This is a genomic window from Aliidiomarina haloalkalitolerans, assembly GCF_003987315.1.
Lineage (GTDB): Bacteria > Pseudomonadota > Gammaproteobacteria > Enterobacterales > Alteromonadaceae > Aliidiomarina > Aliidiomarina haloalkalitolerans.
This window is the reverse complement of the sequence record NZ_PIPI01000001.1, coordinates 460363-691048: the sequence shown is the minus strand read 5'-3', so window position 1 is coordinate 691048 and position 230686 is coordinate 460363. Positions and strand designations below refer to the sequence as shown.

The 230686-nt window shown below is 47.9% G+C and carries 199 protein-coding genes, 1 tRNA gene, 2 pseudogenes and 1 riboswitch (2 of these 203 running past the window's edge); of the genes and pseudogenes, 138 read left to right on the top strand and 64 right to left on the bottom strand.

The window, feature by feature from the left end; genetic code table 11:
- The 5 genes from CWE06_RS03160 to trxC form a co-directional block, all read left to right on the top strand.
- On the top strand, positions 1-641 hold the final stretch of the coding sequence (locus tag CWE06_RS03160) for an isovaleryl-CoA dehydrogenase (RefSeq protein WP_241972455.1). Its footprint begins 1024 nt before the window's first position; the window shows 641 of its 1665 coding nt (coding positions 1025-1665); the start codon falls outside the window, past its left edge; it ends in the stop codon at positions 639-641.
- 29 nt (positions 642-670) lie between these two features.
- The gene (locus CWE06_RS03155; protein ID WP_126791070.1) at positions 671-2179 is read left to right on the top strand and encodes a class I adenylate-forming enzyme family protein; all 1509 of its coding nucleotides are present in this window, start codon (positions 671-673) and stop codon (positions 2177-2179) included.
- A 132-nt stretch (positions 2180-2311) separates the two neighbouring features.
- Positions 2312-3529 (top strand): DUF3667 domain-containing protein, encoded by a 1218-nt coding sequence (locus CWE06_RS03150; protein WP_126791068.1) that lies wholly within the window; start codon positions 2312-2314, stop codon positions 3527-3529.
- 162 nt (positions 3530-3691) lie between these two features.
- Complete coding sequence (locus CWE06_RS03145; protein WP_126791066.1) at positions 3692-5242, top strand: AbgT family transporter; 1551 nt, start codon at positions 3692-3694, stop codon at positions 5240-5242.
- A gap of 103 nt (positions 5243-5345) precedes the next feature.
- A complete protein-coding gene (trxC, locus tag CWE06_RS03140) occupies positions 5346-5792 on the top strand; it encodes a thioredoxin TrxC (protein ID WP_126791064.1) in 447 nt (148 codons plus the stop codon).
- A gap of 11 nt (positions 5793-5803) precedes the next feature.
- Here trxC and CWE06_RS03135 read toward each other — a convergent pair whose 3' ends face one another.
- Together CWE06_RS03135 and CWE06_RS03130 are read right to left on the bottom strand one after the other, a co-directional pair.
- Positions 5804-7531: a serine hydrolase domain-containing protein gene (locus CWE06_RS03135; protein ID WP_126791062.1), complete on the bottom strand. Its 1728-nt coding sequence runs from the start codon at positions 7529-7531 to the stop codon at positions 5804-5806.
- Between the two features lie 170 nt (positions 7532-7701).
- Positions 7702-8154 (bottom strand): Rrf2 family transcriptional regulator, encoded by a 453-nt coding sequence (locus CWE06_RS03130; protein ID WP_126791061.1) that lies wholly within the window; start codon positions 8152-8154, stop codon positions 7702-7704.
- Positions 8155-8327: 173 nt separating this feature from the next.
- On the opposite strand from CWE06_RS03130, the gene CWE06_RS03125 reads away from it, so the two are divergent.
- Positions 8328-8549, top strand: a complete 222-nt coding sequence (locus CWE06_RS03125; protein ID WP_126791059.1) for a hypothetical protein — start codon at positions 8328-8330, stop codon at positions 8547-8549.
- Between the two features lie 38 nt (positions 8550-8587).
- Positions 8588-9739, top strand: a complete 1152-nt coding sequence (locus tag CWE06_RS03120) for a cytochrome P450 (RefSeq protein ID WP_126791057.1) — start codon at positions 8588-8590, stop codon at positions 9737-9739.
- On the opposite strand, the gene CWE06_RS03115 is transcribed toward CWE06_RS03120, so the two are convergent.
- On the bottom strand, positions 9736-10611 hold the full coding sequence (locus tag CWE06_RS03115; RefSeq protein WP_126791055.1) for a LysR family transcriptional regulator: 876 nt from the start codon (positions 10609-10611) through the stop codon (positions 9736-9738). The genes CWE06_RS03120 and CWE06_RS03115 overlap by 4 nt on opposite strands.
- A 126-nt stretch (positions 10612-10737) precedes the next feature.
- Here CWE06_RS03115 and CWE06_RS03110 point away from each other — a divergent pair, with 126 nt between their 5' ends.
- The 3 genes from CWE06_RS03110 (at position 10738) to CWE06_RS03100 (ending at position 13046) form a co-directional block, all read left to right on the top strand.
- Positions 10738-11856, top strand: coding sequence for an S-(hydroxymethyl)glutathione dehydrogenase/class III alcohol dehydrogenase (locus CWE06_RS03110; protein ID WP_126791053.1), 1119 nt, complete (start codon positions 10738-10740; stop codon positions 11854-11856).
- Positions 11857-11870: 14 nt separating this feature from the next.
- Positions 11871-12716 carry an S-formylglutathione hydrolase gene (gene fghA, locus CWE06_RS03105; protein ID WP_126791051.1) on the top strand — a complete coding sequence of 282 codons (846 nt, stop codon included), beginning with the start codon at positions 11871-11873 and terminating at the stop codon, positions 12714-12716.
- 253 nt (positions 12717-12969) lie between these two features.
- A tRNA-Val gene (locus CWE06_RS03100) sits at positions 12970-13046 on the top strand.
- Positions 13047-13113: 67 nt separating this feature from the next.
- Here the strand turns inward: CWE06_RS03100 and CWE06_RS03095 are convergent.
- The gene (locus tag CWE06_RS03095; RefSeq protein ID WP_198679014.1) at positions 13114-15348 is read right to left on the bottom strand and encodes a putative bifunctional diguanylate cyclase/phosphodiesterase; all 2235 of its coding nucleotides are present in this window, start codon (positions 15346-15348) and stop codon (positions 13114-13116) included.
- Positions 15349-15697: 349 nt separating this feature from the next.
- On the opposite strand from CWE06_RS03095, the gene CWE06_RS03090 reads away from it, so the two are divergent.
- The 12 genes from CWE06_RS03090 (at position 15698) to CWE06_RS03035 (ending at position 29284) form a co-directional block, all read left to right on the top strand.
- On the top strand, positions 15698-17824 hold the full coding sequence (locus tag CWE06_RS03090) for a sensor domain-containing protein (RefSeq protein WP_126791047.1): 2127 nt from the start codon (positions 15698-15700) through the stop codon (positions 17822-17824).
- Positions 17825-17932: 108 nt separating this feature from the next.
- A riboswitch (cyclic di-GMP riboswitch) is annotated at positions 17933-18031 on the top strand.
- Between the two features lie 70 nt (positions 18032-18101).
- Positions 18102-18629: a hypothetical protein gene (locus CWE06_RS03085; RefSeq protein ID WP_126791045.1), complete on the top strand. Its 528-nt coding sequence runs from the start codon at positions 18102-18104 to the stop codon at positions 18627-18629.
- Between the two features lie 144 nt (positions 18630-18773).
- Complete coding sequence (locus tag CWE06_RS03080; protein WP_126791043.1) at positions 18774-19637, top strand: WYL domain-containing protein; 864 nt, start codon at positions 18774-18776, stop codon at positions 19635-19637.
- Positions 19638-19747: 110 nt separating this feature from the next.
- Positions 19748-20167, top strand: a complete 420-nt coding sequence (locus tag CWE06_RS03075) for a virulence RhuM family protein (protein ID WP_126791041.1) — start codon at positions 19748-19750, stop codon at positions 20165-20167.
- Positions 20168-20435: 268 nt separating this feature from the next.
- Positions 20436-22151, top strand: a complete 1716-nt coding sequence (locus CWE06_RS03070) for a class I SAM-dependent DNA methyltransferase (RefSeq protein WP_126791039.1) — start codon at positions 20436-20438, stop codon at positions 22149-22151.
- On the top strand, positions 22141-23538 hold the full coding sequence (locus CWE06_RS03065) for an RNA-binding domain-containing protein (protein WP_126791037.1): 1398 nt from the start codon (positions 22141-22143) through the stop codon (positions 23536-23538). Before CWE06_RS03070 ends, CWE06_RS03065 begins: the two co-directional genes overlap by 11 nt.
- A 22-nt stretch (positions 23539-23560) precedes the next feature.
- Positions 23561-25060 carry a restriction endonuclease subunit S gene (locus tag CWE06_RS03060; RefSeq protein WP_198679013.1) on the top strand — a complete coding sequence of 500 codons (1500 nt, stop codon included), beginning with the start codon at positions 23561-23563 and terminating at the stop codon, positions 25058-25060.
- Positions 25057-25989, top strand: coding sequence for a COG2958 family protein (locus CWE06_RS03055; RefSeq protein ID WP_126791035.1), 933 nt, complete (start codon positions 25057-25059; stop codon positions 25987-25989). Before CWE06_RS03060 ends, CWE06_RS03055 begins: the two co-directional genes overlap by 4 nt.
- Positions 25990-26129: 140 nt before the next feature.
- Positions 26130-26630 (top strand): hypothetical protein, encoded by a 501-nt coding sequence (locus tag CWE06_RS03050; protein ID WP_126791033.1) that lies wholly within the window; start codon positions 26130-26132, stop codon positions 26628-26630.
- An 86-nt stretch (positions 26631-26716) separates the two neighbouring features.
- Positions 26717-27988 carry an AAA family ATPase gene (locus tag CWE06_RS03045; protein WP_126791031.1) on the top strand — a complete coding sequence of 424 codons (1272 nt, stop codon included), beginning with the start codon at positions 26717-26719 and terminating at the stop codon, positions 27986-27988.
- 4 nt (positions 27989-27992) lie between these two features.
- Entirely contained in the window at positions 27993-28412 is a 420-nt protein-coding gene (locus tag CWE06_RS03040) for a hypothetical protein (RefSeq protein ID WP_126791029.1), read from the top strand.
- 95 nt (positions 28413-28507) lie between these two features.
- A complete protein-coding gene (locus tag CWE06_RS03035; RefSeq protein ID WP_126791027.1) occupies positions 28508-29284 on the top strand; it encodes an ATP-binding protein in 777 nt (258 codons plus the stop codon).
- Here the strand turns inward: CWE06_RS03035 and CWE06_RS03030 are convergent.
- Positions 29245-30404 (bottom strand): IS3 family transposase gene (locus CWE06_RS03030; RefSeq protein ID WP_126791025.1). Its coding sequence is split into 2 segments (ribosomal slippage): positions 29245-30140 and positions 30140-30404, totalling 1161 coding nucleotides; the frame shifts between segments, so codons are not numbered across the junction. The two genes, CWE06_RS03035 and CWE06_RS03030, sit on opposite strands and share 40 nt — an antisense overlap.
- A 111-nt stretch (positions 30405-30515) precedes the next feature.
- Between CWE06_RS03030 and CWE06_RS03025 the strand changes: the two genes are divergently transcribed.
- Positions 30516-31511 (top strand): hypothetical protein, encoded by a 996-nt coding sequence (locus CWE06_RS03025; RefSeq protein ID WP_198679012.1) that lies wholly within the window; start codon positions 30516-30518, stop codon positions 31509-31511.
- Positions 31512-31957: 446 nt separating this feature from the next.
- On the opposite strand, the gene tnpC is transcribed toward CWE06_RS03025, so the two are convergent.
- From tnpC to tnpA, 3 genes are all read right to left on the bottom strand, one after another.
- Positions 31958-33541, bottom strand: coding sequence for an IS66 family transposase (gene tnpC / locus CWE06_RS03020; protein ID WP_126791023.1), 1584 nt, complete (start codon positions 33539-33541; stop codon positions 31958-31960).
- 114 nt (positions 33542-33655) lie between these two features.
- Positions 33656-34012, bottom strand: a complete 357-nt coding sequence (gene tnpB / locus CWE06_RS03015; protein ID WP_126791021.1) for an IS66 family insertion sequence element accessory protein TnpB — start codon at positions 34010-34012, stop codon at positions 33656-33658.
- Entirely contained in the window at positions 34009-34311 is a 303-nt protein-coding gene (gene tnpA, locus CWE06_RS03010; RefSeq protein ID WP_126791019.1) for an IS66 family insertion sequence element accessory protein TnpA, read from the bottom strand. Before tnpA ends, tnpB begins: the two co-directional genes overlap by 4 nt.
- 28 nt (positions 34312-34339) lie before the next feature.
- Between tnpA and CWE06_RS03005 the strand changes: the two genes are divergently transcribed.
- The 4 genes from CWE06_RS03005 (at position 34340) to CWE06_RS02990 (ending at position 36686) form a co-directional block, all read left to right on the top strand.
- A complete protein-coding gene (locus tag CWE06_RS03005) occupies positions 34340-34612 on the top strand; it encodes a toll/interleukin-1 receptor domain-containing protein (protein WP_198679034.1) in 273 nt (90 codons plus the stop codon).
- A gap of 73 nt (positions 34613-34685) precedes the next feature.
- Positions 34686-35387 carry a helix-turn-helix domain-containing protein gene (locus tag CWE06_RS12475; RefSeq protein WP_241972453.1) on the top strand — a complete coding sequence of 234 codons (702 nt, stop codon included), beginning with the start codon at positions 34686-34688 and terminating at the stop codon, positions 35385-35387.
- 66 nt (positions 35388-35453) lie between these two features.
- Entirely contained in the window at positions 35454-35777 is a 324-nt protein-coding gene (locus CWE06_RS12470) for a hypothetical protein (protein WP_241972452.1), read from the top strand.
- 702 nt (positions 35778-36479) lie between these two features.
- Complete coding sequence (locus CWE06_RS02990) at positions 36480-36686, top strand: hypothetical protein (protein ID WP_126791017.1); 207 nt, start codon at positions 36480-36482, stop codon at positions 36684-36686.
- Positions 36687-37026: 340 nt separating this feature from the next.
- Here CWE06_RS02990 and CWE06_RS02985 read toward each other — a convergent pair.
- Positions 37027-37412 (bottom strand): annotated as a pseudogene (locus CWE06_RS02985) (IS110 family transposase); the annotation flags it as partial.
- Between the two features lie 173 nt (positions 37413-37585).
- Between CWE06_RS02985 and CWE06_RS02980 the strand changes: the two are divergent.
- The 7 genes from CWE06_RS02980 to CWE06_RS02950 all read left to right on the top strand — a co-directional run bounded on the left by CWE06_RS02980 (position 37586) and on the right by CWE06_RS02950 (position 47802).
- Positions 37586-38092 carry a hypothetical protein gene (locus CWE06_RS02980; RefSeq protein ID WP_126791015.1) on the top strand — a complete coding sequence of 169 codons (507 nt, stop codon included), beginning with the start codon at positions 37586-37588 and terminating at the stop codon, positions 38090-38092.
- A gap of 177 nt (positions 38093-38269) precedes the next feature.
- Positions 38270-40105 (top strand): SIR2 family NAD-dependent protein deacylase, encoded by a 1836-nt coding sequence (locus CWE06_RS02975; protein ID WP_126791013.1) that lies wholly within the window; start codon positions 38270-38272, stop codon positions 40103-40105.
- A 2-nt stretch (positions 40106-40107) separates the two neighbouring features.
- Positions 40108-40731, top strand: coding sequence for a hypothetical protein (locus CWE06_RS02970; protein ID WP_126791011.1), 624 nt, complete (start codon positions 40108-40110; stop codon positions 40729-40731).
- Positions 40724-42895 (top strand): AAA family ATPase, encoded by a 2172-nt coding sequence (locus CWE06_RS02965; protein ID WP_126791010.1) that lies wholly within the window; start codon positions 40724-40726, stop codon positions 42893-42895. The genes CWE06_RS02970 and CWE06_RS02965 overlap by 8 nt, the downstream gene beginning before the upstream one ends.
- 303 nt (positions 42896-43198) lie before the next feature.
- The gene (locus CWE06_RS02960; RefSeq protein WP_126791008.1) at positions 43199-43756 is read left to right on the top strand and encodes a DUF6933 domain-containing protein; all 558 of its coding nucleotides are present in this window, start codon (positions 43199-43201) and stop codon (positions 43754-43756) included.
- Between the two features lie 264 nt (positions 43757-44020).
- Entirely contained in the window at positions 44021-47176 is a 3156-nt protein-coding gene (locus CWE06_RS02955; protein ID WP_126791006.1) for a type I restriction endonuclease subunit R, read from the top strand.
- 5 nt (positions 47177-47181) lie between these two features.
- Entirely contained in the window at positions 47182-47802 is a 621-nt protein-coding gene (locus CWE06_RS02950) for a hypothetical protein (protein ID WP_126791004.1), read from the top strand.
- 23 nt (positions 47803-47825) lie between these two features.
- Here CWE06_RS02950 and CWE06_RS12365 read toward each other — a convergent pair whose 3' ends face one another.
- Positions 47826-48059: a hypothetical protein gene (locus tag CWE06_RS12365; RefSeq protein ID WP_157981118.1), complete on the bottom strand. Its 234-nt coding sequence runs from the start codon at positions 48057-48059 to the stop codon at positions 47826-47828.
- Positions 48060-48211: 152 nt separating this feature from the next.
- Between CWE06_RS12365 and CWE06_RS02945 the strand changes: the two genes are divergently transcribed.
- The 4 genes from CWE06_RS02945 to CWE06_RS02930 are packed head-to-tail and all read left to right on the top strand — an operon-like array spanning position 48212 to position 50457.
- Complete coding sequence (locus CWE06_RS02945) at positions 48212-48835, top strand: class I SAM-dependent methyltransferase (RefSeq protein ID WP_126791002.1); 624 nt, start codon at positions 48212-48214, stop codon at positions 48833-48835.
- Positions 48836-48862: 27 nt separating this feature from the next.
- Positions 48863-49324 (top strand): hypothetical protein, encoded by a 462-nt coding sequence (locus CWE06_RS02940; RefSeq protein WP_126791000.1) that lies wholly within the window; start codon positions 48863-48865, stop codon positions 49322-49324.
- A gap of 14 nt (positions 49325-49338) precedes the next feature.
- Positions 49339-49890 carry a DUF924 family protein gene (locus CWE06_RS02935; RefSeq protein ID WP_126790998.1) on the top strand — a complete coding sequence of 184 codons (552 nt, stop codon included), beginning with the start codon at positions 49339-49341 and terminating at the stop codon, positions 49888-49890.
- Positions 49891-49914: 24 nt separating this feature from the next.
- Positions 49915-50457: a YcxB family protein gene (locus CWE06_RS02930; RefSeq protein WP_126790996.1), complete on the top strand. Its 543-nt coding sequence runs from the start codon at positions 49915-49917 to the stop codon at positions 50455-50457.
- On the opposite strand, the gene CWE06_RS02925 is transcribed toward CWE06_RS02930, so the two are convergent.
- The gene (locus CWE06_RS02925; protein WP_126790994.1) at positions 50443-51378 is read right to left on the bottom strand and encodes a hypothetical protein; all 936 of its coding nucleotides are present in this window, start codon (positions 51376-51378) and stop codon (positions 50443-50445) included. The two genes, CWE06_RS02930 and CWE06_RS02925, sit on opposite strands and share 15 nt — an antisense overlap.
- On the bottom strand, positions 51378-51728 hold the full coding sequence (locus CWE06_RS02920) for a PadR family transcriptional regulator (protein WP_126790992.1): 351 nt from the start codon (positions 51726-51728) through the stop codon (positions 51378-51380). The genes CWE06_RS02925 and CWE06_RS02920 overlap by 1 nt, the downstream gene beginning before the upstream one ends.
- A gap of 179 nt (positions 51729-51907) precedes the next feature.
- Between CWE06_RS02920 and cfa the strand changes: the two genes are divergently transcribed.
- The gene (gene cfa / locus CWE06_RS02915) at positions 51908-53023 is read left to right on the top strand and encodes a cyclopropane fatty acyl phospholipid synthase (RefSeq protein WP_126790990.1); all 1116 of its coding nucleotides are present in this window, start codon (positions 51908-51910) and stop codon (positions 53021-53023) included.
- Positions 53024-53043: 20 nt separating this feature from the next.
- Here cfa and CWE06_RS02910 read toward each other — a convergent pair whose 3' ends face one another.
- Entirely contained in the window at positions 53044-55722 is a 2679-nt protein-coding gene (locus CWE06_RS02910) for a putative bifunctional diguanylate cyclase/phosphodiesterase (RefSeq protein ID WP_198679011.1), read from the bottom strand.
- A gap of 116 nt (positions 55723-55838) precedes the next feature.
- Here CWE06_RS02910 and CWE06_RS02905 point away from each other — a divergent pair, with 116 nt between their 5' ends.
- From CWE06_RS02905 to CWE06_RS02895, 3 genes are read left to right on the top strand one after another with little or no spacing between them, the layout of a single operon-like run.
- Positions 55839-56036: a hypothetical protein gene (locus tag CWE06_RS02905; RefSeq protein WP_126790986.1), complete on the top strand. Its 198-nt coding sequence runs from the start codon at positions 55839-55841 to the stop codon at positions 56034-56036.
- Positions 56037-56047: 11 nt separating this feature from the next.
- Positions 56048-56500: a VOC family protein gene (locus tag CWE06_RS02900; protein ID WP_241972451.1), complete on the top strand. Its 453-nt coding sequence runs from the start codon at positions 56048-56050 to the stop codon at positions 56498-56500.
- A 3-nt stretch (positions 56501-56503) separates the two neighbouring features.
- Complete coding sequence (locus tag CWE06_RS02895) at positions 56504-57010, top strand: DUF2569 domain-containing protein (RefSeq protein ID WP_126790984.1); 507 nt, start codon at positions 56504-56506, stop codon at positions 57008-57010.
- Between the two features lie 81 nt (positions 57011-57091).
- Here the strand turns inward: CWE06_RS02895 and CWE06_RS02890 are convergent, their stop codons facing one another.
- Positions 57092-60196 carry an AAA family ATPase gene (locus tag CWE06_RS02890; RefSeq protein ID WP_126790982.1) on the bottom strand — a complete coding sequence of 1035 codons (3105 nt, stop codon included), beginning with the start codon at positions 60194-60196 and terminating at the stop codon, positions 57092-57094.
- Between the two features lie 9 nt (positions 60197-60205).
- Complete coding sequence (locus CWE06_RS02885; protein ID WP_126790980.1) at positions 60206-61363, bottom strand: exonuclease SbcCD subunit D; 1158 nt, start codon at positions 61361-61363, stop codon at positions 60206-60208.
- 190 nt (positions 61364-61553) lie between these two features.
- Here CWE06_RS02885 and CWE06_RS02880 point away from each other — a divergent pair, with 190 nt between their 5' ends.
- Genes CWE06_RS02880 through CWE06_RS02865 form a run of 4 tightly spaced genes read left to right on the top strand, consistent with a single transcriptional unit; the run spans position 61554 to position 67283 of the window.
- On the top strand, positions 61554-62957 hold the full coding sequence (locus CWE06_RS02880) for a cytochrome ubiquinol oxidase subunit I (RefSeq protein ID WP_126790978.1): 1404 nt from the start codon (positions 61554-61556) through the stop codon (positions 62955-62957).
- Positions 62954-63961 carry a cytochrome d ubiquinol oxidase subunit II gene (gene cydB, locus CWE06_RS02875; RefSeq protein ID WP_126790976.1) on the top strand — a complete coding sequence of 336 codons (1008 nt, stop codon included), beginning with the start codon at positions 62954-62956 and terminating at the stop codon, positions 63959-63961. Before CWE06_RS02880 ends, cydB begins: the two co-directional genes overlap by 4 nt.
- Before the next feature lie 17 nt (positions 63962-63978).
- Positions 63979-65697: an ABC transporter ATP-binding protein/permease gene (locus tag CWE06_RS02870; protein ID WP_126790974.1), complete on the top strand. Its 1719-nt coding sequence runs from the start codon at positions 63979-63981 to the stop codon at positions 65695-65697.
- The gene (locus CWE06_RS02865) at positions 65688-67283 is read left to right on the top strand and encodes an amino acid ABC transporter ATP-binding/permease protein (RefSeq protein ID WP_126790972.1); all 1596 of its coding nucleotides are present in this window, start codon (positions 65688-65690) and stop codon (positions 67281-67283) included. Before CWE06_RS02870 ends, CWE06_RS02865 begins: the two co-directional genes overlap by 10 nt.
- 12 nt (positions 67284-67295) lie before the next feature.
- Here CWE06_RS02865 and CWE06_RS02860 read toward each other — a convergent pair whose 3' ends face one another.
- Together CWE06_RS02860 and CWE06_RS02855 are read right to left on the bottom strand one after the other, a co-directional pair.
- Complete coding sequence (locus tag CWE06_RS02860) at positions 67296-67439, bottom strand: DUF2256 domain-containing protein (RefSeq protein WP_126790970.1); 144 nt, start codon at positions 67437-67439, stop codon at positions 67296-67298.
- On the bottom strand, positions 67421-68695 hold the full coding sequence (locus tag CWE06_RS02855) for a DASH family cryptochrome (protein ID WP_126790968.1): 1275 nt from the start codon (positions 68693-68695) through the stop codon (positions 67421-67423). Before CWE06_RS02855 ends, CWE06_RS02860 begins: the two co-directional genes overlap by 19 nt.
- Before the next feature lie 222 nt (positions 68696-68917).
- On the opposite strand from CWE06_RS02855, the gene CWE06_RS02850 reads away from it, so the two are divergent.
- Complete coding sequence (locus CWE06_RS02850) at positions 68918-71008, top strand: TonB-dependent receptor family protein (RefSeq protein ID WP_126790966.1); 2091 nt, start codon at positions 68918-68920, stop codon at positions 71006-71008.
- Positions 71009-71018: 10 nt separating this feature from the next.
- Here CWE06_RS02850 and CWE06_RS12565 read toward each other — a convergent pair whose 3' ends face one another.
- Entirely contained in the window at positions 71019-71141 is a 123-nt protein-coding gene (locus CWE06_RS12565; protein ID WP_275065561.1) for a hypothetical protein, read from the bottom strand.
- Positions 71142-71259: 118 nt separating this feature from the next.
- Complete coding sequence (locus tag CWE06_RS02845) at positions 71260-71643, bottom strand: GreA/GreB family elongation factor (RefSeq protein ID WP_126790964.1); 384 nt, start codon at positions 71641-71643, stop codon at positions 71260-71262.
- 370 nt (positions 71644-72013) lie between these two features.
- On the opposite strand from CWE06_RS02845, the gene CWE06_RS02840 reads away from it, so the two are divergent.
- The gene (locus CWE06_RS02840) at positions 72014-73906 is read left to right on the top strand and encodes a long-chain-acyl-CoA synthetase (RefSeq protein WP_126790962.1); all 1893 of its coding nucleotides are present in this window, start codon (positions 72014-72016) and stop codon (positions 73904-73906) included.
- Here the strand turns inward: CWE06_RS02840 and CWE06_RS02835 are convergent.
- Positions 73903-74394 carry a hypothetical protein gene (locus CWE06_RS02835; RefSeq protein WP_126790960.1) on the bottom strand — a complete coding sequence of 164 codons (492 nt, stop codon included), beginning with the start codon at positions 74392-74394 and terminating at the stop codon, positions 73903-73905. The genes CWE06_RS02840 and CWE06_RS02835 overlap by 4 nt on opposite strands.
- Positions 74395-74565: 171 nt before the next feature.
- Here CWE06_RS02835 and CWE06_RS02830 point away from each other — a divergent pair, with 171 nt between their 5' ends.
- From CWE06_RS02830 to CWE06_RS02805, 6 genes are all read left to right on the top strand, one after another.
- Positions 74566-74925 carry a PA2779 family protein gene (locus CWE06_RS02830; protein ID WP_126790958.1) on the top strand — a complete coding sequence of 120 codons (360 nt, stop codon included), beginning with the start codon at positions 74566-74568 and terminating at the stop codon, positions 74923-74925.
- Positions 74926-74992: 67 nt separating this feature from the next.
- Positions 74993-75940 (top strand): PA2778 family cysteine peptidase, encoded by a 948-nt coding sequence (locus tag CWE06_RS02825; RefSeq protein WP_157981117.1) that lies wholly within the window; start codon positions 74993-74995, stop codon positions 75938-75940.
- A 113-nt stretch (positions 75941-76053) separates the two neighbouring features.
- Positions 76054-76485: a hypothetical protein gene (locus tag CWE06_RS02820; protein WP_126790954.1), complete on the top strand. Its 432-nt coding sequence runs from the start codon at positions 76054-76056 to the stop codon at positions 76483-76485.
- A gap of 98 nt (positions 76486-76583) precedes the next feature.
- Positions 76584-77762 carry a murein transglycosylase domain-containing protein gene (locus CWE06_RS02815; protein ID WP_126790952.1) on the top strand — a complete coding sequence of 393 codons (1179 nt, stop codon included), beginning with the start codon at positions 76584-76586 and terminating at the stop codon, positions 77760-77762.
- A gap of 93 nt (positions 77763-77855) precedes the next feature.
- Positions 77856-79136 (top strand): guanine deaminase, encoded by a 1281-nt coding sequence (gene guaD / locus CWE06_RS02810; protein WP_126790950.1) that lies wholly within the window; start codon positions 77856-77858, stop codon positions 79134-79136.
- A gap of 9 nt (positions 79137-79145) precedes the next feature.
- Complete coding sequence (locus CWE06_RS02805) at positions 79146-79571, top strand: DUF3010 family protein (RefSeq protein WP_126790948.1); 426 nt, start codon at positions 79146-79148, stop codon at positions 79569-79571.
- On the opposite strand, the gene CWE06_RS02800 is transcribed toward CWE06_RS02805, so the two are convergent.
- From CWE06_RS02800 to CWE06_RS02775, 6 genes are all read right to left on the bottom strand, one after another.
- The gene (locus tag CWE06_RS02800; RefSeq protein WP_126790947.1) at positions 79568-80167 is read right to left on the bottom strand and encodes an ABC-type transport auxiliary lipoprotein family protein; all 600 of its coding nucleotides are present in this window, start codon (positions 80165-80167) and stop codon (positions 79568-79570) included. The genes CWE06_RS02805 and CWE06_RS02800 overlap by 4 nt on opposite strands.
- Positions 80164-81093 carry an MlaD family protein gene (locus CWE06_RS02795; protein WP_157981116.1) on the bottom strand — a complete coding sequence of 310 codons (930 nt, stop codon included), beginning with the start codon at positions 81091-81093 and terminating at the stop codon, positions 80164-80166. The genes CWE06_RS02800 and CWE06_RS02795 overlap by 4 nt, the downstream gene beginning before the upstream one ends.
- A gap of 1 nt (position 81094) precedes the next feature.
- Complete coding sequence (locus CWE06_RS02790; RefSeq protein WP_126790943.1) at positions 81095-81874, bottom strand: ABC transporter ATP-binding protein; 780 nt, start codon at positions 81872-81874, stop codon at positions 81095-81097.
- On the bottom strand, positions 81875-83014 hold the full coding sequence (locus CWE06_RS02785) for an ABC transporter permease (RefSeq protein WP_126790941.1): 1140 nt from the start codon (positions 83012-83014) through the stop codon (positions 81875-81877).
- Positions 83015-83017: 3 nt separating this feature from the next.
- Complete coding sequence (locus CWE06_RS02780) at positions 83018-83962, bottom strand: 1-phosphofructokinase family hexose kinase (protein WP_241972473.1); 945 nt, start codon at positions 83960-83962, stop codon at positions 83018-83020.
- A 175-nt stretch (positions 83963-84137) separates the two neighbouring features.
- Positions 84138-86177 (bottom strand): S9 family peptidase, encoded by a 2040-nt coding sequence (locus CWE06_RS02775; protein ID WP_126790938.1) that lies wholly within the window; start codon positions 86175-86177, stop codon positions 84138-84140.
- Positions 86178-86487: 310 nt separating this feature from the next.
- On the opposite strand from CWE06_RS02775, the gene CWE06_RS02770 reads away from it, so the two are divergent.
- Positions 86488-86697, top strand: coding sequence for a cold-shock protein (locus CWE06_RS02770; RefSeq protein WP_126775947.1), 210 nt, complete (start codon positions 86488-86490; stop codon positions 86695-86697).
- A 135-nt stretch (positions 86698-86832) separates the two neighbouring features.
- Here the strand turns inward: CWE06_RS02770 and CWE06_RS02765 are convergent, their stop codons facing one another.
- Both CWE06_RS02765 and CWE06_RS02760 read right to left on the bottom strand, forming a co-directional pair.
- Positions 86833-88746, bottom strand: a complete 1914-nt coding sequence (locus tag CWE06_RS02765; protein WP_126790936.1) for a propionyl-CoA synthetase — start codon at positions 88744-88746, stop codon at positions 86833-86835.
- A 168-nt stretch (positions 88747-88914) separates the two neighbouring features.
- Entirely contained in the window at positions 88915-91140 is a 2226-nt protein-coding gene (locus tag CWE06_RS02760; protein ID WP_126790934.1) for an NADP-dependent isocitrate dehydrogenase, read from the bottom strand.
- A gap of 117 nt (positions 91141-91257) precedes the next feature.
- Here CWE06_RS02760 and CWE06_RS02755 point away from each other — a divergent pair, with 117 nt between their 5' ends.
- Positions 91258-92436 carry a cation diffusion facilitator family transporter gene (locus CWE06_RS02755; RefSeq protein WP_126790932.1) on the top strand — a complete coding sequence of 393 codons (1179 nt, stop codon included), beginning with the start codon at positions 91258-91260 and terminating at the stop codon, positions 92434-92436.
- 63 nt (positions 92437-92499) lie between these two features.
- Here the strand turns inward: CWE06_RS02755 and CWE06_RS02750 are convergent, their stop codons facing one another.
- The 4 genes from CWE06_RS02750 to CWE06_RS02735 are packed head-to-tail and all read right to left on the bottom strand — an operon-like array spanning position 92500 to position 98997.
- Entirely contained in the window at positions 92500-93936 is a 1437-nt protein-coding gene (locus tag CWE06_RS02750) for an efflux transporter outer membrane subunit (RefSeq protein ID WP_126790930.1), read from the bottom strand.
- A gap of 10 nt (positions 93937-93946) precedes the next feature.
- The gene (locus CWE06_RS02745; protein ID WP_126790928.1) at positions 93947-97084 is read right to left on the bottom strand and encodes an efflux RND transporter permease subunit; all 3138 of its coding nucleotides are present in this window, start codon (positions 97082-97084) and stop codon (positions 93947-93949) included.
- An 18-nt stretch (positions 97085-97102) separates the two neighbouring features.
- On the bottom strand, positions 97103-98281 hold the full coding sequence (locus CWE06_RS02740; protein WP_126790926.1) for an efflux RND transporter periplasmic adaptor subunit: 1179 nt from the start codon (positions 98279-98281) through the stop codon (positions 97103-97105).
- Positions 98281-98997 (bottom strand): TetR/AcrR family transcriptional regulator, encoded by a 717-nt coding sequence (locus CWE06_RS02735; RefSeq protein ID WP_126790924.1) that lies wholly within the window; start codon positions 98995-98997, stop codon positions 98281-98283. Before CWE06_RS02735 ends, CWE06_RS02740 begins: the two co-directional genes overlap by 1 nt.
- A gap of 204 nt (positions 98998-99201) precedes the next feature.
- On the opposite strand from CWE06_RS02735, the gene CWE06_RS02730 reads away from it, so the two are divergent.
- The 4 genes from CWE06_RS02730 (at position 99202) to CWE06_RS02715 (ending at position 103975) form a co-directional block, all read left to right on the top strand.
- On the top strand, positions 99202-100644 hold the full coding sequence (locus tag CWE06_RS02730) for a DUF2868 domain-containing protein (protein ID WP_126790922.1): 1443 nt from the start codon (positions 99202-99204) through the stop codon (positions 100642-100644).
- Entirely contained in the window at positions 100637-102001 is a 1365-nt protein-coding gene (locus CWE06_RS02725; RefSeq protein WP_126790920.1) for a DUF3482 domain-containing protein, read from the top strand. Before CWE06_RS02730 ends, CWE06_RS02725 begins: the two co-directional genes overlap by 8 nt.
- 86 nt (positions 102002-102087) lie before the next feature.
- Entirely contained in the window at positions 102088-102786 is a 699-nt protein-coding gene (locus tag CWE06_RS02720; protein WP_126790918.1) for a hypothetical protein, read from the top strand.
- Between the two features lie 16 nt (positions 102787-102802).
- Positions 102803-103975 carry a hypothetical protein gene (locus tag CWE06_RS02715; protein ID WP_241972450.1) on the top strand — a complete coding sequence of 391 codons (1173 nt, stop codon included), beginning with the start codon at positions 102803-102805 and terminating at the stop codon, positions 103973-103975.
- A gap of 174 nt (positions 103976-104149) precedes the next feature.
- On the opposite strand, the gene CWE06_RS02710 is transcribed toward CWE06_RS02715, so the two are convergent.
- Complete coding sequence (locus CWE06_RS02710; protein ID WP_126790916.1) at positions 104150-104716, bottom strand: outer membrane beta-barrel protein; 567 nt, start codon at positions 104714-104716, stop codon at positions 104150-104152.
- A 209-nt stretch (positions 104717-104925) separates the two neighbouring features.
- On the opposite strand from CWE06_RS02710, the gene CWE06_RS02705 reads away from it, so the two are divergent.
- Positions 104926-106110, top strand: coding sequence for an amino acid ABC transporter substrate-binding protein (locus tag CWE06_RS02705; RefSeq protein ID WP_126790914.1), 1185 nt, complete (start codon positions 104926-104928; stop codon positions 106108-106110).
- 92 nt (positions 106111-106202) lie between these two features.
- On the opposite strand, the gene CWE06_RS02700 is transcribed toward CWE06_RS02705, so the two are convergent.
- Complete coding sequence (locus CWE06_RS02700) at positions 106203-107570, bottom strand: amidohydrolase (protein ID WP_126790912.1); 1368 nt, start codon at positions 107568-107570, stop codon at positions 106203-106205.
- Between the two features lie 79 nt (positions 107571-107649).
- Here CWE06_RS02700 and CWE06_RS02695 point away from each other — a divergent pair, with 79 nt between their 5' ends.
- From CWE06_RS02695 to CWE06_RS02685, 3 genes are all read left to right on the top strand, one after another.
- A complete protein-coding gene (locus CWE06_RS02695; protein WP_198679010.1) occupies positions 107650-108288 on the top strand; it encodes a M48 family metallopeptidase in 639 nt (212 codons plus the stop codon).
- Between the two features lie 94 nt (positions 108289-108382).
- Positions 108383-108832 carry a CC0125/CC1285 family lipoprotein gene (locus CWE06_RS02690; protein ID WP_157981115.1) on the top strand — a complete coding sequence of 150 codons (450 nt, stop codon included), beginning with the start codon at positions 108383-108385 and terminating at the stop codon, positions 108830-108832.
- A 20-nt stretch (positions 108833-108852) separates the two neighbouring features.
- On the top strand, positions 108853-109815 hold the full coding sequence (locus CWE06_RS02685) for a diacylglycerol/lipid kinase family protein (protein ID WP_126790908.1): 963 nt from the start codon (positions 108853-108855) through the stop codon (positions 109813-109815).
- A 13-nt stretch (positions 109816-109828) separates the two neighbouring features.
- On the opposite strand, the gene CWE06_RS02680 is transcribed toward CWE06_RS02685, so the two are convergent.
- A complete protein-coding gene (locus CWE06_RS02680; protein ID WP_126790906.1) occupies positions 109829-110956 on the bottom strand; it encodes a DUF3080 family protein in 1128 nt (375 codons plus the stop codon).
- A gap of 34 nt (positions 110957-110990) precedes the next feature.
- Between CWE06_RS02680 and CWE06_RS02675 the strand changes: the two genes are divergently transcribed.
- Positions 110991-111614, top strand: coding sequence for a riboflavin synthase subunit alpha (locus CWE06_RS02675; RefSeq protein ID WP_126790904.1), 624 nt, complete (start codon positions 110991-110993; stop codon positions 111612-111614).
- A gap of 10 nt (positions 111615-111624) precedes the next feature.
- On the opposite strand, the gene CWE06_RS02670 is transcribed toward CWE06_RS02675, so the two are convergent.
- The gene (locus CWE06_RS02670; RefSeq protein ID WP_157981114.1) at positions 111625-111837 is read right to left on the bottom strand and encodes a zinc ribbon domain-containing protein; all 213 of its coding nucleotides are present in this window, start codon (positions 111835-111837) and stop codon (positions 111625-111627) included.
- A 140-nt stretch (positions 111838-111977) separates the two neighbouring features.
- Between CWE06_RS02670 and CWE06_RS02665 the strand changes: the two genes are divergently transcribed.
- From CWE06_RS02665 to ihfA, 9 genes are all read left to right on the top strand, one after another.
- On the top strand, positions 111978-112916 hold the full coding sequence (locus tag CWE06_RS02665) for a DMT family transporter (RefSeq protein ID WP_126790900.1): 939 nt from the start codon (positions 111978-111980) through the stop codon (positions 112914-112916).
- 181 nt (positions 112917-113097) lie between these two features.
- The gene (thrS, locus tag CWE06_RS02660) at positions 113098-115014 is read left to right on the top strand and encodes a threonine--tRNA ligase (protein ID WP_126790899.1); all 1917 of its coding nucleotides are present in this window, start codon (positions 113098-113100) and stop codon (positions 115012-115014) included.
- Positions 115015-115020: 6 nt separating this feature from the next.
- A complete protein-coding gene (gene infC, locus CWE06_RS02655) occupies positions 115021-115578 on the top strand; it encodes a translation initiation factor IF-3 (RefSeq protein ID WP_126790897.1) in 558 nt (185 codons plus the stop codon).
- 79 nt (positions 115579-115657) lie between these two features.
- Entirely contained in the window at positions 115658-115855 is a 198-nt protein-coding gene (gene rpmI, locus CWE06_RS02650; protein ID WP_126790895.1) for a 50S ribosomal protein L35, read from the top strand.
- A gap of 16 nt (positions 115856-115871) precedes the next feature.
- Entirely contained in the window at positions 115872-116231 is a 360-nt protein-coding gene (rplT, locus tag CWE06_RS02645; protein WP_126790893.1) for a 50S ribosomal protein L20, read from the top strand.
- A 278-nt stretch (positions 116232-116509) separates the two neighbouring features.
- Positions 116510-117730, top strand: coding sequence for an RNA-binding protein (locus CWE06_RS02640; protein ID WP_126790891.1), 1221 nt, complete (start codon positions 116510-116512; stop codon positions 117728-117730).
- A gap of 321 nt (positions 117731-118051) precedes the next feature.
- Positions 118052-119032 carry a phenylalanine--tRNA ligase subunit alpha gene (gene pheS / locus CWE06_RS02635; protein WP_126790889.1) on the top strand — a complete coding sequence of 327 codons (981 nt, stop codon included), beginning with the start codon at positions 118052-118054 and terminating at the stop codon, positions 119030-119032.
- A gap of 22 nt (positions 119033-119054) precedes the next feature.
- Positions 119055-121445 carry a phenylalanine--tRNA ligase subunit beta gene (pheT, locus tag CWE06_RS02630; protein WP_126790887.1) on the top strand — a complete coding sequence of 797 codons (2391 nt, stop codon included), beginning with the start codon at positions 119055-119057 and terminating at the stop codon, positions 121443-121445.
- Between the two features lies 1 nt (position 121446).
- Positions 121447-121743, top strand: a complete 297-nt coding sequence (ihfA, locus tag CWE06_RS02625; protein WP_126790885.1) for an integration host factor subunit alpha — start codon at positions 121447-121449, stop codon at positions 121741-121743.
- Between the two features lie 162 nt (positions 121744-121905).
- Here ihfA and CWE06_RS02620 read toward each other — a convergent pair whose 3' ends face one another.
- The 3 genes from CWE06_RS02620 to CWE06_RS02610 all read right to left on the bottom strand — a co-directional run bounded on the left by CWE06_RS02620 (position 121906) and on the right by CWE06_RS02610 (position 123910).
- Positions 121906-122568 (bottom strand): ChrR family anti-sigma-E factor, encoded by a 663-nt coding sequence (locus CWE06_RS02620; protein WP_126790883.1) that lies wholly within the window; start codon positions 122566-122568, stop codon positions 121906-121908.
- On the bottom strand, positions 122561-123193 hold the full coding sequence (locus CWE06_RS02615; protein WP_198679031.1) for a sigma-70 family RNA polymerase sigma factor: 633 nt from the start codon (positions 123191-123193) through the stop codon (positions 122561-122563). The genes CWE06_RS02620 and CWE06_RS02615 overlap by 8 nt, the downstream gene beginning before the upstream one ends.
- Positions 123194-123289: 96 nt before the next feature.
- Positions 123290-123910 (bottom strand): LON peptidase substrate-binding domain-containing protein, encoded by a 621-nt coding sequence (locus CWE06_RS02610; RefSeq protein ID WP_126790881.1) that lies wholly within the window; start codon positions 123908-123910, stop codon positions 123290-123292.
- A 132-nt stretch (positions 123911-124042) separates the two neighbouring features.
- Here CWE06_RS02610 and CWE06_RS02605 point away from each other — a divergent pair, with 132 nt between their 5' ends.
- The 10 genes from CWE06_RS02605 to CWE06_RS02560 all read left to right on the top strand — a co-directional run bounded on the left by CWE06_RS02605 (position 124043) and on the right by CWE06_RS02560 (position 132868).
- Positions 124043-124987 carry a YbgA family protein gene (locus CWE06_RS02605; protein ID WP_126790879.1) on the top strand — a complete coding sequence of 315 codons (945 nt, stop codon included), beginning with the start codon at positions 124043-124045 and terminating at the stop codon, positions 124985-124987.
- 82 nt (positions 124988-125069) lie between these two features.
- Entirely contained in the window at positions 125070-126560 is a 1491-nt protein-coding gene (gene phrB, locus CWE06_RS02600; RefSeq protein WP_126790877.1) for a deoxyribodipyrimidine photo-lyase, read from the top strand.
- 36 nt (positions 126561-126596) lie between these two features.
- On the top strand, positions 126597-127049 hold the full coding sequence (locus tag CWE06_RS02595) for a nuclear transport factor 2 family protein (RefSeq protein ID WP_126790875.1): 453 nt from the start codon (positions 126597-126599) through the stop codon (positions 127047-127049).
- Positions 127046-127780 carry an SDR family NAD(P)-dependent oxidoreductase gene (locus CWE06_RS02590; protein WP_126790873.1) on the top strand — a complete coding sequence of 245 codons (735 nt, stop codon included), beginning with the start codon at positions 127046-127048 and terminating at the stop codon, positions 127778-127780. Before CWE06_RS02595 ends, CWE06_RS02590 begins: the two co-directional genes overlap by 4 nt.
- A gap of 92 nt (positions 127781-127872) precedes the next feature.
- Complete coding sequence (locus CWE06_RS02585; RefSeq protein ID WP_126790871.1) at positions 127873-129174, top strand: NAD(P)/FAD-dependent oxidoreductase; 1302 nt, start codon at positions 127873-127875, stop codon at positions 129172-129174.
- On the top strand, positions 129152-129928 hold the full coding sequence (locus CWE06_RS02580) for a DUF1365 domain-containing protein (RefSeq protein ID WP_241972449.1): 777 nt from the start codon (positions 129152-129154) through the stop codon (positions 129926-129928). The genes CWE06_RS02585 and CWE06_RS02580 overlap by 23 nt, the downstream gene beginning before the upstream one ends.
- A 31-nt stretch (positions 129929-129959) precedes the next feature.
- Positions 129960-131204 carry an SAM-dependent methyltransferase gene (locus CWE06_RS02575; RefSeq protein ID WP_126790869.1) on the top strand — a complete coding sequence of 415 codons (1245 nt, stop codon included), beginning with the start codon at positions 129960-129962 and terminating at the stop codon, positions 131202-131204.
- Complete coding sequence (locus CWE06_RS02570; protein WP_126790867.1) at positions 131177-131734, top strand: DUF2878 domain-containing protein; 558 nt, start codon at positions 131177-131179, stop codon at positions 131732-131734. The genes CWE06_RS02575 and CWE06_RS02570 overlap by 28 nt, the downstream gene beginning before the upstream one ends.
- A 52-nt stretch (positions 131735-131786) precedes the next feature.
- Positions 131787-132341 (top strand): chalcone isomerase family protein, encoded by a 555-nt coding sequence (locus tag CWE06_RS02565; protein WP_126790865.1) that lies wholly within the window; start codon positions 131787-131789, stop codon positions 132339-132341.
- Positions 132338-132868: a DUF3833 domain-containing protein gene (locus tag CWE06_RS02560; protein WP_126790863.1), complete on the top strand. Its 531-nt coding sequence runs from the start codon at positions 132338-132340 to the stop codon at positions 132866-132868. The genes CWE06_RS02565 and CWE06_RS02560 overlap by 4 nt, the downstream gene beginning before the upstream one ends.
- Positions 132869-132870: 2 nt before the next feature.
- On the opposite strand, the gene CWE06_RS02555 is transcribed toward CWE06_RS02560, so the two are convergent.
- The gene (locus tag CWE06_RS02555; protein WP_126790861.1) at positions 132871-133251 is read right to left on the bottom strand and encodes a hypothetical protein; all 381 of its coding nucleotides are present in this window, start codon (positions 133249-133251) and stop codon (positions 132871-132873) included.
- A 123-nt stretch (positions 133252-133374) separates the two neighbouring features.
- Here CWE06_RS02555 and CWE06_RS02550 point away from each other — a divergent pair, with 123 nt between their 5' ends.
- From CWE06_RS02550 to CWE06_RS02540, 3 genes are all read left to right on the top strand, one after another.
- Positions 133375-134130 carry a Nif3-like dinuclear metal center hexameric protein gene (locus tag CWE06_RS02550; RefSeq protein ID WP_126790859.1) on the top strand — a complete coding sequence of 252 codons (756 nt, stop codon included), beginning with the start codon at positions 133375-133377 and terminating at the stop codon, positions 134128-134130.
- Between the two features lie 36 nt (positions 134131-134166).
- Positions 134167-135051: a methyltransferase domain-containing protein gene (locus tag CWE06_RS02545; RefSeq protein ID WP_241972448.1), complete on the top strand. Its 885-nt coding sequence runs from the start codon at positions 134167-134169 to the stop codon at positions 135049-135051.
- Positions 135052-135135: 84 nt separating this feature from the next.
- On the top strand, positions 135136-136017 hold the full coding sequence (locus CWE06_RS02540; RefSeq protein WP_126790857.1) for an NAD(P)-dependent oxidoreductase: 882 nt from the start codon (positions 135136-135138) through the stop codon (positions 136015-136017).
- Between the two features lie 128 nt (positions 136018-136145).
- On the opposite strand, the gene CWE06_RS02535 is transcribed toward CWE06_RS02540, so the two are convergent.
- Positions 136146-137495, bottom strand: a complete 1350-nt coding sequence (locus tag CWE06_RS02535) for a DUF1329 domain-containing protein (protein WP_126790855.1) — start codon at positions 137493-137495, stop codon at positions 136146-136148.
- A gap of 225 nt (positions 137496-137720) precedes the next feature.
- Here CWE06_RS02535 and CWE06_RS02530 point away from each other — a divergent pair, with 225 nt between their 5' ends.
- The 5 genes from CWE06_RS02530 to CWE06_RS02510 all read left to right on the top strand — a co-directional run bounded on the left by CWE06_RS02530 (position 137721) and on the right by CWE06_RS02510 (position 151029).
- Complete coding sequence (locus CWE06_RS02530) at positions 137721-138866, top strand: WD40/YVTN/BNR-like repeat-containing protein (protein ID WP_126790853.1); 1146 nt, start codon at positions 137721-137723, stop codon at positions 138864-138866.
- Between the two features lie 15 nt (positions 138867-138881).
- A complete protein-coding gene (locus tag CWE06_RS02525; RefSeq protein ID WP_126790851.1) occupies positions 138882-141248 on the top strand; it encodes an efflux RND transporter permease subunit in 2367 nt (788 codons plus the stop codon).
- A 184-nt stretch (positions 141249-141432) separates the two neighbouring features.
- Positions 141433-144387 (top strand): TonB-dependent receptor plug domain-containing protein, encoded by a 2955-nt coding sequence (locus CWE06_RS02520; RefSeq protein WP_126790849.1) that lies wholly within the window; start codon positions 141433-141435, stop codon positions 144385-144387.
- A gap of 401 nt (positions 144388-144788) precedes the next feature.
- The gene (locus CWE06_RS02515) at positions 144789-147743 is read left to right on the top strand and encodes a TonB-dependent receptor plug domain-containing protein (protein ID WP_126790847.1); all 2955 of its coding nucleotides are present in this window, start codon (positions 144789-144791) and stop codon (positions 147741-147743) included.
- 325 nt (positions 147744-148068) lie between these two features.
- On the top strand, positions 148069-151029 hold the full coding sequence (locus tag CWE06_RS02510; protein WP_126790845.1) for a TonB-dependent receptor domain-containing protein: 2961 nt from the start codon (positions 148069-148071) through the stop codon (positions 151027-151029).
- A gap of 118 nt (positions 151030-151147) precedes the next feature.
- Here the strand turns inward: CWE06_RS02510 and sbcB are convergent, their stop codons facing one another.
- Positions 151148-152587 carry an exodeoxyribonuclease I gene (gene sbcB, locus CWE06_RS02505; protein WP_126790843.1) on the bottom strand — a complete coding sequence of 480 codons (1440 nt, stop codon included), beginning with the start codon at positions 152585-152587 and terminating at the stop codon, positions 151148-151150.
- Positions 152588-152802: 215 nt separating this feature from the next.
- Between sbcB and CWE06_RS02500 the strand changes: the two genes are divergently transcribed.
- The 3 genes from CWE06_RS02500 (at position 152803) to hrpA (ending at position 158128) form a co-directional block, all read left to right on the top strand.
- Positions 152803-153849, top strand: coding sequence for an isoaspartyl peptidase/L-asparaginase family protein (locus tag CWE06_RS02500; RefSeq protein WP_126791515.1), 1047 nt, complete (start codon positions 152803-152805; stop codon positions 153847-153849).
- 4 nt (positions 153850-153853) lie between these two features.
- Entirely contained in the window at positions 153854-154270 is a 417-nt protein-coding gene (locus CWE06_RS02495) for a CBS domain-containing protein (RefSeq protein ID WP_126790841.1), read from the top strand.
- A 93-nt stretch (positions 154271-154363) separates the two neighbouring features.
- A complete protein-coding gene (gene hrpA / locus CWE06_RS02490) occupies positions 154364-158128 on the top strand; it encodes an ATP-dependent RNA helicase HrpA (protein ID WP_126790839.1) in 3765 nt (1254 codons plus the stop codon).
- Between the two features lie 41 nt (positions 158129-158169).
- Here the strand turns inward: hrpA and CWE06_RS02485 are convergent, their stop codons facing one another.
- The 6 genes from CWE06_RS02485 to ubiG all read right to left on the bottom strand — a co-directional run bounded on the left by CWE06_RS02485 (position 158170) and on the right by ubiG (position 164032).
- A complete protein-coding gene (locus tag CWE06_RS02485) occupies positions 158170-158433 on the bottom strand; it encodes a GrxA family glutaredoxin (RefSeq protein WP_126790837.1) in 264 nt (87 codons plus the stop codon).
- 126 nt (positions 158434-158559) lie between these two features.
- Entirely contained in the window at positions 158560-158823 is a 264-nt protein-coding gene (yfaE, locus tag CWE06_RS02480; protein WP_126790835.1) for a class I ribonucleotide reductase maintenance protein YfaE, read from the bottom strand.
- A gap of 5 nt (positions 158824-158828) precedes the next feature.
- Positions 158829-159959: a class Ia ribonucleoside-diphosphate reductase subunit beta gene (gene nrdB / locus CWE06_RS02475; RefSeq protein ID WP_126790833.1), complete on the bottom strand. Its 1131-nt coding sequence runs from the start codon at positions 159957-159959 to the stop codon at positions 158829-158831.
- 8 nt (positions 159960-159967) lie between these two features.
- Positions 159968-162307, bottom strand: a complete 2340-nt coding sequence (nrdA, locus tag CWE06_RS02470; protein WP_126790831.1) for a class 1a ribonucleoside-diphosphate reductase subunit alpha — start codon at positions 162305-162307, stop codon at positions 159968-159970.
- Between the two features lie 295 nt (positions 162308-162602).
- Positions 162603-163265 (bottom strand): HAD family hydrolase, encoded by a 663-nt coding sequence (locus CWE06_RS02465; RefSeq protein WP_126790829.1) that lies wholly within the window; start codon positions 163263-163265, stop codon positions 162603-162605.
- A 29-nt stretch (positions 163266-163294) separates the two neighbouring features.
- Positions 163295-164032, bottom strand: coding sequence for a bifunctional 2-polyprenyl-6-hydroxyphenol methylase/3-demethylubiquinol 3-O-methyltransferase UbiG (ubiG, locus tag CWE06_RS02460; RefSeq protein ID WP_126790828.1), 738 nt, complete (start codon positions 164030-164032; stop codon positions 163295-163297).
- 217 nt (positions 164033-164249) lie between these two features.
- Here ubiG and gyrA point away from each other — a divergent pair, with 217 nt between their 5' ends.
- The 11 genes from gyrA (at position 164250) to CWE06_RS02405 (ending at position 176249) form a co-directional block, all read left to right on the top strand.
- Complete coding sequence (gene gyrA / locus CWE06_RS02455) at positions 164250-166874, top strand: DNA topoisomerase (ATP-hydrolyzing) subunit A (RefSeq protein ID WP_126790826.1); 2625 nt, start codon at positions 164250-164252, stop codon at positions 166872-166874.
- The gene (gene serC, locus CWE06_RS02450; RefSeq protein ID WP_126791513.1) at positions 166864-167946 is read left to right on the top strand and encodes a 3-phosphoserine/phosphohydroxythreonine transaminase; all 1083 of its coding nucleotides are present in this window, start codon (positions 166864-166866) and stop codon (positions 167944-167946) included. Before gyrA ends, serC begins: the two co-directional genes overlap by 11 nt.
- Positions 167947-167978: 32 nt before the next feature.
- Positions 167979-169079 carry a histidinol-phosphate transaminase gene (gene hisC / locus CWE06_RS02445; protein ID WP_126790824.1) on the top strand — a complete coding sequence of 367 codons (1101 nt, stop codon included), beginning with the start codon at positions 167979-167981 and terminating at the stop codon, positions 169077-169079.
- Positions 169076-170416, top strand: coding sequence for a 3-phosphoshikimate 1-carboxyvinyltransferase (aroA, locus tag CWE06_RS02440; protein ID WP_420808510.1), 1341 nt, complete (start codon positions 169076-169078; stop codon positions 170414-170416). The genes hisC and aroA overlap by 4 nt, the downstream gene beginning before the upstream one ends.
- A 212-nt stretch (positions 170417-170628) precedes the next feature.
- Complete coding sequence (cmk, locus tag CWE06_RS02435; protein WP_126790822.1) at positions 170629-171354, top strand: (d)CMP kinase; 726 nt, start codon at positions 170629-170631, stop codon at positions 171352-171354.
- A 173-nt stretch (positions 171355-171527) separates the two neighbouring features.
- Positions 171528-173201, top strand: a complete 1674-nt coding sequence (gene rpsA / locus CWE06_RS02430) for a 30S ribosomal protein S1 (RefSeq protein ID WP_126790820.1) — start codon at positions 171528-171530, stop codon at positions 173199-173201.
- 44 nt (positions 173202-173245) lie between these two features.
- On the top strand, positions 173246-173536 hold the full coding sequence (ihfB, locus tag CWE06_RS02425) for an integration host factor subunit beta (protein WP_126790819.1): 291 nt from the start codon (positions 173246-173248) through the stop codon (positions 173534-173536).
- Between the two features lie 85 nt (positions 173537-173621).
- On the top strand, positions 173622-173897 hold the full coding sequence (locus CWE06_RS02420) for a LapA family protein (RefSeq protein ID WP_157981113.1): 276 nt from the start codon (positions 173622-173624) through the stop codon (positions 173895-173897).
- Positions 173898-173903: 6 nt separating this feature from the next.
- A complete protein-coding gene (gene lapB, locus CWE06_RS02415) occupies positions 173904-175061 on the top strand; it encodes a lipopolysaccharide assembly protein LapB (protein WP_126790815.1) in 1158 nt (385 codons plus the stop codon).
- Positions 175062-175766: an orotidine-5'-phosphate decarboxylase gene (pyrF, locus tag CWE06_RS02410; protein ID WP_126790813.1), complete on the top strand. Its 705-nt coding sequence runs from the start codon at positions 175062-175064 to the stop codon at positions 175764-175766. It abuts the gene before it with no gap.
- A gap of 72 nt (positions 175767-175838) precedes the next feature.
- Positions 175839-176249: a ComEA family DNA-binding protein gene (locus CWE06_RS02405; protein ID WP_126790811.1), complete on the top strand. Its 411-nt coding sequence runs from the start codon at positions 175839-175841 to the stop codon at positions 176247-176249.
- A 124-nt stretch (positions 176250-176373) separates the two neighbouring features.
- Here the strand turns inward: CWE06_RS02405 and rne are convergent, their stop codons facing one another.
- A complete protein-coding gene (gene rne / locus CWE06_RS02400) occupies positions 176374-179634 on the bottom strand; it encodes a ribonuclease E (protein WP_126790809.1) in 3261 nt (1086 codons plus the stop codon).
- Positions 179635-180241: 607 nt separating this feature from the next.
- Here rne and rluC point away from each other — a divergent pair.
- Positions 180242-181234 carry a 23S rRNA pseudouridine(955/2504/2580) synthase RluC gene (gene rluC, locus CWE06_RS02395; protein ID WP_126790807.1) on the top strand — a complete coding sequence of 331 codons (993 nt, stop codon included), beginning with the start codon at positions 180242-180244 and terminating at the stop codon, positions 181232-181234.
- Positions 181235-181295: 61 nt separating this feature from the next.
- Positions 181296-181976 carry an HAD family hydrolase gene (locus tag CWE06_RS02390; protein ID WP_126790805.1) on the top strand — a complete coding sequence of 227 codons (681 nt, stop codon included), beginning with the start codon at positions 181296-181298 and terminating at the stop codon, positions 181974-181976.
- Here the strand turns inward: CWE06_RS02390 and CWE06_RS02385 are convergent.
- Entirely contained in the window at positions 181947-182534 is a 588-nt protein-coding gene (locus CWE06_RS02385; RefSeq protein ID WP_126790803.1) for a Maf family protein, read from the bottom strand. The genes CWE06_RS02390 and CWE06_RS02385 overlap by 30 nt on opposite strands.
- Positions 182535-182831: 297 nt before the next feature.
- On the opposite strand from CWE06_RS02385, the gene yceD reads away from it, so the two are divergent.
- From yceD to CWE06_RS02325, 12 genes are all read left to right on the top strand, one after another.
- A complete protein-coding gene (gene yceD, locus CWE06_RS02380) occupies positions 182832-183350 on the top strand; it encodes a 23S rRNA accumulation protein YceD (protein WP_126790801.1) in 519 nt (172 codons plus the stop codon).
- 21 nt (positions 183351-183371) lie between these two features.
- Positions 183372-183539 carry a 50S ribosomal protein L32 gene (rpmF, locus tag CWE06_RS02375; protein WP_126790799.1) on the top strand — a complete coding sequence of 56 codons (168 nt, stop codon included), beginning with the start codon at positions 183372-183374 and terminating at the stop codon, positions 183537-183539.
- Positions 183540-183544: 5 nt separating this feature from the next.
- Positions 183545-184582: a phosphate acyltransferase PlsX gene (gene plsX / locus CWE06_RS02370; protein WP_126790797.1), complete on the top strand. Its 1038-nt coding sequence runs from the start codon at positions 183545-183547 to the stop codon at positions 184580-184582.
- 93 nt (positions 184583-184675) lie between these two features.
- The gene (locus tag CWE06_RS02365) at positions 184676-185635 is read left to right on the top strand and encodes a beta-ketoacyl-ACP synthase III (RefSeq protein WP_126791509.1); all 960 of its coding nucleotides are present in this window, start codon (positions 184676-184678) and stop codon (positions 185633-185635) included.
- A 53-nt stretch (positions 185636-185688) separates the two neighbouring features.
- Positions 185689-186615 carry an ACP S-malonyltransferase gene (fabD, locus tag CWE06_RS02360; RefSeq protein ID WP_126790795.1) on the top strand — a complete coding sequence of 309 codons (927 nt, stop codon included), beginning with the start codon at positions 185689-185691 and terminating at the stop codon, positions 186613-186615.
- Positions 186616-186636: 21 nt separating this feature from the next.
- Entirely contained in the window at positions 186637-187377 is a 741-nt protein-coding gene (gene fabG, locus CWE06_RS02355) for a 3-oxoacyl-ACP reductase FabG (RefSeq protein WP_126790793.1), read from the top strand.
- A 133-nt stretch (positions 187378-187510) separates the two neighbouring features.
- Positions 187511-187747 (top strand): acyl carrier protein, encoded by a 237-nt coding sequence (gene acpP / locus CWE06_RS02350; protein ID WP_126790791.1) that lies wholly within the window; start codon positions 187511-187513, stop codon positions 187745-187747.
- Positions 187748-187931: 184 nt separating this feature from the next.
- Entirely contained in the window at positions 187932-188783 is an 852-nt protein-coding gene (gene pabC / locus CWE06_RS02345) for an aminodeoxychorismate lyase (protein WP_126790789.1), read from the top strand.
- Positions 188780-189799 (top strand): endolytic transglycosylase MltG, encoded by a 1020-nt coding sequence (gene mltG, locus CWE06_RS02340; RefSeq protein WP_126790787.1) that lies wholly within the window; start codon positions 188780-188782, stop codon positions 189797-189799. The genes pabC and mltG overlap by 4 nt, the downstream gene beginning before the upstream one ends.
- Positions 189796-190428, top strand: coding sequence for a dTMP kinase (tmk, locus tag CWE06_RS02335; protein WP_126790785.1), 633 nt, complete (start codon positions 189796-189798; stop codon positions 190426-190428). Before mltG ends, tmk begins: the two co-directional genes overlap by 4 nt.
- Positions 190415-191335: a hypothetical protein gene (locus tag CWE06_RS02330; protein WP_126790783.1), complete on the top strand. Its 921-nt coding sequence runs from the start codon at positions 190415-190417 to the stop codon at positions 191333-191335. The genes tmk and CWE06_RS02330 overlap by 14 nt, the downstream gene beginning before the upstream one ends.
- Positions 191336-191351: 16 nt before the next feature.
- Entirely contained in the window at positions 191352-192140 is a 789-nt protein-coding gene (locus CWE06_RS02325) for a TatD family hydrolase (protein WP_126790781.1), read from the top strand.
- Between the two features lie 341 nt (positions 192141-192481).
- On the opposite strand, the gene ansA is transcribed toward CWE06_RS02325, so the two are convergent.
- Together ansA and sppA are read right to left on the bottom strand one after the other, a co-directional pair.
- On the bottom strand, positions 192482-193498 hold the full coding sequence (gene ansA, locus CWE06_RS02320; protein ID WP_126790779.1) for an asparaginase: 1017 nt from the start codon (positions 193496-193498) through the stop codon (positions 192482-192484).
- Positions 193499-195349, bottom strand: a complete 1851-nt coding sequence (gene sppA / locus CWE06_RS02315) for a signal peptide peptidase SppA (RefSeq protein ID WP_126790777.1) — start codon at positions 195347-195349, stop codon at positions 193499-193501. It lies immediately after the preceding gene.
- A gap of 202 nt (positions 195350-195551) precedes the next feature.
- On the opposite strand from sppA, the gene CWE06_RS02310 reads away from it, so the two are divergent.
- The 6 genes from CWE06_RS02310 (at position 195552) to argH (ending at position 202174) form a co-directional block, all read left to right on the top strand.
- Entirely contained in the window at positions 195552-196097 is a 546-nt protein-coding gene (locus CWE06_RS02310; RefSeq protein ID WP_126790775.1) for a nitroreductase family protein, read from the top strand.
- Positions 196098-196183: 86 nt separating this feature from the next.
- The gene (gene argC, locus CWE06_RS02305) at positions 196184-197320 is read left to right on the top strand and encodes an N-acetyl-gamma-glutamyl-phosphate reductase (protein ID WP_420808509.1); all 1137 of its coding nucleotides are present in this window, start codon (positions 196184-196186) and stop codon (positions 197318-197320) included.
- Positions 197313-198095, top strand: a complete 783-nt coding sequence (gene argB / locus CWE06_RS02300; RefSeq protein WP_157981112.1) for an acetylglutamate kinase — start codon at positions 197313-197315, stop codon at positions 198093-198095. Before argC ends, argB begins: the two co-directional genes overlap by 8 nt.
- 109 nt (positions 198096-198204) lie before the next feature.
- Positions 198205-199116 carry an ornithine carbamoyltransferase gene (argF, locus tag CWE06_RS02295; protein ID WP_241972446.1) on the top strand — a complete coding sequence of 304 codons (912 nt, stop codon included), beginning with the start codon at positions 198205-198207 and terminating at the stop codon, positions 199114-199116.
- Positions 199113-200336, top strand: coding sequence for an argininosuccinate synthase (locus CWE06_RS02290; RefSeq protein WP_126790771.1), 1224 nt, complete (start codon positions 199113-199115; stop codon positions 200334-200336). Before argF ends, CWE06_RS02290 begins: the two co-directional genes overlap by 4 nt.
- Positions 200333-202174 carry an argininosuccinate lyase gene (gene argH, locus CWE06_RS02285; RefSeq protein ID WP_126790769.1) on the top strand — a complete coding sequence of 614 codons (1842 nt, stop codon included), beginning with the start codon at positions 200333-200335 and terminating at the stop codon, positions 202172-202174. The genes CWE06_RS02290 and argH overlap by 4 nt, the downstream gene beginning before the upstream one ends.
- Before the next feature lie 146 nt (positions 202175-202320).
- Here the strand turns inward: argH and asnS are convergent, their stop codons facing one another.
- Both asnS and bioA read right to left on the bottom strand, forming a co-directional pair.
- Positions 202321-203721, bottom strand: a complete 1401-nt coding sequence (asnS, locus tag CWE06_RS02280; RefSeq protein ID WP_126790767.1) for an asparagine--tRNA ligase — start codon at positions 203719-203721, stop codon at positions 202321-202323.
- 176 nt (positions 203722-203897) lie between these two features.
- Entirely contained in the window at positions 203898-205187 is a 1290-nt protein-coding gene (bioA, locus tag CWE06_RS02275; RefSeq protein ID WP_126790765.1) for an adenosylmethionine--8-amino-7-oxononanoate transaminase, read from the bottom strand.
- A gap of 111 nt (positions 205188-205298) precedes the next feature.
- Here bioA and bioB point away from each other — a divergent pair.
- The 4 genes and pseudogenes from bioB to bioD all read left to right on the top strand — a co-directional run.
- Positions 205299-206276, top strand: a pseudogene (gene bioB / locus CWE06_RS02270) (biotin synthase BioB); the annotation flags it as partial.
- A gap of 121 nt (positions 206277-206397) precedes the next feature.
- On the top strand, positions 206398-207552 hold the full coding sequence (locus CWE06_RS02265; protein ID WP_157981111.1) for an aminotransferase class I/II-fold pyridoxal phosphate-dependent enzyme: 1155 nt from the start codon (positions 206398-206400) through the stop codon (positions 207550-207552).
- Positions 207542-208360 carry a methyltransferase domain-containing protein gene (locus CWE06_RS02260; RefSeq protein ID WP_126790759.1) on the top strand — a complete coding sequence of 273 codons (819 nt, stop codon included), beginning with the start codon at positions 207542-207544 and terminating at the stop codon, positions 208358-208360. Before CWE06_RS02265 ends, CWE06_RS02260 begins: the two co-directional genes overlap by 11 nt.
- Positions 208361-208442: 82 nt before the next feature.
- The gene (gene bioD, locus CWE06_RS02255; RefSeq protein ID WP_126790757.1) at positions 208443-209171 is read left to right on the top strand and encodes a dethiobiotin synthase; all 729 of its coding nucleotides are present in this window, start codon (positions 208443-208445) and stop codon (positions 209169-209171) included.
- Positions 209172-209235: 64 nt separating this feature from the next.
- Here the strand turns inward: bioD and pepE are convergent, their stop codons facing one another.
- Positions 209236-209949, bottom strand: coding sequence for a dipeptidase PepE (pepE, locus tag CWE06_RS02250; RefSeq protein WP_126790755.1), 714 nt, complete (start codon positions 209947-209949; stop codon positions 209236-209238).
- A gap of 146 nt (positions 209950-210095) precedes the next feature.
- On the opposite strand from pepE, the gene htpX reads away from it, so the two are divergent.
- From htpX to CWE06_RS02235, 3 genes are all read left to right on the top strand, one after another.
- A complete protein-coding gene (gene htpX, locus CWE06_RS02245; protein ID WP_126790753.1) occupies positions 210096-210977 on the top strand; it encodes a protease HtpX in 882 nt (293 codons plus the stop codon).
- Positions 210977-211615, top strand: coding sequence for a flavin reductase family protein (locus CWE06_RS02240; protein ID WP_126790751.1), 639 nt, complete (start codon positions 210977-210979; stop codon positions 211613-211615). The genes htpX and CWE06_RS02240 overlap by 1 nt, the downstream gene beginning before the upstream one ends.
- 144 nt (positions 211616-211759) lie before the next feature.
- Positions 211760-213118: a class II 3-deoxy-7-phosphoheptulonate synthase gene (locus CWE06_RS02235; RefSeq protein ID WP_126790749.1), complete on the top strand. Its 1359-nt coding sequence runs from the start codon at positions 211760-211762 to the stop codon at positions 213116-213118.
- Here the strand turns inward: CWE06_RS02235 and ppsR are convergent.
- The gene (gene ppsR / locus CWE06_RS02230) at positions 213115-213921 is read right to left on the bottom strand and encodes a posphoenolpyruvate synthetase regulatory kinase/phosphorylase PpsR (protein WP_126790747.1); all 807 of its coding nucleotides are present in this window, start codon (positions 213919-213921) and stop codon (positions 213115-213117) included. The genes CWE06_RS02235 and ppsR overlap by 4 nt on opposite strands.
- A 99-nt stretch (positions 213922-214020) precedes the next feature.
- Here ppsR and ppsA point away from each other — a divergent pair, with 99 nt between their 5' ends.
- The gene (ppsA, locus tag CWE06_RS02225) at positions 214021-216396 is read left to right on the top strand and encodes a phosphoenolpyruvate synthase (protein ID WP_126790745.1); all 2376 of its coding nucleotides are present in this window, start codon (positions 214021-214023) and stop codon (positions 216394-216396) included.
- Positions 216397-216416: 20 nt separating this feature from the next.
- Positions 216417-219527, top strand: coding sequence for a D-2-hydroxyglutarate dehydrogenase YdiJ (ydiJ, locus tag CWE06_RS02220; RefSeq protein ID WP_126790743.1), 3111 nt, complete (start codon positions 216417-216419; stop codon positions 219525-219527).
- Positions 219528-219734: 207 nt separating this feature from the next.
- Here the strand turns inward: ydiJ and CWE06_RS02215 are convergent, their stop codons facing one another.
- Entirely contained in the window at positions 219735-220784 is a 1050-nt protein-coding gene (locus CWE06_RS02215) for a Glu/Leu/Phe/Val dehydrogenase dimerization domain-containing protein (protein WP_126790741.1), read from the bottom strand.
- 286 nt (positions 220785-221070) lie between these two features.
- On the opposite strand from CWE06_RS02215, the gene CWE06_RS02210 reads away from it, so the two are divergent.
- Entirely contained in the window at positions 221071-221520 is a 450-nt protein-coding gene (locus CWE06_RS02210; protein ID WP_241972444.1) for a DUF4826 family protein, read from the top strand.
- Positions 221521-221645: 125 nt separating this feature from the next.
- Here the strand turns inward: CWE06_RS02210 and CWE06_RS02205 are convergent, their stop codons facing one another.
- The 5 genes from CWE06_RS02205 to CWE06_RS02185 all read right to left on the bottom strand — a co-directional run bounded on the left by CWE06_RS02205 (position 221646) and on the right by CWE06_RS02185 (position 226924).
- Positions 221646-222902 carry a cupin domain-containing protein gene (locus CWE06_RS02205; protein WP_126790739.1) on the bottom strand — a complete coding sequence of 419 codons (1257 nt, stop codon included), beginning with the start codon at positions 222900-222902 and terminating at the stop codon, positions 221646-221648.
- Positions 222903-222919: 17 nt separating this feature from the next.
- Entirely contained in the window at positions 222920-224314 is a 1395-nt protein-coding gene (purB, locus tag CWE06_RS02200; protein WP_126790737.1) for an adenylosuccinate lyase, read from the bottom strand.
- A 65-nt stretch (positions 224315-224379) separates the two neighbouring features.
- Positions 224380-225009: a high frequency lysogenization protein HflD gene (gene hflD, locus CWE06_RS02195; protein WP_126790735.1), complete on the bottom strand. Its 630-nt coding sequence runs from the start codon at positions 225007-225009 to the stop codon at positions 224380-224382.
- Positions 225006-226133: a tRNA 2-thiouridine(34) synthase MnmA gene (mnmA, locus tag CWE06_RS02190; RefSeq protein WP_126790733.1), complete on the bottom strand. Its 1128-nt coding sequence runs from the start codon at positions 226131-226133 to the stop codon at positions 225006-225008. Before mnmA ends, hflD begins: the two co-directional genes overlap by 4 nt.
- Before the next feature lie 164 nt (positions 226134-226297).
- Entirely contained in the window at positions 226298-226924 is a 627-nt protein-coding gene (locus tag CWE06_RS02185; protein WP_126790731.1) for a pseudouridine synthase, read from the bottom strand.
- 87 nt (positions 226925-227011) lie between these two features.
- Between CWE06_RS02185 and CWE06_RS02180 the strand changes: the two genes are divergently transcribed.
- Complete coding sequence (locus CWE06_RS02180) at positions 227012-227935, top strand: hypothetical protein (RefSeq protein ID WP_126790729.1); 924 nt, start codon at positions 227012-227014, stop codon at positions 227933-227935.
- Between the two features lie 21 nt (positions 227936-227956).
- On the top strand, positions 227957-228829 hold the full coding sequence (locus CWE06_RS02175; RefSeq protein WP_126790727.1) for a glucosaminidase domain-containing protein: 873 nt from the start codon (positions 227957-227959) through the stop codon (positions 228827-228829).
- Between the two features lie 96 nt (positions 228830-228925).
- Here the strand turns inward: CWE06_RS02175 and ttcA are convergent, their stop codons facing one another.
- Positions 228926-229888, bottom strand: coding sequence for a tRNA 2-thiocytidine(32) synthetase TtcA (gene ttcA, locus CWE06_RS02170; RefSeq protein WP_126790725.1), 963 nt, complete (start codon positions 229886-229888; stop codon positions 228926-228928).
- Positions 229889-229972: 84 nt separating this feature from the next.
- A protein-coding gene (gene uspE / locus CWE06_RS02165) for a universal stress protein UspE (RefSeq protein ID WP_126790723.1) crosses the window boundary here: on the bottom strand, positions 229973-230686 show its 3' portion. The gene runs 210 nt beyond the window's last position; only the last 714 of its 924 coding nucleotides appear in the window; its start codon lies beyond the right edge, outside the window — the gene reads right to left on this strand; it ends in the stop codon at positions 229973-229975.

The window sequence follows — 230686 nt, the reverse complement described above, 5'->3', positions numbered from 1 at the left end:
TTATGCAGAATGTATTGGCCGACCTAGCCATTGAAAACGAGGCAGCAATGACGCTGACGATGCGAGTGGCACGGTCAATGGACCAACAAGACAATGAGCATGAGCGTTTACTGTCGCGCATTGCCACTCCCGTGGGCAAATACTGGATTTGCAAGCGCACGCCGAATCACGCCTATGAAGCCATGGAAGTTATTGGTGGCACAGGCACGATGGACACCCATATCACAGCTCGGTTATTCCGCGAGTCACCCATTAATGCGATTTGGGAAGGTAGCGGTAACGTTCAGTGCCTCGATATTTTGCGGGCTTTGCAAAAAGAGCCGGAAGTGCTCGCCGCTTATTTCACCGAAGTTGAACGAGCGCAGGGTGCCGATAAACGACTAGACGCAAGCATTCAGAAACTGAAACAGCAATTCGCTGCAGGTGGCGATGCCGAGACCTTGCAATATCGTGCTCGCAGCATGGCAGACCAAATGGCCTTGACCTTGCAGGCCGCGTTACTTGTGCAGCATGCCCCGACAGCCGTTGCCGATGCTTTTTGTGCCGGTCGCTTAGGCGGACAGGAAGGACTGAACTACGGGACCTTGCCTCGTGGTGTCGATACAAAAACAATTATAGAGCGCGCAGCGCCAAACGAATAATTGAAGATAACAACAATCGGAGAGGACGTATGAACATACCAAATTATGTGGCGCGTAACGCCCGCAAGTATACCCGCCACGAGGCCGTAGTCGCGTACGAGCCAACTGGCGTCAGTCGTCATTCGTGGGGCGAACTGAATATTCACGTCAATCAGTTTGCGCATTATTTGCAACACGAACATGGTATCGAGGACGGAGATCGTGTGGCGTTATTCCTGCCGAATACCTATGCGTTTGTGGTTGCTCATTTCGCTGTGCAACGCCTTGGTGCGATCGTCGTACCGGTGAATGTCCGTCTAGCAACGCCAGAATTAGGGTATATCCTCGAGAACAGTGGCGCTCGTTTAGTGGTGACTTGCAAATTGACGGACGCAGCAGTGAAACCTCTGCAGGAACAAGGCGTGCAAGCACTTTGGCTCGATGACGTCAATGCCATGCTCGATGGCTTACCTGCGCGGGAAATCAATTGTGACAGTGACGCCGAAGACCCGTGTACCTTGTTGTACACCTCAGGCACAACAGGGAAACCAAAAGGCGTGTTATTCAACCATTCGGCTTTGCTGCATGTCGGCATGATGTTTGCAGTTGAAATGCAGTATCAACCCGAAAGCCGGTTATTAAGTCTGATGCCTTTTACCCATTCAGCGCCTTTAAATTTGGAGCTCATTGGCGGTACGATTGTTGGTTGTACCCATGTTATTGCACCCACGTTTACCCCTGATTTATTACTCGACCTCACCGAAAAAGAGCGTACAACGCATTTCTTTGGTGCTCCCGTGGCCTATTTGTTGACGGCGCAACACCCGACCATCGAATCGCGCGACTTAAGTAGCACCACTCATTGGATTTATGGCGGTGGGCCGATGGCGCCTGAACATGCCAAACTTGCGCAAGCAGCCTTCAAGAGCGAACAGTTCTATTGTGTGTATGGTTTAACCGAAGCAGGACCAACCGGAACCTTGTTATTACCACACGAACATGCAGAGAAAGCTGGTGCATGTGGTAAACGCGCGGCGGTCTTTACGGAAGTCCGATTAGTAGATGACTTTAATAATCCAGTGGGCGATAACGAGCCAGGTGAAATGCAAATTACCGGTGAAGGCTTGATGTTGGAGTACTGGCAAAACCCGGAAGCAACTGCTGAGTTATTTACCGAAGACGGCTGGATCCGCACTGGGGACATTGCAGTACGCGATGAAGACGGTTTCTACTGGATTAAAGATCGGATGAAAGATCTGATTATTTCTGGTGGTGTGAATGTCTATCCGCGGGAAGTTGAAGATGCCCTAGCCACGCATCCTGCTGTGCTAGAGGCTGCTGTGATTGGTATTCCTCATCCCGAATGGGGTGAGTCGGTAAAAGCATGTGTGGTGTTGAAAACCGAATTGGCCAACCCACAGGAGGCTTTAAAGGCGCACTTACAGCCTTTGCTTGCAGGTTACAAAATTCCGCGGCATATCGAAGTATTGGCGGAACTCCCGCACAATGCTAACGGCAAAGTGCTCAAACACGTTCTGCGTAAACAACAATCACAATAAGTCGTTGTTTTCGCAAAAATGAATAGCATTTTTGTGTAATGTGGTTAATAGTTTTAACGTTACGCTGGTTGTGCACGGCGTAACGTTAAATTTTAAGCTGAATACAATAATAATCACCCAGCGAGAACCACAATGAACACGGAAGGAATGGCAACTTCAGCTGCACTAACGCCTGCTAAAGAAGAGTCAGTTGAAGAAGCAACAGAGACGGTAGCGGAACCGGAACTGTGTGCAAACTGCAACACGCCACTGCAAGGCGGCTTTTGTCATGCCTGCGGCCAAGAAAATACCAACCCGATTCGCAATATGTTAAGCCTGCTTCATGAGTTTTTTGGTGAAATGGGCAATTGGGATGGCCGTTTTTGGCGAACCATTTGGCCATTGCTCACCAAACCCGCGTTTTTAAGTCTTGAATACGTACGTGGCAAACGCGTGCCCTATGTACCGCCTTTACGCATGTATCTGTTTATCTCGATTTTTGCTTTTATTGTCTTCTCACAAGCGTCAGGTAATTTGAATTTTCTGCAAGGTTCAAACCTGAGTGATGTCGCCGATATAGAGTTAAGTGCAGATGAACGTGCCAATTTGCGTCGTACCAATGAAGAGTTTCGTCAACGCTTTGGCCGCGATCTGGTCGACCCGAGCCTGCTTGCTGAACCGACCGGTGAAGAGAGTCCAGTTAGCCAAGAGCCCTCAGCTAACCAAGAGCCCTCAGCTAACCAAGAGCCCTCAGCTAACCAAGAGCCTTCAGCCGAGCAACAGCCTTTAGCAGAAGCAAGCTCGGAAGCCCGACCTCGCGTTATGGCACCGCCAGGTAGCGGCAATGATTTGGATCGTCTTGCACGAGGAGAGCAGGCATTTAATGTTGGCTTTTTATCGGCCGAGCAGAACGCAGAACTAACCGAGAAAGTACGGTTTTTAGCCCAGCGTCCAAAACTACTTGTTGATCGATTCCTGTCGATTGCCCCGCAAATGATGTTGATCATGCTGCCGATTTTTGCCTTGGTTCTAAAGCTGTTTTACGCTTTTTCGGGGCGCTACTACATCGAGCATGTGGTGGTCGCCCTGCATACGCATGCCTTTCTACTCTTAACCACATCGATCATTATTGGCATTAGTGCTCTAAAGGCAATGTTTGCCCATTTCGGACTAGCAGCTGGCGGATTAGGTTGGATGATCACGGTTCTGGCTTGGTGGATGCCAATCTACTTACTTATCACCCAAAAACGTTTTTACAAGCAAGGCTGGCCGCTGACCGTGCTTAAATTTACTTTCATCGGCGTCTTGTATTTGGTGATTATCAGCATGACAATCTTCATCGGCATTACATTGAGTATCTTGCGTTCATAAAACTGAGAGGTCCGAATGACTGCCGTTAGTCTCATCTGCACAGCAATTTAATAGCCGCAGGCGCATATTCTAGCTTGAGGCGCTTGGCGTATTCTTATACTCTCAGCCGTTAGCATTCGAACAAACATAAAATAACTAGAACCCAAGTCAAGGAATTCAGCTGTGAGTAGTCCTAGCACCGAAACTCAAAAAGGCTTCATTGCTTTTGTTGAGCGCGTTGGTAAACGCATTCCAGATCCCGTCATTATTTTCATTTATTTCCTCATTGGCGCTATATTGTTAACGGCCTTAATTGGTGGTTTAACGTTCGAAACTTTTGGTGCCGGCGGCGAACCCGTTGTGCATGAAATTCGCAATATGCTGGCCAGTGAGAATGTGGTTTGGCTATTTGACAATGCATTACTTGCGAACTGGCTTGGGTTTGGTGGTGGCGTACTTGGCGTCATATTAATTGTCATGCTTGGCGTTGGTATTGCCGAGCATTCAGGGTTATTTGCTGCCGTTTTGAAAAAGGTCAGCCGCGGCTTGCCGGTTAAATGGTTACCGTTATTCTTAGTGTTTATCGGGATTATGTCGTCCATAGCCACCGACGCGGGTTACTTGATCCTAATTCCGCTTGCTGGCTTGCTGTATGCAGGACTTGGCAAAAACCCCCTGATAGGCATGGCTGCAGCATTTGCGGGCGTTTCTGCTGGCTTTAGTGCCAACTTAATTCCGGCAACGCCTATTGATGTAATTATTGGTGTGAATGCACAAGTGTTTGCAGAAGCGCAAGGTGTACCTTTCGTGAATGCTAACGGAGAGCCATTAACGCCCGCAACCATGCATTATTACTTCATTTTGGTGTCGACCTTTGTGCTTGCAACCGTGGGTGCCTGGGTAACCTTAAAGTTTGTTGGGCCACGCCTTGAGCAAAAAGAATATACGGTTCCGGACGAACTGAAGATTTCAGATTTTGACGTCACCCCAGCGGAAAAACGCGGATTGCGTGCCTCAGGTGTCGCCTTGGTGTTGAGCTTATTGGCTGTGCTCGGTTTAGCAATGGGGCCGTTAGCGCCTTATACCAATGAAGCAGGGCAGGAAGTCACACCGTATTTGAATAACGTAATTTTGTTAATTACGTTTGTCTTTGCAGCAGTGGGTATTGCCTTTGGTATTGCTAGTGGCAAATTCACGAGCATGATGGATGTCGTGAAAGCCATGGTGAAACAAATGGATACCATGGGCTACATTCTCGTTCTCACGTTCTTTTGTTACAACTTCCTCGGTGTACTGAGCTACAGTGGTTTAGGCGCTTATATTACCTATTTAGGTGCGACTGCACTGACAACGTTGGGTTTACAAAGCTATCCGGTATTATTATTACTCGGCTTCGTTGTCGTCACCGCGATTATTAATATTTTCGTCGGTGGTTTAACCTCAAAATGGATGCTGTTAGGTCCGATCTTTATTCCGATGCTGTACATGGTGAATCCAGCCATGACGCCAGACCTCGTGGCCGCGGCATTCCGAGTTGCGGACTCGGCGACTAACATTATTACCCCAATGATGAGCTACGCGGGGATTATTCTAGCGTTTATGCGCAAGTACAATCCAAAACTTAGTTTTGGCGAGATGATCGCTATGATGCTGCCGTACTCGATTGCGTTTATGGTGGTTTGGTCAATTCTTCTGGTTATTTTCTTTAGCTTTGGTATTCCACTGGGTTTCTAGGTTGTACTTGAAATTCGTTGAATAAAGCCAAATATTAAAGTCAGCTAATTAAATCAAACGTGACGTCTTCTGCAGGCGTCGCGGACTTAAAGAAGGTTGAAACATGAGTGAAGCTGTGATTGTCGCTTGTCCCCATTGTGGTCAGCGCAATAAATTCGCCAAAGAACGTCTTAGTCAACATCCGCACTGTGGTGCTTGTAAACAAGCCTTAATCACAGGCGTACCTTTTGATTTGACCGTCAATAACTTACAAGCACACATGCGCAGTGATATGCCTGTGGTCGTTGACTTTTGGGCACCCTGGTGCGGGCCTTGTAAGCAGTTTGGCCCAATCTATGAAATGGTCGCCGCACCGTTTGCCGAACGCGCTCGTTTTGCGAAGTGTAATACCCAAGTCGAAACCACGCTGGGCCAGCGCTACAACATTCGCAGCATACCAACCACAGCGGTGTTTCTACATGACCAAGAAATTGCTCGCACCAGCGGCGCCATGGCGCCACAGCAATTGCACCAGTGGCTCGACGGCGTACTGAAACAAGTGGGTTGGTAAACAACCCACTATTAATTGACTTTCAATGCCGGGATACGTTGGCCACCTTGATGAATGACCATCTGGGTAACATTGCCGTCGTCGTCGGCTTTGAATTCAAATTCGGCAATCAAGTCTTCGCTCACCAAATACAAGGGCGTCAGGGCCATCAAACGACCTGCATTCTGGCCTGTGCCTTGAAGATATAATTCTCCTTGATCAATAAATAGGCGAAAGCCGAACTCTGGTGCCAGTTGATAATAGCCGCTGAGCGCCTGTTGTTGCGATTCGCCTAGTTCGACTTCTTGGTAATGTTGACCTTCAGCGTGAATTCGTTCAGAACGGCTTTGCTCGCCAGCACGGTTGTAGAGAACCAGCTCCTGTGCATTGTTACTTGTTTCAAGCGCTAAATAACTAACCGAATCGGTATAGTGTAGATTACCTCGATTGTCGGGTAATAAACGAAATGCGCTTCCGTTACCGCGTTGAATGTATAATTCCCCATTGCGCAAACCAATACGACGTTGCACACCGTCGCTATCAACCCAAATCCCTTGCCATTGCTCGACGAGACTATCAGTTACTGAGACATAGTTCGGTTCTGGGAAAGGCTGGCCTAAAATCGCAGCGGCCAATCGCGTCGTCAGATCAATGGGATCATAACTACGGGTATTTACAAAAGCAGCGACAAATAAGTCTTGCTCAGGCACCGTTAAAACAGAAGTAAAATACCCCGGAAAATAGCCGCCATGTTCGACTGTTGCATAGCCCTGAACGTGCTTCATCTCCCATCCATAACCGTACTCAGTGTTGCGCCCCGTGCTTGTATAAAATGGCTGCCAAGCTTTATCACGTAATGCTTGAGGAATTAAAACATTGGACTGCATGGTTTGATACCATTGATAAAGACCATGCATTGTGCCAATGAGTGAACCGGCACCAAGAATCTGAGAGGGATCATAAAAATCTGCTGGGCGATGACCGGCACCATGGGGGATATAACCACTGACTAACCCTGGGTAGATAACATCAGGCTCATGAGGCCAAATCTCATTAATGTCAGCAGCGTCGAATACGCTCGCCTGTAAATACTCATGGAAGGATGTGCCACTCACTTGGGCAACAATATCCGCTAAGAGAAAGTAACCCGAATTGCTGTAATCCCACGCTGCACCAACGGGAAAATGTGTTGGTAAATTGCAATACAAATGATGCACCTCACTAGCGTTGGCTGGCAATCTGGCTTGAGCTCGCCAGCCGGGCTGGGCGAGATAATTGGGGATACCTGATGTATGCGTGAGTAAATGCTCGATGGTGATGTCGATAGGTATACTACAAGTATCTGGAAGAAAATCTGCAACGGATGTTTGGAGTGCGATTTTTTCCTCGGCAATCAGTTGTAAGATAGCAACAGCGGTCATTTGTTTTGCGACGGAACCAATCTGAAAGCTTTGGTTCGGTTGCATGGGTACTTCTAACTCAAGGTTAGCGTAGCCGAGTGCTGATTCAATAAGTACTTCGCCTTTGTGGACTGCAAAAATAATGGCGCCGGGTACCGTTTCGGGGATGCTGGTTTCAAAGATGTGCAGTAAGTCCGTCCGCGCCGATTGATGGAATTGTTGCGTCCGGTTTTGTACTTCAGCTGTGTGTGAAACTGCGATTAACTTTAGGGCGAGTAAACTCAGGCCTAAAAAACCAAATGATGCAAACCATGTTTTATGGGGCCATGTATTATAGGACCATGTTTTCGATAATTTCATTGCCTTTCTCTTCTTTGATTAAAGTCAGTGAGGAATAAGCAATTTATGAGCCATGTTTTTTAACTTATTGAAAAATAAAAGAATAATAAAAAATACTGGCGTCGGTTAGATAATCACGGAAACAATAATTAGCGAAAATAGCTAGATTTTAAGAAAGAACCGCAGTCTATTTATTCCGCATTAGCTGTCGTTAGTCGTTGACGAAAAATAGTGGCTAATTCGGCACCACTGCCACTCATTAAATCGGCAACCGTATACTCGTGCAGGTACTGATAAAACTGTTCTTTGCCGCGCAAAATAAGCCCGCGCAACTTACATGCGGGCACTGCGACACAATAGCTACTGTAGCAATCAATCCAAGGCTCATCGCCTTCTAATTGGCGAATGACATAGTCGAGGTGAATGGTTTCAGGTGTTTTCGATAAACTGAAACCACCGTTCTTACCGCGCTTGGTGGTGATCAAGCCAAGCTGCCCTAAATGATGCACCACTTTATTCACGTGGTTTGCTGACAAGTCAAAGACCTCACAAATCTCGCGAATTGTAGTGAGCTTAGCGTCGTTACGGCTTGCTAAATACATCAGTATGCGTAAGCCGTAATCTGTATATTTTTTAAGCTGCATGAGTGAAGCCTTATTTCAGTTCAGTCGAGTTTGTTCAGCTGCGGTGCTGGGCGCTGGCGCATTCTAATCATACCCCAGAGGAGAGAGGGAACGAAATATTTCCAAAAACATTGATCTCAATTAAAGATACATTAATAATGCGACTTATAAAACATGCAAGAGGAATGTATCTTATGAAAGGTCAACGATTACTGCGCGTAGCAAATACCTCGATGGGTGTAACGCTTGGACTTTTTTGTAGTGCCGCATTTTTAGCATGGGGAATGGAAGGTGCGTTTGGCTTAATGACGACAGCCATTTTGCACTTAGCGCAAATCGTGCTAGCGGGGCTATTTAAACTTTCTTACGTGTTTCGACTCATTGCTCAGAACCAGCTGGGCCAGCGCCTGCGTTGACGTTGATTTAACCATAACCGTTTAAATGTGGGGTGAGTGTGGACAAGCAAGCGGCCTTTATTCAACATCAATCCGACCCAGTTACTTGTTTTGACCAGTTACGTGAACAGGTTTGCCCAGCGCAATTGAATAAAGTGCAGTGGCCTTTGTTGCGACACGAGGACATTGTCACTGCGTTGCATGATCCGCAAACGTTTAGTAATTGCGTCTCCACCCATTTGCAAGTACCCAATGGTATGGACCCGCCTGAGCATACAGCGTACCGCCAGCTATTAGACCCATTTTTCGCTGCAGAACGGTTAACTCTGTTTCAGCCCATTGCCACTGCGGTTGCTCGTAATGTACTGAGTACGCTACCGCGCGCAAACAGTATTGAAGTCATGAAAAACTGGGCGACTCCGTATGCGTTACAAATTTTAGCGGCATTCATGGGATGGCCGCGTCGCTATCAGCGTCCATTAGCAGACTGGATTAAGGCGCAACAGAAAGCAACTCACGAACAAGATAGGGCAGCGTTACAGCGTTTAGCGACGACATTTGACAGTACCATTCGGGAAATTATTAGTTTGCGGAAAAACTCGAGTCATTATCAGGATGTCACGGCTGAGCTGTGCCAACTGCAAATTAATGGCCGTTCATTAAAAGACGAAGAGCTCGTCAGTATCATTCGCAACTGGACTGTCGGTGAACTCGGCACAATTGCAGCGGCTATCGGTTCGATAGTGGTGTTTTTGACCCGTCATCCGAATTTGCAAATGATGCTGCGCAACCGCACGGATTTAATCGATTACAGCGTCGATGAAATGCTCCGTATTGATGCGCCATTATTGAGTAATCGGCGCCGAACCACATGCCCCGTGCACATCGGCGGAGACGATTTAGCGCCTGATACGGAAGTGACCATTCTTTGGAGTGCAGGCAATCGGGACCCACGAGTTTTTGCGCAACCGAAGCAGTTTCGTTTCGACCGTGATCCAGATAAGAACCTGCTCTACGGCAAGGGTATTCACCGCTGTCCTGGTGAACCCTTTGCGCGATTAGTCATGAATACGTTTGTCCGTGAAATGCTAGCGATGTATCCGACGCTCGATTTAGCGATGACGAAGCCATTACGTGCCAAGTTTCCGAGTGGTGGTTATGAAAAGGCCTATATCCAAAACCCAACTCGCAGCAAACGCAGACGCAGCTAAGCCGCAAGAGCCTCTTTGAGATAATCAACTAGATGCCGTACTTTTGCGGACAAATGACGGTTTTGAGGATAAACCGCCCAAATACCCTCGTTGGGCATTTGTAATTCGTCGAGCACCGATACTAATCTCCCCGTCGCTATTTCGTTTTGCACGTAATAGTCAGGTAGCTGCACAAAACCCAAGCCCATCAATGCGGCCTCAAGTAAAAATGGGCCACTATTACAATGAATCCGGCCTTGCGGGCGAAATTGGATCGTTTGTTTGTCGCTAGTTTGCAACCGCCAATAGTCGACACTACCGCGTAAACACTGGCTTGGCTTAAGGTCACTAAGTTGTTGCGGACGTCCGTGCGTGGCAATGTAGTCTGGCGACGCCACAATATATTGTTGGCGTGAGCCAAGACGGCGTGCAATCAGAGATGAACTTTCTAATGTGCCGAGGCGTATTGCTAGGTCATAGCCGCCCTGAATCAAGTCTAACTTACTATTCGTTAGCTGCAAATCGAGTTCGACTTCGGGGTGTTCACGTAAAAACTGATTTAGCAGCGGCGCAAGTTTGGTTTCACCAAAATAAACCGGGGCAGTGACTTTCAAAAGCCCTCTGGGAGTTTGTTTGAGTGAGGACAGTGCTTGATTGGCTTGTTCGAGACTTTCGACCAAGTGACGACAGTGGACAAGGTATAGCTTACCTTCTTCGGTCAGACTTACTCGACGGGTACTGCGATACAAAAGCTTCAGCGCCAAGCGTGACTCTAATTCAGCAATGTTGCGGGACACTTGCGCAACCGATAGGTGGAGCTGCCGGGCGGCCTCTGTGAAGCTGCCATGTTCGGCAACTGCCACGAACTCACTAATTCCTAACCACTGTTTCATGGTGTGTTCCAATTATTGCGTATATGAAAAAGTAAATTGTATACAGTGCTATTTATAAAGCAAAAGAAATAATTACAATGAGCTACACTTACAACGTTCAGTCGACATCGACCAAGGGGTAATATAATGCCAACAATGAAAACTCGCGCAGCAGTTGCATGGGCTGCAGGCAAGCCACTGACCATTGAGGAAGTCGATCTCGAACTTCCGAAGAAAGGTGAAGTCCTCGTCCGAATTGTCGCCTCAGGTGTATGTCATACTGACGCCTACACGTTATCCGGCGCTGACCCAGAAGGTATTTTTCCAGCAATTCTTGGCCACGAGGGCGCCGGAATTGTTGAAGCTGTGGGTGAGGGAGTGACCTCAGTTGCAGTGGGTGACCATGTGATTCCTTTGTACACGCCAGAGTGTGGTACCTGTAAATTCTGTACCTCTGGCAAGACCAATCTGTGTCAGGCCATTCGAGCAACGCAGGGCAAAGGTTTAATGCCAGACGGCACCAGCCGGTTCTCGAAAGACGGCCAACCAATTTTCCATTACATGGGCACGTCAACCTTTGCGGAGCATACAGTCGTTCCGGAAATCGCTTTGGCGAAAATCTCAAAAGACGCTCCACTTGAGAAAGTCTGTTTACTTGGCTGTGGCGTCACCACGGGAATGGGCGCGGTAAAAAATACGGCGAAAGTACAAGAAGGTGACACCGTTGCCGTGTTTGGTCTAGGTGGTATTGGTTTGTCGGTGATTATCGGCGCGGTGATGGCGAAAGCCGGACGGATTATCGCGATTGATATTAACGAAGACAAATTTGATATTGCCAAGAAGCTTGGCGCAACAGACGTGGTGAACCCCAACAATTTCGACAAGCCCATTCAAGATGTAATTGTTGAAATGACCGATGGCGGGGTTGATTATTCGTTTGAGTGCATTGGCAATGTGAAAGTCATGCGCGCAGCGCTCGAGTGCGCTCACAAGGGGTGGGGCGAGTCGGTGATTATCGGTGTTGCCGGTGCGGGTGAAGAGATTAGCACCCGTCCGTTCCAGTTGGTAACCGGTCGAGTTTGGCGCGGCAGTGCGTTTGGTGGCGTGAAAGGCCGCTCGCAATTACCAGACTATGTTCAACGTTACCTGAATGGTGAGTTTGAGCTCGACACGTTTATTACCCATACGATGCCTTTAGAAGAGATCAATGAGGCGTTTGACCTCATGCACGAAGGTAAGTCAATTCGCAGTGTCATTCACTTTTAAGTTTTGGAGCCATAATGACTATCAGCTTAAAAGAAGAGAAAAAGGTTTTTGGCGGTCGCCAAATTCGCTATGAGCACACCTCGAGTGTGCTCAATTGCACCATGCAGTTCTCGGTGTTTCTGCCGCCGCAAGTAGAGCAGGGCAAAGTACCAGCGGTTTATTGGCTGTCTGGGCTAACGTGCACTGACGAGAACTTTTCTAGTAAAGCCGGTGCTCAGCGTGTTGCTGCCGAATTAGGCTTAGCTTTGATTATTCCAGACACCAGTCCGCGTGGTGATGATGTGCCGGACGATGCCGATGGCGCTTATGATTTCGGTAAAGGCGCAGGCTTTTACGTGAATGCGACGGAACAGCCTTGGCAACAGCACTATCGCATGTATGACTATATTGTCGATGAGCTGCCAGCGTTGGTTGAAGCAAATTTGCCAGTGTCTGACGCACGTGCCATTAGTGGTCATTCCATGGGTGGCCATGGTGCACTCGTGATTGGTTTACGCAATAGCAGCCGTTATGCGTCTATTTCAGCGTTTTCACCGATTGTTCATCCGACAGCAGTGCCATGGGGCAAAAAGGCCTTTAGCGGCTATCTGGGTGACAATGAGAGCGCTTGGCAAGACTACGATGCTACTGTCTTGCTGCGCGCGAGCAAAGGCAAGAATGTACCGCCGATTCTGCTTGACCAAGGTGAGGCGGATAATTTTTTGGAAGAGCAATTACGCACGGAGTTCTTTGTCGAAGCCAATGAAGCGGTAGGTGCCGGTGCACGCATTCGCATGCAACCGGGCTACGACCATAGCTATTACTTCATTGCGACCTTCATTGAGGACCACCTGCGTTTTCACGCGAGTAACTTACGTTAACCCTGGCAGTGATGCTTGTTGGTTGATGGATTGCAGGCCCACGGCGCGCTTAATAAACGCGTCGTGGACCTGTTTTTAGGATAAGTTTGCCTGCTAGCGTAAAGTTATTTACTGAAAAGTAGGTTAAAAACTCAGCGATTAAATCAGAATACTTGCCGTTGTTAGAAAAAACGCTTGCACCGCAAGGCGCAAATTACTAATATAGCGCCCGTTCGCAGCAGCGAACTTGTTGAATGAACACCTCTTAAAATGTGCGTCCGTAGCTCAGTTGGTTAGAGCACCACCTTGACATGGTGGGGGTCGGTAGTTCGAGTCTACTCGGACGCACCATTCAGTCTGACTTACTTCCACCTGACTTATTTATTCTGACCTGCTTAACCAGAACTCCTTTTTTCACTTAGTCACTGCGAACTATTTTCTTGAGATCAAGCTCAGTTTCCGGCATTGGTTTTGCAAGGTAATAACCTTGAATCCGGTCAGTCCCTAGCTTCCGTAAAAGCTCTAAGGTTTCTCTATCTTCGACACCTTCAGCGACGACATCAAGACCAAGTTCTTTAGCCAATGCGATGGTCGACTGTACGATAGCAAGCGCCCGCGATTGTTGCGTAAGCTCAGCAACAAAGCTACGATCGATTTTAATTTCTTGAATAGCGAGTTCATTTAAGTAAGACAGCGACGAATAGCCGGTTCCGAAATCATCAACTGCGAATTGAATGCCAAGTTGATGTAGCTCTTTCATACTGCGCTGTGCCTGCTGAGAGTCAGTAAAAATCCCCGTTTCCGTGACTTCAAACACTAGACGTTCCGGGTTTATCCCCTGAATAAGCTCTTTCACCAAGGGTACGAAGTCATCGTCGACCAAGTCCCGTGTTGTAATGTTCAGGCTAACCTTGAGTGACTCATGGTGGTGCTTGAGCATGGCGATACACTCACGAATCACCCAGCGAGTGATGACGTTGATCGCACCAGTCTCTTCAAATAGGGCAATAAACTTAACCGGTGGTAGTAGACCGAAATCAGGGTGCTGCCAGCGAATTAATGCTTCGATATGAGTGATTTCGTTGTCATGCAAGTCGAGTTGCGGTTGATAATGCAACACAAACTGTGAGCAATGAACACGCTGAAAATCATTCAGTAAGCGCAAATTCAAACTGTTTGGTTCAATCTCACTGCTGTAATAAGCAACCGTCGTTTTCTTTTTGCGGGCGTAGGCAAGCGCTGTCATACCGCGGCGCACCAATTCAGCTGCGTTACAAACGTTACTTTGGTGTTTGTTATCGGTAGAGCATCCGGCAACACCAAAAGCGAGCTGAGGCTCGATGCGAGTCCCGTCTGACAGCTGCGCTTGAGCAACAATCGTAACGACATCGTTAATTGGCAAGTCGCCACGGTAAAGCATGGCAAAAAGACCACTTCCGTAATGTGCATTCGTCGTGTCAGGAAATCGCTGTAAGCGCCGGGCGACGTTATTAACTGTTTCCAACGTTGCTTGATAACCTAGCGTAATCGCAATTCGGTCAACGTTAGTCACTTGAATCACCAAAAGAGTTAGAGTGTTATTGCTAGTTTTTTGGGGCTGGGACAGAGATTTGTCGAGGTTTTCAAAGAATGCACTTCGATTTAACAGGCCAGTTGCGCTGTCATGCGTTGAGGCATAGCGTAAATCGTTTTGTAATTGACGGCTGCGTTTTAGTTCAGCGAATAAGTCCGCGGTACGTTTTCGCACCTGTTTACGAAGCGTCCACGACCAAAGAAAAAACGTAACGGCAAGACCAAGAATGACGAGGAAGATCCACAACGCGTGTTGAATTGCTTGCCAAATTGAATGGGGTTTCCATTCAATTTCTGCCGCCCACTTCCGATAAACGGCTTGATAGGATCCGTCGACGACTATCGTGGCGAGTTGTATATTCAGCAGGTCTAAAAGTTCCGTGTTGCCTTTCTTTACCGCAAAAACATAGGGCTGCGGCCAAAAAGGTGGGCTAGTGACTTCAACCGGCAAACGATACATTTGCGCTAAATGATTGGATGTAATCGACACTTCAATACAGGCGTCTGCTGTCCGGTTTGCGACCATTTCTAAACATTCCAGTTCGTGCTCAGCCGTGACTATCTCGAATGGCTGTTCAGATTCTGAAACTTGCGCAAAGGAAAACGAACCGCGTACGAAAGCAACACGATGTCCAGCAAGTTGCTCGAGTGCCCCAAACTGTGGGCCTCGCCGGTGCGAAAAAATACTATGTGCGACGTAATAAAAAGGCGTGGTGAAGTCATAAAACTCTCGGCGTGCTTCCGACGCAATCAGGGCGATCATATCGGCATCGCCGTTTTGCACCGCAGCAAGCGCTTCGTGCCATGGAATTAAATCAAACTCAACTTGATCACCAGAGCTGGCGGCCATTGCGCGGGCTAAATCGGAGATGTAACCAACAGCTTGGCCTTGTTCATCACGTGACTCTAGTGGCGGGTAGTACTGTGAACCAACATAACGAATGGTTCGTGGTTCCTGATGGTTTTGATCGGTTTGTTCGGCAGCAACTGCTTGTACAAAAATTACCGCTGCAATTGCTGCAGCGATGTAGCGAAGGAAATGCAGCCATCCAGACCCATGTTGCGTAAGCTGTCGTCCCACTGACACTCCTGATTCATTTTCACATCACATAGAAAGCATAATGTAGCAGTGAATCAAAATATTAGCGAAAAATTTTGCAGCCTAGTGAGAGCTCATTTTTCTAACGCTTTATCCATCGACGAATAACGTATCCTGTAGGCATTTACTGCACTTGAAGTTGAGCTTTAGCGGAATACTAGGTGAATTTTCGGGTGGCTGCAAAATTATTCATGGTGAATGCGTTCGATGTGAATGTTCTCATTTTCGAAGTGCGACAATTTGTGCCATAATTTAGCTTTCTAGATTAATTAAAAGTCATTTTCAAGTTAACTAATAATTATTGATTTGGTTGCAGGAGGCTAAAACGGGAATGGGAAATAACCAAAGTCCGATGAATTTTGAGCTTATCTTTAATAAAAGCCAGTCGCCAGCGCTACTGTTAGACCATTCATTGACGATTGTTTGGTGCAACGAAGCCTATGAAGAAGTTGTCGGCTTTGCGCGCGAGACTCTAGTTGGTCTCGGTGTCTTTGAAGCGTTTCCCGTCGCTAATGAAACGCAGCGACTGCCGCTTTTGCATTCATTACAGCGAACGCTTGATACAAAACAGCCTGACCTAATTACGCAGCTGCATTATGATTTACCCGATCGTTCAGCAGTCGCAAGCATATATTGGCAGGTACTAAACACGCCAATCTTAAATGCACAGGGAGAGGTTGAGTATATTCTCAACCAACCCACAAACGTTACCGATTTGGTGAATTTACAAGCCAGTGCGGGTGACGGATTTTCTCACTCTTTAGGCATGAATCTACCGATTTTGGAAAGTAGTAAAACGGCGCTGCAGATTCTTGCCAAAGAACGCTCTCGCGTGAATGAGCTATTCCATCAAGCCCCTGGTTTTATTTGTATTTTGCAAGGGCCACAGCATACCTTTGAGCTAGCCAACCAAGCCTATTTAAACTTAATTGGTCGCGAACACATCATTGGTAAAACAGTTGCGGAAGTCATGCCAGAAATTGTCAGTCAAGGCTTTGTTGAACTGTTAGATCAAGTATTTAGCACGGGTGAAGCTTATCTTGGTAAAGCTGTTCCTATTCAACTACAACGTGGCGAAGAACAGGAAGCTGAGTTTGTTTACATCGACTTTGTCTATCAACCTATGTTTGACAGTCAAAACCAAGTCACAGGGATTTTTGTTCAAGGCTACGACGTTACAGAATCACATTTACTGACTCAGCAAATCCGCTACGAAGCGTTGCACGACCCATTAACAGGTTTGTTTAATCGGCGTGAAATGAATAATTACAGCGAGTTCTTAGAGGCAACCGAGGGAACTCATGCAGTGCTTTACCTTGACCTCGATCACTTTAAAATTGTTAATGATCGTTGTGGCCATAAAGCAGGCGATGAGCTGCTAAGCCAACTCGCTCAGTGTATGGATGCAATTTCCCATAATGGACGCTTAGCGCGGGTGGGGGGCGATGAATTTGTGGTTTTACTGCAGGCTTGTTTGCCGATAACGGCAGTGAAAGTTGCGGAAGAGTTTCTGCAAGTGATTCACCAGTACACCTTTGTATGGGAAGGTAATAAGTATAGTGTTGGCGCCAGTATTGGCGTGGCATTTTTCGGTGGCGACACGGGATATAGTTACAGCCAAGCACTTGCTGCCGCAGATTCTGCCTGCTTCTTAGCGAAAGACAAAGGGCGTGGCCGCATACAAATTGCCGACCCAACCGATTCAGACGTCAGCCAGCAAAGCCATGACATGGACTGGGTGAATCGACTGAAGAACGCAATGCGAGATGACCGTATTGTGCTCTTTGGTCAGCAAATTGTTGCGCTAGATGCACCAGACCAGATGCTACACAAAGAGGTTTTAAGTCGTTTAGTGAACGAGGGCGGCGAAATTGTCGCACCTGGAGCCTTTATTATTGCAGCTGAGCGTTATGGCCTAATTGAGCGTCTTGATCGCCATATTCTTAGAAAAGTCTTCGCGCGTTTAAATGATCCAACAAGCGCAAAGTGTCGATTATTCGTGAATGTTTCTGGTATTACTTTAAGCAACCCAAGCTTTGTTGATTATATTGACGAACTGTTAGCGGCTTATCCGAACGTGGATACGAGTCAGCTGTGCCTTGAGGTTACTGAAACAGCAGCCGTAACCAATATTCAACGGACGGCAGCGATGATGAATAAAATACGTGAGCGCGGTATTGAGTTTGCGCTTGATGACTTCGGAAGCGGCGTGGCAACGTTTAGCTACCTTGATAAACTACCTATTCGTTTTGTAAAAATTGACGGTGAATTTATTCAGAATGTAAAAGACAACCCCGTTAGCCAAGCGATTGTTTCTTCCATTCAACACATAGCCCAAGTCATGGGCTTAACAACGATAGCCGAACGCATTGAAGAGCCGGAACTTTTGGAGCATTTGCACTCACTTGGTATTAGCCTCGGACAAGGCTATGACATTCACCGACCAGAACCCTTGTAAATAATTTGTTGACATGTACAAAAAGTATACTAAATTAATTTCACTGTCTTTGGCTGGCTGTAACGGCGTTCGCTTTTCAAGGAAACTGCCGCTCAACTAAACGCAGCACTGACGAACAGGTACACCTATCGTGAGGTAGGGTCGCAAAGCTACGGGTCTTGTTTAACGAACTTCAATAAGCTTCAGCAAGACGGCCGAGCCGCCGAATCAGGTTAAATTACCCGTAATTAAACAATTGCGTGTATGGATAATGTAGTTTTGCCTGTCGGAGTTAAAAATGAAAACAAAATTATTAACGCTAGCTTCAGTGTTAGCACTTTCGTTCGCTGCAAATGCTTCCGTTACTTATGATGAAGAAGGTGTTGGATTTGTAGGAAAGGGTGACGTTCAGAGTTTGTTTGGCTGGAATAATCACGAACTGCAAGCTAACGCGGAGTTTATTCAGTTTCGGATGGTGATGCCGGGTGGAGTTGCAACGTGGGAGTGTGTCGATGTAAACCCGGGTGGCAGAGAGTTTCCAGCCCGATCAGAAGGCCCAGTGGCGCTCTCTATGGATGCTGACGTGAGTGTCGATGCTCGGAAAAACCGCAACGGTCAAGTCACCGGCTTTTTGCTGAATGGCTTTGATCAAAGTAGCGCACCGGATTATGCGTCAATTGGCGAATGTGTTCCGCGCGGCCCAGGTTGGGAAAGCACTATGGTACCGGGAAGCTTATCGTACGAAGGTGACGATGAGGGCGCTGAAATGATGTTACAGGTCACTGTCGACGGCGAAGCATGGTACGACATGCCAATCACTGAATAACCTAGTTTTTCCCAGAAAAACACCAGTTGCGAGAGCGACTGGTGTTTTTTTATTGGTTCCATTCGCGCCATTGATTTTGACTTTACAACCCCATCAAAATAAACCACACTGAGCTTATAATAATTTTAACAGTGGCCACGGACGATGCTAGATTCAGTTTCATTTGCGCAAAAACAGCGCCTTGCTTATATCGATTTTTGCCTGCTTTTTCGCGGTTCAATTTATCGTAATGATTTGATTAATCGTTTTGAGGTAGGGCTCTCAGCCGGTTCTCGCGATTTTAATTTGTACAAGCAACTAGCGCCGCAGAACCTCCGTTATGACCAACAGCAAAAACGCTATTTCCAAACCGATGCGTTTAAGCCGCTGTTCCAACATGATCCGCAACGCACGCTGGTCAAACTCGCCAATGATATTTCCGACGGTTTTGATGCCATTGGCGATATTCATTTTCCGGTTGAAGCGCCGTCACGCCTGAATGTCCCCGATTTGTTTGTGGTGGCGCGCCTCGTGCAGGCGATTTTAAATCAGAAAGCGATTGAGGTGACTTATACCTCACTCAGCAGTGGCAATTCGGTCAAACAGCTAGTACCGCATGCGATTGTCGACAACGGTTTACGTTGGCATTTGCGGGCATTTGATCGCGTGTCGCAAAGTTATCGTGATTTTGTGCTGACCCGAATTGAAAAGGTGAACATTTGCGGCAGTGCTGAAGACTTTGAAGGCACTGAAAATGACCATGAATGGCAACGAATGATTCCACTGCAGCTGGTGCCACACCCGCACAATATCAAGCACAAAAGCGCAATTGAGCGTGACTACGGCATGAAAAACGGCGTATTAACCGTTGAAGTTCGAGCCGCTATGGCGGGTTATTTGTTACGACGTTGGAATGTCGACTGCACTGAAGATGCTGATTTGCGCGGGCCAGAGTATCAGTTATGGTTGCGCAACCGCGTCACCTTGGTGGATACCCCGAACTTGGCGATTGCGCCAGGGTATGGGTGACCTTCGATGAAACAGGGTAATCGCTATGCGGTACTGGGTGATGAACAAATGTTTGAACCGGGCTCAAATGAGCTCGTCCTAAAAACGTTACTCAAAGGAAGAGGAACATTATGACCGCACAAAGCATAAAATTGTTTACCAGCGCAGATGGAAAGGCGCAGCTAGAAGTGGCGCTTGAAAAGGAAACTGTATGGTTGAGCCAAGCGCAAATGGCGGAGTTGTTTGGCATTCAGCGACCGGCAATAACCAAGCATTTGAGCAATATATATAAAAGTGGCGAGTTAGACAAAAGAGCCACATGTTCCGTTTTGGAACATGTGGCTGACCACGGCCAAAAGTATAAGACGAAGTATTATAATCTTGATGCGATTATTTCTGTTGGTTATCGAGTTAACTCACTACGAGCGACTCAGTTCCGACAGTGGGCGACACAAACCCTAAAAGACCACTTAATTCAGGGCTACACGCTCACGAACCGCGTGTGCTTGATGAATACAAGTAACTTGGCGATTGCCCCAGGGTATGCGTAGGTGTTGCACCGCGGTACACGAGAATAAAACATGGAAGATGAACATGACCGACATACAAAGCATAAAACTGTTCACCAGTGCAGATGGAAAGGCGCAGCTTGAGGTAGATAACTCAACAACTACTACAAAATCCTTAGTAGTTCCCCCAAAGTGGAAACAACTGGTTTGTTGAACTAACGCTCCGGAATTTCCGGATAGTTCCCTTATGAAGTTTCAGCACTAAAAACAACCGATTAGTCGGGAATATAAAAGAGATATGGATAGCAACATGGACAACACTGAACAGCAGTTTCTAAAAGAATTGGATGACAAACTTTGGAAGGCTGCAGACAAGCTACGCGCCAACCTGGACGCTGCTAATTACAAGCATGTGGTATTAGGGCTTATCTTCTTAAAGTACGTGTCAGATGCCTTTGAAGAACGCCAAGAGGCGCTTATTGAGCTGTTTGGGCAAGAAAGCGATGATAACATTTACTACATGCCGCGCGATGATTTCGACAGCGACGCCGACTATCAGCAAGCCATACAGGATGAGCTCGAGCAGCTCGACTACTATCGTGAAGCGAATGTGTTTTGGGTGCCAAAAGCTGCCCGTTGGAGCACCTTAAAAGAAAAAGCTGTGTTGCCGATCAACAGTATGCTTTGGCAAGACGCAGCCGGTAACGATGTAAAGCTGCGCTCGGTGTCTTGGTTGATTGATAACGCCCTAGAAGAAATTGAAAAGAGTAACGCCAAACTTAAAGGTATTTTGAACCGAATTAGCCAGTACCAGCTCGATAACGATAAGCTCATCGGCCTAATTAATACGTTTTCTGATACCTCGTTTACCAAGCCGGTATTTGGTGGCAAGAAACTCAATTTACACAGCAAAGACATTCTCGGCCATGTGTACGAGTATTTCTTGGGTCAGTTTGCCTTGGCAGAAGGCAAACAAGGTGGTCAGTATTACACCCCGAAAAGCATCGTAACCCTCATCGTTGAAATGCTAGAGCCGTATTCAGGGCGCGTATATGACCCGGCAATGGGTTCTGGCGGCTTTTTCGTTTCAAGCGATAAGTTCATCGAAGAGCATGCCAAAGAACATCATTACGACGCTTCAGAGCAGCGTAAGCGCATTTCTGTGTATGGGCAGGAATCGAATCCTACCACATGGAAGCTGGCGGCCATGAACATGGCTATCCGTGGTATCGACTTTAACTTCGGTAAGAAAAACGCCGATACCTTTTTGGATGATCAGCACCCCGATTTGCGTGCCGACTTTGTCATGGCAAACCCACCCTTTAACATCAAAGACTGGTGGAGCGAATCGCTCGCCGACGACGTACGCTGGAAATATGGCACGCCGCCCAAAGGCAACGCTAACTTTGCCTGGGTGCAGCACATGGTGCACCATTTAGCGCCGACCGGCAGCATGGGGATATTGTTGGCCAACGGCTCCATGAGTTCAAACACCAACAACGAAGGGGAAATACGCAAGCGCCTGATTGAAGAAGACTTAGTTGAGTGCATGGTTGCTTTACCCGGCCAGTTGTTTACCAACACGCAAATTCCCGCCTGTATTTGGTTTTTAAGCAAAGACAAAGCCAACGGTATGGTACGAAGTGAGAAAAAACGGGACCGACGTAACGAATTTCTGTTTATCGATGCCCGTAACCTCGGCTTTATGCGTGACCGGGTACTGCGTGACTTCACCAACGAAGACATAGCTAAGGTCGCCGACATCTTCCACGCATGGCAGCGCGGCGACAACTACGAAGACATCGCCGGCTTCTGTAAATCCGCCAACCTAGATGACATTAAAAAGCACGATTATGTGCTCACCCCAGGCCGCTATGTGGGCGCAGTGGAACAAGAAGACGACGGCGAACCCTTTGCAGAGAAAATGGCACGCCTTACCGCCCAGTTAAGTGAACAGTTTGCCGAAAGCGAGCGGTTAGAAGCTGAGATTAAGCGAAATCTTGGAGGGCTGGGGTATGAGCTTTAACCGCCAGCTCAAGCATGAAATTGAGCAGGGCGAGAGCAAAACACTCGAATTCAAGCGAGAGCTGCCCAAAGGTGAGCAACTTTCGAAAACGCTGGTTGCCTTTGCGAATACGAGCGGCGGTAAGCTGATTATCGGCGTTGATGATCAGCGCCGAATTGTGGGTATTCAAGGCGATGAGTTTGAACTGATGGATCAGGTTGCATCTATAGTGCATGCACAGTGTTTACCCACGCTATTGCCGAGTATTTACTTAGAAACCATTAAACAGAAAACGCTTTTGGTGGTACAGGTTCATCGTGGAAGTCAGCTGCCGTATTTCCTGAAGAGCAAGGGCCGTGATGACGGCACCTATGTGCGTATTGGTGCAAGTAATCGACCTGCGAGCTTAGATATGATCCATGAGTTGGAACGGCAACGGTTGAACCAAAGCTTTGACGAGCAAGCCTCCTGGGAAGTTGAACTGAAGCAGTTGGATTTAACCCCACTGTATAATGCTTTCACCCAACAGGGAAAAACGCTCGATGAACAACGCCTACAGAGCCTTAAACTGGTAAAGCAAGAGCATGATCAGTTGCGGCCCACACACGGGCTTCTAATCCTGCTTGGCCACTATGAGCATGTGGAAATAAAATGTGCCCGCTTTAAGGGCGACAATATGGCGGTTTTCCTCGATAAAAAGGAATACCGTGGAGACTTATTTCAGCAATTAAGCCAAGCCGAGATTTTTATTAAAAACCACCTGCATTTGCGGGCTGAAATTCTTGGCTTGCAACGCACCGACACCTACGAAATCCCCATTCCAGCCATTCGCGAGGCGCTGATTAATGCCGTGGTACATCGTGATTACAGTAATTTTGGTCGCGATATTAAACTGGGCATTTACGACGATTGCGTAAACATTGTTTCGCCCGGCGGTTTGCCCAACGGCATCACCTTAGAAGAAGCGCTGCAAGGTCGCTCTGAAATTCGAAACAAAGTGGTGGCGCGGGTGTTTCGCGAACTCGGGTACATAGAACAATGGGGCAGCGGCATGGCGCGTATCCGCCAGTTATGCCAAGAAGCAAAAACACCAAAACCGGTGTTTAAAGAAATAGGCGACTCTTTTGACATCGAGTTTCTGCGTGATCAAAGTTTACAAGGTACGGTCGAAGAAAAAGCAGGTGGTGCAATAGGTGGTGCAATAGGTGGTGCAATCGAAAATCTGACCACCGCACAACAATCTGTTTTGGCCGTTATTCAGGCCAACCCAAGTTATCCGTACCGCAAAATAGCCGAAGAATTGAATATCAACCCCTCGGCCGTGCAGAAGCACCTAGAAAAACTAAAAGAGCTAGGGGTAATTGAACGCGTAGGCGGCACCAGAGGATATTGGCAGGTGAAGATATGAAGCAGAATCTCAGGGGGCAAATGTGAGCTTCGAAGATATTTTTTACAACATTCCAAGCCATTGGGGAATTACGACCCTTGGTGAGCTAGCCAAAGCATCTGGAGGGGATATACAAACAGGCCCTTTTGGTAGCCAATTGCATGCGAGCGATTATGTTGATCATGGTATACCTTCGATTATGCCAAAAAATATTACTGTTGATGCAATTACCACAGATGATATTGCACGCGTCTCAGTAAAGGATGTAGAGCGATTATCTAAGTACAAGGTGCACGTTGGTGATATTGTTTACAGTCGCCGCGGCGATGTTGAGAAATGCGCGCGTGTAACTGAAAAAGAGGATGGTTGGCTTTGCGGCACTGGTTGTCTCAGGGTTCGCGTTAATTCAAACGAAGTCAGTACCGAATATTTACATGCTTACCTTTGTCACCCCTCTGTTCGAGAGTGGATCGTACGTCATGCTGTAGGCGCTACGATGCCAAACTTAAACACTTCTATTCTTAGCTCTTTACCAGTTGTCATTCCTAGCAAGGATGAAATGGCAGTAATTTCATCGATATGGTTAACAGTATCGAGTAAAATAGAACTCAACAAACAGATTAATCAGACTCTAGAGCAAATGGCGCAAGCCATATTCAAAAGCTGGTTTGTCGATTTCGAACCCGTTAAAGCCAAGATGGCTGCACTGGAAGCCGGCGGCAGCGAAGAAGACGCATTAAACGCCGCCATGCAAGCCATTTCCGGCAAAGACCAAGGCCAACTTGCCCGCTTCAAAACCGAACAACCCGAGCAATACAACGAACTCCGCACCACCGCCGAACTCTTCCCCTCCGCCATGCAAGACAGCGAACTTGGCGAGATTCCCGAGGGGTGGAATGCCTTACCGTTTGGCGAGCTACTAGAAAAGACAATCGGTGGAGATTGGGGAAAAGAACAACCAGACGAGAAACACACGGAAAAAGTGAAAATTCTGCGAGGTACAGATCTACCGAATATTTATCTAGGTAACGACAAAAAGGTACCAACTAGATATGTTGAGCCTAAAAAATTAAAAAGCAGGAAGTTAAGACCCGGAGATATAGTTATAGAGGTCTCAGGAGGGAGCAAGGACCAGCCAACAGGGCGTTCACTATTTCTGACTAAAGACTTTTTAAATCGACTAGGTGTTTGCGAGCCTGCAAGTTTTTGTCGACTATTTCGGCCGATCAATGAATCTATAGGGCTGATATTAGGCCTACATTTACGTCAAATATACAGTGAGGGTAAAACTTGGCAGTATCAGAATCAAAGTACCGGGATAAGTAACTTTCAAACTAAAGTTTTCCTTGAGAATGAGTTGCTCGCTCTTCCTGATGAAGATTTAATTTCTAGCTTCATTAAGCTTGCCCTACCACTTATTGATAAGGTTTACTCAAATGAAAGCATTACTTTATCTGATTTACGTGACGCTTTATTGCCGCGACTCATCTCTGGTGAATTGAATATTGCAAGTTTGGAACAAGAAATGGAGAGCTGTTCATGACAACACGCGTCGAAATGATTATCGAAACCCTCAAAGCCCACCCAGATAAGAAGTTCACGGCTAGGGAGTTGGCACAGTATTTTATCGAGCGTTATCCAGAAGAAATAGCCGAGAAGCAGCAGAACCCTCGTTACAACACTGAAGAAAAGCTTATTGCGCAACTAGCGGCAGAAGTCGGGGGGAGTCGATTGCGGACCGCTATGGAGAAATGCCCGAATGTAGCGACGCGAGATAAACCTCGACCACGCATTTACTATTGGGAGGCGAACCCTGAGCTGGCACAGCAACTCATTGAAGTAGACGATGATCCCGATGAAGTAAATGTCGACACACCACTAACAACCCCTGGTTTGAGTGAGCATGATTTGTATCCCTTGCTCATTGAATTTCTTCACAAAGAACATGGCCTATATTGCCAGCGCATCGATGAGCGCAAGTCAAGAAACATACACGGAAGTGGCGGTAATCACTGGTTGCATCCCGATATTGTTGCGCTCGAAGCGCTTGATATGGGCTGGGAAGGCGTCGTGAAAGACTGTGTGCGGACAGGCAATCAAAGTGCGGTGCGATTGTGGTCGTTCGAAGTAAAAAAGCACCTGACCAAAGGCAATGTACGAAAATCATTTTTCCAAGCAGTTTCGAACTCTAGCTGGGCCAACTTCGGTTACCTCGTCGCAACCGGCCTAAATAGCGACGTAGAAGGTGAATTACAAATGCTCGCCAGCCTTCATGGGATCGGGGTATTGCTGCTAAACACCGAATCGCTCTTCGACAGCCAAATACTCATACCAGCACGCGAGCGCACAACCGTCGACTGGCAATCTGCAAATCGAATCGTCGCTGAAAATAGTGACTTTCATCACTACATCGAGCAAGTCGGCATTTATAACCAAACCGGCAGGGTGGTTAAAAGCGCATGGAATAAGTAGTTACTTGTTGCCATTATGGGCAACATTCAGTACGTTAAATGAACAAACACGAAGCCATGGAGTTTCGGCAAAAGAACGCTCAGGTAGTATTCCTCAAGGAATGAGCCTTTCTAAAGTCCTCCCACGGCATGATATTGAGCATGCACGGTTTGCTTGATATATCGCGGATGCGCGGTAATACAATGTTACAAGGCAAAATGAATCGAACATTGTTGTATCCAATTTGTGGGTTTTTAATAGCTCCGCCTATAGGAGCTCTAACATGGGTTGTGCTAAATGGTGGTATTGGCGAAATTTTTGGCATAATAGCTACTTTGGCGATTATTGTAAGCTGGGTTATTTCCGCAGTTATTGGCATACCAACTTATTGTCTTCTGAAAGCTATAGGTTGTATTAGCTTGCGCTCTTTAACTTTAGGCGGCGCACTGATTTCAGTTACTCCTTGGCTGCTTTTGAGTTTTCCTGGTGGCACCACTCGCAGTGTTGTGGGGCAAACAATAATCATTGAGAATGGCAGCTACACTACTGCAGGTCTTTTATATCAAGCAAAGCTCCTGCTGGGTTTTGGCTTTTGCGGTGCGGTTTCAGGCATAGTCTTTTGGCTTGTAGTCCGTCAGCTTGTAACAAGGCCATCAATTTGACTGCCTTTCGCTGCGCTTCAGTCAGCACATTATGGCGGCGTTAATTATTTAGATTCAGTCTTAAGTACAGATTAAAAGGAGAGGTTGTGAATCAGATATTAAAGGTAAGGAATTTTCTTGTTCTAAAGAAGGTTGACATTGAAGTTAAAAAAATAAATGTCATTATTGGTCCCCAGGCAAATGGGAAAAGTTTGATTGCAAAATTGTTATATTTTTTCCAGAATGTTTCCAAAGAATTCATTGGTGGAATTCGAGCTCAAAGCACGAAGAGAGAGCTTGATAAAAAAATAATTGATGAATTTGAATCCAAGTTTCCCAGATATTCGTGGGAGAATAGTTCTTTTAAAATACAGTATCTTATCGATGGGATTTATTTTTCAATATTAGGTGAAAAGAATACCAGGGGAAAAACAAGCATTTCAGTTAATTACTCTGAAGATTTGGTGAGGCTTTTTAATAATAAGAAGAGGCTTTATAAGAAGAGGCTAGCTGAATATAAAGAGCAAGAAAAGAAAGATGGTAGGATTCTTGATGCTGAAAGAAGAGTGATGTTTGAGCATATCATAGAACCTATGAAAGATGAAAGGTGCTCCGCATTTTTTTCCGAATCTGTTTTTATTCCGGCATCTAGATCGTTTTTTGCTAACTTGCAAAAGAATATATTTACCTTCTTGGCCTCTAACCTTGATATTGACCCATTTCTTAAAGAATTTGGAAGTCTTTACGAAACATCCAAGCGTATGTACAAGGATTCATTTTTTTTAAGAAAGCATAAAGCTCTTCTTGAAGATATGTATAGAGCGCTAGAGGCAATCGTAAACGGCGATTATGAATATCATGACGAGCAGGACTGGATAATATCTAAAGGGAAAAGAATTAATCTAGCAAATGCTTCGTCCGGTCAACAGGAATCATTACCAATGTTATTGGTTTTGTGCGTATGGCCAATGTTGAGAAATTCTGGACAAGGAAGTATGTTCTTTATAGAAGAGCCTGAGGCACATTTGTTTCCTACTTCACAAGGCTACATCGTTTCAATATTATCACTCTTATACAACAACCTTGGGACTAACTTTTTTGTGACTTCGCATAGTCCATATATCTTGTCAGCATTGAATAATTTTATTTTAGCTAGCGATGCTGTTGAATGCGGGAAAATATCTAACGAAGAATTTTTAAAGCTTAATGGTTCTGGTTTACCTGTAAAATTTGAAGACGTTTCAGCTTATACGATTATTCATGGAGAAAGCGAACTAATTTGCGATAGTGAATATCGGATGGTCGGAGGGGAAATTCTTGATGGTGTATCAGAGCACTTTGAAAGTGTAATGAATGAGCTTCTGCTTTCTGAGAGGTAAAATAATGGACTATGATAAATGTAGCACTTTGGCAAATGACTCAACGATCGTTGTTCAGGAGAATAGAAGTAGATTTGAGTTGAAGAACCCAGAAAGAAAGTATTTCCAGAAAATTGAGGTCGATGGCTGTTTAATAGGTGATGGGGTCGAGAAATGCGACTGGATTATTGCGTCTGAAAAGCCAAAGCAAAGAGTTTTGTATATTGAGCTGAAAGGCTGCGACATTGACAAAGCGATATCCCAACTTAAGTCTACCCTGTCACATACTAAGGAAAGATATAGAGACTACAATAGAGAGTGTTATGCCGTTACCACAAGAATACCAAAGCACGGCCCATCGATTCGCAAGAAATGTTTGGATTTTTATAGATCGACAAAAGCCACTCTGAGCGTTAAAAATATAAAAGCAAGTGTCTTGGGGTGATTATTAATAAGTCACGGAACGCGGACGCGTGAGACGCGCCGCTTCGTTCAGCGTTATACGCAATCATAGATCTAGATCGACCAAAGGATTAAATAGTGAAGAAAATTGCATTTCAAGTTGATACTAGACTGGCCAAGCTTCTCTCAGAAAATTACAGATCTACTGAGAGGGCTTTGAAGGAGCTGATAGATAATGCTTGGGATGCTGACGCAGAATCAATAAAAATTTCACTCCCAGAGCCTCTGTCAGATAATCCGATTATCGTACACGACTCCGGCTCTGGCATGACGGAAGAGGAGCTATTGAGGGAATATCTATTTATTGCTAGTGACCGTAGAAAAAGGCGAGGAGAGCTAACCGCAGAGAAAAAGAGAAAGGTTAAAGGAAAAAAAGGTATAGGAAAATTTGCGGGGTTAATGATCGCAAAAGAGATGAAGTTGGAAACGTGGTCAAGAGGGATAAAGTGTGAGTTTTCGATTAAAACGTCTGACTTTGAAAACGCAACTGATATCGAAGATTTACCTATTGACCTTACAGTGGAGAATTGTTCTGGCGATCTGAAAGGAACAAGAATTACTCTATCGAAACTTATACAAGGGTTATCTTTCCCGAATCCAGACAAATTAAGGCAGCTTCTTCTTCAAGAGTACGGTCGCGAAGAAGGGTTCAATGTTAAGGTTAATGAAAAAGCTCTAGGAATTGACGACATACAAGGTAATTACACTAAATATGAAGCCGAATTGCCGTCTGCAGGATCAATGAATTTACAATTCACTGTTTCCAGTCAAAAAGGGAAGCTTAAACAGCCTGGTATATCCATTCGGTGTTCTGGTCAACTAAAACCAGACACTTTTCTTAGCGTGTTTTCGTAATCTACTGGTGACATATCACCGTTAGCGGTATGCAGTCGCTCCAAGTTGTAATAGCGCATGTAAGCGGCCACATCAGCCTTCATGTGCTCACGGGTTGGTTGAGGCACTTTATAAAGCCAGTCGTGCTTTAAACTACCAAAGAATCGCTCGACCACGGCATTATCCCAACAAGCCCCTACGTCCCCCATACTCGCCCGCATGTTGTAGCTGCGAAGCAGCTTGCGAAAGCGTTTACTGGTGTACTGAGAACCTCTATCACTGTGGAAAACCAGTCCTGCCGGTGGCCGTCTAATGTCGTAGGCTTTACTCAACGCTTTGCATACTAAATCGGTGGTCATGCGCTTATCCATATGCCACCCGACAATCCGTCGCGAGTACAAGTCCATAACGACCGCTAGATACATCCAGCCCTCGGCAGTACGACAGTAGGTCACATCGCCAGCCCAAACTTCGTTGGGGCCAGCTGGGTTAAAGTTTTGATTCAACAGGTTGTCAGCAACAGCGTCACCATGTTTGCGCTTTGTTGTCACCTTATAGGCCACTCGCTGACGCACGATAAGCTTCATTTGTTTCATGAGCTTACGTACCCTGTAACGCCCGATTTCATAGCCTTCTCCACGCAGTTTCTTCATCATTTCTCGGTTGCCCAAACTTTCTCGGCTGAGTTCAAAAAGCTTTTTCATACGACGTCGCATTTTGAGCTCTTGAGCTGGAATCAACTTACCTGGGCGCTGCTTCCAATCGTAGAATGCTGAGCGACTTACACCCATTACCTGGCACAATACGGTGACCGGGTAATGCGCTGATTCACACATGATGAAGTCAAACTTTACTTCATTTCTTTCGCGAAGAAGGCCGACGCCTTTTTTAAAATTTCCTTTTCCATCCGTAAGTTACGATTTTCTTTGCGTAACCTGAGAAGTTCTTCGCGCTCAGACTCACTCACCTGATTCCGTCCGTTGCTTTCGTCTAGTTTTTCTTTCCACCGATATAGCATGTTCGGGTTAATCCCTAATGATTTCGCAGCTTCCGGCACGGTGTAACCTTGATCGTTAACCAAGGCTACGGCCTCTTCTTTAAACTCTTTTGAGTACTGCTTGTATGCACGTTTTTGACTCATATTGACACCTTAATTGCTGACTTAGTAATTGTCGCTAATTAATGTGTCCGGATCCATTAGACCAGTTCACGGGTAGGCGGTAAAACAGTAGGAAATCCAGACTTTTTTGGGTTGGATAACGAAGAAGACTTTCCACCTAAGCTACTTGAAAAAATCTATGGTGAAGTAGAAGTAGATGGTTTGTTCGACCATGTTACGGCTGACTGGGGTGCACTGGTTGAAAATAGCGAACTTTATCAAGAACTTTCTGAGTATATTCGCCCGATAATCAAGGAAAAAGTAAAAGAGGAATATGGGCGTGAGATGAATCTCTCCCAGGCGAGATTGAAGAAACGGATAAATGAAAGACTTTCTCAGCTGCCGGAATATAAGAGGCAGTATGCCGATAAAGCTATTAAATCGATTATAGGCAGATATTACGGAGAACCCGAAACAAAAGTAGAGCCTATTGTTGGAGTCTTGCTCGATGCTCTTGAAAGAACAGACTATAGAGCAGTTCTCGACTATATCAACGAGGCAAAACATTCGGATATTGCAAGGCTAGCAGAAGCTTTATCAGAGTTTGGATTGGCAGAAATAGCAATAGTCGGAGAGCAAGCGAAAGGTAGGTTAGAGTTTCTCGATAGATTGGAAGAATTGTGTAGAAACGCAGACACCGAAGAAAGTGTTGTGCACTCAGCATTAGAAAATAGTTTGTGGGTATTTGGTGTTAAGTATTCTGTTTTTAGTAGCAACAAGACATTACAGCGACAAGTTGATGAATATCTTGGCAAAAAATTCACAGGCAAAAGATCAAAAAAAAGGCCTGACCTGCTTTTAAGCGTCAACTATGCGAATGAATACCTTCTTATTGAATTTAAGCGACCGAGCCATAGTTTGAAATACAAAGATTATCAGCAGGCAACAGCATATAGAAATGACTTTGTTCCGTACACTGACGCAGAGATGAAAATCATTTTGGTTGGAGGGAAAAGGGGGCAGGATCTTCCTCCTCACTACAATAAAGAGCCTAATTCTGAGGTCTTAATATTTGATGAAATAATCTCTAGCGCTAGAAATCAATTAAATTGGCTTTTAACGGAACTTGGCGGAGAGCTTCATGCGTAAAAACGAGGGTGTTCAATATTCTGTGTCAGCCAAATTTTCATAGGTCTATGTGATCATCCATTCGGCCATCGTAGCTCCGGAAGCAGTAATAGCAGCGGTAGGATTAGTCCAAGCGGGCGCTCAAGACCACGATGGTCGAAACAAAGTTCCTCAGTTTCATATACACATGCTCAAATCCAGTTGCTGACGCCAAGACGGGACAAGGTAAAGCTCGAACAATACAGTAACCTTATCTCCGAGATTCTTTTCTGTGCCATGCTTGGCGAGATCGTAAGTAAGCGTCGCTAATAGCACACGTTGACCGTGGTTTTATTCTATGGTGGTTCAGTTTTGTTGGCCATTCGACCGTAAGCGTCGCTGGAAGCACACGTTGATTTCAGTAACGCGCTCAAGTGGAATAGTTTTGCTGGCCGTTTAACCGGGCACTATAATGGTTGCTTAATACGCTAGAGCGAGGTTTTGATGTTCCAAGGCAGTAAGTGGTCGATGTTATCGTTGTCGTTGAGAAGCGGCCATTGCTCGAACAGGCTCACCAGGTAGTCAATCGGTTGCAGGTCGTTGGCCTTGGCGGTTTCGACCAGGCTGTAGAGTACCGCACTGGCATCAGCACCGCCATGAGTGTTGGCGAACAGCCAGGCTTTGCGGCCAATCACGAACGGCTTGATAGCACGCTCCGCTCGATTGTTGTCGATGTTGATGCGACCGTCAGTTAAGTAAACCTGCAGCTTGGACCATTGATTCAATGTGTATTGCACGGCCTTGCCGATAATACTGGTCGGTGGCACGTGCATGGCCTGCGTGTCCAACCACTTTCTGAAGTCTTTCAAAATAGCTATCGATTCTGTTTGACGAGCGCTTAAGCGTTCCTCTGCCGATTTGTCGGCCATGCGTTTTTCAACGCGATGCAGCTTTTGGATAAAGGCTATTGCCATATCCGCTTTGCCGGTTTTCTTTTTGCCTTGCACGGTTTTAGCATCCACGAACTTACGTCTGGCATGTGCCCAACACCCCGCAAGTTTGGCGTCAGTTTGCTCATAGCCTTGATAGCCATCCACCTGCAAGGGCCCGCGGTAGCCTTTCAGGAAGTCTTTCGGGTGTGTGCCGCCGCGACCATCCTGATAGTCATAGAGCACGATGTTGGGTGGTGGTGAAGTGCTATCAGGTGGCGGTTTGTCTCCGCCACAACCATACACCCACATGTAGGATTTGCTTTTTTCTGACTGGATGACTTTGAGTGTTGTCTCGTCTGTCCACAGCACCGGCTGTTGCACTAAGATATCGTGCATGCGCTGGTATAACGGCTCCAGCTTCTGGCTCACAGCCACCAACCAACGGCTCATGGTCTGGCGGCTGATATCGGCACCGAACTGCTTGAACATGGCTTCCTGGCGGTACAGCGGCAAGCCATACTGGAACTTGGCCGTGATGATTTGCCCTAATAAGCTTGGCGTAGCAATGCTCTTGGGCAGCATGCTCGGTGGTACGGGTGCCTGCTTGATATTACTTTCCGTACGGTGTTGCTCGCAGGTGCGGCAGCTGTACTTGGGGCGTATATGCCGAATCACTTGCACCTTGGCCGGGATGAAGTCGAGCTTCTCGCTCACATCTTCGCCCATGCGATGCATGTCGGTGCCGCAGCACTCACAGGTTTTCTCATCGTCGCTGATGTCGTGAACGATTTCTTTACGCGGCAGTGAGGCATCTAAACGGGCGCGGCGACCAACTTTACGCGTGTAAGCGATATGCTGCTCGGCCGCCACTTCATCCGCGTCAGGCTGGAGGATATCTTCGATTTCGTTGAACAGGTCGCCTTGGCCAGGTAGGCCTTCGGTGCTGGCAGCAAAACGCTTCTTCAGCTCTAGTTGCCACTTTTCCAGTAACTGATAGAAGTCACGCTTCCAGCGCTCACTTTCTTGTTGCAAGCGCGCAGCATCAGCCTGTTGCGCAAGCTGCTGATTCTGTAGTTCAAGCACCATCGCTTTGAGCGCTTCAATGTCGTCTGGAAGTGTGTTGTTATCACGTTTTTTCATGTGGCTATTATACCGCATGATTTGGCGCTAATCCGCTATGAATCGGGCACTTGTTAGACCGATTGATGATCGATAAATGACTGTTATGCTTGATCCCTATATAGCCAAATACGATCAGGTTACCGAGCTAAAATGCAGCGGCTGATGGCCTTTCATTAGGGTGATATCGAGGCCATCGAGTAACCAGGCCCACTGCTGCTCAGTGAGGGTAATGGTTTGCCCTGGCATCTTGCGCGGCCATTTGAACTTCGCCTTTTCCAGGCGCTTGTACCACAGGCAGAAGCCCGTTTTGTCCCAATACAGCACCTTGAGTTTATCGCGCTGGCGGTTGCAAAAGATAAACAGCGCACCACTGAACGGCGACAGTGCCATTTCGCTCTCAACAATGGCGCTTAAACCATTAATGCTTTTACGAAAATCAACCGGCGCTTTGTGTAAATAGATGGCCGGCGGATCAACGAACATCTTCATGCGCTGAGCTCTTTGACCAGTTGCGCAATCCAGCGCGGTGATACCGACAGCGGCAGCATCAATTCCGTCTGGCCAATACGAAGTTGCAGCGTCTGCTGTGAGTTCGGTGACTGCGGCACCGCCAACGCAAAACCAGTGTCGTTATCTTCTGCCTCACGCTGAAGTCGCAAACGCCGCTTACCAAAGTAGGCGGTACTGAGCCCTCGCTGCTCACAGAAGTCTTTTTGGCTCATGCCGCTTTGTTCAAATTCAGCAATCAGCTCACGCCATTGCTCGCGGGTTCGGTACGCTCGGCTCATATTGCTACCACCTTATTAATTAAACTTGATGGTAGCCTATGGTTTTAAATTATGGCTGAATAGGTGTGGTTGGCGTTACGTTTACGATCGTAAAGGTGCAGCCAAAGAGTTGCATGATTTATTAGTGGCTGCTGGTGTTAAAGTTTGGTTCAGTGAGAATGATCTTGGGCTCGGCGTACCCATGATGCGCGCCATCGATAAAGGCTTGGCGAATTCACGAATAGGCCTTGTTTTGGTAACCCCTGCAATGTTGAAACGCTTGCCGCAAGAGAGCGTCGCCTATTCGCACACTTTCACTTGAGCTCGATCAAACACAATTATTGGTTTATAATTGTGAGAAATAAATTGAATCTATAAACCAATGGAGAGATTATATGTTCGCTGAGCGTTTCGTTCGAGCGCGAAAAGCCTCTGGCCTTTCCATGCAAGCGCTTGCTGATCAAGTAGGGCTTTCTGCGAATGCAATAAAAAAGTATGAGCACGGTGACGCGATGCCATCTTCGTCGAACTTAATGAAGTTGGCGAAAGCCTTGAATGTACGCAGTGAATACTTTTTCCGACCGATGAAGGTTGAAGTGCAAGGTATTGAATACCGAAAACGCGCAAGCACTCCGCAGAAAACGCTCGCTAAAATTCATGGTGATGTGCTCGATCAGGTTGAGCGATGGTATGAATTACTCAATTTTTTTCCAGACTCAGCAAAACCGATCAAGGAATTCATGCTTCCTAACGAGTTGCCGGCATTAGTCGATGATTACGAAGATCTCGAAGCTATTGCAGATACCATGCGCGATTATTGGGGTTTGGGCCTGAATCCAATTCAAGACCTTGTGGACACTTTCGAGTCACGCGGCTTGATGGTTATTCTTACGCATGTCGATACCGATAATAAATTTGATGGTTTAGCTGGAAGCATAGAAGACAAACCACTGATTGTGATTTCAGGGTCGCAAAATGGTGATCGGCAGCGTTTCACTCTGGCTCATGAGTTGGGGCATTTAGTGCTTAAAGGGCGCCTCACAGATGAGATGGACGAAGAAAAAGCCTGTAATCGTTTTGCCGGAGCGTTTTTATAGCCGAAATCGTCGATTCAACAAGAGCTCGGCGAAAAACGAAGCCACCTTGAAGCTCGAGAGCTCTATATGCTCAAGCATGAATATGGCCTGAGCATGGCTGCTGTTGGCATTCGTGCTATGCAGTGTAATGTTATTAACCCCGGTTATTATCGGCGAATCATGCAGAGCTTTAGCGTGAATGGTTGGCGCAAACAAGAGCCCGGCGACGCTTATCTATCGGAAACAACGTTTCTGTTTAAACAACTTGTCTATCGAGCACTAAGCGAAGAGTACATGGGGGAGTCGAAGGCTGCTGAACTGTTGGGTATGTCGTTATCCAGCTTTCACATGGAACGTAAGCTAGAGGTGACGCATGACAGTGCCACAAGCACCGCAGCAGCTTCTTGTTAGCGACGCTAACATACTTATAGATATGCAGGAAGGTGGCTTGTTAAACGCGTTCTTTGCATTACCTTACGATTTCATAATTCCTGACATCCTATTTGAGGAAGAGCTTTCTGAAGAACATGCTGACCTACCTGCTCGTGGATTGACTCTCGTTGAGCTATCTAGTGAAGTAATGATGACTGCGTTTCGGATGATTATAAAGCTGCGGAACTGTTGAGCATGCCGTTATCCAGCTTTCACATGGAACGTAACGTAGAGGTTACGGATGATAGTGCAACAAACACGGCAGCAGCGTCTTGTTAGCCTCACGAGAATGGAACAAATACCAAAGCGCTACTCCACAAAAGGTTATTTGCCACCGAACGAAACGCAATGAGTAGCTCTGTGATAATCCTGCGCTCGATATTAATCCGCTTAGTGACTGGCCCGCCCACGTTGTGGTTGCCAAGCTTCGGATGTTACCAGCTCAGTATCCTCATCGACTGACACACGTTATCAACTTGCTTAATGGCTGCAAGCCGTTTATGGTCTACTCTACAGAATAAATAATAAGCGAGCCTCCGAAGATAAATGAGCATGCACAGTTAGTAACACGAGAACACAGGAAGCCGTTAATGAAATCCTCAGTATTCATTGTGCTCGCACTCCGTTCCTTGCCGTCAATACACCGCGCATGCTTAGTATTCAAATTTTAAGGGTATAAAAATGGAAATGCCATCAGTTGTTCATCCGAAGCGGTTTGCCATCAAAGCAATGTACTTTGAAGTTGTTTCGTACTCTCCGTTGAGTGATGACCAAGCAGCAAAGATCGCCAAGATGTTCTTTCGAGGTAGAAAGTTTAAGAAGAGTGACAAGGGAAAGCTTTTTCAAGTAATCACTCAATTCGATGCCCAGTCAGCGGGTTTGCTGTGAATACACAAGGAAAAAAACCTAACACCTATGAGCCTTCACCTTGTCAATAGGCATTAGTTTTTTATTGGCTGCGCTTGCAGCCAATACCAAACCTCTGAGCCAATGAGCCTGCTTCATCTGTCTTTGTGGGCTGTTAATGGCTTACAGCAAACACCTATTGAGGCTCTCTTTAATGTGATGAATATCACCACTGCCAAACTGTTTTGCTCCTTGCAGGTTAGTTTGGGGCACTAGACATTCTTCGGTTAACCGGCATCAGGCCTATTCAAAAAGCGGGTTACTTTGCAGTTCCAGTTAGTTTAAGGCTCAGCGCGGGTGTAAGCACATTAGCTCAGAGTATTGATGCACGCCAGCAGGATGGATAATCAAAGCTGCGACAGGAAAATTGCCACCGCGGATGAGAGCCGCTATCTTATAAGAATCGATGCGATCATTTTTAGTTTTACCGCCATGAATAGCCTTCATATATAAAGCATGGCCAAGAATGAACTGAATATTGTGTTCTTCGCAGAAATCAGCGAGCCAGTACCAGCAATGCATGCATTCAACACCGATAATTAAATCATCAAGATAAGGTTCAATAAGGCAAAGAAGCGGTGCAGGCTTAGCGGGTATTTCCTTGTGTAGGAGAGTTTCTCCGTGTTGATTGAGAATGCACACATAGAGTGAGCGCGCATGTAGATCTATTCCACAATGGTGGCGATGGGTGGTATTGTAAAAGTTCATTGGGTCTTCTCCTTTTTGGTTTAGTTGCCTTTCAGTTTAGCCAAGTTGGGTAAACTGGGGAGAAGGCTCAATGAGTATCAAGGCCAGGCACGGCGACACCTTTTTCGTTGTGGCTTCGCCTCCACTGCAAAGGCGCGCATGCTTGCAGCGTTATGCATAAATAGAGGCTTCAAGTGCGAAGAGAAATTTACCCCGAAGAGCTTGGGTTCTTCTATAGAGCAACAGGCGAAGCCATTTGGCAGTTACAGTATGTGGAAGATGCTTTGTGTAAGTTTTATATCATGTATTGCGTCCATTTTAACTGTGACTGCATTGACAGAAATAACGCTAAAAAGAAACTTGCGAAAATTAGCAAGCTGACTATTGGTCACCTTATTAGGCTGCTTGAAAATACTGGCCAAGTGCAAGAGAAAATGCTGCTTGATCTAAAAGAGTTCAACTCATTAAGAAAGTGGGTTGTTCATAACTCAATGAGGGAAAATGGAGAAGATTTATACACTGATCAAGGCAGAGAGCAATTTGCCAACAAAGTGTTAGCTTTCACGGATATGGCTAGATCTATCCACAAGGGTATTTGCGATAGTTTAATGCACTTGGTTACAACAACAGGGTGTGCAACTGAACAACAAATAATGGAAACAGCATACTCTGAAATAGATCGGCTAAAAGGCAATGAATAACAAACAGCTTAAACACTTTCCGGCCACAAAAGACTAGGCCTCAACTGAACTCGCTATGCGTTGCTTCGCTCGCCGTTTAGCTTGGCGTATTATATGCTTTGAAGCGTCAACTATCGGCCCAAAGCGGACAACAAGAGCTTTTACTCAGCCCCCAAAAAACTCGGAACCTTGTACTAGATGATTGCAACGAATGCGTTTGATTACACAGTTAACAGAATATTGAGACGACGTTGTGTACCCGTTGCTGGTGCCGGTATATCTATGCCAAGTGTCTTACCAAGTGGTGAGCAGTTTCATAATGTCACTTGGATGGTCAGAGTTCTAAAAGAAGAACTGTTTCGAAGTCGATTTGCTCGATATGAGGCTGAAAAGCATGGGGCTATATGCACTTGCTGCTGTTCGCATGAACTCGAGGTACTTGGCTATGAAATAGCTAGTAAAAGCTGTAAAGATGTCTGTTTTTTCTGTGATATTACCAGAGCAGCAGGTGCGAAGCAGTTGGGGTGCCTGTCTGAACTCTACTTATGGGAGTTTGGTAATTTTGATAATCCTTATAAGAGCTTGATAAAGCTTTTAAAAATTGACCAGTATTCAGATCTTCAGCCCACACTAGCTCATAAGTACATAGCTAAATTGTCGAGAGAGGGCCTTATTAATGAAGTAATAACGACAAACTACGACTGCAACTTTGAAAAGGCCTATAGTGAATTGAGCAGTGGAAGTAATTCAGACGTGATTTCCAGTCTTGATGATTATCGTAAAAAAGGCGCTGAGATAGGAGAGGTCAATCGTCTAAAAGTTTTCAAGGTTAATGGTTGTGCTGGGCGACTTACTATTGATGCTTGTGACAAGAACTACGAGTCGATACTTTTAACTGAGCGACAGCTCCAGAAGTGGAGGAACAGACAATGGGCTGCAGATATTTTTAAAGATCGACTTAGGAGTAAATCCCTAATTTTTGTCGGTTTTGGTAGTGACGAGCCACAAGTACATCACACAATACAGGCCGTTTTGGACGAGTATGCAGATCAACTTGAAGACACTAGTCACGATATGTTGGCTACGTATTCTGCACCAATTGTTGCAGTTTATGACGCTTGCCCAACTTTTCACCAACAGCAAATCATTAATACCTATGCCTTGCATCACAAGAATCATGCACAGGAGGGGGATAAGTTAATCATTCGAAATCCCGATAGGGAAAAGGTTTTAACGGCAGACGAACTCTGGAGGTGGATTTATGAGCGGGTGGCAAGAACTTTAGTTGCTGATGCTTTAAAAACTAGTATTCAGTCAATGAATGCCAGTTTTACTTCTGTCTTACCATTTTCCGAAGTGATTCTTCATCAGGTCATATCAACACTCGAGGGGACTCTCAAAAGTGATTCTGATTTCGGCACAGCAGCTCCGCCGTGGTTGAATTCTATCTATGACGACTTCTGCGCCACCGGCGAGAATCAGGGACCATATTCTGCACTAGCTGCTAGTTTGTCCAAGCTCAATGGTAGGCCAGAGAAAGAATATGATCCTATAAATGAAAACAGGGCTCTTATGTCCGAGCTTTCAACCTTGCTGTTCTTATTTGAAGGCCGCCTTTCTCCAAGTTCGGGAAAAGAGCTAAACGATGGCATGGTGTTATCATTAAAATCCCATATGTCGGGGGGCCCCAATAACAAGGTTCTTTATCTTAATGCAAATCCCACCTTTATCTCCTCGGGCGACGAAGTGCATGTTCCGAGTGGAAATAATCATCTTGTTCTCGCTTTAGGTCAGGCTGGTACGCATGTTCGACCAAGTCTACGAAGGGTTATCAATAAAGATGCTGCCGCAGGTTCTATCACACCAAAAACGATAGTTACTTTGGGATGGCAACATATTTTTTACCAAAAGCCTTATGACGGAAATAAAGATACGGTCGCAGATACAATCCTTGATGCTGTTGACTCTCCAACAAATTATTTTTACGCGAACCAGCCGAGTATTAAGCGGCGAACTTATTTACGAGAAGCTTAAAGATGGAATCATTAATGACGATTAGCTTTGATGACTGTGAGCAAATAAAGACAGATATATATCCAGTGTCGGTCCATTGCCACTCTGCATGTAATCTGGTGATTTGGCGGGCTGGATCTGATCCAAATCAGGAGGAAATGGGTGAGATTAAGAAATATATTGCCCGCCTGATGGACCGCCTCGCAGACCTGATGCATGATTACCAGAAGTTTGCGCCTTTAGTTGCACTTATTGATATGCAAAAGGAGTCTGATGCTTGGTTGCAGATTACTGGGGATCAAGATTGGCATCGGGGGCGTTTTGCTCTAAAGGCCTTAAGGTCATTTAAAGAGGAATCAATTGAGGCTGCGAAGAACCGTTGGTTGGGGGCTCTGTCGACAATTGAATATACCCCTAAGAAAATAACACCTGAAAACTTTGGCACTGCACTTCTTGAAGCTATTGAAAGCGCTAAACCTCCCAAAGGGGTTGAGCCGCAGCTGTTTAATCGATTTGCGGATATTTTAAAGGTCTCTGTGGAGGCAGGTGAAAACTATCGAGTTGTTCAAAGCTGGCAAGATGAGCTAGCTCAGGATATTAATAATTTATTAGGTAGGCCAGTTCTGGAGGTGACTTCTCTTGGGTAACAACATCGATACTATTCAGTCGATAAAACTGGAAAACTTCAAAGGCTACCGAGTGTCAGCACCGGATGCAGTAAAAGAGATTGACTTTACGATAAGGGGTCAGCCTGCCGACCTTATTCTAGTGACTGGCAAAAACGGAGTTGGGAAAACGTCTTTGTTAGAAGCAATAGACTGGGTACTTAATCAGCCTGATGTTGGCGCAGGTGGCTATATAACGAATGATCAGAGTAATGGCGCCATAACTATAAATGATGTGAGATTCGAGCTTAAGGGTAAGGCTAAAACAGATCATAAAAAGCTTAGTACCATAGCTTCATTTTTCTATCAAGAAAACATTAGAGAGCTTGCATGTAATGAGATAATTCAGCTATTAGAGCCAGGGAACAAGCCAGGTGAAGAGATTAAGCGGGGCTTGAAAGCATTACAAGTAAAGTTAGAAGACTGGCAGCGTCAGATACACAAAATGAAGTATAGAAAAAACTATGAAGAGGAGAGAAAAGCGCTCGCAGGAAAAGTTAATGAGCTTGTCGGCAAGCTCCCACAAGAGCTGCCACTTCGTCAGGAGTTAGTCGATAGAACTTTAACTTTAAAGAATGGCAATCTACAAAGTAAATGGGATTCTCAAATCCGTAACCTTTCTAAGGCCATTGGTAGCTTCAGCAACTTGGCTGAACCAGTAGGTTCGCGACTTCCTGACCAGTTGAGCCATATCGGGCATAGTTTATTGGAATACCGAGGCTTTCAGGCCGACTCTTCTGAGAAAGGGGGCGAGCCACTTGCCTTGACCGAAGGCTTCTTATCTACTATTAAATCATTGCCAGCAAATTTGGCCATAAAAAAGTGGTCACCGGATACTTTTTTGGCTCCTTCTGACCTACAGAGTGCATTGTTTGTAGGCTCAAGTACTGAAATATACGTTCGGATAATAGAAGAGCTAGAGAAACGGAGGACTGAGTTAACGTCGGAATATCAAAGGCTTATTAAATTGCAAAGCCGGCTGCAAGGCGATGAAATCTCGCTCTCAAGCTGGATTGATGATTTTACTCACAATATCAGTAATTGGTTAGAGGTTTGGGACGACCACCCAGATGTTTCGGATGTTACTGATTTGAAAAAGGGTATCGAGGTTCAATTAAAAAGTTTGTCGACATTGACGGACTCACGTTCTGTTGAGCTCAAAGAGAAGATAGAGATGGTTACCGGAGAAGGTCAAGCTGCTACCGCTAGGCTCAATCAGATAAAGCGCTCTCAGCAAGTAGTGAAAGATTTAAATGCTCATTCAAGTCAGCTTTCACATATCCTGAATGGTCCTGATTTTACGGTTAAAGAGTTAACGGACTATGTTAGTGAGTATCTTGAAACAACAAAAAAACCAGCTCCTGATAAGATTTCTACCGTTGATCAATCGGATATTATTCATCAGCTTGGTAGAGTGTTTATGAACTGGTCAATTCTAGAGATCCAGAAAGAAGAAGACGACGCCAGTGCAGCTGATCTCGATAGTTTAGAGCAAGCAGAGAAAATGATCTCCGATGCTTTGACTATAAGTAAACAGGAGTCTGGTGCAAGAAGTCAGTTGTTATCGGTTGTTGATGAAATACCACAGGCTCAACTTCAGCAGTTGCTAGCGAACTTAAACCAACTTCTTGCAAGCTTTCATTTTCCTGTTGACTTTCTTCCTATTGAAATAAAAAAAGATGGTACATCGAGAGCGCCAGAGTGGGGTTTTGCGACAAAGTCAGGGGTGAAATTCGAAGATTTATCAACAGGCCAAAAGTCTCAGTTAGCAATTTGTTGGACAATAAACTTGAACCTAGCCATGTCAGAACAGTTAGAGCATAGGGTTATAGGATTTGATGACTTCACTACTTCTCTAGATATGAATCAGCTAATCCCTGCTGCTGTTTTGCTTCGCAAGCTGGCCTACGCCGATGCTAGCGATAGTTGGAAAAGGCAGGTCATTGTGACCAGCCATCATGAAGATTTGACGAATAGGCTGCTTGACTTTTTGCTCCCCCCTCAAGATAAGTCAATGAAAGTAATACAGTTTGAAGACTGGCTTCCGGGTTCTGGGCCGCAATTTAAGTGTTATAACGTCGATATGGGTAACGTGAGAGAAGACGGGCTAGAAGAGGCGATTAAGCGTGTTGTTCAAGGCACTTAACGCCGCGCAAGTACTGTCCTAGATATTCAGTAAACTAATACTTTAAAGGCGTGAGGCTTGGCGCAAGAGTAAACACTTAAGTCGTCCGCTAATGGCACAAAGCAGCCCTTAAGCCAGAGTACTTTTGTTAGCGAGACCAACAACAATCAGTTTAATCAAGAACAAATCGCTGCATGGTGCGCCTATTTAAGAAAGGCGTGCAGAACACAAACTGAAATGCAGAAAAGCAATTGCAACATCTTGAGGGCCACGAAAAAAGGACATTACGAGAATACTCGCTAGTAGTGCAGAAGAAGTGAGCTAATGTTAAAAATCCATGCTACAAAAAAGCTGTTTGAAAAACTGCCTGTCGATAACGACGGCTATTTGCCACGAACTGAGCGCACGGAGTGGCTCTACGACCAACCTACGTTGGACATTAATCCGCTCAGTGGCTGGCATGCGCACGTGGTGGTATTGCAGCGACGAAATTGCATTTTAATGGCCCACGACACTACGCGCTTTCCGTTGGTGCTGCCTACGTTAACCAAACCTGATTTTGCGGAGCTGAATGATCGCTTTGTTGATGTGTTTATGAATACTTTGCTCAAATGCGGTGCTGAGGAAGCACACCTTAAAGCTGCGCACCAATACCTGCGCCCGTTGCAAATAGACACGGACTGTAATCGCTCAGTGCAAGGTACTTTGAACCGCATGAAAGATGAGTTTGAACATCTTCTTTATTACGACGGATTGAACATTGCCGAAATGACCGGCTACAGCGCGGGAGCCTGGCTTGCCGATACACCAAGAACAGTGAAAGGAAAGGGCACCTTGTGGCCAAAAAGGGCGATGTTGGAGTTGTTGTCGAAACTATCATGATTTACGGCGACCGGTTGACCATGATGTTTGTCAGGAAAAGAGTGTCGTTTTCCTGACAAACTACTGGGCAGACACAGTATTTAACCTGTTGAAATAAATATGAATAGTTTATTTTTCACTTGGTTTTGGCCTCTGCACTTTTTTCGAATCAATAAATGAACATTTCATGTGAGAGTAGAGAGTTGTGAATTTCACAATTAAGAAAATTTACCCAGCGCCGCAAATAAGCTAAATTGAACCCATTGTTATTAAAGGGTTAATGGAATGACAGAAGAACAACTCGAGCAACAATGTTTAGCTTGGTTTGAAGAAGGTGGCTGGGAAGTCGCGCATGGACCTGATATTGCCCATGACGGGCCGTCGCCTGAACGCACTGATTATAAGCAAGTACTGCTGCTGGCTGACTTGGAAAGTGCTGTACGCCGCATTAACCCGCATTTACCTGATTCTGCTGTTGAGCAAGTCATTGCCGTTGTTCGTAAGCCCGAAAGCCTCGATACCACTGTAAGCAACCGCAGTTTCCACCGCTATTTAATTGAAGGCGTTCCGGTTGAATATAAACGTGATGATGAGGTAGTTCATGATCACGCGTTTTTGATCGACTTTTCAGAGGTTAGCGCCAACCGGTTTCGTGCGATTAACCAGTTTACCTTAGAAGGCTCCCGCCAGTTACGCCGCCCGGATGTTATTTGCTTTATCAATGGCCTGCCTGTTGTGGTGATCGAACTTAAAAGCCCCAACGCAGACAATGTCAGTATCTGGGATGCGTTTAACCAAATTCAAACTTACAAAGACGAAATACCTGAGCTTTTTACCTACAACGAAGCATTGGTTATTAGCGAGGGCTATAACGCACGGGTTGGTTCGTTAACGGCGAATAAAGAGCGCTTCATGCCATGGCGAACCGTCAAACATGAAGATGATCGGCCGCACTTTGAATGGCAATTAGAAACCATGGTTCGTGGTTTCTTCGACCGCGAGCTGTTTTTAGATTACATCCGGTTTTTTGTCATTTTCGAGACTGACTCAGACAAGCTGATTAAAAAGATCGCGGGCTACCACCAGTTTCATGCGGTGCGTGAAGCGGTGAGGGCAACGGTCATTGCCTCCCAAAGAGAGCAAGCGACAGAGCTTGGCGAAAAGCGTGCGACCTATGCTGATAATGTCGTGCCAGGCAGCAAAAAAGCAGGGGTCGTTTGGCACACACAAGGTTCAGGCAAAAGTATTTCTATGTGCTGCTATGCCGGTAAGTTACTGCAGCAGCCTGAGATGAATAATCCGACGCTGATTGTGGTAACAGACCGCAATGATTTAGACGGACAGCTGTTCGCAACCTTCAGTTCAGCAAAAGAACTTTTGAAACAAGAGCCTGCTCAGGCACTCGACAGAGATTCCCTGCGGAAACTGCTCGCAGAGCGAGAATCCGGCGGGATTATATTTACCACAGTACAAAAGTTTGCCCTGTTGGATGACGAGGGCGGCCACCCGATCTTGAACGATCGCCATAACATTGTGGTGATTTCGGATGAAGCGCACCGTAGCCAGTACGGGCTTAAAGCGACACTGAAAGCCGATGGCACTTATAAGTTTGGTTATGCCAAGCACATGCGCGATGCGTTGCCTAACGCGGCATTCATTGGTTTCACCGGCACACCCGTGGCAAGTGAAGACAAAGATACCCGCGCTGTGTTTGGTGATTACGTGTCTATTTATGACATTCAAGACGCGGTAGATGATGGCGCCACCGTGCCAATTTACTATGAATCGCGTTTAGCCAAGCTAGATATCAACCGAGAAGAAATAGAAGCCCTTTCTGACCAAGTTGATGAGGTGGTAGAAGACGACGAGGACGTAAACTCACGTGAGAAAACGAAAGGCGAGTGGAGCCGTTTAGAGAAGCTGGTGGGTGCCGGCCCTCGTTTGAAACAGGTTGCTGCAGACCTGATTGAGCATTTTGAAACGCGCTCAGAGTTGATGGAAGGTAAAGCCATGATTGTCGCAATGAGTCGTGACATCTGTGCGCATCTCTACAATGAAATCGTTTCGCTGCGCCCTGACTGGCACGACCCAGATCCTGAAAAGGGTGTGATCAAAATAGTGATGACGGGATCAGCCTCCGACAAATCTCTACTGCAACCGCATATATACAACAAACAGACGAAAAAGCGCCTAGAAAAGCGCTTTAAAGACGTGAACGACCCGCTTCGTTTAGTCATTGTGCGTGACATGTGGCTGACCGGTTTTGATGCTCCAGCTTGCCACACCATGTATGTGGATAAGCCCATGAAAGGCCATAACCTGATGCAGGCCATTGCACGCGTTAACCGAGTCTTCAAAGATAAACCGGGTGGTTTGGTGGTCGATTACATCGGCATTGCCAATGAGTTAAAACAAGCGCTGAAAACCTATTCAGATTCGAAGGGGCGCGGCGAACCGACGCATAGCGCTCATGAGGCATTTGCTCTCATGATCGAAAAACTCGATGTAATTCACGGCATGTTTGCAAAGAGCGCCGATGGCCCGGGGTTTGATTACACTGGCTTTGAAAGCGACCCGCTTAAACTTATACCTGCCGCGGTAAACTATGTTTTAGGCCTGCCAGATGGCAAAAAACGTTTTTTAGACACCGTGTTGCAACTAAACAAAGCCGCCAGCCTTTGCTCGACATTAGACGAGGCCAAGCCTTACCAAAAAGAAGTGGCGTTTCTTTCCACGGTGAAGGCCGCGATCACCAAGTTTACCAGTGTCGATAAGAAGCTGACGCAAGACGAGAAGAACTCAGCGTTAAAGCAGATCCTCGACAATGCCATTGTGGCGCAAGGTGTAACCGACGTATTTGCCATGTGCGGCTTGGATAAGCCGAACTTAAGCTTGTTATCCGACGAGTTTCTGGAAGACGTGCGGCAAATGCCCTACAAGAACTTTGCTGTGGAGCTCCTTGAAAAGCTTCTGAAAGACGATATCAAAGCCAAGACCCGCAACAACGTGGTGCAAGAGAAAAAATACGCCGAACGGTTGCAAGAAACGCTGCGCAAATATAACAACCGTGGCATCGAAACCGCTCAGGTCATTGAAGAGCTGATTGCCATGGCGAAACAGTTTCAAGCTGAAATAGAGCGTGAAGCATCGCTTGGCTTAAACCCGGACGAAATCGCTTTCTACGACGCTTTAGCGAATAACGAGAGCGCAGTTCGCGAGCTTGGTGATGACACACTGAAGAAAATCGCCATTGAGATAACAACCCGACTGCGCAACTCTACGACAGTAGATTGGCAGGTGCGCGAAAGCGTTCGGGCAAAGCTACGTGTTCTAGTGCGACGAACTCTACAGCGCTATAAGTACCCCCCAGACAAAGCAGCAGAAGCCGTTGAGTTAGTGCTCAAACAGGCTGAGGTATTGTCGAATAGCTGGAGTGTTTAAATTCCATGAGTGATAATTTGAAACTCAGAAAAGCTGTTGTTCTGAGCATTTTAATTTTGCCGCATACGATTATTTTTGTGTCGTTCGGCCATCAAATAATTTTCGCCGATAGTATCTGGGTAATGATTACGGCAATTGCTACAGTTGTTCTCGCATTTTCAGCTTATTTCGGGTTAATAAGCTGGAAACAAAATGAATCTAAATTGCTTTTTGCAAAGTTATCCATTGATGCATTAGAGCAAGTGATTAAATTGGAGAATACTATAGTTGAAGCGGAGAAGGTCATAAAAAAAGAAGCACCGGACTATTTTATCGTGTCTAATATAATTAAAGACTTCAGAGAGATTTTCATTAAAGTTCAAGCTACTACTGAAATTTTGAATCACTCATTGGCTCGTGAAGCGAGTCGTATTTTTACAGAAATGGAAAATTTTTTGCTTACAGCAGAGGGCGGGCGAAAGAGGGTTGAAGAAGCAAGTCTTGTGGCTGACAACGGCTTTAAGGAGCTATCAGGAGAAGTATTGGAAGAATTAAGTAAATGTGGCTTAGGACAAGAGTTGGAAAATCTTAAGGCTGAGCTCTCGAAGTTGAAGTCAAAGTTAATTTCTTCTGCGAGAATTGAGTAATTATGTCCTCCTGAAATCGTACATCAATCACTTGAAAAATCACAATCAACCAAATCAACATCAACGTTACCGAGGTCAATGTAGCCAGAGCCTGTGACTAAATCTGCAGATGAAAAGATATGATCAAAGGTAACTTGGATAATCGCACCGGAAGGCTCACAGTCGGCATTCACCTCTGCTTCCGTTTGTTTTGACATAATAGCGAGATATTTTTCTGTCGCTGCGGGGCTTAACGTCATAACGAGTTTTTGGGGCATAGGGTATTTAGCTCTTAGTTGTGTTTATAGTTAGTCTATCCGCTCCTGCGACATTTAATGACGCAAACAGATTGTGGCAGGCAATTCAGAACTATCCTGACAAAGGGTTGCTTGTTATTGTGTCGGTATCCCCATCGTATTGAGCAGGTGTTATGCAAGACTTGGATCGAACAGCGCATTGGCAGCAGGTCTATGAAAATAAGGACGAGTCGGAGGTCAGTTGGTTTCAAACTGAGCCAACGGTGTCACTTGAACTCATTGCCAACTGTCAACTTACAGCAAATCAGCCAGTTATTGACGTCGGGGGTGGCGCTTCAGTGCTGGTGGATCGCATGTTGGCGTTGGGGTACAGCAACCTAACGGTGTTGGATATTTCTTCTGCTGCGCTGGCTAAGACGCAAGCGCGATTGGCTGCCCAAAGTGGCTTGGTGCAATGGGTTGTTGTTGATATCACCGAATACCGGAGTGATAAGCAATTTATGCTTTGGCACGACCGCGCTGTTTTCCATTTCTTAACGGCAGCATCCGATCGTCAGGCTTATGTCGCCAATTTAAAGCAGTCTTTAATGATTGGCGGGCACCTGATTTTGGCGGCGTTCGCTATTGGCGGCCCAGAAAAGTGCAGCGGCTTGCCGGTTGTTCAATATGATGCCAAAACGATCTCGGCTGAGCTCGGTAACGAATTTGAATTAGTAGAAGAACGTTACGAAGAACATATGACGCCAGCGCGACAGATTCAGAACTTCGTCTACTTCCGTTTTATCCGACGTGAATAGAATAATAATCAATAACAGGGAACGACAATGAGAAAACTAGTGGTTGGTTTAGGGCTTTTGGTTATTGCACTAACCGGTTGCCAGAGTACGCAGCAGGACACTTCAGATCGCTTTGCGGATGAGCAAGCAGAGACCGGGCTTGCTCCGTGCGATATTTTTCTCGTTATGGATGGGAAGGACTGCGCTATGCCGAATCCGGAATCTTTAGCACAATTTCCTCTGGGCTCGGCGGAGAACCCTGTAAGAGCTTGGGGACCCGGTGGCCAGCGTGAGTATTTGTCGCGGCTGATTTGTGCCAATCACGAGCATCCGTTGTCATTTAAGCGAATTGGCAACGTCGGTGCAGGTCCATATGGCACTTATGTCGATTTGTATGAGGTAATTTGCGAGACAAGTGGAGGTGAACAAGCAATCTCCGTGCACATGGACATGTATCACCAACACCGGGAAACGTATCCAGCAGCGGGCTTCATTGATATCGGTCTGTGAACGAGGGGTGAATCATGAGTAAGGTAGTCTCTGCTAAAGACGTTCTCGACTTTTGGTTTAAAGAGCTTTCGCAGGCGCAATGGTTCGCGAAAGACGACGCGCTTGATAAAACCATAAGCCAGCGTTTTCAGGCAACGTTAAGCGCAGCTGCGCAATGTGAGTTATTTGATTGGCGGGAAACAACAGCAGGGCGTTTAGCTGAGATTATTGTGCTCGACCAGTTCTCGCGAAACATCTATCGCGACCGGCCGGAAGCTTTTGCGAACGACGCATTAGCACTCGCTTTGGCACAAGAAACGGTGCGGTTAGGCCTTGATAGCGAGCTAACTAGAACACAGAAAGCGTTTCTTTACATGCCTTATATGCACAGCAAGTCGCTGCCGATTCATGATGTTGCGTTGCGACTTTATGACCAGCCAGGCCTTGAATATAACCTAGAGTTTGAAATTAAACATCGCGATATTATTGTGCGCTTTGGTCGCTATCCGCACCGAAATGAGCTGTTGGGTCGAGCTTCGACCGACGCAGAAATCGCATTTTTAAAACAACCAGGATCGTCATTTTAACCATAAAAATAAACAGGGAAAGGTATGTCGAAAACAATCAATATAACCGCAAAGGACTTTGTCGAATTTAGTGATTACGGCGTCAATCGTGCCTATTGTAACAAGACAAACAGCAGCGGATTTTTACGTGGCTTAGTTATGTGGGTCGCTATTTTTCTTGTGTTCTTGTTGGGCTTCTACCTAAATTCAAGTAAGGGTGGGTTTCACTGGTATTCGGCCGGTGTAGGGGCGCTATTACCCACTGTATTCTTGGTGAGTTTCGTGATCACTATGAGCCGCATGCGTCATGCTTGCATGCCAGACCCCAATTCAAATTTATTTAGAACTAAGACGTTGGAATTAAAACCAGAGGGCGTGCGTTGGGCAGATGATCTGCAAGAATGTTTTTATGCTTGGGAAGGCTTCTCGGCGGTAGAGGAACATCAAGGAAACGTTTATTTATTCTTAGATAAGGTCATGGCGCTAATTGTGCCTGCTGCGACCTTTGCAGATGACGCTGAACGTGAGGAGTTCCTAGCTCAAATTCAGCATCATCGTACAGAGGTTAAATCATTAGAGCCTAGTTAGCCGTCGCAAATCGCGAATAACTTCATAAAGTGAGATAACTAGAACAACGAAGACGAAGACAAGCACGCTGAGTTCAATGCTAGCAACGCTCAGCGTCCCTTCCCAGGTTGTTTCATCGAGTCGCAGAATAGGTCTTGTTGCCATTAACCAAAGCGCCATCGCCGCAAATGCACTGCTGACACCGATGTTGATGCCAAGTAGGCGCCGAGTCCAAATTCGTGTGCGCAGTTGCCATAAGCTGTTGACCACTCCGATAGCGATTATCGGTGTAAACCACTGCAGAACAGTCCAAGTTTCATTATTGAAGATGCTTTCAATATCGGGACCTGGACGCAAAATTGGATACCAAATGACCAAGGCTAAAAACAGCAGTGACGCAAGGTCGGTAAAGATATCCTGCAAGCGAATATGTTGCCAGTTATTCAAAGCAGATGGCAGTTGTGTCGGACTCCACTGACAACTGTCGTTATCTTGTTGCTTTTTGTTATCACGTGTCATGATGATAAACGCAATAGTGACCCAAGTGAATGCGAAGTAGCCGGCATTCAAGAACGAACTCAATAGACCTTTCATCAATAGAAAGAGCGTCATCTCGGAGCCACTTAACCAGCGGGTAGCGACTTCTAGCGACGAAATCACAAACAGGATGCCGAGTACCATATATAAAGTGTTTAAATAGATAGGCATGAGCTGTACAGATACAAGCGGCTTTGGTGGGTAAAACTCGCGCGCGACTGTGCGCGGATGCCCCATTTCAAGTAGCAGATCATTCACTTGCTGTTGATTCAATGGACCATGCTGCTCTTCGAGTGCGTCTACTTTGTCCATAATGTTGGCTTCTAACTCGCGACCAATATCCTCGCGGCTGCGTGTCGGCAACTCTCGTTTAACCGCCGCAATGTAACGTTCTACTAAGTCCATTACTCTCCCTCCAATGCATTGTTAAGTGTAAGCAGGGGGCTGAGAGCATTGTTTAATGAACTCCATTCCTGCGTTAGTTGTTCTAACCGCTCACGGCCAAGCGCGGATAATTGGTAATATCGACGTTCACGACCACTCGCATGTCTCCATTCACTGTCTAATAGCCCTTGGTCAGCGAGTCGCCGAATCAGTGGATATAAGGTTCCTTCGTCAATCTCAATGCCAGAATCTTGCAATTGTTGCCGCAGCGAATAGCCATAATGCGGCTCCTTCAATAACGCAAGCACAGCCAGCGCAAGTACACCGCGGCGCAGTTCGAGCTTTAATTTATCACTCGGTGTGGTTGTCATGTCGTATCCTTCTATCAGACTATTACTGTGTGATGCATACTAGTTGGCACACAGTAATATGATACTAGGTGATACACAGTAAAAAAGCAAGAAAATAAGCGACCACACGAAAAGCGTATATGCTTAAGGATGAAGTAATTGGCTGGCTGTTGACCGCTATATTATTGAAGGGGTTTTTTATGTCCGTAAAAAAATCTGAATCCTTGGTAAGACGTCTCCTGGAAATTGCTGATGTGAGTATCAATGGTTCCAACCCATGGGATATGCAAGTTCACGACTCTCGAGTGTATGACCGCATTATTGCTCAAGCAAACCTTGGTTTAGGTGAAAGTTATATGGACGGCTGGTGGGACTGTGCGCATTTAGACCAGTTTTTTGACCGTGTTCTAAGCGCCAATCTGCAGCAAAAAATCAATCCTGTTCGCCTTTTGGGGCACTATTTGCGGGCGAAGTTTTTAAACCGACAAACACCAAACCGAGCATGGCAGGTGGGTCAATCACATTATGATTTAAGTAATGATTTTTATGCCGCTATGCTTGATTCTCGAATGACTTATACCTGTGGTTATTGGCGTGATGCCAACAGCCTTGAGCAAGCTCAAAAGGCTAAACTTGAACTGATTTGTCGAAAATTGAAATTAGAACCCGGTATGCGATTGCTTGATATCGGTTGCGGTTGGGGTAGCTTAATGAGCTACGCTGCCGAGAAATATGCGATTGAGTGTGTTGGCGTGACGGTGTCGCAAGCTCAGGTGGAATGGGCCGAACAACGGTATAGCAAGATGCCACTGACTTTTCGGTTGCAAGATTACCGGGACCTTCATGGGTCGTTTGATCGTGTTGTGAGTGTCGGCATGTTCGAACATGTGGGGCGTAAAAATTACGGCACTTTCTTTGATGTCGCGCGGCGTTGTCTCAAGTCTGACGGTCTTCTTTTACTGCACACGATTGGCAAGAATAAACGGAAGTCGACGCCAGATCCCTGGATTGACCGCTATATTTTTCCGAATGGCGAACTCCCCTCGATTGAGCATATTGGTGAAGCATCTGGCGGTAAATTTGTAATTGAGGATCTGCATAATTTTGGTGCTGATTACGATAAAACCTTAATGGCTTGGCCTGCAAATTTTGCGCGCGCTTGGCCTCAATTCCAAACGCAGCGGGGCGACACGTTTGAGCGAATGTGGCGTTACTATTTATTATCCTGTGCTGGAGCGTTTCGGGCACGCGACATTCAATTGTGGCAGTGGATATTGTCGCCAACGGGCGTCCGCGGCGGGTATATACGCGTATAACCTGTGAGCGACCGATGTGACTATCGATTGTTCGGCAAAATCGCTGCGGCCGGTAAGGGCTTATGAAAATAAAACCCTTGCAAGCCGTCACACTCAAAAGACTCACTAAACTCAATTTGCTCTTGGTTTTCAATACCTTCAACAATAACTTTCTTGTTGAGAGTTTTCGCCAATAACATGACTGATTCGGCAATTTTTCGGCTTTCGCTATTGCGGCCTAATTCCAATACGAAGCTGCGGTCGACTTTAACGATGTCGATAGGCAATTTATGCAGCATGCTGAGGCTTGAAAAACCGGTACCAAAGTCGTCTAGCGACACTTGAATACCGAGTTCACGCAGCTGCCTCAAGGTGTTACTGACTAAATCAAAGTCTTCAATAAATACGCTTTCGGTCAATTCCACGTGCAGGTTTCTCGGGTTGGCATGGTGAATTTCTAATAAGCTATGCAATGTTTTAAACATGTCGATGCGTTCAAACAATTGAACCGATAAGTTGACTGCGACATAACAGTCAGGTTGTGTTTGATTAAGTTTGGCGAGAAATGAGATGGAACGATCAAGCACAAAATGACTTATTTCAACAATTTGGCCTGTTTGCTCAGCAACTGGAATAAACTCAGCAGGGGATGTAAAGCCGCCGTTTTCCTGTGGCCAACGCGCTAATGCTTCATAACCAATGGTGGCATAAGTTTTTGTAGCAACAATACCTTGAAAGAAGACGTCGAACTCTTTGCGTTCTAACGCAGCTTTAATCCGTGATCGCATTTGATAGTGCTTTTCAGATTCGGCGGCCATGGCAAGCGAGAAGACGCTCACGGTATTACCACCACGCGCTTTGGCCGCTGACATGGCAACGTCCGCATGCTGAATGTGTTGTGTGGCAGTGTTCGTGGTTAATACGACCGGGGCGACACCGATACTTGCGGTTAAATGCACTTCAAGATCGTCGACTACGAAATGCTCGCCAATCCGTTTCAGAATTGAGTTAGCCACCGTCATAGCTTCTTTCTCAGCTAATTGCGGCAAATAAACAATAAACTCATCGCTACTAAAACGAGAGACGAGCGCCTGTCTTGGAACGCAAGACTTAATTCGCTCGGCGACTTGGCGTAATAAGGTATTACCCATTTCAATACCGAGACTGTCATTAATGGGCTTAAAGCCGTCAAGGTCAATAAAGAGAATATGAGCGTTACCAGCTTGGTTTGATTGAATTGCTTGATTCACTTCAAACTCCAGCATGTCGCGGCGTAACAAGCCAGTCACAGTGTCAAATGAGGCGATTTCTTGCAGCTTCACTTGTTGTTGTCGTAACTTGCGATTCGTGTCGAATGCGAATAGAAGCAAAATTGAAAAAAGACAGCCAAAAATGAGTACCAGCTGATTCAAACGGGCGTTATCCCATATGAGCTCATAATTAAAAATCGTTGCGTGATATTGTGCTTGAAAATCTGGTGTGAGCATTAAACTGCGGCTGAACACAAACGGATACTGATCGCGTAATGTCTTCGCGGTGTAATGCTCAAATGCCGGATCGTTGATAGAAATAATGACTTGATCCGCTAGCTCAACGAAGACTCGCATAAAACTTAAGTACTCGGGCACATCATGCCGGACAAATTGACTAAAGTTGATTGCTGCGGTTAGTTGCAAAGCTTCGCCTTGTGAACTAACAACCGGCTTGGTCAAAATAAGAATAGGATGTCCTGCGACAATTGAGTCTATCGACAGTGCGTAACTCTCAGTGCCAAACGTTTCTAATAACCAGGCTTCTTCACGTTCACTGAATTCTAAATCTTGGTTTTTCACATCGCTGAGACGCTCACCGGCTTGGTTAACTAAACGCATATGGAAGACGTGCGGATGCGCCTGCATGTACTGCTCGATGGCTAAGTCGGTAGAGGACGAGGGGATGGTCTCTTTGAGGCTCCAGCGCTGGCTAATTTGCCGAAGTGTATTGTCGTATTGGAACACTTCGGCGCCAAGGTAGCGATTCGCTTCACTGATAATGGCTTCGGCACGAGCGACCATTTCATTGGCGTCACGCGTTGACAAGGTAAGCCAAACCAACATGGTCAATACAATCGCTATACTGGCCATTAGATATGAGCGGAGCTGAACAAGGATACCTTTTTGTTTACGGTGATCAAACGTAAACATGGCAATCCCTGCCATTAACAAAATGACTGCAATAGCCGCCAAAGCTGTAGGGTTTGGAGCAAGATACTGATTGATTTCAGGTACCCAAATCATGATGACTAAAACAAGACAACCGCCAGTCACCATAGTCGCGATTGCGCGCCATAGAATTAAAGCAAGCCAGTGAGTCGCTGGTAGGATCGAGTGAATCCCTATCGCGAAAAGAATTGAGGTGACTATGATTGGCGAACTGTAAAACGAAAGAGGGGTGTTGTCTGGTATTTGCGTGGCTAAAATATAAACAATGTAACTGGCATAAACTAAGCAGGTCACCGCGAACGGAATTTTAACTGCGGCGCGTTTTGTTAACGTAGCCAACAAGGTTGCACCAAGCAACATACAAGCAATGCCAGAGAAGGCCAGAAAACGCGGATAAATACTTGTTGTGGTACCGCTGAGAATATATAGAATCGCAATGCCGCCAATAAAAATGACGGACAAGGCAGCAATCACAAAAAATGCACGAGCTAAAGTCTCGTTAGTGTGTCGTTTCAGCATAGGGGGCACTTCATGTTTTTTCTTCTGCACCATGTATACTAGAGCATGACTGGTTTGTATACCTCTTGTTATTTTAAAGTTTAAATAATTTACGTTTCGTTATAGGCGTCATAAAAATGAAACACTTAGGATTGGTCTTATTGGTTGTTTTTCTTAGCGCATGTAGTAATAAACAACTTTTTGATATTACACAAGAAACTAAGCGAAATGAGTGTCGGCGGTTACCGCCAAACCAATACGAAGAATGTATGCGTGATGTTGAGACTTCGTTTGAAGAATATATGCGCAAACGCCAAGAAGTCGTTGAGCATTAGGAACTATGATGATGACAACAAAATATTTTTTTATAGTGGGCTTTTTACTGTCGTTCGCCACATTAAGCATGCCAACACATGCAGAAGATCGTGAACAAGTTGCCGGCTTCGGCGGCTTCTTTTTTAAAGCGGAAGACCCGCAGACGCTGGCGCTCTGGTATGAAGAACATTTAGGTGTGAAACGCACACCACGAAGCTATGAAGAGGAGCCTTGGCAGCAAGAGGGTGGCACAACTATATTTGGTGTCTTTGGTGCCAATTCGACTTATTTTGGTCGCTCTGAACAGCAGTGGATGATTAATTTTCGGGTACATGATCTAGATGCCATGGTTGCGCAGTTGCGCGCTGCCGAGATTGACGTGGAGGTTGACCCGAATGAATATCCAAATGGCCGTTTCGCTCGTTTGCAAGACCCTGAAGGGAACCCGATTCAACTTTGGCAAGAATATGAAATTAAGGAATAGATAGTGTCGAACGAACAGAATTTAAAAGGCCTACGCGGTTGGCTCCTGTTAGTTGCGCTTGGGCTGGTTTTATCGCCAATTCGTATATTATTTGTACAGCTACCGATTTATAACGAAATTTTCGCTGATGGAACGTGGGAAGCTTTAACCACTCCGGGGTCCGAGGTTTATCATTCGCTCTGGGCACCCTTGTTAACCGGCGAGATTATTTTTAACTTCGCCATGTTATTAGCGTCTTTGTATTTAGTTTATCTGTTTTTCAGTAAGCACTATTTGTTTCCAAAGGTTTATATCATTGTTGTACTGGTCGCGCTGGTTTTTATCCCACTCGACGCCTGGTTAGTGGCGCAAGTGTTGCCCGGTGAGCCTTTGTTCGACGCACAAAGTTTGCAAGAGTTTATTCGAGTGTTGGTATCTGCGTGTATTTGGATCCCTTACATGCTGGTTTCGAAGCGCGTGAAAGCAACGTTTGTTGAAGGGCGAGCAAGTAAAGAAATGGCTGCAGAGTAAAGCTTTAGGCTTAAGACGCTGAACTAGCAATAGCCGCTCAAGGTCGTTCTGTACTTGAGCGGCTTCTTTATGGCTGTCGCATTATTGCATTTTTAAATAACTACCATCAGCTTGGCGTACCACATCAATGCGCTTGTGAATTCGTTGCTTGAGTTCGCCAACGTGGGAAATGATCCCAATAGTGCGACCGCTCGCACGCAAGTTAGCAAGTACGTCAATCGCTAAATCGAGCGCTTCACTATCGAGGCTGCCAAAGCCTTCGTCAATGAACAAGGTTTCAATGCGAATGCCTCCCGCGTAGCTTTGCACCACGTCGGATAGCCCCAACGCGAGGGCTAGGGCGGCCATAAAACTTTCGCCGCCGGACAAGGTATTCACTTCTCGGCTTTGACCGGTGTAACTGTCATGAATCATCAGGTCTAAGCCACCATGCTTCCGACGATCACCAGTGGCTTGGCCGCGTAAAAGTGTATAGCGGTGATGAGTCATTTTCTCGAGTCGCAATGACGCTTCATGCAGAACATCGTCGAGCAATACCGCGAGAACAAAGCGTTGTAAGCTAACGCGGGCATCATTATCGCCGCTCAGGGTTTCCGCTAATTCACCAATAATTTTGTATTCAGAAACTAGCTCTTTTGATTTGGCCTCTTGGTTACGATAGCGCTGTTGGCTGTACTGTAAAAGGTGCAAACCTTTGTCCAAGGTGTCGAATGTCTGTTGGCTTGCATGTTCGCGCTGAGCTTGTTCTTGCGTATACGCTTCAAGTACCGAGAGGTCTGGTCGCTGCTGCTGAGCAATCGCATCTTGGTCTTGTTTGATTTGGCTTTCCGTTGCAATGAGTTGACTCTGATAATCGGCAAGCGCTTGTTCAATTAGCGTTGCCTTGTCGGCGCTGAGTAGAGCAGCGAGAAAGGCTTGTTCGTTGTCCCAAGGTGCACTGGCCAGTGCCTTTTGCCACGCTTGCTGAGCACTAGTGTAACTAGCTTGACTGTCTTGCAGCTCTTTTCGTGCGCTGTCATCGCCATTTTTTGCAGTTGCTAATTGCTGCTCGGATTGGCGCAAACGAGCTTGTGCTTGTTCCTGTTCGAGTTGCAGCTTTTCGCATTGCCTGCGCAGGGTTTTCAGTTGTTCCTGAATATCTTGAACCGACATTTTCTGTAGCGACTGTTCAGGGTCAAGCGAGTCAATCTGGCCAGTTAGTCGGGCAAGAACAGTCGCACAGTCATTGAATAATTGCTGTTGCTCCCCAGCTTGCTTCGTGAGTGTCGTTTTCAACTGGCTAAGCTTCTGCAAGGTCTGAGTGACTTGCGCAAGTTGTGTTTTTTCCGACAGCTGTCTGGTTGCAACCGCTTGCATGTCTTGTAGTTGTTGTTGCAAGTACCGCTGCAGCTCTGGTACCGGTTGTTGGGCTAATTCGCCAAGTTCGCCAAGTTCGCCAAGCTCAGTGCGCAATTCGGTTTGCATCTCGATGCGATGCTGAATTTGCTGTTGCTGCTTAGCGTAATGCTGCTCGGCACTTTGTAGTGCTGTTTGCTGACGCTGAATGTGTTGCTCCGCTTGCTCAAGTTGCTCTTGGCTGACCAACTCTTGATCTGAGTTCGCATGCGCAGGATTTGGATGTTCCGTACTGCCGCATACCAAACACGGCAGTCCCGGCTCTAATTGGAGTGCGAGGGCATGGGCCTGTTCGCTATGCCATTGCAGCTGTAGCCGTTTGTGTGTGGTTTTAGCTTGTTCAAGCTGTTCGCGAGCTGCTTGTACTGGTTGTTCTGCTTGCTGAAGTTGCGCTTGTGCGGCCGTGATTACGGTTTCTTGTTCAGCAAGTTTGTGCGCTTGTGCAATTTGTCGCTCGAGTTTCTGTACCGCCACTTCGGTATTCTGGTGTTGCTCAATTTGCGTTTGGAGCGCTTGTTGCTGCGCTTCGCTAGCGGCAACTTTAGCATCGATATCCGCTTGTTCTGCGGTCACTTGCGTTAATTTTTGTTGATATTGTTGTAACTTATCTGAGTTTTCGCGTCGTTGGTTTTGTAGCGATTGCAGCTGTTCGACTAAATCAGCTTGCTTGGCTAACGTATTTAACTGTGCTTTTAATCCATCGATTTGCTCAGGGTGGTTTTTTACTTTGGCGCAATCGGCGGTTGCTTGTTCAACAGCTTTTTGTGTAACGCTGAGTTGTTCCGTTGCGTGCTGTTGTTGGATTGTTCTGGCTTTTAGTTGCTCAGTGGCCTTTTGTAGTTCTTGCCAAGTTGGTTGTAATTGAGTCGCATGGCGGTGCTGCTGAAGTAGCTCGCGCTGCTCATTTATAGTCGCTTGCTGTGACCTTAATTGCTCAAATTTGCGCTGATTGTCAATCAGACTGTCAAAGCGTTTATTCAGCTCAACGGCCTGTGTGTAGGCCGTTTTTGCTTGGTCGTGGGCTAATTTACTGTTCGCCAGTTCTTCCTTCGCCTGTTGCAATGGTTCTTGAGCCTGTTCGATTTCGGCCTCAAGTTGCTCAATTGTCTCGACTCCCGCATCGGCGACTAAAGACGCTAGATTTTGTTTTAACTGATGGTAAGCGTTATGCACATTGCGGGCTTTTGCCGCTACCGCCTCTTCAATGTTCTTAAAGATTTGCGTTTGAAACAAACTGGCGAGAATTTTCTCGCGATCTTGCGAGCTCGCGACGAGTAATTCGCGAAAACGGCCTTGTGGCAAAACCACCACTTGGCGGAATTGGCTAGCGTCTAGACCAATGAGTGTTTTGATTTGCTCGCTTGCTTGGGTGACACTGCGAGCACTGAGTAACTCAGTTGGCCAATCAAGCGGCGCAAGATTGTGGTCTGGCTGCACAGCGTATAAATTTGCGGTGGCATTGCGTGACGCGTCGCCGTCGCCTCGTTTGGCCTTCGTGGTTTGCGCAGGTTTGCGGTCAATCCGGTAGTATTTTTTGCCAAGAGCAAAAATGAAAATAACTTCGGTTTCAAGATCGTTCGCTGCATGGTGGCAACGCATGGACTCGCCGCTGCGATCACCGGTCGTGACGCCATAGAGGGCAAACGCCATGGCATCGAGCAGCGAGGTTTTGCCTGCACCTGTTGGGCCATTAATCAGAAACAACGGGTTTTCGCCAAGCTCGTCGAATGCCACGGATTGACTGGTTGCAAACGGCCCGAACGCAGTCATTTTTAGGTAAATCGGTTTCATGTTAGCTTCCTAGGCGTCTTGCTTAGCTTTGTTTATGTCGTTTAAAACGCTTGCTAATAACTCGGTTTGCTCGTCGCTGAGATTTTCTCCGCGCATGTTTTGATAAAAATCGGCAATGATCTCAATGTGCGGGCGAGCTAGCTGTTCACGCGTTTGGGCCGTGTCGTTAGCTTGTCGCTCGAGTGTTGCTTTACTTAAATCAAGAATATTTGGATACACCCGTCGGAGCTGTGCAAGTGGGTCTAGAATGGCGTGCTTGTCGGTTAGCTTCACATGCACGTAATCGAGGTTGTGTGGATCATTCGCACCTTCAGCAAGAATATCGTCGAACAACCCCTCGATTACACGTACATCGCGAATCGCTTTTAATGGTAACAATTCATGTTCAACGGTTTTACTGTCTTTGATAGTGACCAGCGTCGTTGATTTTTTCTGAGAGACTTCGGAAAAACTGTACTTTAAAGGTGAGCCGCTGTAACGCACATGTTGGTAACCTTTAAACTGTGCTTGGTGCAAATGACCGAGTGCGGTGTAAGTGAATTCTTTGAACAGATCAGCGTCGACGCACTCGGCGCCACCAATGCTAAGCGGGCGTTCAGAATCACTGGTACTGGCACCGGCAATAAAACTATGACTGACAACCACATGCGCGCAATTTTCAGGGAAGTGCTCAGCAATGTGTGCTTGCAGCCGCTGGGTTACATACTCTTGAGCACCTTGATGGTCACTGACTTTGGTATCGAAGTAGTCGTTGACATGCTCAGGATCGCAATAGGGAATGCCCCAAATCACGACTTGACCGAAAGGCGCCTTTAAGATCACCGGGTTAAAAAGATCATCGAACGAGGTAAAAAGGTGCAAGCCCGCTTGTTTGAAGAGTTCTGCGCCGAACCCCAGACGTTGGGCACCATCGTGGTTACCTGAAATCATCACGACAGGTGTGTTTAGCTCGTTGATGATTTTGCTCAATGTTCGGTCGAGGAGCTGAACTGCGTCTGCCGGTGGCAGGGCACGGTCATAAATATCGCCGGCAACAATGAGCGCATCAACTTGATGATCTTTGACCTGTTGGGTGATCTGTTTGAGTATATGAGCTTGATCGTCAAGCAACGAATGATGATTAAAGACTCGCCCTAAATGCCAGTCGGATGTATGCAGCAGTTTCATTGTTACTTTCCATGTCTTTTTATCATGCCTTGATACTAGCAAATCGCCTAGCGTACCGGAACTATAACCGCTGCTAGAAAGCAGTTGTGATCATATGCCACAGCGGCTAAGACTTTGAAATTGTGGGGTGGGGGGTATAGTATACAGCTACCTCATTGGTGTTAATGACTTTACCCAAAGGAGCTCGACTATGGATCTTGATCCGCTCTTGCTGTCGCGCATTCAATTTGCGTTTGTAGTGTCCTTTCATGCGATATTTCCTGTCTTTACTATCGGTCTTGCTTCGTTTATTGCGGTCTTAGAGGGGCTTTCGTGGCGAACTCAAAACCCAGTTTGGGAGCGCCTGTCACGCTTCTGGATTCAAGTTTTTGCCGTGGTGTTTGGCATGGGCGTGGTCTCGGGAATAGTCATGGCCTTTCAGTTCGGCACCAATTGGAGCAACTTCGCATATGCAGGAGCCAATTTCCTTGGGCCGGTCCTCAGTTACGAGGTTATTACTGCGTTTTTCCTTGAAGCCGCGTTCCTTGGCGTTTTACTGTTTGGACGAGGAAAAGTCCCGCAAGGTATTCACTTCTTTTCTGCGGTCATGGTTGCTACCGGTACATTCATTTCTTCGTTCTGGATTCTTTCAGCCAACAGCTGGATGCAGACCCCCGCAGGTTTTGAGTTACGCGACGGTTTGGTGTACGTCACCAGTTGGAGTGAAGCCATTTTTAATGCGAGCCTAGCGCCGCGCTTCTTCCACATGGGGCTCGCGTCATTCTTAACCGGCGCCTTTGTTGTTGCTGGGGTGAGTGCGTGGTATTTGTTGCGCAACAAAGACGCTGATGTGCATAAACGTGCATTATCGATGTCGTTATGGCTGATTCTAATTGCAGCTCCCGCTCAGGTAGTGGTTGGTGACATCCACGGCCTCAATACCTTTGAGCATCAACCGACTAAGGTTGCAGCGATGGAAGGGGTTTGGGAAACCCAGAATGGCGCGCCGCTGCTACTCTTCGCTTGGCCAGATCAAGAAGCCCAAACCAATCACTTTGAAATAGGTATTCCACGCTTAGCTAGCTATATTTTGACCCACGACTGGGATGGTGAAGTGCCCGGCTTAAATGAAGTGCCGCGCGAAGAGCAGCCACCTGTGGCCATTGTGTTCTGGGCGTTTCGGATTATGGTTGGCATCGGTATCTTAATGTTAGTGTTCGCCGTCGCTGGCCTGGCGTTGCGGCGCAAGGAGGCCTATACGCGCACAAGTTGGTTCTTACAAGGCTTGCGCTTGATGGCGGTTACGCCATTTATAGCCGTGCTGGCGGGTTGGTTCGTGACCGAAGTCGGCCGAGCACCTTGGTTAATTTATGAAGTGATGACCCATGCCGAGGGGCTAACACCGTCGCTAACTGGTGGCATGGCGCTGTTTACTTTAATCGGTTATATCGCAGTGTATGCGGTTGTTTTTGCTGCTGGCTTGTATTACCTCATGCGCGTATTGCGCGTTGGTTTAGCACCCGAGCATGAAATGACAACTGCAGATCCATCACAACGGGCGAAACGTCCGTTCTCAGCGGCAAGTGCGTCTTGGGAAGAGGAGCCTGAATCATGAGTGATCCGGTATTTGATTTAACAATTATTTGGGCCGGCATTATTGCGTTTGGGGTCATCATGTACGTGTTGATGGATGGCTTCGACCTTGGCTTGGGCGTGTTATTTCCATTTGCCCCAAGTGAGGACGCCCGTGATGTCATGATGAACTCGGTTGCCCCGGTCTGGGATGGTAACGAGACGTGGCTTATTCTCGGTGGTGCAGGTTTGTTGGCAGCGTTTCCACTTGTTTATGCGGTGTTTTTACCGGCGTTATACATTGGTGTGTTTTTAATGCTCGCTGGTTTGATTTTCCGCGGCATTGCTTTTGAGTTTCGTTTTAAGGCAAAAACGTCGCGCTACCTTTGGAATTGGTCGTTTGCGATTGGCTCGACGGTTGCGGCTTTTGCCCAAGGCGCAGTGGTTGGGGCATACATTCAAGGCTTTCGGGTTGAGAACATGGCCTATGTCGGCGGCGCGTTCGACTGGTTGACACCGTTTACGATCTTAACAGGTTTCGGACTGGTTGCCGGTTATGCGTTATTAGGTGCGACCTGGCTGATTATGAAATCAGAAGGTAGCATTCAAAATTGGGCGTTTAAAATTACGCCTTACCTTTTAATTGCCGTGCTCATTGTTTTTGCAGTCATTAGTGTTTGGACGCCATTTGTCGACCCATTTGTGAAAGAGCGTTGGTTTAATGGTGTGAGTGTGATTTGGTTACTGCCTCTGTTCGCGGTGCTGTGTGCCGGTTGGTTGTTGCGCGCACTCAAACAACGCCGCGATGGTTCGCCATTCGTGGCAACAATGGGCATGTTTTTATTTACTTATTTAGGTTTGCTCGCGAGTAAGTTCCCGTATGTCGTGCCACCGAATTACACGCTATGGGACGCTGCTTCAGCACACTCGTCGCAACTATTCTTGCTGCTCGGCTTGTTATTCGTTATTCCAATTGTGCTGGTGTACACCGCATGGACCTATTGGGTATTTCGTGGCAAGGTGAAAGCAGGGGCGGGATATCACTAATGCAGGTAAGTAAATAAGTGCGAACGACCTTTCAGCTAGAAAAAGCCTACTTAAATCAGTTAGGAGCGGCGTCAAGCCGCTCTTTGCTTTGGGCTCGTTGCTGGGGCAGTATTCATGCTATTGCGACTGTTATTCAATTGGGTTTAATGGCCTGGCTTGTGCAGCTGTTTTTTCAGCAACATATTGAGTCAATCACAGCGATTTTAGTCGCACTATTCGTCACTATTCTTGTCCGCGCAGGTTCGGGATATGGTCACAAAGCCACTGCATTAAGAGCTGCAGAGAGTGCAAAGAATAGTGCCCAACAGCGTTTACTTGAGCACTGGCATTGGCAACTGACAAGTGGTGAGTGGCAGCAACAGCGAAATACTAACGCAGCCAATGATTATATTGAGCCCATTGAGCAGTTGAGCGGTTATTTTGGCCGCTATAAACCGCAAGTTTGGCTCGCGGTTTGGCAGCCGCTGGTTATTTTGGCTGTGGTGTTTTATTTAAACTGGCTTGCTGGCTTGTTTTTACTGATCAGTGCACCTTTAATTCCACTATTTATGGCACTGATCGGCATGGGAGCCGAACGTATCCACCAACAGCACATTCTTTCAGTGCAGCGTTTAGCTGGGATTTTTATTGATCGAGTGCGCAATTTAACTTTGTTGTTCTTGATGCAAAAGTTACCTGTTGCACAACGTCAGGTTGAAAAAGCCAATGACGAGTATCGTCAGCTCAACATGAAAACACTCCGTGTTGCTTTTTTGTCCTCAGCAGTGCTTGAATTTTTTGCAGCCATCGCCATCGCCGCATTAGCCATTTATATTGGCTTCTCGTTACTTGGTTATTATTCATTTCCAGCCGCAGAACAACTGACGCTGTTCTCTGGGCTATTTATTCTATTGCTCGCTCCTGAGTTTTTTCAGCCGTTGCGGCAGTTGTCTCAGTTCTATCATGATCGAGCAGCGGCACTAGGCGCTGCGAGTGTGTTAAGTGAGCAAACAAAAGCAGCAAGCCCAAGTAAAGAGCACGCCGCTCATTTTCCGCTACAGACTAAGTCCATGACCTTTCAGTATGCGACACGTGATCAGGTATTTTTGGTGCCAGCGATGGCGATCGAGGAAGGTCAGGTTGTCCTGCTCAAGGGCGTGACAGGGAGTGGCAAAAGTACCATTTTGCAGCTTCTGGCTGGTTTATTACCAGGATTAGAAATAACAACATCGAAGGGACAGCAGCTCCAGGCCACCGATTTAGCTCGCATTGGCTACTTACCCCAGAGCCCATGGCTGAGCAATGCCAGCGTATTGCAGAACCTCTGTGCGCTGCTGCCGGAAGCACAGCAAGATTATGTGTTTGAAAACACAATGGAGTCTACGTTGCTCGACGAGGCAATGATTGTGTGTCAACAGCTGGGTCTTGAACAGACACTTGCTCGTTTGCCTCTCGGATTGCACTCGCATGTATCTGAACTCGGCGCTGGTTTATCTGGTGGCGAAGCAAAGCGGTTAGCCTTAGGGCGCTGGCTGCTGGCTGTTCGTCTTGGTTTTTCACCGCAAATTTTATTGCTCGATGAGCCTAGTGCAGGCCTTGATAGTGTAAGTGCAAGTTACGTACATCTGGCCTTATTGGAACTGAAAAAGCAGGGTGTCACCACTGTGATTGCGAGCCATGCAGCGCATTTTGACGATTTAGCGGATATTGTGGTTAATCTTGATGAGACAGGCACGTCGGAGGCACCATGCGGTTAAAAAAAGGGTTCTTCCGCACAGGTTTCCAGCTAGAACGTCAGCGTTTGTTGCTTGGCTTTGTATTTTTAGTCTTAACCGCTTTAGCCGGCATTGGTCTGTTAGCGCTCTCAGGTTGGTTTATCACGACGACCGCAGTGGTCGGCTTGACTGCGACTGTTGTGCTGATTGATGTTTTCACCCCTGGTACGGGTATTCGCTTCTTTGCGTTGTTGCGCACAGTGGCTCGCTATTTTGAGCGAGTGATTCATCATGATGCTGTTCTACGAATTCAAGCTTGGTGGCGCAATCAGCTGTTTTCCCAGTTAACCCAACGATCACCGGCTCAGTTCTTACGGGTCAATACAGCTTCGATGTTACAGCGCTTAACTCAAGACTTAAACACGCTTGATGCGTGGTATATGCGTCTCATAGCACCGCCGAGACTAGCAGCACTCGCGCTAGTTGTCGTTTGGCTACTGATAGTGCTAACCAGTGGTTCCAGACATTTTTGGCTCCATGTCCTTACCTTGAGTGTTTTTGTTTTACTTTGGTTACTTGCTGGACCGATATCGCAACGATTAACCAATCAGCAAGGACGCGGTGAAGTGCGGCAACAGGAGTTGATTCGGCAAACGAGTTTAGACCTGTACGATGGCGGCGCGGAATTAAAGACAGCAGGGCTTTGGCAGGACAATACCCAACGGCTGCTTGCTTCAGCGCAACGCTTGAATGCGTGGCAACAGCATCGTTTGCAGAGGCTTGCCTTCATTGATGCCGTGATATCCGCGACCGTGCAGGGGCTAGCCGTCGTTATTTTGCTGTACGGCCTTAATGCTTATTTAGCGGAAACCCTTAGCTTACCGATAGTCGTGTTGCATGTGCTGGCCGTTCTTGCGCTCGCCGAGCTAATCCAACCGGTGGCCGAGCAAGCTGGACAGGTTGGGTTGGTTAACGAAGCGCGAGCACGAATTCATGATAGCTTTACGCTGACAGACACGGGTAATCGCCGTTTTGTTGCCTTACCTCTTGGCCAGTCGGTGCGCATTGCTCCGCAGCAAATCACCGCTGTGATTGGCGCGTCAGGTATGGGTAAATCAACCATAGGGCAAATGGCGGCAGGTTTGCTACCGAATACAGGGCAGGTGGTTTATGCCGACAGTACTTGGGCTGAGCAAGTCGGTACATCGGCCTGGCTGCAGTCCATGGGCTACATGGCGCAAGCTAACCTTGTTTTATCCGGAACAATCGCTGCCAATTTACGAATTGCTGCACCGCAAGCGTCCATTGAACAGCTCTGGCAAGCACTTGATTTTGCCTGTTTAAAGGCAGAAGTCAGCGCGATGCCAGCACAGCTCGACACTTGGGTGGGCACAGCGGGAACGTCTTTGTCGGGTGGGCAAGCGCGTCGCTTGATGCTAGCTCGCCTCTATTTGCAGAATCCCGACCTGGTTATTCTTGATGAACCATTCACTGGAATTGACCGACATACCCAAACCAAACTAATGACCAACGTCACTACATGGCTGCGCGGGAAAACGGCTTTGGTGCTCGGGCACGACTTAACTAGTCTGCCGGTTGCAGGGCAGGTTGTGAATTTGGACGGTTAACGGTATTGACCATTACCGGTATTGACGATTGCGCCGACAACGTTCAGAGCAATACACAATCTCCGCCCAATTACGTTGCCACTTCTTACGCCACGCAAACGGGCGTTGGCATACTGGGCAGACTTTACTCGCCAAATTTAGCTTTTTGTGAGCCATAGTGCTTGGTATTGCTGCTCGGAATCGTACAGAGCAGCTTGCTTGTCGAGATTAAACCAACTTCCACCACGCGAGTTCGCATGAATACCGGCAATATACTGCCAGTTGCCATAATTACTGGCGGGATCGTAGTCGATTAGCTGCTGCTCGAACCAGACTGCGCCGAGTCGCCAGTCACAGCCTAAGTCATGGATTAATGCAGACGCTACATTTTGTCGACCACGATTACTCATAAAACCTGTTGCAGCAAGTTCACGCATATTTGCATCGAGAAATGGATGGCCGGTTGCGCCGTGTTGCCAGCGCGTGAAATCCTTGTCTTTTTCGAGCGATAGTGACGAGTTGGGTTCAACAAGACGATTGGCACTGCCGCCGAAAAGTTCATGGCCGCGTTCAAGCGCGCAAAACTGGAAGAAGTCACGCCACATTAACTCGACAATGAGCCACTCGGTCGATGCATTTGCACCGCCGATGCGTTCCGCTTGTTTGACTGCAGCGAGCACCTGTCGTGGTGAAATACAACCGAGATTCAACCAAGGCGAGAGCTTACTGGAGTAGTCTTGACCAATTAACTCGTTGCGGGTTTCCTTATAGTGAAATAGAGCAGATTCACAGTATTGAACAAGGTGTTGTTGGGCAAACGTCTCACCACCAATAAAGTTCATGACAGCGCGTGGATCTGGCGGCGTAATATCTTGATACTCGTTGATGACCGCTGCTTGCTGATTTGTTAGCGACTGCAGGTGCAACGATGGCGAATTCTCAGCCACGATGATCTGGTCTAGATAAGGCGTCAGTTTCTTACGAAACTTACTAAATGACGTAAAACTTGTCGGATGCGCCTCGGCAACAAGAGTAGTAGGGAAGAGGGTATAATCATCATGTTCAATTAGCCTAACACCAATAGCCATCAAGGCTTGACGTACTCTGGTTGCCTGCTGCCGCTCGGCATAGGCAGGTAAAGCTTGGGTGTGAACCTCGTCGACATTGAGCTGACGACAAAGCCTTGGCAACTCAACTTCCGGCTCAGCGGTTATGCTGTGGAAAGGCACATCCAGTGCGCGCAAGTTTTCTTCTAAGTCATGCAGCGACTTCTGCAAAAAATTACGGCGATGCTCCCCGCAACGAGCTATGCCTAACCAATCACCAGTCCATTGCTGATCAAAGAAGAACACCCCAGCCATTGTGAACCGTAGCTGGAATGCAGCATTGTCGGTGATCCGTAGATTGCGTCGAAACCAAGTAATTCCTGCCATACAGCCTCATTCACACACTTATTTCGGGTTTCTATATACGCCGATTTTCAGCGCATAGACCATTTACTGCGCATTCTGAACCGTAGCTGGAATGGCATTCCAGCTACGGTCCCTAATAAGGGGTACCTAAATATAAATGATAATCTAATTGACAATCATTCTCATTTAGATCTAATATGCGCCCTGTCAGCGAAACACATTCATTTTTTTAGGGGAACATTTATGCATTTTTCTTCTTCACTTCGAGTTTCAAAACTAGCGCTTGCGATTGCAGTTGTGTTAACACCAGCGGTAACTTTTGCCCAAACAGACGCATCAGACGCAGAGGATTCAGAAGCACGTAAGTCGCGTATGCCGAGCATTGAAGTTATCCGTGTTCATGGTGAACGCCGTGCTCATAGCTACGATGAAACCGGCACTGTGAACTTAATTAGCCGCGACCAAATTGAGCGCGTTCAGCCGCTTTCGAATGAAGACGTTTTACGGCGTATTGCGGGTATTAACGTCAAAGGTGAAGAAGAATCTTCAATTGTGACCAATTTTGGTATTCGTGGCCTTTCAGCTAGCGAATCCAAATCGCTTGTCCTTGAAGACGGCGTTCCGGTTGCCCCTGGATTGTTTATTGGTAATGACCGTTACTTCAATCCACGCATTCAGCGTGTTGAGCGGGTCGAAATCCTGAAAGGATCGTCTTCGTTGCGCTATGGCCCTTCGACAATCGGTGGTGTTGTCAACTATCAAACCAAAACGCCAGACGAGGGTGTTTTGCTTTCTAGCCGTGTCGGTTCACACAATATGCGTGAATTGAATCTCGAAGCAGGTAATCATAATGCTGCAGGTGATGCGTTTGCGGGCGTGGTGTTTACTCACGCGAGCAGTGATGGCTTTATGGACAAAGGCTATGACCTAACTGACGTGATGGTGAAAGCCGGTATGGCGTTGACGGGTGATCAACGGGTCGGCTTGAAGTTCTCATACCACCAAAACGACGCCAATATTTCCTATCGTGGTTTGTTGCTTGATGATTATCGCAATGGCGAGCGTTATAACCCAGCTCCAGATGATTGGTATTTGCAAGAGCGTATTGCCTTCGACGTGAATCACGAATGGTTAATTAATTCAGCAATGACGCTCAATACATTAGTTTACTGGAGCGACGTATCACGTGATTACTGGCGCTATAATGTCGACACCGCTGCTTCAAATGAGGCTGGTCGTTGGGTCTATACCGATGCGTTAACGGGCAACAACCGCAGCTTCGAACGCTTCGGTGTCGAGACACGTTTAGCTTATCGCCACACACTGATGGACATGGACGCCAATAGTGAATTCGGCCTTCGCTTTATGACCGAAGAGTCTGACGACACGCGTATTCGCGCGACCCGTGCCAATGATCGCACCGGCGTGAATGACCGTCATATTCAAGATTCAGCGGATAGCTATGCTGCATATGCGCAAACGCAACTGCGCGTTTCTGATCGCTTTGCAGTAACACCAGGCTTGCGTGTTGAGTCATACGAACAAGTGCGTACGGTACTGAGTGACGGTAATGCTTCTGCAAAGACCTCGAACACAGAGTTTTTGCCAGGCGTAGGGGCGACTTTTGAGCTCACTGCAACCGCCGAGATGTACGGTGGTGTTTATCGGGCATTTTCACCCGCATCGAATGGTGTTGCGCTAGATGGTCTGCAAGATCAGCAGCTTGACGGTGAACGCTCGACGAATTACGAAATTGGTGTCCGCGGCGTGTATAACCGCTTAAGCTATGAAGTTGCAGCCTTTATGATGGACTTTGATAATCAAGTTGTAACAGGTAACAGCGACCCGAATCTATCCCAGTCAAATGCTGGTAAAACCGAACACTATGGTGTCGAATTACAGTTTGGATTCGAATTAGGCGGTGGATTCATGCTCGACAGCAATGCAACCTGGATTCCTAAGTCTGAATTTATGTCCGGAGACAACCGCGGTAATCGCTTACCGTACGCGCCTGAGTACCTTGCAAACTTAGGTTTAACGTATAGCTTCGAAGGCTTTAGCGCAGCTGTAATGGCTCATTATCAAGGCGAGCAGTTTGGTGACCCGAGCAATCGCGTTGATATTCCAGCCGATGCCGCAGGTGGTATCTGGGGTGGATTACTGCCGTCTTACACTGTGTATGACTTCTTTGCACAATACCAGTTTAATCCGAGCTTTACGGTATTTGGCTCAGTTAAAAACTTAACTGACAAGCAATACATTGCCGGTTTACGCCAGGGTATTTACGTTGGTCCAGAACGTGCTTTTGAAATTGGTTTCCGTTATCAGTTTTAATCGCGAATAGCTAAAATGAAGCCCGGCCAAAATGGCCGGGCTTTTTTTTAATCGCTTTGTTGTTTTTGTTTTTCTCGCGACGTTTCTCTTTTAGGGTTTTTGTTGCGGGTTTTTTCGCTTTTTCTTTACTCATGATCGTCACCTATCTAAGTTAAAAACCATACTGCGTGGGTTGCGCAGTTCGAATTAAACCCAGTGGTTACTTCATGGCGTTGGCCCTCCATTGGTAACAGGTTATTGTGGCAAGCCTTTTAAAAATCTCCTCGATGCTGGCGTACGCAGGTAATAATCCATTCAAAATCACCAATACTGGTTTTAACGACGACTTCTGCCCCCCTGCGTTTGCCCAAAATAGCTGCTCCAACAGGTGATAAAAACGACACTTTGTTTAATGCGGGATTACTGTCCCCGGGCTCGACTAACTGCAACTCCAATGTTTCGCTGTAGTCTTTTGCCGTCAGCGTTACGAAACTGCCTAATCGCACCCGAGCGTATAGACGCGAAGCAGGGCGCTGAGACGCTTCGAGCTGATTTAAGATAGTGGCCAATTGCACCGGATCGAGTAACAGACTATGACTCGAATCTTGTAGCATTGGATGGGTGTAGCAAATTGAGGTTTTGCAAAACCTGAACATACGTTTCCACGAATGTGACAGCACGGCTTTTTCTCCAACCGAACCAACAGAACACAAACAAAATGTACAGGATTTACCGCCGAGCGCTGAACGCGATCGGCTTTAGACTGGAAAGGTGAGTGCGGTACTCAGAATTGAATAATCGTATTTAAACATGGCGTCCTCAAACACGTGAACCACCATCATAGCCCACAAAAAATAAAAGGCAAGCCATTGCGCGCGCCCGGTAGGGACCTTAGCTGGAATGGCATTCCGGACCGTAGCTGGAATGGCATTGTGAACCGTAGCTGGAATCGCATTCCGGACCGTAGCTGGAATTACTTGGCGACTTTCACAGGGTTGGTTATGATGAAAACTTAGAGGGGGAGTTATGAGTGTAAATAATAATAAAAATACGCATTCATGGGGCGACGTACTGTTAGCGGTGGGTCGTTTCTTACCGCGTTTGCCGAGTTTTTTGTGGTCCAATATAAAGCTTAAACGAGCTCAGAAATCCGACGTCGGCTCGACGGGGTTCTATTTGCAGCAAGCGGCTGCGCGTGTTCCCGAGCAAGTATTTCTTGAATGTGATGGCCGTCAATATACCTACGCAGAATTTAACCGCTGGGTAAACCAAATCGCCCATACCCTGCAAGCCCAAGGGCTCAACGCCGGTGATTGCGTTGCATTACTGATGGAAAATCGGGCGGAGTTGCTCGCTTGTGTGTTTGCTGCAAACAAACTTGGGGCAATGGCTGGCATGATGAACCACAAGCAAAAGGCCGATGTGCTTGCGCATAGCTTCAGTTTAATCCGGCCAAGCATGTTGGTCGTCGGTGAAGAGTGTTTAGCGGCGTTAGCGACAGCTGAAGGCTTAATCGACGACGTTCCTCGCTTTTTTGTGGCAGATCCGGAGCTACATCCAATGGCTGACGACTTTTCTCAAGGCGCAGATTCGGCTGTCATGGAACCACAGTCACAAGAGGAAACACTGGGCTGCCCAGCGGGTTATTTAGACCTCATGTCGATGAGTATCAAAGCCAGTACGCACAACCCTGACGTGACAGCAACGATTACTCTTGGAACACCTTGTTTCTACGTCTTCACTTCGGGCACTACCGGATTGCCTAAAGCAGCGCCAATGACGCATTTGCGTTGGTACAAAGCGGGTATCGGCTTTGGCCAAATGGCGGCCGGTCTTAAGTCTCAGGACCGTCTCTATTGCTGCTCGCCTCTGTATCACAATACGGCTTTGTCAATTGCATTAAGCTCCGTGGTCATGACTCATTCCTGCTTGCTACTTGGTCGCCGTTTCAGTGCGACGCAGTTTTGGCAGCAAATGTGTGAACTTCAAGCCACAGTGTTTGTTTATATTGGTGAAATGTGTCGTTATCTGCTGAATCAACCGGTCTCGAACCTCGACCAGCAGCATACAATTCGTGCCACCATTGGCAATGGTTTGCGCTCTGAAATCTGGGATGACTTTCAACAGCGCTTCGGAATATCACGAATCTGTGAATTGTATGGCGCAAGTGAGGGTAATATCGGCTTTGTTAATGCGTTTAATCTAAAGCGCACAGTCGGTTTTTCGCCAATGACCTACGCTATTGTCAAATTCGATATTGATAACGAGCAGGTCATTCTAGACCAAAAGGGACGGTTAATTCCGGTCAAGAAAGGTGAGGTCGGTTTACTCCTAGCCGAAGTGGCCGAAAAAACACCATTTGACGGCTATGCAAACAATCCGAAGGCGAATGAAGCTAAATTATTACGTGGCGTTTTTAAGGCCGATGATTGTTGGTTTAATACCGGTGATCTTGTGCGCAATCAGGGCTTCCGTCACATAGCCTTTGTCGATCGCGTTGGTGATACTTTCCGCTGGAAAGCGGAAAATGTTGCGACCACGGAAGTGGAAGCACAACTGCAAACATATAGCGATATCGTTGAAGCGGTGGTTTATGGCGTCAAAGTGCCTCATGCAGAGGGTCGAGCAGGCATGGCTTCATTGACAGTTGCCGAAGATCGTCGTTTTAATCCGCAAGCATTTTATCAACATGTGCGGCAAACCTTGCCGGATTATGCGATTCCACTATTTGTGCGCCTGCGCGATTTTCACGAGGTTACAGGCACGTTCAAAATCAAGAAAACAGAGTTAAAACGCCAGGGTTTTCAGTTACTCACTGAAACCGATATGGTCTACGTCTTGCTCGACCGCGAGAAAGGTTATCAGCGCATGTCGACTGATGTTGTTCAGGCGATCGAGCAGGGTAGTGTCCGTTTCTAAACTCGTTCAACTCGATGAGCGACTACCGGTTCTGGCACGCCAGGTAAAAAACGCTCCCCCAATGGGTAGATTTTGACATGCGGAAGACTGCTAAGCTGCTGCCGTAAAGCGTCGGAAATGACGATGTGGTCTGGACTCGCCAATTCTTCTAGCTCAGTCGCAATGACCACACCAAGCCCTGATACATGTTGGCCGACGCCGCTAGTGTCGCCGAAATGCATGCCAATCCGCACGTAAAAAGGCTCATCTTCAATCGCTTTCAGTAGGCTCAGTGCAGCAGCCATAGCGGCGTCAGGGCTGCTAAACGTTACCATCAATCGGCCGCCAACACGTTCACTTATATAGCCGTCATAATTCTCGGCTAGTTTCGATAAAGTATGCTGTTGAAAACTCACGGCTGCATTTGCTTGAGCTTTACTCAATTCAAGGAGTCGTTCATAGCGAACGATATTGGTGCAAAGTGTGACTTGGGATTTTGCAGTACTCATGGTCAAGCTCCTTAGGATTTGCCGTTACCGACATTTAAACTATTGAACAGACTATCTATTTATCAGCATAGCGAAGATGAAAAAATAACGCTAACTTTACAGACAAGTAAAAAAAAATGGTCTACGGTTATAAATGACAACAAAAGTGACAACAAAACACGGAGACTTGTCATGAAGAAATCACTGTTCCTTGGAACTACAATGTTATTGTCTAGCTTTGCCCTTACGACTGCGGTCGTACCAACTGCACAAGCTGATATTGTGTCTACGGCAGATGTTGTTGCCGAGCAACAATCCGGCTGGAACAGAGCGCAATTGGTTGAACAGCTGCATCGTGATGAAGTGCGTGAACAGCTCGTTCGTTATGGCGTAAACCCTGATGACGCAATTGCCCGGGTTGACGCACTGACAGATGCTGAAGTCCTTGAGTTAACCGCTCACTTAGACGAATTACCTGCTGGCGCGGGAATTAGTGTAAGTACCACGGTTATTTTAATTGCCTTGATTATTTGGCTCGTATTTTTTAGATAATTGATTGTCGCTATGAACGCTTGTTAGGTTGCCCTAGCAAGCGTTTTTCTTTACCTCAAGGATGCCCATGACTCGAATAATGCAGTCTTTTCGTATCAGCTTGGTCCTGCTTGGTTGTGCACTGTTAAGCGCTTGTGCAACCGCTCCCTACCAGTATCCGCATATCGATATTCAATCACTCTCGGCGGTTGAGCTCAGCGCAACACCATTTCATCCGCAAGAGGAATTTCAATGCGGTCCAGCGGCCCTTGCGACAGTCCTGCAAGTAGCCGGCGTCAGCGATATCGAGCCAGATGATCTGACGCCTCAGGTTTACATTCCTGGCCGTGAAGGTAGCTTACAAACAGAGCTGCTCGCTGCGACAAGACGAGCTGAACGAATTCCATTCGTTATCCCACGTCAGCTTGATGCACTGTTCGCCGAAGTAAACGCGGGTTATCCAGTTTTAGTCTTACAAAACCTTGGTTTCTCGCGCTTTCCCATCTGGCATTACGCGGTGGTCATTGGTGTTGATCCAAGACAGCAACACGTTATCTTGCGCTCGGGCACCACAGAGCGAGAAGTGATGTCATTCGCCAAATTCGAGCGTAGTTGGCGGCTTGGTCAATATTGGGGCATGGTCGTACCGCCGGTCGGTCAAACGCCGCGCACGTTGTCAGCGCTCGATTATTACGCCGCCGTTACAGCAGTTGAACAGCAAGGTCGCCGCGAGTTAGCAGCGCAAGGATATACAGTCGGCATTAAGCGCTGGCCAAACGAAGCCATTGGTTACCTTGGGCTAGGAGGGCTTGCCTACCAACAGGGGGACTTTGCTGACGCCGAAGAACACTTCTATCGCGTGACTGAGCTACAACCTCGCCAAGCGGCCGGATTCTTTAATTTAGCTTGGGCATTTCAACGCCAAGGGAAACATCAAGAAGCTCTTGATGCTGCGCGAGTTGCAGCAAAGTTGGCACCAGAGCATCCGCGTTACGGCCAAGCGGAAGTTCTGATTGCGAAGGACCAACAAAACTAACCAATGACACGGTTACAAATTGTTACATAATGTAATAATGAGCTTAACTATATGTATTGATTATTAAATGGGCATTGGTAGAATGTGGCAACTTCACAAGGAGAGGCCCATTCATGCGCACGTACATTCCTTTCAAAGCGTCTTTAGTCGTTGTTCTAATTGTTTCACTAACTGCGTGTGGCGATGCAGTTTTTCGCTGTGACAGTGACACGGTTGTCGATGAAGTGCGTGGTCAAAGTCAAAGACTATTTGCCGAAAAATTGGCATTTGAATACCGTAACGGTGACCAAGCGTGGCCTGTGACCAACGAGCGTGGAGAGGTCGACCCAGCAATAAACTTAGATGCAGATGATGCGATTGAACGTTTTGCTGGACTACAAGCGAGTAAGCTAAAATTTTTGTATGGCCGCGAAGCTCATAAAAATTATTTAGATCAAGAAGTGACCTGTATCGGTCGATTACAAACGCCGGTTGGCGTTGAAATTCCAATTAGCTATCTGGTTCGAAAAGCAGCAAATGGTGATGTCGAGGTTGATTTGCGTTAGCAAAATTTCGGTAAAAAACCTTGAGCGAAGCCGATGAGCGCGTGGAACTTAGTTAAACTAGCAATTGAATGAGTCTATGGGCAGCTTGAGGAAAACCAATGTTGAACTGTACGTTATGGTCCGGAAATACCCTTCGCGGCATTATTCTGGCGGTTTTTGCCCTATCAGTAGTGAGCTGTGCACTTAGTCATGATGATTGGCGCGAGATCGCCGAGCGTACAGGCGCCCGCGATTATGCACGGATTATAGTTAACGATCGCCTTGAGCCCTATGGCGGAATTGAAGGCTTAAAAAATATCTCGTCAATTCGTGAAATTATTGAAGTTATTGCCATTATCCTTGAAGACGTCTGGGGCAAAGACAATGAAGAACTGCCTTCGGAAAAGCGATACGTTAAATACAGTAATGATTATTTAGCGCGCGCTATCATCGATTTTGAGCAAGGCTATTTGCAGGTTGAAACGATTGACGAAGAAGCCCCACGAACCATGCTTCAGAAAGCACTTATCCTCACTCTTTTAACACCCAAAGACCTAACAGTTGAAGACATTTTTACCGACCAAGAACCGCAGCTTGGTGACGAACCGTTTTTATATCAGCAAATTCTCGACCAAGATGGTGAGCCAATTCGTTATGAATGGCGCGCTGAGCGCTTTGCCCAGCATTTGATTACGAATCAATTTCGCCAACGCCGAAGTGAAGGCCGTCTGATTAGCTCTGTGCGCGTGAACCTAGTGGATAATCATCTACATTTACGGCAATTACAGTACTCCGATTCGGTATTGCGGTATGCCAATCAATATCGCATTCCACCGACTTTGGTCTACGCTGTGATCGAGGTTGAAAGTAGTTTTAACCCTTATGCTGTGAGCCATGCAAATGCGCTCGGCCTCATGCAAATTGTCCAAGCGACAGCCGGACGGGATGTGTATGAGCGGGTAAAAGGGTTACCGGGCGAGCCAACCCGGGAAAACTTATTTAAACCCGACTACAACATCGATATTGGTAGTGCTTATCTATTCTTGCTTGATGACGTTTACTTGCAGCAAATTAACGATCCACTTAGCCGGCAGTATGCGAAAATAGCTGGTTACAACGGCGGTTCGGGAAATGTCTTTCGAGCGTTTTCTAGCAATCGTGATGAAGCTTTACGGCGGATTAATGGGATGACTCCCGAGCAAGTCTATCAGCATCTTTTGCGCTACCATCCTTTTGCTGAAACCCGCAATTATTTGCAGAAAGTGCGCGAAGCGGAACTCCGCTATCGCGCCTCGTAGCTCCTACGTTTTTAAAGCGGCATGTTGAACAGCTTTTCATGTATAATATGCGGTTCGTTTTGAATTCAAGCTGAGTAAAGGATTGTTACGAATATGGGGAAGCGTGGTTTTCGTGCTGCCATTTTGCATTTTTTGGATGACCCGTCGATCGCTGGTGATGCAGCATGGGAGTATTTTGCCGATGGTTTATTGGTGGTTGAAGCAGGCAAAATTGTCGCTGTCGGTGAGTATACGCACACCATAGATTTTGAGGTGGTCGATTATCGCGGCAAACTTATTATTCCAGGTTTTATCGATACCCATATCCACTATCCGCAAACTGATATGATCGGCGCATACGGCGCACAGTTGCTCGATTGGCTAGAAACATATACGTTCCCTGAAGAAGCAAAGTTTGCTGACGAGCATCATGCACGCGACGTTGCAGAACGTTTCTTGAATGAACTATTGCGTAACGGCACCACAACTGCGCTCGTTTTTGGTACGGTGCATCCGCAATCGGTAGACGCTTTCTTTCAAGCAGCACAGCAACGTCAGTTGCGGATGATTGCTGGCAAGGTCCTCATGGATCGCAACGCGCCAGAAAATTTGTGTGATACAGCCGAGCAGGGCTACGCTGAGAGCAAAGAACTCATTCAACGCTGGCATGGTGTTGACCGCCTACTTTACGCAGTAACCCCGCGCTTTGCGCCAACAAGCAGCCGTGCGCAACTCGATAAAGCAGGGGAGTTATTGCAAGAATTCCCCGACGTTTACATGCATACACACTTGGCCGAGAATGAAGCCGAGATCGCATGGGTTGCTGAGCTTTTTCCAGAAAGTGATAACTATCTTGATGTTTACGAGCACTCTGGCTTACTTGGTAAACGCAGTGTATTTGCGCACGGTGTGCATTTGTGTGAAGCAAGTTGCGAGCGTTTAGCTGCAACCGACTCAGTCGTTGCCCATTGCCCAACTTCAAACTTATTTCTTGGTTCCGGCTTGTTTCCGTTACGCAAGATACAGCAGCATGGTATCCGAGTCGGTTTAGGCACAGACGTTGGTGCTGGCACGAGTTTTTCGATGCTACAGACCATGGGCGAAGCCTACAAAGTTCAGCAGTTACAAGGTCAGAGTTTAGCAGCGCTTGAAACGCTCTATCTGGCCACACTTGGCGGAGCAAAAGCACTGTCACTTGATCATTGCATTGGTAACTTTACCGATGGTAAAGAAGCAGACTTTGTTGTTCTCGATTTAGCCGCGACGCCACTATTAGCCAGCCGAACTGCACGTTGCCGTAGCATTCAAGAAACGATTTTTGTGTTAAATACATTGGCGGATGATCGCGCCGTCGCCGCCACCTATATTTTAGGTGAACAGGCTCAATCTCATTAAGGAGCAAGCATGCGTGTTTGTGGTGTAGAAATTAAAAGTAATGAAGCTATTTTGGTTCTCATGGATATGGACCAAGGATTAATTGGCCTGCCAGACTGTCGAACAGTCCGTCTACAATTAACCAAAGATGCGATGCAAGAACAGGTGCAAAAGTTTCACTTTACCCTGCAAAAACTCATGGTCGACTACAGAGTTGAACATGTGGTGATAAAAGAGCGCCCGCAGAAAGGTAAATTTGCTGGAGGAGCAGTAGGGTTTAAAATTGAAACCGTCATGCAGTTACTTGAAGGTGTGCAGACGCATATCCTCAATGGCACCGAGCAGAAAGAAATCCTGAAGCGTAATCCGCTTGCAGTGGATTACGCAGAAACCGGTTTAAAAGGCTTTCAACAAACTGCATTTATGACTGCATACGCATTCGTCATGAAGCGTTAATCCGCGTTTGTGCTGAGCAGCCAAGCGACCAAGTCACTATAGACAGATTCGGTTGCTTGGCTGAGCGCTGCGACAGCGGCAGCACTCGAATTACCAGTGACTGGTATGCGGGCGTTCAACCGTTGTTGGGCGACGACGCTCCGGCTACTCAGGGCAACCAAGCGCGCATCAAATTGTACAATGGCATAACTTGTCCCATCACGGCTTTCAATTTGGAAGTTTCTTAAGGTTCCGGCGAGCTCAAAGTCAGCCGCGACATTGTCAACATCACTGCTGATCTGAGCGAATGCTGGGTGTTGTGTGAGTGCATTCGTCATCCAGTCCCGCCATAACACCGGAATTGCATTGCTCCAACGTGCCCCTGCGTAGGCTGATAGGCTTTGGTCTGAATGCAAGCGCAGAATACGATTACCAGCGAGCAAATCGGTGACCAGGGGGCGTGTAACACGAACAGCATGAGGAAACGGCTCAGTGCTTGCAGAGCTTGCTGTGGTGACCGGATGCAGGCGATAAACTTCAACGGTTTCGGCTTCAGGTAAGACGGTACAGGCGCTCAGCCAGCTTAAAGTTAGTAGCGCAAGCAGGGCATATCTCATGGCTTGTACTCCTTCAGTTGTTCACGGCCAAGCAGGTAGCCGGCAGGATCTTGGTCGATTTGCAGTAGAATCATATTTACGGTGTGAATGGTATTGCGGAGCTCACGGATAACTGGGCCAATTTCACTAACTCCGTCCAGCCCAGCGGCAACGGAACCTTCATGCTGAGCGACCAGCGCATCGACGCGTTGGCTCATATCAGCGAGATGCTGCATGGCTGCTGCCGCATTTGCCATAACAGGCTCACTCTGACTCAGAATATTCTCATCCACACGAGTAAGTACTTGGTTAAATTGCTCGCTGGTTGTATTCAAGTTGGCCATGAGTGCGCTTAAATCCGATCCAAGCGAGTCACTTTGCTGCGCCAAAGAAGCGCTCAGCTGATCGAGATTGGTTAAGATACTTGCGATTTTTTCGCTGTTTTCATCGGATACGATGTTCGCAGCGTTATTCAAAAAGCTATTTAAATTAACCAGTAGCTCTTCACTACTGACCCGTAAGCGGGTAAACGGGCTCGGTTCAGCCACGATCACGGGGATACCGCGGCTATTGTAGACATGTTCGTCCAAGCGCTTTTCATTGACGTACAGGTCGATGGCAGTGGCGCCGGTAACATTCAATAGGGCTAAGCGGGCCGAAGTGTTCGGCGTAATGGTGACTTGATTATCGATACGGACGCGAGCGCGAACTTGATTCGGGTCGTTAGGGTCGAGCTGTAACGTCGCGACCTCACCAATTCGAATACCATTGAATTGCACAGGGCTGCCGATTGATAGGCCCGAAACACCGTCAGTAAACACAACTTCGTACTCACTAACGGCACGTTCGCTGCCTGCCTTCGTCAGCCATAACGTAAAGAACACCGCTGCCACTAATGCAATAACGGTAAAGAGTCCGACCAATAAATGGTGGGCACGTGTTTCCATGTTAATCCTCCTGGTGCAAACGAGTTTGCGCCTGAATTGCTGCACGACCACGTGGGCCATGGAAATAATCTTGTATCCATGGGTGATCAAACTCACTCACGGTAGCCAATGGTTCAGCCACAATGACGTGTTTCTCGGCCAATACGGCAACGCGATCACAACTACTATACAGGGTGTCGAGGTCGTGGGTGACTAAAAATACGGTTAAATCGAGTGCGTCACGCAATGTCACAAGCAGTTTATCAAAAGCTGCAGCGCCAATGGGGTCGAGCCCCGCAGTCGGTTCGTCTAGAAATAACACTTCTGGGTCAAGGGCTAGGGCACGTGCCAGCGCAGCACGTTTAATCATGCCGCCGGATAACTCGGCTGGATACAAATCTGCTGCGTGGGCAGGTAAACCGGTTAAAGCAATTTTCATCCGCGCTAATAAGGCCGCTTCACGACGGCTGAATTTGGCATGTTCAATCAGCGGAACACTAATATTTTCAGCAACCGTCATAGACGAATAAAGTGCGCCAGATTGAAACAATACACCGGTTTGTTTTTCAAGCTGGGACTTTTTGATGTTACGTACGTTAGTACCCAGTAATTCAACGGTTCCCGCCGCAGGTGTTTGTAAACCGATGATGCTGCGCAAGAGTACAGACTTACCTGAACCAGAACCGCCGACAACCCCAAGGATTTCACCACGGTGGACATCAAGATCGAGATTGTCATGCACCACCTGAGCGCCAAATTGATTACGTAAACCGCGAATATGAATAATGGGTTGAGTTGCCATTTACCACCCCATTTCCATAAAAAACAGTGCGGCGAGGGCATCGAATAAAATCACGATGAATATAGTTTGAACAACACTTGAGGTTGTATGAATGCCGACAGAGGTTGCACTGTTACCCACTTTAAAGCCCTCTAAACAACCAATAATAGCGATAACAGCGGCAAAAACCGGTGCTTTACTCATTCCCACCCAGAAATGTTTGGCTGGAATCTCTTGTAAGATATAGAGGAACTGCGTGGTGCTGATATCGAGTGAAAACAGCGCAACGGTGGCGCCGCCGAGGATACCGAAAATCATGGCAACAAAAGTGAGTATCGGGATCATGATGAGCAGTGCTAGCAAGCGCGGAATGACCAAAAGTTCGATGGGGTTTAGACCTTGAACCCGCATGGCGTCAATTTCTTGGTTCACTTTCATGGAACCGATTTGGGCAGTGTAAGCACTGGCCGTGCGTCCTGCGAGTAAAATAGCGGTTAATAACACGCCAAGCTCACGCATAAAGCCATAGGCCACGAGGTCGACCGTATAAATTGTGGCACCGAAATCTTTGAGGACAGTTGCACCGAGGAATGCAACTACGGCACCCACTAAGAAGGTCAATAAGGCAATGATTGGCACAGCATGCACACCCGAGTGCTGCATGTGATAGACCAAGGAAGTGATCCGCCAACGCCATGGACGCAACAACACACTGAAGAGCGTAATCATGGTAAGACCAATGAACGCAAATAAGGTTTTGCTGTGTTTCACTTGGCGCATGACTTGTTCGCCAAGCTTCGCTAGCCCGTCACCAAACCGATAGGGTTTAGCAGGGGGAGGGGCGTCGTTCGCGAGCGATTCGGTTACGGTGAGCATAAGGGCTTGTTGCTGCGGCGACAGCGCAGAGTTATTGCGAATAGCGGCCGCTAGCTGCTCCTGATCGAAGAAATAATGCAGCAGGCTCGCTCCGCTGCTATCAATATTGACTAATTCGCTGGTATCCAGCTGTTGAATGGGCTGCTGTGTGGCACTGTCAGCGCTGCGGGCTCGAAAAAATTGCACTAGAGCGCGTAACAGCTGAGGATACTCATCAACGGTCCAATGCCCGTGCAATTCGAGGCGATGGTCGTTGGCGTGGTAAGTAAATGTCGCCTTTGCCATCCGTTAAGCCTCCACTTGCGGAGTATCTGTTTGTGCATAAACAGCTGCAAGCTTGTTAAAGTCTGTCAGTTGATTCCCTTCGGTCTGTACCTTCGTACTCGCTGCTGCGACGCCGTAACGAAACGCTTCGCGCAATGAATTTCCCTGCTGCAATTGGAACACTAAAGCCGAAACAAAACTGTCACCGGCACCAACATGACTGACAATTGGGCTTGGCGGCGGCATAAAATAATAGTGTTCACCGTTTTTACTGCAGAGCAGCGCACCACCACGTGCTAAGGTGACGATTAAGACATCTACCGTACCTTTGCCGACTTCTTCTTCCATTTGTCGTTTTAATTCATGAATGGGGGCGTCGGTCGGATAACCGAGCTCAGCAAACTCATAGCGATTGAGCTTAGCTAAATAAGCACCTTGATACAGCGCACCGTGTAACGCACGACCGGAACTATCGAGGATAACTTTCGTGCCAAGGGCGCTGGCGCTGCGCGTGAGTTCACCGTAAAAATCAGCTGGCACAGAAGCAGGAATACTGCCGCTTAAGACCAGATAGTCTGGCGGCTGTTGATGTTCGAGAATAGCGCGCCGACAGGCAGCTAACTCATCGGTCGATAAATCGGGGCCGGGGAATACAAAGTGGTGCATGGCCCCGCTGGTGCGTTCGGTGATCGCAAAATTTTGCCGAGTTTCACTAGCGACCGGTACCGAACGAAACATGCAACCTTCACGCTCTAATAATTGTTGTAAGCGTTCGCCGTTTAAGCCGCCAGCAGGAAAGACCACGAGAGTATTCGTGCCTAAACGCTGAATATTGCGGGCGACATTAATACCGCCTCCGCCGGGCTCTTCTTGGGCTTTGTCGCATCGACTCTTGCTGTCAGCATAGATGGTATCAGTCACGGCAAATAGGTCGACCGCGGGATTCATGGTGACACAAACGATTGGCACAGCCTGCAAAGCACGCTCCTTGAATTCAGTAAGGTCTTGATAAATATACTAGCTTGCTTTTGCGTGAGTGTGTAGTCGTCTGAGCGTATAGATTGGTTAAAGAAAAAGCGCCGCAAGCTTGAGCTGCGGCGCTTTCGATTATCGTTGATGCGATAAATGGCGGACGTTGGCGGCTTTAGCGAGCGCCTGGCTCGGCAAATTTACCCATCCAGTCTTTCACTTCGTTGTACCAATAGATTGAGTTATTGGGTTTTAAGATCCAGTGGTTTTCGTCTGGAAAGTAAATCATCCGTGACTCAATGCCGCGGCTGCGCAGGGTGCGGAAAATTTCAAAACCTTGACCAACAGGCACTCGATAGTCAAGCTGACCATGGCTGACGAGCGCTGGGGTATTGAAGTTTTCAGCGTAATAATGCGGCGAGATCATTTGGTAAATTTCTGGGTTTTCCCAGTAACCGCCAAAGCGATCAGCATGTACCGCAAAGTCGGCCGACATTTGTGAGTACATATTATACACTGGCGCGTGAATCAGTAAGGCATTGAATGGATGCTCGTGACCCAGCAAAATTGAGCTTAAGTAACCGCCGTAACTTGCACCACCGGCGACCATGCGCTCGTTATCAATCCAGTCTTTTTCCATAAACCAGTCTGCAGCTGCGAGAGTGTCCGCATAAGGGGCTGTTAACCAGTCGGGGTTAATAAAGTCAGTGAAATCCTGTCCAAAGCCGCTTGAGCCGTGGAAATTGTGCCATGCTGTCACATAACCCCATGACGCAAAGGTTTGCGCATTCCAACGGTAGTGAAAGCCATCGGTAATCGCGCTATGCGGGCCGCCATGGATGAGTAAAAACAATGGATACTGTTTATTCTGGTCAAATCCAGGAGGGTAGTGCACCCACATTTGAATTTCTTGACCGTTGTAACCTTCGTAGGTCACTGACTCATAATGACCGAGGTCAACATCGGCAAGGAGTTCGTCATTGCGGCTGTCTAAACGAGTAATCTCACCAGTAGTTGGGTTGATTTTGACTAACCGTGCTGGATAGAGGAAGCTTTCATTGGTGCCGACCAGTGTACCGTTGGCGGCAACACTTAAACCACCAAAGTTGGTTGCGCCGGTAATCGCCCGGGTCGCACCCGTGTTGGCATTAATATGATAAACCCGCACTGTACCGGCATCATCAATTGAGCCGTAGAAGCCTTGACTGTCTGGGGTCCAGACTAAACCACTGACAGAACGATCGAAATCTGAAGTGATTTCACGCTCGTTGCCTGAAGCAAGGTCGTGTAAAACCAAATTAGTTTGATCAGCATAAAACCCAACAATACGTTGACGGGTAAAGGCTAGAGTATTGCCGTCCGGGCTGAACATTGGATTTGCGTCTGGTGCTGGATTGTCTGCGGTTAAGTTTTTCGCTTCACCACTGCCAATTTTGGCTAAGAATAAATCGATATTCGGTACGACAGAGTCGGACGTATCGGTATTAAATGCGATCCACTCGCCGTTTGGGTGAACCGCATAGCTTGAGGCGCTTTGCGAAGAGCGTGGTAACTGATAACCGAGAGGCTGCGTGACGGCTTCGACGTCACCACCGGAGGCAGGAATCCGGAACACATGTGCTTCACGGTTTTCGTCCAACCAACGATCGAATGAGGAATAAGGTAAATCAGTCCAGCGATGCGCAGATACTTTTTTGTTTTTTTCTGCAGTGAGCTGCTCGCTCATTTCTTCCCAGTTTTTATCGGGCCAAATATTGCTAATGAAGTATAAATAGTTACCAGCCCAATGGATGCCGTACACACCGGTAGGTACATTGGTTAAGCGCTTAGCTTCACCCGGTCCGTCCATCGGCAGTAAATAAATTTGGCCAGCGTCGTCTTTGTCACGTTGAGAAATAAACGCAAGCATGCTGCCGTCAGGTGAGAATGTAGCTTCGCTTGCACGGGTGCCAGCAGCACTAAGTGAACGCTGTTCACCAGCGTCAGGTGAATACAGCCACAGTTGCGACTGACCACGGTCGGTAGCAAGATCATATTTTGTAATTGGCACCACGATTTGTTGGCCGTTGGGGCTAATGACAGGTGAGCCAATTCGCTCAAGCTCCCAAATAAGCTCAGCGGAGAGTAATTTTTGTTCAGCCTGTGCGTTTGTAACTGGCGCGACCAACAGGCTAGCAGCCATAAAACACAAGGCTAAACCGGCATATTTACGCATGGTTTGCTCCTCGTTATAACAATAATTCGGCATTATGATGTTCATCTCTTCACAAAAAAGCAAAGATTTTTGCTGCAAACTCGAAGTTTCGGTATCTTTTCTGCGCAAATGCTGTATAGTGCGGAGCTAATGCACGAAAAGTACAATTTAATGCTCCACACGTTGTATTAAGCCATAAGCTCAACATCGTCCTGTAGTTTTTAAGTTTCAGTTTATTTTTCCAGCATGCCCCGCGTTTGGTCTTTATCAGCACCCTTCGGTGCCGAAAAGTAAAGCGCACATTTATTTTTTAAAATTTCAGGATAAGATTATGTCTAATACAATTACTGGTACTGTTAAGTGGTTCAACGAGTCTAAAGGCTTTGGTTTTATCGAGCGCGAAGGCGGTCCAGATGTATTCGCTCACTTCAGTGCTATTCAAGGCAACGGTTTCAAAACCTTAGCTGAAGGCCAAAAAGTTTCTTTCACTGTTACTCAGGGCCAGAAAGGTCCTCAAGCTGAGAACATCGTAGCTCTGTAAGTGCTTACGCAGCTAGCTGAGAAGCCGCGCTGCTAAACATTTTGACTACGTAGCTCTGCTACAGTGATTCGAAAAAGGCAACTTTTAATTAAGTTGCCTTTTTTTATGGTTTTTTGAATGAGAGCGGCGTTCTGTTTAGCTAGTTGTGCGCTGCGCTAAAGCTTCTGCAATTTCCGCTAGACTTTCCGGATCATCAATCGTCGAAGGGACACTATAGCTTTGTCCATCGGCAATATTACGCACAATCTTACGCAAGATTTTACCTGAGCGCGTTTTTGGTAGCCGCTTTACCACAACTACGGTTTTAAAGCAGGCGAGAGCGCCGATTTCTTCACGTACGAGGGCAACCAATTCTTTCTCGAGTTGCTCTGCGCTGATATCGACACCATTCTTCATAATCCCTAAGCCAAGCGGTTGTTGGCCCTTGAGACTATCATGGGCACCAATAACACAGCATTCAGCGACGGCACTATGACTAGCAACAACTTCTTCCATTTCTCCGGTCGAGAGTCGATGCCCGGCAACGTTAATGACATCATCGGTACGCCCCATAATGAACACGTAACCATCTTCGTCTATATAACCGCCGTCACCACTGCTGTAATAGCCAGGAAATTGCTGTAAATAACTACTGCGAAAACGCTCTGGGTTTTGCCAGATACCAGCCAGACAGCCCGGGGGCAAGGGCAGCTGAATAACGATATTACCTTGTTGGTTTGCCGCCACGGGTTCGCCAAGGTCATCGAGTACCTGCACTTGATAGCCCGGCACCGGCACAGAAGATGAGCCAACTTTCGTAGCCAGTGTTTCAATTCCTGTCGGATTAGCACAGATTGGCCAGCCGCTCTCAGTTTGCCACCAGTGATCGACAACAGGCTTACCACTGACGTCTTGCGCCCATTCATAAGTGGCAGGATCAAGACGTTCGCCAGCCATAAATATGGTTTCGACACGACTTAAATCATAATGCTTTAGAAAATCACCATTCGGGTCTTCTTTGCGGATTGCTCGAAATGCGGTTGGTGCGGCAAAGATCACTTTGGCTTGATACTGTTCGGCAATACGCCAAAACGCGCCAGCATCGGGCGTAAATACAGGCTTTCCTTCGTACAGAACGGTGCTACAACCGAGCAGCAATGGGCCGTAGACGATATAACTGTGACCGACAACCCAACCGACGTCGGAGGCGGTAAACATGGTGTCACCGGGCTTCAAGTTATAGACAGATTGCATGCTAAAGTGCAGAGCGGTTGCATAACCACCGCTATCGCGGACCACCCCTTTCGGTTTACCGGTCGTGCCCGATGTATATAAAATGTATAGCGGATCGGTGCTCTTTACCGCGACCGGAGCGACCGGCTGTGCGGCGCTCATTTCGGTTTGCCAATCAAAGTCAAAGCCTGGGTTGAGATCAAGTTTGACTTGCTTGTCAGCAGGAACCTGCAGACGCTGATAAATAATACTCGCTTGTGGTTTGAATTCGGCTTTTTCAATGGCTTTGTCGAGCAGCGGCTTGTAGGGTACCAATCGATGTGGTTCGATCCCGTGTGACGCAGAGACCACAACTTTTGGTTCAGCATCGTCAATACGCACTGCGAGTTCATGAGCGGCGAAACCTCCAAAAACGACCGAGTGAATGGCTCCTAAGCGTGCCACCGCAAGCATAGCAATGGCCGCTTGCGGAATCATCGGCATATAAATTACAACGCGGTCACCTTTGCTCACCCCGTGTTTTTGCAGGACACCCGCAAAACAGGCGACTTCATCACGTAATTGCGCATAGGTATAGGACGTTTGTACGCCCGTCACAGGCGAATCATAAAAAATAGCGACTTGGTCCCCACGACCGTGTTCAACATGGTAGTCAAGCGTCAGATAGCTCAAGTTTAGTTCACCATCTGCAAACCATTGGTAGCTTTCTGGGTCGTTACCATCAGTGTAACTGAGAGTTTGAGTTGGCTGTTGGTACCAAGCGAGTTTGCTTGCTTGCCGACGCCAGTACTGCTCAGGATTATTAATTGATTCTTGATGTTGCAGTTGGTAACTCATAATCGTCCTTTTTTTTGCCTATTTTCGTTGTTATAGGCTTACTGTAGTCGGATTCTCCGAGAATACTATTCGACTTTAGGCGAGGACAGTAGGCATTAAAAAAGCCCAATGTCGCAACATTGGGCTTTGAGGTTGTTTGTAACGATCTATTGACCGCTAAACCGAGACTTATAAGCTGGCGAGTGTGTCGTTAAATAACTGACACGGACGCATCGCTTTGCTGACTAGCTCTGGGTTTGGATGGTAATAACCACCGATTTCGACTGCTACGCCTTGAACGTCGTTCAACTCTTTAACAATCGCTTCTTCATTGGTGGTTAGGGCTTCTGCAAGTTTTGCAAAACGCTGCTGCAATTCAGCATCATCGCTTTGTGCTGCAAGAGCTTCTGCCCAGTACATACCAAGGTAGAAGTGGCTACCGCGGTTATCAATTTCACCGGCTTTACGGGACGGTGACTTATTCGTCTCGAGGAACTTCGCCGTTGCACTGTCCAGGGTGTTGGCTAAAACCTGTGCACGAGCATTGCCTGTAACTTGGCTTAAATGCTCAAGTGATGCGGCCAATGCCAAGAATTCACCGAGTGAATCCCAGCGCAAATGGTTTTCTTCAACAAACTGCTGCACGTGTTTCGGAGCTGAACCACCCGCGCCGGTTTCGAATAAACCACCACCATTCATTAATGGCACGATAGACAGCATCTTCGCTGAAGTACCAAGTTCTAAAATTGGGAACAAGTCAGTGAGGTAGTCACGTAAAACGTTACCGGTAACAGAAATGGTGTCTTCGCCATTCTTCATGCGCGCTAATGAGAAGCGAGTTGCATCAACAGGCGCCATAATGTGTAGCTCGATACCGCTGGTGTCATGCTCTTTTAAGTAAGTTTCAACTTTCTTAATCAGCTCGGCATCGTGGGCACGGTTTTTGTCCAACCAGAACACTGCGGGCATGCCGCTTAATGTGGCGCGGTTTACTGCCAGTTTCACCCAATCGCGAATTGGTGCGTCTTTCACTTGGCACATGCGCCAAATATCGCCTTTCTCGACTGCGTGTTCGAAAACAACTTCGTTCTTGCTGTTGAGAACCTGCACGGTGCCATTCGCAGGAATCTCGAAAGTTTTGTCATGCGAACCGTATTCTTCAGCTTTCTGTGCCATCAGACCGACGTTTGGAATTGTACCCATGGTCGCAGGGTCAAAGGCGCCGTGTTCTTTACAGAAGTTGATGGTTTCTTGGTACACACCTGCGTAACAGCGATCTGGAATCATCGCGAGGGTATCTTGTTGACCGCCCGCTGGATCCCACATCTTGCCCCCATCACGAATCATCGCTGGCATTGATGCATCAATGATGATGTCGCTTGGAACGTGAAGGTTTGTAATTCCTTTGTCTGAGTTCACCATGGCGAGCTGAGCTTGGTTTTTGTATGTCGCTTCTATGTCAGCTTCAATAGCAGCGCGTTGTTCGGCTGGTAGCTCAGCGATTTTTGCTAGCACATCACCAAAACCGTTGGTTGCATCGACACCAAGTTCACGGAACAGGTCGGCATGCTTCGCAAAGACGTCTTTGAAGTAGACTTTGACGGCATGGCCGAAAAGGATTGGGTCAGATACTTTCATCATGGTCGCTTTCAAGTGCAGCGACAATAATACGCCTTCTTCTTTTGCCTTGGCTGTTTCGGCAGCGAAGAACGCTTGTAGTTTGGCCGCGCTCATGGTCGCAGCGTCAACAACTTCACCCGCTAGAACTTTAATGCCGTCTTTCAAAACGGTTTGGTCTGCCGGTGTATTTAAAACGATTTTCAAGGTGTCTTCTGCTGCAAAGGTGGTTGACTGCTCAGAGCCATAGAAGTCACCGTCCTGCATGTGTGCAACGCGGGTTTTTGAGTCTGCCGACCACTTACCCATGCGGTGTGGATGCTTTTTCGCATAGTTCTTTACTGACGTTGGCGCACGACGATCCGAGTTACCTTCACGCAGAACCGGGTTAACGGCGCTGCCTTTGATCTTGTCGTAACGCGCTTTAACATCTTTCTCTTCGTCGGTCTTAGGTTCGTATGGATAATCTGGTAGCGCGTAACCTTGGGCTTGCAATTCTTTGATTGCTGCCACAAGCTGTGGAATAGAAGCACTGATGTTTGGCAGCTTAATAATATTCGCTTCTGGCGTTTTCGCCATTTCGCCAAGCTCAGCTAATGCGTCGCCAATACGTTGTTCTTCCTTAAGGTACTCAGGGAAGTTAGCAATAATACGACCAGCAAGGGAAATATCACGGGTTTCAACCGAAATACCGGCAGCTTTGGTGAAAGCCTGAATAATCGGCAGTAAAGAATAGGTGGCCAAACGTGGCGCTTCGTCGGTTTCGGTATAAATAATCGTTGATTTATCAGTCGACATTGTCATTCCTATTGGTTAGATCACCGTTGCAAGTGTACTGCAATGTGCTGGAAAAAGTTCGCGCGATAGTATGTCACTGAACGCGATTTTATTCAATCTTACAGGGGTTTTCAGGCGATGGAAGGTGTAAAAGAAGGTAAACGGGTGACGTTAATCGGCGCATTTGTGAATGCCATTTTGAGTGCAATGAAAATGCTCGTAGGTTGGTTCGGTGGGTCAGCTGCATTAGTCGCAGACGGTCTCCATTCGTTCTCCGATTTAATCACAGATGTATTGGTCTATTGGGTATTTAGGGTAGCTCACCGCGCGCCTGACGCATCGCATCCGTGGGGGCACAAACGTATCGAGACCCTCGCGACCATTGCACTCGCAGTCATCCTCGGTGTTGTGGCCGTGCTGATGGCCTGGGATAGCGTACAAGTTCTTCTTGCTGGTGAGCCGTTAAGTGCACCGAGTCAATGGACGCTTATTGTTGCCGCCATATCGATTATTGCTAATGAAGGGCTGTATTGGCTAACGGTTCGCGCCGGTAAAAAAGCCAACTCGCAATTATTGATCGCCAATGCTTGGCACCATCGCACCGATAGCCTGTCTTCGATTGTGGTACTCGTCGCCATTGCTGGTGCTATCGCGGGCATTTGGTGGCTTGACGCATTAGCAGCGGTGCTGGTGGCGTTGCTGATCGGTAAAGTTGCGCTCGATATGCTATTAACCAACGCCAAAGAGCTCGTGGATACAGCAGTACCAGCTCAACAACTGGAGAAAATTAAAGCGACGGCACGAGAAATTGATGGTGTCCTCGACGTACATAGCGCAAAAAGCCGTTTCAGTGGTGGCAATATTCTCCTCGAGTTGCATATTCAGGTTGCACCAGAATTAACCGTAACCGAGGGGCATTATATTGGTGAACAGGTCGTGGAGCGTCTGCTAAGGACGTTTGATGAAGTGACCTATGTGATTTATCACATTGATACGCGCAATGATCAGGCAACAGCAAGAGCCGAGTTAACCTTGCCGAATCGAGTTGAAATAGAACGATTATTTAGTCAGTTTCATGCGCGGTTGCCGGCCAATTTAAAAGATTTGGTTTCAGGCTCACAACTGAATCTACATTATTTAGCAGAAGGCATCGTCATTGATGTCAAACTTGACGTGCCGATGAGTGCCAACGAAGCACAAGATAAGCTGCAGCGCGATGAACGGCAACTTAGAACCTTGGCGCAGTTTTATCGCACCCAGTTTGCCGATGTTGACGGTATTGCCAAGGTGCGTGTTTGGTATGGCATTGAAGAGTAGAGCGGCTAGTTGCAAGTGTTCTTTGGTAACGAACTAGCCGCTTGACTGGATGTCGCTGAGGCCTTATTCGTTAGCAGCCCAACCGCCACCGAAGGCTTTAAAGACATTGGTATACGCAGCGAAATGATCGCGTTTAGCAGTTGTTAAAGCGAGTTCCGCATTAATCAGTTCCCGCTGACTCGCTAACAATTCATAAAAGCCAATGGCGCCGAGGTCATATTGCATTTCTGCTAAGCGATAGGTATCGGCGATTGCATCATATTGTGCTTGCACGGCAACACTACGCTCTTCTGCAATATGCAGCAGTGCAATGGCGTCACTCGCATCACGAACAGCAGCAAGAATGGCCTGTTGATAGCCAATTTCAGCTTGTTCGCGTTGGGCTTTGGCACTTTCAACACGGCGTGCCAAGCGACCAAAATCAAACAGCGGCCCCGCAAGGTCGGCACCAACACTCCAAGTTTCGCTTGCTGCACTGAACAGGTCGCCAGTTGTCATTGCAGCGCTACCGCCCAATGCCATTAAGTTAAGGCTTGGAAAACGAGCAGCTTGGGCCACACCAATGCGCGCGTTGGCGGCAATTAAGCTCGCTTCAGCTGCACGAACATCAGGGCGGCGCTGAAGCAATTCTGACGGTGTATGTGCCGGTAGCTCCTGTGGCAATTGCAACTCAGTTAGTTTGCCATGGTCAGTGTTGAAGCCTTGCAGCAATTCTTCTGGTGTTGCGCCGACTAAAATGGCGAGTGCACTGCGAGCAAGTTGACGAGCTTCGCGTAAGTCTGGCACGTTCGCTTTTGCAGCCGCAACCGCAGCTTCGGCACGGCGCAGGTTTAAAACATTGGTCGAGCCGCTGTTATAGCGCAGTTGCTCTAACTCCAGCGTTTGTTCGAGCGATGCAATGTTGCTATTCAGGGCCGCATACTGTTGCTCAATGGCTAATAAGTTGAAATACGTGGTAACTACGTCAGCAACTAGATTTAACTTGACGGCTTCAGTTCCGAACATCGACTCGGCCAACATCGCACCTGCAGCTTCGCGCTGACGTGCTAAACGTCCCCATAAATCAACCTCATACGAGAGCACGCCAGCAACACTGAACTGATTGCGTGGCGTGCCACCACCGAGCGCTGTCGGCATCAAGGTTTCTGGCTGTTGCTCACGTGCTGCAGAAGCTTGAGCACTTAATAGTGGCCAGCGGTTAGCGTTTTCAAATCCAAGTTCTGCGCGCGCTTGTTCGATTCGTGCGAGTTGCACCTGTAAACTCAAATTGTCAGTAAGAGCGCGTTCGACTAATGCGTTCAGATTCGGATCCTGATACTGCTGCCACCATTGTTGCAATTCACGGGTCAGTTCGGCTTCACTCGGAAAACTACTGATCCATTCTTCAGATAACTCTGTCTCAGTGCTTTGATAGTCAGGCCCCATGGTGCAACCACTCAGAAATAGAGTGGTTGCGACTCCGAAGGACACCAAGGCTAACTTTGAGAAATGCTTGTTCATTGGTTCGTCCTTATACTTGTGCGTCAGTTTCAGACTTAGCTAATCGGTCATTCCGCCAAGTGCTAAAGTCTTCGAGCAGTTTGTAAGCGAGCGGCACAAATATCAGCGCAAGACTGCTTGCTGCTAACATGCCACCCACCACAACAGTACCGATTTCTTGACGGCTGACCGCTCCCGCACCTGAAGCGATAACTAACGGGAAGCTACCGACGACAAATGTTGCAGCAGTCATAATAATTGCACGAAAACGTTGACGGGCAGCGGTGATCGCAGCCTCGCTTGAGCTCATGCCTTGCTTGCGGTTTTGGGCCGCAAACTCAACAATGAGAATCGCGTTCTTTGCCGCTAACCCAATCAATACAAGCAATCCAACTTGGAAGTAAACATCGTTCGGGAAGCCACGCAGCATCGATGACAATGCCGCACCAAACACAGCAAATGGCACCGCGGTTGCAACCGCAAACGGCAAGGTAATCCGCTCATATTGCGCGATAAGAATGAGGATAACCATCAGTAAACCTAGGCCGAATGCTGACGCAGCTGCACCAGATGCGGCTTCGAGCTGATAAGCTTCACCAACCCAGCCCATTTGAATGTTCTCTTCTGAGCGTAACTCGTTGATCACGGCATCGAGCGCATCTTTGGCTTGTCCAGTTGTGAACCCCGGAGCAGGGTCTGCCATGATTTTCGCCGATACATAAAGGTTGAATCGGTTAAGAATATCGGCACCTGAAACACGCTCAGCGGTCACTAGGCTGCTCACCGGCACCATTGCACCCGAATTTGCGCGGACAAATACGTCGCGCAGATTTTCTGGTGACATGCGGTATTCGCCTTCGGCTTGCAAGTTGACCTGCCACAAACGTCCTTGATAGGTAAAGTCATTCACATAGGTTGACCCAAATGTGGCTTGCATGGTGCTGAACAGCGCACTGAGAGGCACACCCAGGGCTTGCGCTTTTTCACGGTCAACATGAATCATGTAACGCGGGATGTTCGTTTCTAAGGTGCTGCGCACACCCATTAATTCAGGCCGTTCGTTTGCTGCCGCAACAACGCGCTGGGCAATCGTGTTTAATCGAATCGGATCTGAGTCGCCCCGTAACTGCAGGTAGCCTTCAACGCCACCAGTCAGCGATAAACCTTGAATGGGAGGTGGTACGAACACAAATACGTTTGCTTCCTGCATACCAAAGCCCATGCCCATTACTTGTTGCGCTATCTCTTGTGCACTTGTCCCTGGCGCTGTCCGTTCGCTCCAATCGGTTAGGTTAATAAAGCCAGCTAGTGCGTTGGTTCGCAACGCGCTGGCGATAATATCGAAACCGGCGAAGGTGGTGAAATCTTGTACAGTATCGAGCTCGCGAATCTGCCGCGACAGTTCGTTACGGAACTCTTCAGCGCGTTCAAGCGACGCGGTTGCAGGTAATTGTGCAACAGCTAAGGCGACACCTTGGTCTTCGCCCGGTACTAAGCTAGTTGGCATGCGGCTCATGAGGAAACCGGTACCGACCACAAAGGCAAGAAACAAAAGTACGCCAAAAACAGATCGCCGAATAAAAAATGCGACTGTGCTCACAAAGCCATTCGTCAACTTATCAAAGCCAGCGTTAAACAAGGCAAACGGCTTCGATACTTTGTGACTTTGCTTGTCAAGTAAGAGTGCGCACATCGCAGGGGTGAGGGTCAGAGCGACAACCCCAGACACCACCACCGATACCGCAATGGTCACGGCAAACTGTTTATACAATTCGCCACTCAAGCCACCTAAAAACGCCACTGGCGCGAATACGGCCACAAGCACTAGGGTTGAGGACACCACCGCACCAGAAACTTGCTTCATGGTTTCGATCGACGCTTCTTTGGCTTTCATGCCTTTTTCTGAAATTAATCGTTCGACGTTTTCCATGACGATAATGGCGTTGTCGACGACAATCCCGATGGCGAGCACGAGACCAAACAAGGTCAACATGTTGATCGAGAAACCAAGTGCTTGCATTCCCGCGAACGTCCCGATCAGTGAAACTGGAATAGCCGCTACTGGGATTAATGTGGCGCGAATGTGCTGTAAAAACAGGAAAGTTACAAAAACAACAAGTACGACCGCAACGAGCAGAGTCACGATTACTTCGTTTACCGAGATTTGAATAAACTCAGTGGTGTCGTACGGCACATAGTAGGACAGGCCGGCAGGAAATTGTGCGGCAAGCTCTTCGAGTTTGTTGTGGACGTTTTCCGCTGTTTCTAGGGCATTCGCGCCAGGCTGCAAGAAGACACCAAAAGGCACCGCGTCTTGGTTGTTATAGATTGCTGAGAAGCCGTAGGTTTGAGCGCCAAGCTCAATGCGAGCGACGTCACCAACCCGAATGCTATTGCCTGTGTCGTCGGTGCGGATAATTACGTTGGCAAATTCTTCTGGGTTACTTAATTGCGTATTAGTGGTCGCTGCGAAGGTAAATGCATTACCTTTTGGTGCTGGGTCTGCACCAAAACGACCGGCCGCATATTGCGCACTTTGATCCCGAATCGCATTGCTCACGTCAGCTGGCATTAAGCCGTACTCAGCCAACTTAGCGGGGTCAGTCCAAATCCGCATGGAATAATCTTGGGCACCAAATAGTGAAGCGTCACCAACCCCTTCAACACGAACTAATTCGTCGAGAATATTCAGTAGGGTGTAGTTACTGATATCCAGGGTACTCATGCTACCGTCGTCAGAGAAGAGTGTCGCCACCATTAAGATATTGGTCGAGCGCGACTCCACGCGAACACCGAGATCGCGGACCGTTTGTGGTAAGCGCGCTGATGCAGCCTGCACACGGTTGTTGACGTTAATGGTGTTCTGATCCGGATCTGAGCCCATTTCGAAGGAAATGGTAATTTGCAGCATACCAGAGTCGGTGGTGGTCGTTTCCATGTACAACATGTTGTCGACACCGTTAATTTCCTGCTCCAAGGGAGCCGCAACCGAGCTCGCTAAAACGTCCGCACTTGCGCCAGGATAAATGGTGCTTACAACCACTTGAGGTGGTACAACGTTGGGATACTGCTCAATCGGCAGCGCACGAATTGAAACAATCCCGGCGATGACAATAATGATTGAAATAACCGACGCAAACAGCGGGCGGTCAATGAAAAAACGTAACATAAACCTTCCTTTAGTCGTTTATTGACCGTTGGTGATCATCACTGGTGCGCCGTCACGAACAGCAACATGACCATTAATGATTAACTTGTCGCCGGCTGATAGACCCTCAAGTACAACTTGCTTGCCATTGACTTTCGGTCCCAATGTTACTGGCCGCGCTTGCGCTTGTTCAGTGCCATTCACCACATACACTTGCGGGCCGTCCGGGCCTTGACTCACTGTGGTTGGGTCAATTAACACGACGTCGTCAAACGCTTGCAGGGCGAGTTCTACACGAACGAACTGGCCTGGTAATAGTTCTGCATTGGTATTGTCGACTTCGGCACGCATCACCACGCGACCAGTTTGTGTATCGACGCTTGGTGCAACGTAGTTAATGCGACCTTGCACAGCGTAGCTCTGACCTTGACTGTTGGTAACCGCAACGAAGCTGCCTTGCTCGTTGCTTTGTTGCGCATGAGTTTGTTGTAAATGAACGCGATAGAGTTGCGCGTCACTTTCTGGAATAGCGAAGTGCAAATGGACCGTGTCGGTTTGCACGATGTGGGTCAAATAGGTGCCCGTGCTAATGAGATTTCCTTCAGTCACCGATTCGACGCCGGCCAAACCAGAAATAGGCGCTTCAACCCGGGTATAACGAAGGTTGCGTTGTGCATCTGCAAGGCCTGATTCGGCGCGTGCCAAACGCGCTTTTGCCGCTTCAATTGCCGAACGAGCTTGGTCGTATTCGCGCTCACTGGCTGCGTTACTCTCAAACAAACCAGACACGCGTCGCCATTCGCGATCCGCTTGCTGGTGCATAGCAGTGGCGTCGGCAAGCTCTGCTTGTGCCGCATTCACAGCCAATTGATACGGTTCTGGGTCTATTTGAAAGAGGGTATCGCCTTGACTGACAGCATGACCTTCATGGAAATTGCGTTGCTGAAGAATGCCACCGACTTGGGCGCGAACTTCAACCTCTCGAGCACCACGCACTCGCGCTGGATATTGTGCAGTATAAATTGCTGATTCAGTTTGCACTTCAGCAATGGTGACTGGTGAAGGCGGCATACCATTTTGGCCATTGCCCTGACCGTTGCTAGCATCACCGCTACAAGCGGTTAACATAACCAGCGCACTGGCACTGAGGGCGATCTGCTTTGGTGTAACCCAAGTGTGACGACGAGGGTGAGAGTGAGCGCGAAATGATGCGTTCATTAATAATTCTCCAATTCTTTGGTCTGCTGAGAAATAGAATTCTTTGAGCACTCACGAAGTTGCTCAACAAAACTGAGAGGGTTCTGCACGTGCATGATGCCGTGGAGGTAAAATGAAAAAACTTGATCAAGGCGCGTGAGTGAAGCGCGCTTCGGTACGCTTGCCATACTGAGATAAACGGCACCATGCAGCAGCTCGCCCGACAAAGACGACATTTCTTCGGCACTTAAAAATTCGCGCACTGGGTAGGTGTTTTTAATATCTTGAAAGACGAATAACCAATCATCTTTGCTATGGTGCATGCGCTGGAAATATTGTGGTGTAACCTCACGACCAAATTCGGCGCGTTCTTGAATAAACAGTTCGACCGTGTCTGGGTGCGTATCAAAATACTCAAGGTAGGCATGCATCATGGCGTAAAGCCGACAGAGTGGGTTGGTGGTGCTATCGCGCGCTTGCAACATCCGGTCACGCAAAATATCAAGCTGGTGGGCAAGAACCAACTTAAATAACTCTTCCTTATTCGGAAAATGACGGTACAAGGTGCCTTTGCCGACGCCGGCAAGTTCAGCAATGGTTTGCATATCAGTGACTTGATAACCACGGTCAGCAAACGCACGAACGGCAGCGGCAATAATTTCTTGTTGGCGCTGTTCGGCTGGTTTATGAACCCGTTTAGGGGGCTTTTCAATCGATTCCATAGCGTTTGAAGTCATACCTTCTCATCAAAATATGTGGTCAAAAAATGAGTTTACAAACCATCGGACGGACTAGTCAGTCCGAGATTCTCCCGTAAAACCGACTAAGTTGTCAAGTAATTAAAAAGGGAAGTTGGAGAATAATCATTTTATGTTCGGCTTTTTCGTGCCTTATGCTATGTTTATCAAGAACATCGTAAGAGGAAGGAGTACGTACCAACCGTGCGAAAAGGATTACAGCGCCAACGCGATCAACGGCCGAATGTTGTACCGGTTTCCCCGCAAGACAGGGAGCAGGATTTTTGGGTCGTGGAACACATCCGTCGTCAAGACGCTCATGAGGAGCGGTTTGACGATCGCGAAGTGGTTGCGAAGCTACACAATAGCGATCAATCGCTGACACAGAAAATTGTGGCGCGGGCGCATCATCTAGCCGAGTCACGGCAAGTTCTGAGTGCAATGCAAAGCACCCAAGGTGCCTTGTCTTCGTTACGCTGGATTATTCTGGGCTTAGCGGTTTTGACGGGGTTTTCGTTGGTGAATTCAGCATTGATGTTTTCGCACCCGAATATCAATGTACTCGGGCTGTTAGCTGCGGTGTTGTTCGTCAATTTTATCATGCTCATACTGTGGGGCATCAGCATGGTTTGGCGACCGTCGTGGCAGGGCGGAATTGCGGGGCGCGTTCTGGCTTTATTTAGTTGGATGCAAAAAACGTTTCGCCCAGAGAAGAGCAAAGAGAAAAGCAACAAGCAGCGCGAAAGCACGTTGCAAAGTTGGTTAGCGGTGCAGCAACAAGCTGGCTTATTGCAACTGTGGTTGAGTCGATGGACACACTTATTTTGGTTGACGACACTGGTTGTAGCGGCGATTCATATCAGTCTGCGTTTCGCATTTGAAGGCTACCAGCTCGTTTGGTCAACGACGATTCTTAGCGACGACAGCGTTTTTGTATTTTTAGCGCTGTTTACGTGGGCAACTGAACTATTCGGTATTGCTTCACCCACCTTAATTGAAGCCCACCAAGCAGGTCAGTCATACAGTTACATCCTGTCGCCACGTAGCACAGGGTTATGGATTCTCAGTGTTATTATCCTGTTTGGTGTTTTGCCGCGGTTAATTTTATGGCTAGTCACTCGGAAGCTGTATCAACGTCGCCAACGGCGTATGCAGCTCGACTTCACCCAACCCGGCTTAGCTCAATTGATACCGCGATTGCAACCGCAACAATCGGACGTGGTTGATCCAGAACCCGATGCGCTTCCAACGCAGAGACGTCAACGGTCGGCGGTCATAGGGAAGGACTATTTAGTTTTCACGTTAGATTACGAGCCTGTTCCGGAGTGGAATGACGTATTTTTACTTGAAGACCGTGGTGTGGTTGCCTCTCAAGCTCAGCGCGAGACGCTATTGCAGGCATTAGCGGCCAAACCTGCACGCAAAGTGTTGGTTCGGATTGATACACAAATTACACCAGACCGCGGTAGTTTGCGCTATCTGGCGAAACTGCAACCGCACTGTAATCAACTTGCGGTTTGGTGTGTCGGTCATGGTAAGTATCAAACGCAATGGCAGGAGCTGTTAGCAGAACAACACATTTCCGGCTTTACCTTTCCTGACGAAGCAATTCGGTGGCTACGCGACGAGGATATTGATCATGGCTGAAGCATTACAAGTTTGCGTGGTTGGCCATACTAACACTGGCAAGACCTCGTTTGTGCGGACATTGCTGCAGAATACCAGTTTTGGTGAGGTGTCAGATCGTCCAAGCACAACCCGTGACGTCCGTCGAGCGGAGCTGAAGTTAGGCGACGACGTCGTGCTCGAAATATTTGATACTCCAGGTCTTGAAGATGGGCTAGGCCTATATGAGTATTTACAGTCCTTGCAGACTGACCAAGACAGGTCTCGCCACAACGGTCCGGAACAGATTCGGACATTTCTGCAAGCGCCAGCCGCAAAAGATGAATTTGAGCAAGAAGCAAAAGTATTGCGACAATTGCTTCAGGTTGACGCGGCTTTTTATTTAATCGATTGCCGCGATCCCGTCCTGCCGAAATATCAAGACGAGCTCGATATTTTACGGCGCTGCGGGAAACCAATTTTACCGGTGCTCAATTTCACCGCGCATGCTGATCAGCAATCAGCAGCTTGGCAACAAGCGTTAGCGCAAGTGAATTTGCATGGCTGGATTGAATTCGATACGGTGAGTTTGCCCGAACATGGCGACAGCGAGATTTTCCAGCATCTAGCAACCTTACTACCGAAACATCGAACGCACTTACACACCATTCAGCAGCAACGACAACGCCAAGCGCAACAAAGAATAATCGCTGCACGCCGGGAAATAAGTGAGTTACTCTTAGACGTGGCGGCCTATTCAGAACGAATAGCGAGTGATGAGCTCGACCAATTGAGTCAGATAACTGCAGCGATGGAACAGCGCGTGGTGGCCCGTGAACAGCGTAGCGTGACGGCAATTTTGCAGATTTTTGGTTTCCCAGCCAATGCCGCGACCTTGCAACGTCTGGCCGTTGGTCAACAAGCTTGGCAAGCCCCTTTATTTGCGCCGGAAACACTTAAAGAATTCGGCATCAAAGCGTCGAAAGGCATCGTCACCGGTGGTGCAGCGGGTGCTGGTTTTGATTTGATGGTTGGCGGCCTCAGCCTTGGTGCTGGTACGGTTATCGGTGCGGCCGCGGGTGGGCTTTGGCAAAGCTGGCAGCAGTATGGCCGGCGGATTAAACATGCGGTGCAAGGGCACAGTGAAATCCATATCCAACCAGAAATTATTCGGTTGTTGGCAGCTCGCCAACAACAGCTCGTTCAAGCCCTCATGCGGCGCGGTCACGCTGCAATCACACCACTTAGTCTAGTTAACGAGAACGCTGAGTTCCATGAGCCTGCTCGCTTTAAATTATTTCTTGCCCGCGCTCGCGCCCACCCGCAGTGGTCCACGTTAAACCAGGAAAAGTTTGATGACTCGCTCGAGCGCAGCCAATGCCTGCGGTTACTTGACTAACAATCTTTGACAGTTTCTTGCGCTTTTCTCAGTTATGTTGCGAGTACGAGCTAGCAACTTAATTCATTTGAAGCAGTCTGAAGGCTATGAAACGAAGCGTTATCTTATTAATTCTGCTGTTGCTTGGCCAGTTAACGGGCTGCGCAAGTCGTCTACCCGAAAATGCCCATACGCTCGATCGGGAAGCCGCGATGACTGAATTGAGCCAACGAATTGAGCGGGTCGGTTATCGGCGCGTGCGCATATCGCCAGGCGTGGACGAGTTTTTAAATGTCGCCGCAGCAATATTAGAGCAGCAAGCTGAACTGATGTACGAATACCGAATCCGCGCGGAATTTCATCGTGATGTGCAAGCATTTTTGTGGGCCTATCAAGGTGCGAGTACTGATGAGTTGCAAGCGGCGGCGCGTGCGTTTGATGCCCAAGCAAGCGCTGACGAAGACAAGATAGCGCCGAAGTTAGCCGCGTACCAACTGGCTAACCGACGCATTCAAGAACGCAATCGGGCTCTGGCGGTAGAAATTTCAGCGCAAATGTTAGTGGCTGGGTATTTGCTGAAGGAGCATCGCGATGCGGTTATGGTCTTTGCGCTTGCTAATATGTTAAGTGGGTTGACCGGAGGGCATGGCAACCGAACTCATGATAACGATTTAATTTTAGCGCTGCTGCGGGCACGAGACCAATTGCAGTTAGCTCGGGAAGCTAATGCTTTGATTCGAATTGAGCAGGCAACCATTGCCGCTATCGATGATTTGCAACGCGACTTAGAAAGACTTAACCAGTGATGAGAGGTAATCTCTGATGCAATATGTAACAGCAACAATCGCACAAGAACGGCGACCGTTTTTCCGTAAATCAGCACTTGCTGTACTTATCGCGCTTGGCGCGCTAACGATCGCAGCTTGTAGCACACAGCCAGCAGAGCAAACTCGTCGTGTTGCGACAACCTCAGACCCGTCTACGGCTTCCATTGCTCGGCGCGCGTTTGATTTCCGTGACGCTGATATTCGGGTGCCGAACTACTTCGACACCCAAGGGCTCGAGTTTTGTACCTTCGACGTTCAAAATGAGCACCCGAACTGTCCGTTGTATCGGCCGGTTGTGCGCATGTACTTTGACGTGGCGGACGTCAGTGGTGAAGGTTTTGGTGTCGACGCGGTGCGTGATTACGACGCTCGCGGCTTAGTGAACATGCTAGAAAATCAATTCGCTGGGATTAATCGTTTTCGGATCGTGACTCGTGACGACCAAGTTGTGAGTCAAGAGCTAGCGACATTTCGTCAGCAACAGGGCGATGCCGCTGCGGATGCACGTGCTGCCGAGCAGCGAATTCTGGCGCCGGATTATGTGATTAAACTCGACACCTTACGGTCAGTAAAAAACCAAGGCAGTATCACAGGTTGGATGGATTACAGCTTCGAAATTACCGCGTCGGTATTGAACCCGTTTAGCCGTGAGATTATGGCGTATCCAAATCTTGGTAAAGTGCGAGTGGACTCAGCCGATGTTCGCGATCGTCGGCAACTGCAGTTTGTCACCGCCAATGACCGTTACGTAAGTGGTTTCCGTTACTTTGATTCGGCTCACGTGCAAGCAGTACTCAATGATATGGCGTCGCGCGGAATCGATATTTTGCTTACCCGGATGTTGGCAGAAATGCCAGCTACTGCACAGGTGGTCGGCATTCGTGGTGATCAAATTAGTTTAGACCGTGGTCAAAACGCCGGTGTACTGCCGAACGAAACCATGATCATCTTTGAGTACGAAGCCGGCTTTGCAACCCCCATTGGCGTCGCAGAAGTGACCCCGTCGATGACCAGCTCGGTGGGTGAAATTGTGCGCTGGAAAAACTCAGCAGATGCACGCCGAGTACGAAGTGCCGCCAACGGCGGTATCTATCGTCCAGACAGTGAGCGGCGAGTATTTGCCGTCAGCGTCGGAGCACCATATACGTTCTTGCGTGATCGCACCTAAGCAAGTTCAATTCAGGTATACGAAAAAGGCTTGCGGTTTTATGGTTGAACCGCAAGCCTTTTGTTTAGCTGTTGCTTAATTAGTTGTTGCAAGAAGAACCTTGTCGCAATGTTCTTAACTAGACGCCAATGCTATTGCCTAGCGGCAAAAGTCCTTACCTAAACCGCAGAGCGCTTAAAAGTGAAACGCAGCGCCTAACATCCAGCGATCGTTATTCGCAAATGAATAGCCTGCGACAATGCTAAAGGTCGGGGCAATCCAGTAGCGTCCTTGTAAATGAATCACCACATCATCGTCGTCATTCACGTCGATATACTCAGCTTCAACGCCAAGTTCAAGGTTATGAGCGAGCTTGTGGCGGGCACCAACAAACACGTTGAATCCTGAATCTGAACTTGAAATACCGTTAAACTTAAAGCGTTCACGCACTAGACCCGCACCACCGTAAGCGACGGTATCAAGTTGAACATAATGCTTGTAGCCAAAGCCGAGCTTGGTGAGGTCGACATCGAAACTTTGTACGGATTGGTTAGCATGGCTTAAGCGGAAAAAGAAATCTTCGGTGACAGATGCGGAGAGGGCTAACTTATAACCGTCCAGGTCTGTATTGTTCACGCGTGTTTCTTGGTATTGCGCCGCAATATAATCGAAAGCCGGCTCGTTGGCGGCGACACTCATAGTCGTTAGCGGTAAAGCGCCGACCATTAAGGCAATGAGTCCAGTCGTTTTGTTCATCTTCATGGTCTTACTCCTGTCGTTATAGTCAGAGACTAACAGCCCTAAGTGTATACTGGAGGTTGTCATTTCGCTGTGGCAAAAATCGTCAACAATTGTCAAATTGGTGTAAAAATCCAATCGGTTAACCCTTACATTTCAGTGCGAGAGGGCGTAAGTTAAGGACTGCAAGCGTGAGAATTGCCGATGAAAAAGATAATAAAAAGGGGGAGAGAATGAATTTAACCAAGAAGGTCGGTACGCTATTAACGAGTGCTCTGCTGCTACATCTTGTTGGATGTGGTCAGCAAGCTCAAGAACCACTACGCATTGGCGCGACGATGTCGCAGACTGGCGCGTATCAAACCCAAGGACAGGCAGCACGCAACGGCTATTTACTCTGCGAGCAGGACTTAAATGCAGCAGGAGGACTCTTGGGACGTCCGGTTGAGTTTGTTGTTTATGATGACGAGTCGAGCCAAGAGCGAGCGCGTGCCTTGTACGAGCAATTAATCAGTGTGGAACAAGTTGACGCCATTATGGGTCCCTATGGTTCAACACTTACCGAAGCGGTTGCTCCGATTACAGAGAAACATCGTTACGTACATATTTCACCATTGGCCGCGACTTCTTCGATTTGGGAACAAGGGCGACATCACTTATTTATGGTATTGCCGCCCGCTGATGTTTTCCTTGCTGGGTTGATTAACATGGCCGAACAACACGGTTATCAGCGCGTAGCTGTGTTGTATGAAGACGCATTATTTCCGGCTGCTGCTGCACAAGGAGCAATCGATTTAGCTACTAGCAAAGGCATGGACGTTGTCTTTCAACAGGCGTATACCAGCGGCACGGAGGATTTCCGTAGCTACCTTAGCGACATCGCTACCGCAGAAACGCAGGTATTAGCGTTAGCGGCGTCCGCATTGACCAACTTTGTCACCATTACGCAACAACTCAAAGAGCTTGATATTAATGTTCAACTCATGGGTACCTCGGGGGCCGTGGACGAGTTTCAACACGCGCTTGGTGCCGACGCTGATTATGTAATGGGGCTGTCGGCATGGGAAGCGTCGGTTCCACTGCCTGGTTCAGAACAGTTTGTGCGTAATTACCAAGCTCGTTTTCAGCGCGCTCCAAGCTTCCATGCCGCTGGCGCTTATGGCAGTTGTCAACTGCTTGCCCACGCGATTACCAGCGCAGGTAGCTTGAATAGTGACGCCATTCGCGATGTGTTACTGAATTTAGAAATGACCACTGTTTTTGGCCCATTCGCAGTTGATAAGCGCGGCTATCAAACGGCTCATCAAGGCGTGTTTGTGCAGTGGCAAGACGGCGAAAAACGTGTGATTTGGCCACATGAACAAGCAGTATCCGAACCACGGATCACGATGCCAACTTGGTCGGAACGGGCAAACTAGCCGTTCATTGCTACCTCGATATCGACTTCCAGCAATGACCAACAAAAAAGCTCACGCAGTTTTGCGTGAGCTTTGTCAATGGCGCCCATGGGTTATCGAGCCAGAAATTCCTCTGGAAACGACATCACCCAGTTAATGAAAAGCTCGGTGCCGACTTTTAATGCAGCTTCGTCAGCATAGAAGTAGGGCGAATGATTGCTTGGTGCAGTCGCAGGATCCTGATCGTGCGGTGTTATGCCAAGGAAAACAAACATGCCAGGCACTTCTTGAGCAAAGAACGAGAAGTCCTCAGCGCCGGTGACTAAGTCATTTTCACGTACGTTGGAATCACCGGCTACTTGTCGCGTGAGTGGCAATAGATGTTCAACCAATTCAGGATGATTCACCGTGACTGGGTAGCCTTCGTGAATGTGCACGTGAGCTTCGGCACCGGCAGAGCGCGCGGTGTATTCAGCAGTGCGGGTTAGCTTATCGAAAATTTCAGAGCGAATACCCATATCAAAATTACGGATAGTGCCTTCGAGGTAAACCTCGTCTGGAATGATGTTGTTACGAATACCGCCTTCAACAATTCCAAAGCTGACGACCGCTGGCGCTTTAGTAATATCCACCTGGCGACTAACGATGGTTTGGACATTATTAATGACTTGCGCTGCAGTGACGATAGGGTCGACGCCACCCCATGGCCGTGAGCCATGAGTTTGTTCGCCTTTGATGGTTATTTCGAAACGGTCGGAAGAAGCCATCAAGGGGCCCTTACGATAGCCGATAACACCGGTATTGGCTGCTGACCAAACATGAATCCCGAGCACTGCGTCGGGTTGCACGTCGGCAAAAATCCCTTCTTTGAGCATGAGTTCAGCGCCGCCTTCCTCGCCTTCTGGCGCACCTTCTTCGGCAGGTTGGAAGATAAACATCACATTACCTGTAATTTCGTCACGATGAGCAGCTAAGTGCGTGGCCGCACCCATGAGCATGGCGACATGCAGGTCGTGGCCGCAAGCGTGCATCACCGGTACTTCTCGGCCACGATACTCACCCATTGCTTGTGAGGCGAATGGCACATCCGTTAACTCCTTTACGGGGAGTGCGTCCATATCTGCGCGTAACGCAATGGTGGGGCCGGGCTGGCCGCCACGGAGAAACCCAACCACACCTGTGTGGGCAATATCTGTTTGTACCTCAATACCTAAATTTCGAAGATGTTCGGCGACTAAAGCGGCTGTGCGAAATTCGCGGTTACTTAGCTCAGGATGTTGATGGATGTCGCGGCGCCACTCAATGACTTGCTGCTCAAGGTTTGAGCTGATGGTATGAAGTGAGCTGTGGTCATGAGCAGAGGCTGAACTAAACACGAGCGGCGAGGCAAAAAGCAATGCCGCGGCAACTAAACGATGTGCTGTACTACGTGGATGACGGTGTTGATGTCGGTGTGAATGACGGTCCTGAGTTCGGTGCATGGCTATACTCCTACTGTGTCGCTGACGCTAATTTTAAGTTGACTAAACATCTCGTCTAAACCATAGAGTTTTCAGCAGTATGGCAGTATGCTGTGCAGACGACAACTCAGACGACAACTCAGACGACAACTATAGCGAGACGGGTGGAGTGGTGAACTCAATGTGGTGCCAGCATGCAGGCGTACGTTTTCAACTGACGCGGAAAAATATGAAAACCATGCGCATACGCATTAAAGCACGATCGGGCGATGTGCTTGTTTCCGCACCGCATCGAGTGGCAACGGAACAAGTCCTTGCGTTTGTAGCGGCGAAAAGTGACTGGATTCGTGGCCATGTTGAGCAAATTAAACAGCAACCGGATCAAGGTGAAACACTGGACTGGCACAAGCTCGAAGAGCAAAGGGCGGCTTTGCAACGATATGCAGAGCAGCGTTTACCTTACTGGGCGGAACGTATTGGTGTCGAGCCACTCGAAGTGCGGATTAAAAAAATGCACAGTCGCTGGGGTAGTTGTAACATTCGGAGTAAGCGAATTTGGCTCAGCTTGATGCTAGCGGACAAACCATTCGAGTTGGTTGATTACGTCTTGGTGCACGAGCTCGTTCATTTACATGAAGCCAATCATAGTGCTCGTTTTTACCGATTAATGGACCGATTTCTGCCGAATTGGCAAAGATTCGATAAAGAATTAAACCCAAATCGTCGGCGACGACTATAATTAATAGCGTCATTGAGACCAACATGAGAGGTCATTTATGCAGATATTTTCGCGATTAAATTTCCATGGACTTAAACTAATAGCATTGAGTTTGATGACTGTCTTCGTCGTCACTGCCTGTGCGGGACAGCCGGCCTACCGGGCAGCTGAGCGTGGTGGCTTTGGCTATTCCGAACGTCAAATTACGGAAGAGCAATACCGGGTGAACTTCAAAGCCCGCGGCGATAATATTGGGATGGCGGTCGATTACGCCATGCTTCGCGCTGCTGAAATTACCCTTGAACGCGGTTATGACTGGTTTCGGGTGACCAACCGCGAAACTTTTGTTGATCGTGAACGCGTCAGTAGCAGCCACGTTGGCTTCGGCATGGGTTATCCAGGGCCTTTTACTCGGTATCACCTAGGGATGACCTTAGGGGACGGCCGCAGCGAAGTTGAAGTGAATTTAGAAATTCGCCTCGGACGAGGACCTGTTCCAGATGACGAAAATGTTTTCAAAGCCAGTGAAGTTTTTGAAAACCTCCGCCCACGTGACGCTGACTAAGCACAACTGATAGGTACGCAATGACAATTCATGCTCACGGAGGAGACGCGCGAGCTCAGGGAAATACAAACGAACTCGCGACGTCAGGGCGTGCCCTAATTTTTCTTAATCCACTACCGAATCGCCGCAAAGCAAAATTGCTTGCGGCGCTCGAACATGCGCTCGTGCAAGAGGGCAGTACATGGCATCGGTTCGAAACTTTCGCGCAATTAGAACGGACAGTTGCTGCAGTTGAAACATTACTGCAGCAAGAAACGTTTGACCGCGTGGTGGTGCTTGGTGGCGATGGCACGTTACACCAAGCAGTCAATGCTTTAGTAGCAAGTCGTTTGCCGGTTGGTTATTTGCCATGCGGCACTGGTAACGACTTTGCCCGCGGTTGGTTTTCAGCTTTTACCTCAACTGCGACATTGACTGACTGGGTGGAACAAGCTTTGCATGGGACACCACACGCGATTGACTTAGGGCAAGTTGGTTCACGCTATTTCGCTAATGTTGCAGGTGTCGGTTTTGACGGTGATCTGGTGCGTCGCATGGGCGTCAAAAAGTTTCTTTGGCCGCGGTTTAGCTATCTTTGGTCGGCCTGCTTAAGTTTGTTGCGTTATCGTGAACAGCCGCTGGCACTTCGTGGAACGCAGCAAAAGCTTCTGGCAGTGTCGCAACGACCGACGTTTATGTTAATTGCAGCGAATAATCAGTTTTTTGGTGCTGGTATGCACATTGCGCCGCATGCATTGGTAGATGACGGCTACTTAGCTTATTGTTTAGTTGAAAAAATGCCCCTTTGGCGGAAGTTGCTAGCGTTACAAAAGCTTTACCGTGGCGCCCATGTCAACCTTCACAAGGTGCACACAGGTCAATTTTCGGCACTTGAAATAACAACACCGAATTTACCCGTTGAGGCTGACGGTGAACTGATTGGCATGACCCCAGTGCGAATCCGAACGATTCCCGCCGCATTCCTTCTGCGCGCGGTTGACTAATTACGATGATAACTTACCGTAAGCCGGCTTCAAGGCCACAAGTCTGCAGCACCTGTTGCCACAGTTCGGCATGGTGGCGAACTTCCTGCTGTAGCTGCTGAGCAATGCTTTCAGAACCTGCTAAATAGCGAAAATACGCATGCCATTGCGGATGATCAACATAGTCAGATAAAGCTTGAATACGTGGCTCAAGCTGTTGCTGATAACCATCCCAGCGGGCAAACATGGGCTGTAATTCACCTATCCAAAATGCCATGAGCACGTTATGCAGGTAATCTGCAGCAGCGGGTTGGTGATTTGGGCGGCAACCCACCAAGGTGCCAGCGTCGGTTAGCTGTTGATTCAATGCTTGCATATAGCCTAGGGCGTGCTGTTGACTGCGTAGGTAACGACCTAAGAAATCCCCTTGACCGAGCGCAGCAACGGCGACTTGCCAATCGTTTAAATTCACTTCGATGACCTGCAAGTCAGACTCAGCTGTGAGACTGCCTGACGTTTGTGTAGCAGCAAGGAATCGCTCTATCTCGGTAAATATGTACAAAAAGTAATCAATGGCTTCGAGTGTTTCTGACGCTGCGGCCATAGTTTCAACCGCCAGTAAGTTACGCCCCGGGCGCAAGCTATCACGCATAATCGGGTCATTGGTGATCATGCGTTGCCGCCAATTTGGTAATGTCGACGTTTTGTGGGCGATGGCTGCGGTTAGTTCACTGGCAATCGAGCTGTCAGCGATGTGAGCATCCTGCAAACATTCAGGGAGGGCAGTGAGCATGGCAAGTTCATGCCGTAAGCGCGCATTCGGTGGTTGAACACGGCCAAGCGAACTATTGCGTTCGGCAATTAGTTGTCCGGCCCGACAACGATTGAGTCTCTGGCTTGCCACTAAACTAATGGTGAATTCAGGGATAGCTTCACGTGTGACTTGGACGCGTGGCGGCTGCGGAAATTCTGGCCGTTCAGTCGCTACCAATGGTGCATCGGTTAAACGAGCAATACGCTTTTGGTAATCAAGCAGAGCATCATCACTGGTGCGCGAGCAGGCACTCAAAAACAGAACCAAAAATACGCTAACAAGCGTAGGTATGAGAGTCGTGCCAAGATATTTCTTTTGCGCTACACTAGCGGCAAATTGAGCTGACATGGTCGGCAGTCCACAGTGAAGTTAAGGGTTTTACATGTTTACCGGTATTGTACAAACGAAAGCTAAGGTTAACGCGATTCACGATCAGGGGCAATTTCGTCAGCTCCAAATTGCCGTTGCTCCTGAATACTTGCAGGCTGTCGAAACGGGCGCCAGTATTGCCATTAATGGTTGTTGCTTAACGGTAACCGGCTTTGACCAAAATGTTTCAGCAACCGAATCTTGGGTTCGCTTTGATGTCATCGATGAAACCTTAAGACTGACCAATTTAGGCGACTTACAGGTTGGTAGCGAAGTAAACTTTGAGCGTTCGTTAACACTCGGTCGAGAGCTTGGTGGACACTTAGTTTCAGGCCACATTCAAACCACCGCAACCTTGGCGCAACGGATTGACAGCGACAATAATTGTCGTTTGTATTTGCAAATAGAACCGTCGTGGCTCGAATATATTCTGCCGAAAGGGTTTGTTGCTGTGGATGGCGCCAGCTTAACGGTTGGCGAGGTCGACGCCACGGGGTTTTGGCTGCATTTAATTCCAGAAACCTTAGCCCTAACGATTCTCGGTGAAGCGAAGGTTGGTCAACGTATCAACATCGAAGCGGATCAACAAACAGTGACGATTGTCGAGACAGTGAAACGCGTGTTGCAGCGGCAATAAGCGTTGCTGCCTAATAGTATTGTTCGTCGTCCGCTTTAATGCGCACATGGAACTTGTCGTCACCAACATCACGAAAAAGTTCGACGTATAAAACATCACCGCAAACAGGGCACTCTTCTTCATAATTTTGTGGATCATCTTCGGAAAGATCCACATAAAAGTGAATGGTGTGCCCGCAATGCGGACAATGCGCTGCTGCATCGTGCAATTTTTCTTGGTCCATAGTCATGTCCTATGTCAGCAGAAAAGGAAAACCTTCACCTTGTTAACTATAGCAATGACACTGATAACCTGCTGCAGAATCGCCTTTGGAGAGCGTAACGTGACGTCATATCAACAAATTTTCTTGGAAAATTGCCACCGATGAACGTCGTTGTTGGAGCTTCGTCAATCCAGGAACTCGGTAGCTTAGTGAGTCCGTTTATCGGCCAACTTGCCGCATTACTTGCTGCGTTCTGCTGGGCGTTAGCAACACTTATGTATGCCCGTAGCAGCCATCACTTAAGTTCTGCACAGTTAAATTTGGTGAAAGGCCTAATCGCAACACCGTTACTCGCGTTCGGGTTGTTCTTCTTTACCAACATGCAACAACTGAGTTGGGACAGCACCCCAATTTGGCTGCTATTGCTAAGCGGTGTGATTGGTATCACCATCGGCGACACCTGTTATTTTTCAGCTCTACGACGCTTGGGGGCAGGGCATACCATCTTACTTGAGTATCTAGCGCCTCCGTTCGCGGCTGTAATCGCGTGGTTGTTTCTCAGTGAAACCCTAAGTGGCGGACAAATCGTTGCAGCCTTAGTCGTCATTACCGGCGTTCTTTTGGTGCTAACCGAGCGGCAACCGATCGCAGGTGTGCCATTGTCGCGCAGTGGCGTACTATTTGGTGTTGCCGCTGCGATTTGCCAAGCCGTCGGTTTGGTCATGGCGTTTTATGCGTTTCAACATTTCAGTATTAACGCCTTGCAGGCCGCGATGTTGCGTCTTGCCGCCGGCACGATCATGTTAACGGTTGCACTACTGGTGTTAAAGCCACGGATGTTAAAGCAGACCGTTACTGCAGTTCGAGCCACGCATTTACCAACACTCTTCAGTGCGATTGTTTTAGGGACCTTCTTGGCAATTTGGTTACAACAAACGGCAATCGCCTATGTCACGCCAGGCATCGCGCAAACACTTCTATCAACTGCGCCACTGTTTATGCTTGGCCTCAACGTTATCCGGGGCCGGCGGGTAAGCTTTCGCGCTGTCGTCGGAACCTTAGTGGCGATGATCGGTATTAGTGTTCTATTTTTGCTTTAATGCCAACATGGCCGCGACCAGATAAGTTGCGGCCTTGCTGTGGTTCAAAGCGATTCTTGATTGCGTCATCGGGCTGGCTTCGGTATAGTTGCCCGGTTAAATTCTTCTCTTACTTATTTTATGTAATCAATGCATACAAGTGGCACTTGGTAGGTGTCACCACTGTAAAAAAGGAACGCTCATGCCAGTAATTACTCTCCCCGATGGTAGCAAACGCGAATTCGACCGCCCTGTATCTGTTCTTGATGTCGCCAATGATATCGGTCCAGGCCTAGCGAAAGCCACGGTTGCAGGTCGTGTGAATGGCGAATTAGTTGACGCTTGTGACGTGATTGAAAACGACGCTACGCTCGCAATTATTACCCCTAAGAATCCTGAAGGTGTGGAGATTATTCGGCACTCATGCGCGCATTTGTTAGGGCACGCCATCAAGCAGTTGTGGCCAAATACAAAAATGGCGATAGGCCCGACAATCGATAATGGTTTTTACTACGACGTTGATATCGATCGACCACTTTCGCAAGAAGACCTTGATGCACTTGAAAAACGTATGCAAGAGTTGCAAAGCACTAATTACGACGTGGTTAAAAAGAAAGTAAGCTGGGATGAAGCTCGCGAAGTATTTGTGCAACGTGGTGAAAGCTACAAAGTAGAAATTCTCGATGAGAACATTGCCCGTGACGACCGTCCAGGCCTTTATCATCACGAAGAATACATCGACATGTGTCGTGGCCCGCACGTGCCTAACATGCGTTTTTGTCAGCATTTTAAAATCATGAAAGTGGCTGGAGCGTATTGGCGTGGTAATTCCGATAACAAAATGTTGCAACGGATTTACGGCACTGCCTGGGCTGACAAAAAAGAATTAAAAGCTTATTTGCAACGTTTAGAAGAAGCAGAAAAGCGCGATCACCGGAAAATCGGTAAAACTCAAGATTTATTCCACTGGCAGGAAGAAGCGCCAGGTATGGTGTTTTGGCACCACAATGGTTGGACTATCTTCCAAGAGCTAGAAAAATTTGTCCGCGAAAAGCTGCATGATTATGACTATCAGGAAGTAAAAGGCCCATTGATGATGGACCGCGTACTCTGGGAAAAATCTGGCCACTGGGAAAAGTTCTCGGAGTTGATGTTTACAACATCTTCGGAAAACCGCGAATATGCAGTCAAACCAATGAACTGTCCGGGCCATGTACAGATTTTTAACCAAGGTCTGAAGTCATACCGTGATCTACCATTGCGAATGGCTGAGTTTGGTTGCTGTCACCGTAACGAACCGAGCGGTGCTTTGCATGGTTTGATGCGGGTGCGCGGTTTTACGCAAGACGACGCTCACATTTTCTGTACCCAAGATCAAGTGCAAGACGAAGTGTCTGGCTGTATCCGTATGGTTTATGAAACGTATCAGGCGTTCGGTTTTGACAAGATCGTCGTGAAGCTATCAACCCGCCCAGCGAAACGTCTTGGTGATGACGCCATGTGGGATCGTGCAGAGGCTGCACTAGCCGATGCATTGAAGAGCCACGACATCGAATTTGAGTATTTACCGGGTGAAGGTGCCTTCTACGGACCGAAAATTGAATTTACTTTACATGATTGTCTCGGTCGAGCGTGGCAATGTGGTACAATTCAGCTCGATTTTGCATTACCTGACCGTTTGGGCGCAACTTATATGGGTGAAGACAACGAACGTCACATACCAGTGATGATTCACCGCGCGATTTTAGGTTCGCTTGAACGTTTTATGGGTATTTTGATCGAAGAGTACGCTGGTTATTTCCCGCTTTGGTTGGCACCAACGCAGGTCGTGGTGATGAATATTACCGATAATCAGGCCGAATATGTCGAAAATTTCGTCTCAGAATTGAAAAAACAGGGCTTTAGAGCAAAAGCCGACTTGAGAAATGAGAAAATAGGCTTTAAAATTCGCGAGCACACGCTTAAGCGCGTGCCGTACTTATTGGTGGTAGGAGATCGCGAGGTAGAGGAAGGACAAGTCGCGGTTCGTACCCGGCGAGGTGAAGACCTCGGCAAATTTGCCGTGGCCGATTTCATGGCTCGCTTACGCGAAGAAGTAACAACCCGCGTAATTTCTTAGAACTGATTGGAGGAAGACACAATTAAAGGCGGAAAAAAAGGCCAAAAGGCCGACAAAACACGTATTAACGAAGACATCACGGCTGGAGAAGTCCGTTTAATCGACGGCGAAGGAGAACAGCGTGGTGTTGTAAGCTTAACCGAAGCACTTGAAGTTGCTGCAGAAGCAGGGCTTGATCTCGTTGAGATCAGTCCAAATGCTGAGCCGCCTGTGTGTCGCGTCATGGACTACGGAAAGTTCCTGTACGAGAAAAGTAAGCAACAGAAAGAGCAGAAGAAAAAGCAGAAACAGATTCAGGTCAAGGAAGTTAAATTCCGACCTGGTACTGATGAAGGCGATTACCAGGTAAAACTGCGCAACCTGCGTCGCTTTCTTGAGGGTGGTGACAAAGCAAAAGTCACTATTCGTTTCCGTGGCCGGGAAATGGCACATCAGGAGATTGGTATTGACCTTCTTGAGCGGATTAAAACCGATCTCGAAGAAGTATCAACTTGTGAATCGTTCCCTCGTCGGGCCGAAGGGCGTCAGATGATTATGGTTCTGGCACCACTTAGTAACAAGTAACGTGGGTTTACAAGTAAGTTTTCAATCGGAAAGCTTCACCCCGGCTACTTAATGGCAATCTCAATGCGGAGTTTTTGCAATGCCAAAAATGAAAAGTGTAAAAAGCGCTACTAAGCGTTTTAAGAAAACTGCTTCAGGCGGTTACAAGTGCAAGCAGTCTCACTTGCGTCACATTCTGACCAAGAAGAGCTCAAAGCGTAAACGTCACCTGCGGGCTAAGAGCATGGTTCATAAGAGCGATGTTGCTTTAGTCGATCGCATGTTACCGTACGCATAAGAGAGGAGACTGACACATGGCACGAGTAAAACGTGGTGTGATGGCGCGCGCGCGTCACAAGAAAATCATGAAGCAGGCGAAAGGTTACTATGGTGCTCGCAGTCGCGTATTCCGCGTTGCGAAGCAAGCTGTAACTAAAGCTGGTCAATACGCATACCGTGACCGTCGCGTGAAGAAACGTACGTTCCGTCAATTATGGATCGTTCGTATCAACGCAGCGGCTCGTCAAGGTGGCCTCTCTTACAGCCGTTTCATCAACGGTTTGAAGAAAGCATCTGTTGAGATCGACCGTAAGATTTTGGCTGATATCGCTGTTCACGACCAAGCAGGTTTTGCTGCATTGGTAGAGAAAGCGAAAGAAGGTCTGTCTGCGTAAGCAAACAGCTTCAAGCTAGAATAGAGAAGGGAGCCATTGGCTCCCTTTTTGCTGTCTGACGTTTATGAATTCTTGCTCAGGCAAACGTATTAAATTTTCTTAATTCATTTCATTTCATTTCATTTCATTTCACTTCACAGATATCTCACGGCCGCTAAATTTCGATATGAAATTGAAGGTAACTACACTAAGAACAAATATAGACCTTGCATCCTGCTGAAATCTTGGCCAAAATTGTTGTTGGTTGTTTTATAAACAATCACATGGAGAACAATCACATGGAGAACAATCACATGGAGAATAGTCAACAGGCACAAGGACAGCGAAAGTGGCGATTATTATTTGGCTCTAATTTCTTATTGGTGACAATCGCTTGGTTGTTTTTTAGCGCAGCGTTTAATCCCTCGTTTGCTCATTCTCAATCCTCTTCGGACGCGCAACGACTCGAAAAAGTCTTTGTTTGCGAAACCTGTAATCGTCAGGAAGCAATATCGATAGCGCATGCACAGGCACCGTTGGCGGAATGTACCTTTACACAGGAACAGGGGCAAATTCCTACGCCCGATGATATGTCTTGTTTTGCAGCGCCACGAGTGCTCATGGTCGTTAATCCCATCGAACAGCGAGCGTATAAATTTCGCGTTCAAGTTCAATGCCATGGTACCTGGTGTGCGTCAGGTAATCCAACGACTCAAGAATTGGCACCGACAGCAGAGGAGTTAGCAGATTTAGCTGTCTTTTATAGTTTTCACCAACGCTTTTTAGCCGCATTACAGGCGCAAAATGATTTCGAAGTAGTCACTCAACCAATACCCTTAGTGGACTGGACTACGCATGAACTTGACGTTGTCGAAAACTACAATTTGTCGGCAGAAAGTTGTGAGGGGCATCCAGTGCAGTATTTCACAAATTTAAACTGGCGTAACGCATTCCACCGCATGTTGGCAACCGGGATCAGTAGTCGCTTCGGTACTCGTTCATTTGAAGCAGTGGTGACAGATAAACGTTTGAATGGCTTGTCTTTTGGGAAACAACAAGTCGGGGTTAGTTGGGAATATAGCCGCAATGACTTGTGGACCATGTACCGCTTTTCAGACCCGTGGAATAACCGTTTGAACTTTAAAGTCAGCTATGAAGGTAATGTCTCAGAAGGCCCCATAGAACCGCACCTCGTTCGGTTTATCTTAGCCCCAGGCACCTCGGCGATTGGTGGCGTTTTAGTCAGTGATTTAATCAGTGGCGCACACTTAAGTTTACGTTCGTTAGGTGATATCGGATGCTTATCGTTATTATTAAATAATCCTGAATTCTTTGAGCCCATATCACACGGCGAACCAGAGTTTGTTCGCCAAAACCCAGACAACCCAGCGAGTCCTTTTGTCGAACGCTGTTATAAAACCGTGAAAACACAAAGCTGTATCGTCAATGACGATAATACGCGTCAATGTTTACCGCAAACGGTCGGTTTTTGGGAGATGTGCCCAGTGAACTTTCCCTAAATAGCTAACTAAATAAAACGATGGTTTGTGGTTTTAGAGTTTAGCGGCCTTACTGTCATGATGAGTAGCCAGCGCCGGTTTTGCGCTGGCTACTTTTTTGAACATGTACCTTTTACTCGCAATTTTATGTGCAGGTTGGCGTTGCGATCTGTTATCATATCGGCTTATTTTTCAACGTTATTTGTGAGCGTGGGTGCGTTTTTAGAAGGTCGGCTATTGACCGTGACTTGGGCGATAGTCTGAATACATTGAAGACGCCAAATACTCGGTTCTTAATACGTGATGCAAAACTCCTGAGTAACTGGTTCATTGAGGAAAGTCATGGATTTACAAGCAATTCTAGCAGCGGGTAAAGCAGCCTCAGCTGCTGCGACTACGCCAGCGCAACTCGAAGATGTTCGAGTTGAATATATGGGTAAGAAAGGCCATTTAACCGAGCAGTTAAAAAGCCTTGGAAAATTAAGCCCTGAAGAGCGTCCGCAAGCAGGTCAGTTAATCAACCAAGCCAAGCAAGAATTGCAAGAGATTCTCAATGCACGTCGCGACGAGCTGAAAGACGCAGAAATGAATCAGCGTTTAGAAGCTGAGCGCATTGATGTCACGTTAGCAGGGCGCATGAACCAACTCGGTGGTTTACATCCGGTGACACGTACGATTCAACGAATTGAAGATTACTTTGGTCAACTTGGCTTCGGCGTTAAACAGGGCCCTGAAGTGGAAGATGCGTTCCATAATTTCGATGCCTTGAATATTCCTCCTCAGCATCCAGCGCGCGCAGACCATGACACCTTTTATTTCAATGCTGACGCGATGTTGCGTACGCATACCTCAGGTGTGCAAATTCGCACCATGGAAAAGCAACAACCACCATTGCGGATTATTGCCCCAGGTCGGGTATACCGGAATGATTATGATCAGACGCATACGCCGATGTTCCACCAAGTTGAAGGCCTCATGGTCGACAAAAATGTCAGCTTTGCTGAGCTCAAAGGCATTCTGCATGACTTCCTACACCACTTCTTCGAAGAAGATCTAGAAATTCGTTTCCGGCCGTCATTCTTCCCATTTACGGAGCCTTCAGCTGAGGTCGATGTGCGTCGTAAAGACGGCAAATGGTTAGAAGTATTAGGTTGCGGGATGGTGCATCCGAATGTCCTGAAAGCAGTCAATATCGACCCAGAAGAATATACGGGCTTTGCGTTTGGTATGGGCGTTGAACGGTTAACTATGATCCGTTACGGCGTTAATGACTTACGCGCATTCTTTGAAAATGACTTACGTTTCTTAAAACAGTTCGGCTAAGCGGTAGAGGGAAGAATAGATTATGAAATTCAGTGAACAGTGGCTACGAGAGTGGGTCAACCCAGAGCTGAGCACCGAGCAATTAGCCGAACAATTAAGCATGGCTGGTTTAGAAGTTGATGGTATCGAGCCAGTTGCCGGTGTTTTCCATGGTGTTGTTGTTGGCGAAGTGAAAGCTTGTGAACAACACCCGAATGCAGACAAGTTGCGGGTAACGAAAGTTGATATCGGTGCTGACGAGTTATTGGACATCGTTTGCGGTGCAGCGAATTGCCGTACTGGTATCAAAGTGGCAGTGGCAACGGTCGGCGCAGAATTGCCAGGTGACTTTAAAATCAAAAAGAGCAAACTACGTGGAGAACCTTCCCACGGCATGTTGTGCTCAGCGTCGGAACTTGAACTCAGTGATGATCACGACGGTATTCTAGAACTACCTGCCGCAGCACCGGTGGGGACTGACTTTCGTGAATGGCTCGGTTTAAACGACCATGCGATTGAAATTGATTTAACCCCAAACCGGGCGGACTGTTTAGGTATTCGTGGTTTAGCTCGAGAAGTTGGGGTGTTAAACCGGATTGACGTCAATGTACCAGAATTTGCGGCAGTTGCTGCGACTATTGACGACCAACGGGCCATTCATTTGGATGCTGCAGACGCTTGCCCACGCTATTTGGGCCGCGTTATTCGCAATATCAATGCCAATACGCAAGCGCCGTTGTGGCTACAAGAGCGTTTACGTCGCGCCGGCGTGCGTTCAATCGATGCCGTTGTGGATATCACCAACTATGTTTTACTTGAACTCGGCCACCCGATGCATGCATTTGATTTAAGTCAGCTGCATGGTGATATTCATGTGCGTATGGCGAAGCCGGAAGAGAAGCTAACGCTACTTGATGGTCAAGAAGTCACCTTGCAGGACGACGTTTTAGTCATTGCGGATGAGCAAAAAGCGGTAGCGATGGCGGGCATTTTCGGTGGCGAACAAACCGGTGTAACCACTGAATCAAAAGATATTTTCCTAGAAAGTGCATTCTTTGCACCTGACGCGATAATGGGACGAGCACGTCGATTCGGCTTACATACTGACGCTTCGCATCGGTATGAGCGCGGTGTCGACCCTGAGTTGCAGCGCACTGCCATGGAACGCGCTACGGCGTTAATCCTTGAAATTTGTGGCGGAGAAGCAGGCCCAGTGGTGGAAGCAGTGAGCGTTGATCATCTGCCAAAACCAGCCAATATCAACCTGCGGGCAGAACGGTTAAGTCGTGTCTTAGGCGCTGACATTGCTGTGACGGATGTTGAAGCGATTCTGACACGTTTAGGTTTTACCGTTGCGAAAGACGCTAGTGGTTGGCAAGTCCAAGTCCCCACTTATCGCTTTGATATTGCAATTGAAGAAGATTTAATCGAAGAGATTGCTCGGGTTTACGGCTATAACAACATTGCAGCCGTCGCCCCAACTGCAGAACTACGCATGACGCGAGTTGAAGAAATTCACTTGCCGCTGCGCGCCGTGCAGCAAGTTATGCTCGCACAAGGCTATCAGGAAGCGATTACCTACAGTTTTGTTGACCCAAAACACCAAGCGCAATTGTATCCAGAGCTTGCTGCATTAACGCTGCCGCATCCAATTTCGATTGAAATGTCATCGATGCGTCTAGGCTTATGGCCAGGGCTGGTGTCGGCTGCGGGTTATAACCAAAAACGTCAGCAACAAAATATCCGCTTATTTGAAACTGGCTTACGTTTTGTGCCGGACAATAGTGCTGAAAATGGTATTGCGCAACAGCCGATGATCGCGGGTGTGATTATGGGGACTGTTCAAGGCGAACACTGGCGCGATGGCGTTCGTGCCGTTGACTTTTATGATTTAAAAGGGCACGTCGAAACGCTGTTGCGGGCGACCGGTCGTTTTGATGAGTTCCGTTTTGTTGCATCAGCACATACAGCCTTGCATCCAGGGCAGAGCGCTGCGATTTATCGTGGCGAAACGTTAGTTGGTTATTGTGGGGCGTTGCATCCGCAATTCGAAAAGCTGTTTGGCCTGAAAGGGCGTGCGTTTGTCTTTGAACTTGATTTAAACCTGTTGCGTGAACGTTTAGTACCGCAAGCTGGCGTAATTTCAAAGTTCCCGTCTATCCGTCGCGATATCGCTATTTTGGTTGACCGCCAAGTTGCAGCGGGTGAAGTGTTAGAATCAATTAAAAAAATTGGCGCAAATCAGTTAGTTGACCTAAACTTGTTTGATGTATACACCGGAGAAAATGTGCCAGCCGAGTCGAAGAGCTTGGCCATTGCTCTGACGTTACAGGCGGCAGATCGTACCCTGGAAGATCAGGAAGTAAATTCCTTGATGGAACAGGTGATAAACGCGCTGCGAAATGAATTCAATGCGGTGTTGAGGGACAGTTAATATGGCGCTGACCAAAGCTGAAATTGCCGAACATTTGTTTGAAAAATTAGGAATGAACCGGCGGGATGCCAAAGAGTTAGTGGAAACATTCTTTGAAGAAATTCGCCAAGCGCTTGAAAGTGGTGAACAGGTTAAAATTTCTGGATTCGGGAATTTTGACTTGCGTGACAAAGCACAGCGCCCGGGACGTAACCCTAAAACTGGTGAAGATATTCCAATTTCGGCGCGTCGAGTGGTTACCTTTCGACCCGGTCAGAAGTTTAAAGCGCGTGTTGAAGACGCTAACTTTGAAGAGTAACTCGATGTTAGCTCCTCTAGTCGGGTGCTATTAAGGTTTGCAATTTAATCTATTGTCGTGGCCATTTAATAGTGACGAAGTAAAAAAGAGACGAAATAAAAAACGAGCAGGAAGTTCCTGCTCGTTTTTTTATTGGGAGAGAACAACCTTATAGGTTGTTTCTTACTTAAAGAATAAACTGCTAAACGGATTGAGTAAACGAGCCATACCTGAAGTAAATTGTAGTGGGGCATCGAGCCAAGCCAAGGTTAAGCAGTCTTCCTCTGCAGTTTGTGGCGAATGACGATGATCCGCACCAAGGAAAACAAAGTCGCCATCGTGATAGCGGTCGTGTTCATCATTGAAGGTACCGTTGATTACCAAAGTGGCTTCGTGTTGGCGATGAGTATGTTCAGGTACTGACGCACCTGCACCCATGTAGATTAGATTCACTGCACTGTGATCATCTACTTTTAATGGTGCACGCCATACTGAGCCAGGCACTTTGCTCCAGTCGCCTAAGCGGTGAGAAACGCGCTTAAGCGCCGGTGGGAGGCGGAACTGCTTGCCTTCAACCGTTACTTTATCAAGGATCTGTTGTGGCGCACTGATTGCTGGCGCAGCCGAATTGAGAATATCTTCAAGCATCGCTTGCATCGTCAGCTCGCTGAAGTCGGTACTGGCACCGAGCTCTTTTGCTGATAAATGAGTTTCGATGTCTCGTGCGTGAGCTTTGCAGTGCTGACACATGTCAATATGGGTACCAACCACAACGGCGAGGGCGCTGTCGAGATTTCCCTGTACGTACTGCACAAGCAGTTCTTCGTTTGGATGGAATTTAATCATGGTCAGTAATCAACTCTCTAAGTTTCTGTAACGCCAAGCGGGTACGTGATTTTACCGTACCCAATGGAATACCAAGCTCGTCCGATACTTCTTGTTGCGACTTGCCTTCGATATAAATGGAAACAATTACCTCACGCTGTGCGTCTGGTAATTGGTTGTAATAACTTGTAATTTCTTGCAGAAGAATGGTTTGGTCGATGGCGAACTCATCGTCGCTGTCAGACATTTCTTCAGACAACACTGGCCACAACTCTTCAGCACTTATGTCATTTTGGTTTTTCTTGCTTTTCCGTAAGATATCAAACCGAATATTTCGCGCAATGGTGAAAATCCAAGTGGTGGGCGAGCCTTTCTCAGGGCTAAACAAATGCGCTTTGTGCCAAACATTGGTCATGGTTTCTTGAACCAAGTCCATCGCTGTCTGTTCATTGCCGAACTGACGGGTTGCAAAGCTTTGCAAGCGTGGCGCGAAGTGCTTGAAGAGCTCGGCAAAGGCGCGCCGCGAACGCTGCACTGCTACCTCGGCTAACAACGCAGCGAGGTGTTCTGGGGTAATGTCTTGCGGACTTGCACTGTTCGTTTTCATGTACTGTCGGTTGACCCGCTTTTCTGGCATGACTTGCATCATAGTGTACGCCTTTATTTAACCCGCACCAAACAAACTTGAATTATCGACTACATGGATTAACGTAATGGCTGTAATTTTGGATCAGTATCGAGATCAGTTTAATTCGTTTTGTTGTTCATTTTCCGCAAACAGTTGGGCGAGGTAAGCCAACATCTGGCTAAAGTTATTTTCGCTCAAGAGATCCTGTTTCACTTCCCCAGGCAGCGGCAATAATTCTAACCAACGATTACAGACCCAAGTTGGGTCTTCAAAGTTTCGATCCGGATAGAGTCGCGCGATTTCTGGGTAGTTATTAAAAACTTCTTCGAGACGCTGTTTCAATTCATGTGCCCAAACTTCCGAATCGGTCATCGGAATCGAGGCAGCAGGCGACTTAAAATGCACGTGGCCGCGTCGTAAGCCGTCTGACTCAGTTTCAATTTCATCGATTTCGAATAAACGTTCGCCAAGAATCGTGATACCCAAGTAGCCATCTGCGAGTGTTTCGAAATCGATAATTCGTACAAGAGTACCAACTTTGTAGACGTGAGTGTTTAGGTCGCGGTCACCATTTGGATTGAGCATGCACAATCCAAAGCCGGTTTGCTCACGTAACGATTCACGCACGAGCCGTAAGTAGCGAGGTTCGTACACACGCAACTGCATGCGACCGCCCGGGAGTACCGTGGAGGTCAAAGGAAATAACCCTAATGTTGTTGAGTTTGGCGTCGCCATTACTAAATTCCTGTGCCTATGAATACGACTAAGATCAAACAATTTCATGCCAGAGGTTGGCGTATGCAAATTTTTACGTCAGGATGAAGAAAGTGGATCTATGTTGGTTAAAACTATTTTAAAGGATAGAAAATGAGTCAAGCGCCAGTGTACGTGGGTATTAGCGCATGTTTAGTTGGAAAAAAAGTTCGCTATGACGGTGGCCATAAAGCTAACGATTTTTGTCAGCATCAACTTGCAAAACATGTTGAGTACTTGCCGCTTTGTCCAGAAGTCGGAATTGGCATGTCCGTACCGCGACCCACCATTCGTTTGGTTGGCACGCCCGAAGACACGCGCGCTGTGGTGCAAAAGACGGGTGAGGATGTGACCGATAAGTTAGCCAATTTCGCCACGGTTCGTACATCGCAGCTCGATCAATTGTCGGGTTATATTCTTTGTGCGAAATCACCGAGCTGCGGGATGGAGCGGGTGAGGCTTTACAACGAAGAGAGCAACGCTAATCGCAAGGAAGGTATGGGCATTTTTGCAGCTAAATTACGTGTACTTTATCCAGCCTTGCCGATGGAAGAAGATGGTCGCTTAAATGACGCGGCTTTGCGGGAAAACTTTGTCTTACGCATGTACGTGTACTACGAATGGAAAAACTTACCACAACCGCTCACGAAGAAAGACCTGTATCGTTTTCATGCCCGTCATAAATTGTTATTACTTGCGCATAATCAGGGCGTCTATCGTGCGCTAGGCAAAGAGCTTGCGCAGCAAGATTTGCTGAGTGATGAATTTTTGACTAATTATATATTTCGTTTAATGCGTGCTCTTAGCAAACCTGCTTCACGCCGTGATCACACCAACGTGTTGCAGCACGTACAAGGGTATTTCCGAAAGCACATTGACTCGAAGCAACGCACTGCCTTAGCACAATTAGTCTTAGACTATCGCCGCGGAACTGAACCGTTAGCAGCACCACTAACTATGATGCGGCATTACCTTCACATGTTTCCCGACCTATATTTGCAGGAGCAATCGTATTTTCAACCTTATCCCGATGATCTAAAACTGCGTTATGGGCTGTAATTGTTGGCTCTAATCGAAGGCTTGTGGTTAAAAACTTAAACCATCAGCTGAAAATTGTCGTCATCGTGAGAAGGAAGAGGCCGTGGCATCCACAGTTAAAGCAGAGACCAGTCACCGAGAAACAAGTGCGGCAATAGTTTGGTTTCGCCAGGATTTGCGAGTACTCGATAATGATGCGCTGCAGCGAGCCTGTGTGAATCATGAATGCGTCCATGCAGTTGCCCTTCGAACTCCGAAACAATGGCTGCAGCACGACTGGTCAGCGATTAAATGGGACTTATATGAGCGTCGTCTCGTTACTTTAGCCAATGAACTTGCCGAGCTCGGGATTGTATTGACGGTCCTTGACGTTCCGGATTATGCGGCGATTCCTGATGCATTGTGTGAGTTTACGCAACGACACAATGCTACTGCTGTTTACTGGAATCGTGATTATGCACTCGATGAAGTCCGGCGCGATCACCAAGTTGAGCAGGTTTTGGTCGAAGTTGATGTGCACGTTAATCAGCTTGATAGCAACGTGCTAGTGGCACCGGAACAAATTAAGAACGGCAAAGGTGAGTACTATCGAGTGTTTACGCCGTTTTTCAAAGCCTGGCTTCAGCATTTGGCCAACGTTGGCATACCCGCGCCTTATACTCGCGAAACAATCAAACGCGCCAATCAGAATACTGCCAAACATGATGTAACAGCCCAAGCACCCGCACAAACTGCCAGACCCGTCTTGACGAGCGAGGCTTGGTCGGTAACAGAGGGTGATGTCCGGCGCAAGGCACAGCGCTATGTACGCGAGCAAGTGCAGGATTATAAGCAGCAACGTGATTTACCTGCCCTAGACGGGACATCAATGCTTTCAGCTTATTTTGAAATCGGTGTGCTGTCGCCCCGAGTGGCTGCGCACTTACTCCAAAAACAATCACCGGATTTTCCATTCGGGCTGTCGGAAGGTGCGCACACGTGGTTGTCGGAATTGGCTTGGCGAGAATTTTACCAACATTTAATGTTTCATGAGCCACGCTTGAGTCGCGGTGAAGCATTTCAAGTGGAGACCGACGGTTTCCCATGGCGCAATGATAAAGTTGAATTTGCCGCTTGGTGCGAAGGCAAAACCGGTGTTCCGATTGTTGATGCTGGTATGCGGCAACTCAATGAGACAGGTTGGATGCACAACCGAGTGCGGATGATTGTGGCAAGTTTCCTCGTGAAAGATTTGCATATTGACTGGCGCTGGGGCGAACGCTATTTCATGCAACGACTCATTGACGGTAGTTTTGCGGCCAACAATGGTGGTTGGCAATGGAGTGCGGGCACAGGCACCGATGCTGCACCGTATTTTCGTGTTTTTAATCCATTCCGACAAAGCGAAAAATTTGATCCGGAAGGAAGCTATATTCGTAGGTGGGTCAAAGAGTTAGCGGATGTTCCGACTAAGTATATTCACGACCCAGCGAGCTACTTGGCGGCTCAGTATGGTCAGGATTTACCGTATCCTGTACCAATCGTTGATCATGCTGAGCGCCGAACGGATTTTATTGCTAAGTTTAAGGTAGCGAAGTCTGCAGCCTCTGGTTAGGCTTCAGACTCGGTCTCATACGCGAAAGGGCATGACATGATTAAAACAGCAGAACGTCGAGAGTTAATTGCTACGTTTAGCGATTTTTATGCCGAACTCGACGATCGTGATTTGGCAAGTTTGAAGCAAATCTACATTGACGATGTGACTTTTAAAGATCCAGTGCAATTAGTTCAAGGTCGCGATCAGTTACGTGACTATTTAGCCCATGGTTTGGAAAATGCATTGACGTGCAAATTTGCCATAGAAAAAACCATGGTCGACCGCGAACAGGCCTTTCTCGTTTGGCAAATGCGTTTACAACACGAGAAACTTGCTGGCGGGCGCGAGATTCAAATTCCGGGCACGAGTCATTTGTTGTTTGCTGAGGATGAAAATCGGATCAAAGAGCATGTTGATTACTATGACCTTGGCGCGATGATTTATGAACATATTCCACTGTTAGGCTGGGTGGTTGGCAAAGTACGCAATAAATTGGCGGGTGTATGAACATATTAATTACCGGTGCAAGCTCAGGAATTGGGAAACAGCTGGCGCTTGATTACCTTGCTACTGGACATGATGTTTATGCTTGCGGGCGCAATCAGGAAAAACTAGCAGCGCTGCAAAGTGAACTGCCACCGACTCAGCAGAATCATTTTCATGCCGTCGTATTTGACGTTACCGAGCGCGAGCAGGTACAAAATGCACTGAGCAACCTAGAACAGTTAGACCTAGCGATCCTCAACGCTGGGGTGTGTGAATATATCGACGATGCAAAGTCATTCGATGCAGCTCTCGTCGAACGAGTTTTTGCCGCGAACTTTTTCGGTGTGGTGTACTGTTGTGAAACCTTAGTTCAGCACATGCAAAGCGGAGCTCGGATTGCGATCGTCGATAGCATGGCGCGGCTGTTTCCATTCACCCGAGCGGAAGCCTACGGCGCAAGCAAGGCTGCTGTACATTATTTCGCCAGCAGCTTGCGGACGGATCTGAAAGATCATGGCATCGCGGTGACGACTATTTCACCCGGTTTTGTCGAAACGCCCATGACCGATGCCAATGATTTTGAAATGCCCATGCGAATCTCGGTTGCCAAGGCAAGTATCGCCATTCAAAAAGGTTTAGCGGGTGGTAAACCACATATCGCTTTCCCACGTATATTTGGCTGGATGTTGGCGTTTTTACATCGGCTGCCTTACCGTTGGCAAGTAGGACTATCGTCCCGTATGCGCTCGTAACCTTTGGTAAGCGACTACATCTAACCTTATAAAATTTCACTCGTTGTTGCTTTGGGTGCTTGTGTCACCCTTGTTTTACTAAAGGATTTCATATGAAAATTGCCGTCATTGGCTCGGGTATTGCTGGATTAACGGCAGCGCATTTGTTAAGTGAGCAGCATGAAGTTTGGGTCTTTGAAAAAGGTGATTATATTGGCGGCCATACTGCGACAGTTGATGTTGAAGTTGCCGGCAAGAGTTTCGCAATCGATACCGGTTTTATTGTCTTTAACGACCGTACTTACCCTTACTTTAAAACTTTATTGCGGCGGAATGGGGTGGCATGGCAAGACACGGAAATGAGCTTTTCAGTCAAGAATCCTCTGAGTGGTCTTGAATACAACGGCCATAGTCTATGGACGTTATTTGCACAGAAACGCAATCTTTTACGACCAAGCTTCTATCGTATGCTCGGTGATATTGTGACCTTCAATAAGGCGGCTAAAGAGGCTCTTGAAACACGCTCGGAAGCTGAGGTGGATGGTCAAACTTTGGCTGACTTCGTATCGGCATTGCAGCTTGGCGAGGATTTCGCAAACAACTACTTATACCCGATGTGTGCGGCGATTTGGTCGGCGAGTTTAAAAGAGTCGGCACAATTCCCACTTGGTTTTTTCCTGCGCTTTTTTATGAACCATGGTTTGTTGAACATTCAAGACCGTCCGCAATGGCATGTAATTAAAGGTGGTTCCCGAAGCTATATTCCTGCTCTTACACAGCCATTCGCTGAACGTATCGAATTAAACGCAGAAATTGAGCGGGTTGAGCGCCATGTGAATGCAGCGGTACTTTACTTTGCCGACGGGCGCATTGAACAATTCGATCAGGTTGTTTTTGCTTGCCATAGTGATCAAGCCCTGGCGTTACTTTCCGATGCTACTGTGGCTGAAGAAGAAGTGCTGGGCGGCATTCCTTATCAAGATAACGATGTGGTCTTGCATACAGATGTGAGTCAGCTACCCAAACGCAAAGCCGCCTGGGCTAGTTGGAACTATTTACTGCCGGCATCTGTGCGTGAGCAGGCCGAAGAGAAGCCAGCGACCGTGACTTATAATATGAATATTCTGCAAGGCATCGAACACGCTCCGGTAACGTTCTGCGTGACGTTGAACAATACCGCCGCAATTGCTGAGGACAAAATTCTACGTCGCTTCACTTACGCGCATCCGGTGTATTCGCTGGCGTCATTTAGAGCACGCGCACGCCGTGATGAAATCTGTGGTCAGAATCGAACGCATTTTTGTGGTGCATACTGGTACAACGGCTTTCATGAGGACGGCGTCCGCAGTGCCATTGACGTAGTGCGTCGCTTAGGAATAGAAATCACACCGGATGAACCAGCTTATTATGAGTAATCATGCGGTTTACATCGGCCATGTCGGCCACCAACGCTATACACCAAAGCGACATGGTTTCCGTTATCAATTGTCACAGTGGTGGCTCGACCTTGATGATCTTGCAACGGCAGGGGACAACAGTCGGCTTTTGCGGGTTGACGGTGGTTTTGCTGCCTTTTCGTTGCGTCAACAAGATTACCTTCGCGATGAACCCCGCGAGTCTAACGAGTCGTTAGCCGATTGCGTGCGTCGAAAAATGTCTGAGCTAGCCGAACGCGAACTAACGGGCCGAGTTTACTTACTTGGCAACGTCCGTTGTTTTGGTGTGTACTTCAGTCCCCTGAATTGCTACTACCTTGAGAATGACGACGGCGAATTCACCCATGTTCTCGCTGAGGTAAGTAATACACCCTGGAATGAGCGTCATTACTACTTGTTGGCTCTCGACCAAGCACTTGAACATGAAAAAGCTTTTCATGTGTCACCGTTTAATCCCATCGATATGGATTACCGGTGGCGCTTAGAGCTGCCTAAATTCGTTGCAGATTCGCCGCTAGGCGTGCAAATTGAGCTGTGGCGACAAGAAAAAATATTTACGGCGTCAATGCGTTTAAAACGAATGCCATTAAACCGTTCGAGCATTCGCTACGTATTTAAGCAAACGCCTTGGATGACCGCAAAAGCAGTTGCTGCGATTTATTGGCAAGCTTTGCGTTTAATAGTCAAACGCGTCCCATTTTACGGCCATCCCGGCAAAAACAAGCGTCAATAAGAACGCTCAAATAAGTTTCCAAGGAACTGATATGCCATCAACAACGAGTGAATCATTTATGACCCAAAGTCAGTCGTTTAGTCGTTTCGACCGCTTTGCGCGCAAGATTCTATTTACCGTTCTCAAACGCTTGCAATATGGAACCATAGTGATTCGTGAAGGCCAAACAGAAGTTGCTAGGTTTAGCGGCAATCACCCTGGCCCCCAAGCTGAGATTAGAATTCATGACCCACGCACTTATCGTGCGCTCGTTTTCTCTGGTGACATTGGTGCCGGTGAGGCTTTCATGGCCGGTTACTGGGAATCTGATGACCTGACTGCGGTGATCGAACTGTTCGCCGCAAACCTAAACGTTCTCGATGAACTCGACAAGCGCCTAGCGTGGCTGTCTTGGCCGCTACATATGCTCAGCCATGTTCGTCGCAGAAACAGTAAAGCGCGGGCAAAAGAGAACATTTCAGCGCACTACGATTTGGGTAATGAGTTGTATACACGCTTCCTCGACGAACGTATGCAATATTCAAGTGCTGTTTTTGCGACCGACGAGATGACCATTGATGAAGCGCAGAGCGAAAAATTGAAGCGCCTGTGTGATCAACTTGCTCTAACTCCCGAGGACCATTTGTTGGAAATCGGTACGGGCTGGGGTGGTTTAGCTATTTTCGCCGCAGAAAATTATGGCTGCAAGGTGACGACGACCACCATCTCTCGTGAGCAATATGACTATGCCCAGGCTTTGGTGAAAGAACGCGGGCTGGAAGATAAAATCACTTTGTTGATTGAAGATTACCGTGACCTGCGTGGTCAGTATGACAAGCTTGTTTCAGTCGAGATGATCGAAGCGGTCGGTGCTGAATACATGAGTACCTTTTTCAAACAGTGCAATGCGTTATTGAAGCCAGGTGGGTTGATGGTTCTACAGGCGATTACTATCGCTGATCAACGCCTTGAGCGTTATAACCGCAGCGTTGATTTCATTCAAAAATATATCTTCCCAGGGGGCTATTTGCCGTCGATTGAGTTACTGGGCAAAATGTATCGCCGCCACACCGATATGGTTATTCGGTCTGTGAGTGACATTGGTCTTGACTATGGCAAAACCTTGAATGCTTGGCGTCAGCGTTTTAACGCCCGTCGGCATGAGCTTGAGCCTCTAGGCTATGACGAACGTTTTGCACGCATGTGGAATTACTATTTCTGCTACTGCGAAGGTGGTTTTAAACAACGTACAATCAGTGCCATTCAATTATGCGCCAGCAAATCTTCCCGCGCCTAAGGGCCTTACTTTGGAAGCTGTTAGGCAATCATCGCTTAGCAGCTTTTTTCATCTTCGACTTTGTCTGGTTAGCAGCAGTGCTCGGGCGCGAAGGCTGGCTTTGGCTGACATTTTTACTGATTTTCCTGATGTTTGCGGCAACACCCAAGATACTCTGGCGGCAACGTTGGCAGTTAATGGGTTTAGTGGTGCTAGGTTGTTTGCTCGAGTTGGCGACTGTAACCTTCGGTGTTATCCGCTTTACTGGCACAGACTGGATTCCCCTCTGGCTGATTTTGCTTTGGGTTGGTTTTAGCGGCATGGCATTGGTGGTTTTTGATTACTTGCGCAAACGCTTCGTAATTGCGGCGGTGCTCGGAGCTATTTTTGGCCCCATTACCTATTTCGCCGGTGAGCGCTTAGGTGCGGCCGAGCTCCAAGTCAATTTCTTACCTGCGCTGGTGGTCTATAGCCTGTTTTGGAGCGTAATGATGGTGATTATTGCTGCGATAGTGCAACCACATCGAGCGCCAGCTGACTCTCGATCCTGAGCACTATAGCAACATATACCGGTTGGTCATCGCATCACTAAGAGGTTTGTCTATGGTGCAGTTAAGTAAAGCTCTCGTCTCATTCGCTTTTTGTGCAGCGTGTGTTGCGTTGCCAGTACAGGCTTCACAACAATGTTTAAATGCAGCTAAAAGCCAAAACGAAGCGCAAATCGCGGAAGCGTTAAAGCCTGTCGGTGAGACGCGTTTACGAGTTCTATTCATGCGTATCTACGATGCTGCGTTGTTTACCGATAGCGGTGATTTAGACAATGCCGAACAAGTCGCTTTAGCTATCGAATACGCGCGAAACTTCAGTGCACAACAGTTGGTCAATCAAACCCGTGACGAGTGGGAACGTATGGATCTCGTGACCTCTGATTCGGAAACTTGGCTTGCTGAACTCAACGCTATGTGGCCAGACGTTAATTCAGGCGACTGTATCGTTGCTGTACGTAATGAAGAGGGTGGAACCCGATTCTTTTCGCGTGAGCGCGAGCTCGGTGTAATTGAAGCCCCCGGATTCGCGGAACGGTTTTTTGCCATTTGGCTGTCAGAACAGGCACGTTTTCGTCGCAGTCGCGACGAATTAGTAGGAGAGCGGGGATGAAACAAGTTTGGTTAGGGTTGATAGCAGTCTGTTTATTAGCAGGTTGCAGTAGCAAGATCGAGGATTATCAGGGCGTGGAACCAGCATTACATTTAGATGAGTTCTTTGTTGGCGACCTAGTCGCGTATGGCATGGTACAAGATCGCTCAGGCAAAGTAACTCAGCGCTTTCGAGCTGAAATTGACGCCAGTTGGGAAGGTGCCAACGGCGTGCTCGATGAAGTCTTTTATTGGGACGACGGCCGCGAGCAAACGCGAGTTTGGCGTTTAACCAAAGTGGCCGATAATACTTATATCGGTACAGCCGGTGATGTGGTTGGCGAAGCCCGGGGTACCACCGTGGGTAACGCACTGCACTGGGTCTACCAATTAGAAGTGCCATTTCGTGATGGCACGATATCAGTCACCCTTGATGATTGGATGTTTTTGCTCGATGAAAACCGCTTAATTAACAAAACGGAAATGCGCAAATTCGGTTTCCGCGTTGGTGATATCACTATTTTCATCGAGCGTAAACAAGCGCAGTAAGTCTATTGCATACCGCGTGGCAACCGCGAGTCGCCTTTAGTTTCACGGAGGCGCTGTTGCCACAATTCTTTCGCACTTAGCCCGCCACTACTCGACTTTGATTGAGTCGTGGCTTTTTTCGTTGCGGGCGTTTTGCTGGCTTTCTTGTCGCTTGTCGCTGTTTTTTTGCTGGCAGTACTCGCTTTCTTAGCGGGCTTACTATCGCTACTTTGACCACCAGTTAGCTCAGAAGCTTGTTCCGCTAACTGAGCTAAGCGGACGTTTTTTCCGCCATCGACACTAAACCAGCCGTTGTTCTCGGCGATATCTGGCTTTTTACCATTGGCTTTTTCATAGGCCGCAGTGAAGTCGGCAAGCACCTGGTCTTTATCAAGTTTGCTCATCGTGGTTTCCCTGTGTGTTAAGATAATGGATTCTCTATTTTTATACCGATTTTTTATGTTGCTGTCTAATTTGCGGCCGAAAGCAAGCATATTAACAGCAAGGTGATAGACGAGGAGTGCTTCATGTTACGCGAACAAGTGTTAGCTCAATTAAATGACTGGTTGCAGCCTGAGCTCGTCCAAGATTACTGCCCCAATGGCTTGCAAGTGCAAGGACAAGCCGAGATTCATAAGGTAGTGACCGGGGTCACGGCCAGTCAAGCTCTAATCGACCAAGCTGTTGCAGCGCAAGCACATGCGATTATTGTTCATCACGGCTATTTCTGGGAAGGTGAAGCCGAACCGATTGTTGGTATGAAATACAATCGAATTAAGACATTGCTCGAGCATCAAATTAACTTAATTGCCTATCACTTACCTTTGGATATTCACCCTGAGTTTGGTAATAACCGCCAGTTACTCAATTTACTCGGCTGCGAAGCGATTCATGCCGCTGCAGGCGTTAAGCCTGAAGGGATTCTCCAGCTTGGCCAGTTCGTTGAACCGATATCCGGCTATGAACTTGCTGATCGCATCGAATTTAAGCTGGGCCGCACCTTAGTTGCTTGCGAATTAAATGAGCAACCCATTCAACGCGTGGCGGTTTGTACGGGTGGCGGTCAGGGCTTTATTGAACAGGCGCTGCAGGCGGGTGCTGACGCTTTTATTACGGGTGAAGTTTCTGAACAAACCATACATGTTGCGCGGGAATGCGGCATTCAGTTTATTGCCGCAGGACATCACGCTACTGAGCGTTACGGGGTTCAAGCACTTGGTGTTAAACTAGCGCAAGCCAGTTCGCTAGACGTTGAGTTTATAGACATCGACAATCCTGCTTAGTCACGACTGTCGAATTTCGGCGAAAAGAGATTCACTGTGACCGATAAAAAATTAGAACAAGTGCAAGCGACTGATCGTGCCTTTACCGATGACGTCAGTCGCTTTCAGCAAAATATTTATGCGACCGCCAAAGGCAAGATTCGGCAGGCGGTACTAAGTGCCGATTTAGGTTTTTTGCTGCAGCCGCATGTAGCCAAGGGCAGTGTTCTCGATATTGGTGGTGGTATCGGCCAAGTGAACAGCCTTTTTGCGCAGGCGGGTTATCAGGTTGTGCATACGGACATTGCTGCAGAAATGGTCGCTAGCGCGGAAGAGAACCATCGTCAGCAGGGACTTGCCGAGAACTACCAATACCATACTGCAGCGTTGCAAGATTTATCACAGGTAATCGGCGATGAACAATATGAGGTTGTGCTCTGCCATGCGGTACTGGAATGGTTAGCTGATCCCTTAGCGGCGATACCGGAAATTTGTGCCCGAGTGAAACCGGGTGGTTGGTTATCACTAATGTTTTACAATCTGCACGCAAAGCGTATGGCGAACATGGTCTATGGCAACTTTGCGTACGTGCAGGCGGGCCTGCAGGTCAAGAAAAAGGTTCGCTTTAGTCCGAATTCACCTTTGCTGCCAGAGCAAGTGCTGAATCAGTTCGCTCAACAGCCGTTTACGCTGTATCGACATAGTGGTGTTCGTTGCTTTCATGATTACCTGCGCGAACCCACCCACCAAATGGTGTATCAGCAACGCCGAGGGTTAGGTGACGCTGGTTCGGCAACCGTTGCAACACAGGTGATTCAACAAGCGGCGCAAGCATTGCAGAATAGTCCGGAGTTAATCGAACTCGAACTCGAGTATCGTGGGCAAGAACCATATCGACAGCTTGGACGATATCAGCATTTATTGTTACGTCGAACCGATTAGCAAGTGCTGTCAATACGGTGACATCACAGATTCAGGCGTGGTCAGAACACATACGCAAAATATTGATGAAATAGGGGAGCGAGCATGCAAGTTGCGTTTATTGGTTTAGGGGTAATGGGCTTTCCGATGGCAGGCCATTTGCAACAAGGCGGCCATCAGGTACAGGTGTACAATCGAACGTTTGCAAAAGCTGAGCAGTGGGTGACACGTTTCGGCGGCAGTGCGTTTCACACGCCAGCTGAGGCCGCCACAGGTGCCGATGTGGTATTTGTTTGTGTTGGTAATGATGACGATGTGCGCAGCGTCGTGTACGGCGAACAAGGCGTTTTAGCGGCCATGAAAGCTGGAACGGTGCTCGTTGACCACACGACCGCTTCTGCTGAACTAGCGCGTGAACTTGCTGGTGCATGTGCGAGCCAACAGGTTGAGTTTCTTGATGCGCCTGTTTCCGGCGGTCAAGCAGGGGCGGAAAATGGCCAGCTGACAGTGATGGTCGGCGGTGAGGAAGCAGTACTTGCCAAAGTACAGCCGTTACTCGATTGTTTCTCCCGGTACGTTGGTTTGCAAGGTCCGGCAGGCAGTGGGCAATTAGCGAAAATGGTTAATCAAATCTGTATTGCTGGTGTTGTCCAAGGCTTAGCCGAAGGGTTACAGTTTGCCAAGAATGCCGGACTTGACCAAGAGCGATTAGTAGCGGCAATTAGCAAGGGCGCAGCAGGTAGTTGGCAAATGGATAACCGTAGTGCGACAATGTGGCGCGGTGAGTTTGAGTTTGGTTTTGCCGTGGATTGGATGCGCAAGGATCTGCAGATTGCATTACAGGAAGCCGGGCGCAACGGTAGCCGGTTACCTTTAACTGCACTCGTTGATCAATTCTATGCTGACGTTCAAGCGTTAGGAGGTCAACGTTTTGATACCTCAAGCCTGATTACCCGTCTTGGCACTGCGGCAAAAAAACACACCTAGTAACGTGATTGCAGTGAATCTTTTGAAACAGAGTCGTGTGAAACGAAATCCTGCGAAACTAAATCTTATAGAACAATAAAAAAACGGCAGCCATGGGCTGCCGTTTTAGTTTCGCTTGCTAGGGCTGCTTAACGAATACCCATGCGGCGTAATGCTTGCTGGGTGAAGTCTTGGCGACGAGGCGTAATATTGAAGTCGATGAAATCACCTTCTTCATTCGCTAAGCCTAAAGCAATGTAACGACCATTGTTGAGGTCATAGAGTGCTTCTGCTGCCATCCACGGTACGTCGCTACCGTAGAATTGTGCGTTATAGGCTTCAGCAACACGCCATAATTCACCACGGCCGTCGTAGTGGTCAACGACTGACGCTGTCCAGGTGTCTTCGTCGATAAAGAAGTTACGCTGAGCATAAATATGACGCTCGCCATCTTTTACCGTGGCTTCGACAACCCATACGCGGTGTAACTCATACCGCAGATGTTCTGGGTTCAAGTGACCTGGCATAATGATGTCGGTGTACTTCAATGACGGATCCATCAACTTGTAGTTGTTGTACGGAATGTACATTTCTTTCTTACCAACGAGTTTCCATTCGTACTTGTCTGGAGCACCATTAAAGATATCAAGACCGTCAGAAGTACGCAGACCGTCTGACGCAGTACCTGGGCCGTCATAAGCAACGTTCGGTGCACGACGAACGCGGCGCTGACCAGCGTTGTACAACCACGCACGGCGGCTTTCTTTCACTTGGTCAATGGTATCGTGAACCAACAATACGGTACCGGTTAAACGCGCTGGAGCCAGTACTTCTTGTAAGAAGTAGAACAAAATATTGTCATCAGCGTCAGTACGGCCACCTTCAAGGTGCTCAGGCCAAACGAGTTGTTCGCGCAAACGTACCATTTCGAAACGGCCGTTGGCTTGCACTGGGAACTGGCCAACGGTTCGTTGTACTGCACCACCACGATAGCGTGTGAGGTGGTTCCAGATGACTTCTAAACCTGAATTTGGAATTGGGAAGGGGACATAACCTTCAAAACCAACAAGGCCGCTACCGCCTTCAACTAAACGAGCATTCTCCGCATTTTTGCGGACGATGTCGTAAATGTCTTGCGGGTAAGCAGCAGTACGACGCGTTTCATAAATGTGCATTTTGAAGGTGTCGTAACGTTCGAACATCGCGATTTGACCTGGGCTCAGGCGGTCGCGGTGGTCATTTAAATTCTCACGGGTAATAGTGAAAAGTGGACGGTCGTCTGGGAATGGGTTTTGTGGACGGTTTACATCCTCACCTGGACGTGAATAACCGCCAGTCCACTCGGGGATAGTTCCGTCGGCATTACCCGCACGCTCAGCACCTAATGGAGTCAGATCCTGACCCAAGCGGGCTGCTTCTTCTTGCGAAACCGCTGCGTTGACACCAGCTGATACCAGCGAAAGTGCCATGACTCCGGCAGTAAGCATGATTTTTTTCATTGTCGTTGTCCTTAGTTCCTGTGCGTTCTTTTATTATGAACACCAGTCCGGAAATTAGTTCCGAATGGGTTAATCTGTAAGCTACACCAATTTTAAAGAAAATAAAATACAAGAAAAATTAGGTTAGAAGGGTTTTCAAACGCCTGTTAGACTATACAATCGTGAACAATAACAAATTTTGGGCGAAACGCCAGTTTCGCAGACAACAAAAACTGGAGTTAATCTATGAAACGGATTGCCTTTGCGGGAATCTTAGCCAGCGCACTTGCAACAGCTTATGCAAGTGCTCCAGAGCCAATAGAGAATTATGACCCGCTGCATACCCCAGCGCCACAAGCACAACGCGCGAATCAGGGTCTTATTACCGGCATTGCTCAGCATGGTGAACATTTTATTGCTGTGGGTGGTTTCGGTACCATTATTGAATTTAATAACCCCGCAAACTGGCAACAACGCGAAGTGCCGACCAGTGTATTGTTAACTGCAATTCACGCAGTCGATGACGAGCACATTTGGGTAGCAGGGCACGATGGTGTTTTATTGCAAAGTACCGATGGCGGACAAAGCTGGCAGATGCGTCTCGATGGACATCAGTTATTAGCCCTTGAGTATGAATGGTTGCAAGAACGCCAAATTGAACTCGAGGATGCGATTGAAAACGCTGAAGACGAATTCGAAGCAGAAGAATTGGAGTTTGAGCTCGACGAGCTGTTTTTCCATATTGGCGGTGCCGAAATTCAATTTGATGTCGGGCCAACGAAACCATTTCTTGATTTACACTTCTTTAATCGTGAAGTAGGGATTGCGGTTGGTGCTTACGGGACTATGTTGCGAACCACTGATGGTGGCAGCAGTTGGTCGGTAAACAATGGCGCAATCGATAATATTATTGGCAATCATATTAATAAGTTGGTTGTAGGGCCAGATGGGGAGCTTATCCTCGTTGGCGAAGCAGGCTTGTTGGCACGCAGTTATGATCAGGGCGAAACCTTTGAAATGCTCGACTCGCCTTACCATGGTTCGCTATTTGGGGCGCTATTTGATGATTTAGGGCAACTCTGGATTTACGGATTACGCGGTAATGTGTTTGTGTCGGGCGACGGTTATGACTTTGAGCAAGTCGATACCAATACCCGCTATAACCTAAATGCGGGCACAATTCTTAATGATGGTCGCGTAGTTCTAGCAGGTCACTCGGGGACGTTATTAGTGATAGACCCAGAAACTCGCGCATTACTCCGTTTTGAGCATGAGTCCAGTTCACCATTAGCTGGTGTACGGCAAATGTCTGACGACCAATTAATTCTAATCGGTCGCTCAGGACTTCTCACCTTTTCCTTGCCGGCAGTGACGGCAATGCACGGCATTTAAGGGGATAGCATTCGAATGAACGACACAAATAACAAGAAATTCGACCTAGTTGAAATTCACGGTCATTCCGGGCGATTTGAAAAGATTTTATTTAACTTCCGTTTGCCTTGGTTATTATTCTTCGCCGTCATTACTGCATTTCTGTTTTATCACGCAGCACAAGTACGTCCAGACGCTAGCTTGCAGAAAATGATTCCTGGGAACCACGAGTTCATTCAAAACTTCTTTAAGTATAGTGATGACTTAGCGGCGATGGGGAATGCAGTTCGGATATCGGTGGAAACTACTGAAGGCGATATTTTCACACCAGAATATCAAGACTTACTGCGTGAAATTACCGATGAAATCTCGTTTTTGAACGGTGTTAATCGTTCTGGTATGCGCTCTATTTGGACGCCGAACGTACGTTGGTCGGAAGTGACCGAAGAAGGTTTCGTTGGTGGTCCGGTTATTCCGCAGAACTACGATGGTTCGCAGGAGTCGATGGAGCAATTGCAGCAAAATATTCTCCGTTCAGGCACCGTGGGTGATTTAGTCGCAAATAATTTCCGTTCCGCACTGATTTATGTGCCGCTGAATGAAATCGATCCGGAAACAGGAGAAAGCCTTGACTACCATCAATTTTCACAGCAGCTTGAGTCTCAGATTCGAGCCCGTTATGAAACTGACACGATAAAAGTTCAAATTGTTGGTTTTGCCAAGGTCATTGGTGATTTGATTGATGGCGCGCTTTTAGTCGGCGGCTTCTTCTTCCTCGCTATGCTGATTACGTTTGCCATGCTGTTTGCTTATAGCCGCTGTGTGCGCAGTTCAATTGTAGTCCTGCTCTGCTCGGGTATCGCAGTTATTTGGCAGTTGGGGATTATCAAACTGATTGGTAGTGGCATTAACCCATACTCAATGTTGGTGCCATTCTTAGTCTTCGCAATTGGTGTCAGTCACGGCGTTCAGATCATTAACGCAGTTATTGCTAACCGCGTTGAAGGTTACGACAAAGTAGGGGCGTCACGAATTGCATTCCGTGGTCTTTATGTTGCGGGCTTGACTGCATTGATCTCTGATGCTGTGGGTTTCACTACCTTGATGGTCATCGACGTGGCGGTCATTAAGGAACTCGCGATTGCTGCAAGTATTGGTGTTGCCGTCATTGTTTTAACCAACTTAGGTTTGCTGCCAATTTTAACCTCGTACATCGGTGTTAGCCCACGCGGCGTCAAGTACCTTGAAGAAGTGCAAAAGAAAGACCATCCGATCTTCCAATTATTCGATCGCTTTACGCAGCCAAAGTGGGCCATTGGCGCAGTGGTTATCGCGGGCTTGATGGCAACTTGGGGCATTTATAAGGCGCAAGACCTGCAAATCGGTGACTTAGATACAGGGGCGCCGGAATTGCGTGCAGATTCGCGCTATAACCTCGATAACGCCTTCCAAGTGGCGAACTACAGTGCCAGTACCGATATTTTCGTAGTAATGGCTGAGACTGCTCCAGGCGCTTGTATTCATTATCAGAATATGGCGCTGATGGATCGTTTCCAATGGCACATGGAAAACGTTCCAGGTGTGCAAGCCGTTCGGTCGATTGCCTATGTTTCAAAACTCGGTATGGCAGGCATTAACGAGGGTAACTTGAAATGGTCGAGTATTAATCGTGACAACTTCGTCATGAATGCGTCGATTTCGCAAGCACCTTCGGGCCTCATTAATGGCGACTGTAGCATGGCGCCAGTGATTATTTATTTGAACGATCACAAAGCTGACACCCTAAACCGTGTAGTTGACGAAGTTCGTGCGTTCTCAGCTGCGTTCCCATCTGATGATCTCGACTTCTTACTTGCCGCTGGTAATGCTGGAATTGAGGCCGCAACCAATAAAGTTATCGAAGATGCTCAGTTCCGCATGTTGTTGTGGGTGTATGGCGTGGTGATTGCGCTGTGTTTGATTACCTTCCGTAGCATTCGCACGGTACTGTGCATCGTCTTACCACTGATGTTCACCACCATTATGAGCCAAGCGCTGATGGCTATGCTCGGCATCGGCATCAAGGTAGCAACGCTGCCCGTGATTGCGCTAGGAGTCGGTATCGGTGTCGATTACGGCATTTATATCTATAGTAAGATGCAGGAAGCGCTGAAACAGGGCATGGATTTAACCGAGAGTTACCTGTACGCCTTGTCAAAAACTGGTAAAGCAGTTGGCTTTACGGGTTTAACACTTGCCATAGGCGTTGCCACATGGATTTGGTCACCGATTAAATTCCAAGCAGATATGGGTTTATTATTAACCTTCATGTTTATCTGGAATATGTTAGGTGCACTCATCCTAATCCCAGCGCTGGCGCGGATTTTTGGCGTAAAGCCGAAGAAACCGGCAGCCGGTTTATAATCACTAGATGTTAAGTACATAAAGTTTTTTTAACATTCGGTTGATTTTTCATTTCGTTTACATTTATTCTTGAGCTCACGGGGCGGACTTTCCGCCCCGTACTAGTGCGAAACCGCATGTTAGATTTCGCACGAAATAATAATAAATCCAAAATCACTGTGTAGTGATCCAGGGAGAGCTCAAAATGTACACAAACTCAAAACTAAATAAAGCAGTGCGCCTCGCGCTAGCTTTTGGTGCAGCTTCAACAATGGCATTAGCCGGCGTGGCAAGCGCACAAGAAGAAGAAAATGAAGAGGAACGCGAAGCTCGTGAGAGCGAGCGTCCTGAACGAATTCAAGTTGTTGGTTCACGTATCCGTACCGACGGTATTGATAACGCTACGCCAATCGACATCATCAGTGCAGAGATCGCTACCGAGCAGGGTCTTAACACCCTAGGTGAGTTACTCCGTACTTCAACCATCGCTTCTGGTTCTGACCAGTTGATTTCTGCTTATTCTGTTGGCTTCGTTACTGCCGGTGGTGCTGGTGCCGAGTCAATCTCAATGCGTGGTCTTGGTGCGAACCGTACTCTCGTATTGTTAAACGGCCGTCGTGCCGGTCCTGCGGGTACCCGTGGTCAGGTTGCAGCGTTCGACATGAACTCACTGCCAGTTACGGTAGTTGAGCGTGTTGAAATCTTGAAAGACGGTGCGTCTTCACTGTACGGTTCTGACGCGGTCGCTGGTGTAATCAACATCATCACTAAACGTGGTGACGAGAAGAGCATCAACGTTAGTGGTAGCCAGCCATTTGACTCAGGCGGGGAAACCTTCCGTATCAATGGTACTTGGGGTACTGCATTTGACCGCGGTTCATACCGTGTTGTTGCCGACTTCAACCATAACACTGGCTTGAAGCGTGGCGATCGTGACCACTTTGGTTGTCCAACGCGTTACTTCTTCGACCCAACTACCGGTGAGCGTGCTGATCCAATCGATCCACGTACGGGTGACTACCACTGTAACGACACAGGCTTCGGTTTGTGGGTAAACAACGGTGGCCGTTTCCAGTTTGACCGCGATGGTTTTGGTTTCCCTGGTGCAGCGTCTGGCTCGCCATACGGCAATCCATTACTTACTCAAGCACCAGCTGGCTGGTACTGGGCAGGTCACACCAAAGAAACTGATGGTTGGTTCGACAACACCAGCGAACTACACCGTAACCGTACGATGATTCCTGAGACTCGCGTGTGGTCAATTTATCAACAAGCAGACTATGACTTAACTGACACAGTTTCAATTTACTCAGAGTTAATGCACAGCTCGCGTGAAACCTACATTGACTCAGTGCGTCAGTTCTGGACCAGTAACCCAGGTTTGGCTTCTTACATCCCGGTGAACACTTTACCAGGTTGGGAAGCGTCTAACCCTGCGTTAGGTGTTATGCCTGTAGCATTAACCGACCACTTCAGCAGCAAAACAACCGTTGATTACAGCCGTTTTGTTGCTGGCTTAGAAGGTTCACTTGGCTACTGGACGTGGGACGTCTCTTGGCAGCGTTCATTAAACCGTGGTGAGTACCGCAACCAAATTATTTTCCAAGACTCAATGGTCATGGCTCATGAAGCATTGCTTGGTTTAAATGACTGTACTGGTATTACTGCAATTTCACTGAAGCCTTGTACGCAAGTGAACTGGTTCACCGATGGCCACCTCAACGGTACCGATTATGGCCCTGGCGTAGAAGACTTCTTATTCGGTGAAGAAGTGGGTCGCACTATCTATAAGCAAGATACAATCGACGCTTATATCACTGGTGACTTATTCGACTTACCAGCGGGTGTTTTAGCGACTGCAGTTGGTGTGTCGTATCAAACTGATGAACTTCAAGATACTCCGGGCTACCACACTCGCATGGGTAACTCTTGGGGCTTAACTGGTGCAGGTATCACTGCTGGTCGTTCAACCACGAAAGCCGTGTATGCGGAAATCCAAGCGCCTCTAATCCGTGATTTACCACTGATTGAAGCGTTAGACTTAACTGCGTCAGCTCGTTACAACCAAGTGAACACTTACGGTAGCGGTGACACCTATAAGATCAGCGCGAACTGGACCATCGGTCACGGTTTCCGTATGCGTGCATCTCGTGGTACTTCATTCCGTGCGCCAGCTCTGTTTGAATTGTTCCTCGAGAACCAAACCGGTTTCGCCGGCCAGAACACCGACCCTTGTGTGAACTGGATTGAGTCAACCAACGAAATCTTGCAAGCAAACTGTCAAGCCGCTGGCGTACCAGCAAGCTACATTGCTGCAGTGGGTGGCTCAATGACGTTAGTAACCGGTGGTGGTGCAGGTCAGCTCGACGCTGAAACCTCAACCTCTGAAGGTATTGGTTTAGTTTACACTAGCCCGCAAAACCGTTTTGCAGCGTCTGTAGACTATTACGATGTAACCATTCGTGGTCAAATTTCAAACGTTGCTGGTAGTTCAGTCATGAGTCGTTGTTACTTCTCAGAAGCTGGCTTCGCAAACGAACCATTCTGTCGTCAAATCACGCGCCGTACCGGTAACGAAGGTAATAACTTCGACTGGGGTGTTGAAGAAGTTCGTGGTGGTTACTTGAATACGTCTGAGCAGCGCGTACGTGGTGCCGACTTCGTGGTAACTTACCAAGACGAAACACCATGGGGTATGTTACGTGTTCGCTTGAACCACACCTCGCAAATCGAGCGTTACTTCAAGCAGTTCGACGATAGTACACCAATTCAGTACGTAGGCCGTATCGGTAACCCGAAACAGACTGGTACTTTAAATACGACCTTGTCACGTGACGGCATCAGCTATAACTGGAACATTCGTTATGTAAGCAGCGTGTCTAACTACCACTTATATACTCGTGGTAACCTGACAACGTATCGTGGTGAAGACGTTCGCTTCATTGCTGACGCACCAACTTACTTGATGCACTCGTTCTCAGTGAACAAACAGTATGATAGCGGTTTAGATATCACTTTAGGTCTTTCAAACGTGTTTGATAAGCGTCCACCACAGGCGTCACCAGCAGCAGTTAACACTGCAGGTAACACCATGTTGTTTGCTTCTCAATACGAATTGTTAGGTCGTCGTGCATTCTTGAATGCTTCGTACAAGTTCTAATCTTAATTTTAGAATTTAGGTCTAACTGAATAAGCACCAGCTTTTCGAAGCTGGTGTTTTTTTTTATGCAATTTTACTTACTAGTGGATGCTTGCATGCATCTTTACTAATTTTAACAAAGCTCAGAGTATGTAAGTTCATATATAACATAATGGAATAAAACCAACGGTAAAGTAACTGTTTAGTTTTTATCCTATTTGGTCAAGTATGAGATAAACAGTAGGTTTTCAGCGTTCAGCTTCATATCGATTTTAATCCATTCCTCCTAGTATCGGGCGTCAGGCGATTCTTGTAAGTCATTGGTTATTGACCAATGGTGTAGTTATTGCCTCAAGAAAAATAATATACACATACGAGTGGATGACTGTTCACTGTTGCAGTTTTCCCCAGGGAGTAATGGGATGTTTACGAACTCAAAATTAAGCAAATCTGTGCGCATTGCACTTGCTTTCGGTGCTGCTTCGACCATGGCACTAGCAGGCGTTGCGAGTGCGCAAGAAAATGACGACGAAGAAGAGCGTGAAGCGCGCTCTAGTGATCGTCCTGAGCGAATTCAAGTTGTTGGTTCACGGATTCGTACCGATGGTTTAGATAATGCTACACCGATCGACATTATTAGTACTGAAATTGCGACCGAGCAGGGTCTGAATACCCTCGGTGAATTACTGCGGACGTCGACGATTGCGTCGGGCTCAGACCAGCTGATTTCAGCTTATTCGGTTGGCTTTGTTACCGCCGGTGGTGCAGGTGCAGAGTCGATTTCAATGCGTGGTCTTGGTGCAAACCGTACCCTAGTACTATTAAACGGCCGTCGCGCCGGACCAGCGGGTACCCGCGGTCAGGTCGCTTCTTTCGACATGAACGCATTGCCAATTTCTGCCGTTGAACGTGTCGAAATTCTGAAAGACGGTGCGTCTTCACTTTACGGCTCAGACGCTGTTGCTGGTGTTATTAACATCATCACCAAGCGTGGTGACGAGAAGAGTATCAACGTGACTGCCAGCCAACCGTTTGAGTCAGGCGGGGAAACCTTCCGTGTCAACGGTACTTGGGGTACTGCATTTGATCGTGGCTCGTACCGCGTTGTTGCTGATTACAACCACAATTCGGGTTTAAAACGTGGCGATCGCGACCATTTTGGTTGCCCAACACGCTATTTCTTCGATCCAACCACAGGTGAGCGTGCTGATCCGATCGATCCGCGCACCGGTGAATATCATTGTAATGGTAGTGGTTATGGCTTGTGGAACAACCACATGGGTCGCTTCCAGTTCGATAACACTGGCTTTGGTTTCCCACATTTAGCTTCTGAAGGCGAGTACGGTAACCCGTTCGTTGTATCAGCTCCAGATGGTTGGTATTGGGCTGGCCACACTAAAGAAACCGATGGTTGGTTAGATAACACCAGTGATTTACATCGCAATCAAACCATGATCCCAGAGTCTGTTGTTTGGTCTGTGTTCCAACAAGCCGATTACGACATTACCGATACAGTTTCTGCATTTGTTGAATTAATGCACAGCCAACGGACGACAAAAATTGACAGTGTACGCCAGTTCTGGACCAACAACCCTGGTTTGGCGTCATATATTCCAATCAATACTTTACCTGGTTGGCAGGATAACGGTGCTGGCTTAGCCGTGATGCCGGTTGCATTAACCGATCACTACAGCAGTGAAACCACTGTCGATTACACGCGCTTTGTTGCGGGCTTAGAAGGCTCTCTCGGTTACTGGAACTGGGAAGCTTCGTGGCAGCGTTCACTTAACCGCGGTGAATACAAGCAAGAGATTATCTTCGCTGATTCGATGCTCATGGCTCATGAGAATTTACTTGGTTTGAATGATTGCACCGGTGTGACTGAATACTCTGGTCGTCAGTGCACGCAAGTGAACTGGTTTACTCATGGTCACTTAAGTGGCACGGACTTAGGCCCAGGCGTTGCTGACTTCCTATTCGGTGAAGACAAAGGTAAGACTGTTTACAAGCAAGACACGGTTGAAGGTTACATCACCGGTGATTTGTTTGACCTGCCGCACGGTACGTTAGCGACCGCAGTTGGTGTGTCTTACCAGACTGACGAAATTCAGGACACTCCTGGTTTCCATACCCGAAATGGTAACTCGTGGGGCTTAAGCTCTGCTGGTATCACCGCAGGTCGCGGAACAACCACTGCAGTATTCGCTGAAGTTCAAGCACCATTGCTGCGTGACTTACCGTTAATTGAAGCATTAGATGTGACTGCCTCTGCACGTCACACTCGCGTGAATACCTATGGTAGCGGCGACACTTTCAAACTGAGCGCAAACTGGACAATCGGTAACGGCTTCCGGGCACGTGCTTCACGTGGTACTTCGTTCCGTGCACCGGCATTGTTCGAGCTTTACCTTGAAGGTCAAACTGGTTTCTTAGGTCAGAACGTTGATCCATGTATTAACTGGGTTGAGTCGACTAACGAAATCCTACAAGCAAACTGTCAAGCTGCTGGCGTACCTGAAACTTACGTTGCTGGTGTTGGTGGTTCAATGACCTCAGTAACTGGTGGCGGTGCAGGTGTACTTAACGCTGAAACTTCGACCTCTGAAGGTGTTGGCTTAGTTTACACTAGCCCTGAGAATACCTTTGCTGCGTCAGTTGACTACTATGACGTGACGATCCGTAACCAGATCTCGAGCGTTGCGGGTTCAAGCGTTCTTGGCCAGTGTTATTACTCAGAGAATGGCTTTGAAAACGAACCGTTCTGTCGTCAAATTGACCGTCGTACTGGTACCGAAGCAAACAACTTCGACTGGGGTGTTGACGAAGTCCGTGGTGGTTACCTGAATACTTCTGAACAGCGTATTCGTGGTGCTGACGTTGTCATCACTTACCAAACCGAAACTCCGGTTGGTCACTTACGTATGCGTCTGAACCACATGACGCAAATCGAGCGTTACTTCAAACAGTTTGCGGATAGCGTACCGACTCAGTATATCGGCCGTTTAGGTAACCCGAAACAATCAGGTACTTTGAATACTACCTTGACGCGTGACGACTGGCGCTTTAATTGGAACATTCAGTACGTCAGCAGTGTGTCAAACTACCACCTTTACACGCGTGGTAACCTGACTACATATCGTGATGAAGACGTTCGTTTCATCGCCGACGCGCCAACGTATCTGATGCATTCATTCTCAGTGAACAAAACACTGATGGACAGCATGGATATCACTGTTGGTCTAGCGAACGCGTTTGATAAACGTCCACCACAAGCTTCTCCTGCAGCAGTAAACACCGCGGGTAACACCATGTTGTTTGCTTCTCAGTATGAGCTGTTAGGTCGCCGTGCATTTGTGAACTTCTCTTATAGTTTCTAAAGCACAGCAATAAAACGTACATTTTGTAGTTTCTTTTTGCACCAATCCTTCGGGGTTGGTGCTTTTTTTTTGCGGCAAATTCACATAAAAAGCCATCAGAATCGCATAAAATCAGCATTGAGCGTTGCAATTAACAGTGTTTTAACTTTAATATGGTCTGTCAGTGCCAGTTTTTGACTGTTAATTTGGGTTTTTAATGCCTTTGTAGCGCCTGAATGGGCAGTCGACAGCTGCAGCTGTCTCGAATAATAAAACTTACGCTTACATCACTAAACTACATGTCTATATAAAATGTAGTATGAGCAATGTACCAGGGAGTCTTGGAATGTTTACAAATACAAAACTGAGTAAATCAGTTCGTCTGGCATTGGCCTTCGGTGCTGCCTCGACGCTTGCATTCGCTGGCGTAGCTTCAGCACAAGACGAAAACGAAGAAGAAGAGCAGGCGCAACAGGATCGCCCTGAGCGTATTCAAGTCGTTGGTTCGCGTATTCGCACCGACGGTTTAGATAACGCCACGCCTATCGATATCATCAGTACTGAAATTGCCACCGAGCAGGGTTTAAACACCCTTGGTGAATTACTTCGTACTTCAACCGTCGCTTCTGGTTCGAACCAGCTTATCTCTGCAATGTCAGTGGGTTCGGTTACAGCAGGTGGCGCAGGCGCTGAGTCAATCTCAATGCGTGGTTTAGGTGCTAACCGTACTCTTGTATTATTAAACGGCCGTCGTGCAGGGCCTGCGGGTACCCGTGGTCAGGTTGCTGCGTTTGATATGAACGCACTGCCAGTTTCTGCTGTTGAGCGTGTTGAAATCCTCAAAGACGGTGCTTCATCACTGTACGGCTCTGACGCTGTTGCTGGTGTAATTAACATTATTACTAAGCGTGGTGACGAATCGAGCTTTAACGTCAGTATGAACCAACCGATTGAGTCGGGCGGTGAAACGTTCCGCGTTAATGGTACGATTGGCCGTTCATTTGACCGTGGTTCATTGCGTTTTGTTGCAGACTACAACTTGCAGTCAGAAATGAAACGTGGAGACCGGGATCACTTCAAATGTGGTACGCGCTATATTTTCGACGCACAATCAAGCACACAAGTGGATCCAATCGATCCGCGCACTGGTGAGTTCCACTGTAACGATTTACCTTACGGTATGTGGTTATGGAATTTAAGTCCGCCGAATGGTGCGCCGAACTACACCTCACAAATCACAGGCTTCGACCACACCGGTCGTTTGCGTGAGATCGGAATTCCTGGATATAACCCGACCCAACCTGGTGACATCTCGGCACCAGAAGGCTGGTTCCCAATGGGTTATAGCCGCGAGTCAGACGGTTGGTTGAACTCAACGCATCCATTCCAAGAAATCCAAACCATGGTACCGAAAACGGAAGTCGCGTCTTTGTACTTCCAAAGTGATTATGATCTGACCGACACCGTCTCGTTCTACAGCGAGTTCTTACACAGTCGCCGGGAAACTACCATTCATAGCTATCGCCAGTTCTGGGAACCCTTCATTCCAGCATGGCTTGGTTTGGTTGATGGTTGGGACGGTAACGTATTCCTTGATCCGACCGCAGTTACCGACCATTCAGGTAGTGTGACGACGATTGATTACTCGCGCGCTGTACTAGGTCTTGAGGGGGCACTTGGGTATTGGAACTGGGATGTGTCTTATCAGCGTACGTTGAACCGTGGTGAATACTTCCAGAAAGTTATCCTACAAGACGCATTATTTATGGCGTCAGATGCAATTTGGGGTGACCCTTGTGAAGGTTTCTTGTCGCCTATTTCTGGCCGTCCGTGCTATGAAATCGACTTCTTCACACCGGATTATATCTACGGTAACTTCGATCAAGGCACGCGTGACTTCTTGTTTGATACCGAAACAGGTAAAACCATTTATAAGCAAGACACTCTTGATGCTTATATCACTGGTGACTTGTTCGACTTACCAGCAGGTACATTAGCGACTGCGGTTGGTGTGTCTTACCAAACGGATGAAATCCAAGACACTCCGGGCGAGGTTACTTTGGCGGGTAACTCATGGGGTATGACGAGCTCTGGTATTACTGCCGGCCGTTCAACGACCAAAGCAGTTTATGCCGAGATTCAAGCCCCGTTACTCCGTGACCTGCCGCTGATTGAAGCACTCGACCTGACTGCATCGGCGCGTTATACCGACGTGTCTACATATGGTTCAGGTGATACTTACAAACTAAGTGCAAACTGGACTATCGGTAACGGTTTCCGTATTCGTGCTTCACGTGGTACTTCGTTCCGTTCACCAGCACTGTTTGAACTCTTCTTAGAGAACCAAACTGGCTTCTTTAACCAGAACCAAGATCCGTGCTGGGCTTGGGGTGAGCGTTTAGATGGAGGTACATTAAACCCAATCGCTGCAGCAAACTGTGCGGCCGACGGTATTCCAGCGGATTATAGCTCTAACTATGGTTCTGCAACCTCAGTCACCGGTGGTGGTCGTGGACTCCTGCAGGCCGAAACTTCAGTCTCTGAAGGTATCGGTTTAGTGTGGTCTTCGGCTGATAACCGGTTTGCCGGTTCAATTGATTACTATGACGTAATCATTCGTAACCAGATCAGTAACGTGGGTGGCGCAAGTATTTTGTCACTCTGTTACAACTCTGAGAACTTCCCGAACGAACCGTTCTGTGACCAGTTCGATCGTAACGACGGTGGCGATGCAGGCGACAACTACAACATTACTGAGGTTCGTGGCGGTTACGTCAACGTTGCTGAGCAAACAGTACGTGGTGCGGATGTTGTCTTTACCTATATGGATCAAACGCCATTCGGTGCATTGCGTATCCGTTTAGATCACACGATCCAAATTGAGCGTGCGGCGAAGCAGTTCCCAACCAGTATTCCAAACAACGTTGTTGGCCGTTTGGGTAGCCCACGTCATTCGGGTACATTAAACATTGGTTTAACCCGTGACTCATGGCGCTATAACTACGCAATTCGCTATACCGGTAAAGTGTCAAACGACCACCTCTATGAGAATGGCGAGTTTGGTACATACCGTGGTGAGACAGTTCGTTTCGTAGCGAGCGCTCCAACCACTCTGTACCACACATTCTCGTTGAATAAAGAGTTTGATAGCGGTTTAGACGTAACCTTCGGTGTCAACAACTTGTTTGACAAGAAGCCACCGAAAGGTAGCCCGTCACGTGCGACTACTGTTGGTAATGCAATGCTTTACTCACAGTATGACCAGTTAGGTCGCCGTGTATTCTTCAATCTCGGCTATCAGTTCTAAGTTCTAGAAGACTTAACGACCAAGAACAAGCCCCGCACTGTGCGGGGCTTTTTTTGTGTTCGTCGATTGTGGCAGAGCGAACAATTTCCTCATGTTCAATGCCTGAGCTGACGGGCGTTTACAGCGCCATAATGTAGTCGGCTAGTGACTTCAGAATACGCATTTTTTGTGGGTCATTCTGGTGTGTTTCGGCTAGATTTTCGAGTGCAAGTACGTAATCATCGACACTTAAAAAGTGCTCGCTGCCGTGCAGCAAACGGTCTTTACAATGCTGTTGCCAGCGTTGCATTTCGCCGGCAGTTAGGCTCTCTGGAAAGTTACGAGCGCGGTAACGGAATAGTAATACCGGTAGACGTGCATCGTCCCATGGTAATTTTAAACCTGCTAATTGTTCCGGTGATGCTTGACGGATCATGTCGCAGTGAGAACGGCTCTGTTGGCTAATTAAACCGCCGGAATAGAGTGCTAGGTCAGCGTCTTGGTTCGTTGATTCATCAGCTTCACGAGGAAGTTGGTGCACGAGTGCGTTAAATAGATGTTCACGTAATTGCGGTTGGTTGGTGAGCATCTCAGCAACGCTAAGTAGTTGGTTCAAATCGAAACCGGCAAGAGCCGCCTGTTCCTGCGTTAGGGTTGCAACGGGCGCAATAAACGGACATTGATTAACTGTAATGGTGACAAAGCCTGGGCGTTCACCGTTCAGTTCATCTTCAGCAGTAAAGTAGCTTGCGAGGATTTCTGCGCCGGACTTGTGTTGCCATTGCGTCGGTTCGCGGTCAAGGCGCCAGGCGATGAGCTGGTTGGGCTGTTCTGGGTGAAAGCCAAGCGGCAACACCAAGCTTAAATAACGTTGCTGAACGCCATAATAGCCTGCCACATGCACAAGCGGTTTTTGTTCGTTAATAGCGCGCTCTATCAGTTTGATCAACGCAGCTTTGCGGCGAATACTAAAGCAGAACTCATAGAGCTTTGGCTGTGCCGATTTAATCCGTTTGGCAAGCTCAATACTTGCGTATACGTCGGCCATGGCGTCATGGGCATTGCTATGTTCAATGCCATTTGCCGGCGCGAGCTGGTCAAGTTTTAAGCTAGCTAGGCCTTCGTCATTTTCTGGCCATTCGATACCGTCTGGTCGTAGCGCAAAGGCTGCTCGAACTAAGTTCAACAAATCCCAACGCGAATTTCCGTCTTGCCAGGTATGAGCATACGGGTCGATGAAGTTACGATAAAACAAAAAGCGCGTCATTTCATCGTCATAACGAATGGAGTTATAACCGCAAATGGTGGTGTCAGCTTGCTTGAATTGGGCATGGATTTTTGCTGCAAACTCGTATTCTGGCAGACCCAATTGTTGCGCTTTTTGTGGGGTAATGCCGGTAATTAAGCAAGCTTGCGGGTGTGGTAAATAGTCCGGTGCAAGACGACAATAGGCGCTAAACGGTTCATCAATGATATTTAAATTGTGGTCGGTACGTATGCCGGCAAACTGCATAGGGCGGTCAGCACGCGGGTTAACCCCGCCAGCTTCAAAATCGTACCAGTAGATCGATGCGGTCATGATGAACTCTCTTTTAGGAATTTGACGTTATTCTGCGAACGTTCAACTGTACTGCTAAGCATATCATCGTGTTAGGCTTGTTTGCGAGGGGCACAGCTGTTGATAATGACGGATAAAATAGGGAAGATGAAGTTTAAAGAACGCCAACCACTGCAGCATTTTCTGTAAGACCGTCTAAACTTAAAAATAACAAGGGGATATCCATGGCAATAGGTATGCAAAAGCTTTCAATAGCGGCGCTAATTAGCACGGTATGCACACTAGCGTTGGTGCCGATGGCAGTGCAAGCTGAGACGAATGAGCAGCAGCCGATAGCAATCGCTATTCATGGCGGCGCTGGGACTATTACCCGTGAGAACATGTCGCCGGAACGGGAAGCGCAATTTAAACAAGCATTGCAAGACGCCCTTGACGCAGGTTATGCCATTCTTGAGCAAGGTGGAGAAAGTATTGACGCTGTGATAGCAGCCATTCAACTCATGGAAGAAAACCCGCTGTTTAATGCTGGTAAAGGAGCTGTGTACACTTATACCGGCGAACACGAATTAGATGCGTCGATTATGCGTGGTGACACGCTAGATGCAGGTGCAGTTTCCGGCGTAAAAACGGTGCGCAGCCCGATTGCTTTAGTGCGCGCGATTATGGAGAACTCGCGACATGTCATGCTCAGTGGTGCAGGAGCCGAGCAGTTCGCAAGTGAGCAGGGGCTTGAGCGGGTTGAGAACAGTTTTTTCAATACCGAGCATCGTTATCAACAATTAGAGCGAGCGCTGGAACAGCTGCGTGAGCAAGAGAAAACAGGGGATCACATCGCCTATCAGTCGAATTGGGATCCAAACTTTAATATGGGGACAGTTGGCGCGGTTGCGCTTGATCGTCAGGGTAATTTAGTTGCGGGAACATCAACTGGTGGCATGACCGCGAAACAGTACGGTCGCATTGGTGATTCGCCGATTATTGGTGCCGGCACGTGGGCGGACAATAGCAGCTGTGCCGTGTCGGCCACGGGTCATGGCGAGTACTTTATTCGTTTTCATGTTGCTGCGGCGATTTGCTCACGCGTGAAGTATTTAGGCGAGTCAATTGCAACCGCAGGTGAGTATGTCATTCACGACACGCTGTTACCTGCAGGCGGCACCGGCGGTGTAATAATTCTTGATCGGGACGGCAACGTCAGCATGCCATTTAATACCGAAGGTATGTATCGCGGTAGTAAAGTCAATGGCAAGGTGACGATCGGGATTTACCAAGAAGAGGAGTAGTTTTATGCGTTCGATGAAAGTACAGGACTACATGAATCGCTATCCTTTGAAATTTAAGCGCACCATGCCCATTGAGGAAGCGGTTGCGATGCTCGTATCAACACAGCAAACGGGCGGGCCGGTAGTTGATGAGCAAGGCCATGTGGTAGGGTTTCTGTCAGAACAAGATTGCTTAGCATCGATGCTGAAGGACACTTATCATAAAGAACAAACCGCAACCGTGGAGGACTGCATGCACGCAGAGGTGCTCACGGTGAATGGTGACATGGCGATTCTCGACTTAGCGCAACAATTGGGTAATCAAAAACCCAAGCTTTATCCGGTTATTGATTACGGTGGAAGTTTAATTGGCGTGATTAGCCGTACTGATGTTTTAAGAGCAATTGACTTGCATTTGAAAGATTCGTACCGGAATCGTTAACGCGAAAAACTCGTCTACAGAGGCCGCCGGTTTTGGTAAACTTGGCGGCCTTTCTTATGCAGAAAACAATTAGAGCTGAAGTACATCGATATCATGCAAACCGAGACAAGCCGAAATTTCAATTACCCCGAGCAACTTCCTGTTGTTATCGAGCGCGAACGCATTCAAAAAACGATTCGTGACCATCAGGTTGTGGTTCTAGCGGGTGAAACGGGTTCCGGCAAGACCACGCAGTTACCGAAAATGTTGCTAGAAATGGGCTTTGCTGAGCACGGTACAATCGGTCATACCCAGCCGCGGCGAATTGCAGCGCGTTCAGTCGCACAGCGTATTGCCGAAGAGCTTGGTGAACCAATCGGGCAAACTGTCGGTTTCAAAATTCGGTTTCAAGAAAGCTCGTCTGAGCAAACCGCGATTAAATTGATGACCGATGGCATCCTCTTGGCGGAGTTGCAGCGTGACCGACTATTAAAACGGTATTCTGCAATCATTATTGATGAAGCACACGAACGCTCACTAAACATTGATTTTCTGCTCGGTGTTTTACGTCAGTTGATCGATAAGCGTCCCGACCTTAAGGTGATCATTACTTCCGCCACCATTGAAACAGAGCGTTTTTCAAAACACTTTAACAATGCACCTGTGCTCGAAGTTTCGGGAAGAACGTTTCCGGTGGAAACGCGTTACGAGCCTTTACTCAGAGAAAGCGAAGACGGCGAATATGACCTTGATGTTATTCAAGGTATTTGTGACGCAGCGGAAGGACTCGTAGCAGAGGGACCGGGTGATATTCTGGTGTTTTTGAGTGGTGAGCGGGAAATTCGTGATAGCGCTGATGCGCTAACTGAAACCTTCCGTCAGCATCGCGAGAGCATTGAAATCCTGCCGCTATACGCACGCTTGTCGGCAGCTGAGCAAAACCGTGTATTTCAGCCCCACGGCAGGCGCCGCATCGTTCTGGCGACTAACGTTGCCGAAACCTCGCTGACAGTGCCGGGTATTCGCTATGTGATTGACCCAGGTACAGCAAGGATTTCACGATACAGTTATCGTACCAAAGTACAGCGTTTGCCGATTGAGCCGATTTCGCAGGCGAGCGCAAACCAGCGGGCAGGGCGCTGTGGCCGGGTTGGACCGGGTATATGTGTGCGTCTTTACAGTGAGGAAGATTTTTTAAACCGTCCCGAGTTCACTGACCCTGAAATTCTGCGTACCAACTTGGCGTCCGTCGTGTTGCAAATGGCAACTCTTAAACTAGGCGATATTCGTAAGTTTCCATTTCTACAACGGCCTGATGATCGCTTTATCAATGACGGTATTCGTTTATTAGAAGAGCTTGGGGCCATGGTACCGCAAAGTAAGAAGCCAGGAGGACGCCGGCGGCCGCCAAAACTGAGCGCAATTGGTCGTTCACTGGGCCGATTACCAGTGGATCCGCGTTTAGGTCGGATGCTTCTCGCTGCGACGGAACAGCATGCCTTACGGGAAACACTGATTATTACTGCAGCGCTAAGTATTCAGGACCCGCGCGAGCGTCCGCATGACAAGCAGCAAAAATCGGATGAATTGCATCGTCGCTTTCATGACGAACAATCGGACTTTATGAGCTATTTAAAGCTATGGGACTATTTGCAAACACAGCAAAAGGAGCTCAGTGGTAACCAATTTCGGAAAGCGTGTAAGCAGGAGTTTATTCATTATCTGCGGGTGCGGGAGTGGCAAGATTTATACGCCCAGTTGCGGCAGGTCGTGCGTGAACTGGGCTTAAGAATCAATAGTGAGCCGGCAACTTACCAGCAAATTCACCAGTCATTGTTAACCGGCTTGCTGTCACAAATTGGTCAGAAAGACGATAAGCATCAGTATCAAGGTGCTAGACAAAGTCGCTTCTTTATTTTCCCGGGGTCGGGTCTATTTAAACATGCACCGAAATGGCTGATGGCTGCCGAGCTGGTCGAAACAAGTCGACTGTATGCGCGGTATGCAGCGCGCATTGAACCGGAGTGGATAGAGCCGTTAGCTGGCCATTTGGTTCGGCGTAATTATCATGAACCGCGTTGGTCGAAGAAGCGCGGAGCTGTTGTTGCCACTGAACAAGTGTCCTTGTATGGCTTAGTTATTGTGCCGAAGCGAACCGTGCAATATGGTCAGATTGATCCTGTGGTTGCACGCGAGGTATTTATTCGCGAAGCCTTAGTGACCGGTGAGTTGCGCCAACCGCTGCCGTTTATTCAGGCAAATTTGGCCTTAATAGAGGACGTACGTGAGCTTGAAGAAAAGTCTCGGCGTCGTGATATCTTGATTGACGAAGACGCATTAGTGCAAGCCTACGATGCGCAATTGCCTGCCGAAATCTCGGACGAACGCAGTTTAGCCACCTGGTACCGACAAGCACGCCAAGAAAATCCAGATGTGCTTCGCTTTAGCCGTGCCCAGCTGATGCAACAAGAGGCTGAGCACGTCACGGCCCAGGCTTATCCAGACGAGTGGGTGCAAGGGCGTTTGCGTCTGCCGTTAACTTACGTGTTTGATCCGAAAGATCCTGATGACGGCGTTTCCGTTGATATTCCACTGCCCGTTTTAAATCAAGTCAGTGCCAATGGCTTTGACTGGCAAGTACCGGCACTGCGTGAAGCCTTGGTCATCGCGCTTATTAAATCATTACCGAAAGCATGGCGACGTAATTTTGTGCCCGCACCTAATTACGCACGCGCGTTTTTACAAGCTCTAGCTGGCCAAGAACAGGTTGCAGAAGAGCCGTTGTTGCCGGTTTTAACCAAACAATTAAAGCGTATGACCGGCGTTGAAGTGCCGGCCGAAGCTTGGGATTGGGATCAGGTGGATGCGCACTTACGGATGAATTTCCGTGTCCTCGATGGCGAAGGCAAGGTGCTTGCTCGTCATCGTAATTTAAAGAGCTTGCAACAACAGTTGCAACCGACCTTGCAGGAAACGTTAAAGGCGACAGCAGGCGACGATATTGAACAGACAGGTTTAACTGATTGGACGTTTGGGCCTGCACCGCAAGCGGTCGAGAAGCAACAAGGTCGATTTGCCATCAAAGCCTACCCAGCCTTAAAAGATGAAGGTAAAAGTGTTGCAATTCGGGTGTTTGACCGTGCCGATGAAGCGGAACGTCACCACCGCGCTGGCTTACGTAAATTAGTGATGCTGCAAATTCCATCGCCGGTGGCCTATTTACGCGAGAAGTTGCCCAATAAAGCCAAGCTAGCAATGTATTTTAATCCTTGGGGGAAAGTTGAAGCTCTCATTGAAGATTGTATGTTGGCAGCCATTGACCACCTTATCGGTACCCAGTTGCCACAGAACGAAACTGAGTTTCGGCAACTTACCACCATGGTTCGTGCCGAGCTGAATGATCAAACATTAGCAATTGCCGCCCATGTTGAGCGTTGTTTGCTGTTAAGTCATCAAATTCAAAAGGCAATCAAAGGAAAAGTACCCTTGACGCTTGTGCAGTCATACGGTGACGTCAAAGCGCACTTGGCACGTTTGGTGTATCCGGGTTTTGTCAGTGAATTTGGTGTTGCTCGTTTAGCAGATGCAGAACGTTACCTGAAAGCATTAGCGTTGCGCGTTGAAAAGCTGCCGGTCGACCCGAACAAAGATCGTGTGCGCCTGTTACTGTTTGAGCGTTTGGAACAACGTTGGCAGGGGTTGTATGGTTTAGTGCCGAAAGGCGATCCAACGCCTCAAGAACTAAATGATTTTCGTTGGTACTTAGAAGAGTTTCGAGTCTCCACGTTTGCTCAGCAACTAGGAACGGCGTTCCCGGTGTCGGAGCAACGCTTAAAACAGCGTCTGGATGAACTCGAAACTCTTTTAAAACAAGGGTAGAAAGCCGTGTTGTGGGTAAGAGTTGTGGTTAAGCTTTTTGGTTAAGCGTAGAGACCTAAGTTCTCTTTCGCGTAGGCTTCAAATTCAGTGCAGCCGCCGACATGGGTTTCATCGACAAAAATCTGCGGCACGGTGAGTACCGGCTTACCAATTGTTTTCTCGAGATCTGCTTTGGTGATGCCTTCTTGTTGAATATCGACATAACGATATTCGAAATCTTCCAGCTGGGTGCTGAGTTGTTTCGCGATTTGCACCGCGCGAACACAGAAAGGGCAACCAGGGCGACCAAAAATAACAGTTAACATACGTCTCTCCAGAATTTGTAAATTTGTTTTGTTTGTTTCTTGCAGCGAAAAATTGGTGGCGATTATGCCAGATGCCAGCAAAACTACAAAATGTGTTTAAGCGAATGGGGTGTTCGAAAGAATCGATTATTCGTGTTCGATCTCGATATTCGTGCTCGGGCGACAGACACAGGGAAGAATGTCACCGGTGCGCACATAAGCCAGTGGCTCGGTAGTGTAATGCACATTCCCGCTGATAAGACGGGTGCGACAAGCTCCGCAAAATCCGTTCCGACAGTGAAAGCGAGCTTCAATACCGGCAGCTTCTATGGTTTCAAGCAAAGAGGTCGGGGCATCTGCCGCGACCTCTGTGACTATCGTCTGGTTAATGGTTACCCGAAAGCTAGTCATGGGAATTAGAGATCGAAGTCTCCGAAGTCATCAACGCTGACTGCACTGTCAATTTGACCAACTAAGTAAGAACTGATCTCTGCCTCTTGCGGCGCCACTTGCACGTTGTCTGAAACTAAGTATTTGTTCATCCAAGGCAGTGGGTTACTTTTCTGAGCGTACTCAGCATCAAAGCCGATGGCTTGCATCCGCAAGTTTGCGATGTATTCAACATATTGAGAAAGAATTTGTTCGTTCAGGCCGATCATTGAACCATGCTGAAACAAGTAGCCCGCCCATTTTTTCTCTTGTTCAACCGCTGAACGGAAAATATTTAAGGCTTCTTCACGACACTCAGCAGCAATCTCTTTCATTTCAGGGTCGTCTTCACCGTGTTGCCAAAGGTTAATAATGTGCTGAGTTGAGCTTAAGTGCAGGTTCTCATCGCGCGCAATCAGGCGAATGATCTTGGCGTTACCTTCCATCAGTTCGCGCTCAGCAAACGCAAACGAGCAGGCAAAGCTGACGTAAAAACGAATCGCTTCAAGCGCATTCACTGAGTTCATGCACAGGAAGAGTTTCTTTTTCAGTCCACGAACACTGACCGAGTAGGTTTCGCCATCAATGCTGACATCACCTTCGCCATGCGTTTGCCAAAGCTGGGTATAGAAAATTAAATCGTCATAGTACTTAGAGATATCAGTCGCACGCTCTTGAATTTCGGTGTTGTTGACGATGTCATCAAACACATGACTCGGGTCAGTAAACAAGTTACGCAAAATATGCGTGTATGAACGCGAATGGATCGTTTCTGAAAATGACCAAGTTTCAATCCAGGTTTCGAGCTCTGGTAAAGAAACGATCGGCAGAAATGCGATATTTGGACTGCGGCCTTGCACCGAGTCAAGCAGTGTCTGGTACTTCAAGTTAGAAATGAAGATGTGCTTTTCGCTATCGCTTACTTTTTGAAAGTCGACGCGGTCGCGACTGACATCAACTTCTTCTGGACGCCAGAAGAAGCTGAGTTGCTTTTCAATCAACTTTTCAAAAATAGGGTGGCGCTGTTGGTCGTAGCGCGCCACGTTTACTGGATTGCCGAAAAACATCGGCTCTCCTAATGGATTCACACTTTCTTGACTAAACGTTGAATATCGCATGATGTTCCTCAGATTTTACAAGCGCCACCGGCGCAGTCGTCGTCTTCTTCGATAACCGCAGTGACCGCTTGCATAGCTTCTTTTTCTGCGAGCTTCTTGCGCAGTTCAGCGGGCATGTCGGTTTGACTATCCGAAGCACCGTCGCGGGTGTTGTGGTAATACAAGGTCTTAACGCCCAACTTGTAGGCATACAACAAGTCTTGTAACAGCTGCTTCATTGGCACTTTGCCGCTTTCAAAACGAGACGGATCGTAGTTTGTATTCGCAGAAATAGTTTGGTCAATGAACTTCTGCATGATACCAACCAGTTCCAGATAGCCTTTATTACTTGGGATTGACCACAATAGTTCATATTGGTCGCGTAAGCGCTCAAACTCTGGAACCACCTGTTTCATAACACCGTCTTTCGACGATTTCACGCTAACATGGCCACGAGGTGGCTCAATACCGTTGGTGGCGTTAGAAATCTGTGATGAGGTTTCTGACGGCATCAGTGCCGATAAGGTCGAGTTACGCAAACCGTATTGCTTGATCGAGGCACGTAAACTGTCCCAGTCGTAATGCAATGGCTCTGCACAGACGGCGTCAAGGTCTTTCTTGTAGGTGTCGATTGGCATGATGCCTTGGGCGTACGTGGTCTCATTAAACTTCGGACAAGCGCCTTTCTCTTTCGCCAGTTCGTTTGACGCTTTCATCAAGTAGTATTGCATGGCTTCAAACGTACGATGGACAAGGCCATTCGCACTGCCGTCTGAGTAACGCACACCATTCTTGGCGAGGTAGTAGGCAAAGTTAATGACACCAATACCTAGGGTACGTCTAGCTAATGAGGCATTTCGCGCGGCTGGTACGGGGTAGTCTTGATAATCGAGTAGGCTATCAAGCGCACGCACGGCTAAGTCTGCCCATTCTTCGAAATCGTCAAGCGACTCTAATGAACCGAGGTTAAAAGCAGACAATGTACACAGTGCAATCTCACCTTCTTCGTCATTGATGTGTTGTAGTGGCTTAGTCGGTAATGCAATCTCTAAGCACAAGTTACTTTGACGGATTGGTGCAACTTTCGGGTCAAACGGACTGTGCGTATTGGTATGGTCAACGTTCTGAACATAAATACGGCCAGTACTCGCGCGTTCTTGCATGAACAAACTGAACAGCTCAATCGCTTTAATGCGCTTCTTACGAATCGAATCATCCGCTTCGTACTGGTTGTACAAACGCTCGAATTCATCTTGGTCGGCAAAAAATGCGTCGTACAGACCTGGAACATCAGACGGACTGAACAGTGTAATGTGTTGGTCTTTGACCAAACGTTGGTACATGGTTCGATTAAACTGAATACCGTAGTCGAGGTGACGAACGCGGTTCTCTTCAACGCCACGGTTGTTCTTTAATACGAGCAGTGATTCAACTTCTAAATGCCAAATTGGATAGAAGAGGGTAGCAGCACCACCTCGTACACCGCCTTGTGAACAGCTTTTTACAGCGGTTTGGAAATACTTGAAAAACGGGATACAGCCGGTATGGAACGCTTCGCCATTGCGAATGGGGCTTCCAAGCGCACGAATTCGTCCAGCATTGATACCAATACCAGCGCGCTGGGAAACATACTTCACGATAGCACTTGCGGTGGCGTTAATTGAGTCGAGGCTATCACCACATTCAATCAGGACACACGAACTAAACTGGCGAGTGGGCGTTCTCACTCCAGACATAATCGGTGTTGGTAAGGAAATTTTGAATGTCGACGTGGCATCGTAAAAACGACGTACGTAATCTAAACGTGTTGCTTTCGGGTAGTTTGCAAACAAACAAGCCGCAACCAAAATGTAGAGAAACTGCGCGCTTTCATAGACGTCACCGGAAACCCGGTTTTGTACCAGATACTTACCTTCGAGCTGTTTCACGGCCGCATAGGAGAAGTTCAGATCGCGACTGTGATCGAGGTAACTGTTAAGTTCTTCGAATTCTTCTTTGCTGTAGTCGGCCAGCAAGTGTTCGTCATAGCGCTTACCTTCGACTAACTTGGTGACGTGATCGTACAAGTGCGGAGGCTCGAATTGGCCATACGCTTTCTTGCGCAGATGGAAAATAGCAAGGCGAGCTGCGAGGTACTGATAGTCAGGCGCGTCTTCGCTAATTAAATCTGCGGCAGAGCGAATCATGGTCTCATGGATATCCGCTGTTTTAATGCCGTCATAAAACTGAATTCGGGCTTTTAACTCAACTTCTGAAACAGAGACATTTGACAGACCTTCAGCCGCCCAACTAACGACACGGTGAATCTTATCTAAATCAAGCGGTTCGCGATTGCCATCGCGTTTAGTGACAAAAATTGACTGGCTCATGGGTCCCTCGCAGTAGTTGTTCTTATCACTATATATTGTGTCTGATATTCATCAGTGGGGGATTTTTACACAATATATAGTGTTGCGTTGATGACCGCTATGCTAGTCATGGAATGGCAATTGATCAAGTAGGAAATTTAATTTCTTGCCACGGAAATGACTTGATTTTTCTGTGCCTGTACGACTGGCGCGTGTTTGCGCCGAGTCAAGCACTTAAGAATTTTTTATACTTATAAAAAATGTTGTAAACGGCTTTTGGAATATATAACAAAACAGATAAACAACTCGTTGAAAATTACGCCAATATCTTCAGTAATTCTAACGGTGCGTGAATGTCATAATCAGCCTGCCAGTTTTCGGGTTGTTCTTCGCAGCGAATGTAACCATAGCGAGCAAGAACAGTTTCCATGCCAGCATTGCGCCCGGCAATAATATCGCGCTCCGCATCACCAACATAGATACACTGCGAGCTTGGCACTTGCAGTTGTTCAGCAGCTAAGTGCAGCGGCGCAGGGTCGGGCTTGTTGACCGCCAGAGTGTCACCACAGACCACGCTGCCGAGTTTGGCTAGCTCTGGAAAGCTTTGCAGCACCAAGTCGGTATAACGCGTTGGTTTGTTAGTGACGATACCAATTGCGAGATGACGCGCATGAAGATTCGCAAGGAGTTCACTGACACCGGCAAATAGTTGGGTTTGTTCACAAATGCGGGCTTCGTAGTAATCAAGAAATTGCTGACGCCATCGTTGTTGTTGCATGGGACTGGCTAGACTAAATTGCTCGCCAAAGCCAAACTTTAAAAGCCCAGTAGAGCCATGTGAAGCATACGGGCGTGTATCACTTAAGGGTAATGCTCTCAGACCATAGTCCTGTAAAACACAATTCAGCGCAGCGCCAAGGTCCGGCGCAGTGTCGAGTAGGGTTCCGTCAAGGTCAAATAATACTGCTAGTTTCGTCATCTACTGCTCCCAGACTTCGCTACCAAGGCTTAGCCTTCAGCTGGCTTCTCGCATGCAACAAGATAGTTAACGTCAAGGTTACGGTCACTTAAGAAAAATTGATTCAGCAACGGGTTAAAATGAATACCAGTGGCCGCGATGCTGGTTAAGCCAGCTTGTTCAGCCATGTTCATGAGCTCAGATGGGCGAATGAATTTATTCGCATCGTGAGTTCCTTGCGGTACCCAACGCAGCACATACTCAGCCATGTAAACACCGAGTAATTTTGCTTTTAGTGTGCGATTTAAAGTTGCAAAAACGACTCGTCCACCCGGCTTCACCAGTTCTGCACAAGCGGCAATGACAGCTGCAGGGTCAGGCACGTGCTCGAGCATTTCTAAACAAGTGACAATATCGTATTGTCCCGCATGACGACTGGCGAACTCCTCGGCAGTGACTTGTTGGTAATCGATGATTAGTTCGGATTCAAGTGCATGCAAGCGCGCGACGCTGAGGGCGTCGGGACTCATATCAATCCCTGTGACTTGCGCACCAGCACGTGCCATTGCTTCACTCAATAAGCCGCCGCCGCAACCGATATCGACAACTTTACGACCGGCAAACCCGAGCCCGTATTGGTCAATAAATTGAACACGTAGTGGGTTGATTTGGTGTAGCGGACGAAAGTCGCCTTCTGGGTCCCACCAACGCGAAGCCATGGCGTTAAACTTCTCGATTTCTGCTGGGTCGACGTTGTTGAATGCGGCGCCTTTAGCGTTGTCCTGCATATTGAATTCCTAGGCTATCTTGTCTGTATTGCCGCAGAGTTTACCGAAACCTCTGCGTACAGGCTAGTCTTTACGAAATCAGCACAAAAATCCTCTAAATTGAGCGCTGGCAGGAGTCGTCAACGGCAGAACCCTGTGGTATGCTGCTCGGTTATTAAAGTAAGACGATTGACTCGAAAATTATAACGATACTAAGAGTACTAGTTAGGGAAAAAATATGAGTGATCTTGCCAAAGAAGTCATGCCCATCAATATCGAGGATGAGCTAAAGAATTCCTACCTTGATTATGCCATGAGCGTTATCATTGGCCGGGCATTACCGGACGTGAGAGATGGTCTGAAGCCGGTTCACCGTCGTGTTTTGTTTGCGATGAATGTGCTCGGTAACGACTTTAATAAACCATACAAAAAATCAGCTCGGGTTGTTGGTGACGTCATCGGTAAATATCACCCCCATGGTGACTTAGCCGTGTACAACACAATTGTTCGGATGGCACAGCCATTTTCGCTGCGTTATATGCTTGCTGACGGCCAAGGTAACTTTGGTTCGGTCGATGGTGACTCTGCAGCAGCAATGCGTTACACCGAAGTTCGGATGGCAAAGATCTCCCATCAATTACTTGCCGATCTCGACAAGGAAACCGTTGATTTTGTACCCAACTACGACGGTACTGAACAGATTCCTGAAGTCTTACCAACGCGCATTCCGAACCTTCTTGCCAATGGTTCTTCGGGTATCGCTGTTGGTATGGCGACCAATATCCCACCGCATAACCTGACTGAAGTCATCAATGGCTGTTTAGCCATGGTCGACAACCCGGATATTCAGTTAGAAGAGCTCATGGAGCATATTCCGGGCCCTGACTTCCCAACTGCAGCGATTGTGTCTGGTCGTCAAGGTATTATTGACGCCTACCGAACAGGGCGGGGCAAAATTTATATTCGTGCACGTGCCGACGTCATTACCGATGAAAATAACGGTCGCGACACCATTATCGTGCATGAAATCCCTTACCAGGTGAACAAAGCAAAACTGATTGAAAAAATTGCGGACCTGGTAAAAGAGAAGCGAATAGAAGGTATCAGTGCATTACGCGACGAGTCGGATAAAGACGGTATGCGTATTGTTATCGAGCTGAAGCGTGGCGAATCGGGCGAAGTGATGCTGAATCACTTATACCAGAACACCCAAATGCAAGTAGCTTACGGCTTCAACATGGTTGCGCTAGATAAAGGTCAGCCGAAGTTATTTACCTTGCGGGAAATGCTCGAGTGCTTCATTACCCATCGCCGTGAAGTAGTGACGCGTCGGACGGTATACGAGTTACGCAAAGCGCGTGAGCGTGCGCATACCCTCGAAGGTTTGGCGATTGCACTGGCGAATATTGATCAAATTATTGACCTTATCAAGGCCTCTCCGTCACCAGCCGAAGCGAAAGCGCAACTAATTGCGCAAGCCTGGCAGCTTGGCGATGTTGCGGTCATGCTTGAACGGGCAGGGGTCGATGCTGCACGCCCAGATTGGGTCGAAACCGGCTTTGGTGTCGTTGGTTCAAGCTACCACTTAACTGAAGTCCAAGCACAAGCCATCCTTGACTTGCGCTTGCATAAGTTAACTGGTTTAGAACACGAAAAAATTCTCGACGAATACAAATCATTGCTCGAAGCAATTGCCGAATTACTACATATTTTGGGTAGTACGGAGCGGCTTATGGAAGTGATTCGTGAAGAGTTAGAGCAAGTCAAAGCGGAGTTCGGCGACGAGCGTCGTACTGAAATCACTGCCGCTAGCCACGATATCAACATGGAAGATCTGATCGAACAAGAAGACGTCGTCGTGACCTTGTCGCACCAAGGCTATGTGAAGTATCAGTCGTTGAAAGAATACGAAGCGCAAAAACGTGGTGGTAAAGGCAAAGCAGCAACGAAAATGAAAGACGAAGACTTCATTGAGCGTCTGCTGGTAGCCAATACCCATGACATGATTCTTTGTTTCTCAAGTCGTGGCCGTGTGTACTGGATGAAAACCTACCAGTTGCCGTATGCGAGTCGTGCAGCGCGCGGCAAACCAATCGTGAACTTATTGCCGCTGGAAGAAAATGAGCGCATTACCGCCATTCTTCCGGTCGCGAATTTTGACGAAGATCGGTTCGTTGTCATGGCAACCCGCAAAGGCACCATTAAGAAGACACCATTGGTGGAATACTCACGGCCACGTACTAGCGGGATTATTGCATTGAACCTGAATGAAGGCGACGAGCTGATCGGCGTTGACATGACGAATGGTCAAAGCGAAATTCTGTTGTTCTCTGACGCCGGTAAAGTGGTTCGATTCAGCGAAGATCAAGTTCGTTCGATGGGTCGTACAGCAACGGGTGTTCGCGGTATGAAAATTAGCGAAGGTCAAAAAATTGTATCGCTGATTGTTCCGCGCAGCCAAGAAAGTGCGATCTTAACCGTGACTGAAAATGGTTATGGTAAGCGCACGCCGTTAGCAGACTACCCAGCAAAGAGCCGGGCGACTATGGGCGTTGTGTCGATTAAAGTGTCCGAGCGCAACGGTGCCGTTGTTGGTGCAGCGGAAGTTGTGCCAGGTGAGCACTTAATGCTGATCAGCAACCGGGGAACCTTGGTAAGAACGCGTGTCGACGAAGTCTCACAAGTTGGTCGTAATACTCAAGGCGTGACTTTAATTCGCACGGGCGACCAAGAATTCGTGGTCGGTATGGCGCGAATTGCAGAAATTGAAGAAGAGCTTGAGCTCGATGATGAGTTGTTAGCAGAAGGCGGCAGTGAGGGTGAAGAGTCTCCTGCAGCTGGAGAGTCAGGTGATGAAGTTTAACTTCTCTGCGGGGCCGGCGATGTTGCCGGCCCCAGTTCTAAAGAAAGCACAAAAAGAACTCTGTGATTGGCAAGGTCTTGGTATTTCAGTGATGGAAATTAGCCACCGCGATCCCATTTACGTGCGGATGACTGAAGAAGCCGAACAAGACTTACGCGACTTAATGTCCATTCCTGATAATTACACGGTTTTATTCATGCATGGCGGTGGGCGCGGACAATTTTCTGCCGTCCCACAAAACCTCGCCAAACCCGACGCAACCGTTGATTATCTCGACTCGGGGATCTGGTCACAATTTGCCATTCGCGAAGCAGCTAAATACGTGCAGCAGGTTAATGTGGTTGCGAAAGTAACCGAAACCGCAGCGGGTAAAGCTATTCCGCAAGTGAGCGATTGGCAACTCAGTGAAAATGCCGCTTATTTGCATTATTGCCCAAACGAAACCGTTGATGGCATCGCATTACATACGGTACCCGATGTTAGCGTACCGGTGGTTGCAGATATGTCCTCGATTATTCTTGCGGAGCCCATCGACGTTAGCCAATTTGGTTTGATTTATGCGGGTGCACAGAAGAATATCGGCCCATCAGGCTTTGCTGTTGTTATCGTGCGTAACGACCTGATAGCAGAAACCTGCCAAGACAAAGTTTGCACTGTGATGAACTATAAAGTGCAAGCTGCAGATAAGTCGATGTACAACACGCCAAATACCTTTGCATGGTATCTCGCCGCTGAAGTATTCAAGTGGTTGAAGGCGGAAGGTGGTGTAGAAGCAATGGCTGATCTGAATCAGCGTAAAGCAGCGTTGTTATACGAATGTATTGATAACTCAAGCTTTTACCGAAACACCGTCGCCATTGCCAACCGTTCTCGCATGAATGTGCCATTTCAATTACGCGACGACGCGCTCGATGCAGTCTTTTTGCGCGAAGCCGAAGCGGAAGGACTCATGTCACTGAAGGGGCACCGCTTTGTTGGCGGTATGCGTGCCAGTATGTATAACGCGATGCCTTTTGCTGGCGCCCAAGCCTTAGTTGACTTCATGACTCGATTTGAGAAGCAATATTCATAATAACGATAACCACAGAATAAATAGAGGAAGTTATGCAAGATTTTGATGCGGCAAGCCTAGCATTGCCAGGAATTCGTCAGTTGCAGCCATATCAAGCAGGTAAACCGATTGAAGAAGTTGAGCGCGAACTAGGGATTCAGAATATTGTGAAGTTAGCCTCCAACGAGAACCCACTTGGTATCAGTCATTTGGTTCGTGAAGCGCTCACGCAAAAGATTTCCAGCCTTGCACGCTACCCAGATGCCAATGGCTTTTACTTGAAACAAGCGTTAGCCGATAAATTCGGTATTGCGATGAACCAAATCACCTTAGGCAATGGTTCCAACGACGTCCTTGAACTGCTTGCACGCACGTACGTCACTGCAGAGCACGAAGTCATCTTCGCTCAGCACGCTTTCGTGGTTTATCCACTCGTTACTAAAGCAATCGGCGCAAAACCAGTAGCGGTACCAGCGAAAAACTATGGTCACGATCTCGATGCCATGTTGGCCGCTATTACGCCAAAAACGCGGATGATTTTTGTTGCTAACCCGAACAACCCAACGGGTACATTCTTAACGACCGCAGAGCTACAGGACTTTATTGCCAAAGTTCCTCGTCATGTGTTGGTGGTACTGGATGAAGCGTATTACGAGTACGTTCCTGAGCGTGATCGCGCACCGTCGTTGCAGTGGATTGAAGATTACCCGAACCTAGTAGTTACGCGGACATTCTCAAAGGCCTATGGTTTGGCCGGCTTACGCGCAGGGTATGCAGTTTCGCATCCACAAGTTGCAGACCTAATGAATCGCATTCGCCAACCATTCAATATGAATGAACTCGCGCTAACTGCAGCACTTGCAGCGTTGCAAGATGACGACTTCATTCAGCGTTCTGTGCAACTGAATGCCGAAGGTATGGCTCAAATCACTACGTTTTGTGATGCGCATGGACTACCGTATATCCCTTCACACGGCAACTTCGTCACCATCGAAGTTGGCCCTAAGGCGGCTGAAATCTATCAACAGTTATTGCAGCAGGGCGTGATTGTCCGTCCAATAGCTGGCTATGAATTGCCAAATCATCTACGCGTGAGCATCGGCTTACCAGAAGAAAACGCCAAGTTCTGTGCAGCAATGGAAACCTTGCTTTGACGAAAAACGCTTTAACTTTGGATTATCGCTCTGGTTGCCAGGGCGAAGTCTTCCTCCCTGGCTCGAAAAGCATTGCTAATCGAGCTTTATTACTTTCGGCGTTAGCCGAGGGTACGACTGTACTTGAAAACATGCTCGATAGTAACGATACCCAGCACATGCGGGCAGCGCTGCGGGCTTTAGGTATCGAGGTCATCGATCGAGTTAGTACTCAAGAAGGTGGCGCGCGCACTGAAACAGTCGTGGTCGGTGGTGGTGGGCTATTTAATGCACCAACGACGTCGAATGAGCAACCATTGGCACTCTTTCTTGGTAATGCTGGAACGGCAATGCGCCCTTTAACAGCAGCGTTAGCAGCCAGCCAGGGTGAGTTTCTCTTGCATGGTGAACCACGCATGCATGAGCGCCCAATTGGACCATTAATCGACGCTCTGCGGCAGTTAGGTGCGGAAATTGACTACCCTGAGCAGGATGGCTATCCGCCATTACAGATCCACGGTCGCGCGCTAACCGGTGGGCAAGTTCGTATTGACGGCAGTTTGTCCAGCCAGTTTATTTCCGCACTATTAATGGTTTTACCCTTATTGCCGCAGCGCAGCGAAGTTGTTTTAACTGGCACAATCGTATCAGCGCCGTATATTGCTTTGACGGTTGCCATGATGCGTCACTTTGGTGCGCAGGTCGAATGGCCGGAACCGCATCGTTTTGTCATTGCTGGTGGCCAAGTCTATCGCAGTCCGCAACAGTATTGGATTGAAGGTGACGCCTCATCTGCTTCTTATTTCCTTGCTGCAGCAGCAATTGCCGGTGGTACGATTACCGTTCACGGGGTCGGCACGGAAAGCTTGCAAGGGGATAAAGAGTTCGCCAAGGTGTTAGCGCAAATGGGAGCCGAAGTTGATTATCAGCCCCGTTCCATTGCTGTGAGCCGAGGTGTCCAGCCATTGCGAGGTGGTGATTTCGACCTTAATGAAATCCCCGATGCCGCCATGACCATCGCAACAACAGCGTTGTTTGCTAAAGGGCCGACGGCAATTCGCAATATTTATAACTGGCGTTTAAAAGAAACGGACCGCTTGCATGCTATGGCAACTGAGTTGCAGAAAGTAGGCGCTGAAATTACAGAACTCGAAGATGCCATTATCATCACACCACCGTTAGAAATTCAGCACGCTGAAATCGCTACCTACGATGATCACCGCATGGCCATGTGCTTTGCTTTGCTCGCATTTACACCGGCAGGCGTGACTATTTTAGATCCAGACTGTTGCCGAAAAACATATCCGCATTTTTTCCAAGACTTTCTAGCTTTGTGTCGCTTACCGCAAAATCCATAAACTGGAGATTTTGCGTGGAAGTACGATAGAAGGTGCAATTTCGCCAAAAATCCGTATAATTTTCGCGCCTTGGATTTTATCCAGTACTTCCGCTATGGCTTACAAAAGTAGCGGTAGGTGGGGCAAAAGTCTCGGTGTATGCTGGAACTGAATCCGAGATTGGTTTTCAAACATGGGGTTTAAAGCTCGATGTTGCAGTTAAAGAGGTCGACATGTCCGATATTGAACCAACCAACACAGTGACAAAGCCTGTCATCGCGCCAGTCATTACCATTGATGGTCCGAGTGGGTCAGGCAAAGGAACCGTCAGCCGTTTGCTGTCGGAAAAACTTGGTTGGCATTTACTCGACAGTGGCGCAATTTATCGTGTGCTTGCAATTGCGGCAGCTCACCACGATTTTGGGCCAGAAGACGAAGAAAGTTTAATTGCATTAGCAACTGATCTCGATGTCGAATTTGTTGCAAACGAAGAGACTGACTTAACACACGTCATTCTTGAAGGTGAAGATATTACACTGACCATTCGCACTGAAGAAGTGGGTATGCAAGCGTCGAAAATTGCTGCGCTTCCGCGCGTTCGTGAAGCCTTGTTACGCCGTCAGCGGGCATTTCGAGAGCTCCCTGGCTTAGTTGCTGACGGGCGCGATATGGGAACGGTTGTTTTTCCTGACGCCGAAGCAAAAATATTTTTAACCGCGAGCCCTGAAGAACGTGCCCAGCGCCGCTTTCTGCAATTGCAGGAAAAGGGCTTTGATGCTAATATGAACAGCTTGATCGACGAAATTAAAGCTCGCGACGATCAAGATACCAACCGCTCTGTAGCGCCATTGAAGCCTGCGGAGGGTTCGCTCATTCTAGATTCAACAGACATGAGCATCGATGAGGTTCTGCAAGAAATCCTGCAGTTCGCTCATAGCAAGCTGTCTAACCCAGCTTAGCAGCAGACATTGCGACGCATGTCTCAGCAGAAAAAATAGCGTTAGAAAATTTTGAAGTGGCGTGCAAAGCACGTATTTCAAGGGTCGGCGCACTGGAATGTACCGATAAAGTTAAACAACCCCGCCGAGAAGGAATTCTGGTGGATGTCCATTAAGCGAAGTTAATTAAACTTATGACTGAAAATTTTGCCCAGCTGTTTGAGGAAAGCCTCAAAGAAATCGAAACCCGTCCTGGTTCTATCGTTAAAGGCACCGTTGTTGCTATCGAGAAAGACCTTGTTCTGGTTGACGCCGGCCTGAAATCTGAAAGCGCCATCCCTGCAGAGCAGTTCTTTAACTCTGAAGGTAAGTTGGAAATCGCTATCGGTGACACTGTTGAAGTAGCACTTGATGCGGTAGAAGACGGCTTCGGTGAAACCATCCTGTCTCGTGAAAAAGCGAAGCGCTTTGAAGCGTGGTTGCAGCTTGAAGCTGCACACGAAAACGAAGAAACAGTGATCGGTGTGATCAGCGGTAAAGTCAAAGGCGGCTTCACAGTCGACCTGAACGGTGTTCGTGCTTTCTTACCAGGTTCATTGGTAGACGTGCGTCCAATCCGTGATACTGCCCACCTTGAAAACCGTGACCTTGAGTTCAAAGTTATCAAGCTTGACCAGAAACGTAATAACGTTGTTGTTTCTCGTCGTGCAGTTATCGAGAAAGAGAACAGTGCAGAGCGTGATGAGCTGCTTGAGAACCTACAAGAAGGCCAAGAAGTTAAAGGTATCGTTAAGAACCTGACTGACTACGGTGCATTCGTAGACTTAGGCGGTGTAGACGGTCTGTTACACATTACCGACATGGCTTGGAAGCGCGTTAAGCACCCAAGTGAAATCGTGAATGTTGGCGACGAAATCAACTGTAAAGTGTTGAAGTTCGATCGTGATCGCACTCGTGTATCTTTAGGCCTGAAGCAGTTAGGCGAAGATCCATGGAGCGACATTGCTAACCGTTACCCAGAAAGCTCAACTTTGACTGGCCGTGTAACCAACTTAACTGACTACGGTTGTTTCGTTGAGTTAGAAGAAGGCGTTGAAGGTCTGGTTCACGTTTCTGAAATGGATTGGACGAACAAAAACGTTCACCCATCTAAGATCGTTAACTTAGACGACGTTGTTGAAGTTATGGTTCTTGAAATCGACGAAGAACGTCGTCGTATTTCTTTGGGTATCAAGCAGTGTAAGCCTAACCCATGGGAAGAGTTCGCGAAGAGCCACCAGAAAGGTGACAAAGTTAGCGGTAAGATCAAGTCAATCACTGACTTCGGTATCTTTATCGGTCTTGATGGCAACATCGATGGTCTTGTTCACTTGTCTGATATTTCTTGGAACGCTGCTGGCGAAGAAGCCGTACGTGACTTCAAGAAAGGCGAAGAAGTTGAAGCTGTTGTTCTGCAAGTTGACGCAGAGCGTGAGCGTATCTCACTGGGTATCAAGCAAATTTCTGAAGATCCAGTAAACAACTTCCTTGCAGCTCACAAGAAGGGTGCTATTGTTAAAGGTAGTATCACTGAAGTTGACGCGAAAGGCGCAACTGTGAGCTTAGGTGAAGGTGTAGAAGGCTACGTCCGTGCATCAGACATTTCTCGTGAGCGCATCGAAGACGCTTCGACTGTGTTGAAAGCAGGTGATGACATTGAAGCTCGTTATATGGGCATCGATCGTAAGAACCGTGTAATCAGCCTGTCAATCAAAGCGAAAGACGAAGCTGAAGAGAAAGCTGCACTGGAAAGCGTAAACAATGCTGACGACAACGCGTTCAACAACGCAATGGCAGAAGCATTTAAAGCAGCAAAGACTGACGATTAAGATTGTCAAAACTGGCTGTTTGCTATCAGAGTAAGGAATCTGTAATGACCAAGTCGGAACTGATTGAAAAACTGATAAATAAGCAGCCAGAGCTGCAACCTAAAGACGTTGAGCGTGGCGTTCGAGAGATTCTCGAAGTCATGGTTCACTCTTTAGCTGCTGGAGACCGGATCGAAATTCGAGGTTTTGGTAGTTTTTCACTACACTTTAGGAAACCACGAGTCGGCCGTAACCCGAAAACCGGCGAGCAGGTTGAGTTGGGAGGCAAATATGTCCCTCATTTCAAACCTGGGAAAGCGTTGCGTGAGCGGGTTAACGAAGCAGCAAACGGGTAACGCTTTGCAGAAGCCGAACTTTTAAAAAAAGGCATGCTATAATGGCATGCCTTTTTATTTTTCTGCGTCAGGCAAGGGAAAACTTATGGTACGTCTGATACTTAGCCTCATTCCGATTATAATTCTGCTGTTATTGTCGTTTATGCTCGGTAAGCATAATGCGACGCCGGTCACAGTCGATTGGCTGTTCGTTACTCAACAAACTTCGCTTGCGATGGTACTGGCCATGGTGCTGGTGATTGGTTTCGCGCTTGGGTTGCTGACGAATTTATTTGGCTACATCCGTTTAAAATGGCAAATCAAACGGTTAAAAAGATTGCTGATTAAGGAAATCAAAGCAAATACTAATAAGGATTCCTAGTTTTTTATGCTTGAGTTGCTGTTCCTCTTATTACCAATTGCGGCAGCCTATGGTTGGTTCATGGGCCGCAATAGCGTTCGCGTTGAACAGCGCAAAGAACAAGAAGAATTCTCCAAGAATTATGTGACGGGCATAAACCTGTTGCTATCTGAGCAAAGTGACAAAGCCGTCGATTTGTTTATCGATATGCTCGACATTGATAGTGAAACCATCGAAACCCATTGGACGCTCGGGAAATTGTTCCGGCGCCGCGGCGAAGTAGAGCGGGCAATTCGCATCCATCAGAATTTAATTTCGCGGCCTGCACTTTCGGAGCAAGAGCGTCAGCATGCCATGTATGAACTGGGTCAAGATTATTTGTCCGCGGGTTTATATGATCGTGCTGAACAGATGTTCTCTGAGTTACAAGAGCATTCAAATTACCAAAATGAAAGCTTAATGAGCTTGCTTGCACTTTATGAAGCCACCCATGAATGGGATAAAGCGATTCGCGTTGCCCTAAAATTGCGTCGCAAAGATAAACAAATCGAAGCAACGATTGCGCAATTCTATTGTGAGTTAGCCGACTTACAAGACGATCCAGCACTCACTCTAAAACATTATCAAAAAGCGCTGAAACATGATGATATGTGTGTCAGAGCACGGTTGGCCTTAGCCCGCTGGTGGCTCGGACACAGTAAAGCACAACGTGCTATCGACTACTTGTTACCGGTTACTGAGAAGTCTCCTGACTTTATTCCAGAAGTGCTGCCATTACTGCAAGAAGCGTATAGCCAAGCCGATGACGAACAAGGCTTTACTGCTGTACTCCACGACATTGTTTTAAGTCACCCGTGCGCAACCGCAGTCGTCATGTTGGCGGACATTATTGCCAAAAGGAATGACTTAGCAGCAGCCGAACAGTTTATGTTGGCGGCGTTACAGAAGAACCCAACGATGAAAGCTTTCCATAAACTGATTCGTTTCCATGTTGTTTCTGCTGACGAAGGGCGTGCGCGCGATAGTTTAAAATTATTGGGCGATATGGTGAGTGAACAATTGAAACAACGTTCGCGATATCGTTGTCGCCATTGTGGTTTTTCAGGACAGACTTTGTATTGGCATTGTCCAAGTTGTAAAACTTGGGGTTCGATTAAACCTACTCGTGGATTAGATGGAGAATAGATGAATAAGCGTATTGTTGTTGCTCTCGATTTTGCTCAGCCAAATGAAGCTCTAAAGTTTATTGATACCTTGGACCCACAACAGTGTCGTGTCAAAGTCGGCAAAGAGCTTTTTACCGCTGGTGGTCCAGACTTAATCGCCGCAATTCACGCTCGTAATTTTGAAGTATTCCTCGATTTAAAATTCCACGATATTCCGAATACAGTGGCGAAAGCAGTCGCTGCGGCAGCCGAACTTGGGGTTTGGATGGTGAATGTGCACGCTAGCGGCGGCGAAGCGATGCTGAAAGCTGCACGTGCAGCGATAGAGCCGTACGGTGAGAAAGCACCGCTGTTAATTGCGGTGACAGTGCTCACCAGCATGAGTGCCGAGGAATTAAAACAACTCGGTGTCCAGCGGCCATTACAAGAGCATGTTCTTGCCTTGGCCAAGTTGTCGGCTCAATGCGGTCTCGATGGTGTGGTCTGTTCGGCACAAGAGGCTGAGTTAATTAAAACTGAAGTAGGGCGCGACTTTATTCTCGTCACCCCCGGAATTCGCCCCGCGGGCAGTGCGACGCACGACCAACAACGCATCATGACACCACAGCAAGCGGTAGCTGCTGGTGTCGATTACCTCGTCATGGGCCGACCAATTCGCGAAAGCAAAAATCCAGTCGCCACTCTTTCAGCCATAGCTGACGAAATCAGCAGCCTTGCGCACTAGCATTTCTTCACTGACTCATCGATACTGAATTCGCTGTCAGGACGACAGTGAATTCATAAGAGGGAATATGTGATGAAAACTAAACTATCTAAATGGCGTCAAACTCGAACCGCACAGCTTGTGTTATCCGCGTTATTGATGACTTCAGTAACAGCGGCTCACGCTTCAATGCTAGTAGACGAGCAAAACGCACCGCAAGGTTATGCTTCTTATCTTCAATCGATGGAAGGCCAGCAATCTATTCTGAGCGAAACAACGCCAGGCGAGGTGAATGGCGAAACGAAAGTCGTCAAAATCAACATCAATACAGCGAGTGCGGTTGAACTCGCAGCTGCGTTGCGCGGGGTGGGCAAAGCGCGTGCCGAAGCTATTGTTGCGTTACGCGAAGAGCTCGGTGGCTTTAGCGATGTGGAGCAATTGCTCATGGTGCGTGGCCTCGGCATGAAAGTCATCAACGACAACCGCGAGAAGATGGAACTTTAACGTCGGTTATCGTTAGCGGCTGGTGTTTGCTGCTTAGGAGTTTCAATTCCGCTAAGAAACGTGCAAAAAAATAGCCAGGCATTTGCCTGGCTATTCATTTTCTAACTTATGTGTTTCGTTAGTTTTAGCTAACTTGACACCGAGCTGCTTCAGCTTGAACGCGATTTTGCGCTGCAGTCACACCTGAATAGCGACCAGTATGATTAACCACAATACGGCTGTCATTTGCAAGGGCGTTTAGTGCCGAACCTTCAGAGCTCGCAACTGCGCTAGCTTTCGTCATTGGCGCTTGGGCTGTCGCTTTCCGAACGGTTATTTTCGATCGGCTTGGCGGCACAGTTTTAGCTGGCTTCGCTGTTGCCTCTTCGGTCTGGGCGACTGCTGCTTCAGCGTTATCATTAACTTCAGCCGTCGCTTCCTCTGCAGCGTCGGCTTCTAATGGAGCTTCTGCTGCCTGTTCCGTTGCTTCGTCAGTTTTGGCATCAGCTTTAGCTTTCACTTCTGTGTCTGCTTTCACGTCCGCTGCTGCAGCTGGAACTTCGGCTTGCGTTGCAGTTTCACTCGCGGCTTGAGAGGCGGTTTCAACTTCTTCCTTAGCTGCTTGTTCAGGCTCAACCTGTTCAGGTGAACCCTGTACAGCAGAGGCGTTTGCAGGCTCATCTGCAGCTACTTCAAGCGGCTTACCAGTTTGTTCGCTCGCAGACTCGTCTGTTGCTTGCTCGGTTGCTGCCGTTTCTGCTTGTTCAGCAGCAGATACTTCAGCATTCTCCTGCGAAGATGCCCCTGCAACTGCGTCGTCTTTGTCTACAGGTGCAGCTTTCTCGCTTTTCACAGCTTCTTTACTTTCATCTTCAGCGACCGAATCGTCAGTTTGACTGTCGGTTGCAGTTGCGTTGGTTTCGTTTGCAGAGGTTGCAGTTGCTGCGGCTTGGTCAGCAACGTCTGCGTTATCAGCAACTTCTGTTTTCGCTTTATTTGGCTTCCGACGCGAACGACGGCGCGGCGCTTTGCCATTCGTTTCGTTTGCTTCTGCAGCTGTCTCAGTTGTTTCAGCGCTGACGCTTGCCTCTGCGTCTTGCTGCTCTGGAGTTTGCTGAGAACTTACTTGCTGCACAGCTTCTTCGTCAGTTCGAGCTTGAGCATCTTGTTTCGCTCGTTCTTCCGCAGTTGCTTCTGCTGATTGTTGCTGAGCTGCTTCTTTATCTTGAACCGGCGTTGCAGCTTTTGCAGCAGCACCAGTGGTGCGCACGCTACCTTCAAGTTGACGGCGCTCACGACGCTGTTTCAGCATTTTCAGTTCGTTGTCGTCATGCTGACTCTGAGCCTGATTCTGCTCTTGTGGTGCTTGCGTTGTGGAATCTTTCTTATTGCCACCAGCAGACTTCCGACGACGGTTACGACGACGGTTCTCAGAACCTTTAGCTGTCTTGTCCTGCTGCTCAGTGCCAGCACTCGCTGGAGCTTTAGAGGTGTTTACCTCTTCAGCGCTAACGTCTTGCTTATCTCGGTTATTGGTATTGTCATTGCGGTCGTTATTACGGCCACCATTGCGGCCACGACCTTGATTATTGTTGCGGCGACGATTGTTATTGCGACGCTGATCGCTACGCTGACCACCACGTTGGTTACGATCACCTGACTTCGACTGGTTTGCTTTCTGATCTTTTTCTTGGCTATCGTCGTCACTCGTGAAAATACCTTTTAACCAAGCTGCAAAGCGACCGAATAAACCGATTTCAGATGCTTTATCGGCACTCTTGACGACAGCTGGCTGCGGTGTTGGTGCCGGCGGTACTGGTGCAACGAGTGTTTTAAGTGCCGGTTCGTCGGCTGCTTTTTCACGTGGCGCTGAGAATTCAATTTCTTTAATCTCAGCTGCTTGTAATAGTTTATAGCTTTGAACGTCAGTGATTTCGTCTTTGCGAATACGGGCAACGTCAAAATGTGGCGTTTCCAAATGCTGATTTGGAATGACCAAGATATTCACTTTATTACGCTCTTCGATGACACGTAATGCCGAGCGCTTTTCGTTTAACAAATAGGTTGCAACGGTAACTGGTACCTGTGCATTGACTTGCGCCGTGTTGTCTTTAAGCGCTTCTTCTTCAATTAGACGCAGTACCGACAGGGCTAACGATTCGTCGCCACGAATTGTGCCTTGACCATCACAGCGCGGACAAACCTGGTTTGACGATTCGCCAAGGGAAGGGCGCAAGCGTTGACGGCTCATCTCTAATAAACCGAAGCGAGAAATACGAGCGGTTTGCACGCGCGCACGATCTTGCTTCAGTGCGTCGCGTAAACGATTTTCAACTTCGCGTTGGTGTTTTGGTGGCGTCATGTCAATAAAGTCAATGACAATCAGGCCACCGACGTCACGTAACCGCAATTGACGAGCGATTTCGTCGGCTGCTTCTAAGTTGGTTTGCAGGGCAGTTTCTTCAATGTCACCGCCTTTCGTTGCCTTCGCCGAGTTGATATCAATGGAGGTTAATGCTTCGGTTGGATCAATAACGATGGAACCACCTGAAGGCAACCGGACTTCACGTTGAAACGCAGACTCGATTTGGCTTTCAATTTGATAATGACTGAATAGCGGGATTTCGCCTTGATAGAGCTTAACCCGGTTCATAAAGTCAGGACGAACGATTTTGATGTGCTCACGTGCTTGGTCGTAAATCGTCGCGTCATCAATGAGAATTTCACCGATATCGCGGCGTAAATAATCCCGGATTGCACGGAAAATAACATTCGACTCTTGGTGCACTAAAAATGGTGCGGGACGTGTTGCTGAAGCTTGCTCGATCGCTTGCCAATGGTGAAGCAGAACATTTAAGTCCCAAGCAAGTTCTTCCGCAGATTTACCCACTCCCGCAGTACGCACGATTAAACCCATACCATCAGGTACTTCAAGCGTTGACAGGGCGTCTTTCAGCTCTGAACGTTCGTCACCTTCAATACGCCGTGAAATACCACCTGCGCGCGGATTGTTTGGCATTAATACTAAGTAGCTACCGGCCAAAGAAATGAAGGTTGTAAGTGCTGCGCCTTTTTGTCCACGCTCTTCTTTATCGACTTGGACAATCACTTCCTGACCTTCAGAAATGACGTCTTTAATGTTTGGGCGACCTTTAAAACTATAACCGTCAGGGAAGTAGGTACGGGCAATTTCTTTGAGAGGTAAGAAGCCATGGCGTTCAGCGCCATAATCGACAAAAGCGGCTTCGAGGCTTGGCTCTACGCGGGTGATTTTACCTTTGTAGATGTTGGATTTTTTTTGTTCGTGACCTGGGCTTTCAATATCTAAATCGTATAGGCGTTGGCCGTCGACCAACGCGACACGCAACTCTTCTTGCTGCGTGGCATTAATTAGCATTCTTTTCATATTGTGTGACTCATACTTTTTAAAGGGTACGAAATCACAACACTGTACCGCCGGAGACGGTTCTGTTCCGTTGCTAAAGGACTTACCGGCACCGTATATGTTTTGCTGGTGCGCGCTTTTTGGGTAAGCGGTCTCTATGCTATTTGTATGACTTCTGTTTATCTTTAACGCGGCCAGAATCTGAACCGCGAGGTTACCCGTATCTGCGCCAGGTTGCTGGCTAATTAGGTCGTTTGAGAGGCCACTAAACGCACAAATTTCTGTGCTGCTGTACGTACGGATTTACGTATCAACAGGTGACCAAAAACGTCAAACAACTCTATATTTAGTTACGTGTAACAATAAATTTCTTAACTGCCGAAACAGGCGTTCACTGCGTATCAGTGTTGTGTTTTTCGAGAAAATTCATCGAGAAAAACTGTACAGATTAGAAAATCTGACAGCGTATTGTCGCATTAACACAGGCCGCTGACAAGCAACAAATATGCCGTGATAGCCGTTTGCTGGTCGATCTCTGTATATACTGCGCCAGGTTTTTCTCCGTGGTACAATTCCTCGGAATTTTTCTGTTGCCTGCGATAGGCAATTAAAGGAACGAAATAACGACATGACCAGCTCAAATTCCGCCGCTCCGGCAGAACAATCGACGAATCCGGGTGTACGTTGGCATACTGTTGATGCCGACGAAGCAGGCCAGCGTCTAGATAACTTCTTACTTGCGCAATTAAAAGGTGTGCCGAAGAGCATGATCTATCGGATTGTTCGCAAGGGTGAAGTGCGCGTCAATAAAAAGCGCTGTAAACCGGATCAAAAGCTGGTTGCTGGTGATGAAATACGTATTCCTCCAGTCCGTACAGCACCGAAACAAGAGTTACCGAACCCAAAACTAGATAAAATTGCTAGTCTGGAACAGTGCATTCTCTTCGAAGATGACGTCATGTTGGTGGTGAACAAGCCAGCGGGTTTAGCCGTGCATGGTGGCTCAGGTTTAAGTTTCGGCCTGATTGAGGGGCTTCGTGCGCTGCGACCACAGGCTAAGTTTCTTGAGCTTGTGCATCGCCTTGACCGCGATACATCGGGCGTATTAATGGTCGCTAAAAAACGTTCAGCACTGCGGTCCTTGCACGAGCAACTACGCGACAAGCAAATGGAAAAAAATTACGTTGCACTGGTTTATGGTAGTTGGCCAGGGAAAATAAAAGCCGTCGATTCGCCACTACTAAAGAACACCTTACAATCGGGTGAGCGGGTTGTACGTGTTAACGACAGCGGAAAAGCGTCGTTAACTCGGTTTAAAGTACGAGAGCGTTTTCCGCAGAGCGCAATCAGCGCCACATTAGTTGAAGCGTCGCCGATTACCGGCCGTACCCATCAAATTCGTGTGCACACGCAATGCGTTGGTCATCCAATCGCCGGGGACACCAAATATGGTATTCGTGGGTTTGATGAACAATTGCAAGTGGTAGGGTTGCACCGCTTATTTTTGCATGCCGAAAGTTTAACCATCCAACATCCGAAAAGTGGCGAACCCATGCGCTTTTTTGCTCCCCTCGATGATCAGCTGCAAGCAGTGATTGAGCGGTTACGCAAAGGCGTATAAAAGTCGCCTTAGGGCGCTTTCAATTAATTAATAATTGTAATCACGCAATGAGAAAATATTAATGATAAAAAGCCTCAACGATACAAAACTAGTGGTATTTGACTGGGACGGCACCTTAATGGATTCTGTTCCGCGCATTGTATCTTGCATGCAAAAAATGGCGCAACAAACGGGCCTAGCAGTACCGAGTGAAAGCGCTGTGCGTGATATTATTGGCTTAAGTTTATGGGTTGCACTTGAGCGCTTATTTGATTGTTACGACAGTGACGAACAAGCAAAACTCATTGCCGTGTATCGCGACCTATATGTTCACAAAGACGTCACCCCCTCACCATTATTCCCAGGTGTTCGCGAGGTTCTCGCGGAACTTAAGGCTGAGAACTTTGTACTGGCCGTCGCGACGGGAAAAGCCCGAGCAGGGTTAGACCGAGCATGGCACGAAACCGATACCGCGAGTTTTTTCACAAGCTCACGCTGTGCCGATGAAGCGGCCAGTAAACCTGCGCCACAGATGCTTGAAGAAATTCTTCAGCAAACCGGCATTAATAAGGCGAATGCGATAATGGTGGGCGACTCCTGCTACGACTTACAAATGGCGCGCAATGCGGGTATGCCGGCAGCGGGCATTACTTGGGGCGTTCACGATGCGCCGCGATTATCGCAGGAACAGCCACACGGCATTATCGATCATATTGAGGAATTACCGCAGTTATTAAGGCAGTTGCAAACCGTGACCGCGTAACATCTCCGCTAGGCGAATGAGTGGCAGCCCGACGAGGCTATTGGGGTCATCGCCGCTGAGCCGGGCGAAGAGGGTGATACCAAAACCTTCACTTTTGAAGCTTCCAGCACAGTTAAACGGTTGCTCTTGGTCAACGTAGCGTTCAATTTCGGCGCGACTCAAATGACGAAACTCAACGTTAAATGGCTCGACGACTGCTTGGTATTCACCGGTTGCACTATTGAGTAAACACAGTCCGGTTAAAAAGGTAACCGTTTCGCCACTGCTTTTTTCGAGTTGCGCTATGGCGTTACTGCGTGTGTGTGGTTTACCTAACACGGTGTTGCGACAAACAGCGACTTGATCGGAGCCGATAATTAAATGGTGTGGATATTTCTGCCTTAGAGCTTGCGCTTTTTCTATCGCTAAGCGTTTCACTAGGTCAGTGGGTTGCTCATTAGGAAGGCGCAACTCGTCGATATTTGGTGAGTCTGTGACAAAAGAGATACCGAATTTAGTCAGGAGCTCACGTCGATAAATTGAACTGCTGGCTAATACTAAAGGTAGAACCTGCGACATAGTTAACTCCTAATGCAATACAGCGACGCCGTTAAACAAGCGCTTCACTGCGAAAATCTCGTACCACTATTTATTTTGCCAGACTCTTAACTGGAAGAGTATCGAACATCACTATCATTTCTTGGTTTTTCCTTAGGAAGGGAACAGACAGCTGCGAGATGTTATGTTAGAATGCCGCCTTTATAAGGGTGGAAATTGCTAGCTCGCTTTAAAAGTTGACTGTTTTTCAAGAAAACAGCGGCTTAGCACGCAATTTTCTTTGACTATCGGTTTATCAACTATTATCATTCGCGCGCTATGCAAAAGGTTCGTATACCGCTTTCGGTTGATCCGGTACGAAACTCAGGTAAGCGGCTGTCTTTTGACGGAGTTATTCCAGGACAGAACTTACCTCGTTTCAATGAAGTGCTGGCATCACCCTGTACCGATGTAGAGGTCACGCTAACATTCGATACAGATGAGCAAAAGATTCACTATTTTCGTGGTCAAGCGAAAGCTAACGTCGAGCTAGTTTGTCAACGCTGTGGCAGTGCCATGCCTTGGCAACTAGAGACAGAGTTTCAGTATGCGCCGGTAACTAAGCGGGTCACCGCAGAAGATATGCCGGAGCATTACGAAGCAGTCGAATTAAATGAACTAGGGGAGGTTTTACTTCATCCCTTAGTTGAAGACGAACTGCTCTTAGCATTGCCCATTGTGGCAAAGCATACTGAGCAGGACTGTACGATTAAGAGTGACGCAATGAGTTGGGGCGATTTGCCTGCTGATGCAGAAAAACCAAACCCATTTGCTGTGTTACAAAAGCTTAAGAAATAAACGATTCAGGAGACGAGTCAAATGGCTGTACAAAAAAACCGCAAAACCCGTTCTAAGCGTGGTATGCGTCGTTCACACGATGCGTTGAGTGGTGCTGCATTGTCTGTAGATCAGACTAGCGGTGAAACTCATCTGCGTCACCACGTAACCGCTGACGGTTACTACAAAGGTAAGAAAGTCATCGCTTAAGGCGTATGGCCAATCTAACCCTTGTTATCGATGCGATGGGCGGGGACCGTGGTCCCTCCATCGTTGTTGCAGCGCTCGCCCGAGCGCTGCAGTCGTTTCCAGATGTCAATTTTATTGTCACTGGCGATGAACCGCGTCTCAAAGCTCTCTTTGCGCGGGAAAGTAAAGTTAATAAAAACCTCGATTTAACTCGCCTCACTATTCATCATACTACCCAGATTGTTCATATGGACGATAAGCCTGGTGAGTGTTTGCGCAAGAAACAAGATTCTTCCATGCGCGTTGCTATTGATTACGTTGCCGAAGGCAAAGCGGATGCCTGCGTGAGTGCCGGCAATACTGGTGCGTTAATGGCTATGGCTTATCTTCATATCAAGACATTGCCAGGCGTTATTCGTCCTGCACTGGTCGCACCGATTCCAACCGCTGGTGGTTCGCAAGGGTTTCTTCTCGATTTGGGCGCAAATCCAGTTTGTGATGCTGAAACGTTGTTTCAATTTGGCGTCATGGGAACCGTACTTGCGAAAGAAATGGTCGGCGTCAGTGAGCCCAAGGTGGCGTTACTGAATATGGGCACAGAAGAAATCAAAGGTCCCGATGTGGTGAAACAAGCGGGATTATTGTTAGCGCAGTCGCCAAGCATAAATTATCGCGGGTTTATCGAAGGCTCTGACCTCTTTACTGGTAAAGCAGATGTTGTTGTTTGCGATGGCTTTACTGGCAATATCGCGCTAAAAAGCTGTGAGGGTATGGCCAAGCTGGTGTTTGACCACTTTCAAGCGAGTATGAAAGATCATTGGCTGAGCAAAGCATTAGCCTGGTTGTTGGTTAAACGTCAACGAAAGTCGTGGCAATGGCTGAACCCCGACCAGTATAACGGTGCAAGTCTGATAGGATTGCGCGGAGTTGTGGTAAAGAGCCATGGCAACGCGAGTGCCAACGCATTTTATAGCGCAATTACACACGCGATCAAAGAAGCACAAATTCAATTGCCTGAGCGCATTCAAGCTCAGGTTGAAGCTGTTCTCAGCGAACAAAGCTAACCTCCCGCCAGTTCGTGCCGGGAGAGTCGGTACGAGAGGGTGATTATGTCGGTTCGGCAATCTGCCAATACAACACCGCAATCTGTACAACAACTGTTTGCACGCATCAGTGGCACCGGACATTTTCTGCCGAGCCAAATTCTTACAAACGCAGAACTCGAACAGCGTGTCGATACGTCTGACAGCTGGATACGAGAGCGCACGGGCATTCAAAATCGTCACATTGCTGGGCCGGACGAGTCAGTGGTGACAATGGCGACTGCCGCTGCAAAAGAAGCCATTCAAGCTGCCGGCATTGCTGCCCAAGACCTTGATCTCATTGTGCTCGCGACAACATCAGCAGACCGAGCGTTCCCAAGTGCGGCTTGTGAAGTACAGCACGCATTAGGTATTACCGATACGCCAGCATTCGATGTGGCGGCTGCTTGCTCTGGTTTTATTTTTGCACTTTCAGTGGCAGAGAAATATATTGTCAGCGGCGCAGCGAAGCATGTGCTTGTGGTCGGTAGTGATACACTGTCGCGCATGTGTCGTCCTGACGACCGTAATACCATTGTGTTATTTGGTGACGGCGCAGGCGCTGCGGTCTTGTCCGCTGCCAATGAGCCGGGCATATTGTCGACGCACATTTACAGTGCGGGTGAATTTGCATCATTATTAGGTGCCGATCACCCGAGCCGAGATGATAGCGCACTGCAGCAGGAAGCATGGTTGTATATGCGTGGCCGCGAAGTTTTTAAAGTCGCAGTGGAAAAACTAGCGAGTTTGGTTGAAGATACCTTATCTCATCATCAAATGAGTGCGGCTGAACTAGACTGGTTAATTCCACATCAGGCAAATTTTCGAATTATTCAAGCGACAGCAAAAAAGTTAGGTTTACCGTTAGAACAAGTGGTGATGACGCTTGCAGAAACCGGCAATACATCGGCAGCGTCTGTACCGATTGCCTTAGACTGGGCCATTCGCGATGGTCGCATTCAGCGTGGGCAAACATTATTATTAGAAGCATTTGGTGGTGGTTTTGCATGGGGCTCGGCGCTCATTCGTTATTAATTTGCCGTTTGCCAACAGGCCGCCTACACCGTATCAGATAGAGAGAGAAGACGATGAGTCAACACGTTGCTTTTGTATTTCCCGGCCAAGGTTCGCAAGCTGTGGGTATGCTTGCTGACCTCGCAGAGCAATTTCCACAAGTTGAAGCAACCTTCGCAGAAGCTTCAGAAGTTTTGGGCTACGACTTATGGGATGTCGTCCAGTTCGACCCAGAAGGTCGTTTAAACTCGACCGAAGTGACCCAACCCGCGTTGTTAGCGGCAAGTGTCGCAATTTGGCGTTGTTTGGCTGACGGTCCGGCACCTGCCATCATGGCTGGCCACTCATTAGGTGAATATTCAGCATTGGTCTGTGCTGGAGCAATTGACTTCGCCGATGCCATTCAATTAGTTGAACTGCGTGGTAAAGCCATGCAAGAAGCGGTGCCAGCGGGTTTAGGCTCGATGGCTGCAGTGATTGGCCTCGATGACGACAAGGTAGCCGCTGCTTGCAAAGCCGTGGCGCAGGACGATATCGTCGCGCCAGTGAATTACAATTCGCCGGGGCAGGTTGTGATTGCCGGCGAGAAGAACGCCGTTGACCGAGCGGCTGCGGCTTGTAAAGAAGCGGGTGCGAAACGCGTGCTGCCATTACCTGTTAGTGTGCCATCGCATTGTGCGTTAATGTTACCCGCGGCTGAAGAGCTGGCCGCAGCACTTGGGCAAATCGAAGTGCGTTTGCCGCAAATTCCGGTCTTGCACAATGTCAATGTAGCTGAGGCAACCTCACCAGAGACCGTGCGTGAAGCGTTAATTGCTCAGCTTTATTCGCCAGTCCGATGGACCGAAACAGTGCTCGAAATGAAAGCTCGCGGCGTGACCCATTTATACGAAGTTGGACCGGGGAAAGTACTAACCGGTTTAGCGAAGCGGATTGACGGCGATTTGACTGCCATTGCGGTGAACGACGCCGAGTCAGTTCAAAGCATTCGTCAAGTCTAATCATTAAAAAGAGGAATTTACATGTCGAACTCATTTGCCGGACAGGTTGCGCTTGTCACAGGTGCGACGCGTGGCATCGGTAAAGCCATTGCTGAGGCGTTTGCAGCTGGCGGCGCCACCGTGATTGGTACCGCAACGAGTGAAAGTGGCGCTGCAGCCATTAGTGAATATCTGAATGGTAACGGCCGTGGTTGTGTCTTAAATGTCACGGCTGAGGGTGCCATAGACGCGCTGGTTAGCGATTTGCAGAAAGAATTTGGCAAGATCGATATTCTGGTTAACAACGCTGGGATTACCCGTGACAATCTGTTGATGCGGATGAAAGATGACGAATGGAATAGCGTCATTGATACCAACCTGACCGCGGTTTATAAGATGTGCAAAGCGGTCATGCGTGGTATGATGAAAAATCGTTACGGCCGTATCGTCAATATTGGCTCAGTGGTCGGCACGACAGGTAACCCAGGGCAGGCTAACTACTGCGCTGCAAAAGCAGGATTAATTGGGTTTACCAAAGCGTTAGCGAAAGAAATTGCATCGCGTGGCGTCACAGTCAATGCCGTGGCACCTGGTTTTATCGATACCGATATGACTAAGGCATTAACTGATGAGCAGCGTGAACGAATTTTTGAAACAATTCCGGCTGCGCGTCTTGGTAAGCCAGAAGAAATCGCCGCCGCTGTGAGCTTTTTAGCTTCGGAGCAAGCGGGATACATCACCGGTGAAACGATTCACGTCAACGGTGGCATGAGTATGGTGTAAGCATTTTTGCCGAAAATAGCAGCAAGACGAGGTAAGACCTCCACAAAATCTGTAATTTTTGCTTTAATCGTGTCGACTGATTGACTACACTACACGCAAATTTAATAAAGATACCTTGAATTGAGGGTTAAACATGAGCACTATCGAAGAACGCGTAAAGAAAATCATCATTGAACAATTAGGTGTTAAAGAAGAAGAAGTAAAACCAGAAGCTTCTTTTGAAAATGATCTGGGTGCAGATTCATTAGACACCGTCGAGCTAGTTATGGCTCTGGAAGAAGAATTCGAAACTGAAATTCCTGACGAAGAAGCGGAAAAAATCCGTACCGTTCAGGCAGCAATCGATTACATCAACAAGCATTCAGCGTAATCGTTTCTGAACACGACTTGTTTCTAGAAAGGCGGAATGAAAATTCCGCCTTTTTTATTACCTGCTTGATCGTCGACAGTTGCCTAACTCAGCTGTTGCAGCGAGCTCTTCGGGGTTGCACGACGGTGGAATTCAGGCACAATAAAAAGTTCTGTTCTCGGTAACAATTGGTAATTATCTATCTATGACTGCGAAGGCACATTTAGTTCAGACATTGGTTGACGGCAAAAGCACTCAGTGTTTGCCGCTCACCGATCGCAGTTGGCAATATGGCGACGGCTGTTTTACCACAGTGGCCGTGGCTGGCGGCGAGCTAGTCGCGTGGGATCGGCATTGGCAACGACTGTTGTTATGTCAGCAGAAGCTCGGCTTAGCCGTAGTGACCGAAGAGCGCATATTGGCAGACTGGTCGTTATTGAAAGCGGAGTTTCAGGCAGCAGAATTACACCACGCTGTGCTCAAAATTGTGCTGACTCGTGGCGACGGTGGTAGAGGATATCAAGTACCTGATGCGCCGGTTACCCGCCGGGTTTTGAGTTTAAGTGGCTACCCTGAACACTATCAGCAATGGCGTGAGAATGGTGTTTTATTAGGGCAAGCACAACTGCAATTAGCGCGGCAACCAGCGCTTGCTGGCTTAAAAACGCTCAATCGTTTGGAACAAGTGCTGTTGAAGCAAGAGTTAAAGCAACAGGGGGAGCAATCCCAACTTGTGGATGATTTAGTCGTTACTGACACCGCTGGATATGTCATTGAAACTACGGTCGCAAATTTATTTTGGCGCTGCGGCAACACTTGGTTTACGCCGGACTTAAGTGCCGCAGGTATTGCTGGGGTCGCACGGGAACAAGTCTTAGCATTGAATCCCCATGTTCAGGTTGGTCACTACCGCATGAGCGATCTCGCTCACGCAGATGAAATAGTATTGTCGAACTCTTTGCTTGGTATCGTGCCCGTTAAACGATTTGCTGACCGAGACTTACCAGGCTTTCGCTGTTATCCGCAACAACTCGAATCGATATTGGAACCTGTATGAAGTTTTTTGTTCGCAGTGTGATTGCTCTTTTTTGCTTAGCTCTCGTAGCGCTCGCGGGTAGTTATGCTTACTTGCACTGGTGGTTCCATCATGGTGCGACACTGACCAACGTCACAAGCGACGTGCAACCTGTCTTGTTGGAAGTGCCTCGTGGCAGTCACTCTCGCCGAGTGGGCCAACAATTGTTCCAGGAAGGCTATGTCAGCGCACCGAAGCGCCTTGAATATGCCTTGCGTTTATTCCAAAGAAAGAGCGGTGTGAAAGCAGGGGTTTATGAACTTCGCGAACATGAGCCGTTAGCGGATTTTTGGCAACGACTGCAAGCGGGTGAGCAGTATCTATTTGCAATCACCTTCGTTGAGGGCACTCAGTTCACACAATGGCAGCAAATTCTAGCCAGTCATCCTTATATTCGATCCGGTATCGCAGCCCAAGAGCCTAGCGAGCTTATGGTTCAATTGGGTAGCGAATTTGAGCACCCTGAAGGGCTTCTGTTTCCGGATACGTATCGGTTTTATGCGTATACCACGGATTTGCAAATCTATCGCCAGGCTTACGGCCGCATGCAGCGTGTCGTCGAAGAGTTATGGCCGCAACGTGATCGTTCAGTCCCGGTTGAATCTTGGTATGAGGCGTTAGTATTGGCTTCTATTGTCGAAAAAGAAACCGGAGCAGCCGATGAACGAGAGCTTGTGGCATCAGTTTTTGTCAACCGTTTACACAAAGGTATGCGTTTGCAGTCCGATCCAACTATTATCTACGGGCTTGGTGATCGTTACCGAGGGGTGATCTATCGGTCTGACATTCAAGAACATACTCCGTATAATACCTACCGGATTGACCGACTACCGCCAACGCCGATTGCCATGCCAGGCCGCGCTGCGATTGCCGCAACTTTGATGCCAGCAGAGTCTGACTATTATTACTTTGTGAGTCGCAATGATGGCACGCATGTATTTTCACGTACGCTCGAAGAGCATAATCGAGCAGTATTCCGTTATCAGAGGAACCGATGAAAGGACAGTTTATTGTCATTGAGGGTTTAGAAGGCGCTGGCAAAAGTACTGCCGTAAATACGGTTAAAACTTGGGTTGAAGCGCACGGAAAAATTGCTCAATTAGTTCGCGAGCCTGGCGGTACACCGTTCGCTGAAGCGTTACGGGAGCTCGTAAAACGGGACTGGGATGAGTCGATTACAGCAGAAGCAGAACTCATGCTAATGTACGCAGCGCGGGTACAACTCGTTGAGAATGTGATCAAGCCAGCATTAGCGCGCGGTGAATGGGTTATTGGTGATCGCCATGACTTGTCGTCGCGCGCATATCAAGGTGGTGGCCGTGAGCTCGGTGACGCTGTTCTTCTGCAATTACGCCAGCTAACCATGAAAGATTTTCAGCCCGATCTCACGCTGTATTTAGATATCGACCCGGCATTAGGTTTACAACGAGCCCACAGTCGCGGTGAACTCGATCGGATTGAAAAGCAAACCCTCGACTTTTTCCAACGTACACGCCAGCGATACTTAGAAATTGCTGCAAGCGAACCGAACATTGTCGTAATCGATGCTAGTTGTGAACTTGAGCAGGTGCAAGTTCAGCTGCAAGCTGCATTAGCAGCAAGGTGGCCAGATAATGTCTGCGAATAACGACGCGCAACCAACAGCGACCAACATGCCTTGGTTACGGCCACTTTGGCAGCAATTGGTTAGCGGCTATCAACAGCAGCGCTTGCCGCACGCTTTGGCATTCTCCGACTCACCAGAAGTGGGTAGCGAAGTCTTGCGCGCGAAGCTCCAACAATTTTTGCTCTGTGACACACGTCTCCAGCGACAACAAGCCTGTGGTGAGTGTAAAAGCTGTAAACTCTATTTAGCGGGAAATCACCCGGATTTTATTGAAGTGGTCGCGGAAGAAGGTAAGCAACTTGGCATTGATGCAATTCGTCAGGCGATGACCCAGGTACAAAAAACAGCAGCGCAGGGCGGTAATAAGGTCATTACTGTCATGGCTATCGACCACATGACCGTACAAGCTGCGAATGCGTTGCTGAAAACGCTCGAAGAGCCACCAAACAATACCTATTTTTGTTTGTTTGCCAAGCAGTACAGTCAAGTGTTACCAACAATTCGGAGCCGTAGCACCTTCTACACACTGCCATTACCAAGTTATCAACAACGACGAGCTTGGCAGGCAGAGCACCAGCAAGATCAAGCGGGTATTCAAGTCAGCCTTGGGCAACTTTTGCGTGGTGAGTTTCCAAAGGAATCCGATGCGCCACAATTAGCGATTTGGTTTGAGCAGGTGTTAGTGGAACTGCAAATGCTCTATGTTGCATGTTTAAGTGATCAACTAAGTGCGGAACAAACCGCAATGCTGCCAAAAAGTTTGGCCCCAGCGCAGGCTGCGGACATTTTGGCTGCTGCGTATCGGCGCGGCATAGAAATTCGAGCTCTGGCAAAACAATCCGGGCTTAATTTAAGCTTACTATTGCAGGCCTGGTGCAGTGAACTACTTATGCAGGTCTACCGTAAGCGTGATGTATTAACGGGTTAACTTAGATTTAGGTATTATGTTTGTAGATTCTCATTGTCATTTAGACAAACTAAAAGTAACCGAGGAACTCGGTATCGAGCAAGTTCTTGCGGATGCCAAAGCGGCTCGCGTGGAGCACATGCTATGTATTGGTGTCGCACTTGACGACTTCGAACAGATGCAAGGTATTGTCGGTCAACATCGACACGTGAGTTTTTCTTGTGGTGTGCATCCATTGTATGTCGCCAAACACGGCTACGTCGGCGCTCAGTTAGCGGCCGTTTGTGCCCGCGAAGACGTCGTTGCTGTAGGTGAAACTGGGCTCGACTATTATTACGATAAAGATCATATCCAAGCTCAGCAAGATAGCTTTGCCCACCATATTGAAGTCGCGAACGCCGTGCAAAAACCCTTGATCATTCATACGCGTGATGCGCGCGAAGATACCATTGCGATGTTACGCGAAGGGCAGGCGCAGCATTGCCGCGGTGTCATGCATTGCTTTACCGAGAGCCTGGAAATGGCTGAACAAGCCTTAGACTTGGGTTTTTATATTTCAATTTCCGGCATTGTCACCTTTCGCAACGCAAAAGAGCTGCGACATGTCGTTGAAAATGTTCCCATTGAACGATTATTAATTGAAACCGATGCACCTTGGTTGGCGCCAATTCCGCACCGCGGAAAAGAAAACCATCCCGCGTACGTGCAGCATGTAGCCGAATGTGTTGCTCAGTTGAAGGGATTAGACGTTGCAGAAGTGGCTGAAATCACGCGAAATAACTTTTATGAACTGTTCAAATTGCAGCGTACAGCGCTGAACAATTAGTGCCATCGCAGTTGCAGAGACTTACATGAACTTGGCAAAACTGAGTCAAGAAAAAAGCTCGAAACTAAGGGGGGCGTTTCGAGCTTAGGGGAAGAGCCCAGCGAACTTGCCACTGGGCTTTGCGCAAAGATAAGGTTCGTCGAACTATCGAGTTTGGTTCATTGTCACGGCAGCGAGGGACGCTAGAGGCATGACACATGCTTTTCAGCTAGAAATACAAGAACTCCGAACCACTTGCACCCAAATTTCATTCATTAGGGATCAGTAATAATAGTCAACTTCTCGGAGTTGTCCAGAAAGTGTACAAAAATATTTTAAATGGCTGACTAACCATCAACTTTTTAAATGGTCAGCTCACCACGTAGGTTGTCGGCCAGCAGCTCACGTATCACCTGAGTGTCATCGTAAGTACTTAATAAATAATGAAGCTTGGTTAAAGCAGCTTCGATCGTCATATCATGACCGCTAATCACGCCGATATCTGCTAAAGCATTGCCGGTCGCGTAGCCGGTCATATTCACAGTCCCCTTGAAGCATTGAGTACAATTCACGACGATAATGCCTTGTTTAATTGCTGCTCGAATGGCTTCGATCAAAGCGCCGCTTTGCGGTGCATTACCAACACCATAACTTTGAATAATCAAGGCTTTGACCGGATGCTGAACGAGGCTATTGATAATTTCTGCACGCATACCAGGGTAAAGAGTAACGACGCCGATTTCTTGCGCCGTAATTGGTGATAAACGCAAAGGTTGATTGGAAATCTCTGAGATTTCACCGGCGATAAGCTCAATTTCAATCCCTGCTTCGAGCAAGGGAGGGTAATTCGGCGACTCAAACGCGTTAAATCCGTCGGCATCGGCTTTGGTCGCTCGATTACCGCGGAATAAACGATTGTTAAAGAAGAGGGCAACTTCGTGAATAGGATAGTGCGCAGCTAAATATAGCGCGTTCAAAAGGTTGGTTTGACCGTCTGAACGCAGAGCTGCTAACGGAATTTGTGAGCCGGTCACAATGACCGGCTTACCTAAGTTTTCGAACATGAAAGAAAGCGCTGATGCAGTATACGCCATGGTGTCAGTGCCATGAAGCACGACAAATCCATCGTAATCATGGTAATGCTGCTGAATGTCCTCGGCAATACGTTGCCAATCCGTTGGCGTCATATCGGAAGAATCCATTAATGGCGAGTATTCGCAGAGTGTGAATTCTGGCATTTCAGGCCGGTAGAATTCTGGCATTCCTTGAATACTTTCGGCGAGAAACCCTGGCGCTGGCACATAACCATGTGCCGAGCGCATCATGCCAATGGTTCCACCGGTATAGGCAATATAAATCCGCTTTCTCGGTTCTGACACTTATTGCACCTTACATTCTAAACAACGGCTATAAATATGCTGCGGGTCATTGAATTCGTTAATCGCTTCAATTTCGCGGCGTAATTGTAGCAGCTTTTGATCAACCAATGTCGGTGATTTTGGTGCAAATAGGCTTGGTGCAAACTTAACCCCAGAATCGAGAATTTGCGCAATAAATGCATCCCAGCCACTGAGTTCATAAGTTGGGAAAGTGACTTGATAGTCCTCGAGTTCAGCGCGTGCCGCCGCAGCAATGACGGCATCTTCAAGTTCGCCAAGTTGGTCGACTAGCCCCAATTCGAGGGCGCGAGTACCAGTCCAGACCCTACCTTGGGCAACTTCGTGAACTTCATCAACGGTCATGTCGCGGGCATTTGCGACTAACTCAAGGAACTCGAGGTAAATCCGGTCAACGCCACGCTGAATCACTTCTTGTGCAGCTTCGTTCAAATCCCGATCAATGCTGACATAAGGGAATTCAGTCGACGACACACCATCCGTGAACACACCAACTTCAGCTAACGTGTCTTGGACGGATAAGAACATACCGAAGACACCGATTGAACCGGTAATGGTCGCTGGGGTTGCGAAAATCTCATCGGCACCAGCAGCAATCCAATAACCACCCGATGCAGCAACCGAACTCATCGATGCAATAACTGGTTTACCGGCTTCGCGTAATTGTAATAGCTCTTGGCGAATTTGTTCGGAAGCAAACGCACTGCCGCCGGGGCTGTCAATCCGTAAGACGACCGCTTTAATGTCATCATTTAGACGGGCACGGCGTAATTCGGCCGCTAAACTTTCACCACCCACTGTACCGCGTGGCTGACGACCATCAAGGATGGTACCTGCGGCGAAAACCACATGAACTTGTGGACGGGTGTCTGGCCGTTTCACAATATTTTCATTTTGGATGACCTGATGGTAATCGCGCCAGCCGATGTGACGATAACTATTGGTATCGGAGTCTTTGCCACCCAAGGCAATGAGATTTTGGCGGATTTCTTCTGCATGCGCGAGCTCGTCAACCAAACCGGCGCGCAATGCCATTTGCGCTTGACTGTTTTCAGCAGCGGCAAATAACGCAAGATAATCATCCATGCGTCCAGACAGAAGTTCTGGCGCAATTTCACGATGGCGAGTGATACCCGCTAAGTAATTCTGCCATAGACTGTCGATAAATTCTTGATTTGCTTCACGCGCTTCTGGCGACATATCGCTACGGCTATAGGGTTCGACAGCGGACTTGAAGTCACCGACACGGAAAATGTAGGGCTTAACGTGTAGCTTGTCGAACAGCCCTTTAAAGTAGGTCTGATAAGAATGGTAGCCGTCAATCGCGACCGCACCCTGCGGATTCAAATAAATCGTGTCCGCTTGGCTCGCTAAGTAATACTGCGATTGGGTAAAGAGATTGCCATGAGCAATAATGGGCTTGCCTGCGGCGCGCACTAATTCGAGACGCTCGGCAACTAATTCTAGTTTACCAACGCCACCACCCCAAAATGACCGCAAATCGAGGACGACGCCCGCAATCCGGTCATCGTTGGCAGCGTGCTCAATCACAGCGAGAAAATCATGCAAACTTGTTTCGAGAATTGGCGTATTGCCCAATGCATCGGCAACGAAACGGTCACTTGGCGAGACGTAGCGAGGCTCTTCAACGAGCATCCCGCGTGGGTTTAAGACTAAGAGCCCTCCGTCTGGTACCGTCGGCTCTTTGTCGCCAGAAAATAATGCGACGGTAACGAAAATAACGATCACAAAGAAGAGGATGTTGAGAATGATACGTCGCACCGTATTGATAAAATTCCAAATCGGGCGCAGTAGGCGGCTTAAAAATTTCATGTTTATCAGTCCATGTCGTTGTTTTTGGTTTACTGATGTTAATTATGTCGACAGCAGTTCGGCAGAATCTGGATATAGTTTAACCATTTAATTCACTTCTGCGTAGCACTCTTTTGTAACAATTCTATTCCAATGCTAATGTAGCGTCGTTGTTCTACCTGAGTTTTCACTTTCGTTTTTACTTTCGTTGTCGGAAATCACTATGGATGCGTTAGAGCTATTATTAAATCGTTCGTCAATGCCAAGAGTTGTTGCGCCTGGACCTGATCAGCAACAGTTAGAATTATTGGAGGCTGCCGCGTTAAGAGTCCCCGATCATATGAACTTAACGCCTTACGAATGCACCGTTTATCAGGGTGAGCAATTACAGCGACTCAGTGAAATATTTACTGCAGTTGCCGGGCTTGAGGGCTTAAGTGACGCAGAGCAGTCACGTGCGGCTCAGTTGCCGCTCCGGGCGCCATGTTTGCTGATTGTTTCGACACGCTATATGGAAGAGCCAAAAGTTCCGCGCCAAGAACAATATGCGAGTGCCGCCTGTGCCATGATGGCTATGCAACAAATGGCGTTTGCCTTAGGACTGGGGGCAGTTTGGCGCACTGGGGTTTATGCAGAATCGGATCACATGAAAGAAGCGCTTGGGATCGCATTAACCGACGACATTGTAGGTTTTCTGTATGTTGGTACGCCCGCAGTTCCGACACCGATTAAACCGAAAAAGGAAAAACGGATTTTCAAATTACCTTAATCACTTTTTGTGAATAAATAATCATTATATTGGCATAATTATATTGACTGGCTTTGTCGCTTTGGTTACCCTAGGCGCATGTTTGGTTGTCGCTAATAGAATGGTTCACGTTGAAATATTTAAATCACCCCCCTAAAGCTGAATTGGACAGCCTGTCAAAGCTACAGGCTGTCGTTTTTGGAGCCAGTGGTTACAGCGGTTCAGAACTATTGGCTCTATTGCATAATCATGCATATATCCAAGTCACTCATGCGTTCGCTTCCGAGCGCAGTTCGGCCATGCCATGGGCGCGCATTGCGCCACAACTGGCCGGAACTTCCGATCTGGTCATTGAACCCTTTACCGGTGACACCGACGTATTAGCCAACGTTGACCTTGCCTTCTTGGCATTGCCACACGAAGCGAGTGCTGAATTAGCACCAAAGTTACTGGCACAAGGAATTGCCGTCTTCGACCTTTCCGGTGCTTACCGCTTTGCTGATGCCGATTTATTTGCCCAAACCTACGGATTTGTTCATCCATTTCCTGGCTTGCTTGCGCAAGCGACTTATTGTTTAGCCGAGCACTTAAATGCCAATAGTTTTCAAGACATTGCGCTATACAGTATTCCCGGCTGCTATCCAACGGCGGCGACTTTAGCCTTAGCGCCTGTGTGTGAGAGTGCGTTTCTTGACCCTGCAACAGTTCCCGTGGTGACAGCCATCAGCGGTGTTTCTGGGGCAGGGCGAGCGGCGAACCTACGCACTTCATTTTGTGAAGTGAGTGTGCAAGCGTATGGTGTGTTTAATCATCGTCATCGTCCTGAGATAGCGCGTAACTTAGCAACCGACGTCGTTTTTACGCCGATACTTGGACCTTATCCGCGCGGAATAGTCGCTACTTGCGTGGCGCAACTTCGCGGGGGGGTGTCTGCGGAAATGGTTCTCGATGCGTTTCAGAAGGCCTATGCAGACCAACCATTTGTACGTTTAGTGCATGCGCCGCCTGCGGTGCAGCATGTCGCCTATACACCATTTTGTGATTTATACGTTGCGGTGGAAGGGCAACAATTGATTGTAATTGCAGCGCTAGATAATTTGTTGAAGGGTGCTGCAAGCCAAGCCGTGCAGGTCGCTAATATCGTTTATGGTTTGCCTGCTACAACGGGCTTTGAACGGTTTCTTGGTGGCGTTTCAGCTCGCGCTGCAGCGGTCGTTGATAGTGGAGCAGCGCAGCATGACTAGTGCAGTAATTAAGGTCGCCAAAGTCGGTGGCGCGATCCTCGATAACCCGCAAGCTTTAGCTGCATTTTTGCAGGCCATTGCGGTCAGTCAAGTGCCTGTTGTATTGGTGCATGGCGGCGGAACAACGGTTGATCAACAATTGCAGCAAGCTGGCTTTATTAGTGAAAAAGTTAATGGCCAACGGGTAACTGCCGTGGAACACATGCCGATCATTACTGGCGCTTTGGCAGGCACAACCAATAAAAAGATTGTGGCGGCAGCCCATGGCGCTGGCCTTAAAGCAGTCGGCTTGAGTTTGGCTGATGGCCCAATGTGCGCTTTAAAACGGGTCGCTGCGCTTGGCTGTGTCGGTGAGCCGATGGCGAATGCCGAGAAACTTCCCGGGGTTGAACTTTTGCAGTTGCTGTTGTCATCAGGGTTTTTCCCAATTGTCAGTTCCATTGGTTTGGATCAAGACCAAACACTGTGTAACGTCAATGCTGACTATGCGGCAGCTGCAATCGCAATGGCATTGAATGCAGAATTATTATTATTCAGTGATGTGCCGGCGATTCTCGACGGTCATAACAATCCAATTAACGAAATTTCGCTAGCAGAAGCGCGCTTATTGCTCAGCCAACCTTTCATTCAAGGTGGTATGCAAGTGAAATTGAAAGCCGCCATTTTAGCTGCCGAACGTTCGCGACGAAGCACCGCGATTGCTGGTTGGGCCGACGCCCAGACGGTAGTCGCTGTATTGCAGGGCGAGTGTTTGGGCACGCATATCCGCGTTTAATTTAATACTTTCCTTGCGTTACGTCGCCTAGGCTCTGCCGAGCTTGTATTAATCGGTGGTTAGCGCACTTTTTTATCGTTCGAACAAAATTGAAGTAAAGAGAAAGATTATGCATTTATTGTCGTTGTTTGATTTAAGCGCCGAACAGATTCGTCATGTTCTAACCTTAGCGGGTTACATGAAGGCGCACCCAGCTAGTTTTCAAACCAGTTTGAAAACCAAGTCGATTGCTATGCTGTTTGAAAAACCGAGTTTACGTACTCGCGTCAGTTTTGAGGTGGGTATTCAGCAGCTCGGTGCGCAGCCTTTGTATCTCGATGCGCAAATGGTGCAACCGGGTCAACGTGAATCAGTGGAAGATATCGCGCGTAACTTGGCTTGTTGGACACATGGCATTGTTGCGCGAGTGTTTAAACACGAAACTCTCCATGCATTAAAAGCGGCTAATATACCGGTGATCAATGCTTTGTGCGATCAACATCACCCATGTCAGAGCCTCGCCGATTTGCTGACGATTCAAGAGCGGTATCCGATTGACATGAAAGTTGTGGATATTCTTTATGTGGGTGAGGGGAACAATGTCTGCCAAAGCCTGATGGTCGGTGCCGCAGCTCTCGATCTCAAACTGACCGTTATTTGTCCGCACGACTTTGGTCCACAGCAAGCATTCTTAGCTGAGCTGAATCAGCGCTATCCGCAACATAAGATTCAAATCGGTACTGATTTAACGGCAGTGGAACATGCCGATGTGATTTACACCGATACGTGGTTGTCGATGGGTGACACTCGCGACTATGCGCAAACTAAGAAAATATTTGCGCCATACCAAGTTAACCAAGCATTAGTTAAGCGCTTGCAAGCCACGACAGTCATGCACTGTTTACCTGCTCATCGGAATGACGAAATTACCGATGAAGTCATGGATAGTTCGATTAGTGCCGTGTTGCAACAAGCTGAAAACCGGTTATATGTACAGAAAGCAGTTTTACATCATCTTTTTGAGGAGTTTAGCCACTCATGAGCAAATTAAATACAAGCGTTAAGAAAGTTGTTTTAGCCTATTCGGGTGGTTTAGATACGTCGGCGATTGTGCCGTGGTTAAAAGAAAACTACGACTGTGAAGTCGTGGCCTTTGTGGCCGATGTTGGTCAAGGTGATGAAGAGCTGGAAGGAATCGAAGAAAAAGCGCTGAAGTCGGGCGCTTCAGCTTGCTACGTGGTTGACCTCAAAGACAAGTTCGTCAATGAACTGATTGCGCCAGCCATGCAAGCAGGTGCAATCTACGAAGAACAATATTTGCTCGGAACCGCACTCGCGCGGCCAGTTATTGCCGAAGCACAAGTACAAGTTGCCCTCGAAGTCGGTGCCGACGCGGTTTGCCATGGTTGTACCGGTAAAGGAAATGACCAAGTGCGGTTTGAAAGCACCTTTGCTGCACTTGCTCCGCATTTAACAGTGATTGCACCATGGCGGGAATGGCACATGCGTTCACGTCAAGAACTCTTGGATTACCTTGCTGAGCGCAACATTAAAACGACTGCTTCAGCGACTAAAATCTACAGCCGTGATGCCAATTTATGGCATATTTCTCACGAAGGTGGCGAGCTTGAAGATCCATGGCAACAGCCGACCGATCAGGTTTGGACGCTAAGCAACTCGCCACAGCAAGCGCCAGACCAACAAGAAGTGGTCGAACTGACATTCGATGCGGGTAAGCTGGTGGCCATTAACGGTACTGAAGTGACGCAAACAGAAGCACTCATGGCACTTAACACCATTGGTGCAGAGCATGGTGTTGGTCGAATCGATATTGTTGAAAACCGTTTAGTTGGTATGAAATCGCGCGGTTGTTATGAAACGCCAGGTGGGGCAATTTGGTATCAAGCCATGCGGGGTCTCGAAGAGCTCGTTCATGATCGTCCATGCCAACGGCTACGCCATCAATTGGGGCAACAACTGGCGGATCTTCTCTATGACGGCCAGTGGTTTACGCCGGTGCGAGAAGCATTATTAGCCTCGGTTGCGGTGTTAGCTAGTAAGTTAACCGGCACCGTGCGTGTTGGTCTTTACAAAGGAAACATTACCGTACTCGGCCGGAAATCACCGTATAGTTTGTATTCAGAAGCTTTTGCGACGTTTGAACAAGATGAAGTGTATCAGCAAAAAGATGCGGCAGGCTTCATTCGCTTGTTTAGTTTAGCCAGTCGCATTCGTGCACTGAAGCAAGGAGGTTTAGCATGAGTATGTGGGGCGGCCGCTTTGAGCAGGGCAGTGCCGAAGAATTTCGGGATTTTAACGACTCGCTTAAATTTGATTATGTGCTGGCGCCATTCGACATTCAGGCAAGTACTGCTTGGGTGAATGCGCTAGCAGGCGAGGGGTTATTAACGGCAGCAGAGCAACAGCAGCTTTTAAGTGGCCTGCAAGAGCTGAGTGAAGCCGTCGCGTTGAACCCAAAGTTACCTTTGCAATCCGACGCAGAAGACATTCACAGTTGGGTTGAAGCTGAACTACAAGACCGAATTGGTCATGTTGCGCGTAAGCTGCACACGGGTCGATCGCGAAACGATCTTGTTGCTACGGATTTACGCTTATGGGCGATCGCTAAAGCAAAATTACTCGGCGAGCAGATCCTTGCGGCGATCAATACACTGATCGAATTTGCTGAACGCTATGAAAACTCAGTAATGCCAGGCTATACCCACTTGCAACGTGCACAGCCGGTTTTAGTGGCACACTGGGCTTTGGCCTATGTTGAAATGCTTGAGCGTGACTTTGATCGTTTAACACAGGCAAGTGATCGTGCAGCGATCGCGCCACTCGGTTGTGGGGCATTGGCGGGATCCGGTATTGCGATCGATCGATCAGCGATTGCGAAAGAATTGGATCTGCGCGAACCAGCACGGAACAGTTTAGATGCAGTTTCGGACCGAGACTTCGTACTGGAATTGCTTTCGGTTGCAAGCATCGGCATGGTGCATCTATCGCGTTTAGCGGAAGATATCGTGTTTTATACGTCTGGCGAAGCAGGTTTCTTTTTATTGGGTGATCAAATTTCCAGTGGTTCGTCATTGATGCCACAGAAAAAGAATCCAGACGTGTTCGAGTTGATTCGTGGTAAAACCGGGCGCGTAGCCGGCCATTTACAAGCTATGTTAATGACGGTGAAAGGATTACCACTGGCATACAACAAAGACATGCAAGAGGATAAAGAAGGCTTTTTTGATGCGCTAGATCAATGGCAGAAGTGTTTAGCTATTAGTGCTTATGCGATTCCATTTTTAACGGTGGATGAGCAAAAAGCCGAACAAGCGGCCATGCTTGGCTACAGCAATGCGACGGATTTAGCCGATTACTTGGTCGGCAAGGGCATTGCTTTTCGTGATGCCCATCATCTGAGCGGTCAGTTGGTGCTCCAAGCCATTAAGCAACAGTGTGCGCTTGAGGAACTGCCGCTCACGATCATGCAAGCTGTTTGTCCTGACATTCATGAGGATGTGTACCCCGCATTGGCATTGTCCGCTGGCATGAACCGTCGTTGTGCTTTAGGCGGGACTGCGCCGGTACGGGTTCACGGTGCCATTCGCCGAGCTCGCTTACGTTATCAAGCGCACGCGGCGGCACTGACGCACATTCGCCAAGCGCGTTTGACCGATGTGCTGGCGATAGCCGATCTTATTCGCTACTGGGCAGGTAAAGGCGAGCATTTACCACGGCAAGAGCAAGACATCATGCAAGCGATTCATCAGTTTGCGGTCGCCGAGATTGATGGCAAAGTCGTTGGCTGTGGTGCGTTATATGTGTATGGCACTGGACTTGCGGAAATCCGTTCTCTGGGTTTACAAGAAGCGCTAAAAGGTAAAGGCCTTGGCGCAGAAATCGTCCAGTTTTTGCTAGATCAAGCGCGCAGCCTCGGTATAGCGCGAGTGATTGCGCTAACACGTGCGCCAGCTTTCTTCGCAAAACTTGGCTTTGAAGTTGCAGATAAGAGTCGGTGGCCGGAAAAAGTCATGAAGGATTGCGAGTTTTGTCCACGCAAGCACGCGTGTGATGAAACCGGTTTAGAGATCCGCTTATAGTGGTAAGAAAGTAGGTCGTAAGAAAGTAGGTCGTAAGAAAGTAGGCTGTAAGAATAGAGGCTCACAAAAAAATCCCCAAACTTCGCAGTCTGGGGATTTTTTATAGGTTACGATGCAACCCACGTTACAACTTAGTGTTCGCGCAATTAAAACTCAGCGTTTTTCGGTGAACGCGGGAATGGAATGACGTCGCGAATGTTTTGCACGCCAGTCACGTAGGCAACTAAACGCTCAAAACCTAGACCAAAGCCAGCGTGAGGCACAGTGCCATAACGACGAAGGTCGCGGTACCAGCTGTATTCTTCTTTCGGCAATTTCATTTCTTCAAGACGCTTGTCGAGCAGATCTAAACGCTCTTCACGGGCGCTACCGCCGATAATTTCGCCAATGCCTGGTGCTAACACGTCCATGGCTGCTACGGTTTTGCCGTCGGCGTTTTGGCGCATGTAGAAGGCTTTGATATCGCGCGGGTAGTTCTTCAAAATAACCGGTGCGCCAACGTGCTCTTCAGCTAAATAACGCTCATGCTCTGACTGTAAGTCAGTACCCCATTCAACTGGATAGGTGAACTCTTTGCCGCAGTTCTTCAGAATTTCAACCGCGTCGGTGTAGTCCATATGCACGAAGTTGTTGTCGATGACGTGTTGTAAGCGCGTAATGGCTTCTTTGTCGATGCGCTCAGCAAAGAACGCCATATCGTCAGCGCGCTCAGTGAGTACTGCATTGAATACATACTTCAACATGTCTTCGGCTAACTTAGCGACATCTTCTAAATCAGCAAATGCCACTTCCGGCTCGATCATCCAGAACTCAGCAAGGTGACGGCTGGTGTTCGAGTTTTCGGCGCGGAACGTCGGTCCAAAGGTATAAACGTTTGAGAGAGCACAGGCATAGGTTTCGACGTTAAGCTGACCACTAACAGTTAGAAACGCTTCTTTACCGAAGAAGTCTTCTTTGAAGTTAACTTTACCTTCGTCGGTTAATGGCAGGTTCATCAGATCAAGCGTCGATACTCGGAATAATTCACCTGCGCCTTCAGCGTCACTGGTGGTGATAATTGGGGTGCTGATCCAATAGAAACCGCGTTCATGGAAGAAGCGATGTACCGCCTGAGCAAGGCAATGGCGAACGCGAGTCACCGCACCAGTAATGTTGGTGCGTGGACGCAGGTGCGCAAACTCACGCAGGTATTCCATGCTATGACGTTTCGGTGCCATTGGATAGGTGTCTGGATCTTCAACCCAGCCGACCACTTCGACGGTGGTTGCCTGAATTTCGAACGCTTGACCTTGGCCTGCTGAAGCGGCAATGGTACCGGTGATAATCACCGCACAACCGGTGGTTAATTTTGTGACTTCATTGCTGTAATTCGGCAAATTACTTGGTACCACGGCTTGAACAGCGTCAAAACATGAGCCGTCGTGCACATTGATAAACGAAATACCGGCTTTGGAGTCGCGACGTGTGCGCACCCATCCGCGTACAGTTACGGTGCTACCTTCTGCGTAGCGACCGCCCAAGACATCTTTAATTACCGCAATGGTCATGAAACAAAATCTCCGAAACGAGCGTTTAGCCGCTTGACGCTGATAAAGTCAGCATAACGGCAGAGAAAAGATCTAAAATTAGCCGCTAATCTTACTTGCTTGACGCAATCAGCGCAACGGCTGCAGCGTGTTTATATAAAGTTCACTGCTCGCGCTATAAATCACGCTTTTGCAGGTCAACTAGACGACACCTGATTAACGTATGCAGTCATTGCTGCGGTTAACGCTGAAAGCTCATTGGCACGAATACAGTAGGGCGGCATAATGTAGAGCAGACGACCAAAGGGACGAATCCAGATACCACGCTGCACAAACAGTTGCTGAGCAGCCGCAACATGAATTGGCTCGGCCATTTCAATCACACCAATTGCGCCGAAGACACGGACATCAACCACACTTTCGTGCTCTTTCAAGGGCAGCAGCTCAGCCTTTAATTGACTTTCGATCACTGGAATCTGTGCGCGCCAATCGCCCCGTTGAATTAAAGCTAAACTTGCGGTCGCAACGGCACAAGCCAATGGATTACCCATAAACGTCGGCCCGTGCATGAGGAGACCGCCACCCGGTCCGTGACCAATTGTCGTTGCAACGTCACGTGTCGTGAGCGTCGCTGCTAGGGTCATATAACCACCGGTCAATGCTTTCCCTAAACAGAGAATGTCAGGGCTAATATTCGCATGTTCGCAAGCAAAGAGCTTTCCGGTTCGGCCAAAACCGGTGGCGATTTCATCGGCAATCAAAAGCACGTCATATTCATCACATAAAGCCCGAATGCCGGCTAGGAAATTCGGATGATAGAAACGCATACCACCGGCGCCTTGCACACAAGGTTCCAGAATGAAGGCGGCAATATTCTCGTGTTCAGCGGCAAACAAGGCGCGCGCAGCGTCGAGCTCGGTGTCTTGCCAGGTTTCTTCAGGCTTGATGTTCGGGCTTGGCAAAAAGAAATGTTGCGCCAGAATCCCACTAAACAACTCGTGCATGCCATTCACAGGGTCACACACTGACATGGCGGCAAAGGTGTCGCCATGATAGCCATTGCGAATGGTCGCTAGTTTGTATTTCTGTGGCAGCCCGCGAGCGACTTGGTATTGAATGGCCATTTTGATGGCAACTTCAACCGCAATTGAGCCTGAATCCGCTAAAAATACAGCGTCTAATGGCTCTGGTGTCATCGCGATTAGAGCCTTGGCAAGGTTAACCGCTGGTGCATGGGTGATGCCACCAAACATCACATGAGCCATGTCAGCAACTTGCTCAGTCACGGCTTTATTCAGCAACGGATGATTGTAGCCATGAATGGCTGACCACCAACTTGCCATGCCATCAATCAGCTGCTCACCACTTTCTAAGTGCAGGTAAACACCATTTGCTGAGCGCACTGGATAGGTAGGTAATGGGTTGATCAGTGACGTGTAGGGGTGCCAAATATGGTGGCGATCAAACTCAAGGTCAATTGTCGGCATGATTAATATTTATCCAGATGTAAACATGGCAAATGTATTTATATTGACAGTTTACTGAGGGAGATTAAGCTAGTCGACAATTTCCTTGGCTAGCAAGTGAGAATTTCGCTCATGACCCATACTGCAACGACAACAGAAACCACTTCAAGCGCACATCGTAAAACTTGGCACCGACAAGAAATTGAAGCTTTATTTCAATTGCCTTTGCATGAGCTTTTGTTTCAGGCCCATAGCATTCATCGGCAGCATTTCGACCCCAGTAAAATTCAGGTGAGTACCTTACTTTCAATAAAAACAGGGGCCTGTCCAGAGGACTGTAAATACTGTCCGCAAAGTGCCCGTTACGATACCGAACTTGAACGCGAACAGCTCCTCGAAGTTGAGAAAGTACTTAATGCTGCACAACAAGCGAAGGCAACGGGTGCGACCCGTTTTTGTATGGGCGCAGCCTGGCGTAATCCAAAAGAGCGTGACATGCCGAAACTCAATGCGATGATCAAAGGCGTCCGAGCGATGGGATTGGAAACGTGCATGACCTTAGGCATGTTATCGCCGCAGCAAGCGGATGAACTGGCTGCCGCTGGACTCGACTACTACAACCACAACCTCGATACTTCAGCCGAGTTCTATGGTGACATTATTACCACGCGGACTTACCAAGACCGCTTAGACACGTTGGCAAATGTTCGTAGCGCTGGGATGAAAGTCTGCTCGGGCGGCATTGTTGGTTTGGGCGAAGAACAAAAGGATCGGATTGGTTTATTGCAACAACTGGCGAACTTGCCAATCCCACCGGAAAGCGTACCGATTAATAATTTGGTGAAAGTTGCCGGTACTCCGCTTGAAGATGTGGCTGATCTTGACCCATTTGAGTTTGTCCGCTGTATTGCCGTCGCCCGAATCTTGATGCCGACCTCATACGTGCGTCTGTCGGCTGGTCGCGAGACTATGTCCGACGAATTGCAAGCAATGTGTTTCTTTGCGGGCGCTAATTCGATCTTTTACGGTGAGAAATTACTGACGACCGCTAACCCGGGTACTAATCATGATTTGGCGCTGTTTGAGCGCTTAGGGCTGGCGCCGGAACAACCACGTCAGCCGCTTTATTATGATGCAACGGCACAAGCGCCTGGGGTCGCAACGGCAGAAACGCCAACAGACGCTACCGTGTCTGCAAGCTGTAAAACGAGCCAGTGCAGCCGTGCCGAGCATGTATAAAGACCGTTTGCGCGCTCATTTAGCGACCAAGAGCGCTAACGCAGCATTGCGTTGCTTGCAGGTTGCTGAGCGTCAGCGTTTAGATTTTAGCAGTAACGATTACCTTGGATTGAGTCAGCAGCCAGAAATCATTGCTGCGTATCAACAAGGTCTGCAGCAGTGGGGCTGTGGCAGTACCTCGAGCCCGTTGGTTCGTGGCTATAGCCGCCCACACCATGAACTTGCTGAATATTTAGCCGATTGGCTTGGCTATGCGAGGGTCTTATTGTTCTCGTCTGGCTTTTCCGCTAATAGTGGCACCTTACAAGCGTTGCAGACCCTGAAGTTAACCCCCGTGCTCGACAAATTAGCCCATGCGTCGTTATACGATGCGGTGAAACCGCGCCAATTCCAACGGTTTCGCCATAACGACTACGCCCATTTAGAGCAACTGTGCGAGCAACTGCGGAGCAACGCTGAAGAGCCTTTGGTCGTGACTGAAAGCGTGTTTAGCATGGACGGTGACCAAGTTGATCTCCGTCAACTTGCTGCACTCAAAGCGCGTCAGCAGCATGTATTGATGATCGACGACGCTCATGCTCTTGGCGTCCTTGGTAAAGATGGGCAGGGCATTCGCGGACATGACGACAGTGACTGCATTGATATTCTTACCGGCACCTTCGGCAAAGCTTGTGGTCTTGGTGGCGCATTTGTGGCTGGCGACCAGGACGTGATTGAGTTTCTTCTGCAAGAATGTCGACATTACATCTACAGTACAGCCTTTGCGCCAGCTCAGGCCGTAGCTATTCAAACTGCATTGAAGCTGATTCGCAGTACCCCTGAGCTAAGGCAGCAACTGCAGCAGAATGTTTCGTATTGGCAACAAGGACTGGGTTCTCTCGGTTTGGCTGTCGCGGATCATCAGCAGCCTATCCAGCCGTTACTTGTTGGTCGCAATGACGACGCAGTTACGCTTGCTAGTCGGCTGCAAGCACAAGGGATCGACTGCATCGCGATTCGACCACCGACGGTGCCCGTTGGTACAGCGCGTTTGCGAATTTCCATTCGTGCGAACCATAGCATCGATGATATCGACCGACTATTAACTAGTTTAGAACACTGTTTACAGCAAGATTCGGCCTTAGCGGAAGCCATGTATGTATCTTAAAACTCACGTTGCCGAGCGTTTTGGTCGCGCGGCGGACCAGTATAAATGTCACAGCCAAGTGCAAGATCAGGCAGCAGAATTGCTGTTGCAATGGTTGCCGCACGATTTAACTAAAGTGCCGACGCTCCGCTGCCTCGACCTTGGTTGTGGCCCGGGCAGTCAGCAAGGGCTGTTGTTTGAGCAACTTATGTGGCAAGAACGCAGGCAGCAGCATTTAGAGTATGTGGGTTTAGATTTGTCCGCGGCTATGGTGCAAGCAGCGCAGCGTAACCTAGCGCATTTACAGGTGAATGGCTCCGTCGTGCAAGGAGATGGCGAAGCATTACCACTGCAACGGCAATCGATTGATCTGATTTATTCAAATATGGCCATGCAATGGTTTAATCGTCCTGACCTTGCTCTCGCAGAATGTGCTCGGATTCTAACTCCAAGTGGGTATTTATTATGCTCTGTGGTGTTGCCAAACAGCCTCGCACCGCTAGACCAATTGTTACCTAACTTTGTTAACCCACAGCGGACGTTTGCGGACTGGCAGCAACTTATTGCCGACTCGCCGTTACAGTTGCTAGCCAGTGAAGTACGCCAAGTGAGCGGCCATTTTCGTGATTGTAAAGCGCTACTCAAAAGCATCAGTGGAGTGGGCGCTGATGCCATGCCTGCGCATCACGATGCGGCAGATGATAAGAAACGATTGCGTCTGACCAAGCAAATGTGGGCACAGCTCAATGCAGGTTACGAGGGGTATCGAACACCGAAAGGATTACCCCTTCATTATCATATCGGTTTCTTCTTGCTTAGGTCACAATAGAATCCATATAAAGGTGGTGAAAGTGACCACCGTATTAAGCTTAAGCAGGAACTGCTAAGCGTTTTCAGGTTGAGAAAATATTATGTCAGAATGTTTTTTTGTTACCGGAACCGATACTGATTGCGGGAAAACGTCCGTGTCAGAGCTTGTTTTAGAGCTACTTGCCCGTTCTGGCTACAACACGATCGCCATGAAACCAGTCGCGGCCGGTTGTGAAATTACTGCCGCTGGACTGCGTAATGTGGATGCTTTGAAATTGCAATCAGCGGCAACCGTTAAGCTTCCTTATGAGGCGGTGAATCCAATTGCACTTGCACCGGCAATTGCGCCACATATTGCCGCCGAACAATTTGGTGTTGACGTCCGAGTACAAGATTTAGTCGAGCATTGGCGCGTTTTGCGCGAACAACAACCGGACTTTCTTGTTACCGAAGGTGCAGGCGGCTGGTTGGTGCCACTGAATAGCACAGAGTCGTTTCCGGACTTTGTACAGCAAACCGGACAAGACGTCATTCTTGTGGTGGGCATGAAATTAGGCTGTTTGAATCATGCCTTGCTCACCGTCGCAGCAATCGAAGCAGCAGGGTTAAAATTGCGCGGCTGGGTCGCTAACCAAGCGACGGCGACACCCATGATGGCTTATAAAGCCAACTTAAAAACTTTAAAACAACGAATTCAAGCGCCGTTGCTCGCTGAGGTTCCGCATTTGACGTGTTTGGGCGACCGGGAGCTTTGGTTACAGCGCACCGACTTACTTGAGCGTCTTGGCTATATCCCGCGATCGCCTTTAGAGCGGTTGCAGCGCGCCTAATAGTCCGCCCACCTGATACTTAAAGTTGTGCAGCGCAAGCCTTAAGGTGCCTTACATGCATTCATTAGCCGAGCAAGAATGAGCAGTCTTGACCGGCCTTAATCAAATGCTCACGACCATCGCGGAAATAGACGCCGTCATGAGCGCCGAGCAAGTGCATGCGCTGCTGCACTTTCAATGCAGTGCCTTCACGTAAACCAATAATTGCAGTTGCTGGGTTTAACTCCATAAATTCAGCCAACCGCTGTGCTCGCGTTTCACCATGAAACCCGGGCGGGTGTTGGTCAATGTAATGTGGGTTCAACTGAAAATTAACGAGTTTTAGTGCCGTAAACGACGGCGGTTGCACTATTGGCATATCGTTGGTGGTTTTAATCGAGAGACCAGCAATGTTGGCACCTGCACTCCAACCGGCATAAGGTACTCCTGACTGAACTTGGCGTTTAATCAGGTCAATTAAGCCATGGCGATAGAGTTCGTTGAGGAGGGCGAAAGTATTACCGCCACCGACGAGAATACCATGCGCTGAAGTGACGGCATCGCGCGCATTTGCATAGCTTTCAATGCCTCGAAGACGTAAACCTATTCCAGCAAGTGCCGCTGCAACTTTTGCCGTGTATTCGGCGCCTGGTGTCGTGACTCCAGCGTAAGAAATGAACAGAATCTCTTGTTGCGCGTCGATTTGCGTTTGAAAATGCTGTTTGAGCCAGTCTTGACTGTGCACCAAATAGCCCGTATTCGCGTATTTAGAACTGCTCATGAGTAATAGGTTGCGCATGGTCACTAATTTCCTGTTGATTACACCGAATTCATGCTTGAATATGCGGAAAATTTTCCCCATATCATAACCTAAATAGCAACTGCCTGTTGAGCCTTAATCTAAGCCTAATTGGCAGTCACAACGACTGAGTTAAGAGGTATCACATGAAACGCGTCGTCCTTTTTCTTGCAACAAACCTAGCTGTCATTGTGGTGTTAAGCATTGTCCTTAACATCCTTATGGCGGTTTTTGGTATCGACTTTGGTAGTTATCAGGGCCTTTTAGTTTTTGCTGCGCTATTTGGTTTTGGTGGGGCATTCATTTCTCTGTTTATGTCGAAATGGATGGCTAAGCGTTCAACTGGGGCGCAGGTAATTACGCAACCACGCAACGATGCTGAGCGTTGGTTAGTCGCCACTGTCGAACGGCAAGCCAAGCAAGCGGGCATTAAAATGCCAGAGGTGGCCATTTATGATTCGCCAGAACCCAATGCATTTGCCACTGGACCAGGTAAGAATGACTCGTTAGTGGCGGTGTCCACTGGTTTATTGCGTAGTATGACGAAAGATGAAGTCGAAGCAGTACTGGCACACGAAGTCAGCCATGTTGCGAATGGTGATATGGTGACCTTGACGTTAATCCAAGGCGTTGTGAACACCTTCGTCATCTTCCTTGCGCGGGTTGTTGCGGGTTTGATTAATAGCGCTTTGCGCGGCAATCAACAGGGCGGCCATCATGGTGGCGGCGGTTTTGCTTATTTTGGCTTGGTTATCTTGTTTGAAATTCTCTTTGGCGCTTTGGCCAGCTTGATTGTCTTTTATTTCTCGCGTCAGCGTGAATATCGTGCCGATGCTGGCGCTGCAAAACTGGTTGGCGCCAACAAAATGATTGCTGCGCTGCAGCGTTTGTCGCAAGGCCGCGAGTCGCAACTCGATGATCGGATGTTGGCGTTCGGAATTAAAGGCAAATTAGCGAAAGGCGAACTAATGATGACGCATCCGCCGCTCGAAAAGCGTATTCAGGCACTGAGAGAAGGACGGTTTTAATGATTATTCCCTTTGCGGAACAAAGCAGTACAGCAATCTATCATTTGGTCACGCAAACCCTCATCCCACGCCCTGTGGCGTGGGTATTGACGGAACATACCAACGGACACTTCAATCTAGCGCCATTTTCTTATTTTACGGCGGTGTCGTCGCAGCCACCTCTATTAATGTTTTCAGTCGGTGATAAGACTCCGGGAGTTGGAAAAGATAGTAAAACCAACCTCGATCATCAGCCGTATTTTGTCGTCCACATTGCCTCAGCGCGTCAAGCGGCAGCGGTGACCGAGAGTTCGCGAACATTACCTGCAGAAGAATCGGAGTTAGACCATATCAATGAGGCATTGGTCGAATTTGAGGGCTTTCCATTGCCGCGGTTACGTGATTGCAAGGTCGCTTTTGGGTGTAGATTACACGCCAAACAAGCCGTGCCAGGAGCACCACAAACGCTGGTTTTTGGCGAAATCATTCAGCTTTACGTTGCTGATGACGTGGTGACCACAACGCGGATTGAAAAGCCGAACGGCGAGGTGTCAGAGCGACTCGAAATCGCCGCTGACGGTATCGCGCCATTGGCCCGATTAGGGGCTAATCAATACGGCACGCTAGGTGAGATTTTGACAGTTCCACGGCCTAAATAGCAAATTCACTAAGAAAGCGTTGCATTCCCAGCTGGCAGTCGCTAAATTGAAGGCTTGCCCAATAATTTTATACAACTTAATTAATGTTGTTTGGCTGTCTTTCTGGGCAGTTATTTCCTAAATGCAGTAACGAGGTATTCAAAAATGACGTGGAGTCCCCAAAGTTGGCGTAATTTTCCCATTCAGCAACAACCGCACTATCCTGACCAGGACGCGTTGCACTATGTGGAAAGCCAATTAAAACGATATCCACCGTTAGTTTTTGCGGAGGAAATCCGGCGCCTCGAAGGCCATTTAGGACAAGTGTGCCAAGGTAATGGTTTTTTACTGCAAGGTGGCGATTGCGCCGAGTCTTTTCGTGACTTCACCGCACCGAAAATTCGCGATACGTTCAAAGTGATGTTGCAAATGGCGATAGTACTAACGTTCGCAGGGTCGGTGCCGGTGACCAAAGTCGCACGAATGGCGGGGCAGTTTGCTAAACCGCGCTCCAGTGACACTGAAATCATCGATGGGATTGAGTTGCCAAGTTATCGTGGCGACATCATTAACGGAGCTGATTTCACTGCCGAAGCTCGGGTGCCTGACCCCAATCGCATGTTGACTGCTTATCACCATTCGGCAGCATGCTTGAATCTATTGCGTGCCTTTGCTCAAGGTGGCTTTGCCGACCTGCACAAAGTGCACAAATGGAACATGGGCTTTGTCAATGCGAACCCCATGAAAGAAAAATACCAAGCCATTGCCGAGCGTATTCAAGAGTCCTTGCACTTTATGGAAGTACTCGGAATTACCGCAGAAACGCATCCAACCATTCATGAAACCGAGTTGTTTACCTCCCACGAGGCGTTATTGCTGCCTTACGAGGAAGCCTTGACCCGCACCGATAGCTTAACGGGGCTGCCGTATAACTGCTCAGCGCATATGGTCTGGATGGGTGAACGTACCCGTCAACTTGATCATGCCCACATGGAATTTTTCAGTGGCATTAAAAACCCAATTGGCGTGAAAATTGGCCCAAATGCGACCGAAGACGATGTCATGGCGATCATCGACAAGCTCAACCCGCAGAATATTCCGGGTCGTTTGACCTTTATTACCCGCATGGGTGCTGATAATTTGGCTGAGAATTTGCCGAAACTCATTCGCCGTGTCCAGAATGAAGGGCGTTTAGTGGTTTGGTCAAGTGATCCAATGCATGGCAATACAGTGAAAGCGGGAAATGGCTATAAAACCCGTGACTTCTCGGCGATTATTCGTGAGTTGCGGCAGTTTTTTGCGGTGCATCAAGCTGAAGGTAGCTATGCCGGTGGTATTCACTTAGAAATGACGGGGGAAGATGTCACTGAATGTACCGGTGGCGCCTATAAAATTTCTCAAGATGATTTGGCCGAACGCTATTTAACCCAATGCGATCCGCGTCTTAACGCGGACCAAGTCTTAGAGTTAGCCTTTCTTGTGTCTGAGTCGCTTGGCAAAGCACGTCAAGGGCAGGGTGCTTAATAACGATGCCGCTTTAATTTGGCGATGGTCATAATTTTAGCGGCAATTTCTTCAACCGACGCATGGGTTGAATTCAGATATGGAATCGCCTCGCGTCGGTATAACCCTTCGATTTCATCAATTTCCAGCTGACACTGCTCCAACGAAGCGTAGCGACTGTTGGCTCTGCGTGCTTCCCGAATACTCTGTAAACGGTCAACATCAATCGTTAAGCCAAAGAGCTTGTGGCGCTGCATTTTCAGTTCGTAAGGTAATTCTAAATGACCCATATCTTCTTCTGTGAGTGGGTAGTTTGCTGCTTTAATACCATACTGCAATGCTAGATAGATACAGGTTGGTGTTTTACCGGTGCGTGAGGCGCCAATCAAAATAATATCGGCCTCTGGATAATTACGCGTCGTGACACCGTCGTCATTTTCGAGGGTGTAATTAATCGCATCAATCCGGAAGTTATATTCATGGTTGAGACCATGAGTGCGGTTGGTTTTTGGCTGTGCAGCAACACCGAGTTCGGCTTGAACTGGAGCAACATAATGGTCGAGAAAGTCATAGCAGACGCCGTCACTGGTGGTGATGACGCGTTTGATAGCCGGATCAACAAAGGTATGAAAGATCAGCGGCCGTTCACCGGTTTCGGCGAATGCTGAATTGATTTCGTCGACGGCGCGTAAAGCTTTTTCAGCGTCATCAATAAAGGGCAGTGTTTTGTGCTGAAACTCAACCGGAAAGAGCGATAATATGGCATGGCCAAAGGTTTCAGAGGTTAAAGCTGTGCCGTCAGAGATGTAAAAAGCTGTGCGCATGATAAAAACACTCAAAGGAATGGAATTCAGATGTTAACTTGTTGCGACCTACCGTGTAAAATGATTGCAACTTTATCCCACAGTGAAAAGGAATAGACCGTGCAAGATTACGTGCTTTGGTATCAAGACTTAGGAATGGGCGATGTTAACCGAGTCGGTGGCAAGAACGCCTCGCTTGGGGAGATGATAAGTAACCTTGCCCATGCAGGCGTTACCGTCCCCGGCGGCTTCGCGACCACGTCTTATGCTTTTAATACCTTCCTTGAACAAAGCGGCCTTAACGCCCGAATCCACGACCTCCTCGATACCCTCGACGTTGATAATATCAAAGACCTTGCCGAAGCCGGTGCCAAGATTCGCCAATGGATCATCGACACACCATTTACGCCAGAACTAGAATCTGCGATTCGTGAGAGTTATGCGGAGCTCAGCGGCGGTATGCAAGACGCCAGTTTTGCAGTGCGTAGTTCGGCTACAGCGGAAGATATGCCTGACGCATCGTTCGCTGGTCAGCAAGAAACGTTCTTGAACGTAAAAGGAATCGACGCTGTCATGGAAGCCATTAAGCACGTCTTTGCTTCGTTGTTTAATGACCGCGCCATTTCATATCGTGTGCATCAAGGTTACGACCACCGCGGCGTAGCGCTATCGGCTGGTATCCAGCGCATGGTGCGCAGCGACCTTGCAAGCTCTGGCGTCATGTTTTCAATTGACACCGAGTCGGGTTTTGACCAAGTCGTGTTCATTACTTCGTCCTATGGTTTAGGTGAGATGGTTGTGCAAGGCGCCGTAAACCCGGACGAGTTCCACGTGCATAAGCCTACGTTGATGGCCGGACGGCCAGCGGTTATTCGCCGCACTATGGGTAGCAAAAAAGTTGAAATGGTTTATTCCGGCAGTGATGACCACGGTAAACAAGTGCAAGTTCAGGACGTTGAAGAAGCACGTCAGAAGAAATTCTCATTAACCAATGACGAAATTCTCGAATTGGCTAAACAAGCGGTCATTATCGAGCAGCATTATGGCCGGCCAATGGATATCGAATGGGCGAAAGACGGTCTCGACGGCAAACTGTACATTGTACAGGCACGTCCAGAAACAGTGCGCTCAAACGAGAGTAGTAACCAAATCGAACGCTTTGCACTGAAAGGCCATTCCGACGTGTTAGTCACAGGCCGTGCGATTGGTCAAAAAATAGGCAAAGGCAAGGCGCGCGTGCTCGATTCGATTGCGGATATGGATCAGGTTCAACCAGGTGATGTTTTGGTCACTGACATGACCGACCCAGACTGGGAGCCGATCATGAAACGGGCAGCAGCAATTGTCACTAACCGCGGTGGCCGTACCTGCCATGCGGCGATTATTGCGCGCGAACTGGGTATCCCAGCTATTGTTGGCTGTGGTGACGCAACAGCGAAGATTAACGACGGTGACGATGTCACTGTGTCTTGCTCAGAAGGCGACACGGGCCATGTTTATGCGGGTTTACTTGACTTTGAAGTTAGTCATTCGGAAGTTGGCAATATGCCGCCGTTGCCGTTAAAAATCATGCAAAACGTGGGTAACCCAGATCGCGCATTCGATTTTGCTCGTTTACCCCATGCAGGTGTTGGCTTAGCGCGTCTTGAGTTTATTATTAACCGCATGATCGGCGTTCACCCGAAAGCCTTACTACATTTTGATGATCAAACGCCAGAGTTGCAGGCCCTCATTAAAGATATTATCGCAGGCTATGAAAGCCCGCGTGAATTCTACATTGAGCGTCTTGTTGAAGGTATCTCGACCATCGGTGCATCGTTTGCGCCAGAGCGCGTAATCGTGCGCATGTCTGACTTCAAATCAAATGAATATGCCAACTTAATCGGTGGTCGTCAGTACGAGCCAGAGGAAGAAAACCCGATGTTGGGCTTCCGCGGTGCATCGCGTTATTTATCAGCTGACTTCGTTGATTGCTTTGCGCTTGAATGCGAAGCGATTAAGCGCGTGCGCAACGTCATGGGTTTAACCAACGTTGAGGTGATGATTCCATTTGTGCGGACGCTTGAAGAAGGGCGCCAAGTCATCGATTTATTAGCTAAGCATGGCTTACGCCAAGGTGAAAATGGTCTACGTGTCATCATGATGTGTGAATTGCCATCGAACGCGGTGTTGGCAGATCAGTTCCTTGATATTTTTGATGGTTTCTCAATTGGGTCGAACGACTTGACCCAGCTAACCCTTGGTTTAGATCGTGACTCAGGCGTTATTGCTCATCTCTTCGACGAGCGTAACGAAGCGGTGAAAGCCTTGTTGTCGATGGCGATTCAAACTGCAAAACGACGGGGTAAATATGTCGGTATTTGTGGTCAAGGTCCGTCAGATCACGCTGACTTTGCACAGTGGCTAGTGGAACAGGGAATCGATTCTGTCTCACTAAACCCTGACACCGTTGTTGATACTTGGATTTACCTTGCTGAGCATTTACAGAAGTCTTAATTGTCGTAAAAGGTGCGGATATGAGCACACAAATACCCGTACTGGATAAAAAACTGGATTTGCCCGAGGAAACTCGGGCATTTCTCGCGCAATTAAAGAAGTCTGGTTTTATCGGTGACATTGAAGCGGGCGATGCCGCGCGCGTCGTTGCCGCAACCGATAACAGTATCTATCAAGCGATTCCACAGGCCATCTTATATCCACGTGGCAGTCAAGACGTGCGTTGTATCGTACGCACAGCCAATCGCCGTGAATTTAACTCAATCACCTTTACCGCCCGCGGCGGCGGAACGGGTACCAATGGTCAATCGTTAACCACTGGGGTCATCATCGACCTCAGTCGGCACATGAATAAAATTCTCGAAATTAACCCGCAAGAGGGATGGGTGCGGGTGGAAGCTGGCGTCGTTAAAGACCAATTGAATCAAGCCCTAGCGCCGCATGGTTATTTCTTTGCGCCGGACACGTCAACGAGTAATCGTTGCACCATCGGCGGCATGATCGCAACCGATGCCTCAGGTCAAGGCAGTCTTATTTACGGTAAAACGAGCGATCATATTTTGGCACTGAAGAGTGTCCTCGCTAACGGCGAAATGTTGCATTCACAACCGCTTAGTCGCAACCAAGCGGAGAAAATAGCAACGGAAGAAACCACCGTTGGGCAAATTTATCGGCAAGTATTAGCGACTTGTCAGACGATGAAAGCTGAGATCGATGCGCGCTTTCCGCCGTTGAATCGTTTCCTGACGGGGTATGATCTCAAACATGCATATGATGAAGACACCGATTGCGTCGACCTTAGTCGCTTAATCGCGGGGGCAGAAGGCACGCTTGCCTTAGTCACAGAAGCCAAACTCAATATCACACCACAACCGAACTTTAAGGTGTTGGTGAACATTAAGTACTTAGATTTTCAGGATGCGTTGCGCCATGCCCCTGCATTAGTCCGCGCGCAGGCGACTTCGGTTGAAACCATCGACAGTAATGTACTCGATTTAGCCCGCAACGATATCGTCTGGCATCAAGTTAGCGACTTGCTTACCGATGTGCCGCCATATCGTATGGACGGCATTAATATTCTTGAATTTACCGCCCATGACCAAGCTGAGCTTGGGGATAAAGTAAAAGCATTACTGAATAATTTAAAGGCGCTCGATCCCCATGCGAGTGGTGTGATTGGCTATCAAATCTGTCGTGACGCAGAAAGTATTCAGCGCATTTATGCCATGCGTAAGAAAGCAGTCGGTCTCTTGGGTGCAACAAAAGGGTCTGCAAAACCGGTCGCTTTTGTCGAAGACACCGTAGTGCCACCAGAACAACTTGCCGATTACATTCTTGAATTTCGCCATTTGCTAGATAGTTATGGATTGCACTACGGCATGTTTGGTCATGTTGATGCCGGTGTGTTGCATGTGCGGCCAGCGCTAGATATGCAAGATCCTGCAAGTGAGCAGCTCGTTCGCGAGATTAGCGATAAGGTTGTGCAGTTAACGGCTAAATATGGCGGACTCATGTGGGGCGAGCATGGTAAAGGTTTTCGCTCTGAATATGGCCCTGAGTTTTTTGGCGATGAACTGTTTACCGAACTACGGAAGATTAAGTCGGCGTTCGACCCGAACAATCGCTTTAATCCGGGTAAAATTTGTACACCACTGGGAAGTGAACGAAAACAACAGCGTTTGGTCTCGGTCGATGCCCGCAAGCGCGGCTGGTACGATCGGCAAATACCTCTGGCTAGCCAAGCGCTTATCGGCGGCGCAATGGATTGCAATGGCAATGGCCTATGTTTTAATTTTGATGCACAAGCTGCCATGTGTCCTTCGTTTCGAGCCAGTAAAGACAAGCGTTATTCACCCAAGGGTCGAGCTAGTTTGTTGCGTGAGTGGGCACGACAAGCGGGTGAGCAGGGTTATGCGCTAAGCAACTCGCTAGCCGAGCCAAGCATGTGGCAAAACCTTCGATTGGCGACTGAATCTACGACGAAAGCAGATTTCAACCATGAAGTCCGTGCCAGTCTCGATACGTGTTTAGCGTGTAAAGCCTGTGCCAGCCAATGTCCAGTGAAAGTTGATATTCCGCGTCAGCGAGCGTTGTTTTATGCAACCTATCACCAACGCTATCGCCGACCGTGGCGGGACTTTCTCGTGCGTGATGGTGAGAAGTTCTTTAGCCGCTTCGCAAAGACGCCAAGGTTAGGCAATTTGTTGAGTCAAAATTTGTTTAGCAAAAAAGTTTTGGCTTGGTGGTTTGGCTATCAGGATATACCGCGGTTTTCGGTGCCAAAGTTAAGCCGACAATTACCGCAGCAGGTGATGTCGCTGACTCAGTTCGAATCGGCGGCGGCGACGTTAACTCAAGCACAGATTCGCGAACAGTATGTACTCATCGTTCAGGACGCGTTTACCAGTTGTTTTAACGCCGATGTCGTTGCCGCGTTTGCAAAAGTTCTCGTTCAATTGGGTAAAACACCAGTGTTACTGCCATTAATGGCGAATGGCAAAGCCAGCCACGTCAAAGGTTTTTTAGCCACATTCCAGTATCAAGCTGGCCATACTGCAGCAAAACTCGCCGGCTATGCGGAGCAATATGGCTGTCCTATGGTTGGTATGGATGCAGCAACAACGTTAGTTTTTCGCGATGAGTACCGTCACGAACAAATACCCTTGAGTGAGACGTTTAGCGTTCTGACCATCGACGAATTTCTTGCAACCCAGCTGTCGCAAGGCAATTGGCCAAACGTATCGAAAGCGCATGCGAGCGCGTACGCCAAGGCATCCGCCAAGTCAGTCACTCTTTTGCCGCATTGTACCGAGCAAACAGCAGACCCGCGTGTCATGCAGCGATGGCAGCAAATTTTTGCCCAGGTCGGCGTTGAACTGAACACACCAGCGGTCGGTTGTTGTGGCATGGCGGGTACCTTTGGGCACGAAAGAGAACAACAGGGTTTGAGCAAGCAGATCTATGCATTGAGTTGGCAAGAACAGGTCGAACAGCATGGCCCCCAGTTGGTCGCTAGTGGTTTCTCATGTCGCTGCCAAGTTGAACGTATGACTGCCGCTAAAGGGAAGAAGGGCGCGCAGAAGCCATTGCATCCGGTGCAGTGGTTAGCGCGTTGTTTTAACGAGCACTGAAAGTAATAAAGTATGCACATAAAAAAAGAGCTTTGACCTGACGGTGAAAGCTCTTTTTTGTTTTTAAGCGACTTATTGTAAGTTTTTTACTTTAAGTTTCGTACATTCAGTTTCATAAGTACTGTTCGACAGATGTATCGGGCAACTTAAGCAAGGAACGACTTGTTGTTACTCAAGTCGTTCACCAAACTTGAACTTACAACAGTTTTAAGCCGTTTTCTCAGCCAGTTTCTTGGCAAGAATTTCACGAGCCATTTCGTCAGCGATTTCACCGGTAGGGCGATTCTCTGCTGTGGCACGAGTGAAGATTTTATCCAGCGTGTTATAAATCGCTTTAACACGCGCAGCTGTTTCTTCAAAACTGAAGTTAGCAGCCTCTGAACAGACGTGGATAACACCGCCCGCATTGATAACATAATCAGGCGCGTAAAGAATGCCCATGTCTTTCAGAATTTTGTCATGTGCAGGCGTCGCTAACTGATTGTTTGCGCTACCAGCAATAACTTTCGCTTTAATACGCTTCAGGGTTTCGTCATTGATTGTTGCACCAAGAGCACACGGGGCGTAAACATCAACATCAGCGTCGTAGATAGCGTCAATACTTACGGCTTCAGCACCAAGTTCTGCTACTGCACGGTCAACTGCTTCTTGATTAACGTCACAGACCACTAGCTTCGCGCCTTCTTTTGCACAGTATTCAGCAAAATCGTAGCCAACCGCACCAAGGCCTTGAACGGCAATACGCAAACCGCTTAAGTCTTCACTACCAAAGGCATGCTTTGCGGCTGCTTTCAGGCCTAAGTAAGTGCCTTCTGCGGTATGTGGTGATGGATCACCCGCTTTACCTTCAGTACCGGCAACATAAGCTGTTTCAGTTGCAACAATGGCGATGTCACTGGTACGAATGTTAACATCTTCTGCAGTAATGTATTTACCACCTAAGGCATTGACGAAACGGCCATAGGCTTTAAAGAAAGCTTCGCTTTTATCTTTCTTGGCATCGCCGATGATTACGGCCTTACCGCCACCTAAAGGTAGGCCGGCGAGGGCACTTTTATAAGTCATACCGCGTGACAAACGTAACACGTCGGTTAACGCTTCTTCTGAGTTGGCATAGCTCCACATCCGTGTACCGCCAAGTGCTGGACCCATAGTGGTGTCGTGCACAGCGATGATCGCTTTAAGACCGGTAACTTTGTCGTGACAGAAAACCACTTGTTCGTGGTTATCAAATTCCTTGTGTTCGAATAGCGCCATTTCCGCTAACCTCATTGTTGATGTTTCAAGGGCTGATGAAAGCATCAACCCGGGATACAAATTTGTGGCGTAAACTAACACTTTACGTAAAGTGTTACTAGCATAATGCGTGCAAAAAATAACGCTTCGTCGCAGGAAACTATCAACTTGTCTTTACACCTTTTGAGGTCTGTCCAGTTTGTTGCAGATTGGTTAATAATTCTTTCCTCAGTGGTTTTCAGGCCTTCCGAAGCCTGATAATATGCGACAAAAGCAGGGAGTTTTTTCTTCTTGATGAAACTAAGTCATGAATCAAAGTCGTAGTGAGATAGCCATGAATACAGAACAAGAACAAGCAAACGCTGAACAGGCAACCTGGGTCCGGGAACACTTTCAAAAAGCAAATGGTTATCTGGTAGAAAAAGGGTTAGTCACCGATAAAGTTTTAACGAAAGAATGTCGTTATTTAATCCCGCACATCGCAATCTGGAAATTTACTTTGCGCGGTTCAACCGACAAAGTATGGGCAATTAATGGGGTGTGTCCATCGGATTACGTTGACGCTGGTGTAGCGACAACAGCGCGTGATGCGTTGCGCCATTTCTCACTGCGTTGGCAGTTGCGCGCAGACAATATTCTTAATGATGCAAATGCGGATGAAACTCAGCAGAAGTTCGCGCAGCTTTTAATTAACCACGCTGAAGCCTGCTACGATATCGTTGAGCGCGAAGAGCTCTGGGTTGACCAAGAGTTTTAATCTTGCGTTGCGAGAGCACAGGCTAAACAAAAAAGGAGCTCAAGAAGCTCCTTTTTTCTTGCTTAAGCGGTTTCTAAAAGAGCGAGTGTTCAACATACTTTGCTCGCCATTCTTCTGAGAGTCGTTTAATGACTGCTATCGCTTTCAGCAGTGCTATCACTGTCGTGATGACCTTCGTTATCGAGCAAGAACAAACCTTCATTCAACATGCCAACGAGCAGTTGACGCGCTTGACTTGACTCGAGGTATGGCTTGCAGTCGTTGAGGTCAATAAAGTCGGTCATTTCCAGTAAAATGACAAAGAGGGCTTCAGCGTCTTCGTCATCAATCGCATACCAATTCCCTTGCACAACCGCATAGTGACGATCGTTTAAGCGGGTACTGACCATGCGCACGCCAACTGCTTTTAACAAAATATCGTAACGCTCTAACGCATAACTTAATGCGCTTTCCGTATACGGTTGCTGCGGCCATTCAGGCAAAGGAGGGCGCGGGTTACGTGAGAGCAAATTGACAATGGCACGTTTCACATCCTGCTGATTGTCAAATGCTTCTAGAATCAGCGCTTTAAAATTCTCAATCACAGCATCTGAAATAAACCAAGGGTCGTCGTTGTTTAACTCGTTACCATTGGTATTTAATAAATCGGATGCCCGATCACGAAAACGTTGTTGTAGTTTGTCTTGGTCGAGCGCTTCATCAGCAATAGCAGAAAGTAATTCAGCCTGACTTGGCGCACGCAGACCGACTGAGTAGTTCAAAGCAGGCTCTAAACTGAATCCAGCATGCGGAAAACCTGCAGGAATATAGAGAATATCACCCGGTTCAAGTTCAACCTCAAGATCAGCAACAAAGCCGCGAATTTGCTTGAGGTCTGGGTGCGGACAAAACACTTCGTAGTCTGCGCGCGGCCCCACTTGCCACACACGTCTACCCATGCCTTGGATAATGAACACGTCATACTGGTCTAAATGTGCACCGACACCACCGTTAGCAGTGGAGTAGCTCACCATGAGATCGTCAATCCGCCAGTCTGGTAGAAAACGAAATGCACGCAATAGTTCTTGTGCTGGAGGGTAATGTTCATTGACTGCCTGAACCAATAAACTCCAACCTTGGTCGCCAAACTGCGTGTAATCTTCGACTGGGCCGTGTTGTAAATCCCAAACTGGCTCATGACCTTGTTTGCTTGGTTGTTGGCTCACCACACGTGAGTCAACACCAGGCTCAAGTGCTAAACCAGCCAGCTCTTCTGGGCTAATTGGGTCTTGAAAGTCGATAAAGCCCTGACGAATCACGCAAGGTTTTTGCTGCCAATAATCACGGATAAACGCAACTGCATTAAATGCAAAGTGATTAAGCACGTAATCAAGATTCGCCATGAGCGTTATCGTCCTTGTTAAAGATGTTTCAAGTGTTGCGGCAACTCAGCGACAAAGGCTTCTGCGCGACCGATATAGTTCGCTGGCGTCAGTTGCTTGAGTTCAGCTTTCACCGTTTCGGTGAGCTCAAGGTTGTCAATGAAACGAGCTAAGTCTTCAGCTGTAACGCGTTTACCGCGAGTCAGTTCCTTGAGCTTTTCATAGGGCTTTTCAATACCGTAGCGGCGCATGACCGTTTGCACTGGCTCAGCGAGTAATTCCCAGTTTTGGTCGAGCTCGTTGCGCAGGTTTGCTTCATTGACTTCGAGCTTCGACAGACCTTTTAAGGTTGCTTGATAGGCGATCACCGCATAGCCGAGGCCGACACCGAGGTTGCGTAATACAGTCGAGTCGGTGAGGTCGCGCTGCCAACGTGAAATTGGCAATTTGGCGGCTAAGTGCCCTAAAACTGCATTGGCTATGCCAAGGTTACCTTCCGAGTTTTCAAAATCGATCGGGTTGACTTTATGCGGCATGGTCGAGGAGCCGACTTCGCCTTCAATGGTTTTTTGCTTAAAGTGGTTGAGTGCAATATAACCCCACATGTCGCGGTCTAAGTCGATCAGAATGGTATTAATACGGCACAATGCGTCAAACCACTCGGCGATATAATCATGCGGTTCGATCTGGGTCGTGTATGGATTCCAGGTTAAACCGAGTGAGGTAACAAATTCTTCGGCGACTTGATGCCAATCCACTTGCGGGTAGGCCGCTAAATGAGCGTTGTAGTTACCGACTGCACCGTTAATTTTACCGAGGAATTGAACCTGATTCAGGGCGCTTATCTGGCGGTCTAAGCGCACTGCGACATTCGCAAACTCTTTCCCCATGGTCGTTGGTGTAGCCGGCTGACCGTGAGTGCGAGCCATCATTGGAATGCTCTGGTAGCTTTGCGCATGACTAACTAAAGCGCTCAAAATCTGTTGCAAATAAGGTTTTACAACCTGTTCGTGCGCAGCGGTTAACATCAATGCGTGAGAGAGGTTGTTAATGTCCTCAGACGTACAGGCAAAGTGAATAAACTCACTCACAGCCGCAAGCTCAGCGTGGTCGGCAACTTTTTCTTTTAAGAAATATTCGACCGCCTTCACGTCGTGATTGGTTGTGCGTTCAATTTCTTTCACGCGCGCCGCATCAGCCTCGGAAAAGTTAGTGATAATGGCTTCGAGTGCTGCGTTTGCTGAACTCGACAATTCCGGAACTTCAACGATATCGGCGATTGTCGCTAATTTTTGCAACCAACGAATTTCAACCAGAACGCGCTGATAGATCAGTCCGAACTCGCTCACATGTTGGCGAAGATCTGCGGTTTTGCTGCCGTAACGGCCGTCCACTGGGCTAATTGCGGTAAGTTCTGAAAGAGTTAGCTGCATGTCCTGCTCCAAAGTTGAATTGCGTTCAGCAAGCCACCTTTGTGTTCGGCAGCCGCTGGAGAAAATTAAAATCGTTTCAAGAGGGATTCGATGGCTGCCATCATTCGTGGTCGACTGAAAATGACTTGACGCCGTTTGCCCCCGAGTTGTCGCCACAAAACAGCACAGCGAATGCCAGCCAGTAGCATTGTCCGAATATGAAATTGTACCGCTGCTTGTTTAAGGTGTTCTGGTTTGCCACTAATCTGAATACGTGGTCCAAGCGGACTGATTGCGTCCATGTATAGCTTGCCAGCATTCTCGATAATCAAATTAGGCTCGAAGTCGAACTCTTTTTGCTGCCGATTAATTTGCTGGAGGCCGCGACCGAGTTGTTCTAGCGCTTGGTTATTGCGGACAAGGCGACGCTCTAACGCCAGCATTCCAACCACATAACGTGTTTGTTCAACGTCTTTTGCGCCTTCACCACTGAGTTGTGCTCGCAGCAGACGTAACGCAGGTTTCAGTGCACTCAGGTCACCAAACACAGCTTCCGTGCTTGCTGGGTTCATTTCCAACAAAGCATGAATCATGACGTCAGAATGCTCTTGCGGCTGAATTTCACCGCGTCGTGCTAATTGTTGCGCGCAGACAGCGGCTAAACATACGCCGCCTAAGGCGATCATCCGTTCTTCCCAAACGGTAAATTCGCTCACAGTGCTACCTCGAAGTCGGTAATGCGTTGTTCAATAATCCCGCCACCTAGGCACACTTCGCCGTCGTAAAATACGGCAGACTGGCCTGGAGTTACGGCTGCAACTGGCTCGTCAAAAAGTACTTCAATATCTCCGCTAGCAAGCGGTGTGACTAGGCAAGGAATATCTTCCTGGCGATAGCGAGTTTTTACGGCGCAACGAAATGGTTGTTGCGGTTGTTCACGGTTGACCCAATGCAACTGTCCAGCAATTAAACCTTTAGAGAACAGGCGAGGGTGCTGCTTGCCTTGAGCAACAATCAGTTGATTGTTACTGACGTCTTTGTCGACCACATACCAAGGATCGTCCCCAGCGTTGGCGAGACCACCAATGTACAAGCCTTTGCGTTGACCTATGGTGTGATACATGAGGCCTTCATGTTGACCAATCACTGCACCGTCAACGGTAACAATATCGCCTGGTTGAGCAGGCAAATATTGTTGGAGGAAATCTTTAAATTTGCGTTCACCGATAAAACAAATACCGGTGGAGTCTTTCTTTCCGGCGGTGACTAAGCCCTGTTCTTCAGCAATGCGGCGAACCTCAGGCTTTTCTAAGTCACCAACCGGGAAAAGTGTTTGCGCAATGTGTTCATGACTTAATGTGTACAAGAAATAACTTTGGTCTTTGTTATTATCGAGGCCACGCATTAATTGCCATTTGCCATCCTGCAGCTGACGGCGGCAATAATGGCCGGTGGCAATGTAATCAGCACCTAAGGCTTCAGCAGCAAACTCGAGAAAGGCTTTAAATTTAATTTCTTTGTTGCACATGATATCTGGGTTTGGTGTTCGACCAGCCCGATACTCAGTAAGAAAATGCTCAAAGACGTTGTCCCAATACTCAGCAGCGAAATTAACCGTGTGCAGGGGAATGCCGAGCGTTGCGCATACTTTTTCAGCGTCAGCTAGGTCAGTTGCGGCAGCACAATACTCATCGGTGTCGTCTTCTTCCCAGTTCTTCATGAATAAGCCTTCGACTTGGTAACCTTGCTGGATTAACAAATAGGCAGACACAGAAGAGTCGACACCACCGGACATACCGACGATGACACGTTTTTGGGAATGGCTTGTTTCAGTATTCACGCTGTCAGAACTCACTTGCTAACTGTATTCATGGCGGCGGATTTTAGCATTTTTTCAGCTCCTTTGCCTAGTAAAAAGCCGCGCGTCCTTGACGTAGTTCGCTCTGCTATAAAACTTCAATCTCATGAACGAGTGACAAGAACGAGTGTCATGAAAGAGTGTCATCAACGACCCGCCGTGGAGGCGTTGATTTCGCGGTACTCGCCATTGAGTAAACCTTCAATTGTCCAGTCGCTCACCTGATAGCGTATGAGTCGCAGAGTCGGGTGGCCGATTGCAGCTGTCATACGGCGAACTTGGCGATTACGACCTTCACGTAACGTCAATTTTATCCAAGTATCGGTAATCGACTGGCGGATGCGAACAGGTGGCTGTCGCGGCCATAACCAGTCCGGTTCAGCGACGATCTCGGCGGCGACGGGGAGGGTTTTACCATCATTTAACTCGACACCGGCACGTAACTGCGCAAGGGCAGATTGGCTTGGTATGCCTTCCACTAATACATAGTAAATTTTTGCTTGTTTGAATTTAGGTGACGAGATTTTAGCTTGCAGTTGCCCATCATTGGTTAAAACGACAAGCCCCTCGCTATCTTTATCTAACCGTCCTGCCGGGTACACATCCTTAACTGGAACATAGTCAGCGAGCGTGGCTTCACCGGGGTTGCCAGTAAACTGACACAGCACGTTCATCGGTTTATTCAAAAGAACAACACGGACAGTCGTCGGTCGTGGACGTTTAGTTGTTTGTTGAGTCCGTGTTGGTCGGCGTCGAGTTGGCGAAGTTGGCATGCTTTGTCTCTAGGTTTCTTCACTGGCATTTTCTTTTCTGAGCAGAGATAATGCAGCGAGAACATCAATAATAAGGTGAATTTTAACATGAACAATGGAACATCGCAGCCGCGTTGGAATACAGAATTAAAACAAGGTCTTAGCAGTCAGGTGAAGCCTGATGCAAATAAAGTCTTGTTCGCAGCGTGGCAGTTGACTAAGGAAAAGCGCACGGGCATTGGTTTCGGCGTGCTGTGGTCGTTTTTTGTATTGGTAGCCGCTGTAATGATGGTTTCCGTTTTAGTCTCAGCCCTCAGCATTGATCTTGAAGGCCCAGCTGGTGAATTGCTGTTAGGTGCGACCGCATCGATTATCTGGGCACCACTTTTAGCCGGGCTATTGCTTATGGGCTTACGCAATGTGACCGGCGAAAACAGCCGCGGTACGGACGCCTTTGCTTTACTGCACCAACCATGGACATTTATCGGCGTTACCGCATTTATCTTTGTCGCAACCCAGTTGCCATACTTAATTCCGGGCGTTAATGAAACGACTGCGGTGTTCTTGTCGTTGCCAATTAGCTTTATTTTTTCATTTGCTATGATCATCGCAGTTGGCACTAAATGCAGCATTGGTAACGCCCTGTATGCATCAGTCATGATTATTAAGAGCCGTATTGCGAGCTTCTTGGTCTTTTATATTGTGATCACCGTACTTTCTTTGTTGCTTGTTCTGCCAGCAACAGTAATCGGTGCGGCATTCGCAGCCGTTGAGGGGATCGGTACTTTCGTTGCGATTATGCTGGCGGTTGGTGCGATCTACGCATTGTTGTTTTGGGTTGCACCATTATTCTTTCATGGTGTTGCACTTTATTACACTGAGATTTTTGGTTTGGCGGAGCAGCCTACTGATGATTATGCTGAGTATCTCGAGGAACTTAGTCGTGGCGACTCGGTCAATGATGACGCTGCCGAGGATGTCGAGAATTCAAACACGACAGACAAGAACGATCGAGACAATTTTCAAGCTTAGCGTTTAACATTGAGAGGCCCGATGAAAGCGATTGTCAATCAACAATCTAAGTTAAATAACCAGCGTGGCGCTGTACTGCGAACGATAGCATTAGTACTGTTGTTCGGCAGTTTTATTGCCGCCATATTGGTGCCCTTTGTACTGTTGAAGCCGGACCATGACGATAAGGAAGAGTATCGGGGAACTGAGTTACCTGTTATTCAACGTCCAATCATTGCAGTTGATTCTAACGTTCCTGACTTTTCAGCAATTCAAGACGTCACCGATCGCAAAATCGCATTTTTCAATTATCTCATTCCATCAATTGATGCAGAGAATGCGCACATTCTCGCGTTGCGAGCAACGGTTCAGCGTTTGCACGACAAATATCATCGAGACGGCAACCTGGCTCGCCAAGAGCGTCGTTGGCTGCGTGATCTCGCTAGCTATTATCGGGTTGAGGCAGAAGAAATGGCTGGGATTCTTGCCACATTATTGCGACGTGTTGACGAAGTCCCAGACACGCTCGTTTTAATCCAGGCAGCGAATGAATCAGGTTGGGGAACGTCACGCTTTGCGCAAGACGCACGCAACTTTTTTGGTCAGTGGTGTTGGGTCGAAGGGTGCGGGATTGTACCGAATTCAAGGCCAGAGGGCGCACAACACGAAGTTCAGTACTTTGAGAGTGTTGATGCTTCCATTCAAAGTTACATGCGCAATTTGAATACGCATTTCGCTTACCAAGAGCTGCGAGAAATCCGTGCGCAACTACGTTCTCGAAATATACCGATTACAGCGCAACCTTTAACACTTGGTCTCATGGCCTATTCGGAGCGCGGTGAGGATTATATCGTCGAGCTGAACCAAATGATTCGGGTCAATCGTGAAGTGATTCAAATGGCTCGGATGGAATAAATGCTCGATAAGTGAATCGGAAAGTTAAACCGATTAGTCGGTTAATAAAAAAAGACCTAGGCTTTCGCGCTAGGTCTTTTTTTAGGTGCCAAATCGTTAGGACAAAGCTGTGATCTGAATGGGTTGTGCAGCTTGTTCCTGACGCTCTTCGTCATCTAGAAAGACGCTTGGGTCGCCAACTGGCGCTTGATCAAATGCGGTATCGCCCAAGGCATTGGCTTGACCGTCCGCGACTAGATCCTTAAATGCAAATAGGCTGGTGTCGGCAAGGTGACTGGGTACGACATTGGTGATGGCTTTAAACATGCTTTCAATGCGTCCAGGGTATTGACGATCCCAGGTTTTCAATAAATCTTTAATCACTTTCCGTTGCAGATTCTCCTGCGAACCGCATAAGTTACAAGGGATAATCGGATATTCCATTTGTGCCGCATATTTAGCGATGTCTTTCTCACGCACATAAGCGAGCGGGCGAATAACCACGTGCTCACCGTTATCGCTGACGAGCTTAGGCGGCATTGATTTCAGTGCGCCACCATAAAACATATTCAGCATGAGGGTTTCAATAATGTCGTCACGATGGTGACCTAAGGCAATTTTTGTTGCACCAAGCTCTTTCGCGGTGCGGTAAAGAATGCCGCGGCGCAGGCGAGAACAGAGCGAACAAGTTGTTTTACCCGCCGGAATTTTCTCTTTCACAATGGCATAGGTGTCTTCTTCAATAATCCGAAAGTCGACGCCTTCCTGCTGCAGATAAGCGGGCAGTATATGTTCTGGAAAGCCTGGTTGTTTCTGGTCCAGGTTAACCGCAATAATATCAAATTGAATCGGCGCTACTTTTTGCAAATAACGTAGAGTTGTTAATAAGGTATAGCTATCTTTGCCGCCACTAAGGCAAACCATGACGCGATCACCATCCGTGATCATGCCAAAGTCGTCAATTGCTTTACCTGCAGCACGCCGAATGCGTTTTTCTAGCTTATTAAAGCTGTAAGAACGACGCGAAGTTTCACCTGTAGGGGCGTTCGCTGTAGCGTGAGTTTGCACAACTTGACTCATGATGGATTCCCAAAAAGTAGCATAGAAAATAGGCCGGGTAGTATACCTGCCGGCCTAATCGGAAAGCAATTCCTGTACTTTCGATTAACTGCTAATCGGTGATTTAAATCCCTCAGGTTTTACTGCTAAAAGGTCACAATCCAACTGCTCAATAACATGTTCAGCTGTGTTGCCGAGTAAGGCTGCGGTTATGCCAGTGCGGCCAATGGTGCCGAGAACAACGAGTTCAGCGTCAAGCTCTTTGGCAACTTGCGGAATTTCGTCGTCGGGAATGCCTTCACGGAGGTGTAATCCACTAAAACTGACTTCGGCATGGCGTGCCACTTCCGCTAACGCATTTTCATGATGCTCTCGAACATTAAGTTGATATTGATGAGTGTCGAACTCAGGTATTTCAACGGCTATAGCGGCTGGTGCGCCGGGGTAGCAATTAACTAAATGTAAATGTGAGTTGAGTTTTTTGCTAATGTAACCGGCCGCTTTGAGGATTTTATGGTTGAGTGTTTGATGAATTTCACTATCACTTCCCGCATTAACTGCAGCAAGTACAGAACTATGCTGTGGCCAGTCGTGATCTTTCACTAACAAGACAGGTTGCGGAGCTTTGCGCAATAAGTGCCAATCGGTTGGCGTAAAAATCACGCTCTGTAAGGTGTCATGTTTACGCGTTCCTTTAATGATCAAGTCGTAATTGCCTTCAATCGCGGTGCGTATAATTGCTTCGAAAGGCCGATGATGCCATTGCACCAAAATATCCACTTTGTGCTGTTCTGCTTCATACTGAGCTAAGACACTTTT

What these genes read in the sequence shown, in the direction of transcription:
- CWE06_RS02205 (WP_126790739.1), bottom strand. Translation starts at nt 222,902, where the DNA reads ATGGCGAATCTTGATTACGTGCTTAATCACTTTGCATTTAATGCAGTT.
- CWE06_RS02510 (WP_126790845.1), top strand. Translation starts at nt 148,069, where the DNA reads ATGTTTACAAATACAAAACTGAGTAAATCAGTTCGTCTGGCATTGGCC.
- fabD (WP_126790795.1), top strand. Translation starts at nt 185,689, where the DNA reads ATGAGTCAACACGTTGCTTTTGTATTTCCCGGCCAAGGTTCGCAAGCT.
- CWE06_RS03125 (WP_126791059.1), top strand. Translation starts at nt 8,328, where the DNA reads ATGAAAGGTCAACGATTACTGCGCGTAGCAAATACCTCGATGGGTGTA.
- CWE06_RS02675 (WP_126790904.1), top strand. Translation starts at nt 110,991, where the DNA reads ATGTTTACCGGTATTGTACAAACGAAAGCTAAGGTTAACGCGATTCAC.
- hisC (WP_126790824.1), top strand. Translation starts at nt 167,979, where the DNA reads ATGCAAGATTTTGATGCGGCAAGCCTAGCATTGCCAGGAATTCGTCAG.
- CWE06_RS02465 (WP_126790829.1), bottom strand. Translation starts at nt 163,265, where the DNA reads ATGACGAAACTAGCAGTATTATTTGACCTTGACGGAACCCTACTCGAC.
- serC (WP_126791513.1), top strand. Translation starts at nt 166,864, where the DNA reads ATGAAGTTTAACTTCTCTGCGGGGCCGGCGATGTTGCCGGCCCCAGTT.
- CWE06_RS02705 (WP_126790914.1), top strand. Translation starts at nt 104,926, where the DNA reads ATGAATTTAACCAAGAAGGTCGGTACGCTATTAACGAGTGCTCTGCTG.
- CWE06_RS02575 (WP_126790869.1), top strand. Translation starts at nt 129,960, where the DNA reads ATGCCATCAACAACGAGTGAATCATTTATGACCCAAAGTCAGTCGTTT.
- CWE06_RS02920 (WP_126790992.1), bottom strand. Translation starts at nt 51,728, where the DNA reads ATGACAACCACACCGAGTGATAAATTAAAGCTCGAACTGCGCCGCGGT.
- CWE06_RS02845 (WP_126790964.1), bottom strand. Translation starts at nt 71,643, where the DNA reads ATGTTCAGGTTTTGCAAAACCTCAATTTGCTACACCCATCCAATGCTA.
- CWE06_RS02715 (WP_241972450.1), top strand. Translation starts at nt 102,803, where the DNA reads ATGCAATATGTAACAGCAACAATCGCACAAGAACGGCGACCGTTTTTC.
- CWE06_RS03090 (WP_126791047.1), top strand. Translation starts at nt 15,698, where the DNA reads ATGGGAAATAACCAAAGTCCGATGAATTTTGAGCTTATCTTTAATAAA.
- CWE06_RS12475 (WP_241972453.1), top strand. Translation starts at nt 34,686, where the DNA reads ATGTTCGCTGAGCGTTTCGTTCGAGCGCGAAAAGCCTCTGGCCTTTCC.
- CWE06_RS02825 (WP_157981117.1), top strand. Translation starts at nt 74,993, where the DNA reads ATGACTCGAATAATGCAGTCTTTTCGTATCAGCTTGGTCCTGCTTGGT.
- CWE06_RS02835 (WP_126790960.1), bottom strand. Translation starts at nt 74,394, where the DNA reads ATGAGTACTGCAAAATCCCAAGTCACACTTTGCACCAATATCGTTCGC.
- CWE06_RS02540 (WP_126790857.1), top strand. Translation starts at nt 135,136, where the DNA reads ATGCAAGTTGCGTTTATTGGTTTAGGGGTAATGGGCTTTCCGATGGCA.
- CWE06_RS03050 (WP_126791033.1), top strand. Translation starts at nt 26,130, where the DNA reads ATGCACGGTTTGCTTGATATATCGCGGATGCGCGGTAATACAATGTTA.
- plsX (WP_126790797.1), top strand. Translation starts at nt 183,545, where the DNA reads ATGGCCAATCTAACCCTTGTTATCGATGCGATGGGCGGGGACCGTGGT.
- CWE06_RS12365 (WP_157981118.1), bottom strand. Translation starts at nt 48,059, where the DNA reads ATGCCCCAAAAACTCGTTATGACGTTAAGCCCCGCAGCGACAGAAAAA.
- CWE06_RS02955 (WP_126791006.1), top strand. Translation starts at nt 44,021, where the DNA reads ATGACAGAAGAACAACTCGAGCAACAATGTTTAGCTTGGTTTGAAGAA.
- CWE06_RS02495 (WP_126790841.1), top strand. Translation starts at nt 153,854, where the DNA reads ATGCGTTCGATGAAAGTACAGGACTACATGAATCGCTATCCTTTGAAA.
- CWE06_RS12470 (WP_241972452.1), top strand. Translation starts at nt 35,454, where the DNA reads ATGCTCAAGCATGAATATGGCCTGAGCATGGCTGCTGTTGGCATTCGT.
- CWE06_RS02925 (WP_126790994.1), bottom strand. Translation starts at nt 51,378, where the DNA reads ATGGACTTAGTAGAACGTTACATTGCGGCGGTTAAACGAGAGTTGCCG.
- argF (WP_241972446.1), top strand. Translation starts at nt 198,205, where the DNA reads ATGCATTTATTGTCGTTGTTTGATTTAAGCGCCGAACAGATTCGTCAT.
- CWE06_RS02975 (WP_126791013.1), top strand. Translation starts at nt 38,270, where the DNA reads ATGATTGCAACGAATGCGTTTGATTACACAGTTAACAGAATATTGAGA.
- hrpA (WP_126790839.1), top strand. Translation starts at nt 154,364, where the DNA reads ATGCAAACCGAGACAAGCCGAAATTTCAATTACCCCGAGCAACTTCCT.
- CWE06_RS02605 (WP_126790879.1), top strand. Translation starts at nt 124,043, where the DNA reads ATGAGTCAAGCGCCAGTGTACGTGGGTATTAGCGCATGTTTAGTTGGA.
- CWE06_RS02215 (WP_126790741.1), bottom strand. Translation starts at nt 220,784, where the DNA reads ATGGCGCTATTCGAACACAAGGAATTTGATAACCACGAACAAGTGGTT.
- CWE06_RS02260 (WP_126790759.1), top strand. Translation starts at nt 207,542, where the DNA reads ATGTATCTTAAAACTCACGTTGCCGAGCGTTTTGGTCGCGCGGCGGAC.
- CWE06_RS02760 (WP_126790934.1), bottom strand. Translation starts at nt 91,140, where the DNA reads ATGTCGACTGATAAATCAACGATTATTTATACCGAAACCGACGAAGCG.
- CWE06_RS02290 (WP_126790771.1), top strand. Translation starts at nt 199,113, where the DNA reads ATGAGCAAATTAAATACAAGCGTTAAGAAAGTTGTTTTAGCCTATTCG.
- CWE06_RS02910 (WP_198679011.1), bottom strand. Translation starts at nt 55,722, where the DNA reads ATGCTGAAACGACACACTAACGAGACTTTAGCTCGTGCATTTTTTGTG.
- ihfA (WP_126790885.1), top strand. Translation starts at nt 121,447, where the DNA reads ATGGCGCTGACCAAAGCTGAAATTGCCGAACATTTGTTTGAAAAATTA.
- CWE06_RS02515 (WP_126790847.1), top strand. Translation starts at nt 144,789, where the DNA reads ATGTTTACGAACTCAAAATTAAGCAAATCTGTGCGCATTGCACTTGCT.
- pabC (WP_126790789.1), top strand. Translation starts at nt 187,932, where the DNA reads ATGACTGCGAAGGCACATTTAGTTCAGACATTGGTTGACGGCAAAAGC.
- CWE06_RS02555 (WP_126790861.1), bottom strand. Translation starts at nt 133,251, where the DNA reads ATGAGCAAACTTGATAAAGACCAGGTGCTTGCCGACTTCACTGCGGCC.
- CWE06_RS03070 (WP_126791039.1), top strand. Translation starts at nt 20,436, where the DNA reads ATGGACAACACTGAACAGCAGTTTCTAAAAGAATTGGATGACAAACTT.
- CWE06_RS12565 (WP_275065561.1), bottom strand. Translation starts at nt 71,141, where the DNA reads ATGAGTAAAGAAAAAGCGAAAAAACCCGCAACAAAAACCCTAAAAGAG.
- CWE06_RS02880 (WP_126790978.1), top strand. Translation starts at nt 61,554, where the DNA reads ATGGATCTTGATCCGCTCTTGCTGTCGCGCATTCAATTTGCGTTTGTA.
- rne (WP_126790809.1), bottom strand. Translation starts at nt 179,634, where the DNA reads ATGAAAAGAATGCTAATTAATGCCACGCAGCAAGAAGAGTTGCGTGTC.
- CWE06_RS02935 (WP_126790998.1), top strand. Translation starts at nt 49,339, where the DNA reads ATGAGTAAGGTAGTCTCTGCTAAAGACGTTCTCGACTTTTGGTTTAAA.
- CWE06_RS02390 (WP_126790805.1), top strand. Translation starts at nt 181,296, where the DNA reads ATGATAAAAAGCCTCAACGATACAAAACTAGTGGTATTTGACTGGGAC.
- CWE06_RS02690 (WP_157981115.1), top strand. Translation starts at nt 108,383, where the DNA reads ATGACTGTCTTCGTCGTCACTGCCTGTGCGGGACAGCCGGCCTACCGG.
- rplT (WP_126790893.1), top strand. Translation starts at nt 115,872, where the DNA reads ATGGCACGAGTAAAACGTGGTGTGATGGCGCGCGCGCGTCACAAGAAA.
- CWE06_RS02325 (WP_126790781.1), top strand. Translation starts at nt 191,352, where the DNA reads ATGTTTGTAGATTCTCATTGTCATTTAGACAAACTAAAAGTAACCGAG.
- CWE06_RS02560 (WP_126790863.1), top strand. Translation starts at nt 132,338, where the DNA reads ATGAAACAAGTTTGGTTAGGGTTGATAGCAGTCTGTTTATTAGCAGGT.
- CWE06_RS02745 (WP_126790928.1), bottom strand. Translation starts at nt 97,084, where the DNA reads ATGTTACGTTTTTTCATTGACCGCCCGCTGTTTGCGTCGGTTATTTCA.
- CWE06_RS03055 (WP_126791035.1), top strand. Translation starts at nt 25,057, where the DNA reads ATGACAACACGCGTCGAAATGATTATCGAAACCCTCAAAGCCCACCCA.
- CWE06_RS02670 (WP_157981114.1), bottom strand. Translation starts at nt 111,837, where the DNA reads ATGGACCAAGAAAAATTGCACGATGCAGCAGCGCATTGTCCGCATTGC.
- yceD (WP_126790801.1), top strand. Translation starts at nt 182,832, where the DNA reads ATGCAAAAGGTTCGTATACCGCTTTCGGTTGATCCGGTACGAAACTCA.
- CWE06_RS02695 (WP_198679010.1), top strand. Translation starts at nt 107,650, where the DNA reads ATGGCAGTATGCTGTGCAGACGACAACTCAGACGACAACTCAGACGAC.
- lapB (WP_126790815.1), top strand. Translation starts at nt 173,904, where the DNA reads ATGCTTGAGTTGCTGTTCCTCTTATTACCAATTGCGGCAGCCTATGGT.
- CWE06_RS02945 (WP_126791002.1), top strand. Translation starts at nt 48,212, where the DNA reads ATGCAAGACTTGGATCGAACAGCGCATTGGCAGCAGGTCTATGAAAAT.
- ubiG (WP_126790828.1), bottom strand. Translation starts at nt 164,032, where the DNA reads ATGCAGGACAACGCTAAAGGCGCCGCATTCAACAACGTCGACCCAGCA.
- CWE06_RS02765 (WP_126790936.1), bottom strand. Translation starts at nt 88,746, where the DNA reads ATGAGTTACCAACTGCAACATCAAGAATCAATTAATAATCCTGAGCAG.
- CWE06_RS02905 (WP_126790986.1), top strand. Translation starts at nt 55,839, where the DNA reads ATGAAACACTTAGGATTGGTCTTATTGGTTGTTTTTCTTAGCGCATGT.
- CWE06_RS02595 (WP_126790875.1), top strand. Translation starts at nt 126,597, where the DNA reads ATGATTAAAACAGCAGAACGTCGAGAGTTAATTGCTACGTTTAGCGAT.
- CWE06_RS02790 (WP_126790943.1), bottom strand. Translation starts at nt 81,874, where the DNA reads ATGGCAACTCAACCCATTATTCATATTCGCGGTTTACGTAATCAATTT.
- CWE06_RS02820 (WP_126790954.1), top strand. Translation starts at nt 76,054, where the DNA reads ATGCGCACGTACATTCCTTTCAAAGCGTCTTTAGTCGTTGTTCTAATT.
- CWE06_RS02720 (WP_126790918.1), top strand. Translation starts at nt 102,088, where the DNA reads ATGAAACGAAGCGTTATCTTATTAATTCTGCTGTTGCTTGGCCAGTTA.
- ydiJ (WP_126790743.1), top strand. Translation starts at nt 216,417, where the DNA reads ATGAGCACACAAATACCCGTACTGGATAAAAAACTGGATTTGCCCGAG.
- CWE06_RS02530 (WP_126790853.1), top strand. Translation starts at nt 137,721, where the DNA reads ATGAAACGGATTGCCTTTGCGGGAATCTTAGCCAGCGCACTTGCAACA.
- fabG (WP_126790793.1), top strand. Translation starts at nt 186,637, where the DNA reads ATGTCGAACTCATTTGCCGGACAGGTTGCGCTTGTCACAGGTGCGACG.
- CWE06_RS02885 (WP_126790980.1), bottom strand. Translation starts at nt 61,363, where the DNA reads ATGAAACTGCTGCATACATCCGACTGGCATTTAGGGCGAGTCTTTAAT.
- ihfB (WP_126790819.1), top strand. Translation starts at nt 173,246, where the DNA reads ATGACCAAGTCGGAACTGATTGAAAAACTGATAAATAAGCAGCCAGAG.
- rluC (WP_126790807.1), top strand. Translation starts at nt 180,242, where the DNA reads ATGACCAGCTCAAATTCCGCCGCTCCGGCAGAACAATCGACGAATCCG.
- CWE06_RS02750 (WP_126790930.1), bottom strand. Translation starts at nt 93,936, where the DNA reads ATGAACAAGCATTTCTCAAAGTTAGCCTTGGTGTCCTTCGGAGTCGCA.
- bioA (WP_126790765.1), bottom strand. Translation starts at nt 205,187, where the DNA reads ATGCCGACAATTGACCTTGAGTTTGATCGCCACCATATTTGGCACCCC.
- CWE06_RS02795 (WP_157981116.1), bottom strand. Translation starts at nt 81,093, where the DNA reads ATGGAAACACGTGCCCACCATTTATTGGTCGGACTCTTTACCGTTATT.
- CWE06_RS02735 (WP_126790924.1), bottom strand. Translation starts at nt 98,997, where the DNA reads ATGACTTCAAACGCTATGGAATCGATTGAAAAGCCCCCTAAACGGGTT.
- CWE06_RS02585 (WP_126790871.1), top strand. Translation starts at nt 127,873, where the DNA reads ATGAAAATTGCCGTCATTGGCTCGGGTATTGCTGGATTAACGGCAGCG.
- CWE06_RS02970 (WP_126791011.1), top strand. Translation starts at nt 40,108, where the DNA reads ATGGAATCATTAATGACGATTAGCTTTGATGACTGTGAGCAAATAAAG.
- CWE06_RS02665 (WP_126790900.1), top strand. Translation starts at nt 111,978, where the DNA reads ATGAACGTCGTTGTTGGAGCTTCGTCAATCCAGGAACTCGGTAGCTTA.
- pyrF (WP_126790813.1), top strand. Translation starts at nt 175,062, where the DNA reads ATGAATAAGCGTATTGTTGTTGCTCTCGATTTTGCTCAGCCAAATGAA.
- CWE06_RS02840 (WP_126790962.1), top strand. Translation starts at nt 72,014, where the DNA reads ATGAGTGTAAATAATAATAAAAATACGCATTCATGGGGCGACGTACTG.
- CWE06_RS02830 (WP_126790958.1), top strand. Translation starts at nt 74,566, where the DNA reads ATGAAGAAATCACTGTTCCTTGGAACTACAATGTTATTGTCTAGCTTT.
- CWE06_RS02850 (WP_126790966.1), top strand. Translation starts at nt 68,918, where the DNA reads ATGCATTTTTCTTCTTCACTTCGAGTTTCAAAACTAGCGCTTGCGATT.
- sbcB (WP_126790843.1), bottom strand. Translation starts at nt 152,587, where the DNA reads ATGACCGCATCGATCTACTGGTACGATTTTGAAGCTGGCGGGGTTAAC.
- CWE06_RS02520 (WP_126790849.1), top strand. Translation starts at nt 141,433, where the DNA reads ATGTACACAAACTCAAAACTAAATAAAGCAGTGCGCCTCGCGCTAGCT.
- CWE06_RS02805 (WP_126790948.1), top strand. Translation starts at nt 79,146, where the DNA reads ATGCGTGTTTGTGGTGTAGAAATTAAAAGTAATGAAGCTATTTTGGTT.
- nrdB (WP_126790833.1), bottom strand. Translation starts at nt 159,959, where the DNA reads ATGCGATATTCAACGTTTAGTCAAGAAAGTGTGAATCCATTAGGAGAG.
- CWE06_RS02800 (WP_126790947.1), bottom strand. Translation starts at nt 80,167, where the DNA reads ATGAGATATGCCCTGCTTGCGCTACTAACTTTAAGCTGGCTGAGCGCC.
- CWE06_RS02620 (WP_126790883.1), bottom strand. Translation starts at nt 122,568, where the DNA reads ATGATTAAATTCCATCCAAACGAAGAACTGCTTGTGCAGTACGTACAG.
- CWE06_RS02175 (WP_126790727.1), top strand. Translation starts at nt 227,957, where the DNA reads ATGAAAGCGATTGTCAATCAACAATCTAAGTTAAATAACCAGCGTGGC.
- CWE06_RS03005 (WP_198679034.1), top strand. Translation starts at nt 34,340, where the DNA reads ATGGTAGCCTATGGTTTTAAATTATGGCTGAATAGGTGTGGTTGGCGT.
- purB (WP_126790737.1), bottom strand. Translation starts at nt 224,314, where the DNA reads ATGCAGCTAACTCTTTCAGAACTTACCGCAATTAGCCCAGTGGACGGC.
- ppsR (WP_126790747.1), bottom strand. Translation starts at nt 213,921, where the DNA reads ATGCGCACAGCTTTTTACATCTCTGACGGCACAGCTTTAACCTCTGAA.
- acpP (WP_126790791.1), top strand. Translation starts at nt 187,511, where the DNA reads ATGAGCACTATCGAAGAACGCGTAAAGAAAATCATCATTGAACAATTA.
- CWE06_RS02265 (WP_157981111.1), top strand. Translation starts at nt 206,398, where the DNA reads ATGTATAAAGACCGTTTGCGCGCTCATTTAGCGACCAAGAGCGCTAAC.
- asnS (WP_126790767.1), bottom strand. Translation starts at nt 203,721, where the DNA reads ATGACCATTGCGGTAATTAAAGATGTCTTGGGCGGTCGCTACGCAGAA.
- CWE06_RS02725 (WP_126790920.1), top strand. Translation starts at nt 100,637, where the DNA reads ATGGCTGAAGCATTACAAGTTTGCGTGGTTGGCCATACTAACACTGGC.
- gyrA (WP_126790826.1), top strand. Translation starts at nt 164,250, where the DNA reads ATGAGTGATCTTGCCAAAGAAGTCATGCCCATCAATATCGAGGATGAG.
- CWE06_RS02685 (WP_126790908.1), top strand. Translation starts at nt 108,853, where the DNA reads ATGACAATTCATGCTCACGGAGGAGACGCGCGAGCTCAGGGAAATACA.
- CWE06_RS02785 (WP_126790941.1), bottom strand. Translation starts at nt 83,014, where the DNA reads ATGGCAAAGGCGACATTTACTTACCACGCCAACGACCATCGCCTCGAA.
- CWE06_RS02775 (WP_126790938.1), bottom strand. Translation starts at nt 86,177, where the DNA reads ATGCGTAAATATGCCGGTTTAGCCTTGTGTTTTATGGCTGCTAGCCTG.
- CWE06_RS02990 (WP_126791017.1), top strand. Translation starts at nt 36,480, where the DNA reads ATGGAAATGCCATCAGTTGTTCATCCGAAGCGGTTTGCCATCAAAGCA.
- CWE06_RS02950 (WP_126791004.1), top strand. Translation starts at nt 47,182, where the DNA reads ATGAGTGATAATTTGAAACTCAGAAAAGCTGTTGTTCTGAGCATTTTA.
- CWE06_RS02755 (WP_126790932.1), top strand. Translation starts at nt 91,258, where the DNA reads ATGGAAGGTGTAAAAGAAGGTAAACGGGTGACGTTAATCGGCGCATTT.
- pheS (WP_126790889.1), top strand. Translation starts at nt 118,052, where the DNA reads ATGGATTTACAAGCAATTCTAGCAGCGGGTAAAGCAGCCTCAGCTGCT.
- bioD (WP_126790757.1), top strand. Translation starts at nt 208,443, where the DNA reads ATGTCAGAATGTTTTTTTGTTACCGGAACCGATACTGATTGCGGGAAA.
- CWE06_RS02940 (WP_126791000.1), top strand. Translation starts at nt 48,863, where the DNA reads ATGAGAAAACTAGTGGTTGGTTTAGGGCTTTTGGTTATTGCACTAACC.
- CWE06_RS02500 (WP_126791515.1), top strand. Translation starts at nt 152,803, where the DNA reads ATGCAAAAGCTTTCAATAGCGGCGCTAATTAGCACGGTATGCACACTA.
- CWE06_RS02640 (WP_126790891.1), top strand. Translation starts at nt 116,510, where the DNA reads ATGGAGAACAATCACATGGAGAATAGTCAACAGGCACAAGGACAGCGA.
- htpX (WP_126790753.1), top strand. Translation starts at nt 210,096, where the DNA reads ATGAAACGCGTCGTCCTTTTTCTTGCAACAAACCTAGCTGTCATTGTG.
- CWE06_RS03065 (WP_126791037.1), top strand. Translation starts at nt 22,141, where the DNA reads ATGAGCTTTAACCGCCAGCTCAAGCATGAAATTGAGCAGGGCGAGAGC.
- CWE06_RS02700 (WP_126790912.1), bottom strand. Translation starts at nt 107,570, where the DNA reads ATGCACCGAACTCAGGACCGTCATTCACACCGACATCAACACCGTCAT.
- CWE06_RS02610 (WP_126790881.1), bottom strand. Translation starts at nt 123,910, where the DNA reads ATGGCGACGCCAAACTCAACAACATTAGGGTTATTTCCTTTGACCTCC.
- argH (WP_126790769.1), top strand. Translation starts at nt 200,333, where the DNA reads ATGAGTATGTGGGGCGGCCGCTTTGAGCAGGGCAGTGCCGAAGAATTT.
- CWE06_RS02180 (WP_126790729.1), top strand. Translation starts at nt 227,012, where the DNA reads ATGAACAATGGAACATCGCAGCCGCGTTGGAATACAGAATTAAAACAA.
- CWE06_RS02740 (WP_126790926.1), bottom strand. Translation starts at nt 98,281, where the DNA reads ATGAACGCATCATTTCGCGCTCACTCTCACCCTCGTCGTCACACTTGG.
- fghA (WP_126791051.1), top strand. Translation starts at nt 11,871, where the DNA reads ATGACTATCAGCTTAAAAGAAGAGAAAAAGGTTTTTGGCGGTCGCCAA.
- CWE06_RS03135 (WP_126791062.1), bottom strand. Translation starts at nt 7,531, where the DNA reads ATGAAATTATCGAAAACATGGTCCTATAATACATGGCCCCATAAAACA.
- CWE06_RS02615 (WP_198679031.1), bottom strand. Translation starts at nt 123,193, where the DNA reads ATGCAAGTCATGCCAGAAAAGCGGGTCAACCGACAGTACATGAAAACG.
- rpmF (WP_126790799.1), top strand. Translation starts at nt 183,372, where the DNA reads ATGGCTGTACAAAAAAACCGCAAAACCCGTTCTAAGCGTGGTATGCGT.
- CWE06_RS03115 (WP_126791055.1), bottom strand. Translation starts at nt 10,611, where the DNA reads ATGAAACAGTGGTTAGGAATTAGTGAGTTCGTGGCAGTTGCCGAACAT.
- pepE (WP_126790755.1), bottom strand. Translation starts at nt 209,949, where the DNA reads ATGCGCAACCTATTACTCATGAGCAGTTCTAAATACGCGAATACGGGC.
- cfa (WP_126790990.1), top strand. Translation starts at nt 51,908, where the DNA reads ATGTCCGTAAAAAAATCTGAATCCTTGGTAAGACGTCTCCTGGAAATT.
- CWE06_RS02855 (WP_126790968.1), bottom strand. Translation starts at nt 68,695, where the DNA reads ATGGCAGGAATTACTTGGTTTCGACGCAATCTACGGATCACCGACAAT.
- CWE06_RS02240 (WP_126790751.1), top strand. Translation starts at nt 210,977, where the DNA reads ATGATTATTCCCTTTGCGGAACAAAGCAGTACAGCAATCTATCATTTG.
- CWE06_RS02535 (WP_126790855.1), bottom strand. Translation starts at nt 137,495, where the DNA reads ATGAAAAAAATCATGCTTACTGCCGGAGTCATGGCACTTTCGCTGGTA.
- trxC (WP_126791064.1), top strand. Translation starts at nt 5,346, where the DNA reads ATGAGTGAAGCTGTGATTGTCGCTTGTCCCCATTGTGGTCAGCGCAAT.
- CWE06_RS03040 (WP_126791029.1), top strand. Translation starts at nt 27,993, where the DNA reads ATGGACTATGATAAATGTAGCACTTTGGCAAATGACTCAACGATCGTT.
- CWE06_RS02385 (WP_126790803.1), bottom strand. Translation starts at nt 182,534, where the DNA reads ATGTCGCAGGTTCTACCTTTAGTATTAGCCAGCAGTTCAATTTATCGA.
- CWE06_RS02680 (WP_126790906.1), bottom strand. Translation starts at nt 110,956, where the DNA reads ATGTCAGCTCAATTTGCCGCTAGTGTAGCGCAAAAGAAATATCTTGGC.
- CWE06_RS02865 (WP_126790972.1), top strand. Translation starts at nt 65,688, where the DNA reads ATGCGGTTAAAAAAAGGGTTCTTCCGCACAGGTTTCCAGCTAGAACGT.
- CWE06_RS02405 (WP_126790811.1), top strand. Translation starts at nt 175,839, where the DNA reads ATGAAAACTAAACTATCTAAATGGCGTCAAACTCGAACCGCACAGCTT.
- CWE06_RS02570 (WP_126790867.1), top strand. Translation starts at nt 131,177, where the DNA reads ATGCGCCAGCAAATCTTCCCGCGCCTAAGGGCCTTACTTTGGAAGCTG.
- CWE06_RS02485 (WP_126790837.1), bottom strand. Translation starts at nt 158,433, where the DNA reads ATGTTAACTGTTATTTTTGGTCGCCCTGGTTGCCCTTTCTGTGTTCGC.
- CWE06_RS02890 (WP_126790982.1), bottom strand. Translation starts at nt 60,196, where the DNA reads ATGAAACCGATTTACCTAAAAATGACTGCGTTCGGGCCGTTTGCAACC.
- CWE06_RS02330 (WP_126790783.1), top strand. Translation starts at nt 190,415, where the DNA reads ATGTCTGCGAATAACGACGCGCAACCAACAGCGACCAACATGCCTTGG.
- CWE06_RS03075 (WP_126791041.1), top strand. Translation starts at nt 19,748, where the DNA reads ATGACCGCACAAAGCATAAAATTGTTTACCAGCGCAGATGGAAAGGCG.
- CWE06_RS02420 (WP_157981113.1), top strand. Translation starts at nt 173,622, where the DNA reads ATGGTACGTCTGATACTTAGCCTCATTCCGATTATAATTCTGCTGTTA.
- guaD (WP_126790950.1), top strand. Translation starts at nt 77,856, where the DNA reads ATGGGGAAGCGTGGTTTTCGTGCTGCCATTTTGCATTTTTTGGATGAC.
- CWE06_RS02860 (WP_126790970.1), bottom strand. Translation starts at nt 67,439, where the DNA reads ATGGCTCACAAAAAGCTAAATTTGGCGAGTAAAGTCTGCCCAGTATGC.
- CWE06_RS02930 (WP_126790996.1), top strand. Translation starts at nt 49,915, where the DNA reads ATGTCGAAAACAATCAATATAACCGCAAAGGACTTTGTCGAATTTAGT.
- CWE06_RS03150 (WP_126791068.1), top strand. Translation starts at nt 2,312, where the DNA reads ATGAACACGGAAGGAATGGCAACTTCAGCTGCACTAACGCCTGCTAAA.
- mltG (WP_126790787.1), top strand. Translation starts at nt 188,780, where the DNA reads ATGAAGTTTTTTGTTCGCAGTGTGATTGCTCTTTTTTGCTTAGCTCTC.
- rpmI (WP_126790895.1), top strand. Translation starts at nt 115,658, where the DNA reads ATGCCAAAAATGAAAAGTGTAAAAAGCGCTACTAAGCGTTTTAAGAAA.
- tmk (WP_126790785.1), top strand. Translation starts at nt 189,796, where the DNA reads ATGAAAGGACAGTTTATTGTCATTGAGGGTTTAGAAGGCGCTGGCAAA.
- ttcA (WP_126790725.1), bottom strand. Translation starts at nt 229,888, where the DNA reads ATGAGTCAAGTTGTGCAAACTCACGCTACAGCGAACGCCCCTACAGGT.
- CWE06_RS03130 (WP_126791061.1), bottom strand. Translation starts at nt 8,154, where the DNA reads ATGCAGCTTAAAAAATATACAGATTACGGCTTACGCATACTGATGTAT.
- CWE06_RS02710 (WP_126790916.1), bottom strand. Translation starts at nt 104,716, where the DNA reads ATGAAGATGAACAAAACGACTGGACTCATTGCCTTAATGGTCGGCGCT.
- cydB (WP_126790976.1), top strand. Translation starts at nt 62,954, where the DNA reads ATGAGTGATCCGGTATTTGATTTAACAATTATTTGGGCCGGCATTATT.
- CWE06_RS03080 (WP_126791043.1), top strand. Translation starts at nt 18,774, where the DNA reads ATGCTAGATTCAGTTTCATTTGCGCAAAAACAGCGCCTTGCTTATATC.
- CWE06_RS02525 (WP_126790851.1), top strand. Translation starts at nt 138,882, where the DNA reads ATGAACGACACAAATAACAAGAAATTCGACCTAGTTGAAATTCACGGT.
- argB (WP_157981112.1), top strand. Translation starts at nt 197,313, where the DNA reads ATGACTAGTGCAGTAATTAAGGTCGCCAAAGTCGGTGGCGCGATCCTC.
- CWE06_RS02900 (WP_241972451.1), top strand. Translation starts at nt 56,048, where the DNA reads ATGACAACAAAATATTTTTTTATAGTGGGCTTTTTACTGTCGTTCGCC.
- yfaE (WP_126790835.1), bottom strand. Translation starts at nt 158,823, where the DNA reads ATGACTAGCTTTCGGGTAACCATTAACCAGACGATAGTCACAGAGGTC.
- tnpC (WP_126791023.1), bottom strand. Translation starts at nt 33,541, where the DNA reads ATGAAAAAACGTGATAACAACACACTTCCAGACGACATTGAAGCGCTC.
- thrS (WP_126790899.1), top strand. Translation starts at nt 113,098, where the DNA reads ATGCCAGTAATTACTCTCCCCGATGGTAGCAAACGCGAATTCGACCGC.
- CWE06_RS02960 (WP_126791008.1), top strand. Translation starts at nt 43,199, where the DNA reads ATGTTAAAAATCCATGCTACAAAAAAGCTGTTTGAAAAACTGCCTGTC.
- pheT (WP_126790887.1), top strand. Translation starts at nt 119,055, where the DNA reads ATGAAATTCAGTGAACAGTGGCTACGAGAGTGGGTCAACCCAGAGCTG.
- CWE06_RS03085 (WP_126791045.1), top strand. Translation starts at nt 18,102, where the DNA reads ATGAAAACAAAATTATTAACGCTAGCTTCAGTGTTAGCACTTTCGTTC.
- cmk (WP_126790822.1), top strand. Translation starts at nt 170,629, where the DNA reads ATGTCCGATATTGAACCAACCAACACAGTGACAAAGCCTGTCATCGCG.
- CWE06_RS03155 (WP_126791070.1), top strand. Translation starts at nt 671, where the DNA reads ATGAACATACCAAATTATGTGGCGCGTAACGCCCGCAAGTATACCCGC.
- tnpB (WP_126791021.1), bottom strand. Translation starts at nt 34,012, where the DNA reads ATGAAGATGTTCGTTGATCCGCCGGCCATCTATTTACACAAAGCGCCG.
- CWE06_RS02565 (WP_126790865.1), top strand. Translation starts at nt 131,787, where the DNA reads ATGGTGCAGTTAAGTAAAGCTCTCGTCTCATTCGCTTTTTGTGCAGCG.
- CWE06_RS02185 (WP_126790731.1), bottom strand. Translation starts at nt 226,924, where the DNA reads ATGCCAACTTCGCCAACTCGACGCCGACCAACACGGACTCAACAAACA.
- nrdA (WP_126790831.1), bottom strand. Translation starts at nt 162,307, where the DNA reads ATGAGCCAGTCAATTTTTGTCACTAAACGCGATGGCAATCGCGAACCG.
- CWE06_RS02590 (WP_126790873.1), top strand. Translation starts at nt 127,046, where the DNA reads ATGAACATATTAATTACCGGTGCAAGCTCAGGAATTGGGAAACAGCTG.
- sppA (WP_126790777.1), bottom strand. Translation starts at nt 195,349, where the DNA reads ATGAAATTTTTAAGCCGCCTACTGCGCCCGATTTGGAATTTTATCAAT.
- CWE06_RS02235 (WP_126790749.1), top strand. Translation starts at nt 211,760, where the DNA reads ATGACGTGGAGTCCCCAAAGTTGGCGTAATTTTCCCATTCAGCAACAA.
- CWE06_RS02770 (WP_126775947.1), top strand. Translation starts at nt 86,488, where the DNA reads ATGTCTAATACAATTACTGGTACTGTTAAGTGGTTCAACGAGTCTAAA.
- CWE06_RS03110 (WP_126791053.1), top strand. Translation starts at nt 10,738, where the DNA reads ATGCCAACAATGAAAACTCGCGCAGCAGTTGCATGGGCTGCAGGCAAG.
- CWE06_RS02815 (WP_126790952.1), top strand. Translation starts at nt 76,584, where the DNA reads ATGTTGAACTGTACGTTATGGTCCGGAAATACCCTTCGCGGCATTATT.
- CWE06_RS02310 (WP_126790775.1), top strand. Translation starts at nt 195,552, where the DNA reads ATGGATGCGTTAGAGCTATTATTAAATCGTTCGTCAATGCCAAGAGTT.
- CWE06_RS02550 (WP_126790859.1), top strand. Translation starts at nt 133,375, where the DNA reads ATGTTACGCGAACAAGTGTTAGCTCAATTAAATGACTGGTTGCAGCCT.
- CWE06_RS02580 (WP_241972449.1), top strand. Translation starts at nt 129,152, where the DNA reads ATGAACCAGCTTATTATGAGTAATCATGCGGTTTACATCGGCCATGTC.
- rpsA (WP_126790820.1), top strand. Translation starts at nt 171,528, where the DNA reads ATGACTGAAAATTTTGCCCAGCTGTTTGAGGAAAGCCTCAAAGAAATC.
- tnpA (WP_126791019.1), bottom strand. Translation starts at nt 34,311, where the DNA reads ATGAGCCGAGCGTACCGAACCCGCGAGCAATGGCGTGAGCTGATTGCT.
- CWE06_RS02210 (WP_241972444.1), top strand. Translation starts at nt 221,071, where the DNA reads ATGAATCAAAGTCGTAGTGAGATAGCCATGAATACAGAACAAGAACAA.